This window comes from Acidobacteriota bacterium (assembly GCA_028875725.1).
Lineage (GTDB): Bacteria > Acidobacteriota > Thermoanaerobaculia > Multivoradales > Multivoraceae > Multivorans.
On sequence record JAPPCR010000006.1, the window covers coordinates 1,264,682 to 1,495,367 of the forward strand.

Below are 230,686 nucleotides of genomic sequence, written 5' to 3' on the forward strand. Positions count from 1 at the left end.
GGCTGCCAGGGATCAGTTGTGCGGGCTGAGCCCCGGCGGCGGTCGCGAGCGCGAGAGCGGCAGCGGCCGCAAGGAGGATGTTCATTGGCTTCATGGCAGCGCTTCCTTGCTACTGATCGGGTGCGTGGTACCAGATGGGGGAGGTCCAGGCGCGTTCCTGGATACGCCAGGGCAGGTCGGGATCGGCGCAGGCTGCCGGGCGCTCGTCTTCAGGCAGGGCGATGCACTGGAGTGCGTTCCAGCGGCAGCTCGGGTTCTCCAGGATCCGGGCGTAGTAGACGGTGGAGCGCGACGGGTCGAACTCCGGATCGGTCCAGGTGGCGCACAGGGAGGCGGCGCCGTCGCCGCTTCGTTCGCAGGTCGACCTGGACACGTCGGCACCGTTGTCCGGGTCGCCGGCGACGTCGAAGACGCGTTCGTGGAACAGGCCGTCGCCGCCGACCCAGCCCTTGATGATCTGGATCCGCTGCAGGGGCGTTCCCGGGTGTTCGGCGGTCCCGAAGTCGGCGATCGCCGAGACGAACAGCGTCGGCGCTCCTGAACCGTCGCCGTCCGGCAGCACGTTGCCCATCGGCGTCGCGCTCTCGTAGGCGTCGGCGATCATGTCGCTGCTGGAGCAGAGGTCGGGAAGGTCCCAGCCGCCGAACAGCCGCGCCTTGATCCGCACGCCGCTGGTGCCGAACGTCTCCTTGCGCAGCATCGCGTCGAACAGGGAGTCGCGTGAGTTCTCCTCGGCCCAGATGCCGATCAGGCCGCCGGGGTTCCGGAGCCGGTGGGGGGCGTATGCGGGCGTGGTGAGCCGCTTTTCGAGGTCCGAGTCGACGTTCGCGTTCTGGCCCTGGTAGTCGTACTCGTCCGTGTCGCCCGGGAGGCCGTTGTGGCCGTCGGTCGAGGCGGTGATCCCGAACTGCATCGGATTGACGCCCAGGCGCTCCTCCTGGGCCATCCCCTCGATCAGCGCGTATCGGACGAAGTCGAGCCGCGACTGACAGCCCTGGCCGCGCAGTCCGCCGACACCCGTGCCGTCCTCGCAGTCGGGCGGCCGCTCCCCGTCGATGTAGCGGACCTTCTCGAAGTCGCAGAACTCGTCCTCGCCGCCAACGACACCCCACATGCCGCGCCGGCACTCGGAGTCGCCCTTCGCCTGCATGATCTCGACCAGGGCGTCCATTTCGGCCTGGAGGGTCGCTCGCGCCCGTTGCTCGTCGATGGGAGCGTCGCCCCAGTCGAGGGTGAACATCTGTCCGTTCGAGATGTTCGGATTGTGTGGGATGGTCAGCGCCTGGCAGCCGGTGCCGGTGTCGTTGCAGCGGCTCTTGAGCCGGGTCCAGAGGTCCAGCGGCCGGTCGGCGTCCATCCAGGAGATCGGCAGCTCCGGCGCGATCTCGTTGCGCAGGATGACGTTGCGGTGGACCTTGGAGGCGCCCGGACTGCGGGTGTACTCCCAGCCGTGGAACGTCGTGAAGGAGCAGTCGCTCGACCGATCGTAGTGCTGTTCGGCTGCGTCCTGGGTCAGGCCCCAGGCCGTGAGCAGGCCTGCGCGGCACCGGCTTGTGTCCTCGCCGCACAGGCCGGGTACGCGGCCTGTGATCCGGTGGTCGAACCAGGCGGCGCGCTCCTCGGCGGTGCTTCCCGGCCGCATCCCGCGGCAGGCCGGTTCGTCGTAGAGGGGCGAGGACGGGTCGGTGCAGAGGGAGACTTCGCCCAGCCACTCCGAGTGGTCGGCAACGGCCGCAAAGTCGAGCGGCCGAACGAGTTGGGCGACGCGCGTCGGTTGTCCCGCGTCGTCGAGCGGACCGAGTGCCAGCGCCTCTCCGCGGGCGAAGCGGTAGGCGTCGTCCGGAGTCTGGAAGGCGCCCCGGCCCAGAGCGTCCAGGGAGAAAGCGGTGTGGGTGTGCAGATCCCCGAAGAAGGCCTGGCGCAGCGGATCGTGGTTCGCGCATGGCTGTCGCGAAACGAGTTCGCTCACCCCGGCCGGCGCGCTCGGCGGGCTCCACTCCTGAGTGACGTAGACCGGGCGCGTGGGCTCGAGTCGCTCGTCCGCTCCGGGGTCATCGGCCTGGCACGCCAGAGCGGTGACGGCGGCAAGGCAAGCCGCGAACCGCCACACTTGCAGCGTCACTCCTCGCCGCCGATCCACTCGTCGGTCGGGCCAACCAGGGCGAAGTGGCCGGGCGCGCTGCGGCCGCCGTCCTCGGTCGCGGTCGTGCCGACGCCGAGGTAGACGCCCTCGTCGAGCCTGCGGATCTCGTCGACGAGGGTCGTGTCGTTGAACGCGCCGTAGTCCATGATGTACGACGGGTTGCCGTCGATCAGGGAGGGTCCCAAGCGGGTCGCGAACCGTCCGTTGCGGACAATCGAACGGTCCGCGAAACGCCAGCGGTTGTAGCCCTCGCCCTCGGTCTCGGTCAGCGGGCGGTAGGCCTTGCCGAGCCAGTAGCCGCGCACGGAATCTTCGTCGTACATGAAGCCGGAGGTGCGGGCCTGACGTTCAGAGTCGCCGGCGTTCGGGATGACTCCCTGGTAGTGGCCGTTGAGTTCCGCCATGCCGGCGGCAGGTAGCGTCTTCCACAGAGCGACCGTGCTCTCGTGGTCGAGGGCGAGCAAGCGCTCCATCGTCCAGGAGCCCTTGGCGCTCAGCGGAAAGCTCGCGTTCTCGGACGGCGACTCTGCGACGATGTCCGCGTCGGTCGCTTCGGCCTGCGGCGAGCAAGCCGCGAGCGCGAGCGCCAGGAGAGCGACGGCGACGAGGGTGAGTATCCGGTGCAGCCTCATGGGACCACCTTCTCGATCTGTTGGGGAGAAGCCCGGAAGCTAGCACGCCGTTTGACGAGTCGAACTGGAGCCGACGAGCGGATTTGAACCGCTGACCTGCTGATTACGAATCAGCTGCTCTGCCACTGAGCTACGTCGGCATGACCGGGTGAGACTCGCCGGTCGCGGCGCGAGGACGCCGGAGTGTAGCAGCGGTTTGACCGGGCCGGCGTGCTCCGGGATACCCTGCCGCGAGCCTGGTTCCGAACCGATGACCGTCCAGCAATTCCCCAGAGCGCCGGGGCCGCCGCCAGGCCGCGGCGGCATGTGGGAGTCGCTGCGGATCCCGCAGTTCCGCTGGCTCTACCTGTCTAACACGACCTTCTTCCTGGCCATGCAGGGCCAGTTGGTCGTTCGTTCGTGGCTCGTTTTCTCCCTGACCGGCAGCGAGTTCGCGCTGGGGCTGGTCAGCCTGATGGTGGCGCTCTCGATGCTCAGCCTCGGGCCGGTCGGAGGCGTCGCGGCCGACCGCTTCGAACGCAGGGGTCTGGTGGCGGCCGGGCAGGCGACGGTAGTGGTTGCCGAGGTGATCGTGCTCTCCCTGCTACTGAGCGGGAATCTCGACTACTGGCACATCCTGGTCCAGGTGACGGTGGTGGGGGCGGTCTTCCCCTTCGTCATGCCGGCGCGCAACGCCATCGTCGCCGACGTGGTGGGCCGGCGGCGGCTGACGAACGCGATGGCGCTGAGCATGACCGCGGTCAACGTGACCCGGGTTGTGGGGCCGGCGGTGGGCGGCTTCCTGATCTGGGCCGCGGGCGTCAACGTCGCGTACTCCATCAATACGGGCCTCTATGCGCTCGCCCTCGCGGGCATGGTGGGGGTCCATCGGGCGCCGGTGGCCGACCCCTCGAAGCACTCGATGCTCCAGAACATGGGGCAGGGCTTCCGGTACGTGGCGGAGAATCGGCTGGTCCTCGTCCTGCTGTTCTTCGGCCTGGTGCCGATGTTCCTGGTCATGCCGTTCCAGACGTTGCTCGTGGTGTTTGCCGAGGACATCTGGCAGGTGGGCGCGGGCGGCCTTGGAGCATTGAGCGGAGCCGCCGGCGTCGGTGGCGTACTCGGCGCCGCGTTCGTTGCCTGGCGCTCCTACTCGACGCGCCGGCTTCGGTTGATGATGGCGAGCGTCTTCGCCTTCGGTCTGTTCATGATGGGCTTTGCGCTCAGTCCGTGGTTCTGGCTCGGCCTGCCACTGGTGCTGGCGGGTTCGGCCTTCCAGGCGATCTACACGACGCTGAACAACACGGCGATCCATGTCCTGATCCCGGATTCAGTACGGGGTCGCGTGTCCGGTTTCCTGACGATGTCCTTCTCGCTGCCGATGCTCGGCGTGGCGCCGATCAGCGCCCTCGCCGAAGTCTGGGGCGCGCCGGTCGCCGTGGGGTTGGCCTCGCTGCTCGCCGTCGTGGTCGCGATCGTGTTCTACCTTGCGAGTTCCGACCTGCGGCGGATGGACCTGTTGATCCGGAAGGCGTTCAGGGCCGCGGCGCGAGCTGATGCCGAACTCGCGGTGAAGCGGGAAGCATCGGCGCCGGCGGCCACTCGCGGAGCGGCTCGCTGAGGGACGCAGTAGGAGGTACGCGATGCTGATCACGATCTCGAGACAGTACGCATCGGGCGGCACCCAGGTCGCGAGGCTGGTGGCGGAGCGGCTCGGGTGGCGCTTGGTCGGCAACTCTCTGATCGACGAGGTGGCGGAGCGCGCCGGCGTTCCGCCCGAGGAGGTTCAGGCGCGCGAGGACCGGCCGCCGGGGTTCATCGAGCGGCTGGCCCGCGTCGCCAGTGCCCAGCTTCCCGATCTGTTCCTGCCGGCGCCGCCGATCGGTCAGCCGATCGGCGAAGGCAACCTGGTCCGCGTCACCCGGAGCGTCGTCTGCGAAATGGCCGGCGAGGGCCGCTGCGTGTTCGTGGGCCGGGCATCGGCCGCGGTCCTGGCCTGGCGCGAGGATGCGCTCCATGCGCGGCTGGTCGCCGGGCCCGAGTTCAGGAGGCGAGTTGCCGTCGAGGTGATGGGCGTTCCCGAGAAGGAAGCCGGTGCGGTCGTCGCCCGGCGGGACGTGAACCGGGTTCGCTACCACCGCGAATACTACGCCCGGGACTGCGACGATCCCCGGCACTACGACCTCGTTCTCAACACCGAGCGACTCGGCTTCCCGGGCGCCGCCGAGCAGATCCTCCACCGTGCCCGGGCGCTCGGCTGGGCCGACTGAGTACTCTCACGGGACAACCGCAAGAAGGGGAGTGGACATGAGTCGATCCATCAGGACCGTTCCGGGCGTGCTCGCCGCGGTGCTTCTGGCCGGAGGCCTGGCTGCCGGGGAACAGGTCATCGAGACGGAGACCCACCGCTTCGAGGAGGTGGCCGAAGGTGTCTACTTCGTCTCCGGGACCGGCGCCATGGTCACGCGCAGCAACGCGATGGTCGTCGTGACCGAGGAGGGCGTCCTGGTCGTCGACTCCCACATCACGCCGGCCGCGGGTCGGGCGTTGATCGAGGGCATCGCGCAGATCACGGACAAGCCGATCCGTACGCTGGTCAACACGCACTTCCACTACGACCACGCCCACGGCAACCAGGCCTTCGGCCCCGACGTGCGCGTCGTAGGGCACGAGTACACGCGCCACAAGATGACGACGGCGCCGCTCGAGGAGCACACCTTCAAGGGCTCCTCAGAGCGCGACAGGCAGGCGCTGGAGGAGATGCGGGCGGCTCTGGAGACCGCTTCCGACGAGGAGCGGCAAGACCTGGAGACCCAGATCAGCATCCAGGCCGCCCACGTCGAGTCGACGGCCGGGATCGACCCGGTGCCTCCGGACACGACGCTGGCAGAGAAGATGACCTTCTTCCGCGGCGGCCGGGAGATCGAGCTCCACTTCCTGGGTCGCGCCCACACCGGCGGCGATGTCGTCGTCTACCTGCCCGCGGAGCGGCTGGTGTTCACGGGCGACATGATGCTCGGCGGGCCCCCCTGGCCCGGTGACGGTTGGGTCAACGAGTGGCCGGCCACGCTGGAGCGCCTGAAGCAGCTCGACTTCGATCTCATCCTGCCCGGCCACGGTCCGTACTTCCGCGACCGCGAGCTGATCGACCACGTCCAGGCCTTTCATCGGGAACTGTGGGAAGTCGTCTCGGCGCTGCACGCCGAGGACGTGTCAGCGGAGGACGCGGTGGAGCGGATCGACCTGTCCCACTACGCGGAGAACCTGCCGCCGGCCCGGGTCCGGGTGGATCTCCGCGGGGTCCAGCGGATGTACATGGTGCTGGACGGGACAGCCGAGTAGAGCCCATCCCCGGCTCCCGGGCCCGGGCGGCTACCAGGTGTCGATGTAGGGCCGCTTCTTGCCGGTACGGGGCGGCGGCTTGGGCAGCCGCTTCATGCTCTCGACAATCCACGAGCGGGTGTCCGCAGGGTCGATCACGTCGTCGAGGCCGCCGCCGGCGGCTGCGTTGACGGCCTTGGCGCGCTCGTAGGAAGCCTCGACCCGTCGCTCGAACTCGAGGCGGCGCTCCTCCGGATCCTCGATCGCGGCAAGCTCCTTCCGGTAACCGAGCTTGACCGCGCCCTCGATGTTCATGCCGGCGAACTCGGCTGTCGGCCAGCCGACAGTGAAGAAGCCGACCAGCGCGCTCGCGCCGCACATCGCCTGGACGCCCAGGCCGTAGGCCTTGCGCACGACGACGCCGAACAGGGGCACCGAGAGGTTGGCGCCGGTGTTGAACATGCGCGCGCAGTGGCGGACCAGGGCCGTCTTCTCGTGGTCGGGGCCGACCATGATCCCGGGGCAGTCCATCAGGCTCAGCACGGGGATGTCGAAGGCGTCGCAGAGCTGAAGGAAGCGGGCGCCCTTGTCGGAACCGTCGGAGTCGATCGCTCCGGCGAGGTGGTGCGGGTTGTTCGCGATGACTCCCATCGGCCTGCCTTCGACGCGGATGAGCGCCGTGATCACGCCGATTCCGAACTTCGGACGGATCTCCAGCACGGATCCGACGTCGGCGATCGTGTGGACGATCTCCTGCATGTCGTAGAGACGGAGCCGGTTTTCCGGCACGACGTGGCGCAGCGGGCGCTGATCGTGTGCCTCCCAGTCGGAGGTCGGTCCCTGGAAGTACGAGAGGTACTTCTTGGCCACGTCGACCGCTTCTTCTTCGTCCTCGACCAGGATGTCGACGACGCCGTTCGGTACCTGGAAGGACATCGGGCCGACCTCTTCCGGCGTGTAGATGCCCAGGCCGCCGCCCTCGATCATGGCCGGACCGCCCATCGCGATGGTCGACGCCTCGGTGGCGATGATCACGTCGCAGCAGGCGAGCAGGGCCGTGTTGCCGGCGAAGCAGCGGCCGTTGTTCACACCAACCAACGGGATGAGGCCGGAGAGCTTGGAGAACTGGGTGAATGTGTAGGTGTCGAACGCGACGCGGGGACCCGTGTAGTCGTCGCCCGGCCGGCCGCCGCCGCCTTCCGTGAAGAAGATGAGCGGCAGCATGTAGCGGTTCGCAAGGTCGAACAGGCGGTCCTGCTTGTAGTGGTTGCGTCCGCCCTGGGTGCCGGCGAGGACCGTGTAGTCGTACGAGAGCACCATCGCACGCGAGCTCTCGTCGTCGAAGAGGTCGCCGTTGATCGAGGCGGTGCCGGCGACCACGCCGTCGGCGGGGGTGTACTCGCGCAGCTTCTCGTCGCTGAACTTCTGGTGCTGGCGGGCAACGATCAGCGGCCAGTACTCCTTGAAAGACCCTGAGTCGACGAGTTGCTCGATGTTCTCGCGGGGCGTCCGGAAGCCGAAGCGGCGCCGCCGGGCGACCGCCTCCGGCCGGTTCTCGTCCAGGGTGTAGGCGTGGCGCTGGATGTTCTCCTCCAGATCGGGCCGGATGTAGTCCGGATCGATCTCGATGGCGGCGTCCGCCGCCTCGCCGCCCTCGGCCCCTTCGACGAGGACGAGGGGATAGCCCTCCCGGATCGTGTCGCCGGCGGCCATCGTCACCCGGACCACCGTTCCGCTCGTGTCGGCTCGGAGCACGTGCTCCATCTTCATCGCTTCGATCACGGCGACCTGCTGCCCGCGGAGGACTTCGTCGCCCTCCGCGACGTCGATGCTGACGATCGTGCCCTGGATCGGCGCGGCGATGCCCGTGGCGCCTTCTGGGCCGTCCGCCGGCACGGGCGAGGCGCCGGCATCGTCCATCCGTTCCGGTTGCGCGGCCTTCGTCTCCTGATCGTAGGCGAACAGGGCCAGGGGATCGGCCGTATCGACGCGGGCGCCAGCGAAGCCGCTGTCACGGGCGCTGTCTTCGGCGGAGGGGGCCTCGGCGCCGGCCGCGGGCTCGGCGGCCGGGACGAAGCGGGGTCTGCGGCCGTTGCCGGCGGCTGCCGCCAGATCCCCGGCGTTGTCGTCCAGCCAGCGTGTGTAGAGGCGACCGGCCTCGAAGTCCGGATGGGCGAGGACGCTCTGGAGCCAGGGGATGTTCGTCGCGGGTCCGCCGATGCGGAACTCGTCGAGGGCCCGGGAGGTCCGTTTGACGCTGGCGGCGAAGTCGTCCGAAGGCGAGTGGGCGATCACCTTCGCGAGCAGCGAGTCGAACGCGGGGTTCGGCTCGTAGCCGGCGTAGCCGCAGCCGTCGACTCGCACGCCGGGGCCGCTCGGCGGTTCGTAGGCCGCGAGAACGCCGGAAGAGGGCCGCACGTTGCCGTCGGCGTCCAGGGTCTCCAGGTTGACCCGGGCCTGGATGGCGAAGCCGCGCGTGCGGCGGGCGTCCTGGTCTTCGAGCTCGAGGTCCGCGAGCGACTCGCCGCGGGCCACGCGCAGTTGAGCCTGCACCAGGTCCACTCCGGTCACGGCTTCGGTCACCGTGTGCTCGACCTGGAGGCGTGCGTTCGTCTCGATGAAGGCGAAGCGGCCGGCGCCGCCGTTGTCTCCGCCCGCGCCGTCGCCGGCATCCACCAGAAACTCGAAGGTCCCGAGACTGCTGTACCTGGCCGCGCCGCCCAGGCGGAGCGCCGCGTCGATGATCGCCTGGCGGACCTCGGGCCCGAGGTTCGGCGCCGGCGCCGTTTCGACCACCTTCTGGTGCCGGCGCTGGGCGCTGCACTCGCGCTCGCCGAAGTCGACCAGGCCACCGACTCTGTCGCCGAGGAGCTGGACCTCGATGTGGCGGGCGCGCGGGAGGAGTTCCTCGACGTAGAGACCGCCGTTGCCGAAAGCGCGTTCGGCTTCGGAGCCGCAGCGTTCGTAGGCCTGGTCGATGTCGCCGGCCGCGGTGACTATGCGAGCCCCGCGCCCGCCGCCGCCGCCGAGCGCCTTGATGATCATCGCCCCGCCGTCGCCGAGAGCGGCGAAGAACTCGCGTGTCTCCTCCAGGGTGGTCGTGTGGTTCGTGCCCCGCAGCACGGGCACGTCCGCGGCGAAAGCAGCACGACGCGCCCGCCCCTTGTCGCCGAACAGCTCCAGAACCTCCGGCCGCGGGCCGACGAAGGTGATGCCGGCCGCGGCACAAGCGGCGGCGAAGCCGGCGTTCTCGGCCAGGAAGCCGTAGCCCGGGTGGATCGCGTCGCATTTCGCGTCGGCGGCCCTTGCGACCACGTCCTCGATGTCGAGGTAGGCCGGCACTCCGCGGCCGCTGAGTGCTACGGCCTCGTCGGCGATCCGCAGGTGAAGTCCGTTGGCGTCGTCTTCGGAGTAGATCGCGACCGTGGCGATACCCAAATCCATCGCCGCGCGGGCGATTCGTACCGCGATCTCGCCGCGGTTGGCGATCAGCAGGCGGCGCATCGGCTCAAGGAGTGACGGTGGTGCGGCGGATGGCGCGCTCTGTGCAGGGCATGGGGACAGGGATTATAGAAGGCTGTGCTGTCGCTCCGGCTCGGGCGCGGGCTCGCTTCCGCCGGTTTCGCTGGCCGGGTCGTCTTCGTCTCCGGGTTGAACCGGAAGGCCGTTCCGGCAAAGTTCGATCAGGCGGTGCCTGGCGTCTCCTGTGAGACTTCGCGCGGCCCACTCCCTGACTTCCTCCTCCTGCGTGAAGACAACGATCTGCCGTTCCTCGCTGAGGGCGAGCAGCAGGCCGAGGAACCGAACCGTCCGGTCGGTGTCCGAATGCACGGTCGCATCGTCGAGGAACAGGGGCGCGGACTCCCTCTTGTCGCCGAGCGCCTCGGCGAGGCCGATGCGGAGCAGCAGGTAGGTCTGGTCGACCGTGCCGTGCGATAGCTCGGTGGCGGAGCGGAAGACGCCGTCTTCCACCTCGAGCTGCACCTCCATTCCCTCTTCCGGGTCGATACGGACGGCCGAGTAGCGGCCGTCGGTCACCAGGCTCAGCCGCTTCTCCAGCGCTTCGCGCAGGTCCGGCGCGAGCATGCGATGGACCTCGTCCTGGGCTGCTTTCAGGTGTTCCCTGGTCGTGTCGAGGATGTCGCTTGCCCGACGCAGGAGCGCGACTTCGCGCTCGGCGGCGGCCTGCTCCTCTTCGAGCTCGGCGAGCGAGGGGAGGTCGCCGTCGGCGGCGAGTTCGACCTGCTTCCGGTTGACCTCGATGCGGGCGTCGACCGCATCGGCACGGGCCTCGACCAGCTTCCGTTCCAGCTCGTCGTCGTCGAGCCCCGGGATGTCGCCCGTTTCCGCCGGCAGTGAGTTCGCGGCCTGGCTCGCCTGATCCGCGGCCGCGTCGCGCCGGGCCACGAGACTCCGGCGGTCGCTGCCGCCGAGGAGCCGCTGCAGGCGGTCCCAGTCGTTTCGCTGGTCCCGTAGCCGGCGCTCCCGATCCTGTAGCCGCCGCGCCGCCGCCTCGGCGTTCCGGCGGCAGCGCTGCTCGTACCGATCGAGCAAGCCGGCGACGGACACTTCCGGGTCCTCCAGGCCGCGGCCGCCCAATGCGGCGCGGAGGGTGACTTCGGCCCTCGTCTCCGCTTCACGCGCCGCTTTCACCCGGCTGAGCCAGAGAGTCTGCTCGCGGTCCCAGGCTTCGCGCTCCCTGAGTGCCGCGAGGGCGGTCCACACGGCATCCGCATCTGCTTTGAGGCCGAGGGACGCGAGTTCGTGTCCGACCTCCTCGATCTGGCGGTCTCTGCGCCTCTTCTTCCGCTTCAGATCCCGCAGGTCCGCCTTGGCGTCGGCCAGCTCAAGTCCCCGGGACGCCTGTTCGTGTGAAGGAGGCGGGGGAGGTAGACGCAGTCGCTTCTGCGCGCGATAGATGAGGAGAGAGCAGGCGAACGCGAGCAGGGCGCCGGCGATACCCAGTGCGCGAGGAAGCAGATCGAAGAACCCCAACGCCACGAGAAGACTGCCCGCGACGCCGACGGTCCAGGGCCAGTGGCCTAGACCGACGGCTGCTTCGAGCTGACGTCTCGGCTGCTCCAGCTCTTCACGAAGCGCCGCGATTCGCTGTTCCGCTTTGTCGAGCGACTCGACGGGCGGCAGCTCGAGGACCTCGAGCGCGCGCTTGACGGTCGGCCCGTCGGCCTTGGAGATGACCGTCGCCGGAGGCTCGCCGGGTCCCAACTGTTCGCGCAGGGTGCGCGCTTCGGTGGCCGCACACCACGTCCTTGCCGCTTCGGCGACCTCCGGGGCCACTTCAACGTCACCCTCGGTCGCCTGGCTCGGTTCCGTGGCCGTTCCGGCGCCGGTCTCTTCGCCGGGCGCCGGCGGAGCGCCGTCGGGGAACTCCGGCGCCAACCGGTCGATTTCGGCGAGGCGCGCCTCCAGCCGACCGAGTTCCCGTTCGGCATGCACGCTCTCGCACGCCTGGACGAGGGCGTTGGCACTCCGGGCCCAGTCGCGGGCCGCACTCAGCTCGTTTTCCAGGCTTGTCCGCAGCTTGTGGCGGTTTCTGCCCTGCTCCAGGGCCTCGCGGGCTCCGGCGGCGCGCTCGATCGACCGCTGCAACGGCCTGGTGGAGTTGCGGCGCTCCAGGCCGATCTCTTCGCTGGCGTACTCGCTCAAGGTACGGAGTGCCTCGACGGCGGTGGCCGCGCCGCCGGCCGAGGCGGCCGCCCGCTGGAGCTCTTCCTTGAGCGCGGAAGCCTCGTCGCCCTTCTTCTCGCTCTTCTGGCGCAATCTCTGGATGTCGCCTTGGCCGATGACCAGCGTCGACGGCATGACCTGGCGGTTCAGACCAAGGAACCGCGAGCCGTCGATGCTGCCGCTGTAGATGATCTCGTCGCCGATGGCGCGTCCGGTGTCGGCGTCCTGGGCAAGGCTCTCCTTCGTGTCGAGGTCACGCTGCTGGATCTCGATCCGGCGCCCATCGTCGAGTTCGAACTTCACGGTGGCGCGCCACTGGCCGCCGCTCCAGGGCTTGTACTGGCGCTCGAACTCCCGTTCTTCCAGGGTGTTGGCGCCACGGCCGCGGCGCCGGCCGCAGAGACCCGCGAAGATCGCCTGCAGCCAGGTCGACTTGCCGGCCTCGTTGTCGCCATGGATGACGGTCATTCCGGGCGCCAGGTCGAGTTCGCCGTTGAGCTTGCCGAACTCGTGCGCGCGGACGCGGTGGATCTTCACGCGGGCTCTCCGATCGAGGGGTCCGTCTCGGAAGCGCCCATCCGGAGCTCGTCGATGACGGCGAGATCGTCCCGGCCGTCCAGCGCGCGGAGGCCGGCGAGAAGCACGAGCCGCTCGGTTTCCGGGTCCAGGTCGTCGTCGCGGACGCGCTGTACGAACATGCCGCGAACGGTGGGCTCCTGTTCGATCTGCTCCAGGTCGTAGGGCGGCGTCAGACCGGAGATGTCGACGAGTACCTGCTCGATTCCGTCCGGCAGTTCGAACGAGCTGGTGGCGAAGTCATCCTCGTGCAGGTGAAGGTCGTCCGGTTCGCCGATCAGCCGGATGCGAGCGGCGCCGGCCAGTCCAGAGAGCGCGTCGCGGACCCGGTCCCGAGCCTGACCCGGGTTCTCGACCTCCGTCAGGTCGACGCTCAAGGTGTGAAGCGCCGGAGGGCGCGGGTCGAGCCGGCGCCGCGTCACGCGACCGTCTTCGATCTCCAGGATCACGGCGCTGCCATAGGCCTCGTTGAACTTGAGTCGTTCCAGGGAGCCGAGGCGGGTCCAGGTCGGTCGGTCGGCGGGTTTGTGAGAGTGGCCCACGACGGCGTGGTCGAAGCCGGCGGCGGCGATCTGGTCGCCCTCGAACGGGGCGTGCCGGTACTGGCCCTGGAACGCGGCGTTCCGCTCCTCGCCGTGGAAGACGGCAATGTGAGTACCGGAGCCCTCGACCCGGAATCCGTCGTCGAAGAAGCCGGGGGTGTCCGCGGGTTTGCGGTGGGCGGCGCCCCAGATCGTCACGCCGTCTACGAGCCCTCTCGACGTGAAGCGCGTCTCGCTGAAGATGTGGACGTTGTCCGGCCAGTCGATCCGCCGGTACGGGCTCTCCGTGTCCGCGTAGTCGTGGTTGCCGGGAGCGGCGAAGATCTGGAGTTCCGATCGTTCGAACACCCGTCGGAGGAAGTCGACCGTCTCCGGCGACACGAGTTCGTGCTCGAACAGGTCGCCACCGATCAGCACCGCGCCAGCGCCCTCATGCCGGGCCTGCTCGAACGCCCTGGTCACGCCCTCGCGCAGCCGCTGGCGCTGCCGCCGGGCGACCTCCCGGCTCGCCCAGCCGAACTTCGAGTCCAGGTGAACGTCGCTGAAGGCGAGGAGCTTCACGCCCCGGGCGTTCCTGGCGGAGCGCTAGCGGCGCCGGCGGTGCGCGTCACTCCTCGAGAACCGCGGGCCAGTTTTCGTCGGCCTGCTCGATGTTCCGGTCGCGGTCCTCGAGCCACTGCCTCATGACCCTCCTGTTGTAGTTCAGGTAGAGCTTGCCGTTCACCACGGTGAACGCGTCCGGATCGGTGGGGGCGGTGTAGTTGCGGCTCACCGCCCAGGCGCAGTAGCCGCCGTACTGGGGCGCGTACTTCTCAGGGTCATCGGAGAACAGGTCCCGGTTCCCGGCGCTCGCGAAGCGCCAGTCGGCGCCCTGCCAGCCGAGCGTGAAGTCCTTGTCGCCTTTGACCGCTCTCCCTTCGGTGAAGTAGGCGACCGGGTCGTAGCCGCGGATGGCCAGGTTGCCGCGGGCGGTGAAGACCGGATCCTCGGCGGTGGCAGCGGCCGGAATCGCGGCCAGGGCGGCGATAGCGATGAGGGTGGCGAGGGCCGTCTCGCGGGCTAACGGGCTGCGACGACGGCGGCGCTGTGGCGTAGACATGAGACGAGTCCTCCTCGGGGGAGTCTATTCAGTCGCCGTGCCGGCGCGGATAGTGTCTGCTGCGGGCATGTCGCGTTCTTCTATCTTCGTCCTGGCCGTTCTGGCTGCGGCTCTCCTGGCATGCGGCAAAGTGGACGGCACCGACGTGTCGGCTGCAGCTCCCTCGACGGAGCCGGTCTTCGTCGAGCGCGCGTCCGAGGCGGGCCTGGACTTCGTCCATCGGAGCGGCGCGACGGGCGAGTACAACTACCCGGAGCTCCTCGTCGGAGGTGTAGCGCTGCTCGACATCGACGACGACGGACTGCTCGACGTCTACCTCGTCCAGAGCGGTTCGGTTCCCGGGTCGGCCGGGAACATGGGCCCGGCCGCCGACCGGCCCGGCAACCGCCTCTTCCGCAACCTGGGTGACGGCGTCTTCGAGGACGTGACAGACGCCGCCGGCGTGGGCGACACGGGCTACGGCGCGGGGGCCACCGCGGCCGACTTCGACCGGGACGGCCTGGTCGACCTCTACGTTACGAACGTCGGCCCGAACCGGCTCTACCGCAACCTGGGCGACGGTACGTTCGAGGAGGCCACGGAGCGTGCCGGCGTCGGCGACCCGGCCTGGTCTTCCAGCAGCGTCTTCTTCGACTACGACGGCGACCTGGACCTGGACCTCTTCGTCGCCAACTACGTCGTCTGGAGCGCCTCCCGCGAGCGTCCCTGCCTGGGCCCTAACGGGCTCCGCAACTACTGCAATCCGGCGGAGTATCCGCCGGCGCCCGACACCCTGTACCGCAACGACGGCGGCGGCCGGTTCACAGACGTGAGCGAGGCGGCAGGCATCCGCTCGGTTGCCGGGCCGGGGTTGGGAGTCGTCGCGGCGGATCTCGACGGCGACGGGCTCACCGACCTCTACGTGGCGAACGACCAGGCGGTGAACCACCTGTGGTTGAACTTGGGCGACGGCACGTTCCGGGAGGACGCTCTCTCGCGCGGGGTGGCGCTCAACGAACTCGGCCAGCCCGAAGCGGGCATGGGCATCGCCGTTGGCGACCCCGACGGCGACGGCGATCTCGACCTCTTTCTGACCCACCTGAGCGGAGAGACGAACACCTTCTACCGCAACGACGGCGGCGGCTTCTTCCACGACGTGACCGACGAGGCGCGGCTCGGCGGCGTGAGCAAGCCGTACACCGGCTTCGGCACCTCCTGGTTCGACTACGACGGCGACGGCGTCCTCGACCTCTTCATCGCCAACGGCAAGGTGACGCCGGGAGATACCGCCGCCTTCGACTACCGGGAACCGAACCAGTTGTTGCGCGGCACGCCCTCCGGCCGCTACGAGGACGCGTCGGGCCGGGCCGGCGCCGCCCTGGAGCTGCTCGAGGTCAGCCGCGGCGCGGCGTTCGGCGACCTGGACAACGACGGCGACGTGGACATCGTGGTCGTGAACAATGAGGGACCGGCCCGGCTGCTCCGGAACGAAGTGGGGAACGCCGCCTCGTGGCTGATCGTGGACCTCTGCGGCGGCGGCATCCTCGACCGTTCCGCCATCGGCTCGCGCGTCACCGTCCAGGGGGGAAGCAGAAGCTGGACTCGGCACGCGCGGCCGGCGCAAAGCTTCGCCGCTACCAACGACCCGCGGGTTCACTTCGCGTTTGGCGACATTCCGGGTGTCGACCACATCAGGGTGGATTGGTCGCACGGCGGGGTCACCGAGCGGTCGGGGGTACCGCTGAACAGCGTCTTGCGGCTGCTCGCACCGGGTGGCAGCGCACCGGCGGAGGGAGTCTGCCGTGGTGCGCGGTGACGCCGCCGCCGTTGTTGGTGCGCCGGCCTTCTGGCCGGCATGGGGTGTCGCAATCGTCTTTCTGGGGTTCGTTCTCGGCTGTGGCGACTCAGGAGGCGACGTCCCCAACGCGCCAGCGCCCACCGCAGCCACCGAGATCCCCCGCATCCCCAACCTCTCCGAACTCGACCCGGGCTTCGCCACGGCCGTCCGTGACGCTCTCGCGGTCGTTGACCGTGACCCGGCGAGCGGCGCGGCAGTCGGCGCCCTGGGACGCCTCTATCAGGCTCATCGCTACGTCGACCAGGCCCGGCGCTGCTACGAACGGGCGGAGGAACTCGAACCATCGAGCCCCGACTGGCCGTACTACCTGGGCTTTCTCGCCGCGGGCCGTGGCGCTCACGACGAAGCGATGCGACGCTTCGAACGCGCTCTGGAACTCCGTCCGTCGTACTGGGCGGCGCGCGTCCGGCTCGGCAACGCGCTGCTGGCCGCTGGCGACACGGACGGCGCGGAGGACGAGTTCCGCGCGGTGCGGGCGGCGTCTCCAGGCACGCCCTGGGGCGAACTGGGGCTGGGCAAGGCGGCCCGGCGCCGAGGCCTGCGGGAAACCGCGGCCGAGCATCTGCGCACGGCGCTGGCGCTCGATCCGGCCCATCGGGAGACCCGTTACCTGCTGGCGATGACCGAGCGGCAACTCGGCAACCCGGACCGCGCCGGGGAACTGCTGGCCGGACTGGCGGAAGCGGAGGTCTCAAGCCTCGACGACCCGATGCTGGAGGCAGTGTTCGAGCTGGTACGGGACACCCAGACCATGATCCGGACCGCGAACCGGCGGCTGGCCGAAGGGAACCATCTCGCCGCGGAACGCCTCTACCGTGAGGTCCTGCGGCTCGATCCCGACTCCTACGATGCACACCTCAACCTGGGCGTGCTCCTCGGTCTGGCCGACCGCAACCAGGAGGCTGCCGCGGCGCTGGAAAGGGCGATCGAGATCGACGCAGAGCGGGCCGACGCCTACGCGCTCCTTACCATTGCCTACATCAAGACAGGACGGGCCGAAGAAGGTCTGCAGCAGTTGGAGAAGGCGCTTGAGTTGAACCCCGATCATCCTCGGGCGCGCGAGATTCTCCGCAGCCTGGGCGGCAACTGACGCTGGCTGGTATGGAAGAGAGGCTTGCCGGCTTCGGACGAGTGGTCCGGTGGCTGACGGTCGGCCTCGTGGTGGCATCGGCCTGCCCGGTAGCGGTGGTCGGGCAGGGGGTGGTTCTTGAGATCCACGAGATTCAGGGTCGCGGGCTGTCCAGTCCCCGGGCGGGCTCGCTGGTCACGACCAACGACAACGTCGTCACCGCCATCGGCGCCGGCGGCTTCTTCATCCAGACCCCGTCAGCGCGCAGCGACGGTGATGCCGACACATCGGACGGGGTGTTCGTTCTGCACGACGGAGCGCCGCTCATCGATGTCGGCGACCGGGTTGACGTCACCGGTGAGGTCGAAGAGTTCTTCGGCTTCACGCGGATTGACGCGACGGTCGCCGTCAGCACGGTCAGCATCGATGGCAGCAACCAGGCGTTGCCCGATGCTGTGGAGTTCAACGCCTCTCGACCGTCCCCGGACCCCGCGCGTCCGAGTTGCCGGAGGGAGTACGAGTGCTACGAGGGCATGCGCATCCGGATCGCGACCGGGACGGTGTCCAGCGGCAGCCAGCACTTCAGCTCGGATCCGGTCGCCGAGATGTACGTCACGCCGACATCCTCACGCGGCTTTCGCGAGCCCGGCATCGAGTATCCGGGTCGACCGGGTCTTCCGGTCTGGGACGGGAACCCGGAGGTGTTCGAACTCGATCCCGACAAGCTCGGCTTGCCGAACGTGTCCTGGGTTCCGGGCACCAGGTTCACCGCGACGGGCGTGCTCGGCTACGAGTTCGGGGGCTACGAAATCTGGCCGACCGAGCTGACGGTTCGAACCCAGGCGGCGAACCTGCCGCGCGCCGTGCGCGCGAAGAAGCCGGGCGAGATCACGGTGGCCTCGCAGAATCTCCTGAATCTGCGCGGGGGAGCGGGCGCGACCAAGCTGGCCAAGTTGTCGCGCCTCGTGCGCGAGGTGCTCCGTTCGCCCGACATAATCGCCGTGCAGGAGGCAGGCGGCCGGACCGCGCTCCGGAACCTGGCCACGCGCATCCGGAGCGACGACTCCAATGTGCGCTACACGGCTCATCTCGAGGCGCCGGGCAGCTCCCAGTCCGTGGGTTTCCTCGTGCGCTCCGGCGTCACGGTCGGCCGGGTGACCGAACACGGCCGAAGCGAGACGTTCGTGGATCCCCGGGACGGGACCGTCGACCGGCTACACGACCGGCCGCCGGTCGTGCTCGAGGCCACGGCGGGCGGTCTGGCATTCTCGGTAGTGGCGATCCACAACCGCTCGCTGATCGATGTCGACGACGCGGCCCGAGGGGAGTGGGTTCGCACCAAGCGCCTGGAGCAGGCGCAGTCCGTGGCGCGGCTCGTCGAGTCTCTTCAGGACTCAAAGGTGGTCGTCGTCGGCGACTTCAACGCGTACCAGTTCACCGACGGCTACGTCGACGTCGTGGGCCAGATCAGGGGGCGCGTCACGCCGGGCGAGAACCTGATGTCCGGTTCCGACCTCGTCACCAGGGATCTCTGCAACCTGATCGACCGTGTGCCGGACTCGGAGAGATACTCGTTCATATTCGGCGGCAACGCCCAGGTCCTGGATCACGCGCTCGTGAACCAGTCGCTGGAACGGCACGTCGTGGACATCCAGTACGCGCGCGGCAACGCGGACGCCGCGCGACACAACGAGGACGATGCGACAAACCCGCTCTTCGCCGCGGACCACGACGGCCTGGTCGTCTACCTCTCCCCGGACACGCGGGCGCCGGTGAGTCCGTCACCGTGCGAGGTCGGAACGTCCGAGCCGGAGGCCGACCCTGGCCCGGATGACGAGCCGGAACCGGATGACGAGCCGCCGGAAGTAGCCGACTGTAGCGGCGACGATGTCCTGTGTCTGGGGCACTTCGACGTCCAGGTCGAGTGGCGTACGTCCGACGGCAGGACCGGCCGCGGCATGGCCGAGAAGCTCACCGCCGAGAGCGGGTACTTCTGGTTCTTCGAACCGGCGAACATCGAGATGGTCATCAAGGTGCTGGATGGCTGTGCGATCGACGGCCACTTCTGGGTCTTCGCCGCCGGTCTGACGGACGTCGAGGTGACGACGACGGTTCACGACCGGAGGAACGGCGCCCGCAAGACGTGGGTGAGTCCCCTGGACCGGTTGTTCGAGCCGATCAGGGACACCGGGACGTTCGACGGCTGCGATTCCCCGTAGCCGCCGGTCGCTATCATCGCGCGCTCGGATGGAAGGAGGCGGCAACGTGTTGAAGGTGGTCCAGTTGGGCGAGAAGTGCGGACTCCGGGTGTCGGAGCTGTGCCTGGGAACGATGAACTTCGGAGAGCCGGGCAGGGGTCACCAGGGTGACTGGACGCTCGACATCGACGCCTCGCGGCCGATCTTCCAGGCCGCCATCGAACGCGGCCTCTCCTACTTCGACTGCGCGGACATCTACGGCATCGGCGCCTGCGAGCGGGTCGTCGGGGTGCTCCTGCGCGAGCTGCTGCCGCGGGACGAGTACGTGATCGCGACCAAGGTCTCCATGCCGATGGGCCGGTCGCCGAACCAGGGCGGGCTGTCCCGAAAGCACATCATGGAAGGGGTGGACGGCTGCCTGCAGCGGTTGGGCCTCGACTACATCGATCAGTTGATCATCCATCGGCACCCGCACGGCATTCCCGGCCAGGTCCAGGCGCCGATCGAGGAGACGCTCGGGGCCCTGCACGACGTGGTGAAGGCCGGCAAGGCGCTGTACCTGGGCGCGTCATCCATGTTCGCGTGGCAGTTCACCGAGCTCCAGATGACGGCGCGGCAGAACGGCTGGACCGAGTTCGTGTCGATGCAGAACCACTACAACCTGGTCTACCGGGAGGAAGAGCGGGAGATGAACCCGTACTGCGCGCGGACCGGGGTGGCGCTGACGCCCTGGTCGCCGCTGGCGCGCGGCATCCTCACCGGCTCGTACAAGGGCAGCTTCGACGAGGGCGGTACCGACCGCTCGAAGGGCGGGGATCGGGCACGCACCGAGATGCTCTACGGCGGCGCCGCCACCTTCGACATCGCCGACCGGGTGGTCGAGGTGGCGAAGAAGTACGGCCGCACGCCGGCGCAGATCTCGCTGGCCTGGCTGGTGAACAAGCCCGAGGTCACCTCGCCCGTCGTCGGAGTGTCCAAGATCTCCCAGATCGAGCAGCTCGTCGAGGCGACGACGATCGAACTCGACGAAGAGGACGTCTCCTACCTGGAGGAGTTGTACCAGCCGGTCGAGAACCTGCTGTCGCTCGGCCACTCCTGAGGGTCCGCGGCCTCCTGCCGGCCGTCCGGGCGCTATCATCGGCGGTGACCTTGAAACCTCGCGTTCATCCCGGAAGCTGCGTGGCGGCGGCGATCGCCTGGTGCATCGCTCTGCCTGCGGCCGCCATCGCCGCGCCGGTCGATTCGGCCGGCCACGCCTGGGTCGGGGACCTGGCGCCCCTGGCCGAGTCGGACTTCGGCTACGAGCAGGCGGCGCACCTGCTGGAGCGGGCCGGTTTCGGCGGCACGCCGGCGGAGATCGAGGAACTCGTCGCGCTCGGGCTGGAGGGCGCGGTCGCCCGGCTCGTGGACTACGAGGCGGTCGACGACTCGGCGCTTTCCCCGTTCGACGAATCCGGGATCTGGGATCCGGGCATGGACCCGTTCCCGCCCAGCCGGGCGGCGGCGGTGCGACGGGCGCGACGGCACGGCCGGTCGCTCGGCGTCGACGTTCTCCCCGAGGGTTCGTCGCGGCCGATCCAGCCGGTGGTCGACAAGTTCTTCTACGGGCTGCGCAGCAACGTGCTGGAGACGCGGCGGCTGGCGCTGTGGTGGGCCGATCGCATGGTGGTCACGCCCCGGCCGCTCGAAGAGAAGATGACCCTCTTCTGGCACGACCACTTCGCGACCTCCGAGGTCAAGGTCCGCGACGCCCGCAAGATGCACCTCCAGAACCGGACGTTGCGTACTCATGCCACGGCGGACTTCAAGAGCCTTGTGCTCGCGGTCATGCGCGATCCGGCGATGCTGGTCTACCTCGACAACCGGGAGAACGTGAAGGACCACCCGAACGAGAACTTCGGCCGCGAGCTGCTCGAACTGTTCACGATGGGCCAAAACAGCGGAGACACGCGCAACTACACCGAGCAGGACGTTAGGGAGGCGTCGCGGGCCTTCACCGGCTGGACGAACGACGTCCTCGACTATCGGTTCGACGCCGAGCTCCACGACGACGGCCCGAAGACCTTCCTGGGCCGCGAGGGCAACCTGGGCGGCGAGGAAGTGCTCGACATCATCCTCGAGCAGCCGGCCACCGGCGAGTTCATCGCCGGCAAGGTCTACCGCTACCTCGTGCGGGAGGATCTGGACCGGCCGCTCCAGGTCGAGCTGGGCCGCCGCCTGCGCGAATCGGGATACGAACTGAAGGCGTTGCTGCGGACGATTCTGTCCTCGAGGGACTTCTACAGCCCACCATCGGTCGCCACCCAGATCAAGAGCCCGGTCGCGCTGTTCGTCTCGACCTACCGCAAGCTCGGCGTGCCGAGGGCGCCCACGGTGCCCGACATGAACAGCCTCGCGGGTCGCCTGGGCCAGCAACTGCTCTACCCGCCGAACGTCGCCGGCTGGGCGGGCGGGCGCACCTGGATCACGCCGGCGACGTTGCTCGAGCGCGGCAACGCGATGCGTTCGGTCCTCTTTCCGCCTGCGCTCGAGGAGTTCGGCCATCCGGATCGCCGGATGCCGGGGATCTACCGCCAGGTGGGTGAGCGTCTGGCGCGGGGTATGACGATCACGGCGGCGACGAAGCAGGGCGACGCCGCGTCGAACACGCTGGCCGACGCGGATGAGGAGTACAACACCCGCTACGGCGGCTACCGTGGCTACGTCGTGGCCTACGAACGGGTCAAGCTGGTGCCGCGCCACGTTCTCGACGTCGACGTGCGGACCATGGTGCTGGCAGCCGGCGCCATCGACGCCGAGGGAGCGGTCGACCACTTCCTGCACCGGTTCCTGCGCGTTCCGCTGACCGGGCACGGGCGCGCGGCCCTGGTGCGGCACCTCGAGCGCGAACTGGAGTCGACCGGTCTGGAGGCACAAGACCCCGGCGCACCCGAGAAAGTCGAGGAGGCGCTACGCTCGACGCTCTACCTCGTCTTCGGTTCGCCCGAGTATCAGTTGGGCTGAGGAGTTCCCTATGGCTGAACGACTTCCTTGCGGCTGTTCGCGGCGCGACTTCCTGCACCGCGGCCTTCTTGGACTCGGCGTCGCCGCCGGTCTGCCGGCGGTTCTCGGCCGTACGTCGGCGGCGCTCGCGCTCGAGGAACTGCGGTCCGGGATCTCCGACGCGTCGGGACGCATCCTGGTCGTGGTGGAGCTCTCCGGCGGCAACGATGGGCTGAACACCGTCATCCCGTTCCGGAACGACGAGTACTACCGGGTGCGCCCGAACCTGGGAATCCGCCCCAAGCGGGCGATCGCACTCACGGAAGAAGCCGGGTTCCACCCGTCGCTGGTCGGCATGGAGGGCCTGTACAAGGACGGGAACCTGGCGGTCGTCGAGGGCTGTGGCTATCCGAACCCGAGCCTGTCCCACTTCTCGTCGATGGGCTTCTGGCACACCGGCGTGCCGAACGGCGGCGAGGCGCTCGGCTGGCTCGGCCGGCTCGCCGACGATCACGGGCCGGACGGTACGCCCAACTACATCGTCAACGTGGCCAGTTCGCAGTCCCTGGCGGTGCGCGCGGCCCGGCACTCGCCGCTGGTCTTCGACGACCCGGGCCGCCTCCGCCGTCGCGGCACCGAGGGCGAGAAGAAGGCGCTCGGCCAGCTCGGCACGGACGAGACGAGCGGCAACGACGCCCTCGACTTCCTGCGCGGTACGGCGGCCAACGCCGCTTCCAGCGCGGCGCTCGTGCGCGACGCCTGGTCCGGTTACCGGACGCCGGTCGACTACGGCATAGGCGGCCTCGGTGCCGACCTGCGCAAGGTCGCCGCCCTGATCGAGGCCGAGTTGCCCACCCGCATCTACTACGTGAGCTTCCGCGGCAACTCGTTCGACACCCACGTCCACCAGGCCGACACCCACGCCCGGCTGCTGATGTACATGTCCGACGCGGTCGCGGGCTTCCTTCGCGACGTGGATCGGATCGGCCGCGCCGACGATGTGGCGGTACTGATGTTCACCGAGTTCGGCCGGCGGGTGGAGGAGAACGCGAGCCTCGGCACAGATCACGGCACCGCGGGTCCGATGTTCGTCGCCGGCAAGGGCGTCGCCGGCGGCTTCTACGGCGACACGCCCAGCCTCACCGACCTCGACGACGGCAACCTGAAGATGACGACCGACTTCCGGCGGGTCTACGCGTCGATGATCGAGGGCTGGATGGGGATGGACGACGCTTCCGCCGTCCTCAGGGGCGAGTTCCCGGCGCTGCCGGTGTTCGGCGTGGCGTCGTAGTCAGGGGGCCGCGGCAGCCTGCTCGTCGGCGAGCATGTTTCGCCGGTGGAGCACATACGTCTTGAGCAGGGCGACGTCGTCCCGGTCGAGGACGGGCGCGAAGCTGGGCATGCCGAGGTCGACCAGGGCGCCCTCGAGGAGGGCGGCCTCGTATGAGTCGAACACTCGCTGCGAGGACTGTCGCAGGTCGGGAGTCACGCCGCCGGAGACGGCGCCGTAGCCGTGGCAGACGAGGCAGTACTGGTTGAACAGCCGGCGCCCGGCATCGATGTCCGCGATAGAGGCGCCGTGATCGACGCGGGTGACGCGGATCTCGCGGCGCTCCTGCCGCTCGATCGGCCGGCCGGTGGCGCCGATGGCGTAGACGACGATCCGGCCTTCGGACTCGACCGCCTGCCGGGCGGAGCGGCTGCCGACGATGCCGAAGGCGCCGCCCCAGCCGGACATGACGGCGATGTGCTGGGTACCGCCGGACTCGAAGGTGATCGGCGGCGCGATGACGCCGCTGCCGGTGTAGCTCTCCCAGAGCTTCTCGCCGTCATCGGCTCGATACGCGGTCAACTGGCCGAAAGGCGTGCCCTGAAAGACGAGGTTACCGGCGGTGGCAAGCACGCCGCCCGACCAGGGCATCGTGTACTGCGCCCGCCAGACCTCCCGCTGGGCGACCGGATCCCAGGCCAGCAGGTGGCCCGAGAGCAGGGCCGGCGGCGCGTCCTCGGCCAGCAACTGGCCGGAGAGGCCGGTGGCGTCGACGATCGCCTGGGGGATGTCCTCGGGCGCGGCGGCGCGAATGCCCAGGTTCCACTGCCCCGGGGTGTACTCGTAGCTCGGATCGGGGACGTAGAAGTTCCCCATCTCCATCGCCGGGATGTAGACGAGGCCGGTCTTCGGGCTGAACGCCATCGGATGCCAGTTGTGGCCGCCGAGGGGCCCCGGCGATACGTTGACGGTCTGGTCGGTGTAGCGGGCGCCGGCGAGCTCGACCGGCCGGCCGCTGGCCAGATCGACGTGGCTGGCCCAGGTGACGGTGACGAACTCCTCGGCCGAGATCAGTTCGCCGGTGCGGCGGTCCAGGAGGTAGAAGAAGCCGTTCTTCGGCGCCTGCATCAGGACCTGGCGCACCCGGCCGCCGATCGGCAGCTCGGCGAGCATGATCGGCTGGGTGGCGGTGTAGTCCCAGGTGTCGCCGGGTGTCGTCTGGTAGTGCCAGACGTACTCGCCGGTGTCGGGCTTAAGCGCCACGATCGACGAGAGGAACAGGTTGTCGCCGCCGCCGGGGCTCCTCAGGTTGCGGTCCCAGGGCGCGCCGTTGCCGACGCCGATGTAGAGCAGATCGAGTTCCGGGTCGTAGACGATCGAGTCCCAGACCGTGCCGCCGCCGCCGCCGGTCCACCACTCGCCGGTCCAGGTCTCGGCGGCCATCCGCATCGCCTCGTTCTCGAAGCCGTCGGCCGGGTTCCCCGGCACGGTGTAGAAGCGCCAGGCTCGCTCGCCGGTTTCCGCGTCGTAGGCGTCGACGTAGCCGCGCACGCCGTACTCGGCGCCGCTGTTGCCGATGATCACCTTGCCCTTGGCGATCCGGGGCGCGCCGGTGATCGTGTACATCGAATCCTCGGGGACGGTCATCGTCGACCAGGCGAGTTCTCCGGTCTCGGCGTCGATGGCGATCAGGCGGCCGTCGAGCGTGGCGGAGATCACCTTGCCGCGGTAGAGGGCGGCGCCGCGGTTTACCGCGTCGCAGCAGGTCTTGTTCGCGATGGAGCGCGGCACCTCCGGGTCGTAGGTCCACAGAGGTTCGCCGGTGACCGCGTCCAGCGCGTAGATCACGTTCCAGGCGCCGGTCGCGTACATCACGCCGTCGACGATGAGCGGCGTGGCCTCCAGCCCCCTCTTCGTGTTCGTCTCCTGGACCCAGGCGATGCCGAGCTGGCCCACGTTGCCGTCGTTGATCTGGTCCAGCACGCTATAGCGCTGTTCCTTGTAGGTGCCGCCGTAGGTCAGCCAGTCGGCGGTGCGGCCGGCGGCGCCGACCAGCGCGGCGTCGTCGACTCCGTATGCGGCCTCGGCCCGGCGGGGCGGCGGTTGGGAGGCCGCGGCCGCGGCCAGGAACAAGGCCGTTCCAACGGCAAGAAGGACGGTGCGCTTCAGCTTCATGGTCAGGGTTCCTCTCGGGGCAGCGCGAGCGTGACGAGCTCGGGAGTCGTTCCGCCGCCGCCCATTCCAAACCGGCCGCCGCCGGTGGCGACGGCGAGGTACTGCCGGCCGCCGTGCTCGTAGCTGATCGGGTTCGAATTGGGAGTGCCGGGCAGCTCGATGCCCCCCAGGTATTCGCCCGTCGCCTTGTCGTAGACGCTGATCTCGGGCGGTACGTCGGGTTCGTTCGCTTCCGGGTCGCCGGAGTGCTCTCTCGTCGCGGTGACGAACAGCAGCGTGGGGGTGACCAGGGGCGCCGCGGTGTGAGTGGCGACCCCGAGCCGGCCGAGTTCGAGGTCGGCGATGGCTGGGTGGTTCACCGGACCGACGCCGTGCGGGACCATCCAGAGGTGCTCGCCGGTGTTCAGATCAATCGCCGTGATTCGCCCGTATGGCGGCTTGACCAGGGGCAGTCCACGGGGTCCCTCGACGGTCCGGTACCAACGATCCGGCACGAAGTTCAGGTCGGAGCGGTTCGGATCCGGCCTGGTCAGGGAGACGCTGGCCGAACGTGTATGGGAGACGACGTAGAGGATTCCGGTTCCGGGATCGACCGCGGCGCCGGTCCAGTTCGCGCCGCCGCCGTCGGCCGGCAACTGGATCGTCGGCTTTCCCGCCTCCTCGAAGCGCGGCGGCGTATAGAGCGGCACCAGGTCGTAGTCGGCTGCGATCTCGATCGCCTCGGCGCGGAGTTCGGGAGTCCAGTCGATCAGGTCGTCTTCGGTGATGCCCTGGCGATCGAAGGCGGCCGGCCGGGTGGGGAAGGGCTGGGTTGGCGCGGCACGCTCGCCCGGCACGTCGCTTGGCGGCACCTCGCGTTCCTCGATCTCCCACACCGGCTTGCCGGTCACACGGTCGAAGACGAAGGCGAAGGCCTGCTTGGTGACCTGTACCACGCCGCGCACCCGCTCGCCCTCCACCGTCGCCTCGAACAGGTTGGGGGCGGTCGGCGGGTCGTAATCCCAGAGGCCGTGGTGGACGAACTGGTAGTGCCACTGGCGCTGGCCGGTCTTGCAGTCGACCGCGACAATGCTCTCGGCGTAGAGATTGTCACCGAGCCGGTGGCCGCCGTAGAGATCGTTCGTCGGCGTGCCGACCGGCAGGTAGGCGGTTCCCGCCTCCTCGTCGACTGTAATCATGGACCAGACGTTCGTGTTACCGCTGTAGCGCCACGACTCGTCCTCCCAGGTCTCCACGCCGAGTTCGTCGTTCTGCGGGATGGTGTGGAAGACCCACGCGAGGTCGCCGGTCGGGATGTCATACGCGCGCACGAAGCCGGGCGGCGCTTCCTTGTGAGTTGCGAAGTCCGCCACGATGGAGCCCACGATCACGGTGTTGCCGCAGACTGCCGGCGGCGAACTGTGCGTCGTCAGGCGCTCCATCACCTCGCGACCCAGGTGCGGCGTCATCTCGACCGCGCCGCCGTCGCCGAAGTCGGGGTCCGGGTTGCCGGTTGCTGCATCGAGTGAGACCAGCCGACGGTCGTGGGTGGGAATCAGTACCCGCTCCCGTTCGCCGTCGGTCCACCAGGCGACTCCGCGGTGGTGGAAGCCGAGGTTCGCCGGTCGGCCGGCGCGCCAGCTTTCCGGGTCGTAGGCCCAGAGCGTCTCGCCCGTCCCGGCGTCGATCGCGGCGACCTGGCTGAGCGAGGTTGCGACGAAGATCCGGCCGTCGACCGCGAGTGGAATCGCCTTGAACTGGCCGCGTCGCACGCTGCTCGGGACTTCGGTGTCCGCGGCGATCGAGCGCCAGCGCCAGACGACCTCGACATCCTGGAAGTTGGAGTGGTCGATCTCCTCGAGCGTCGAGTACTTGCTGTTGCCGGGATCTCCGCCGAAGGCCGGCCAGTCGCCGGCGGCTCCGGTCTGGGCTGTGAGCGGCGGACTCGCGAGTGGTGCAGCGAGCGCCGCAACGGCCACAGCAAGCCTGGAGAGGGTGCTCAGGACAGCAGCCCGATCAGGCGGGCGTAGACCGAAACGCTGGTCCAGATGCCGATCGAGAGGAAGCCGACCACCTTTGGCCAGTGTCCGAGTGTTCCTTCTTCCGCGAGGGCGACCCGGCGGCGAATGGTGAAGTTGAAGAGCAGTCCGATGACGATGATCTGCATCTTCCACCAGAAGAAGGGGCTGTAGTACTGCTTGAGCGCCGTGGAGAGGACCTGGGGCGCGCCGGTCACGAACAGGGCGACGAAGCTCCAGATCATCCAGCGATCCAACTCGCGGGCGAGCTGGTTGAGGGGCGTCTTGATCAGGCCGCGGCCGAGCAGCCGCATGTCGACGACCAGGACCGCGCCGGCGAACGCCACCAGCGCGACCAGGTGAGCGCACTGAATGATCGGCGACGCCCAGGTCTCCTCCAGCATCCAGGCACTGAAGGGCAGGCCCTGCATCCACACGAAGAAGGACTGCAACATGGGACGATCCTCCGCGGCCTCTTCAGGCGCCGATGTTCAGGTTGTTCCACCAGCCGGGCATCAGGCCGCTGTAGGCCATCATCCGTCCCGTGACGACGACGGCCGCCCACAGGACGAGGGACACGACGCCGGCCAGCCGCGCGTTCAACGGAATCTCCCGACCCTGGTCCCACGCCTGAACCGACTTGTAGGTCGCGTAGTGGAACCAGAACATGTTGATGCCGGCGACCAGCATCAGCGCCATCTTGGCCCAGAAGTAGAAGTTGCCGTAGTAGCGCATCGGCTGGCTGTAGAGCAGCAATGCCCCGGTGATCAGGTTGATGCCGTAGCCGGTCAGCGCCCACGGGAAGAGGCGGGTCGGGATGTTCGATACCGGCACCTTCTTGAGCGTGAACCCGATCAGGCGCATGTCCCAGTACGCGATCAACCCGGCGAACAGGCACATGCTGACGACGTGGATCGTCAGCATGGTCGGGTAGGCGTTCAGCGACTCCCGCAGCGCGATGCTGCTTGGAAGCGCGTCGACCCACTCGAAGAGGCTACGCATGGAGGGTCAGTGCGTGGCTCGGGAGGCGGAGGTGCGTCGCCGGGGAGCTACTTGCAGCGGGACGATTCCGGGTAGCGGCGATAGATCGCGTGGCAATCCTCGCAGGCCCCGGCGAGATCGTTCGTCAGGTCGCTCACCGTGTCGCGATCCTCTTCGTGCGCTGCGGCGTAGATCTTCTTCGCGACCTCGGTCAACTGCTTCGCGTACTTCTGGTAGTCCTCGTTGCCCACAGGGGCCGGCGTGCCGTTCTGGCACATGCGGTCCGGGTTCATGATCAGCGGTTCGATCTCGGCGAGCGCCAGGGCCGCCTGCTGGGGGACCTGCCAGCCGGTGTAGATGCCGGAGAAGAGGGAGGATACGGAGCCGTCGCCTTCTTCGGCCGGGTCTGGCGGGCTCCCCGGGTCCGTCATCTGGACATCGAACAGGAAGTTGGAGTTCGGGAAGAGGATGGCGCGCATCAGTTCGGCCAGGTTGCCGACCGGTTCCTCGTGCTCGGAGGCGGCAGCGGGCGACACGGCGATCGCTGTGCAGGCCGCGAGGACAACGGCGGCCGTCAGCATCGCCGCCAGGTTCTTCGAACGCATATCCGGGATCTCCTTCACCTCAGGGGAGTCGGTCGTGGTAGCTGCGGTGGTTTGAGCCGCGCGAGTGTAGCTCAGTCGTCCGAGTCCTCGTTCGCCGCGGCCTGGCCGAGTTCGAACGTCGTCGTCGAGGCGATCAGCCACTGCATATCGAGCCCCGCGGTGCGGTGGACCGAGTACTCGGCGACGCGCGGGTCGCCGATGATGCGCAGGAACTCGGCCCGCGAGGGGTACTCCATCAGGGCGATCGCGTGGAAGTACTCGTCCGTGTCGCCGATCACCATCGAGTCGACCCGGCCGGACCAGATCAGACGGGCGCCCTGCGAGGTGACCCACTGGACCATCTGGGCGCCGTACCTGCCGTAGGCCTGTTCGCCCGTGAGGCCCTCGTCGGGGGCGTCGGCCTCCTTCTTGAACCGCAGCAGGTTGACCATGACGACCGGGCCCTCGGCCGGTCCCTCCAGGAGTTCCTCGATCTGTTCGGGTTCGGGTGCGATCTGGGCCATGGCGCCTCCAGCGGCCAGCAAGGCCACGGTGAAGATGATGAAGGTTGCGGCGGAAAGGGGTCGGATCATGGCAGCTCCTTGCACGTGGAACGTCAGGCGGCTCTCAGCGGGCCGCCATGGGTTGAAACTTCATGTAGGTGAGCGAACGCCACAGCCACTCGAGCGGACCGAAACGGAAGCGCGCGAGCCACCAGGGCGACCAGAGCAGTTGCAGGATCCAGATCGCGACGACGATCGCGATCTGGCCCAGACGGTCGACGCGCTCGTAGAGGCCGAGGCCGTGGCCGTAGAAGATGAGCGTGCAGATGACGCTCTGGCTGATGTAGTTCGTGAAGGCCATCCGTCCCGCCGCCGTCAGCCGCCGCTGGAGGCCAGGCAGCCAGCCCCGCTGCACCGCCAGCATGACCAGGCCGACGTAGCCGAGGAAGACGCCGAGCGAGCCGATGTAGTTGAACGTCTGCCCCTGGAACTGCGAGTGCTCGAAGGCGAAGTCGTGGTGCGTGTTGTAGACGACGCCGGCAATGACGATCGGCATTCCGAGCCCGAGTCCTGCGAACGCCATTCGCCGGTAGAACCCGGATGATCGTTTCGCGGACAGCACGCCGAGCTTGTAGAGCCCCATGCCGACCAGCATCAACCCGCCGCTGCGCCAGAGGAACACGATGAGGAAGACGAACGTCTCCAGGCTCAGAGCAGCGCCGATGCGTAGAGGCAGTTGCGTGAGCCAGCCCGATCGGTAAGTCGCGATCTCGGCCTCCGCCTCCGCCGCCGCCGGCGCCCAGCCCGGCCTCATTGCCTCGACTGCTTCGGGAGGCCAGTACTGCATCGACCACGCAGAGAACAGGAAGATGAGCGGCGTGACGGCGGTCATGGCGAAGCCCGCGATCAGTAGCTTCTTCGGCTTCAGGTTGCGCAGGCTGTACAGGATGAAGCCGCACAACGCGTACGGCACCAGGATGTCGCCGTACCAGATGAGGTGGGCGTGGGCCAGGCCGAGCACCAGTAGCCAGAACTGGCGCCGGTAGTGGACGCCGGTAGCCGACGCGTTGCGGGCGGCGGCTCGCTCGGCCATCAGCGCCATGCCGGCGCCGAACAGCGTCGAGAAGATCGACATGAACTTCGTGTCGAAGAACACGTGGGACAGGAGCCAGACGGCGAAACCGACTCCCGCGCCCTTCTCGTTCGCCATGGGATTGAAGTACGCCGCCGTGATCATCGAGTAGCTCTGCACGTTCATCACCAGGATGCCGAGCACGGCGAAACCGCGCAGAACGTCGAGCGCCGCGATGCGTTCGCCGGCGCGGACGGGCGCCGCTTTGGGCGTGGGGGCGGTTTCGGCGAGTGAGTCGGTGGTCGTCACGGGCTTGCTGCTGCGTCAGCCGGCGAGAAAGGCGCGCGCCACGGCGACGAACTCGTCGAGCTGGTCGTGATGGACCCAGTGGCCGGCGCCTTCGAAGTTGCGTAGCTCAGCGTTCTGGAACGCGTCGATGCGGCCGTCCTCGACCGGGTCGCTGGCCCAGCTCTCCGTGCCCCGCACCAGCAGGGTGGGGCAGGTGATCCGGCCCCAGATGCTCCGGAGTTCCTCTTCGTCGTAGCGGTAGGGCGGGAAGGAGCGGACGTAGTTGTCGAACTTCCAGGTGTACGTGCCGTCCTCGTTGCGCGCCATGCCGTTGACGGTGAGGTGGCGGGCCTGCTCGGGGCTGAGGAAGCTGTTCACCTCCTGCATCCGCTCGGCCGCGGCGTCGAGTGAGGGGTAGCGCCGCGGCTGCCGCCCCGCGAGCTTCTGCATGTTGCCGACCCAGCCTCGCATGCGCTCGTCGACCGCTGCGTTGACCCGATCGCTGAGGACGCGGGGAGGCGGCCCCATGCCTTCGATCGCCACCAGCTTGTGAACGTTCCCGGGATAGAAGCCGGTGTAGTGAAGAGCGATGTTCGCGCCCAGCGAGTGGGCGACGATGCGGACCGGGAAGCGGTCGAGCGCTTCCAGCAGTTGGGCGATATCGAGGACGAAGTCCGTGATGGCGTACATGCCGCCGATCGCCCACTCGCTGTCGCCGTGGCCGCGCAGGTCCGGCGCCACGATGTGGTAGTCGCCGCGGAGCGCGTTCGCCACCCAGTCCCAGTTGTGCGCGTGGTCCCGGCCGCCGTGGATCAGCACCAGGGGCGGCTTGTCGTCGTTGCCCCAGCTCAGGTAGTGGAGCCGCAGCCGTTGCGAGATGTAGAACTGGGACGACGGTCCGACGATGTCCCGGAAGGGACTGTCGCTGAAGGCGCTGCTCACCGGTTGGCGTCGGGTCTTGGAGGGTTGATCATGATGTGCGCTCCCGCGGTGCCGGGGGCCATCAGCCAGGGCGCGCCGGGAACCGGGCGGGTCGTCAGACCGGTCGATTCGGGCGTTGCGTAGGGGGTGTAGATCACCCAGCGCAGGTAGGCATCGTTCACCTCGCCGGTCGCGGCGTCGAAGCCGCTGCCGTGGAGTACGTACATGGTGCGCGGCTCCCGCGGCATCGACAGCTTGCCTTCGGCGATCTCCCGTTCACGCATGTCGATTCGTTCCTGGCCTTCGATGCCTTGGGCGAGCAGTTCGCGGCCGCGGGCCATGAAGGGCTCCAGCGACTCGTGGTAGCAGGCCACGCTCCATTGGGGAACACCCGGCCTCGCGGCGAGGCAGACCAGGTCGTTGCTGCCGGCGCGGAGCTCGACGACCTTGCCTTCGTCGGTCCAACCAAGGACGCGCGCTCCGCCCCGCCGGTCGTCGGGGGCGGCCTGAATCGCGGCGGCAAGCTGGGCTGCGGCGTCGGCCGGCTCCGAAGCCGCGGAAGGGACCGCGAATCCGGCAAGTGTCAGAGCACCCATGGTTGCTGCGAGGGTCGTCATCCTGGTCTGCACCGCGTACCTCCTGTTGCGCCTGTCGTGTGCCGGCAGGGCGAACGACAGCGTATCGCGTGGGGTCCGCTATCCTGCGCCGTCTCCAAGGTCCAATCGAGAGAAGAACCGCGCGGCCCGCCGGGCCGGATTCACAGGAGCCATCGCGATGATCGATCTGCACTACTGGCCTACGCCGAACGGCAAGAAGGTCACGATCCTGCTCGAGGAGTGCGGCTTGCCCTACCGCATCGTGCCCTGCCGGATCGGCTTCGGCGACCAGTTCAAGGAGGACTTCCTCGCGATCTCGCCGAACAACCGGATGCCGGCGATGGTTGACCACGAACCGTCAGACGGCGGCGAGCCGGTCGCGCTGTTCGAATCAGGCGCGATCATGATGTACATCGCGGAGAAGGCGGGCCAGTTCTACCCTCAGAGCCTGCGTGCTCGCCACGAGGTGAATCAGTGGCTCATCTGGCAGATGGCGAACCAGGGGCCGAAGTCGGGCGAATGCGGCCACTTCCGCCGCCTGCGCGACACGGAGGGCGACCAGAGCTACGCCGTCCGCCGCTTCACCGACGAGGTGAACCGCCTCTACGGCGTGATGAACAACCGCCTCTACGACCGCCGGTACCTGATCGGCGACGAGTACACGATCGCCGACATGATCTGCTACCCGTGGACGATTCGCTGGAAGGACCAGCAGCAGGACATCGAGGAGTTTCCCTACTTCAAGCGCTGGTTCGAGGAAGTCGGCGCCCGTCCGGCGGTCCAGCGCGGCATGGACGTCTCAAGCGGCGAGGCGATCGACTACGCGAACCTCTCCGACGAAGAACGCGACCGCCTGAAGAAGCTGCTCTACAACCAGCGCGCCCGGCCGGCGCCCGAGGGCGGCCTGCTGTAGCGGGGTGCGTCGGACGCACCCGCTCGCGACGGGGCCGCCCGCGACCGAGACGAAGGAGAGGGTCGCAGGGGACGCTCACCCCGGCTTGGGGGATGTGAGGGTGGGGGTTCGCTTCGGTCGACTGCACTCCGCTATTGCGGTGGTTGATTGCAGGTCATCGGCAGTCGCTTGTCTCCAGCCCCCTGCGACCCTCTCCTTCGTCCCCGTCGCGGGCTGGAAGTTGCGTGTTGAGCGCTGGGCTCCGGACTGGGTGCGCCGGCGTCCTCGCCGGCCTCTTGAAGATCGCGCGAGGCGCTAGCCTCGCTCCTTTGTGAGTGCGACTGTGCTGCGCAACTCCTCGTAGGACCCGTGCCCCGTGGCGGGCGCCACGATGCGTCTCCACTCGCGATCCCACACCTTGAGGACTTCGGGCGGCACTTCACGGGAGCCTTCGCCAGACTTGCCCTTGCGGACCTTGGAGGTGGTGCCGGAGGCGGGGAGGCCGCAGGCGGCGTTGCGGGCGTTGCGGACGAGGTGGTCGTCGAATCTCGATCCGTGTTCACGCATGAAGTCGATGGAGGCCTGACGGGTCGCGATCTCGACGTTGGGATGCTTCGGATCGAGGCCGAGGAAGGCGGCGACGCGGGCGGTGGCGGCGGGCAGGTCCGCGACGATGTCCTCGAAGCAGAGCCAGAGCGTGTTCGGGTCGAGACGCTCCGGCCACCAGGACACGAGATGCTCCCAGTAGCGGCCGCTGCGGGTGCCGTGGAAGACGAAGTCGAGGGCGAAGTCGCGGATCGAGACGGTTCCGGGCTCGAAGACCCAGCCGCTGAAGAAGTGGAAGAAGGAGACGAGTGAATCGACCGGGTCGCGGACGACGAAGATGTTGCGGCCGCCCTTCGGCGCCTGATCCCGGCTCAGGTGGGTCTTGAACGCCCTGGGCTGGGCACGCTGGCGTGCGTCGAGGTCGAGGCCGACGTCGTGGGCGACCTCGAGCCAGGGGACGACTTCCGTGATCTCGTTGAAGTCCATGTCGCCGCCAGTGCGGAGACCGTGGACGATCTGCTGCATGAGCGTCGTGCCGGCCTTGGGGTAGGTGGCGATCAGGATGTCGCTGGGCCGCAGACTGAAGTCGAGACCGCGCCGCACCCCCTCCCGTGTGGCGAAGCCGGCCATGCGCCGCTTGATTCCCTCGACCGTCGTGGCCCGGCGAGGCGTCGCGTCCGTGTCGTTCATCCGAGAACCTCCGCGGACATGTCGACGCCTACGGGACAGTGGTCCGAGCCGGTGACGCTGGTCAGGATGAAGGCTCGTTCGACGAAGCGCATGGCGGCTTCCGAGGCGAGCACGAGGTCGATCCGCCAGCCGACGTTGCGCTCGCGGGCATGGAAGGCCTGCTTCCACCAGCTGTATTGCACCGTGCCGGGGTTCAGCGCCCGGAAGGTGTCGATCCAGCCGGCATCGAGCCAGCGCTGGAACTCGTCGCACTCCTCGGGCAGGAAGCCCGAGTTCTTCCGGTTCTGCTTCGGGCGCGCCAGGTCGATCGGCTGTGGCGCCGTGTTGAAGTCGCCCATGACCAGGACGCGATAGCCGGCCTCGCGCGCCTGGTCGAGCTGGTCGAACAGGGCGCGGTAGAAGTCCAGCTTGTACGGCACGCGGCTGTTGTCGCGCTTGCTGCCGCTGCCCTTCGGGAAGTAGACGTTCGCAACCAGCAGTTGGCCGAAGAGGGCCAGTTGGAGGCGGCCCTCGGCGTCGAAGCGCTGCTCCCCGAGCGAGGTCCGGACCCACGCCGGCTTCAGGCGCGAGTAGAGGCCGACACCGGAGTAGCCGGGACGCTCGGCGCTGGAGAAGGCCGTGTGCCAGCGCGGTGGCAGCCGGAGCTCGGGCGCCAGTTGCTCGGCGCGGGCCTTCGTTTCCTGGAGGCCCACGACCTGGGCACGACTGTTTCCCAGCCAGTTCAGGAAGCCCTTGCGCCCGGCGGCCCGCAGGCCGTTCACGTTCCAGGAGACGACGCGGAGGTGCCGGCGTTTCCGGGGGCTCAGGTGCGGCTCCGCTTCCCGGCGCCCAAGTCGTAGGACATGATCATCATGTCGCGGGTGCGCCCGGAGCGGTCGATGACCCAGTCGGTGAGCAGGGCCTCGGGCGAGAAGCCGAGCCGCTCGAACACCCGGCGCGCGCCGATCTGCTCACGCGTCATCTGCGCGACGAGCTTGAGCAGGCCCAGCTTTCTGGCCGTGTCGAACACTCGCTCGGTCAGCACGTGGCCGAGGCCGCAGCGCCGGTGGGCCTCGGCGATGATCACGCGGATCTCGCCCAGATGGCTCATCCACTGCAGGCCCCGCAGGTTCAGGCTGCCGTAGCCGACGAGTTCGCCTTCATAGTGGGCCAGGGTCGTGAAGCGGCTGCCGGTGTCGGCGTCGTGGATCCACCCCTCCACCACGTCGGGATCGGTCAGGTCCGAGCGCAGGAACTGGAGGTCGATCTCGGGCAATGCGCTGGCGAGTGAGACGATGTCGTCTCGGTCGTCCGGGCGCAGGCGGCGCAGTTCGTACGTGCGTTCGCCGCACTCGACCTTGTCGACGGATTCGGTGTTCACGGGCCGCTCGGTCAAGCCCGGGTAGCGCGAGACGCGCTACCCGTGAACCAGTCCGTGCGCCCTCCATTGGGTGCGCGGATGGCACCCTGCAAAGCTAGCAGGTTCAGCGTCGGGTATCGTCGCGCCCGAACCGAACCTGGGAGGACAGGCGATATGGCTCCGATACCGAAGGGCGGCACGGTCGCGGTTACCGGCAGCGCGGGCTTCGTCGGCGGCTGGACGGTCCGGCTACTGCTGGACAAGGGCTACCGGGTGCGTGCCTGCGTGCGCGACGCGGACGATCCGGAGAAGACGGCTTTCCTGCGGGAGATGCCGGGTTACGCCTCCGGGCGCTTGACGATCCACTCGGCGAACCTGGACGAGCCGGGCTGTTTCGACGACATCTTCGCCCGCTGCCACGGCGTCGCCCACATCGCCCACGTCAGCGACTACAACGACTTCGACTACGTGAAGAACGTCTGCGACCACATGGTCGAGAGCATCGAGAAGTCGGGGTCGGTGACCCGCGTGGTCGTCACCTCGAGCATTGCCGCCGTCATCATGGAGGCCGACATCTACGAGTTCGTCCGGCGGCCGGTCCTTTACGAGGACCGCTATCCGGACGAGTCGAACCCGAAGCGGACGCCCGAGCGCGGCCACGGCTACTCGATGAGCAAGATCTACGCTCAGCAGGCGTTCACAAAGGCCGCGGAGGAGAGCGGGCGCTGGGACGCCATCACCTGCTGTCCGGGAGACAATGTCGGCCCGATCCTGTCCGCGCACCAGAAGGAGAAGGGCCCCTGGCAGCACAATATCGAGCTGATGCTGCGCGGGGAGTGCGAGCAGACGCAGGCGTACCGGCCCTGGATGACGGTCGACGTCCGCGACGACGCCGAGTGCCATATCCGGCTGCTCGAGAGCATCAACGTCCGCAACGGCGAGCGCTACATCGCCTGGTCGGCGGACGCGGTGCCGGTGGAGCAGATCAACGCCGGCATCGACCGGCTGCTGCCGGAACTCCGTCACGACACGGCCCCGGTCACCGAGATACACCCTGAGCACATACAGAAGCGCGAGCAGGAGCTTCGCGGCATCTGGGCCGGCGTGGAGTTGCGCAACGACCGGATGCGGGCGGCCACGGGCATCACGTTCCGCCCCTTCGACGAGTCCCTGCGCGACTGCGTGGAGTCCCTGATCACCGTGGCCAAGGTCGAACCGAAACGGCGGCCCGAGGCGGACGCCTGAGGCAGAGCGGCACTAGCTGCACCCGCCGGTCCGGGGGCCTGAGGGGAGGGTCCCGTCGGCCGTGCGCGCTCTCTGAGAGGATGGAGGGACTGCGCGCACTCCACTACGCTCGCTCCGGTAGGTTCTCGGTTGATGAGTAGACGTAGCGCGTCGCTCGCTTCGAGTCCGCTGGGACCCTCCCCTCAGGCCTCAGGACCGGCTGGACGGCGTTGGGCGCTTGGGTTGCCCCGGGGTTGTGCCTGGCTGCGGGTTGCCACGGCGGCAGGTTTGGTGTCGGGCGGGCGGAACGTGCTGCTGCTATTCGTGGTGTTCGCGACGAGTGCTGCTGCTGAAGAACCGGAGAACCTGTACACGAGTGCGGTCGACGTGCGGATGGGGCAGCGGCAGTTCCAGTCGAAGTGCACGAGCTGTCATGGGGTGGACGCAGCCGGAGGGGAGGAGGCGGACGGGCCGGACCTGACGACAGGCCGCTTCCGGCACGCTTCGACGGATGCCGGGCTCTTTCGGGTCATCCGGGACGGCATCGAGGGCACTTCGATGCGCGGGCTGCGGCGTGCCAGGGATCAGGTGATCTGGCAGTTGGTGACCTATCTCCGCACGCTCTCCGGGGCCGTTGACCTGGCGTCGCTGCCGGGTTCGCCTGAGGCGGGCCTGGCGGTCTTCGAACGGCTGGACTGCGGGCGTTGCCACATGGTGCGTGGCCGGGGAGGACGGCTCGGGCCGGACCTGTCGCGGGTCGGGGAGCGCCGCGATCCGGACGAGCTGGCGGAGGACCTGGCCACGCCGGATGCGGAGGTCTTGCCGCGTTGGTGGACAGTGCGCGTCACCCACGCCGACGGCACGGTGGTCGAAGGGCTGAGGATGGGCGAGGACACGTTCAACCTGCGGATCATGGACGGGGAGGAGAGGTTGCTGGCTTTCGCCAAGGCGACGGTGCGGTCGGCGGAACGGATCCTCGAATCGACGATGCCCGCCGAGACGCTCTCGGACGCGGAGCGAGACGACCTGGTCGCCTATCTCTCTTCGTTGCGGGGGAGCGACTCGTGAGACCGATCGGATGGAGGGGTGCGGCGCTGCTCGTGGTCGCGGCGCAGACGGCACCGGCGCAGGACGCACCGGGCGACGGCATGCCGCTCCTCTCGCCGGTGACCTGGGAACGGCTCCTCAACTCCGACGATGAACCGCACAACTGGCTCATGTACCACGGCGCCTTGCACGGGCAGCGATTCAGCCGGCTGGATCAGATCGACCGCGAGAACGTGGATCGCCTCGAGCTGAAGTGGGCGCACCAGATCCAGCAGCTCGACCGGAACGAGACGACGCCGCTGGTGGTCGACGGCGTCATGTTCATCACCGAGTCGCCGAGCAACGTGACTGCCGTCGACGCCGCGACGGGGCGGGCCTACTGGCGCTACGAGCACCCGCTCCCGGACGGCATCCGGTTGTGCTGCGGGCGCAACAACCGCGGTGTGGCGATCCTCGGCGAGACGCTCTACATGAGCACGAACGACGCTCACCTGGTGGCGATTGACGCCCGCTCGGGTTCCCTGCTCTGGGACACCGAGGTTGCCGACCACACGAAGGGCTACAGCAAGACGGCGGCGCCGCTCGTCGTCGCCGACACCGTTGTCACGGGCATTGCCGGGGGAGAGTTCGGCATCCGGGGCTTCATCGACGGCTACGCCGCGGCGACCGGCGAGCGGAAGTGGCGAACGTACACGGTGCCGGGACCGGGAGAACCCGGCAATGACACCTGGGCCGGCGAGTCCTGGCGCACCGGCGGCGCGCCGACCTGGCTGACCGGCGTCTACGACCCGGATCTCGACCTCATCTACTGGGGTGGGGGCAATCCGGCGCCGGACTGGAACGGCGATCTGCGGTTGGGCGACAACCTGTACTCGTCCTCGGTGCTGGCGCTCGACCGGGAGACTGGGAAGATCGCCTGGCACTTCCAGTTCACGCCCCACGACGTCTGGGACTGGGACGCGATCCAGGTGCCGGTGCTGGCAGACGTCGAGCTGAACGGCGAGCCCCGCAAGACGATGCTGTGGGCGAACCGGAACGCCTTCTACTACCTGCTGGACCGGGAGAGCGGGCAGTTCCTGCTCGGCGAGCCGTTCGCACTCCAGACCTGGGCTCACGGTCTGGACGAGAACGGCCGTCCGATCCTGCGCGAGAACGTGTTTCCAACCGAGGCGGGCACGAAGGTGGCGCCCATCGCCGGCGGGGCGACGAACTGGTGGTCGCCGGCGTATAGCCCGCGCACCGGGCTCCTCTACGTGAATTCCTTTGACGCGGAGGGCGTCTACTATCAGCGCGACGACGAGTATGAGGCGGGCAGGCACTTCCTCGGCGGCGGCCACAGGATGCCGCTTGCGGCCGACCACTACAAGAGCGCGATCCGGGCGATCGAGGCGACGACCGGCAAGATCCGCTGGGAGTTCCCGATCACGCCGCGCACCCGCAGCGGCGTTCTCGCCACCGCCGGCGGCCTCGTCTGGAGCGCCAGCGTCGACGGCTACTTCTTCGCCCTGGACGAGGAGACGGGCGAGCCGCTGTGGCGCATCTCGCTCGGCGGCGCGCCGCACGCGTCGCCGATGAGCTACGCCGTCGGCGGCGAGCAGCGGATCGTCGTCGCGATGGGGAACGTCGTCTTTGTCTTCGGCCTGGCGGAGGAATAGGGTCCTGGCTGGTCGGCACGAACCGGCCGGAGATTCTGGAGATGGGAGTTCCCTGATGGAAGCTTGGAAGCGGCGTTGGAGTCGTCCTTTCGGCAGCGATGGTTTCAGGCTCAGTGGCAACCTCGCCGCTGCGCTCCTGGTGCTGGCGCTTGCGCAACTACTGCCGGCGGCGGTAGCTGGGCGAACCGGCAGTCCCCAGGCGCAGGCGGGAACTCAGGAGCCGGACAACGATGCGGATGGCCTAGTGGAGAACGCCTTCATGGCCGATCGCAACGGCGATGGCGTGCTGACGGAAGACGAAGTGAGGCCAGGCATGTTCTCACTGCTGGATGTCAACCGGGACGGCCGAGCGGACCCAGGCGAAGTGCGCGCGTTCCTCGCGCTCGGGCGCGGACCCTTCAATTGGGTCAACCCGCCCGGAGAGGATCGCGGGTTTCCGGGCGTGACTCACGCGACGTTCACGAGTCCGTCCATGGGCATTCCGGTGGGCTACAACATCTACCTTCCGCCGGGGTACGACGACGCCGCGAATCGTCATACCCGCTATCCGGTCATCTACTACCTCCACGGCGGGCGACCAGGTAACGAATCACGGAGCATCGGGATAGCCGAGTACGTGCATGCGGCCATCGCTTCCGGCACCGTGCGGCCGGTGATCTTCGTCTGGGGGAACGGCGGCCGGGTGAGCTGGTACGACTACGAGGACTCCAGGGGTGAAGAGGTCCTTGTCCGGGAGCTGATTCCACACATCGACGAGACCTACCGCACCCTGGCGCACCGCGGCGGGCGTGCCTTGCAGGGGTTTTCCCAAGGGGGACGAGGGACCACGCGGATCATGTTCAGGTACCCCCACCTGTTCATCTCAGCCGCGCCTGGTGGCCCCGGCTATGCGGTGGAGAAGCTGGTCCTGGAGAACGACGGCGTTGAACGGGATCCAAGGGCTTCAGGAGCGAACGCCAGGTCGTTCGACTTCGGCAAGGGCAACGATGCGTACAGCCGTGCCCGGTCCTACGCGGAAGGTGGAATGCAGCCGGCACTCAACATCATGATCTGGGTGGGAACCAGGGGGTTCAACTACGAGGGCACCCTGGAGTACATGGGCTACCTGTATGGACTGGGTGTTCCGGCCGAACGGCTGATTGCGCCAGGCGTGGATCACAACCCTGTCTGGTTCTACGAAACTCACGGTGTGGATCTGTTGCGGTTCCATGACAGCTACTGGAGCGAATCCGGGCCGGATGGAAGCTGACGGTTCCTCCTTGCGCCGTGGGGTTCGGCTAGCCGCGGTTGCGCTGCTTCTCGCAGGCTTCGCGGGGCCCAGTTCGCTGAGGGCCCAGCAGGTTGAGGACCGGGCGGCGTCGCAGGCGGACGAGCGGGACGCCGCGGCAGAGGGCGGCCACGACGATCACGACGAAGCCGAGTCGGAGGAACCGGCCGCGCATGTCGACGAGGAGATCGTCGTAACGGGCAGTCGGGCGCGGGAGCGTTCGGTGACGAAGTCGATGGTGCCCGTGGACGTGATCTCCGCGGAGCACGTGGCGCATCAGGGAGAGACGAACCTCGACCAGCTTCTGCGCACCGTGGTGCCGTCGCTGAACATCAGTTCGATCAGCGGCGACGCGGCGACCATCGTGCGGCCGACGAACCTGCGCGGCCTGGCGCCCGATCACACGCTGGTGCTGGTGAACGGCAAGCGGCGGCACCGCGGCGCCGTGATCCTGTGGTCGCGGATCGGCGTCTCTCACGGCGCCCAGGGACCGGACCTGTCCGCGATTCCGGCCATCGCGCTTCGCCAGGTCGAGGTCCTTAGGGACGGCGCTTCGGCGCAGTACGGCTCGGATGCGATCGCGGGGATCATGAACTTCCTGCTCAGCGATGCGCGTTCCGGCGGTTCGTTCGAGGTGCTGACCGGCCTGTACGACGCGGGCGACGGCGAGTCCGTCACCGTGGCCGGCAACATCGGCCTGCCCTGGGGCGAGGCCGGCTTCGCGAATGTGAGCCTCGAGTACGGCGGTTCGAATCCGACCAACCGCTCCATGCAGCGAGCCGACGCGACGGCCCTGGTCGCCGCGGGGAACACTCACGTGGCCGATCCTGCTCAGAGGTGGGGCAAGGCCGAGGTCGACGACGACGTGAAGCTCTGGATCAACTTCGGCCGGCCGCTGGGAAGCGGCGGCGCCACGCAGTTCTACGGCTGGGCGAACCACGCGGACCGCAACGTGACGGCGAGGAACTTCTTCTTCCGCAACCCGAACACCCGGGACGCGGTCTACAGCGGCGACGGCGGTGCGACGCTGCTGATCGGCGACGCCCTGGACGCGGCCGACGGGACGCCGGACGGCTCGGCCGGGTGCCCGGTCGTCGCGGTGACGGACGCGCTTCCGGACCGGGACGCGTTGGGACGCGTCTTCGACGATCCGAACTGCTTCAGCTTTCAGGAGCTCTTTCCGGGCGGCTTTCAGCCGGTGTTCGGCGGCGACCGCGTGGATTCGTCACTCGTCCTCGGCGTTCGCGGATTCACCGCCTCCGGGACCGGCTGGGACCTGAGCGTCAGCGCCGGCCGGAACGAGATCGACTTCCTGCTGTTCGACAGCGTGAACGCGTCGCTCGGGCCGCTCAGCCCGACCTCCTTCAAACCCGGCCTCTACGGCCAGCGGGACGTGAGCGCGAACCTCGATCTGCTGCGCCAGCTCGGCGAGCGGCTCCATCTGGCTGGCGGCCTGGAGTGGCGCGAGGAGCGCTTCGAGATCGGCCTCGGCGACCCCGATTCCTGGCGGATCGGTCCCTATGCCCGCCAGGGATTCAGTTCCGGTTCGAACGGCTTCCCCGGGTTCAGCCCGGTGGCGGCGGGTGCCTGGACCCGTTCCAACGCGGCGGTCTACGGCGACCTGGAGTACGGACCGCCGGACGAATCCTGGAATCTGGGGCTCGCGGTGCGCCTGGAGGACTACGAGGACTTCGGCTCGACCCTCAACGGCAAGATCGCGGGACGCCGTCAGGTTTCGGCGGCTCTCGCCCTGCGCGCGAGTGCGTCGACGGGCTTCCGGGCGCCGACGCCCGGCCAGCAGAACGCGTTCAACGTCTCGACGCAGTGGGACGCGGAGCGCTTCGAGCTCGTCAACAACGGCACGATCCCGCCGGCCTCCAGGGTCGCCGAGCTGCGCGGCGGCAAGGCCCTCGACGCGGAGAAGTCGGTCAACCTGGCCGCCGGCGCGATCTTCGAGCGCGGGCCGTTGACGCTCACGGCGGACGTGTTCCGCGTTGACGTGAGCGATCGGCTGGGAGTCACCGGGCTGTTCGCGCTTCAGTCCTTCGAGGTGGAGCAACTGCTGGCGGAAGGCATCACGAGCGCCGCCAACATCACGAACTTCCGCTTCTTCGCCAACGACTTCGAGACCCGCACGGAGGGTGTGGACCTGGTCGTCACCTGGCGGCCGCCGCAGGCCGGCGGACGAACGACGCTAGACCTGGCGCTCAACGTGACCTCGACCGAGGTCGTGGACTTCAACCCGCTGACCCTGGACCGGCAGCGCATCCGCGAACTGGAGGAGGCCTTGCCGGGAGTGCGCTGGAACGCGACGCTCCACCACGAACTGGGCCGGCACACCTCGGCCCGGCGGCCGGTCGAACTGCTCGCCCGGCTCGGTTACTACGACGGCTGGTACGACCCGTTCATCCCCGTCGACTTCAGCGGCGTGTACCTGCTGGACCTGGAGGTCGGCATCCCGTTGCCGGCCGGAGCCCGCCTGGCGATCGGCGCTCGCAACGCCCTGGGCGAGACCGGCGACGGCAATCCGACGCCGACGCTGCTGGGTAACCCGCACAGCACCCGCGCGCCATTCGACGTCAGCGGGGCGTACTACTACTCCAGGCTGCAGTACCGCTGGGGCCGCGGGAACTGAGTGGCTCGAGCCTTCAGGCCTGAACCCGAGAGCTCTGCATCGCCGGAGCGGTCTGCGGAAGGTGCATCCCGGCCTTCCGGGCCGCCTTCCTGCGGCCACGAATCGCTCGTCGCCGTTCCCGGCCGCGCTCGACCAGGAGGTAGAGCGAGGGCACGAAGATCAGCGTGATCAGGGTCGATGCGAGCAGGCCTCCGACGACGACCCGCGCCAGGGGCGCCTGCAGTTCGGATCCCTCGCCGATTCCCAGCGTCAGCGGCAGCAGGCCGAGCGCGGTGGTCAGGGTCGTCATCAGGATCGGCCGCAGGCGGCGGCGCGATCCACGGATCAGCGCTTCGCGGAGCGTGCAGCCGACCTCCCGGCGCATTCGGTTCACGTTGTCGACCAGGACGATCGCGTTGTTGACCACGATCCCGACCAGGACGACCAGGCCGAGGAAGGAGTTCATGTTCAGCGTCGTGCCGGTGACCGCCAGGGTCAGGAGCACGCCGAGCAGCGAGAACGGCACCGCGGTCATGATGACCAGGGGCTGGACCAGGGACTCGAACTGGACCGCCATCACCGTGTAGACGAGGAAGACCGCGAGCAGTACGCCGATCAAGAGCTCCACGAAGACCTGGCGCTGCTCTTCCAACTCGCCGCCCATCTCGACGGTGAAGCCGTAGGGCGTCTCGACTCGCGCCAGGGCGGCTTCGACTTCGCTCGCCACGTCGCTGAACCGCCTGCCGTCGATGCCGGCGAAAACCTGCATGTAGCGCTCCTGGTTCTCGCGGTTGATCGACAGGGGGCCCTCGCCGGGATTGATGCTGGCGACCGAACCCAGAGGCACGATGTCGCCGCGCGGAGTTACGATGGGTAGTTGAGGCAACTGCTCGATGCGCAACCGGTCCTCCGGCTGGAGCTGGACCCGAATGTCGAACTCGTCGCCCTGGTCGCGGAACTTCGTGGCCACGCGTCCCAGGACGTAGTGCTCGACGGCGTCGGCGACCTGGCTGCCGTTGAGGCCGAGTTCGGCCAGACGGGCGCGATCGACCCGCAGGGTTCGTTCGAGCTGGCCGGACTCGCGGTCGATCCGGGGGTGGACGACTCCGGGGACCGCAGCCATCGCGTCGATCACCCGCTGGGCGAGCTCGTCGCCCTGGTCCAGGTCGTGGCCCCGGATCTCGACCACCAGCCGCGCGTCCTGGCCCCCGCGCATCATGCGCATCATCATGTTGCTGGAGGAGGCGTAGAGCTGGATCCGGGCCGCCGGCACATCATCGATGGCGTGGCGGATCGACGCGAGGATCTCCTCCTGGGCGCGACTCCGATCGGTCAGCGGCGTGAGCAGGATCTCCATCGTGCCCTGGTTGGACTGGGCGGGTCGCCACCAGCTCTCCGGACCGGCGGTGGTGATCAGGCTGTCGAGCTCTTCGGGTCTGAGCGCGCCGCGAACCCGCGCTTCGATCTCTCTCATCGTTCCGGTCGTCGTGTCGAGCGGAGCGCCCACGGGCATCTCGACCTGCATGTTGAGCCGGCCCTCGTCGCTCTCGGGCATCAACTCGAGACCGATGATGGGCACCAGGGCGAAGGATCCGAGCAGGAGCACGACGGCCGTGGCCATCACCATTCCCGGCTTGCCGAGCGCCCACTCGATCATCCGGCCGTAGGCCATGTCGACCGGCCCGAGCGCCGCGACGCACTCGTCCGTCACCTGGCGGCTCTTCGGCACCTCACGCAGCCAGCGGGCGGCGGCGGCCGGAATCAACGTCAGGGCGACGAAGAGCGCGCAGAGCAGGGCGAAACTGACCGTGATCGCCAACTGGTTGAAGAAGATGCCGGCGAAACCGGAGATGAAGACGACCGGCAGGAAGACGGCCACCGTGGTCAATGTGCCGGCGGCGATCGCCATCGCTACCTCGTTGCTGCCGGCGACCGCAGCGGCGGTGGGGCGATCGCCTTCGTGGAGCCGGCGGTAGATGCTCTCGAGCACCACGATCGAACCGTCGACCAGCATGCCGACGCCGAGCGCGATGCCGGCCAGTGAGATCACGTTCAGGGTGAAACCGTTGAAGTACATCAGGGCGACCGTGGCCAGCACCGAGATCGGAATCGCGGCGCCGACGATCAACGTCGCCCGCATGTCGCGGAGGAAGAACATCAGCACGAGCACCGCCAGCGCGGCGCCGAACAGTGCGCCCAGCTGGACGTTGTTCACCGCCTGGCGGATGAACTCGGCGCCGTCCATGAGGATCGTGATCTCGGCGCGGCCGGCGTAGTCGCGGTTGATCGCGTCGATCTCCCGCTTCAGGCGGTCCACTACCTCGACCGTGTTCGCGCCGGACTGCTTCATCACGTACATCCGCATGCCTGCGGCGCCGTTGATCCACAGCTCGTTCGTCAGTTCGCGGATGCCGTCGTCGACCCGTCCGACGTCCCGCACCAGGATCGGCCGGCCGTCGCGGATGGCGACGATCGTGTTCTCGACGTCGACCTTGCGTTCGAACTCGCCGATCGCGCGGATCAGGACCTCCCGGCCGGTCTCCAGCATGTCGCCGGCGGAGACGTTGCGGTTCTCACGCGACAGGGCGCTGGTGACCTCGCTCGGCGTGATGCCGAGCGCGGCCATGCGGTCGGCGGCGAGCTGGACCTGGATCTCTCGCACCCGACCGCCCTGGACTTCCACCGAAGCGACGCCTGGCAGACGTTCCAGCCGCCGGCTGATCGTCTGCTCGGCCATGTGGCGGACCTGGCGTGCGTCGCCGCTGCCGGACAGGCCAAGGAAGACGACGGGCATGTCGGAGAGGTTGAACTTGAACAGGGTCGGTTCGGACGCGTCCTCGGGCAGCATGCCGCGCACGAAGTCGAGTTGCTCGCGGATGTCGTTTACCACTTCGTTCAGGTCGACGCCCCAGTCGAACTGGGCCTGGATGCTGCTCATCCCCTCGGCGGACATGGAGTTCAACTGGTCGAGGCCGGTGACGGAGGAAAGGGCCTGCTCGACCGGCCTGGTGATCAGGGTCTCCATCTCTTCGGGCGCCACGCCCTCGTAGGTCGTCGTGATCGAGATCCGGGGCATGTCGACTTCGGGCATCAGGTCGACAGCGAGCTGGCGCACCGCGACCAGGCCGATCACGACGACGCAGACGTAGAGCATGGTCACGCCCACCGGGCGGTTGGCCGAAAGACGGGGGAGGTTCATGTTCGGCCTCAGAATCCCGCGGCGCCGGTGGGGGAGGGTTCAGACTCGTCGTGGACGACTCGCACGGGCGAGCCGTGTCCCAACTGGTTGTGGCCCATCGTCAGGACGAGTTCACCGACCTCGATCGGACCGGCGATCGCACTGTACTCGCCGGAGCGGCCCGCGACGGTCACCGCGCGCCACTGGGCGAGGCCATCGACCGGCACCATGACGCCCGTGGAGCGTCCGCCGTCCATCGCTACCCGTTCCAGCAGGGCGGCGCCGGGGACGATCAGGGCGTTGTCGAGGTCGCGCAGGCTGACGGAGACGTCGGCGTACATGCCCGGCAGAAGCAGTTCGTCCGTTTCGGCAAGCTCGCCCTCGACCAGCACGGTGCGGTCGTTGCGGCGGACCTCGCCGGCGACACGAAGCACGGTGCCGGAGAAGGTCCGCTCGCCCGTGGCCTCGGTGGCCACGTCGACGGCGGCGCCGGTCTGGACCGCCGAAAGATCCCGTTCGGGAACCCGGAACTGGACCAGGAGGGGCGCTTCCTCGACCAGGCGCAGGATCGGCGTGCCCGGCTGGACCAGGGCGCCGCGATCCAGGTAGCGGTCCGAGACGACGGCGTCGAATGGTGCGCGCACGCGGGTGTTGGCGAACTGCTCGGCGAGCAGCGCCTCGCGGGCCGTCGACTGCTGGACCTGGGCCTCGCCGGCGGCCAGGTTCGCCTTCGTCGTTGCGTACTGGGAGGAGACCTGCTGCTGCTCCTGCTCGGAGAGCAGGCCCTGGTCATAGAGCTCCATCGCCCGCTGGTAGTCGGCTTCGACGCCGACGAGCTCGGCGGCGGCGCGATCCCGGTTCGCTTCGGCGACGCCGAGCTGGCCGCGTGCCTCCTGGAGCTGGTTCCTCACTTCGATGTCCGCGATCACGGCGAGCACCGTGCCGGCGGCGACGTGCTGGCCGATACGCGCCGGTACGTCGACCAGGAGCCCCGAAACCTGGGGCGAGATGTCGGAGACCTCGCCGACGAGCTCGCCCGAGTAGGCGGTGCGCACGGAAAGGTGTCCGCGCCGCGCGGCGACGGCGCGCACTGGCACTGCCTGCGCCATCGTTGCGTCGCCTGCCTGGCCGCCGGCGCGGGCCTGCGACCCGAAGCCGAATACGAAGACGGCTGCCGCGACGAGCACGAGAGCCGCGACGGCAAGCCCCGCGATCTGCGGACGACTGATCCGACGGCGGCGCCCGGGGTCCGCGCCTTCCTTCGATTGGTGAAACATGGCCATGGGTTCGTCGTTCTCTTTCGTCTGGTGGGTTCTGCCGTCGCGTGGTCTACGCGCTTCCGGAGCCGGAGTTGCCCTTGTCGTCCGCCACGGCGCCGAGCACGTACTGGAGGCTGTCGGCGAGGATCGCGTAGAAGCGGATGAGCCGCTCCAGGCGCTCGACGACGACTTCGCCTCCCGCGTTCGGAGGTAGTGCCTGCTTCATCTCTTCCGCGCTGGCCTGGCGGTTCCGGTAGCGATCGGCGATTCGCAGCAGGAGACCCGGCTCTTCGTTGATCTGGAAGTAGTCGCGGCGGTCGCCCGGCCGGGTCACACGCTGGATGACGCCCATGTTCTCCAGCAGACGGGTGTTCGTGCTGATGCTGGCGCGGCTGACCCGAAGCCGCTCGGCGAGATGGTCGAAGCGGACCGGGTCGGGCGAGAGGATGAGCAGCCCGACGAGTCGGCCGGCGATCCGGGGCAGGCGATCCTCCTCGTGCGCCAGCCCCATCGCTTCGATGAAGCGCTCTTCCGCGGCGTGCAGGCTGATGTCGGCCGCGGCGGACGGCTCGGCGGGGCGGTCCGGCGCGGGAGTCGGTTCGGAGACGGTCATGAGTCAGGGATGTTGAATCATCCGGTTTGTTTTGTCAAGACTGAACAGGATGAAACTGATGAACGAAGTGGCTTTTCTGCGGCGCAAGCCACTAGGCTCGCCTTCATGTCTTCCTCGCGGCGTGGCTCAGGTCCCCGCTTCCTGCCCCTGCTGCTCGGCCTGGCGATGCTGGTCTTCGGCCTGCTGCAGATCAACGACCCGGATCCGCTGATCTGGGTGTCCTACTACGCCGCGATCGCCTGCGCCTGCACGGTCGCCGCCTACCGGCCGCTACCGAGGTTCGTGTTCCTGGCGTTGGCGGCCGTCACCGTCGCGGGGGCCGGCCTGACTCTGCCCGGCTTCGCGGACTGGATACTGAACCGCCCGACCAGTGACCTTTGGGCGCCGATGTCCGCGGACCGGATGTACATCGAGCACAGCCGAGAGCTCCTGGGACTGTTGATTGCCGGCGCCTTCCTCGTGACCGCGGACAGGCTCTCGCGACGCTAGGAGCCAGCGCTACGGTTCGCTCTCCGGTACCCCGGCGCTCATCATGAAGCCCATCATCATCTCGTCGGTGGAGGGCTGGCCGAAGCGCACCGTGCGATTCGAGTCGAAGCCGTAGCGCGCCGCTTTCTCGGCCGAGTTGTCGTACCAGGCGGTGTAGTCGATTCGCGTGCCCTTCGGGATGCGTTTCATCTGGTCGTAGTAGTAGACCGTCTGCCAGGAGAAGTCGAACTCGGGCACTTCAAGCAGTACCTCGGTCGTGCCGTCGGGGTAGAACGCCTCGAAGCGTGCGGCCTTCCCGCGCATGTGCATGTGCGGCATGAGCGCGATGATGTCCGTGTCGCGCCGGGCGACGGTGGAGTAGGGGCCGACCTGGTGGTTGCCGTCATTCGGCGGAATGGCGAACGTGAAGTTCATGATCGGCCGGAGCCCCGAGCCGAGCGAACGCTCGACCGGTTCATCGGCGAAGACGAAGCCGATCGACGACCGGTCCCACTTGCCGGTGCCTTCGCCTGCCTCCTTGTGGTAGTGGATGTCGAAAGTCACCCGTGAGCCCTTCCTGAGCAGGAAACCGTAGCCCTCCGGATACCGGTTCGCGTCGCTGCCGGAGGAGACGCCGCCCATGTAGCTGCCGGCGTTCTCCGGCGACGGGGCGATCTGATCCTGGTTCGGAAACTCGGGCGGCGCCGGCAGCTCGCCGTTCTCGTCCGGCGGCAGCAGGTGGAGGTTGAAGTGGTGGATGATGTCGCTGTCCGGCTTGCACTGGAAGGCGACGACCCAGCGGTCCTCCGGCAGGTCCTCCTCGGTGAGCACGTAGGAGAACGCGGCATAGAGGTCGTCCACGTCGTCCTCGACGAAGTAGGGCTCCGGCATCGTCACGACGAGGTCGGGCTCGCCGACGACCCAGCCTCCGGTGCTCGGAAACTCGCGCGGCGGCGGGGCTTCGGCGGCGTCGCCGGGGGCCGCGCCGCTTCCGGCCCAGTTGACCAGGGTCTCGATCTCCGCCTGGTCAAGCACCCGTTCGTTCGCGAATGTGCCGTCGTGCTGCGGGTGGGCGTCCCACGGCGGCATCTCGCGCGCCGCTACCGTCCGCGCGATCGACCGGGCCCAGGGCCGCACCTCGGCGTAGGTGGTCAGGGCCATCGGCGCCCTCATCCCGCCGTAGTTGGCTCCCGCCGGGCGGTGACAGTCCTGGCAGTGCATCTGCAGAACGGGCAGCACATCGCCGTAGAAGGTCGGCGCGTCGCGGTCGGCGGCGGCGGCCGGAGTGACGACGAGGAGGGCGAGTGCGAACGGGACTGTGCGGTTCATGGCGTCAGGGTACCAGCGGAAGCCCGGAGCCGGAGTGGCCCGGCCGCTGCGCGGCGCGCCGCGATGCCGGCCAGAAGGCCGGCGCACCCAGGCCGGCGCAACCAGTGGGCTCAGGCGGTCGCCAACTGGCGCTCGGGGTGCATCTCGTCGACATCGACGCCGACGATCCTCGATACGCCGCGTTCCTCCATCGTCACTCCGTAGAGCGTGCTCGCCACCTGCATCGTCAGCTTGTTGTGGGTGATGATGAGGAACTGGGTTTCCGCCGACATCCGCTGCAGCATGTCGACGAAGCGCAGGATGTTCGCGTCGTCGAGCGGCGCGTCGACTTCATCGAGGATGCAGAACGGGGATGGCTTCGTCTGGAAGAGGGCGAACAGCAGGGCGATCGCCGCTAGCGCCTTCTCCCCGCCCGAGAGCAGCATGATGTTCTGGGCGCGCTTGCCCGGTGGCCGGGCGGTGATCTCGATGCCGCAGTCCAGCGGGTCCTCCTCGTCCATCAGGCGCATTTCGGCATCGCCGCCACGGAAGAGTTCGGTGAAGGTGCGGCCGAAGTTCTCGTTGACCTCACTGAAGGCGGCGACGAAGCGCTCGGAGGAGGTCCTGTCGATGTCGCGGATCGTGCGCTTCAGGCTCTCGACGGAGGACGCCACGTCAGTACGCTGTCCGGTCAGGAACGTGTGGCGCTCCTGCTGCTCGTCGTACTCGTCGGCGGCCAGCACGTTGACCGGTCCCATCCGCTCCAGCAGGGTACGCCGCTGTTCGAGCTCCTCGGTCATGGCATCGAGGTCGGGGACTTCACCGTCCGGCCGGGCAGGCGCTTCCTGGCTGGCCAACTCGCGCCCGAACTCTTCGCGGTAGTCCCCTTCGAGGTGTTCGGCGTCCTGGCGCAGGCCCGCCTGCCGTACGCGCAGGTCCTCGATCCGGTCGCGCTGTTCGTCGCGCCGGGCGCCGAGGTCGCGCATTCGGGCCTCCAATTCGCGTCCGCGGCCCCGCTCTTCCTCGAGAGCCTCCTGGGCGGCGGTCGCTTCGTCTCTCGCGCTCGTCCGCTCGGCCAGGGCGTTGTCGAGTTCCCGCCGTGCCCGGGTGGATGCCTCCTCGAGTTCGATGAGGCGTCCGCGCAGCCGCTCCTGCTCGGCGAGCCACTCATTGTCGGCCTCGCGCAGACTCGCGATTCGCTGCTCCAGTCTCTCCGTCTCGTTTCGCTCCGTAGCTGAGCGCTCCTCGATCAGTTCGAGCTGGCCCTGCCGGCCGGCCCCCGCCGTGACGCGCTCCTCGCGCTCCTCACGGGCCCGCTCGACGGCGGCGGCCGCTTCCTGGACTGCCCGTTCCAGACTGCGATGAACCGTCTCGCGGGCTTCGATGTCGGTCTGGATCTGTGCCTGGCGACTCTCCGCCTCGGCGATCTTGCGAATCAGTTCGTCGCGCTCGCTCTCGGCCGCCGCGCTTTCGCGAGCCTGTACGGCGCGCCGTTCGGTGATGTCCTCGAGGCGGGCCCTGGCGACTGCGAGCTGTTCCCGGAGATCGGCCGCGGCCTTCTCGATCCGCCGACCTTCCAGGGCGGCGTCGCGGACGCTCCCGGCGGCTCCATCGATCTCGCTGCTGAGCGTTGTGCAGCGTTCCTTGAGTTCGTCCGTACGTCGGACGAGGTCGTCGAGCTCGCGTTGACGGCCCAGAGCGCCCGGCGCCGCGCCTTCGCCGCGCACGGTGACGCGGCCGGCCTCGATCCAGAGCCGGTCCCGGCACAGGAAGGCGACGTCCGGGTTGTCCGCCGCCAGGCGTTCCGCCGCCTCGGGGCTGGAGAGGAGGCAACCGGGGGGGAGCGAGGCGCGCAGTTCTTCGGGCAGGCCGAGCGCCGTCCACACGTCGCCGACGATCTCCGGATCGTCGAGTTCCGCGATTTTCTTGAGCCCTGGCAGGGGCTTCCGTGTCTCGGCCGGCCGAAGGAGCGTGACCTGGTGTTCCAAGCCGGCGAGAGCGCGGGCGATGGCCACGGCATCTTCGTCGCCGGGGGTCAGGACGGCGTTGCGCAGCGGGCCCAGGAAGAGGTCGAGGCTGTCTTCCCAGCCCGCCGGCACGTTCACTTCGTCGCCGAGGAAGCGGGGCTCCGAAAGCCCCAGATCGAGCAGAGCGCCGCGGATTCCGGTTCGCAGCTCCTCGTCGCGCTGACCGAGCTCGCGGAGAACGGCCGTCCGCTTCTGGGCCTCGACGAGCTCCTCGCGGCGCGTTTCCCGTTCGGCCTGGGCCGCCTGCCGCCGGTTCCGGCTCGCTTCAAGGGCCGTGGCGGCACGCTGGGCGGCCTGGGTCTCGGTGGTCAGGGCGATGTCCAGCGTCTCCACCTTGGCGCCTACGCTCTTGACGTCGACGTCGATCGAGCGGAGCGCGTCCCTGCTGCGTTCCAGCGTCGTTTCGGCTCGGTCGCGGCGGTCGACCGCCTTCTCGGTGACGATGCGCTCGGCGACCAGGCGGCTCCTCAGCCCGTCCATCCCCACGCGCGATGCCGCCTGTTCCTCGAGCAGATCACGATGTCGCCTGCGCGCGTCCTCGATAGCGGTATCGGCCTCGTCGATCCGGCGGCGGTCGTCGTGGACCTTCGCCAGCGCCTCTTCGCGCTCCGAAAGGAACATCTGCCGGCGTCCGGCGAGAACGGCGAGGGCCTCCTCGGCCGCCGCCAGTTCGCGGCGCCGCGTCTCCTCGCTTCGGGCGCCGGCTTCCAGCCGCTCGGCGATTTCCGCCCGGGTGGCGCGGCCGCCCTTGATCAGTTCCTGGCGCCCCTCGATCGTCGCCAGCAGGGTGGCCTGACGTTCGTGCGAGCGGACGGCCTCTCCGGTGCGTGCGTCGATGGTGTGACGGCACTCGGCGAGTTCCGCGTTGCCGCGGGCGATCTCCGCCAGGAGTTCCGCCTCCCGGTTGGCCTCCTGTCCCAGAGCCGACCCGAGTTCCCCGAGCTCGCCCTGGAGCTTCGCCCAACGTGCCAGGAGCACGGCGTCGAGCAGCTCGCGGTAGGCCCCCCTGCGTTCGCGGTGGCGCCGCGCGGCGTTCGCCTGCCTCTTGAGCGAGCGAAGACTGCGCTCGACCTCGGAGATGATGTCGTCGAGCCGGAGCAGGTCGGCGGTCGCGTCCTCGAGCTTCAGGCTGGCGAGGCGCTTGCGGTTCTTGTAACGGGTGATCCCGGCCGCTTCCTCGATCAGCTTGCGGCGTTCCTGGGGCTTGCCGGAGAGGATCATCCCGATCCGCCCCTGCTCGATCACGGAGTAGGCGCGGATGCCCAGACCCGTGTCCATCAGGATGTCGCGGATGTCCTTGAGCCGGGCCACCCGGTCGTTCAGCCGGTACTGGCCCTCGCCGCCGCGGAAGATCCGCCGCCCGATCGTGATGCGGCCGTCCTCGGCGTTCTCGACGCTGCCGTCGGTGAGGAAGGTGAGGCTGACCTCGGCCATCCCAAGGGGCTTGCGCTGGCCGCTGCCATTGAATATGACCTCCTCCATGGAGCTGCCGCGCAGCGACTTGGGGCTCTGCTCGCCGAGCACCCAGGTGATGGCCTCTGCCAGGTTGCTCTTGCCGCAGCCGTTCGGTCCGACGATCGCCGTGATGCCGCGGGCGAAGCGGCTCGTTACCGGGTCGACGAAGGTCTTGAAGCCGTTGACTTCAAGGCTTTCCAGTTTGAGCATGGTTGGCGTGGCGGGGAATCGGGCCTTTCCGGCCCTTGGGGAAGATAACAGGATTCATGCATAAGTCACAAGTAGTTGTGCCGGTGGTCGTTCCCGGCCACAACATGTGGCGTCTCGGGCGCGCCGCTGATACGCTGCCACGGCGGTGAGCGCGCTGACGGTCAAGAGAACGCTGTTCGATGCGCCGCAGATGGCGCGGATGATGCGCCGGATGGCGCTGGAGGTGGTCGAGCGCGCGGGGGGGACCGACTCGCTGATGCTGGTCGGCGTGCGCACCCGCGGCGTGCCCCTGGCCGACTTCATCGCCGCCGAGATCAAGCGCACGGAAGACGTGGCCGTGCCGGTCGGCGTACTCGACATCACGCTCTACCGGGACGATCTCTCGACGATCGCGCCACAGCCCGTGGTCAAGGAGAGCGTGATGCCGGTTCCGATCGACGACCGGATCGTCGTGCTCTGCGACGACGTTCTCTACAGCGGCCGCACGATCCGGGCGGCGATGGACGCCCTGATCATGGACTACGGCCGGCCGCGGGCGATTCGCCTCGCGGTGCTGATCGACCGCGGCCACCGGGAACTTCCGATCCACGCCGACTGCGTCGGCGAACACGTGCAGACGACGGACACCGAGGTGATCAAGGTCTCCTACGCGGCTACCGACGGCGGCAAGGAGCTGGTCGAGCTCCTGGAACGCGAAGGGTGAGCGTACCGGTCTGGCAGCGAGGCGACCTGCTCGGGGTCGCCGAGTTGTCTACGGCCGAGATCCTCCACGTTCTCGACACTGCGGAGTCGTTCGTCGAGGTGGCGGCGCGGCCGATCAAGAAGGTGCCGACGCTGCGGGGCAAGACGGTCATCAACCTGTTCTTCGAGCCCTCGACCCGGACCAGCTCGAGCTTCGAGATCGCCGAGAAGCGGCTATCGGCCGACAACATCAACTTCTCGACTTCCTCGTCGTCGTTGTCCAAGGGCGAGACGCTGCTCGACACGGCCCGCAATCTGGAGGCGATGGCGCCGGATCTCGTCGTCATCCGGCATGCCCACCCGCGGGTGCCGCACGCACTGGCGGAGCGTCTCGCTTCGGGCGTGATCAACGCCGGCGACGGTTCCCACGAGCATCCCACCCAGGCGCTGCTCGACGCCTTCACGATTCGCCGCCGGAAGGGTCGGGTGGAGGGCCTGAAGATCGCCATTGTCGGCGATGTGGCGCACAGCCGGGTCGTCCGCTCGAACGTCCTTTGCCTGACCCGGCTGGGTGCCGACGTCACCGTTGCCGGGCCCCGCACGATGATGCCGGAAGAGCCCGAGTCGCTTGGTGCCCGGGTGGTCTATTCGCTGGAGGAGGCGATCGAGGACGCCGACGTGGTGATGATGCTCCGTGTGCAACTCGAGCGTCAGGCGCGGGTCGCGTTTCCCTCAGAACGGGAGTACTTCGAGTTCTTCGGGCTCACCGCGGAGCGCCTGCGCCGGGCGAGCGACGACGCGATCATCATGCACCCGGGGCCGATCAACCGCGGCATCGAGATCGCCAGCGAGGTCGCCGACGGACCCTGGTCGGTGATCCTCGAGCAGGTGGCGAACGGCGTCGCGGTGCGGATGGCCGTGCTCTACCTGCTGGCCGGCACGAAGAGCGGCGAGGGCGGACCGACGCCGTGAGCGGATCGCTGATCGTTCGCGGAGGCCGGGTCGTCGACCCGACCCAGGAACTCGACGGTCCGGCCGACGTCCTGATCGGGGGTGGCAAGGTGACGGCCTGCGGCCCCGGTCTTCCGGCGCCGGAGAACGCGCGCGAGGTCGACGCCGCGGGTCTGGTCGTCACGCCCGGCCTGATCGACATGCACGTCCACCTGCGGGAGCCGGGCCAGGAGTACAAGGAGACGATCGAGACCGGGACGCGGGCCGCCGCGGCCGGAGGGTTCGTGGCCGTCGCCTGCATGCCGAACACCGATCCCGTGAACGACGACCCGTCCGTTACCGAGTTCATGCTCAAGCAGGCGGAGCGGGCGGGCTGGGCCCGGGTCTACCCGATCGCAGCGGTGAGCAGGGGGCTCCTGGGCCGCGAGTTGACGGAGTTCGGCGCTCAGCGACGGGCCGGGGCGGTCGCGATTTCGGACGACGGCCGTCCCGTCTGGAGTGCTGCCCTGATGCGCCAGGCGCTGCGCTACGCCCGGCACTTCGACCTGCCGCTGATCCAGCACGCCGAGGAACTCGAGCTCTCGGGCGACGGCGTCATGCACGAGGGGCGGTTCTCGACCCGGCTCGGCGTCGAGGGGATCCCGGGCGCCGCGGACGACGTCATGGTCTCCCGCGACCTGCTCCTGACGGCGGACACCGGGGGCCGCTACCACCTGGCGCACATGTCGACCGCGCGCAGCCTGGACCTGATCCGGGCAGCCAGGGCGGATGGCCGGCGGGTCACCTGCGAGGTCTCGGCCCATCACTTGCTGCTGACGGACGAGGACGTCTTCGACTCCGGCCTCGACCCGGACTTCAAGATGCACCCGCCGCTCAGGAGCGCCGCCGACCGGGACGCCCTCGCCCTGGGCCTCGCCGACGGTTCGATCGACGCGATCGCGAGCGATCACGCCCCCCATCATCCGGACGAGAAGGAGCTCGACTTCGTCGCCGCGCCGAACGGCATCGTCGGGCTCGAGACGACGCTCAGCCTCTGCCTGGACCGGCTGGTGGCGAAGGGTGTGATCGACCTGGCGCGCCTCGTCGACCTGCTGTCGACGGCGCCGGCGCGGATCCTCGGCGTAGCCGGCGGCAGCCTCGCACCGGGCTCGCCCGGCGACGTGACCCTGATCGACCTCGAGCGCGAGGTCGAGGTCGACCCGGCGATGTTCCGGAGCAGGTCTCGCAACACGCCGTTCGCCGGCTGGAAGCTGCGCGGCGCGGCGGCCGGCACGGTGGTCGGCGGTCGCGTGATCGAGTTGCCGTAGGCGCGGAGTTTCGGCTAGCCGATGCTCCGGCCTCCATCGACGTCGAGGCAGACGCCGGTGAGAAAGGCGGCGTCGTCGGAGGCGAGGTACGCGACGGCGGAGGCGACATCGGCCGGTTCGGCGAGCCGGCCCAATGGAATCGTCTTCTGAAGGACCTCCCGTCCTGCGTCGTCCAGCTTCCGCCCCCCGGAGGGGCCCTTCATGAAATCGGTGTCGGCGGCGACGGGGTTGACGGCGTTCACGCGGATGCCATGAGGCGCGAGTTCGGTCGCCAGCCCCCGAGTCAGGGTGATCACCGCTCCCTTCGTGGCGTTGTAGGCGGTGATCAGTGGCCGGGGGCGGAGAGCGCCGATCGAGGCGGTATTCACGATGACGCCGCCGTCGAGGCAGACGCCGGTGAGAAAGGCGGCGTCGTCGGAGGCGAGGTACGCGACGGCGGAGGCGACATCGGCCGGTTCGGCGAGCCGGCCCAATGGAATCGTCTTCTGAAGGACCTCCCGTCCTGCGTCGTCCAGCTTCCGCCCCCCGGAGGGGCCCTTCATGAAATCGGTGTCGGCGGCGACGGGGTTGACGGCGTTCACGCGGATGCCATGAGGCGCGAGTTCGGTCGCCAGCCCCCGAGTCAGGGTGATCACCGCTCCCTTCGTGGCGTTGTAGGCGGTGATCAGTGGCCGGGGGCGGAGAGCGCCGATCGAGGCGGTATTCACGATGACGCCGCCTCCGCGTTCGAGCAGCCGCGGCACGCCGTGCACCACGCCCAGGTAGACGCTCTTCGTGTTCACCGCGAAGACCCGGTCGTAGTCGATTTCGGCGAGTTTCCAGAGCGGCTTCGCCCGGTGGCAGTAGCCCGCGTTGTTGACGAGGATGTCGATGCCGCCGAACGCGCCGCAGGCCCGTTCCATCAGCCGCCGCAGGTCGTCGCCTTGCGAGACGTCGACCGTCTCGAAGAGAACCTGGGCGCCGCGTCCGGCGAGCTGGGCTGTCGTCCGTTTCCCCTTGCGTGAGTCGATGTCCGCGAGCGCGACGGCCGCGCCCTCTTCGGCGAACCTGCGCGCGACGGCACGGCCGAAGCCGCCGGCGGCGCCGGTCACGACCGCGACCTTGCCGGCGAAGCGGGTACCGCCGCGCGCGATGTCGTTCTTGCTGTCCGAGTCGTTCATGGTGAGTATCCCCTCAGGTTTCGGGCGGCTACGCTACCCGGGTTCGGCGCCGAGAGAGGCGGGTTGATGGAAGAACGAGCAGCACTCAAGCGGCGTGTCGTCGTGGTCGGCGCCGGGAACGCGGCGCTTTGCGCCGCCCTCGCTGCCCGGGATGAAGGCGCGTCGGTGACCGTGCTGGAGCGCGCGCCGCGGGCCGAACGCGGAGGAAACAGCCGCTTCACGATGGCGGCGATGCGCTTTGCCTACGGCGGCCTCGACGATCTGCGCGAGGTAGCCGGCGGTCTGACCGAGGAGGACGTCGAGTCCAGCGATTTCGGAACGTACCCGGCGCGGCGCTTCATCGAGGATCTCGAACGGACCGGCGGCGGTCAGGCGAACCCGGAACTGGTCGAGACTCTGGTGGGGGAGAGCCGACGGACGCTGCGGTGGATGCGCGGCCGGGGGGTCGAGTTCGTTCCCCTATACGCGGGTCAGGCGTTCGAGATCGACGGCAAGCGGCGTTTCTGGGGCGGTCTGACGCTGCAGGCACGGGGAGGCGGCCCGGGGCTGGTGGCGGCCCTCGAGCGGGCGGCGGAGAAGGCGGGAATCGAGACGCGTTACGGATGCCGGGCGGTCAGCCTGCGGCTGGAGGAGGGCGCCGCGTGCGGCGTCGAGGTCTCGGAGGCATCCGGTCTGAGGATCCTGGAAGCCGACGGCGTGGTCCTCGCCAGCGGCGGCTTCGAGGCGAACGGCGACTGGCGGCGCCGCCACCTCGGCGAAGGCTGGGAGGAGGCCAAGGTCCGGGGCAGCCGCTTCAACACGGGGGATGGCATCCGCATGGCCCTCGAAGCGGGCGCCGGACGGGCCGGGCAGTGGTCCGGCTGCCATGCCGTGGCCTGGGATCTGAACGCGCCCGAGGTCGGCAACCTCGAGGTTCGCCACCGCTACCAGAAACACAGCTATCCGCTCGGCATCGTCGTCAACGCGAGGGGAGAGCGGTTTCTCGACGAGGGGGCGGACTTCCGGAACTACACCTACGCCAGGTACGGCCGCGAGGTGCTGGAGCAGCCGGGCCGCTTCGCCTGGCAGGTGTTCGACGCGCAGGTGGCTCACCTGCTGCGGGACGAGTACCGGAAGCCGCACGCGACCCGTGTCGAGGCAGACTCGCTGCCGGAACTCGCCGCGAGACTTGACGGCGTGGATGCCTCGGCGTTCCTGCGGACGGTCGGCGAGTTCAACGCCGCGGTGCGTCGGGAAGTGCGTTTCGACCCCAGCGTCCGCGATGGCCGCGCGACCCGCGGTCTCGCCCTGAACAAGTCGAACTGGGCCAACGCGCTCGAGGCGCCGCCGTTCGAGGCCTTCGCCGTGACCTGCGGCATCACCTTCACCTTCGGGGGCCTGTCGGTCGATCGGCGCGCCAGGGTGCTCGACCGCGATGGACGGCCGATCCCGGGTCTGTTCGCGGCAGGCGAACTCGTCGGCGGCCTGTTCTACGACAACTACCCGGGCGGTTCCGGACTGACCGCGGGCGCCGTGTTCGGCCGTCTGGCAGGCAGCGGGGCGGGTCGTTTCGATGCCTGAGTCCTCAGTCGACGGCAGCGTCCGCCTCGGGGCCCTTCAGATCCACGGCCCGCAAGGGCGCGTGCGCTACCTCGAGGTCACCACCGCGAGGCTCCAGCTTGCGCTGGCGGCCTTGATCCTCGTTTCTTCTCTCGTCGTCAACGCCGCCCTGATCGCGCCGATCGTGGTCCGTTCGCAGTTCTCGAAGGCCGAGCAGGTCGAGGTGTTCGAGGAACACCGGCGACTGGCGGCTCGCTTCGAGGCGCTGGCCGAACGCTATTCGGAGGTTCGCCAGTTGGCGTCGGAGCTGGACAGTCGACTATGCAAGATCGTCCTGGCCTACGGCGTCGGGGCGCCTGCGAACGAAGGGTGCGGCGAGGCCGTCGAGGTCCTGGAGGAACCCGCGCTGACCCTGCGGCAGGGCCAGGTGGTGCTGATCGAGTCAGGTGTCGAGGAGGACGTGGAACGGGTGACCGGACGCATCGAGGGCCGCTTGCAGGCGGCGATAGAGGTTGAGCAGGCCGACCCCGAACTCGTCGAGCTGACGCCGTCCGCGGTTCCGCTGCGGGGCGACGACTTCGTTCTCGTCGCTCCGTTCGGCCAGACGAGGAACCGGGTCACGGGCGCCGAGGAGTTCCACTACGGCATCGATCTCGCGGCTTCCGCCGGCGCTCCGGTCCTGGCCACGGCGGCCGGTCGGGTGACCTATGCGGGGCGGGGCGCAGCTTTGGGTCGTACCTGGATTCGCTACGGGCGCATCGTCGGAATCCGGCATGGCGACCGCTTCATCACCCTGTTCGGACACCTGGATACGACGGAAGTCCGGGCAGGCGAGGCGGTCAGCCGGGGACAGCGCATCGGCACGGTCGGGGCGACGGGATGGAGCGTGGAGCCGAACCTCCACTACCGCGTGCTACGCCGCCGCGGCGACGGGGGCTACGACGCCGTCGATCCCCGCATCCACATCCTGGACTATCGCTGGCACCAGGAGCAGTTCATCGCCTCGAACGTCGCGCCGGCGGGGCCAGTGCCGCTGCCGGCCACATTGCGGAGATAGAGAACGGGAGAAACGGGTTCATGGACTATCGGGCAGTCATCTTCGACCTGGGGGGAGTCGTCTTCGGTTCGCCGTTGCACGCCATCCGGCGCTACGAACAGGCGAACGGGATCGAGGAGAACTTCGTCAACCACCTGGTCGTCGCGGCCGGGCCGGGAGGATCCTGGCAGCGGCTGGAGCGCGGCGAGCTGGTCATGGGGCCGGGGTTCTTCGCCGCCTTGGACGACGATGTAAGGGCGGCCGATCCGTCGGTGGCCGAGCGCTTCTCGGCCGAGGAGATGATGGCGGCGATAGCCGAGGAGTCGAAGCCCAGGCCGCAGATGGTCGACGCCCTGCGGCGTCTGCGCGCCCGCGGCTACACGGTGGCGGCGCTGACGAACAACTGGGTCAGCGAGGAGGAACGGGAACCCGCGAGCGCCGAGGAGGCGGCGATGCGGGCCGAGGTACGCGAACTCTTCGATGACTACGTCGAATCGAGCGTCGTCGGCCTGCGCAAGCCGGATCCGGAGATCTACCGCCTGGCCTGTGGCCGGCTCGGGATCGAACCGCGCGAGGCGGTGTTCCTGGACGACATCGGGTCGAACCTGAAGAGCGCCCGGGCGCTCGGCATGACCACGATCAAGGTCGACGATCCGGACGACGCCCTCGCCGAGCTATGGCGGACGCTGGCCAGGAGGCAGCGCGACAGAAACGACACGAAGTGAGTTCTGTCGTGAAGCCTCCTGGCGAGGTGGGGGCTGGGGCCAAACAGCGAGCCCGCGAGCGGTTTGGCGGCTCTACTCCGGAAGGGTGAACGCGAGATCGACCATGGCGGTCAGGCCGTCGAGGAGGGTGACTCCGGAGCGTTGGCTGCCGAGGCGTTCGTGCCAGGCTTCGATGGTGTAGGTGCCCGCCGGGAGTCCGGGAATCTCGAAGGTGCCGTCCGGTCCGGTGACGGCGAAGTAGGGGTGGTTGAAGACGGCGAGGTAGCTCGACATCCACGGGTGGACGTCGCACTTGATCCGGAATGCGGGTTCCTCGTCCGTGAACGAGAAGGTGGCCTGCCTGATGGCGGCCGGCATGGCCCGGTTGAAGGGGCGGTTGACCTCGGACAGCGAGTGGACGTTGTGGAGCAGCTCGTCGGAGTTCAGCACCTTGAGTTCCTGGCCCACCATGATGCCGGCGACGCGGGGCGTGTAGCGGCAACCCTGCTGATCGATGACGGGCGGCTCCGCCGGCGGGTAGGGCCCTTCCGGAAGGTTGTCGGCGACGTAGACGAGGACGTTGGCCAGGCCGGCCTGTTCGTCGACCGCGAGGATCTCCGGGTAGACGGGCCCGGAGTACTTGGCGGCGCAGGCCGGGTCCGCGTCCATGTTGAGCGGCCGCAGTTCCGGCACGTCGCCGTCGAAGCGGACGGCGCCCGCGATCGTGCTCGTGCCCAGGGGTTCGGCGGGCGGCGCTTCAGCCGCCGGCGGGCCGCCGCCGCCGGTTCCGTCGGACGCGGCGTCGCCGCAGCCGGGGAGTGCGAGGAAGGGCAGGATGAGAACCGCCGCGAGAGCCGGGCGAAGCGATGGAGTCAGTGGACAGGTCATGCGTCCATTCTACGGGTCCTTCGCGACGGTTCGGCGCGTTTCCTTGACCCGGATAGGGGCCGGTGTTAGCTTCCGCGCGATTCGTGGCCCGGCTGAGCCCCTGAGGGCAACCGCCGCCCTACTTCTTCGCCCTCGATGGCACAGAGTCAGGACAATACGCACGAGCCCGTCGCCGGACGTGCGCCGCTGATCGTCGGCGGCTACGACTTCCGTTCCCTGACGGAAGCGGTCGCGGTGCCGGTCGAGCGCAAGACGCCGATCGGCTGGTGGTTCTTCTTCCTGCCGTCGCTGGCGATGCTGGGCCTGTTCGGGGTTTCGATCGGCTGGCTGTTCTGGGAGGGCACCGGCATCTGGGGTCTGAACAACCCGGTCAACTGGGGCTTCGCGATCGTCAACTTCGTCTTCTGGGTCGGCATCGGCCACGCCGGCACGCTGATCTCCGCCATCCTGTTCCTGTTCCGGCAGAAGTGGCGGACGTCGATCAACCGCGCCGCCGAGGCGATGACGATCTTCGCGGTCATGTGCGCCCTGGTGTTTCCCGGCATCCACGTCGGCCGTGTGTGGGTCGCCTACTGGATGTTCCCGCTGCCGAACCAGATGGACATGTGGCCGAACTTCCGCAGTCCGCTGATCTGGGACGTGTTCGCGGTGTCGATCTACGGCACGGTGTCCCTGATGTTCTGGTACGTCGGCCTGATCCCGGACCTGGCGACGATCCGCGACCGCGCCAAGACCAGGATCCGCAAGATCGCCTACGGCATTTTCGCTCTCGGCTGGCGCGGTTCGCACCGCAACTGGCTCCACTACGAGCGGGCCTACCTGATGCTCGCCGGCCTGGCGACTCCGCTGGTCCTCTCGGTCCACTCCGTCGTGTCGATGGACTTTGCCACCGCCCAGTTGCCCGGCTGGCACACGACGATCTTCCCGCCCTACTTCGTCGCCGGCGCCATCTTCTCCGGCTTCGCGATGGTCATGACCCTGATGCTGATCTGCCGGGTCCTGTTCAGGATGGAGGACATCATCACGATGCGCCACCTCGAGAACATGGCCAAGATCATGCTGCTTACGGGCTGCATGGTCGGCTACGCCTACGGCATCGAGATGTTCATCGCCTGGTACAGCGGCAACCCCTACGAGCAGTTCGCCTTCGCCAACCGGGCGCTGGGCCCGTACGCCTGGGCCTACTGGATCATGGTGAGCTGCAACGTGATCACGCCGCAGCTGTTCTGGTTCAAGAAGATGCGCAACCACATCGGCTGGCTGTTCATCTCGTCCATCCTGATCAACATCGGCATGTGGTTCGAGCGCTTCGTGATCGTCACTTCGTCGCTCCACCGCGACTTCCTGCCCGCGAACTGGGACTACTACCAGGCCACGTTCTGGGACTTCGCGTCGCTGATCGGCAGCTTCGGCCTGTTCTTCACGATGTTCTGCCTGTTCGCCCGCTTCCTGCCGATGGTGGCCACGGCGGAGGTCAAGACCGTGCTGCCGGAGGCGGATCCGCACCAGGGCGAGGAACTCGTGCGCGTGGTGCCCGCCGGGTCGGGGGTGGAGCCTTCGCCGCAGGCGGCGCCGGCCGGCGGGGGAGGCGCCTGACATGGGCCTGATGACCCTGGACGTGCCGGAAGCGGCGGCGGGCTACAGCCACTACGGCGTCCTGGCCCGCTTCGAGACCGCCAAGGCGCTCTACCGTGCCTGTGAGGCGGTTCGCGACGCCGGGTACTCGAAGTGGGACGCGCTGACGCCGTTCCCGGTCCATGGACTCGAGAAGGCGATGGGACTGAAGCCGTCCAGGCTGCCGTTCCTCGTGCTGGCCACGGGGCTTTCCGGCGCCGGCCTGGGCTTCGCCCTGCAGAGCTGGGTCCACATCAAGGCCTACCCGCTGATCATCAGCGGCAAGCCGCTGTTCACGTGGCCCGCGTTCGTGCCGGTGACCTTCGAGCTGGGCGTGCTCGGCGCGGCGCTGGGAGCGGTACTCGGCATGTTCGCCTTCAACAAGCTGCCGACGTACCACCATCCGCTGTTCCGGTCGGAGAACTTCGCCCGCGTCACGGACGACGGGCTGTTCATCGCCATCGAGGCCTGGGATCCCAAGTACGACGACCAGGACACCGCGGAGTTCCTGAGCGGGCTCGGGGCGGTCGAGGTCGAGCACGTGCCGATCGACGATCCGGCGGAAGACGGTGACGGGGGAGGCGCCGCCTGATGGCTCACGGGCCTCGCATCGTTCGCCTGGACCAGTTGGTCATCCGGCCGGGAAGCGGCTGGGCTCGCCTGCCCCTGATAGCGGGCGGGGTCGGCCTCGTCTTCACCGCCGTGTCGATCGTGCTGGCGACGGGCTCCAAGGAGAGCACGAAGCAGTTCTTCCACTCCTGGCTCGTGGCCGTCGTCTTCTTCCTCTGCATCGGCCTCGGCTGTCTGTTCTTCGTGCTGATTCACCACGCGACGAAGGCCGGCTGGGGCGTCGTGGTGCGCCGCCTGGCCGAGAACCTGGCCTGTACGGTGCCCGTGCTGGCGGTCCTCTTCGTTCCGGTCGTGGCCCTGGGCATGTACGACCTGTTCCACTGGACCCACGCCGACGCGGTGGCCCATGACCGCTTGCTGCAGGTCAAGGAGCCCTGGCTCAACGAGACCGGCTTCTGGATTCGTACGGTGATCTACTTCGCGGTCTGGAGCGGGTTGGCCTTCTACTTCCGCAACATGTCGCGGCGGCAGGACGAGAGCGCCGACGAGGCGCTCTCCCGCCGAATGGCGCGATTCAGCCCCGTCGCCGTCGCCCTCTTCGCCGTGACGTTGACCTTCGCCGGTTTCGACTGGCTGATGTCGCTCGAGCCGCACTGGTACTCGACGATGTTCGGCGTCTACTTCTTCGCCGGCACGGTTGTCTCGGCGTTCGCGGCGCTGACCGTCTTCACGCTGGCGTTCGAACGGTCCGGCCACTTCCGGGGCGTGGTCACCGGCGAGCACTTCCACGATCTCGGCAAGCTGCTGTTCGCCTTTACCGTGTTCTGGGCCTACATCGCCTTCAGCCAGTTCTTCCTCATCTGGTACGCGAACATCCCGGAGGAAACGAACTGGTTCCTCAGCCGGCTGCACGGCACGGACCTCAATCCGGCGAGCTGGCGGTCCGCGACCATGCTGCTGGCCATCGGCCACTTCGCCGTCCCGTTCTTCTTCCTCATGCCCCGGACGATCAAGCGCAATCGCACCCTGCTGCTGATCGGCGCGGTCTGGATGCTGGCCATGCACCTCTGGGACCTGTTCTGGCTGGTCATGCCGAACCTGCACCGGGAGATGACCTTCAGCCTTCTCGACGTGACCTCCCTTCTCGGCGTTGGCGGCCTGTTCCTGGCAACCGCGGGCTGGCTCCTGGGCCGCGGCTCGCTGGTGCCGTCCGGGGATCCGCGGCTCGTCGAGTCCCTGGCCTTCGAGAACATCTGAGGCCGAGAACATCCGAAGCACTCGGGGGTCGCACGTCCGTCAGCCGTTCGTCTTGTTCCACCCGCCGGTCCTTGCTACGCTGCGCAGCGTTCCAGGACCTCTTGCAACACTCCCCCTGTCAAGGAGCATCGACATGATTCCGAAGCAGACGATCCGCGTCTGTGCCGTTCTTCTCGCCTTCGCCCTGGCTTCCTCCTCGGTTGCCCTCGGCGGCACGATTGTCGGCAAGGTCACGTACGAAGGACGGACACCGCCGCAACGTCCGATGAGGATGGACGCGGACCCGAAGTGCGCCGAGAAGCACAGCGGCACGGTTCTCGACCAGACCTTCATGATCGGGGATGGCGGCGCCTTCGCCAACGTCTTCCTGGTGATCACCGAGGGCCTCGAAGGGAAGTCCTTCGATGCGCCGTCGCAGCCGGTCGTCATGGACCAGAACGGCTGCATCTACACGCCGCGCATCATGGGCATCCAGGTCGGCCAGCAGTTCAAGGTGAAGAACTCGGACGGCCTGCTGCACAACGTCCACTCGCTGTCCAAGGACAACCCTCCGTTCAACCGGGCGATGCCGGCCAGCGTGACCGAGGCCGACTACAGCTTCGACAAGACAGAGCGCTTCAGGATCAAGTGCGACGTCCATCCCTGGATGACTTCCTGGGTGACGGTCGTCGATCATCCGTTCTACGCGGTGTCGGGCGCCGACGGCTCCTTCCGCATAGAGAACGTGCCTGCCGGCACCTACACGATCGAGGCCCGGCATGAGTTCGAGAGGTTCAAGGTCTACTCCGAGACCGTCGAGGTCGGCGACAGCGGCACCGTGACGGCGAACTTCGTGTTCAAGCCGGAGTAGACGAGGAACCTCAGCAAGTAGCTAGAAAGGAGCGGCGTCCATGGCGGAGCCCGTTCACGCTTCATCTGCACACGACGAGCATCATCACGAGCAGAGCTTCTGGCGGAAGTACATCTTCTCGACCGATCACAAGGTGATCGGCGTCCAGTACTCGGTCACGGGTCTGGCGTTTCTCTTCTTCGGGTTCGTCCTGATGATGGTGATGCGCTGGAATCTCGCCTACCCCGGCGAGCCGATCCCCTTGATCGGTTCGCTCCTCGGCGAGAACCGGGCGCCCGGCGGCATCATGCTGCCGGACTTCTACAACGAGCTCGGCGCCATGCACGGCACGATCATGGTGTTCCTCGGCGTCGTGCCGCTCGCCGTCGGCGGCTTCGGGAACTTCGTCATGCCGTTGCAGCTCGGCGCCCCGGACATGGCCTTCCCGCGGATCAACATGATCAGCTACTGGTGCCTGTTCATGGGCGGCGTGACGATGTTCGCCAGCTTCTTCCTGCCGAACGGCGCCGCGGGTAACGGCTGGACCTCCTACTCGCCGCTGGCCGACATCGCGCTGAACGGCCAGACCGCCTGGCTGATCGGGATGATCTTCCTGATCACGTCGTCTCTGCTGGGCGCGGTCAACTTCATCACCACGGCGATCCAGCTCCGTGCGCCGGGGATGACCTGGATGCGCCTGCCGTTCTTCTGCTGGGCGCAGATCGTGACCGCCTTCCTCCTGCTGCTGGCCTTCCCTCCGCTCGAGGCCGCGGGTGTGCTGCAGTTGATGGACCGGGTCGCGAACACGAGCTTCTTCATCCCGGAGGGTCTGGTGGTCGGCGGCGAAGTGGTCGACCGGAGCGGAGGCGGCAGTCCGCTGCTCTGGCAGCACCTGTTCTGGTTCCTGGCCCACCCCGAGGTCTACGTCCTCATCCTGCCGGCGATGGGGATCGTCGCCGAGGTGATCGCGAACAACAGCCGGAAGCCGCTCTGGGGCTACCGCTCGATGGTCTACTCGCTGATCTTCCTCGGTTTCATGAGCTTCATCGTCTGGGCGCACCACATGTTCATCACGGGCATGGGCTCGGTGATGTCCACCTTCTTCCAGACGACGACGATGATCATCTCGATCCCGTCGGTCATCATCCTGAGCGCGCTGTTCATCTCGCTGTGGGGCGGTTCCATCCGCTACAACACGCCGATGCTGTTCGCGCTCGGCTTCCTGCCGATGTTCGGCATTGGAGGGCTGACCGGGCTGCCGCTCGGTCTCTCGGCGGCCGACATCCCGCTCCACGACACCTACTACGTGATTGGCCATTTCCACTACGTCGTGGCGCCCGGAACCCTGTTCGCGCTGTTCGCAGGCGTCTACTACTGGTTCCCCAAGGTGACGGGGCGCAAGATGAACGAGTTCCTGGGCCAACTCCACTTCTGGCCGTCGCTCGTCTTCATGAACGGGGTCTTCTTCCCGATGATGATCCAGGGCCTGAACGGCGTTTCGCGGCGGCTTGCGGACGGCGGCATCACCTACGACTTCGCCGGCGAGGTCGCGGGTCTCAACCGCATGATGTCGGTCTCGGCCTGGTGCCTGGCGCTGGCCCAGATTCCGTTCATCATCAACTTCTTCATGAGCATCCGTAGCGGCGAGAAGGCCGGCCGCAACCCCTGGAACTCGACCACGGTCGAGTGGCTGGCGCCGTCGCCGGCGCCGCACGGGAACTTCGATCAGGAGATCGTGGTCACGCGTGGACCGTACGAGTACAGCGTCCCCGGTAGCGACAAGGACTACGTCCCACAGGCCGAACCGGCCTCCACCTGACCGTTCGAGGACCCCAAAGAGATGGAAATCCCCTACACGGTAGAGGCCCACCCCGAAACCGGCCTCAACAACGGCAAGATCGGCATCTGGCTGTTTCTGACCTCGGAGGTCATGCTGTTCGGGGCGCTGTTCGCCACGTTCATCATGCTGCGCATCGGGTCGGACGGCAACTGGGCCGCGATGCAGGCGGAAGCGGAACTCAACATTCCGCTGGCGACGCTCAATACCGCCGTGCTGATCGCCTCCAGTCTGACGATGGTCATGGCCTGGGCGTCGCTGATGCGCGGGCAGTTGGGGCGGTTCAAGGTGTTCGGCTGGTTGACCGTCGGCTGCGGCGGCATCTTCCTGGTGATCAAGTACTTCGAGTACACGGCGAAGTTCGAGCACCACCACTACCCCGAGTCGAACACCTTCCTCGCCATCTACTTCGCCATGACCGGGCTCCACGCCCTGCACGTGATCGGTGGCATGGCCTGGAACGCCTACTTCACCGGGCCGGGATCGAAGCTGTTCCACACGAACCGGCAGTGGCTGACCGACCGGGTCGAACACTCGGGTCTGTTCTGGCACTTCGTCGACCTGGTCTGGATCTTCCTCTTCCCCGTCTTCTACCTGCTGTAGCGGACGCCAGCAGCCCTGAGTATCTGGTCAACCCTGGAGCTAGTCGCATCCCATGAGTGAACACGTCGATATCGACAAGCAGGTCCGCATCTACTTTCTGGTGTTCGGCGCGCTGATGGTGGGCACTGCCGCCACGGTCGGCGCGTACTACCTGGAGGTCTCGGTGCCGGTGGCCCTGACCATCGGTCTGTTCATCGCCAGCGTCAAGGCGTCCCTGGTCGCCTGCTTCTTCATGCACCTGATCGACGAGAAGAAGGTCATCTACTGGACGCTGGCGCTGACCGTGGCGTTCTTCATCGCCCTGATGGCGCTGCCGCTCCTGACGTCCGTCGCCGATCAGGTCGGAGAGTTCGCGGAAGTCGAGGCGCACGAAGCTCACTGACAGCTTCGCTGATCGAGCCATGAATCTGAAGGTCATCCACATCGTCTTCGTCGGCAGCGCCGTTCTCCTGGCGCTGTTCTTCGGCGGCTGGTGTCTGGCGCAGGGGAGCGCGTACGCGGTCGGCGCCGTCCTGTCCTTCGCGGTCGCGGCGGCGCTCGTCTGGTACGGCATCTGGTTCTGGCGCAAGATCACGACCCCCGAGGAAGAGTGGGCCCGCCGCCGGAAGCTGTTCCGCACGATTCCTGTTGCCGTGGCGGCCTGGCTCTTCGCCTCCGAACCGGCGGCCTGGGCCTGCTCGGTCTGCTACGGGGCTGCCGAAGGGACGATGATCGACGCGGCGCGAGCCGGCGTCTGGTTCCTGCTGGCGGCTGTCTTCGTGATGCAGGGGGCCTTCGTCCTCTTCTTTCTCTATCTCCGGCGCCGCGCCCGGCGTCTGCGAACCGACCCGGTGCCGCCCTGGTGGAGCACCGTTGAGGAGCCTGTCAAGTCATGATGGATGCCATGTTCCCGGTGGCGGCGTCGGAGCACGCCGGCCGGATCGACACCATGATCGACGCGGTGCACTACCTGATGCTCGCGCTCTTCATCGTCTGGGCCGCGTTCTTCGTATACGTGCTGATTCGTTTCCGGGCGCGTCGGAACCCGAAGGCGGACTACGTCGGCGTCAAGAGCAAGATGAGCACCTACGGCGAGGTCGCGGTGGCGATCGCGGAGGGGATTCTCCTGCTCGGCTTCTCGATCCCCATGTGGGCGGAACGGGTGGACGAAGTGCCGCCGGAGTCGGACGCGACGGTGGTACGGGTCGTGGCGCAGCAGTTTGCGTGGAACGTCTGGTACCCGGGGGCTGATGGCGAGTTCGGCACGCAGGACCTGTCACTGATAGACGAAGCGACCAATCCGATCGGTCTCGACCGCGACAGCGAGGCGGGCGCCGACGACATCTGGACCGTGAACCAGTTGCACCTCCCGGTCGACAAGGCGGCGATCATCCACCTGTCGTCCAAGGACGTGATCCACAGCTTCAACCTGCCGAACATGCGGATCAAGCAGGACACCATCCCGGGTATCTCGATTCCGGTCTGGTTCGTTCCCACCAAGACGACGGCCCAGATCCGCGAGGAGACCGGCAATCCGGACTACGTCTACGAGATCGCCTGCGCCCAGCTCTGCGGCAACAGCCACTACTCGATGCGGGGCTTCCTGACCGTGCACACTGAGGAAGAGTTCCAGGCCTGGCTCGACGAGGAAGCGTCCTACCTCACCGGCAGCGACGACGACTTCTTCGACTTCTAGGAGCTTGCACCGAGGGAACGCAGCGAAGCGAGTTCCCTCGGTGCAAGGTGCTAGGGCGGTAGGGGCTGGGGCCAAACACGGGGTCTGCGACGGGTTTGGCGGCGCCAGGAACCGGCCGCAGGGCCGGCTCCGCCTTGTCCGCCCCGGGTGTACGCTCTGAGGCATGACCGCGTGGACACCCCTCTGGGGACGCCGCGAACTACTGAAGGCGGCCTGGGTTGGGCCTGCCGCCGCGGCCGCCGCGGTTAGCGCCCGGGCCGCTGCCGGGCAGGAAGCCGACGAGGCCGAGGCCGCTCGCCAGCCGGACGAAGCGGCGCTCGAGGCATACCGCGCCGGTTTCGCCGCGCCGGCACTCGAGCGCGTGCGGATCGGTTTCGTCGGCGTCGGTCTCCAGGGCGGCAGCCACGTGCGGAACTTCCTTCGCATCGAGGGCGTCGACGTCGTCGCGGTCTGCGACATCGACGAACCGCGGGCCGAGGAGGTCGCCTCGTGGGTCGTCGATGCGGACAACGAGCCGCCGGAGCTCTACACGCGGGGCGATACCGACTTCAAGCGCCTCTGCGAGCGCGACGACATCGACCTCGTCTTCAACGCGACGCCCTGGCGGTGGCACGTGCCGGTCTGCGTCGAGGCGATGGAGACCGAAAAGCACACGGCGGTCGAGGTACCGGCCGCGATCACGCTCGAGGGCTGCTGGCGTCTGGTCGAGACCGCCGAACGCACCGCGCGGCACTGCGTGATGATGGAGAACTGCAACTACGGCCGCAGCGAGATGATGGTCCTGAACATGGTGCGCCAGGGCCTGCTGGGCGACCTTCTCCACGGCGAGGCCGCCTACATCCACGACCTGCGGTCGATCAAGTTCTCGGACGCGAACGAGGGTCTTTGGCGCCTGCAGCACTCGGTCGAGCGCAACGCGAACCTCTATCCGACTCACGGACTCGGGCCGGTGGCCCAGTGCATGGACATCAACCGGGGCGACTGCTTCGACTACCTCGTGTCGCTGTCGAGCCCGGCGAAGGGGCTGGCGCTCTACGCGAAGGAGCGCTTCGGCGCGGACGATCCGCGCGCAAGGGTTCGCTACACCCTGGGCGACATGAACTCGAGCCTGATCCGGACGCGGCGCGGCCGGAGCATCCTGCTTCAGCACGACACGACGACGCCCAGGCCGTACAGCCGGCTCAACCTGGTGCAGGGTACCCGCGGCGTGTTCGCGGGATTCCCGGACCGGATCTTCATCGAGGGGGAAGCGGAGGGTCACGACTGGAGCGATGTCGAGCCCTACCGGGAGCGCTTCGAGCATCCGTTGTGGGCGCAGCGGGCCGACGATGCCGAGGGCGCCGGCCATGGCGGCATGGACTACCTCGAGGACTACCGGCTGATCCGCTGCCTCCTCGAGGGCGCGCCGATGGACATGGACGTCTACGACGCGGCGGCGCTTTCGGCGCCGGTTGAACTGAGCGAACTCTCGGTGGCGCGAGGCAGCGAGCCGGTGGAGTTCCCCGACTTCACACGCGGCGCCTACCGGACGCGGCCTCCGCTGGGGATCGTGGCCTGAGAGTCGCGTATCTTCTGCCCGGCGCCGCCCTCTACGGCGGCGTCAAGGTCGTCTTCCAGCACGCCCGGGCCTTGAGACGGTTGGGGGTCGAGGTCACCGTCCATTCGCCGGATCCCTGCCCGGACTGGTTCGACGGCGCGCGGGCCTTCTACCGGCAGGCTCCGGCGCTCGAACCTCGTTCTTTGCCCCGGGTCGAGGTGGCGGTCGGTACGCTGGCCCCGACGGTCGCTGCGGCGGTCAAGATCGGCGAGCGGATGGCCTGCCACCTCTGCCAGGGGTACGAGCCGGGCCACGACACGCTGGAGCCGGCAGGGCGCGAGGCGATGCGGGCGGCCTACGACCTGCCCGCGTTGAAGCTGGTCGTCTCCCCGCATCTGGTGCGTACCCTGCGCGATCGGCACGGCGTCGAAGCGCGGTGGATACCCCAGCCCTTCGAGCCGCAGCTGTTCCGGCCACCGGAACGGGAGCGCGTTGACGACGGCCGGCTGCGGATCCTCGTCAGCGGGCACTGGGCACTGGAAGTCAAGGGCGTCGCCTGGTGCCTGCGCGCGCTGAGGCCTCTCTTCGAGAGTACGGACGGAGGGATCGAGATCGTGCGCCTGTCGCTCGACGCGGACGAGGAGGAGCTGGCCTTCTGGCCGGAGGCGGATCGCCGTCGGCACGTGCCGCCGGGGGAAGTTCCCGAGCTGATCCAGGGCGTCGATCTCTGCGTCGGACCGTCGTCCCCTCTCGAGGGCTTCGGCCTGCTCGCGCTCGAAGCGATGGGCTGCGCCCGTCCCTGCGTTCTGACGGACATTCCCTCGCACCGGGACCTCGATCCGGAAGGCCGGGCCTCCATCAAGGTCCCGTTCGGCGACGGGGACGCGCTTCGAGCCGCGGTGGAACGCTTGTGGCGAGACCGGAACCTGCGGCGGAGACTCGGCAGGGCGGGGCGCGCGATCGCCGAGACGTACACGGAACGCCGCACCGGTGAAGCGCTCATGCAGGCCTTCGGCGCCGACCCGACGGATCAACAGAAGATCGCTACGTAGAAACCGGCCGTCGCCAGACTCTCGCGGTCGGGCGCCATCGACTCCGGCAGCGCGTCCATCCGGGGCGGCAGGGGAGTCGTCTGCGCGTCGATCCGGTAGCGGTCGAAGCCGGCCGCGTGCAGCCAGTCCTCGAGCGTGCGGCGGGTAAAAAAGCGGACGTGCGTGGCGCATAGCAGACCCATCGGGATGTAGTCCCAGCGTCCGGCAATGAGGTCCTCCACGACCGAGTAGTGTCCGACGTTCGGCACCGAGAACACCATGCGTCCGCCGGGACGGAGCCAGCTGGCGGCGCGTTCGAGGAACGTTTGCCCGTCGGTCAGGTGCTCGAACAGCTCGAAGGCGACGATCGCGTCGAACTTCTCTCCAGGTTCCACGGTCTGGACGTCGCCGTGGATCACCCGGTCGAGCCGGCTCTCGGCCGCCACCGCCGCTTCCGGATTCAGTTCGATTCCGACGGTGCGGCAGCCGAAACGCTCCTTGATGAGGGCCGCGGTCGCACCGCGGCCGCATCCGACCTCCAGGACGGAGGATTCGGGCCCGAGGTCTGGCGGCAGAAGCGGCAGGACATCGGCGCGTTCGCCGCCGTAGTAGTCGATGAACTCGTAACAGAGGCCGGCGTGGGGACCGGGTATCCGTTCGCCCGAGGCGCACCTCGTGGTGGCCGCTGGAGAAAGCAGGGCGGCCGGGAAGGCGCCTTCTCCGGAAGGAGGCGTGGCCGCGTCGGTCCGGTCGGCTGCCAGCCAGGTGGCCTCGGCCTGCTCGAAGTCGGCCAGGGTGAACAGGTCGGTGCCCGCTTCGGGCCCGGTCGTCGTCAGGTCGGTGGCGTAGACGGCTGAGACCCGGTCTTGCGCCTGCGTCAGTTCCTCCCGCATCCGGCGCAGGGAGGCCCGGCCGATCAGGACGCGGCAGGACCTCAGGACGAGGGTCGCTTCCAGCCCGTCAGGTGCCTGGGTCGGCAGTTCCGAAACGACATCGACCTCGTCGAACACGGCGCGCGCCTCAGAGGCGAGCCATCGACGGAGGTACCACCACTCGGCGGACGCGTCGGCCTCGGCGTCCCAGGGAAGGACCAGCAGAAGCATGAGGCGATCGTATGCGGGCTGAGGCCCTACGAACGGGCCATGACCTCGTCGTGGAACTGCTGGATGACCCGTTCCTGGGTGGCGAGGGAAGGCAGCAGCATGAGCTGGTCCAGGCCGGCGTCGGAGAGCGTGCGGACCTGGGCCCGTACGTCCTCGGCCGTACCCACAAGGCAGGAGGCGCGGATCAGGTCCGGCGTGACGAACCTCTCTTCTTCGGGCAGGGAGTAGGTGCAGTGGCCCGCGTGGACGCGCAGGTGGCGTCCTCGCGCCGGCGTCTGTTCGACCAGGGCGCAGTACTCGTCCCACACCGGCCGCACGTGCGGCGGCGGCTCCCGGTCGAACTGATGCTGCTGGTCGTAGAGGTAGTGCAGGCCGGAGAGCACGAAAGGACCGCACTCCTCGATCACTCGCGGCGAGGTCAGGTCCTCGCCGGGCCCGAGAATCACGGCGGTGGTGAGCGAACAGGTGTAGAAGCCGTCGCGGTCGAAGCTCCGGCCGCCCGCCTCGGCGCCGCGGCGGCAGTTCTCGATCGCGCGGTCGAACAGCGAGGCGTTCGGTGGGATCGACATGACGAGGCCGTCACCGACTTCGCCGGCCAGACCCTGGCTCTTCGGGCCGAAACCGGAGACGTACATCGGAATCCGCGGTTCGGTGGCGATGAAGCCCTGTTCCTTCATCAGGAAGCGCAGCGGCTCGCTGCGCCCGCGGAAGGTGAAATCAACCTCCTCGCCGTCGAGTAGCGCCCGCACCACGCGCAGGTACTCGCCGAACTCCCTGACGCCGACCGGGCGGTGCCCCATCAGCCGGAGCGCCGTGTTCCCCGCGCCGATGCCCAGGAAGGTGCGGCCTGGCGCCAGCCGGTTGATCGTCGCGATGCTGTGCGCCGTCACCGGCGCGATCCGCGTGCCGGTGATCGCCACCCCGGTCCCCAGCTTGATCCGGCTGGTCCGTTCCGCTGCCAGCGCCAGCACCGCGTAGCAGTCCGACCAGATCATCTGGCTGTCCGCCACCCAGGCATGGCTGTAGCCGAGGGCTTCCGCCTTCTCGATGTAGCCGATGTCGTCGATCTTGCTGGCGACGCAGACGCCGAAGTCCATTGCCGTGCCTCCCGCGGCGAAGGCGGCAGTGTATCCGCGGCGCCGTTGCTTCACCCGCCCGAGCCGGGCGCGAGGAGGGGGTCCCTGGGGACGCTCACCCTCAAGGAGAGGAGGGAAGGGTTGGGCTCGCTGTTGTCGGCTGCGTTTCGCCTCGGCGGTGGCTCATGGAAGGGCGTTGGAGGTCACTTGCCTCCGACCCCCAGCGACCCCCTCCTCGCGCCCGGCTCGGGCTGGTCGTTAGCGGCGGGCCTTCGCTACTCGACTCGGGGCCGGGACTGGGCTGGGCGGTGTCGGTATGCGGTCGGCCTGGAACTCGTCTCTTCGCGCGCTAACATCCTCCTGGTCCAGAATGTGGAGACTCAGGATTCGGGACGGATGAGACGCATGGTTTCGGTAGTGGCCAGAGTCGTGGCTTTGGTCGTGTGTGCCGCTGGTCTCGCTTCATTTGGAGGGGGATTCGCCCAGGCCGCGACGGCGCCGGACTTCGAGTCTGAGGTGTTACCCGTCCTGAAGAGCCGGTGTTTCGCCTGTCACGGACCGCTGAGACAGCGGGGGAATCTGCGGCTGGACTCGCGGCCGGCGATGTTGATCGGGGGTGGTCGGGGAGCGGCGATCGTGCCTGGAGATGCGGAGGCGAGTCTGCTCGTGGCTGCGATTCGGCGCGAGGATGAACTGGAGATGCCGCCGCCGCGGGCGCTCGAGGAGGCGGAGCGGGCGTTGCTCGAGTCGTGGATCGATGCCGGTGCGGAGTGGCCTCTGGCGCACCAGGAAGAGGATGGGGGAGTTGGCGTCGCGGCGCGTGAAGTTCCGCCCGTGGAGCACGACATCGTGGGTCCGGGCGAGCCTCTCTCCTTCAATCGAGACGTCCGGCCGATCCTGTCGGACCACTGCTACGAGTGTCACGGCCCGGACGCGGCCGTGCGTCAGGTGGGCCTGCGGCTCGACCAGGGCGAGTCGGCGCTGGGTGTTCTTTCCTCGGGGCGTCGTGCCTTGGTGCCCGGCAGCCTGGACGAGAGTCAGTTGTTCCAGCGGATCGCGGCAGTCGATCCTCTCGATCGCATGCCGCCGCCTCACGCGGACTCGACGTTGTCCGACCGTGAGATCGAGACCCTGGGCCGGTTCATTCTGCAAGGAGCGGAGTTCGAGGATCACTGGGCGTACCGGCCGCCGCGGCGTCCCGACCCGCCGCCGGTGGCGGACCCTGATTGGGTCCGCGGCGATCTCGATCGCTTCGTTCTCGCCCGGCTGGAGAGCGAGGGACTTGCGCCCGCGCCTGAGGCGGCCCGCCGCACACTGGTACGACGCCTGTCGCTCGATCTGACCGGGCTGCCGCCGACGCCGGGCGAGGTGGAGGCCTTCCTGGCCGACACCTCGCCGGACGCCTACGAGCGTCTGGTGGACCGGCTGCTCGCCTCCGAGCGCTACGGGGAGCACATGGCGCGCTTCTGGCTGGACGCCGCCCGCTACGCCGACACGAACGGCTACCACCGGGACCTCGAGCGGTCGATGTGGCGCTGGCGCGACTGGGTGATCGACGCGTTCAACCGCAACCAGCCCTTCGACGAATTCACGGTCGATCAGCTCGCTGGCGACCTGCTGGCGGATCCGAGTCCTGAGCAGTTGCTTGCCACCGGCTTCCACCGCAACCACATGATCAACAACGAGGGCGGCGCGATTCCGGAGGAGTACCGCGTCCAGTACGTCTTCGACCGCACGGACACGACGGCCACGGTCTGGATGGGGCTGACCGCCGGCTGCGCCAAGTGCCACGACCACAAGTTCGATCCGATCAGCCAGCGTGAGTACTACCAGCTCGCCGCCTTCTTCAACACGGTCGACGAGGCCGGTCTCGATGGCAACCAGGGCAATGCGGAGCCGAAGATCCAGGCGCCCGACCCGGGCCAGCGTGCGTTGCTTCGGGAGATTCGGGAGGAACTTGCGCCGCTCGATGCGCTCCTCGACGATGCGAACGGAGAAGCCGTCACGACGCAGGCCGCGTGGCAGCAGGAGTGGGACCGCCGGCTGGGCGAGAGGTGGCGGCCGCTGGTGCCGGTTTCGCTCGAGTCCACCGCTGGAGCCCGTATGACCGTTCTCGATGACGGCTCGATCGAAGTGTCCGGCGAGAATCCCGTGACCGACGTCTATGTGATCGAGGCCGAGACCGACCTTGACCACGTCGGCGCGTTGCGGCTGGAGGCGCTTCGGGATCGGTCCGATCCGTCGCTCGGGATTGGCCGGGCCGAGGACGGGAGTTTCGTGCTGACCGAGGTCGAGGTCGAGGTGACGCCGCTCGATGGGGGACCGTCCGGCGCCCTGAACCTGGCTGCTGGCTACGCCGACTACGCGACGCCGTCCATGGGCCTCGAACTGGCGGTGGACAGCGATCCTGAGACCGGCTGGGGCGCCGGCTACATGACCCGGCCCACCGCCCGGACGGCCGTGTTCCGGGCGGCTCGGGCTCGGACGCCCGAGGTGGCCGAGGCGGCGCCGGGCCCGGCCTTTGGCGTCCGGCTGCGGATCGTTCTGCGGCAGGAGTCGACCTATCAGTACAAGACGATGCGCCGTTTCCGGCTGTCGGTATCCGACGCGCCCGAGGTGGCGTTTCAGGTGCTGGAGCCGAAGCAGCTGCCGCCACCGTACGGCGGTCTCGTGACGGCGTACCGGGACGTCGAGTACCTGGTCGGGCTGCCCGAGGATCAACGGACCGGGGAGCAGGCGACGACGATCCGCCATCGCTTCCGACGGGGCTACTGGTCTCCGTGGCTGGTGCATGAGACGCGCTACGCCGCGCTCTCGGAGCGTCTCCGTGAGATCGAGGCCGCCGTGCCGACGACGATGGTCATGCGCGAGATGGACGATCCGCGGCCAACCTTCGTGTTGCGTCGCGGCGAGTACGACCAGCAGTTGGACGAAGTCGACGCGGCCGTTCCGGCGGTGCTGCCGCCGATCCCGGAAGACCTCCCGAAGAACCGGCTCGGCCTGGCGCGCTGGCTGGTCAGCGGAGATCATCCGCTCACCGCGCGTGTGACGGCGAATCGCATCTGGCGGAAGTTCTTCGCTCGCGGCCTGGTGGCGACGGCCGGCGACTTCGGCGCCCAGGGCGCGTGGCCGTCCCACCCGGAGCTGCTCGACTGGCTGGCGACCGAACTGGTCCGGCAGGAGTGGGATCTGAAGGCGCTCCAGAAGATGGTCGTGCTGTCCTCGACTTATCGCCAGAGTTCCAGGGTGAGCGCGGAACTCATCGAACTCGACCCGGAGAACCGGCTGCTGGCGCGCGCGTCCCGCTTCCGCCTCGACGCGGAGGTGATCCGGGACGGGGCGCTGGCCGTTTCCGGCCTTCTGGTCGAGAGGCTCGGCGGCCCGAGCGTCAAGCCCTATCAGCCGCCCGGTCTGTGGCGGGAGATCGGCTACGAGAGCAGCGCCAGCGTCTTCGAGCAGGACCACGGCGAGGCGCTCTACCGGCGCAGCCTGTACACCTTCTGGAAGCGGACCGTGCCGCCGCCGAACATGCTGGTGTTCGACGCGCCGAACCGGGAGACGTGCGTAGTGGAGAGGTCCCGCTCCAACACGCCGCTGCAGGCCCTGGTGCTGATGAACGATCCCCAGTTCGTCGAGGCGGCGCGCGTTCTGGCGGAAGACCTGCTTGCGGAGAACGCCGCCGCGGCGCCGGCCGACGCCGGCGATGCGAGTCTGATCGACGGGCTCTTCCGCCGGGTGCTGGCGCGTCCGGCGACGGCCGTGGAGCAAGAGGCGATGTTCGATCTCGTCGCCGATCTGCGGCCGCGCTACGAACGGGATCCGGCGGCGGCCGAAGCGTTGCTGAACGTCGGCGAGTGGCCCGTCGACGAGAGTTTGCCTGGCGCCGAACTCGCGGCCTGGAGTGTGGCCGCGAGCGCGGTGCTCAACTTGGACGAGGCGGTGACCAGACGATGAACGGAAAGAAGACCGACTCTCTCTGCAGCGAACGCGGCCCGCGCCTGAGCGCGGATCCGCAGGGCGACTACGCCCTCGGCGTCAACCGGCGCCAGTTCTTCGGCCTGGCGAGCACGGGCATCGGCGTCGCGGCGCTCTCTTCGCTGCTCGATCCGGGGCCTTCGTGGGCCGCCCCCGACGAGGCAGCGAAGGCGCTGGGCGCGCTCGGCGGCACTCACTTCCCGGCCAGGGCGAAGCGGGTGATCTACCTGTTTCAGTCCGGTGCGCCGTCCCAGATCGACCTCTTCGACTACAAGCCGCGGCTGGCCGAGTGGCATGGCGAGGAGCTTCCGGCATCGGTTCGGGGAGATCAGCGCGTGACCGGCATGACGGCCAACCAGACGTCGTTCCCGATCACGGCGTCGATGTTCGAGTTCGCGCAGCACGGCGAGAGCGGCGCCTGGGTCAGCGAGCTGATGCCCCGGACGGCGGGAATCGTCGACAGGCTCTGCTTCCTCAAGGCCGTGAACACGGAGGCGATCAACCACGATCCGGGCATCACCTATCTGCAGACGGGACACCAGCAGCCGGGCCGACCGAGCCTGGGCGCCTGGTTGAGCTACGGCATCGGCTCCGAGAACAACGACCTGCCGGCCTTCATCGTGCTGATCTCCCAAGGCAGCGCCAAACGCGAATCCCAGGCCCTGTTTCAGCGACTCTGGGGCGCCGGTTTCCTCCCCTCGGAGCACCAGGGTGTCAACCTGCGGGCTGCGGAGGACCCGGTTCTCTACCTCTCCGATCCGCCGGGGATCGACCGCGGCGTCCGGCGGCGGATGCTGGACGTGGTGGCCGAGCTCAACGAGCAGCACCACGACGAGTTTGGCGACCCGGAGATCACGGCCCGGATCGCCCAGTACGAGATGGCCTACCGGATGCAGGCCTCGGTGCCCGAGCTCGTCGACACGTCGGGCGAGCCGCAGAGCACCTTCGACCTGTACGGCGAGGATGCGCGCACCCCGGGCACCTACGCCGCGAACTGCCTGCTGGCGCGGCGGCTTGCGGAACGCGACGTACGCTTCATCCAGCTCTACCACCGCGGCTGGGACCAGCACGGCGATCTGCCGAGCGACATCCGCCTGCAGTGCGGCGACGTGGACCGGGCGTCGGCGGCGCTGGTCACCGACCTGGAGCAGCGGGGGCTGCTGGAAGACACTCTCGTCGTCTGGGGCGGCGAGTTCGGCCGCACCGTGTACTGCCAGGGAACGCTGGCCGAGGACAACTACGGCCGCGACCACCACGGCCGCTGCTACACGGTGTGGATGGCGGGAGCCGGCATCGAACCGGGCAAGACGCACGGCGAGACGGACGACCACTGCTACAACATCGTCTCGGGCGGCGTGCACATCCACGACCTGAACGCGACGATCCTCCACCAGCTCGGGATCGACCATGAGCGCCTGATCTACCGTTACAGCGGCCGCGACTTCCGGTTGACCGATGTCCACGGTCGGGTGGTGGAGGATGTGCTGGCGTAGCAGGACCGGATACTCGTACTCACATCGCGTCGTGCCGGCGGCGTCCACGCTCAGAGGAGGATCGAATGAACTGGGGTAGAGCAATCGGTGCCGGTCTGGCGGCTGGTTTCGTTCAGAACATCGCCAACTTCGTCATGCACGGCCTGGTGCTCGGGGGCATGTACCTGGATCAGCCCGCGTTCGTGCAGGAACCCGACAACATGGCGATGCAAATCGTGTGGTTCCTGGTCATCGCGCTCGTCTTGGGCGTGGTGGCGAGTCTGCTGTTCGCGTCGAGCCGGCAGTCCTGGCAGCCGGGCGCGAAGGGCGGACTCCACTTCGGCGTACTACTGGGGGCGGTCGTCGGTTTTCAGCAGTTCTACCTGACGCTGGTGGTCAACGACTTCCCGTACCACGTTGCCTGGTTGTGGCTCGCGGTGGACGTCATCTCCTTCGGCATCGGCGGCATCGTGCTGGGTGCCGTCTACAAGCGGGCGGAGTAGCGCCGGCCGTCCAGGGCCCTCTCGGGACTGCCGCTACAATGCTCATGTCCCAAGCGCGGTCCTGGCGTTCTGCCTTGGGTCGGTCAGCGAAGAACCTGGTCACGCGTCGTCGACGCCCTCGCAAGAGGGGGCGGGGCCTCCACCACTAGCCGGAGGAAACGAATGAAGCCCCAGTTCGAGCCGTTCTCGTCACGATCGACCGTCCTCAAGGTACTCCTCGCTGGCGTTGGATTGCTTCTCGTGGCGTCCGCGGCTGGCGCCCAGGTGTCCGAAGAGGTCACCTACGTCTTCAATACGTACGCCTTCCTGGTCTGGGGTGCGTTCATCATGTGGATGTGCGCCGGCTTCACCATGCTCGAGGCGGGTTCCGTGCGGACGAAGAACGCCTCCGTCATCTGCATGAAGAACATCGGCCTGTACTCGATCGCCGGGATCGCGTACTACGTGATCGGCTACAACCTGATGTACGTCGATGTGAGCGGCTGGATCGGTTCGGTTTCGTTCTTCTTCGAAGCGTCGGCGGACGAGATGGCCTTCCTCGCCGGCGACGCCGACAAGGCGGCCGCCGTCGTTGGAAGCGGCTACTCCGAGATGTCGAGCTGGTTCTTCCAGATGACGTTCGTGGCCACGACGGCCTCGATCGTGTCGGGGGCTCTCGCCGAGCGGGTCAAGCTCTGGTCCTTCCTCATCTTCACGGCCGTGCTGACCGCGGTTCTGTACCCGATCGTCGGGGCCTGGACCTGGGGCGGCGGCTGGCTGGCCGAGCGCGGTTTCCAGGACTTTGCCGGCTCGACGATCGTCCACTCGACCGGTGGCTGGGCGGCGCTGGCCGGCATCATCATGGTCGGCGCGCGGCGCGGCAAGTTCCGCGACGACGGCAGCGTCAAGGCGACGCCGCCGTCCAACGTGCCGATCGTCACGCTCGGGGTCTTCATCCTCTGGATGGGCTGGTTCGGGTTCAACGGCGGCTCGCAGCTTGCGCTCGGCGGCGCCAGCGATGCCACGGCGATGGGCAACCTGCTGATCAACACGAACCTCGGGGCCGCGGCCGGCGTCGTCGCGGCCCTCGTCCTGTCACGGCCGCTGCTGGGCCGGATCGACCTCCTGGCTGTGCTCAACGGCGCACTCGGCGGACTGGTCGGCGTGACCGCCGGACCGGACCTTGTCGGCCACCACTGGGCGCTGCTGATCGGCGCCATCGGCGGCGTGGTCACGGTCGCCGGCATGAGGCTGCTCGAACGGATGAAGCTCGACGATGTCGTCGGTGCCGTTCCGGTCCACCTGTTCGCCGGTATCTGGGGCACCCTCGCCGTCTGCATCGCGGCCGGCGGCAGCTTCGTGCCGCAGGTCATCGGCATCGTCGTGATCGGCGTCTTCGTCTTCGGGGTTTCCCTGCTCGTGTGGTGGGTGCTCGAGAAGACGATCGGCGTTCGGGTTTCGCCGGAAGTCGAGGAACTCGGTCAGGACATGACCGAACTGGGCATCGAGTCCTACCCCGAGTTCATCCTGATGCCGGACGAGGACGACATGCAGGCGGCCAAGGCGGCGCAGGACCAGGCAAGGAGCTGAGTCGGCCACCAGAGGCCGATGGTGTAGCTTCGTCAGGTGTTCGCCAGGACGGCCGAGCCGGGAATCGGAGCGCCGCTGCTCGTCGCGGCGTGGCTGGTCACGGGGTCGGTCGGCTGGGCGGAGTCGAACGAACCGAAGTTTCACGACGTCCACTTCCACCTGACGAACTACGTCCAGCGGGGCATCACGCTGAACGAGTTCCTCGAGATCGCGGCGAACGACGCTGGGCGCACGGCGGTTTTCGGCATCCCGCTCCAGCAGAAGTGGGACTACTTCGAGTCGGGCGACCGGGCGCCGGACTACTACCTGCACTCCGATTCGGCGCTGTACTACTACTCCTTCGTCGATGCGATCATCGCCGAGGAGTACCAGCAGTTGCCGCCCGAGGACCAGGCGCGCTTCGACCCGATGATCACGGGCTTCAACCCGACGGACATGTATGCCGCGGATCACATCCGCCGCGTTCTGGAGCACTATCCCAACGTCTTCTCCGGAATCGGGGAGTTCTCGATCCACAAGGAGTTCGTTACCTCGAAGATCCTCGGCCATACGGCCAGTCTGCGGAATCCGGCGCTCGACCGGGTGCTCGACTTCGCTGCCGAGGCGGGCCTCGTCGTGATCCTCCACAACGACATCGACGTCGTGCTGCCGACCGGGGCGTACGAGCCGGTTCACCTGGAGCCCTTGCGGGAGCTCTTCCGGGCCCACCCCGGCGTCCCGATCATCTGGGCCCATACCGGGCTGGGCCGGTTCGTGGCGCCCGCCGTGGACCATGTCGAGCTGCTCGACGCCCTGCTCTCCGACGAGACGTTCTCCCATGTCCACTGCGACCTGTCCTGGGACGAAGTGGCGAAGTACATCGTGCGCGATGAAACATCGCTTGAAGCCTGGGCCGCGCTGCTCGAACGCCATCCGGACCGCTTTCTGTTCGGGACGGATTCCGTTGCGCCGAGCGGTCGGGACCCGTACCTCAAAACGTGGCGCGATTACGCGCCGCTTTGGGACAGGCTCAGCGACACGACGCTGCACGCGATCACGATCGGCAACTACGAGCGCATCTTCGACGAGGCGAACCGCAACGTACGGGCGTGGGAGGAGCGAATGCTGAAGAGGAGACCGGAATGAGTGCGAATCACGTTGCGACGGCTTCGGACGCGGCCACGCCGGCCTACGTGCCGCCCCTGCAACTCACCAAGGGGCAGCCGCCGCCCGTGGCGGCGAACGGAGGCCTGTCCTACATGTCGTTCGACCGGGACGGGGATGCGGGAACCGCCGCGGCGACGGAGGCGACCTTCCGCCAGGTGGCCGAGGGGACCGAGAAGGAGTTCGCCGACATGCTCGACAACGCCCCTCCAGGGCCGATCGAGACGAAATGGGGCCCCGGCTTTCGTCGCTACAGGGAGTGCCTCGAGTACATTCGGGCGAACAACATCGAAGTGCCTGAAGGCGGCCTGGCGCTGCCGCTGCGCTACTCGGTCCGCGAGGAGCCGTCCTACTCGATCGTCTCGTCCAATGCACTCTGGCGGGACCCGGCGCGAAGAGCCGATGCGGAAGCGCTGCGCCGGTACGAACGGGACATCGCGCGGGGCTGCCTGTACTTCCCCCACGTGATGCGCGACGCGCGACGAATCGAGGAGGTCTACCCGGGGCTCAAGCCCGACAGCGCCGAGTGCATGGACAGGCTCGGCCTCTCGCTGGCCCACTGCGAGTCCGAGTGCGAGAACTTCTACGACGCGGCGGAGGTGGAGCGCGTGTTCTACCCGGAGATGGAGAAGCTCCTGCTCGAGTTCTTCCCGGACGCGACGGACGCCTTCGTGTACAACCACGACGTGTTCGACAAGGACTACCAGGGAGACCGCACCGAGGACCAGGACAACAAGAACCCCGGTGTGAACGCCAACTACGCCAACCTCGTGCACAACGACCTGAACGACAACAGCGGCCGCGTACGCTGCCGCGAACTGCTCACCAGGAACCTGCGGAACTTCGGCCGCGAGCAGCACTACACCGAAGAAGAGGCGGACGCGAAGATGTCGAGGCGCTTCATGTCGATCAACCTCGCCAAGCCGATGGAGACCGTGCGCCAGAATCCCTTCGTACTCTGCGCCTGGCCGTCTTTCGCCGACCAGCCGTACATCACGAACTACCGAATCTACGATGACCGCGTCGGCGAGACCACGCGCTTCACCTACCGCCCGCACCACGAGTGGTACTGGTTTCCCCACCAGACGCCCACCGAGGTCTCGATGCTCAAGTGCTACGACTCCGTTACCGACGGCTCCGTCTCGCGCTGGTCCTTCCACACTGCCTGCATCGACCCGACCGCGCCTGAAGATGCGCCCTGCCGGAGGAACGTCGTGGTGCGATCCTTCGTGTTCTTCTAGGTCCAGGAGGCTGCAGGCAGCGGAGGTGTCTACTTCGGCTGCAGCTCCGACAACTGCAGCGTCTGGCGCAACAGGACCCGATTGGCGACGGTCCGCAACTCGATCCGGATCGTCGGGTCGGCCTGGGTCCAGTCGATGTCCATGTAGCCGAAGTTCGGTTCGCGCGCAGCGCTGCCGACGCGGTGGCGGTTCGGCCCGATGGCGTCCCCGCGCCGGTTGAGCGAGCCGGTCGTGATGTCCCAGAGCGGATAGGGGAAGTCCGCGTCGAGGCGGGAAATGTCGGACCAGGGCGTGTTGCCGCTGAGCAGAATGACGCCGTTCGCTCCGGTGTCCCGAACGAGGGCCAGCAGGCGCTGCCGTTCGAGAGGCATGTTGGCCCAGCTCTCCCAGCCGGTGAACTCCATCACGAAGGGGATGCTGGTAACGATCAGCCGCAGGTCGGCAGGCTCGTGGAGTTCTTCGTCGAGCCAGCGCCACTGTTCCTCGCTGAGCATGCGAGCACGTTGGTGGTCGTTCGGCAGGTAGGGTCCCATGCCCCGCGCTTTACGGTTTGTCGCCTCGTCCGGCGATACGCGCCACAGCGGTCCCCGGTCGTAGCGGGTGTCGAGCAGAATGACCTGCAGGCGGCGTCCCGGCGGTCCGAAGCGCTGGGAGGCGTAGATGCCCTGCTGCCGGCGGCGTGGCGACCCGGGAGGCACCTCCCAGAAATCCAGAAAGAGCTCCTTCGACTCGGCCCGCATGGCGAACTCGGCGCCGGCATCCTCGTGGCCGAAGTCCAGGTCGTTCCAGGTGGCCAGGAAACGGCTCTGCCGCCGCAACTCGTCGAAGCCCGGCTTGGCCGCCAGCTTCTCGTACTGGAGACGAAGCTCGAGCATGTCGTCGGTGCCCGCGAGGACGCTGTTGCCGAGCATCAGCATGAGCTGGGGCCTGAGCGCGAGTACCGTGTCCCAGGCCGGCTGCGAGCGGTCCTGATCGGCGCCGGAGGCGAAGGCGATGCGGCTGACGACCTCGCGGGTGCGAGTATCGGCGGCCCGGCGTCGGCGGTGAAGGGACCAGACGTAAGCGGTCAGTGCATCGACATCGCCTTCGTCGAGTTCCATGCCGCCCAGTGGCCACATCTCGTACTTGCCGCGGAACCGGCGGCCCGCACCGTGGCGGAAGCCGCTTTCGATTGCGGTGCGCACGGCGGCGAGCGATCCGTCGCCGTGAAGCCACTCCTCGTCGGTCAGGTCCGGTCCGCGGCGGTTCCCCTGGCCTTCCCAGTGGTGGCACACCGGGCAGGTGCCGCCGCGGTAGATCACCGCGCCCCGTTCGACCGCCGCCGGATCGGCGGCGGCTCCACCGGCGGGTGCCGCCATCGGAGCGAGGACGACGGCGACGACGCCCGGAAGCAGAGCCCGCCGCCAGCGGCGGCGCAAGCTGAACCGGATGCGCGGCATGCGCGGAATGTACCGCACGGCCTTCGCGGCGATCTTCCCGAACAATTACCGGCCGGTGCAGCCGCTGGGCGAGCGCGTTCTCGTGCGGGGATGAGACCTCAGTTCGCGTCCCGCACCAGCCGTAGCATGGCGTCGCTAACGGCGCAGGCGAAGCGCGGGTCGTTGATGTTCACGTCGACTTCGGTGACCGGCACGGCCCGCCGCAGGTTCTCGCGCAGGGCGGTGAAGAGCGCGTCGTCGGCCGCCGGGTCGTGAAACGGTCCGCCGGCCGCGGAGAGCGTGGAGACGCCGCCCAGAGGCAGATAGACCTCGACCGGGCCGGTAGAGGCATTCAGTTTGGCCGCGAGGACCTGGCCGAGCTCGGCGGACTCCTCGCGCGACGTGCGCATCAGGGTCATGTTGTCGCTCTGGCGGTGAAAGGTGCGCCCCGCAAACTCTGCCGGAACGGTGTCCCGGGCGAAGAAGCTGACCATGTCGAGGCAGCCGGGCACGACGACGGCGGGCGTACCGCTCTTGGCCGCGGCCTCCAGACGCGACGGGCCGGCGGTGCGTACGCCGCCGACCAGCTCATCCGCGCACTCCGTGGTCGTCAGGTCGAGTACTCCGCGCACGAAGCCTGCCTCGATCAGACTCTCCATCGTACGGCCGCCGGCGCCCGTGGCCTGGAAGACGAGCACCTCGAGTCCCTCGATCTCCAGTTGGCGCCGGCAGGCGTCCACGCAGGGGGTGGCGCTCCTGAAGGTGGAGGCCGCGATCAGAGGACGGTCGTCACCACCTTCGATCTCGACCCGGGCCATGGCGCAGATCGCCGCGGCGGTGCGGCTCAGGACTTGACGACTGATCCGGTTGATGCCATCGATGTCGACGATCGACGGCACCATGACGATGTCCTTGACGCCGACGTACCCCGAGGCGTCTCCGCCGGCCATCGTGGAGACCATCACCTTGGGCACGCCCAGGGGCAGGACGCGCATCGCGGTTGTCGCCATCGCGGTGCCGGCCCGGCCGCCCAGACCGACGATCGCGTCGAAGCTGCCGTGACCGTAGCTGCGGCGGACGACCTCCTCCGCACCGGCGGACATCGCGGCGATCGCGCGCTTGCGGTCGGCCTCCTGGGCCAGTTGCTCGACCTTCTCGCCACCGGCGCAGGCGACTTCACGACGGCTCACATCGGGGAGCCATGTTCCGTCCAGTGCGGGCTCGCCGAGCACGCCGAGGTCGATGACGAACGCCCGGCAACCCCAGTCGCGGACGATGCGGTCCACGAGATACGACGCTTCGCCGCCCTTCGTGTCGAGGGTTGCCAGAACGGCGATCGTGCAGGGCGCCTGGGGCATAGCAGACTGATCCTACGGAGCAGACGCGTCCCAAGACAAGATCCCGGCGTGTAGGATCGGCGACCGGCCGGGCCACGAGGTTTCATGAAGAACGCCGTCTCTCACACCCTCGGCTTTGCACTGGCTCTCGGGCTGGGTGCCGGGGCGACCGCCCAGGAGTTGATGCCCGATCACGACGCGTCGCGGCGGGAGCGGCTCGACTACGCAGGGGAGCGCTTCCGCACGCCGGACGGATTCACGGTGGAAGCGGCGGCCGAGCCCGGTCTCTTCGGCTCGGTCGTCAACATGACGTTCGACGCAGCGGGCAGGCCGTTGCTGGCGCTGGAAGGCGAAGGCCTGGTCGTCCTCGAGGACGCCGACGGTGACGGCATGTACGACCGGCGGATCGACTTCGCTCCTCAGGTCGCTACGGCGCACGGCTTGTACGTCATGGGGCCGGGCGACTTGCTCGTCCACGCGAACGGCCGCGGCCGGCTGGCCGAAGCGGCGGGAGTCGAGGGCAGGTCTGGCGGCAGCGACTCAGTCGAGGACACCGGGCTCTACCGGCTGCGGGACACGGATGGCGACGACCAGGTCGATGTCGTCGAGCAGATCGTACCCGCGAATGGCCGGATCCAGGAGCACGGACCGCACACGATCGCGCGCGGTCCCGGCGGCGCCCTCTACGTCCTCTACGGCAACTACTCGTCGCCCGAGGTCGGGCTGGCGGCGACCTCGCCGCTGCGCGAACTGCAGGAGGACCAACTCTTGCCGCCGATCCTGGACCCGCGGGGCCATGCGAACAGTCTGCGCGCGCCGGGCGGCACGATCTACCGCCTGGATCTGGAGTCGAACGTCTGGGAGCGGCTCTCGGGAGGCCTGCGCAATCCCTTCGACCTGGCGATCGGCGCGGCGGGAGAGATCTTCGCCTATGAGGCGGACATGGAGTGGGACCGCGGGTTGCCCTGGTTCCGGCCCACCCGAGTCGTCCATCTGATACCCGCGGGCGACTACGGCTGGCGCACCGGGTCAGGGAAGATCGCGTTCCACGAAATCGACACGTTGCCCGGCGTGGTCGACCTCGGCCGCGGTTCGCCGGTGGGCGTCGCCTTCTACTACCACCACGCCTACCCCGGTCGGTACCAGGGCGCCTACTTCATGGGCGACTGGTCGCGGGGCCGGATCCGGGTCCTGTTCCCCGAACGGGCCGGCGCTACCTGGACCGGGGAGGCCCACGACTTCGTCCTCGGCGAACCGCTGAACGTGACGGACCTCGATGTCGGGCCGGACGGCTTCCTTTACTTCGCGACCGGCGGCCGCGGCACGTCGGGAGGCCTCTACCGGGTGACCTACGAGCGAGCGGGCGAGGCGGTCGCGGTCACGGGCGCGGAAGCCGCCGTACGTCAGCCGATGCCCCGCTCCGGGTGGGGCAGGGAGGCCATCGGGCGCGCTCGCGGTGAGGCGGGAGCGAACTGGGAAGCGGATCTGTGGGCAATCGTTCGGGACGCTGGACGAGCACCGATCGACCGCATCCGTGCGTTGGAACTGCTCGAAGTGCATGGCCCACGGCCGACTCTGGAGGAAACGGCGGCGCTCCTCGACTCGGACGCGCCGCTGGTGCGCGCGGCCGCGGCGGCCCTGCTCGGCGCGCAGCCGTTCGCCCAGGCGCAGGACCCCCTGCGCCTCGCTCTCGGCGACGTCGACCCGCTGGTCGCCCGGCGTGCGGCCGAGTCCCTGGTGCGCTCCGGCCTCGATCTGCGCGCCCGGGGCATCGAGGTCGCAACCTCCGATGCCCTCTACGGCCTCCTCGACCACGAGGATCGGTTCCTCCGCTACGCGGCCCGGGAGGCGATCCAGCGCATCCCCCATGGCTACTGGGTCGACCAGGCGTTCATGGCCTCTCCCGGGCAGCGGCCCCGCGGCTACTTCGAGGCCGCGCTGGCGATGATCTACAGCCTGGAACACAAGATCGAGTACAACTTCCTTACGGGCAGCCTGGTCCGGGTCGCCGGCGCCGATCTCGACGTGGCAGCCGAGCTGGACTTCCTGCGCCTGGTCGAGATCGCCTTGATTCGCGACCCGGCGCCGGACGCTCCGGGGCGCGACGAATTCCGGGCCGGCCTCGGTCAGGCGCTGGTCGACCGCTACCCGCACGCCGACGACCGGGTGAACCGCCAGCTCGAGCGATTGCTCGCGTACCTGCAGCCAGACGGGGCCCTGGCCAGGATGGTCGATCGCCTGGAAGATGACCGGCCGCCGGAGGAGCGGATCCACACCGCCTACTGCCTGCGCGTAGTGGACCGGGGCTGGACGCCGGAGCTGCGCGCCCGGGTCGTGGCCTGGTTCGACGACGCCCGGGAGTTCCGGGGCGCGGCCAGCATGGAGGGCTACGTCGACGCCATCTGGAACGACCTTCTGGACCGGTTCCCGGACGGGGAACGCACGGCGGCCGAGGAGCGGCTTGAGGCTCAGCGGACCGAACGGGCGCGGCGCGCCGCCGCGCTGGTCAGCGAAGTCGAGGGCGACCGGCAAGGCAGGAGCGACCTGGCCCAGATGTCCTTCGAGGAGCTCGCGGAGTACCTGGAGTACGACGTGATGGCCTACGAGCGGTACAGCCCCGAGCAGGGCGAGCGGGTGTTCCACCGCGCGCGTTGCTCGGCCTGCCACGTGTTCGGCGACATCGGTCGCGGCGGCGGCCCGGATCTCTCGACGGTGATCAAGCGGTTCCGCCGTGGCGAAGTGCTCGAGTCGATCATGTTCCCGTCACGCGTCATCTCGGATCAGTACCAGGCGGTCGATGTCGAGCTCGAGGACGGCGCCCTGCACAGCGGGATGGTGGTCGAGGACACGGCCGAGCGGCTGACGCTGATCAACGCGAACGGCGACCGCCTCGATCTGGACAAGGCGCGGATCAGGAGCCGCGAACCGTCCGCGCTCTCGATCATGCCGGAGGGCCTGCTCGACACGATGACCCTGAGTGATCTGGCCAGCCTGATCCGCTTCCTGGACGGGGGAGCGGACGAGGCGCCCTAGTCCGGCGGCGCCGGGGGTTCGGAGTCGTCGCCCCGGATCGCCTCGAGTTCCGCGGTCAGCCGCTCGACGATGTCGGGCCGGTCGAGGTAGAGGTCGTTCGTCTCGGCCGGATCGGCGACGAGTTCGTAGAGCTGTCCGGCGGCGCCGCCGGGTTCGGGGGCGAGTTGCCGTGGTTGGGTGAAGCCGCCCGAACCGAGCCCCTCGATCAGCTTCCACTTCCGGGCAGCCTCCGGGCCGTCCAGGTCGTGGGACCGGATGGCGAACATCCCGCGCGAGCTGTGGTGAATCAGCGAGTTGCGGGGCGCCTCCGCGTCCTCTTCGCCGCGGAGCAGAGCTCCGAGATCGACGCTGTCCTCGGCGGCTCCATCGGGAACCTCGGCCTCCAGGATGGAGGTAAGAGTACGGAAGACGTCGACTAGGCCGGCCAGTTCTCCGCGCACCGAGCCGGCCGGAAAACGGCCCGGCCAGCGGGCAAGGAAGGGGACTCGGTGGCCGCCCTCGTGGATGTCGGCCTTCTGGCCGCGCAGCGATCCGTTCGCGCGGTGCCCGGTCTGCTCGATGTCCGCTTCGACCCAGTGGGCGCCGTTGTCGCTCGTGAACACGACCAGGGTGTTCGAGGCGAGATCGAGGGAGTCGAGAGCGTCGAGCAGGCCGCCGACGCCGGCGTCGACCTGAGCGACGAAGTCGCCGTAGACGCCGGCGCGGCTCGCGCCTTCGAACTCCGGTAGCGGCATCCAGGGCGTGTGGGGCGAGGGCAGCGGCAGATAGAGAAAGAAGGGCCGGTCGTCGTCCGTCGCCGCGCGCCGCTGCAGGTAGCCGGCGGCGCGATCGAAGAGGACCGGAGTCACCTGGAGGAAGTCGAAGCCGGGGGCGATGTCGCCTGCGCGCCAGTAGCCGCCGCCCCCGTAGCGCCGCATCGAACTGGCCTCGACCGTTTCTGTCGCTTCCTCGAACACGCCGTCGTCCTCGATGTAGAGGTACGGTTCCATGTCGAGGGAGGCGGGGATCCCGAAGTAGTGCTCGAAGCCGGCGCTGAGCGGCCCCGGGCGAAGCGGTGCGTCGTAGTCGGTCCGGCCGGGCTCATTGTCGCCCGGAGCCGGATCGGCGCCGAGTCCGAGATGCCACTTGCCAATGCCGGCGGTGGCGTAGCCGAGGGACTGGAGGAACCCTGGCAGGGTGACGCGCTCCGGTTCGAGCAGGGCGGTGGATCGCCCGTTCAGCACGCCGCGCTTCAGCCTGGAGCGCCAGGCGTAGCGGCCGGTGAGGAGCGCGTAGCGAGTCGGCGTGCAGACCGAGGAGGGACTGTGGGCGTCCGTCAGCCGTACGCCCTCGTTCGCGAGCCGGTCGAGGTTGGGGGTCGGGATCCGCGACTCCGGGTTGTAGGCGCCGATGTCCCCGTAGCCGAGGTCGTCGGCGAGGACCAGGAGGATGTTCGGCCGCTCCGGCGGGGTCGTAGTGCTCGACCCGGGTGGTGAGCAGGCGGCGAGCAGCGTCGCCGCGGCCACGAAGCAGATGGCGACGCCGCGCGGGTTTGCGTGCCGGCGCGCCGGTAGCTGCCAGCAGAGTCGTTGGTACAGTTCGCCGCTTCCCTTCACGCCGGATCGTACCCGCTGACGTCGCTCCCATGCCTCGCAAGCCGCAGTCCAGTACCTGGCGCCGCAGGCATCTCGTGTGCCGCGGCGTCCGCGGCGCGACGACGGTTCAGGGCTCGAGCCGCGAGCAGATTCTGACTGCCACCGCAGAACTGCTGGAGAGGATGGTTCAGGCGAACGGCATCGAGCAGGAGGATGTCGCCAGCGCCGTCTTCACCACCACGCCCGATCTGACCGCCGAGTATCCGGCGCTGGCGGCGCGCCTGATGGGCTGGCGCGACGTTGCGCTGCTGTGCGGCCACGAGATGGCGGTGCCCGGCGGCCTTGACCGCTGTGTGCGCATCCTGCTGCACTGGAACACCATCCAGGCGGCTTCCGAGATCGAGCACGTCTACATCCATGGTGCCTCGAACCTTCGGCCCGACCGCGAGGAACTCGACGAGCTCCGCCGGCAGATCGAGGCGCAGCAGGAGAGCCCTTCAGACTAGGTCCGGCGGCGGAGAACCAGCAGCCGGAAGTCGACCGCCTGGTTGCCCGGGATCTCCAGCGCCCGCAGGAACAGGGTGCCCCGGCCGGGTTGAAGGTCGATCTCGCCCAGGACCGTCGGCTGGAAGTCCTTTACGTAGGACTCGATGCGCGGAACGCGGTCGTCGTCCATGCCGATCAGCGGCGGATCGTGCGCCCGGTCGATTCGGCCGCTCACTGCCTGCTCGCCGAGCCGCAGTTCGATCAGCGCACCGGCATCGTCTTCGGCGCTGGTGGTGTAGAGGACGACCTCGAAGCGGCCGCCGGCGAGCACTTCGACATCCCAGGTGATCGAGTCGTCGGGGCTGGTCCAGTTCGTGAAGTAGGAGTCGTTCGGGTAGCGGCTCGAACGCTCGATGGCGCCGTGGGCGATGCCGTCGCGTGCGGGAAGGTGCGTGGACTCGTGTTCGGGATGGCCGATCGGAAACGGCCGGTCGTCCTCGTCCGGAAGCTCGGGCAGTACCTCTGCGATCCACCTGTCCCGTACGGCAGCGAGCCGGGCGGCCGCCTCGGGCCGCTCCGCGGCGACATCGTTACGCTGGCCCGGGTCGGCGGCCATTTCGAACAGGCGGCCTTCGTGGTCGAGCCGGTACTGCTGACTACGGACGCTGGTGCTCCCGCGCCAGTGGTTCACGAGATGCCGGTCGGGCCATCTGCCGGCTGCCCCGGTTCCGGGCCCGAGCAGCGGTTTCAGGCTGAGGCCGTCGATGGGGTGGGAGGTCGCGTACGGGATGCCGGCGAGCTCGGCCAGCGTCGGCAGCAGGTCGATCGCGCCCGCGATGCGATCGACGACCGTGCCGGCTTCGATGGCGCGCGGCCAGCGGACGAAGAAGGGAGATCGGACGCCGCCTTCATCCGTCGAACCCTTGCGACCCTTCATGTCGCCGTTCCAGCGCCAGCCGTTCGGGCCGTTGTCCGTCAGGTAGACGACGATCGTGTCCTCGGCGAGACCGAGCTCCGCCAGGCGCCCGGTCAGCCGTCCGACGTTCCAGTCGATGTTCTCGGTCATCGCCAGGGCGGCCCGGGTGTGGTCGAGATGCTCTTCCCCGGGTTCGCGGTGGCGCTGGGGGAGGTCGCCGTCCTCGAATCGGGCCCACCAGCGATCGGGCACCTGCATCGGGCTGTGGGGCGTGTTGTAGGCGACCCAGACGAAGAAGGGCTCGGCTCGATGGTCTTCGATGAACCGGATGGCGCGGTCGGTGAAGTCGTCGGTGACGTAGCCGTTGCCCGTGACGACGCGGCCGTTGTGGTCCAGGGGCGGGTCGAAGTAGTTTCCCCAGTGGCCCGAGGTGAAACCGTAGAACTCGTCGAAGCCCCGGGCGTTGGGATGGTAGGGGGGCTGCGAACCGTTGTGCCACTTGCCGAAGGCGGCGGTAGCGTAGCCCGCGGCATGGAAGGCCTCGGCGATCGTCGTTTCGTCCAGGTCGAGCCGCTCTCCGCCCCGGGAAGTGGCGTAGACGCCGGACCGCGGGTGGTAGCGGCCGGTCAGGAGTTCCGCGCGCGTCGGCGAACAGACGGGGCTGACGAAGAACCGGGTGAAGGACGCGCCGTCTCGCGCCAGCGCGTCGACGTTCGGCGTGTGGACGTTCGTGTTGCCGTGGACGCTCAGGTCGCCCCAGCCCTGGTCGTCGGCGAGGAACAGGACGACGTTGGGTCTGGAGTCCGGGGCCGGCGCCGCGCACGAAACCGCGACGATGGCCGCTGGCAGGATGGCCGCTCGCCGCATCCGCCCGTTCTATCCCAACCAACCCTAAACGTGACTACAATGGTCACCTTTCTCGGCGCTCCACGCTACGCGCTCCGCATAGAACCCGACTGACCGGAGGAACCATGACGCTCAGGATCAACGACGAGGCTCCCAACTTCACCGCGCAGACCACGGAGGGAGAGATCGACTTCCACGAGTGGATCGGCGATGGCTGGTGCGTCCTGTTCTCGCACCCCAAGGACTTCACGCCGGTCTGCACGACCGAATTGGGCACCGTTGCCGGCCTCAAGGACGAGTTCGACCGTCGCAACTGCAAGGTGATCGGCATCAGCGTCGACGGCGTGTCGGACCATCAGGCATGGTCGAAGGACATCGAGGCTTCCCAGGGCCACGCCCTGAACTACCCGCTGATCGGCGACCCGACGCTCGACATCGTCAAGCAGTACGACATGCTGCCAGCCGACGCCGGCGACTCCTCCGAGGGCCGGACGCCGATGGACAACGCGACCGCTCGCTCCGTCTTCGTGATCGGCCCGGACAAGCGGATCAAGGCGACCCTCACCTACCCGATGAGCACGGGCCGGAACTTCGCCGAGATCCTGCGTCTCGTCGACTCCGTGCAGTTGACGGCCAAGGAGCAGGTGGCGACGCCCGCGAACTGGGAGCACGGCGACGACGTGATCATCCTGCCGGCGGTGTCGGACGAGGCGGCGCGGGCGAAGTATCCCCAGGGCTGGCAGCAGCCCCTGCCTTACATCCGGGTGGTGCCGCAGCCGTAGTCAGTCGCCCGGCGAGTCGAACCGCGAGCCGCCGCGGCAGTCGGGAGACAGGCTCCGTTGCTCGTCGCGGGCCTGCCACTCGGCCGGCGTGAGCGCGTCGATGGCCAGGGCGTGGATCGGTCCTGCGAGTTCTTCTTCCAGGGCCCTGTGCACGACCCGGTGTCTTCCCAGGCGCGTCGCGCCCTCGAAACGGCTGCTGACCACGACGACCCGGAAGTGGGTTTCGGCGTCCGAGGGGACGTTGTGCATCCGGCTTTCGTTCAGCACCTCCAGCCGTTCGGCGCCGGTGGCCTGCTCGAGCTTCCTGCGGATCGTCTGTTCGAGAAGCGTTCCGCGGGCGACGGCCTTGGCCGAGGCCTTGTTCGTGGCAAGCGGCTTTCCGAGCGTCGCCATGGGTGAATCATAGCGGCGGCGACCGCCGTGCTACGGTCGCTCGATGAAGGAGTCGACGGGCCGTTCACCCTGGTTCTACGCCCTCCTGGGCTGCCTGGGCTGCCTCGGTCTCGTGGTCCTCGTCGTGGGCGGCCTGGCCTTCTTTGGCGTCCGTACCGCCCAGCAGGTGACCGCCGACAACGAGGATCCCGAGCGGCGCAGAAGCCGGGCGCTGGAAGTGCTGGGGGCGGAGCAGGAACCGGGCGGCTATCACGCCGCGGCCGTCATCTCGATTCCGCTGTTCATGGAGATGGCGGTCTTCTCGGACCGGCCACCGGAAGACGGTTCCCCGGGAGGAGAGTTCCGGGAGGAAGGGTTCTTCTACCTTCGCGTGAGAGCAGGGGGCGACGATCTGCGGGCCTTCTTCGACGGCGAGACAAGTGAGTCGGTGACGTTTCGCGAGATGGGCCTGGAGCTGAACGTCGACGAGAACCTGGGCCGCGGCGACCTGGACCGGGGGGACTTCACCGGACGCTGGGCCACGTTCCGTGGCCATACCTTGTACGAGGCCGGGGAAGAAGTCGGAGACCTCGTGACGTTGATCGAGTTCGAGTGCGCCGAGGACGAGTGGATGCGGATGGGCGTCTGGTTCGGGCCTGCCGCGGAACCTGGTGATCAGGACACGAGTGTCGAGTCGGGATCAGGCGGTCTGGCGGCGGACGGCGACCTGATCGAGGCGTTCCTGGAACCGATTCACCCATGCGGTCGTCCCGTTTGAAGCTGGTGTTGGCGGCTGCCGCCGTCTGGTCCTGCTGGGTCGCGCCGGTGTGGGCGCAATCCGCCGGAGCCGAGTCGGCCAGCTACCGTCTCACGTTCCAGGGCGCCTGGACCCGGGCCGTCACGCCCGGCGGCGTTCCCGGCAGCGCCCACTTCTCACCCCTGATCGGCGCCGTCCACAACGACCAGGTGAGCTTCTGGCAGCCGGGCAGCCGGGCGATCCGGCAGATGGAGCGGGTGGCCGAGTTGGGGATCCAGCGGGACCTCAGAGCCTTGATGGAGCGGAGTTCCGACGTCGTCGCTGTGCTGGAGAGGGAGCCGCCGCGAGGCGGCACTGCGTCGACCACGATCGAGTTCGAGGTCACCAGGCAGTATCCGCTCGTCACCCTGGCGACCATGATCGCTCCCAGTCCGGACTGGTTTGTCGGCGTTTCCGCAAGGTCGCTGCTCGACGACAGTGGACAGTGGGTCGATGACCTGGAGGTCGACCTCTTCCCCTACGACGCCGGCACCGAGGAGGGAACCGAGTTCTCCCTCGACAACCCGGCGACGGTGCCCCAGGGCACGATCACCAGCATCCGCGGCATGGGCAAGTTCGCGGACGGACCGATGGCGCGGCTGACCTTCGAACGCCTGGAGCATGAAGAGCCCGGGGCGCCGGATCCGGACGATCCGGAACCGCGGTTCATGGGCGAGCTGGCGGCCGAGCCCGTGGAGGACTCGACCGTCATCGTCTTCTGGCGGGGAAGCTGGGCCGACGCTGCGAGAGGGCTCCTTACCGTCGAGGCCCGCAGCCAGACGGTGGGCTGGGCTGGGGTGTCGACGGCGTCCGCACGGGACGGACGCGTCCGCATCGACGGACTTCGTTCGGAGACGCCATACACGTTCCGCCTGCGAGCGGACGGGCGCCAGGGATTCGAGTACTCGGATGAGGCAAGTGCGACGACCGGCGGCTACAACGGCCCATGTCGCGGCGGCGACCGGTTCCTCTGCCTGAGGGAGGGTCGGTTCGAGGCCCGGGTGCACTGGAAGAACCCTGACGTGCCCGATGACTTCGGGAGCGGCGTCGCCATCCCGGTGGCGGTCTCCGACGAGTCGGGCCTGTTCTGGTTCTTCGACCCCGAGAACGTCGAGCTGGTCGTCAAGGTGCTCGACGGCCGTGTGCTGAACGGCAAGTACTGGGTGTTCTACGGCGCCCTGTCCGACGTGGAGTACTGGATCACGGTGAGGGACACGGTCAGCGGTCTGAATCGCACCTACCACAACCCGCCCAAGCAGCTGGGCGGGCAGCGCGACCTCCAGGCGTTCTGACTACGTGGTGGGACCTCCGACGATTCTGCGCAGGTCCGGGTCACGCGCCAGCAGCGACTCGAGCAGGGCCAGTTGCACCCGGCACCGGTCCAGGTTCTGGCCGGGCCGCTCGACCCGAAAGTAGACGTCGCCATCCAGGTGGTCGGTGAGGAAGCGCACGGCCTGCTCGAGCGTCAGCACCAGGGCGCCGTCGACCAGGCTTCTTCTCTCGGTCGCGGTCAGGAATCGGGCTCCGTCCAGGTAGCCCTGAGCCACGGCGGCGAATAGACCCACGTCGACTCGCGCCCCGTCGGTTTCACGGGCATCCTCTTCGGCTCGGTGGCCCATCGACCGGACCATGTCTCCGAAGTCGCAGGCGGCCAGTCCGGGCATGGTCGTGTCCAGATCGACGACGCACAGCGCTTCGCCGGTTTCCCGGTCGAACAGGATGTTGCTGATCTTGCAATCGTTGTGGACGATCCGCCGCGGCAGCTTGTGAGCCGCGCCGACGCTCAACCGGCCAGCCAGCTCGCGGTGGGCGGCGACCGACCGGATCTCGGCGATGGCCTGCCGGCGCCTGGCGTCGCCGGCAGCTGAGGCGCTTGCCGTGAGCAGCGCCCGGTCAAATGTCTCGAAGCGGCTCAGCGTGTCGTGGAAGCCGGGAATCGTCTCGTGTAGCGGCGGTGAAGGGAGATCGACGAGCTGTGTCTCGAATCGGCCGAACGCCTGTGCGGCGAGGAAGACCTGCTCCGGCGTCGACGCCCGGAGTACGCTCGTCGTGTCCTCGATCAGCTCGTACATCCGCCACCAGTCGGCTCGACGGTCCGGTGCCGTCGTCTCGAACCACATCTCCCCGTTCGCCGCGGGAACCAGAGTCAGCCGCCGCCGGCCTCTCCCCGGGCCGAGCTTGCGCTTGAGATGGTGCGTGATCCGGACGATGTTCGCCATGACCTGAGCCGGATTCGGGAACACGTAGCCGTTGATCCGCTGCAGCAGGTAGCGGCTGTCGCTCGCGGTGGAGACGATGTAGGAGTCGTTGATGTGGCCCGCGCGCAGCTCAACCGCCGCGGTTGCCCGTCCCTCGATGCGGAAGCGTTCCGCGATGCGCAGGACCGCCTCGCGATCGGTCTGTCGGTTGGGCTTCAAGACGATGTCGGCCGGCCGACCAGGTGGTCGGGTCGATATAAGTGTGATATCACTTTCATATCGACCAACCAGCGGTCGCCTGGTCGGCCGCGTGATCAAGGGAGTCACCAAGAAATGGAACCACAGATGGTAGAGCATCGGGAGAAGCGTCTCTCGGTCAAACCGGGTGTCGGCATGCTGTGCCTGCTCGTCCTCCTCGTCCTCCTCGCGATTGCCGGCGTTGCCGTCTTCGGGATCTGGCGGGTCATCCCCGTCGTGATCTTCTGCGCGGTGTGCATTCCCGTTCTCGTCTTCCTGATGTTCGGGCTGTTCATGGTCCACCCGAACGAGGCGAAGGTCCTCCAACTCTTCGGTTCGTATCAGGGCAGCGCCTACGACACGGGGCTTCGCTGGGCCAACCCGTTCCTGAGCAAGCGCCGCGTATCGGTACGCACCCGGAACTTCGAGACGGGCAAGTTGAAGGTGAACGACAACGCCGGGAACCCGATCGAGATCGGCGCGGTCGTCGTCTGGCGGGTCACGGATAGCGCGGAGGCGCTCTTCAACGTCGACGACTATGAGGACTACGTGCAGGTTCAGAGCGAGGCCGCGCTGCGCAACATGGCGACGGGCTACCCCTACGACGCACACGAAGAAGGCGAGATCTCCCTGTCGCATCACACCGCCGAGATCTCCGAGCGTCTCCGCGGCGAGGTCCAGGAGCGGTTGGCGACCGCCGGTGTCGAGGTGATCGAGGCCCGGATCAGCCACCTGGCCTACGCGGCGGAGATCGCCGCCGCGATGCTACAGCGCCAGCAGGCCGCGGCAGTGGTCGCAGCGCGAGCCCAGATCGTCGATGGCGCGGTCGGCATGGTGGAGCAGGCGCTGAACATGCTGAGCGAGAAGGACGTCGTGCACCTTGACGACGAGCGGAAGGCCGCGATGGTCAGCAACCTGCTGGCCGTGCTGTGCAGCGATCGCCACACCCAGCCGGTCGTGAACACCGGCACGCTCTATCCGTAGGCGGAAGGACGCTGCACGATGGCGGCCCCTCCCCGCAAGGCGTTCCTTCTGCGCCTCGACTTCGCCGTGTTCGAGGAACTTCAGCGGCTCGCGGCGGCAGAACTGCGGAGCGTCAACGGACAGATCGAGTACCTGCTCCGCGAGGCGTTGCGGCAGCGGGGAAGAACCGCAACGCCTGTAGCGGTTGAGAAGGACGGCGGCGATGCACCATAGGCGCCCCGGAAGGCAAGAGCGGACAAACCCGGAGCGAAACACAACGGGGTGGTTGATCGTCTTCATACTGCTACACTTGTGCGCCTGTCGGCGCTCAATGTTCCCGGTTCGCTGAGGCACTCTCTCGGCGGGCGGGGAAGTGTGCGGGTCGAGGTCGACTTGGACGGCTCTCGCCGCCGCCGGTGAATCCCTTTCTGCTTGGCCCTTACCTGGAGACCGAAGATGGCAGTTGCCCCAGTGAAGGACGTGAACAAGCCCCTCGAGGCGAGGTACTCCTCCATTCGCCAACTCTTCGAGTTGGGGAAGGCGAAGACGTACCTCCTCAACGACGAGATCAACGACATGATGCCGGCCGACATGGTCGGCGTCGAGGCCGAGATCAACGAACTCTACGACCGCCTGCGCGAGTTGCGGGTCGGCGTGATCCGGCGGCCTGGCTGGTACGTGGCGAATCTCGACGAGACGGTCACGCTCGAGATCGAGAAGGCGGACGAGGATCCCGCGACGCCGACCGTCACCGAGCCGCTGAACACCAGTGATCCGGTGCGGATGTACCTGCGGGAGATGAGTACCGTGCCGCTCCTGGACCGTGACGGCGAGGTCGAGATCGCCCGCGCGCTGGAAGACGGCGAATGGCTCATCTTCCAGGCGATGGCCCGGAACGCCGACCTGATGACCCGGCTGCTGGCGATGACCGAGCTCGCGGACCGCAAGAACGCGAAGCCCCTTTCCCAGTTGGTGGAGATCGAACATCCCATCTCCCTGCTGGACCAGAACGGCCACAAGCGGATCGCCAAGCGCGTCGGCGTGTTCGAGAAGATGCAGGAGCTGGAAGAGGAACTCGATCGCACCCGTCGCCGGCAGAAGCGCTACAGCCCCCGCGGCGACCGATTCCAGGAGATCGCGCGGGACATCGACCGCCTGGAGGAGCGCGCCTCCGCCCTGATCGTGGAGCTGGGTTTCACGGGTCCGGACCGCAATCGGGTGGTCGACCTGGTCAAGTTGATCGACAACCGCTTCCGGCGCAGCGAGCGCGACATCAGCCGGGCCCAGGTGGCGCTCGAGCGCGAGAACAACGAGGAACTCAGGGCGCTGCACCGGCGGCGTATCCAGAAGTACCGCGAAGAGGTTCGGAAGCTCGAGCTGCGCCACTTCGTCAAGCAGGGAGAACTGCGGGCGATGGTGGCCAAGGTCAAGCGCGGCGAGGCATTGAGCGAGCGCGCCAAGGAGCAGCTCATCATGTCGAACCTCCGCCTGGTCGTTTCGATCGCCAAGAAGTACACGAACCGGGGCCTCCAGTTCCTGGACCTGATCCAGGAGGGGAACATCGGCCTGATGAAGGCGGTCGAGAAGTTCGAGTATCGCCGCGGCTACAAGTTCTCGACCTACGCTACCTGGTGGATCCGCCAGGCGGTGGCGCGGGCGATCGCCGACCAGTCGCGGACGATCCGCATCCCGGTTCACATGATCGAGAACATCAACAAGCTGACCCGCACGTCGCGGTCGCTGGTCCAGGAACTCGGGCGTGAGCCCACCGCCGAGGAGATCGGCGAGCACATGGACCTTCCCGCTTCCAAGGTGCGCAAGATCATGAAGATCGCGCAGGCGCCGGTGTCGCTCGAGACCCCGGTCGGAGAGGAGGAGGATTCGCATCTCGGTGACTTCATCGAGGACAAGAACTCGCCGTCGCCGATCGACGAGGTCATCTCCTCCAACCTGCGGGAGCAGACTGGCAACGTGCTGCGTTCTCTCTCGCCTCGCGAGGAACTCGTGCTGCGGATGCGCTTCGGCGTCGGCGAGGGCTCGGAGCACACCCTGGAGGAGGTCGGGAAGTCGTTCAACGTGACCCGTGAACGCATTCGCCAGATCGAGTCGAAGGCCTTGCGCAAGCTCCGGCATCCGGACTGGGCGCAGAAACTGCGGCCTTTCCTCGACGACGGCGCGTAGCGGCCCGGCCGCTCGCGGCTTACCCCCGGCAGACTGTCAGCGATGCGGGTCCGCACCGGCACGAGCGGGTTCTCGTATCCCGCCTGGAAGGGCCACTTCTACCCGTCCGGGACGAAGCGCCCGGACATGCTCTCGTTCTACGCGGGAAAGCTCGGAGCGGTGGAGATCAACAACACCTTCTACCGGATGCCGAAGGCCGACCTGCTGGAGCGCTGGCGTGACTCGGTTCCGGAGAGCTTCCGCTTTGTGCTGAAGGCCTCGCGCCGGATCACTCACCACCAGCGGCTCAGGGACGCCGGCGATTCGGTTGAGTATCTCTTCGGCACGGCGAAGGTGCTGGGCGAGCAGCTTGGCCCGTTTCTGTTCCAGTTGCCGCCGTACCTGAGGCGAGACGACGATCGACTCGCGGCATTCCTCGAGCGGCTGCCGGCGGGGCTGCGGGCGGCGTTCGAGTTCCGGCACGCGAGCTGGTTCGACGATGCCGTGTTCGCGTTGCTCGACGAGGCCGGCGCCGCCCTGTGCGTCGCCGACGCGGGAGGCGACCACGACGCGCCACTGGTGGCGACCACGGACTTCGGCTATCTTCGGCTCCGCCGCGAGGACTACGACGAGGCGGCGCTTCGCTCCTGGGCCGACAGGATCCGGCGGCAACCCTGGCGCGAAACCTACGTCTTCTTCAAGCACGAAGACGAAGGGGCGGGGCCGCGCATGGCGGCGCGGTTCGAAACCTTGCTCGCGGAAACCTGAACGATGAACATCGACATCTCCTATCGGCGCATTCTCGCGCTGGCCGGTCCGGTCGTCATCACGCAGATGACCCACACGGCGATGGGCCTGATCGACGCGATGATGGTCGGCCGGCTGGGCGTCGTCGCCCTGGCCGGAGTCGGCCTGGGCGCGATCATCTCGTGGTGGCTGCTCGGCTTCTTCGTCGGCCTGTTGCAGGGCGTGAACACGTTCGTCGCCCAGTTCTTCGGCGCCGGCAAGAAGGACCGGGTCGGCGTCGCATTCTGGCAGGGTCTCTACCTGGCCGCCGGTGCGGGCGTCGCCGTCCTGCTCGCGGCGCCGCTCTCCGGCTGGGCGTTCCGGGTGATGGGGGCGTCGCCGGAGGTCCAGGCGATCGCCACGGACTACACGGAGGTGCGCTTGGGCGCCGCGGTGGGACTGATGATCTTCCTCGTCGCGGAGAACTACTACCGCGGGCTCGGACGCACCGAGGTCCCGATGTTCGCGGGGCTGCTTCAACTGGCCCTGAACTGCGGACTGAACTACCTGCTCATCTTCGGCGTCTGGGGCTTCCCGGAGCTTGGCGCCGCGGGCACCGCGGTCGGTACCGTGATCGCCCAGTTTCTCGTCGCGGTCGGCCTGCTGGCCGGCGTGCTCGCGACGAAGATAGGGCGCGACTACGGCGCGACGCGCCCCCGGCCGCCGGAGGCGGCCCTGCTCGGCCAGATGCTCCGCGTCAGTTTGCCGATCGGTGTCCAGGTGTTCATGGAGATGGGCGGAATCAGCGTCTTCACGGCCCTCGTGGCGAATCTGGGCGACGCGGAGATGGCGGCGACGAACGCCGTAATTCACGCCTGGTCCGTCTCCTTCATGCTCGCCGTCGCGCTGGCCGTCGGCTGCACAACGCTGGTCGGGCAGTGTCTGGGCGCCAGACAGCTTGACGACGTGCGCGTCGTCGTCCGTCGCGTGATGTGGTTGGGCTACGGGGCGATGGCGATCATGGCCGTCATCTACGTCGGCTTCCCCGGGTGGTTGATGCAGCTGTTCGCGCGGGAGGCGGGCGATCTCGCCGCGCTGCTGCCGTACGCGCGGCCGCTATTCCTCATCTGCACCCTGTGCCTGATCTTCGAACTGCCGTTCAACATCTACTCCGGCGCGCTTCGCGGCGCCGGCGACACGACCTACCCGATGGTCGTGAACATCGGCGTGGCCTGGCTCGTTTTCGTCCCGCTCGTGTTCTTCGCCACGCGCAACTGGGGCCTGGTCGGCGCCTGGAGCTGCTTCATCGTCCACGTAGGGCTGCTGGCAGCCCTGCTTGCTGTCCGGGTGCGCGGCCGGACCTGGATCGAACGGGGCGCTTCTCTGCTCGATGCGGAGCGGGCGGCCGGCGGCGCGACGGCGAGGGTGTCGGACGTGGACGACCTCCGCTCCTCGCCGGCTCTCTGAGACCATCCCGCGGTCGGGCGACGCGCGCCGGCCGCGTCTACGGTGGGCGGCAGCCGTCCGGGAAGGCGGTCGCGTCGGTGATCGCCGAGGCCGGCATACTGGGTTCGTTCCGGTACTCCCTCTCGACGCCCGTCACCGTGTCGGTCACGCGAATGCTGTAGCCGACGTCCGTCGTCGAGGCGCCGTAGACCCAGACGTGGCCGTTCAGGGCGCAGCCGTCCAGCACCTTGACGAGGACCTCCCAATTGTCCGCGTCGAAGAACCAGAACAGGCCCGCGTCCCGCGTTGCGGAGCTGGCGGCGCTTGCCGCTCCGGTCCGGCCGTTTTCGTCCAGCCAGGTGACCCTTATGCTGTAGCGGGCGTCATGGAGACAGACGGTGTTCCCGTCCGCCTCACAACTGCCGTTGCCGCCGTTCTCCGGGTCGTCGGCCGCCTGGACGACCAGGAAGACCGCGCTGACCGCGCCCCAGTTGCCGTCGGCATCCTTCGCTCGAACGAAGACCGTGTGCCGGCCGGCCTCCAGGTCGGAGGTGTCGATGGTCGCGGTCGCCGACTCCGAACTGCTGTCGAAGGAGCCGTCGGTTGCGGAGATGCCGCTTGCAACCGCTCCCGTCTTCCAGGGAGGAGTGTCGATGGTGTACTCGCCCGCGGCGATGGCCTGGCTTGATTCCGCGCCGTTGCTGTTCTGGTACCGGGTGTCGTCGAAGGTCGCGGAGAGGCGGACGGACGATCCCGCCGCGACGCCGGTCGTTGACGCGCGGCCGCTCAGACTCAGCTCTCGAACGTCGGGGCCTGCTGGAGTCAGATACGGCGTCCGCGCCACCTTGAAGGCGTAGAGCAGCGACTCGAGGTTGCCATCGAGGATCGAGCGTTCGAAGTCGTCGCAGTCCTGAAAGAAGGTCGTCCCCAGTTCGTAGAGAAAGGAAGCGACTCCCAGTTCGCCGTAGGAGTAATCGAGGGTCGTACCGGTTGCGGGATAGAACCCGATTCCCTGAATCGGAAGGTAGTCGTTGAAGAACGCGAGCTTGCGGCCAAGCGTCTGCAGTGCGGTCGCGTTTGGCGCGCCTTCGTACGTGTGTATCCAAGGCCACAGAACGAGGCGGCCGTGGCTGTGGATGTCGAGATAGAGGCCGCTCGTTCCGGGGTGCGCCGGGTCGCTTTCCGCCGGTCCCTGTGCGCCGGGGAAGAGCCTCCGCATGTAGTTCGCGACGGCTCTCGTCTCGGGTTCCGAAGCGGGGCCGGGCCCGCGGAAGGTCTGCGAACAGTCGTTGTCGCTCGATCCGCCGGGGTGGTGCCACGCGAGGGCGAAGTTGCGGTTCAGGTCGACGCCCGGGTAGTCGGCGGGGCAGTGGTTCGTGTTGTGGTTCTTCCTCCAGAGCAACCCCTCCTCGGCGCGCTTCCGCCCGTCCGGATTCGCCTGCAGCAGGAGGTGGACTTCCTGATGGTCCAGCAGCCACCGCACGTCCGCATCCGTTTCGTAGGAGTCGACCAGGTACTCGGCGAAGCGCAGGGCGAGTTCAGCCGTCGCGTACTCGCGGGCATGAAGAGCGGCCGTGATCAGGAGCGCGGGTTTCTCGCCGGACGTAGCGGAGTTCCTCAGACGCAACACCATGAGGCGGTAGCCCACCGACGCGTCGCGTGTCCTTTTCCAGGACCTGCCGACGGGATACCAGGTCGCAAGAGTCGGGTGCCGGGCAACGATCGCCCGGGCACTTGCGTAGGTTTCCTCGACGGTGCGATAGCAGGGGAAGCCCGCGATCGTTCCCCGGGGCACCACAACCGGCCGTTCGGAACGGCGCGTCACCTCGAGGTAGTCGTCGTCTTCGACCACCCGAAGGCCTGCCTGCCGGGCCGCCTCGATGTCTTCGTCGGTGGCTCGCAGGACGATGTAGCCCTTCTCGTACTCGGACTCCAGAGCTTCGAGCGACATGACGGCTCTGGCCGCGGTGAGCGGGTCTTCGAAGTAGGCGCGTACCACCCGGGCGCTGCCGGGGCGCTCGGGTTCCTGCGCCGGGAGCGCCGCGGTGGTCGCCAGAACGGTCGACAGGACGAGAATGCGGCTCACCTGAACCGCGATTCGATCACAGTGTGTCGTCCCCGCCCATTCGCGGATCCCGGGGTCGATCGGGACTCGGCTTGTGGCTATGATCACCGCCGGGCCGACCGTGGCCCTCACTCGCGCACTTCCATCCAGCGACCCAGAGAGGACAGAATCCGAGATGGCCATCTCCGCCGCGCTGAAGCGGCGATCGTTCGGTGAAACCCAGCGCCAGGACGCCTGGTGGCTGCAGCCGGGCGCCGTTGTCGTGGGCCTGGGGCTCGCGAGCGTCTACGCGACCTGGGCGGCGCTTCAGGCCGATCACTACGTATTCGGCGGCTACCTGTCGCCGCTGTACTCGCCCGAGGTCTTCGGCCTCTCGCACCATGCCTGGTTCGAGGGCTTCCCGAGCTGGTGGCCGAGCTTCGTTCCCCAGTCGCCGGCGCTGTTCATCCTGATCCTGCCGCTGGGGTTCCGCGCCACCTGCTACTACTACCGCGGCGCGTACTACAAGGCGTTCTGGGCCGATCCGCCGGCCTGCGCGGTCGGTGAGCCGCGCAACGCCTACCGGGGCGAGAACTCCTTTCCGCTGATCGTCCAGAACATCCACCGCTACTTCCTGTTCGCGATGATGGCCTGGATCTTCGTCTTCTTCCCGATTGACGTGTACCGGGCGTTCGAGTTCGAGACGGCGTCCGGCGGCCACGCCTTCGGCATCGGCATCGGGTCCTTTGTTCTCCTGATCAACTGGCTCCTGCTGAGCGGCTACGCGTTGGGCTGCCACTCGACGCGCCATGTGATCGGCGGCTTCCGCAACGTGATGGCGGGGAGGCCGTTCCAGAGCGCCTGCTACCGCTGCGTCTCCTGCCTGAACCGCAAGCACATGGCCTGGGCCTGGCTCAGCCTGATCTGGGTCACGTTCTCCGACATCTACGTCCGGTTGTGCTCGATGGGCGTCTGGACCGACTTCAGGATCCTCTGATGGAGCAGACACCCCACGAGTACGACGTGCTGGTGGTCGGCGCGGGCGGCGCCGGCCTGCGCGCCGCGATCGAAGCCTCGGCCGCGGGCGCCTCCTGCGGCGTGATCTGCAAGTCCCTGCTCGGCAAGGCGCACACGGTGATGGCCGAGGGCGGCATGGCGGCTGCTATCGGCAACGTGGACGAGCGTGACGACTGGAAGGTCCACGTCACGGACACGCTGCGGGGCGGCCAGTACCTGAGCAGCCCGAAGATGGCCGAGATCCACGCCAAGGAGGCGCCGGAGCGGGCGCTGGAGCTCGAGGCCTGGGGGGCCCTGTTCGACCGCACGAAGGATGGCCGCATCCTGCAGCGGAACTTCGGGGGCCACCGTTACCCGCGCCTCGCCCACGTCGGCGATCGCACAGGGCTCGAGATGATCCGGACGCTGCAGGATCACGGTATCCATCGGGGCATCGACTTTCACATGGAGTACACGGTGTTCCGGCTGCTGCTCGACGATGGCCGGGTCGCTGGCGCCCTCGCCTACGACCGCGAACGCGGCCGGTTCCGGGTGTACCGGGCGAAGTCGGTCGTGCTGGCCACCGGCGGCATCGGCCGCGCCTTCAAGATCACCAGCAACAGCTGGGAGTACACCGGCGACGGCCACACCCTCGCCTACGACGCCGGTGCCGACCTGATCGACATGGAGTTCGTCCAGTTCCACCCGACCGGGATGGTCTGGCCTCCGAGCGTGCGCGGGATCCTGGTCACCGAAGGCGTGCGCGGCGAGGGCGGGATTCTCCTGAACTCGGACGGCGACCGGTTCCTGTTCGACGAGATCCCGGCTCTCTACAAGGATCAGACCGCGGACAGCGCAGAGGAGGGCTGGCGTTACGTCGTCGGCGACCGCGACGCGCGGCGCCCGCCGGAGCTCCTGACCCGCGACCACGTTGCCCGCTGCATCGTCAACCAGATCAAGTCCGGCAAGGGCTCGCCTCACGGCGGCGTCTACCTGGACATCGCCTGGATCAAGGAGAAGATCAGCAACTCCGAGGAGCACATCAGGAAGAAGCTCCCGTCGATGTACCACCAGTTCAAGGAACTGGCCGGACTCGACATCACGAAGGAGAGGATGGAGGTCGGGCCGACGACGCACTACGTGATGGGCGGTGTGCGGGTGGACGCCGAGAGCCAGATGTCGACCGTGCCAGGTCTGTACGCCGCCGGTGAGTGTGCGGCCGGACTCCACGGCGCGAACCGGCTGGGCGGCAACTCGCTGTCCGACCTGCTCGTGTTCGGCAAGCGGGCCGGCGAGTACGCGGCCGCCTTCGCCCGCGAGCAAGGCGACGTCCGGCTCGACGAGGCCGCGGTCGAAGCAGGGATGAAGGAAGCTCTTGAGCCGCTCGAACGGGAAGGCGGTGAAGGGCCGTACCAGATCCAGCACGAACTCCAGGATCTGATGCAGGAGAAGGTCGGCATCGTCCGCATCGAGTCGGAGCTGGAGGAGGCGATCGAGGAGATCAGCCGGTTGAGCGACAGGGCGAAGGCCGTGTCGGCGCCCGGCAACCGCGAGTACAACCCGGGCTGGCATACCGCACTCGACCTGCACCCGCTGCTCGTCGTGTCCGAGGCGGTTGCCCGTGCCGGCCTGCTGCGCCGCGAGAGCCGCGGCGCCCAGTTCCGCGACGACTATCCGCAGAAGGACGAACACTTCGGCAAGGTGATCATCCGGGCCGCCAGGAGCCCGGACGGCGAAATGGTGGTCGAGGAGATTCCGGTGGAGCCGATGAGCGACGAACTGACCAGACTGGTCGAGGAGATGGGCTGAGATGGCCGCGACACAGTTCAGGATCTGGCGACAGGACGGCGCCGGGGACGAGGGCGGTTACCGGGACTACACGACGGAAGTCACCGAGGGCATGGTCGTCCTCGACGCTGTTCACCAGATCCAGGCCGAATCGGCGAACGACCTCGCCGTGCGCTGGAACTGCAAGGCCGGCAAGTGCGGGTCCTGCTCTGCGGAGGTGAACGGCAATCCCAGGCTCATGTGCATGACGCGGATGAGCGACCTGCCGGCGGACCGTCCGGTGACGGTCGAGCCGATGCGCGCCTTCCCCGTGATCCGCGACCTCGTCTGCGACGTGTCCTGGAACTACGAGGTCAAGAAGAAGATCGAGCCCTTCGAGCCGCGTCCGCCCGACGCCGAGGACGGCACCTGGCGCATCGCCCAGGAGGACGTCGAACGGGTCCAGGAGTTCCGCAAGTGCATCGAGTGCTTTCTGTGCCAGGACGTCTGCCACGTGCTGCGGGACCATCACCTGCACGACGAGTTCGTCGGCCCGCGTTTCTTCGTCTACAACGCGGCGCTCGAGATGCATCCCCTCGACACGAGGGACCGCCTCGCCTCGCTCAAGCAGGAAGAGGGGATCGGCTACTGCAACATCACGAAGTGCTGCACGAAGGTCTGTCCCGAGCACATCACGATCACCGACAACGCGATCATCCCGCTCAAGGAGCGGGTCGTGTCCGAGTTCTACGACCCGCTGAAGAGACTCTTCCGCGTGTTCTCGGGCGGTTCTCGGGCGTAGCCGCCCGCCGCAGCCTACAAGCCTTCGAGGGCCGCTCGCGCCACGTCGGCGAACTCGCCTTCGGGCGCCATCTCAAGGGACGTGCTCAGGTGCTCGCGGGCGGCGTTCGCGTCGCTCGCGTTCACCGCAAGAATCCCGAGTTCGTAGTGGGCCCTGGCCAGGTCCTCCGCGTCCTCGTCGTCCGGCGCTGACTCCAGGTACCTTGTCAGGTGTTCCCTGGCCGGGCCTGAATCCGCGCTGCGGCGGTAGATGACGCCGAGGCGGAAGTGGGCGCGCGGGTGGTTGTCGTCCCAGGCGATGAGCGACTGGTCGTAGAGCTTCGCGTTGCCGAAGGCCTCCTGGTCGAAGAGCTGCTCGGCCTGGAACTGCACCTGCCTGCCGGCGGTGGGGTTGACCGCGATCCAGGCCTTACCCGCCTCGATGGAGTCCTCGAGGTTGCCGAGCGAGGCGAAGGAGAAGTACTTCATGCGCAGCGCTTCCTGGTTCCGCGGGTCGATCTCCAGGGTGCGGTCGAGCTCCACCAGGGCTTCCTCGAACTGGCCGTCGTTGAAGTAGATCGTGCCGATGTTCCGGTAGGCCTGGTGGAGCCTCGGATTGAGCGATGCTGCTTCGCGGAAGAGTTCGATGGCGCGCTCGTCGTCGCCGGCCCGAACCGCCTGAACGCCCTGCGAGAAGATGCCGGGAGCGAGCTCGGCGCCCATGCCGGCCTCGATCGCCAGTTGCTTCGCGTCCTCGGCGCGAGGATCGCCGGCAGCCGCGAAGATGTCGAAGAACATGGAAGCGAAGTCGGGCGGCATCGGCTCCATCTCCACATACCTGGCTGCGGGTTCGAGCGCCTCGTCGAGTCTCCCCAGGTTGTGCAGGATGGCCGCGATCGTCCGATGCGCCGCAGCGATCGTCGGGTCGATTTCGACCGCCTGCTCGAACAGGGGCAGGGCCCCGGCCGCGTCACCCGCCTGAATCTTCCCGATGCCCTCGTTGAAGGCGTCGATCGCCTGCTGCTTGCGCGCCGCTTCCTCGTCCCAGAGCTGAGCCCGAAGCGATCGGTCCCGGCCCCCGTCGAGGATCTCCACCTCCAGCTCACGGTCCGGATAGCCTTCCTTCTGCAGCAGCAGCCTGTAGGGCGCTTCCGCAGGCGCCAGGCGGATCCGCAGGCGGCCATTCTTGCGGGTGGCCTCCTGCACGACGATCTCGCCCGTGGGGGCGAAGACGGTCACGTTCACCGGGCCCAGCTCGGCGTCGTTCATGTCGACGACCTGCAGTTCCAGTTGACTGCGTTGGGCCAACGCCGCCGAGGCGACCAGGAGCATGGCCAGGGGGAGAACGCTACGGCTGAGTTTCTGCATCGTCGGGTTCCTCTGGGTCGGCGCCGCAATCCCAGGCGGGCGCGTCACAGTGGGGAGGAGTGGGAAGATCGGCCGATCCTATCGCTTGACGCGGGCTTCGCGGGTGGGGGATCGTACGCTCCATGAACGCCGACGACTTCTTCGAACTGCTCTCCACCGCGCGTTCCGTGCGGCGCTACAGCCCCGAGCCGATCCCCGACGCGGACCTGGCGAAGATCCTCTACGCGGCGAGCCGGGCGCCGTCCGGTACGAACCGCCAGCCCTTCCGCTTCATCGTGTTGCGAGACGGGCCTCGCGCCCGGCGCGCCCGCCGGTTGCTGGGCGAGTCCTTCCGCCGCGGCTGGGCGCGGAAGACGGAGGAGGAGGGCTGGAATCGCGGATCGGCCGCCGATCCGGACTCGCCCAAGTCGAGAGTCAACCGGGCGATCCAGCACTACGTCGATCACTTCGAGCGGATCCCGGCGGTCATCATCGCCTGCTACGTCCGCTACCGGGCGCTGACCCACTCGGAGGGCGCTTCCGTCTTCCCAGCGTGCCAGAACCTGTTCCTCATGGCGAGGGCGCTGGGCTACGGTGCCTGCTACAGCGGCTGGCACCACGCGGTGGCCGGCGAGTTGCGGGAGATTCTGGAGATTCCGGACAACGTCGAGCTGTCGCTGACGATCACGATCGGCAAGCCCCTGGGGCGCCACGGTCCGCTACGGCGGCGGCCCATCCGGGACACCGTGTTCGACGATGGCTGGGAACAGGGCGCCGAGTGGATCACCGATCCTCCCGGCGCGCGCCTCTCGAAGCGTCGTTGACGCCTAACCTGCCGGCAGCGCGTAGGCGACCAGGGAGTGCTCCCGGCCGCGGTTGCCGACGGGCACGACGATGAACTGGCGACCGCCGACGACGTAGGTCATCGGGCCGCCTCCCGGGGTGTCGGGCAGCTCGGTGCGCCAGACCTCCTCGCCGGTCGCCTTGTCGAAGGCGTAGAGGAAACCGGTCGACGGCCCGCGGCGGCCCAGGCCGGCGTTCTCCTCCTGATACGTGCCGCGCACCCGCTCGCTGGTGACGACGAAGACGAGCGTGGCGGTCGCCATCGGCCAGCCCGGCGTGAGGCCGGCGAGGGGCCAGGCGCCGAGCGGTCCCAGATCGAGGTCCGCGATCGCCGGATGATCGCGGGGACCGTCGCCGACAGGCGCCTGCCAGACGATCTCGCCCCGGTTCAGGTCGATCGCGGTGAGCCGGCTCCAGGGAGGCTTGACGAGCGGCAGACCTTCCGGGCCGGCGGGAAACGTGAACGCCGGCAGGTAGTCGCGGTCGGAGGGCTGGCGCGCCGTCGGCGGGATGAGCGCCATCGTGCCCAGGCGCGTCTGCGACGGGACGAACAGGACGCCGCTGTGCGGATCGACGGCGGCGCCGCCCCAGTTCGCGCCGCCCGCCTGGCCGGGCAACTGAGCCATCACCCTCCGGCCCTCGCCGGCCAGGGTGGGCGGCGTGAACATCGGACCGCCGAGGAGCGTCTCGCGGTAGATCTCGAGCGCCTTTGCGTTGAGTTCCGGTGTGAAGTCGATCAGGTCGCTTTCGCGGACGCCCTGGCGGTCGAAGGGCGGCGGCTTCGTGGGGAAAGGCTGCATGCTCGCGGTCCATTCGCCGGGGACCAGGCTCTCGGGGACCTTGCGTTCCTCGATCGGCCACACCGGCTCGCCGGTCTTCCGGTCGAAGACGTAGGTGAAGGCCTGCTTGCTGACCTGAGCCACCGCCTCGATCAACTCACCGTCGACTTCGATGTCGAGCAGGATCGGCGCGCACGGAAAGTCGTAGTCCCACAGGCCGTGCCGGACCGCCTGGAAGTGCCACTTCTTTTCGCCGGTCGCCGTGTCGATGGCGACCAGGCTCTCGGCGTAGAGGTTGTCGCCGTGGCGGTGGCCTCCGTAGTAGTCGCTGGTCGGCGTGCTGGTGCCGAAGTAGACCCAGCCCGTCTCTTCGTCGCAGCTCATCCACGACCACACGTTGGTGTTGCCCGAGTAGCGCCATGACTCGTCGTGCCAGGTCTCGGCGCCGGGCTCGTCGCCCTGGGGCACGGTATGGAAGACCCACTTCTTCTGGCCGGTGCGGATGTCGTAGCCGCGGATGTGGCCGGCCGGCATCTCCTGGGTCAGGGCGAAGTCCATGATCGTCATGCCCATGAGGACGGTGTCGCCGCAGACGATGCCGGGCGAGTTCGCACCGGTGTCGCGCATCTGGTCGGGCCTTCCGATGTCGCCGCGCATGTCGACCATTCCCGCTTCGCCAAACTCGAGGTCGGGTTTACCCGTCTTCGCGTCCAGGGACACGAGTTGGTGGGTGCCGGTGACCAGCACGATCCGCTGCATGCCCCGGTGCTCCCAGAACTCGATGCCGCGCTGGGTGAAGCCGCCGTGGGTTGGAATCCCGCGCTCGTAGGCCTTCGGATCGTAGGTCCAGAGCTCTTCGCCGGTCGTGGGGTCGACCGCGCTCACGAGGTTCATGGCCGACACGGCGTAGAGCGTGTCGTTCACCATCAACGGCGTGCCCTTGAGGTCGCCGGCCAGGGTCTGCGCCTCGACCCGACTGTCGGGTGTCACCCAGCGCCAGGCGACCTCGAGTGCCGCCACGTTCGAGGCGTCGACCTGAGCCGCCGGCGAGTACTTCGTGCTGGCGCGGTCGGCGGCGTAGTGGCGCCACTCGATCGTCTCCTGCGCCGCCAGCGCCGCAGTCGAGAAGGTGAGGGCGGCAACGAGAAGCGGACGAGCGAGCACCGGGATCAGCGACCCTTGAATTCGGCGGGCCGCTTCTCGAGGAAGGCCATCACGCCTTCACGGGAGTCCTCGGTGGCGCCGGCCTCCGCCTGCAGCCTGGCCTCCAGGTCGAGCTGTTGTTCGTAGACGTTCTGCCAAGTCGCCCAGTACGCCTTGCGAATCAGGGCCAGGGAGCGCGGACCATTGGCCAGGCGGTGAGCCAGTTCCGTGGCGCCCTCCAGCAGGGAGTCCTGGTCGTCGTACAGCCGGTTGACCAGGCCCCACTCGAAGGCCTTGTCGGCCGGCAGACGTTCGGCCAGCATCGAGAGTTCGACCGCGCGGCCCCAGCCGATCAGGCGGGGCAGCATGAACGTGGCGCCGCCGTCGGGGACCAGGCCGATGCGCGCGAAGGCCTGGAGGAAGAACGCCTGCTTCGAGGCGCAGACCATGTCACCGAGCAGCGCGAAGCTCATGCCGACGCCGGCCGCCGCCCCATGGACCGCGGTGACAATGGGCATGTCCAGGTCGCGGAGGGAGAGCAGGAGAGGGTGGTAGTTGTTGCGCAGGTTCTCGCGGGCGGTCGGGTTCACCGCCCCCTCTTCCTGGTCGCCGCGGCCGGAGAGGTTGGCGCCGGAACAGAAGGCGCGGCCCGCGCCGGTGAGGAGAAGGGCGCGCACGCCGCTCTCCGGGTCGCGGATGCGCAGCACGGCGTCGCCGAGTTCGGCGATCATCCGGGCGTCCGTGGCGTTCAGGACTTCCGGGTGGTTGAGGGTGATCGTGGCGAGATTGCCGTCCCGTTCGAGCAGGATCCGTTCGTAGTTCATTCGCCTTCTCGTTAGCTCCGTGTACTTCACTCCGGGTACATCTCGCGCATCGCGTCGAGAGAACTGCGGATGAGCTGCTCCAGGACGTCCATGTCGACATCGGCGAGCTTGTTGACGTAGAGGCAGGACTTGCCCGTGCGATGCTTGCCGAGTCGCGACAGCAGGTCGTCGTAGTTCGAGAACCCGGGCATGACGTAGAGCGTCAGGCTCTGTTTGCGCGGCGAGAAGCCAATGCGCGGCCAGTCACCCTCACGGCCGCTCGCGTACCTGTAGTGGTAGCTGCCGAAGCCGACGATGGAGGAACCCCACATCGTCGGTTCTTCGCCGGTGATTCGCTTCATCATCTCAAGGACGACGAAGCTGTCCTCGCGGCGCCGCTCGTTCTCGACGCCGGTCAGGAATCCCTCGACGCTCGCGTCGTTCTTCTTCGTCTTCAGTTCGGCCATCTCGTTCGGCCCGGCGGCGCGGACGGAAGCGGCTACCGTAGCAGACAGGAACGCGTCGGCCGATACGGCAACACGCTGCTGTCATCCGTGCGCTCGATGACTCGCGCTCGGAGTGTTTCGCGTGTGGCGCGAGACGCGCCACACGGGTTGACTATGCTCCACGGGCGGTGAGTGCGAACGGCCACTTCTGCGTGATGGGGATCGGCGACATGGGTTTCCATATCGCCGAGGCCTTCGGTCGGGAGGGGCGGAGCCTCACCCTGATCGACCTCGACCCGGGCATGAGCGAGCGGATCGAGGAGGAACTCGACGCGGCGTTCGTGGTCGGCAACGGCGCCCACCAGGCCATTCTGGAGCGGGCGAACGTCGATCGGGCGGAGCTCTTCATCGCCGCGTCCTCCTCGGAGGAGGCGAACCTGGTGGCGTCGGTGATCGCCCGCAACCTCGGCGCCAAGCGCTGCGTCGTGCGGCTCGACACGTCCGAGGACTTGACCGTCTACCGCCGCTCCTACGAGCGGCTGTTCGGGGCCGATCTCCTCCTCTCGCCCCAGAGCCTGGCGACGAACGCGATCCTCAACATCGTGCTCGGCCACCATACGCACGAGGTCGACTACCTGGCCCGGGGCCGGTTCGAGTTGCGCACGATCCAGGTCCAGATCGGCAGCACGGTTGCCCGCCTTCCGCTCAGCGAGCTGCCGTTGCCCGAGGACGCGCGCATCGTCGGGTACTTCGATGGAGAGCACGAACTGTCGATCCCGGGGCCGGACCTGCGCGCGTCGCCCGGTGATCTGGCCATGGTGCTCTGTCGCACCCAGTCGACCCACGAGGTGGAGGAGCTCTTCGCCTCACGGATCGAGCATCCCCGCACCGTGGCAATCGCCGGCGGCAGCCCGGCTGCTGTAGCGGTGGTCAAGGCGCTGCGGAACGAGGTCAAGCGCATTCGCTGGATCGAGCGTGACCGGCGCCGCGCCGAGTTCTTCGCGCAGTCCTTTCCCGATGTCGAAGTGTTGCACGGCGATCCGATCGACGCCGCGACGATGGAAAGCGAGGGCCTCGGGCGGGCGGAGGTGCTGATTGCCGCCACCAGTCACGACGACAGCAACGTCGTGGCCGGTCTCATTGCGCAGGAGCTCGGCGTGCGCCGGGTCGTGGCGCTCATTCACCACACGACCAGCCGGCTCTGGAAGCGGGTCGGCGAGGTGGAACTCGTTTCGCCGCACTCGCTGGCGATCGACCACGTTCGCAACTTCGTCGCCAACGGCTACAAGGCAAACCTCGTCACTCTCGCCGACGGCGCCGTGCAGGTCGTTCAACGCGTGATCCACGAGGCGAGTCCGGCGGCCGGCGCCACCCTGGCCGACCTGCAGGCCCCCCGCGGCCTGATCGTCGGCGCGGTCGTACGCGGCGACCGCGTGTTCATGCCCGAGCGCAGCAACATGCTCCGCCCCGACGACCAGGTCATCCTCTTCGTCCACCGCTCCCAGACCCAGATGGCCCGGCTGCTGTTTCCGGGCAGTGAGAGCGAGGTCGCGAGCTGATTCCCGAGCGCTAAGCTAGGGGAAAGAACGACAGAGGGGGCATCGCCATGACAGACGCGCGGTCGAATCGTCCGTTCCTGATGGTTTCGGTGCAGTATGGAGCGACCGCGCTGGTGGCTGTCCTGGTGTCTCTGGCGACGGGGGAGCCCGCGGAGGCTCAGCGGGGTGGCGCACCGTCGGTGGACCTCGGCGGGGAGTGGATCCTGAACGAGGAGCTGAGCGACGACCCGCGGCAGGCGATGCGGCGGATGAGGATTGCGCGTGGAGCCCCTGGTGACGGTGGCTTCAGCGGCCGTGGCGGCAATGTCGGCCGTGGCGGCGGCGGTCGTCGCGGCGGCGGTAGTGCCGTTGGAGGCGGTGCCGGGGGCGCGGGTCGTGGAGGCGCCGGCGGCGCCGGAGCCGGAGGGGCCGGCGGCCAGGGTGGCCTCGGTCCTGGCGGGCCCGGTGGCGGTCAGGGAGGGCCGCCCGGGATCGGTCGTGGCGCCAGCGTTGGTGCGGACGCGCTCAGCATCCGGATGCTGGATGGCGGCGTTCAGATCGCGGACTCCCGGGGAGTGGCCCTCGTTCTGAAAACGGATCGCGAGTGGTACGAGGTCGGTGAGCGGCGGGAGATCCAGGCCTTCTGGAAGAAGGCGAAGCTGGTGACCCGGAACCGGGGACGTGGCGAGGCGCTCTTCATCCAGGAGTACAGCATCAACAAGAAGGGCCAGCTCGTCGTCCTGAACCAGATCCAGTTCGGCGGCGACGGAGGCACCGCCTCCTACAAGCGGTTCTACGACCGCAAGGAGAGCGGCTAGGAGGCTGAGCCGCGACCGTCCCTGAGGGGCGTCAGTTCGAGCCGGTCGGAATGTCGCTGAACGCCCGGTCGCGGTCAACCCGGATCTCGCCGGGCAACGTGAGGACGCGTTCGGCGATGATGTTGCGCAGGATCTCGTCCGTGCCGGCGGCGATCCGCATGCCGGGAGACGCCAGGTAGGCGTAGTGGAACAGGCCGGCCGAGGGGGCGTTCTCGCGTCCGCTGACGGCGCCGGCGGTATCCAGCAGGTCGGCCGCGAAGGACGCGATGTCCTGGCGGGCGCTGGCGGTGATCACCTTGCAGATCGAGTTCTCCGGCCCCGGCTGCTTGCCCCGCGAAATGGCGGTCAAAGTGCGCATGAAGGTCAGCTCGACGCCGCGGCACTGGACGTACCAGTCGGCGATGCGCTCGCGCACGGAACTCTGGGTCGCCGCCGGTGCACCGTCGATCTCGAGTTCCGAGGCGAGGCGGAGGGCGTCACTCCAGTCGGGTGTCATGTTGTAGCGGCCGTGGCGCTCGTTCATCAGCGTCGTGATCGCCACCTGCCAGCCGGCGCCGACTTCGCCGAGCCGGTTGTGGTCGGGGATGCGGACGTTCTGCAGGAAGACCTCGTTGAACTCGGAGGTGCCCGGGATCTGCCGGATCGGCCGTGGGTCGATGCCCGGTGACTTCATATCGACGACGAAGAAGGTCAGGCCCTTGTGCTTGGGCACGCTGGGGTCGTGCCGCGTGACGAGGATCCCCCAGTCGGCGTAGTGGGCGCCCGAGTTCCAGACCTTCTGGCCGTTGACCACCCACTCGTCGCCGTCGCGCTCGGCCCGAGTGCGCAGGCCGGCCAGGTCGGAGCCGGCGCCGGGCTCGGAGAAGAGCTGGCACCAGACCTCTTCGCCGCTGGCCAGCTTGGGCAGGTAGCGGCGCTTCTGCTCGTCCGTGCCGTGGGCCATGATCGCCGGCGCGCACGTGCCGTGGCCAATGCCGAGGAAGCCGTCGGGGACATCGAATCTCGCTTCTTCCTGCGCCCAGATCACGCCCTCCATGAAGGTCGCGCCGCGGCCGCCGTGTTCCTTCGGCCAGGTGATGCAGGCCCAGCCGTCGTCGTACTTCTTCTGCTGCCACTCCTTGGACGCGGCCAGGCCTTCCTGCTCGGGCAGGCCGTCGAACTGCGACGTTGCGCCCGCGGGAAGGGGTTCGGCGTTCGCTTCGAGCCAGGCGCGTGCTTCGGCGCGGAAGGCGGCTTCCTGCGGTGAGTCCTGAAAGTCCATGGATCGTCTCCTGGGCTGAGGGCCGTTTGGTTCGGGAAGGGAGATTGTAGTCGCGTTCTCGGCGGGCGGCGAATCGTTCAGAGCCGGCCCCAGATGACGCCGTCCTCGGCCAGGTTCTCGATCTCCGAGGCGTCGAGTCCGAGTTCGCGCAGGAGGTCGCCGGTGTGCTCGCCGAGTTCCGGCGCCGGTTGGGGCTGTACCTTGTCCTCGCCCTCGATGAGGACCGGACTGTCCACCGTGCGCAGACGCCCGTACTCGGGATGGTCGAGGTCGCGGAACATGCCGATGGCCTCCAATTGCTCGTCGGCGACGATGTCGTCCAGATTCGAGACGAGGCTGTAGGCAATCTCGTAGCGGGTGAAGCGTTCGCTCCACTCGGAGAAGTCCCGCCTTGCGAAGTCCGCATCCAGCAGGGCGATGAACTCGGGCATGTTCTCGATCCGCTCCGGGGTGGTGCAGAAGCGCTCGTCCGAGATGAGGTCACGGCGGTCGAGGGCGAGGCAGAAGTGCTCCCATTCCCGGTCCTGCTCGATGATGCTCAGCTTGATCAGCCGGTCGTCCCGGGTGCGGTAGTAGAGCTGGCCGAAGTTCAGCGTCCGTTCACGCGGACGCTTCTCGTGGAACTCCGCTCCGACCAGCTTGGCCTGGATGGCGCAGGCATTCGCCCAGGCGCCGGCCGCGAGCAGCGAGGTGGTGACGTAGGAACCGATACCGGTGCGTTCCCGCTTGAGCAGGCCGGCGAGCACGGCCGAGAAGAGCGTGACGCCCGTGGGATGGTCGCCGGTGCCGCAGCCGAGCGGCCCCAAATGGCCGTCGACCGGCGTGAACGTCGCGACGAGCCCGGAGCGGGTCCAGTAGCAGACCTGGTCGTAGCCGGGCTTCTCGGCCTCGGGTCCCGTGTGGCCGTAGCCGGTGCCGTGGGCGAAGATGAGCCGCGGGTTGACTTCGCGCAGGCGGTCCCAGGTCATGCTCAGGTCCTCGAGCACGGAGTTGTGGCAGTTGGTCAGGAACACGTCAGCCGTCTCGATGAGCCGGTGGGCCAGCCCCTGGCCGCTCTTCTGCTTGAGGTCGATGACGACGCTCTTCTTGTTCCGGCCGTCGAGCAGGAAGCAGTACGGGATCTCCGAGTCCGGCATGCCGGGCAGATCCTGGAAGTAGCGGTAGAGGTCACCCCGGCCCGGCGCCTCGATCTTGATCACTTCGGCCCCGAAGTCCGAGAGCATGGCGCAGGCCGAGGGCGCCATGACGATTGTTGCGAGTTCGACTACGCGGATTCCGTCCAGCAACGCTGCACCGGTCTCGGAGCCGGAAGGCGCGGTGTCGGCAGCGCCGAGGTCGAGAGGAAGAAACTGGTCAGACAGAGCGGCGGCGATTGTGACATAGCGCATGGAGACGCTGAAGTGCGGGATACGATCCCGCGGATGTTCGCGTCGGAGCCAGCATGACCGGTGTCCGGCTGGCCAAGCCCTGGCTGGACCTGGACGGGGCCGCGATCGCCGCTCTGCCAGGTCAGCTGGGCGTCTACGAGATCGCCGACGCGCAGGGCGGCACTCTCGAACTCGGTTTCGCGGGAGGTCGCTCCCGTTTCGGCCTGCGCAGCGCGATCGCCGACGCGGCGGCGAAACACGAGACGGCGGCCCGGTTTCGCTACGAGGTGACGATGCAGTACTGGAGCCGCTTCGAGGAGTTGCTCGCTGTGTACCTCGCCGATCATGGCGAGTTGCCGCCCGGGAACGCGGACCGGGGTGATCGGCGAGTGGGCCGCATCGCTGCCGCAGGGGGCTGAGTCCATGGATTTCCAACTCAGTCCCGAACAGAAGCTGATCCTGGAGACCGTGCGCCGCTTCGTGCGCGAAGAGATCGTGCCGCTCGAGGCGGATCTCGACCCGGACGCGAGCGAACTGCCGCCGCATCACCGTGAGCGGCTGGTGGCGATGACGAAGCAACTCGGCTTCTACGGCCTGGACATCCCGGAGGAGTACGGCGGGCCCGGCATCGACCTCGTGACCAGGACGTTGATGGCGTTCGAGATGGCCCAGCACCGGGCCGGTCTCTACGCGCCCTGCTACGGCGTCTTCGGCGGCGCTGGGCTGGCGCAGTTGTACGAGGCGGACGACGGCCAGAAGGAGCGCTACCTCTATCCCGTGCTGCGAGGGGAGAAGCGGGGATTCTTCGCCCTGACCGAGCCATCCGGCGGCAGCGATCCGGCCCGCGCCATCCGCACGACTGCGGTCCGCGACGGCGACGACTGGATCCTCGACGGCGAGAAGACGTTCATCAGCGGCGCCGACAAGGCGGACTTCGGCATCGTCTTCGCGCGCACCGACCCGGAACTCGGCCGCAAGGGCATCACCTGCTTCCTCGTCGACACGGACATGCCGGGTTTTCGGGTCCGACGCATCGTTCACACCCTGCGCTCCACCCACTACGCGGCCGAACTCGAGTTCAACCGGGTGCGGGTGCCCGGCCGCAACGTGCTCGGCGAGGTGAACCAGGGCTTCGCGATAGCCAACGACCGTCTGAGCCGCAACCGGATCCCCTACGCGGCCGGCTGCGTCGGCGTCGCGCTCAAGGCGCAGGAGATGGCGATCGCCTACGCCAAGACACGCAAGACCTTCGGCGACTACCTGTCCACGCGCCAGGCGGTGCAGTGGATGATCGTCGACAACGAGATCGACCTGCGCACGGCCCGGGCGCTGACCCTGGAGGCCGCGGCGCGGGCCGATGCCGGCAAGCCGTTCCGGACCGAGGCGGCGATCTGCAAGCTGGTGGCCAGCGAGGGCGCCAGCCGCGTGGTCGACCGGGCGATGCAGATCCACGGTGGTTACGGCATGACGAAGGACCTGCCGCTCGAGCGCTGGTACCGGGAACTCCGGATCCGCCGCGTGGGTGAAGGCCCGAACGAGATCCAGCGGCTGATCGTCGCCCGCGACGTGATCGGCGGGTCGTTTCACTGAGGCCGGCGTGACCGAAGGCGAACTCCCTCCGACCAGGCCGCTGGCCGGGGTCCGCGTCCTCGACCTCGGGCAGGTCTACCAGGGTCCTTACGCCGGCTACCTGCTGGCCCAGGCGGGGGCGGACGTGGTCAAGGTGGAGCCGCCGGGCGGGGAGCCGCTGCGGCGCCGTGAGGCTGATGGCGGGCCGCCGTCCTTTCCGCTCGCCTTTCTGAACACGAACAAGCGGTCCCTGGCCTGCGATCTGAAGGACGAGGAGGGGAGGCAACTGCTGCTTCGGTTGGCCGGGGTCGCGGACGTGCTGATCGAGAACTTCGCGCCGGGTGTGATGGATCGCCTGGGCGTCGGCTGGAAGGTGCTACGGGAGTTGAACCCGCGGCTGATCTACGCATCGGGCACCGCCTACGGCCTGAGCGGCCCGGACTCCGAGCGGCTCGGGATGGATCTCACGGTCCAGGCCTGGTCCGGGGTGATGAGCATTACCGGCGAGGCGGGCGGCGGACCGCTCAAGGCCGGCCCGGCCCTCATCGACTTCCTGGGCGGGACGCACCTGTACGGGGGGATCGTCAGCGCGCTCTACGAACGGGAAGGCACAGGGACCGGACGCCTGGTCGAGGTGGCGATGCAGGAGGCGGCGTATCCGACCCTGCTCACCCAGCTCGCGCTGATGCACCACGAGGGGAAGCTGCCCGGACGGACCGGCAACCGGCACGGCCGTGTGTCGCCCTGCGGCGTGTATCCGTGCCGTGACGGCCATGTCGCGATCATCTGCATCACCGAGCGGCACTGGCGGAACCTGCTGCGGGCGATGGGACGGGAGGACCTGGTCGGTGATTCCCGGTTCCGGAACAACGAGGCTCGTGTCTCTCGTCGGGACGAGACGGAAGCTCTGGTCGCGGCATGGACCACCGGCCTTTCCCGTGCGGAGATCAACGAGGCGGTGCGGTCCCGACGGGTGCCGTGCGCGCCCGTTCGCGACCTGTCCGAGGTCAACGCGGACCCGCACCTCTGGGAACGCGGCTACTTCGAATCGGTCGATCATTCGGCTCTCGGCGAGATTGGCTTGCCGACAAGCGCCATCCGTTTCGACGCACGACCGTCCGGTCCGCTCGAGCCGATTCCTGCCCTTGGCGAGAACACGGACGAAGTAATCGGTGAGTGGCTGGGTGCCGTCCCGGCCTGGGAGGGGAGCGACGCATGAAGGTCAGGAGCATCGAGACGCGGCATTGCGACGCCGGTTGGCGAAACTACCACTTCGTCAAGCTGACGACGGAGGACGGCGTCGTCGGCTGGAGCGAGTACGACGAGCACCAGGGCGCGGTCGGCGTCACCACGGTCATCGAGCAGCTCGCGGATCGCGTTGTCGGTTCCCGGGTTCGGGATGTCGAGCGGATCTATCAGCGGCTCCTGGTCCGCGCCCGGCAGTCGATGTCCGGGGTCATGGCGATGGGCATCGGAGCGATCGAGAACGCGGTGCTTGACGCCTGGGCGAAGGAACTCGGCGTCCCCTGCTGCGACCTCCTGGGTGGCCGCGTGCGGGACCGGGTGCCGGTGTACTGGTCGCACTGCGGAACCTGGCGGATCGGTTTGCCCCAGTACTACGGGAACGCGATCACCGACATCGACGGCGTGACCGCCCTCGGCGCCGAAGTCCGCGAACGGGGATTCAGGGCGCTCAAGACGAACATCTTCGACTACTCGAGCGGCGCGCCGCGCGGTTGGGCGCCCGGCTTCGGGCGGCCGTTCGAACCGGGTCAGAACGTCGAGCGCCGGACGATTCGGGAGCTTCGCCGTCACCTTGAAGCGCTGCGCGAGGGCGCCGGTCCCGACATGGGCATCCTGCTTGACCTGAACTTCAACGCGAAGATCTCGGGCTACCGGCAGATCGTGCGGGCACTCGCGGACCTCGACCTCTTCTGGATCGAGATCGACACGTCGTCGGCGGAGGGGCTGGCGACCGTCCGTCAGGAGAGCGCGCATCCGATCAGCTCCTGCGAGACCCTGATCACGCCTGCTGCCTTCCTGCCGTTCCTGCGCGCCGAGGCGGTCGACGTTGCGATCATCGACGCGGTCTGGAACGGCGTCTGGCAGTCGATGAAGATCGCCGCCCTGGCAGGGGCCCACGAGGTCAACGTGGCGCCGCACAACTACTACGGCCACCTTGCGACGATGATGAACGCCCACATGAGCGCGGCGGTGCCGAACCTCCGGATCATGGAAACGGACATCGACCGCCTGCCCTGGGACGGCGAGGTGTTTACCCACGAGCCCGAGTTCGAGGACGGTTGCCTGATCGTGCCGGACCGGCCGGGCTGGGGCACCGAACCGGACGAGGATGGCCTCGCGGTCCATCCGCCGAAGTAAGGAGACCTCAGCGCTTTGTGCCGTCCCACTGCGCGCGCCGGCGCCTTCGGCGACTACCGCCGTTAACATCCGTGCCGTGGCCACCGACCTTTCCTACAGCGACGCCCTGATCGCCGGCATCCTCCGCCGGGTGAGCACGATCGCGATGGTGGGCGCCTCGCCGAACTGGAAGCGTCCCTCGAACTTCGCGATGAAGTACTTGCAGGAGAAGGGCTTCCGGGTGATCCCGGTGAATCCGCGGGCGGCGGCTGGAGGGGTTTCGATCCTGGGCGAGAAGGCCTGCTCCTCCCTCGCGGACGTGCCTGCCCCGGTCGAGATGGTCGACGTTTTCCGGGCATCCGAGGCCGCGCTCGAGATAACGCGCGAAGCAATCCGGCTGCGGGAGGAGAAACGGATCGAGGTGGTCTGGATGCAGCTCGGCGTGCGCAACGACGAGGCCGCGGCCGAGGCGGAAGCCGCAGGGCTCACCGTGATCATGAACCGCTGCCCGAAGATCGAGTACGGCCGTTTGTGGGGCGAGCTGGGCTGGGGCGGGTTCGACAGCCGCGTGATCAGCAGCCGCTGGCCACGTCCGGCGAACGGCGGCGGACGCGCGGGGTGACGAGCGGGCGCGGGGCGGCGTACACTCCGCCGTCATGAGCGAAGACGAGACCCAGACCCCAGAGCACGGCCCCGGCCCCGACTGGGGATTCGAGACCCGAATGATCCATGCGGGCGCCGGCCCGGATCCAACTTCGGGGGCACGCCAGACCCCGATTCACCAGACCTCGGCCTATGCATTCCACGACGCGGACCATGCGGCGTCGCTGTTCAACCTACAGACCTTCGGCTTCATCTACTCCCGTCTCGGCAATCCGACCGTCGCCACGCTGGAAGAACGCATCGCCAGCCTGGAGGGCGGCCGCGGCGCGACCTGCGCCGCCTCGGGACACGCCGCCCAGGTCCTGGCCTTCTTCCCGCTGATCGAGGCCGGCGAACGGTTCGCGGCATCGACCCGGCTCTACGGCGGTTCGGTCACGCAGTTCAGCCGGACGTTCCCGAAGTTCGACTGGCGCTGCGACTTCGTCGACACGGAGGACCTGTCCGCGGTCGAGGCGGTCCTGGCCAAGGGCGCCAAGGCTCTGTTCGTGGAGAGCCTGGCGAACCCGGGCGGCGTGGTCACCGACCTGGAGGCCCTGGCCGGCCTGACCCGAGCCGCGGGCGCCCTGCTGATCGTCGACAACACGCTCGCAACCCCTTGGCTCTGCAGGCCCTTCGAGTGGGGCGCCGATCTGATCGTCCACTCGGCGACGAAGTTCCTCTCCGGCAACGGCACGGTGATCGGCGGCGCCGTGGTGGACAGCGGTCGGTTCGACTGGTCGGCGTCGGGACGTTTTCCGGGCCTCTCGGAGCCGGAGCCGGCCTATCACGGCCTGAAGTTCAGCGAGACGTTCGGCGACCTCGCCTTCACGGTCCATTCGCACGCGGTCGGCCTCCGAGACCTTGGCGCTTCCATGGCGCCGATGAACGCCTTTCTCACGTTGCTAGGCACGGAGACGCTCGCCCTGCGCATGGAACGCCACTGCCGGAACGCCCAGGCGGTCGCCGAGTGGCTGACGGAGCATCCGAAGGTCGAGTGGGTGTCTCATGCCGGCCTGCCGACCAGTCCGTACCGCGAGCTGGCGGAGAAGTACCTGCCGAACGGAGCGGGCGCCGTGTTCACCTTCGGCGTGCGGGGCGGCTACGAGGCGGGCGTCAATGTCGTCGAGAAATGCGAGCTGTTCTCGCACCTGGCGAACATCGGCGATGCCCGTTCGTTGATCATCCATCCGGCGTCGACGACGCATCGGCAACTCACGGATGAACAGCGCGCGGCCGCCGGCGCCGGTCCGGAGGTCGTGCGGCTCTCGATCGGTCTGGAGACGGTGGACGACCTCGTCCGGGATCTGGACCACGCCCTGGCCGCGGCGTAGGGCCGTCCGGATCGCCTCCCCGTGCTCTCCTGCCAGCGCTACCGCTTCCAGTTACCGCCTCACCTTCACTACCTGAACTGCGCCTATATGGCGCCGCTCGCTCGCGAGGTCGAGGAGGCGGGCCTGCGGGGAATGACGCGCCGGCGGGACCCGTCCAAGATCGCGGCGGAGGATTTCTTCGTCGAGACGGATGCACTGCGGGAGCGGTTCGCACGGTTGATCGGGAGCTCCGATCCGCAGCGGGTGGCGATCATCCCGGCGGTGTCCTACGGCATCGCTACGGCCGCCCGTAATGTGCCGGTCGAGAGTGGCCAGAACATCGTCATCCTCGGCGACCAGTTTCCGAGCAACGTCTACGTCTGGATGCGGAAGGCGCGGGAGAACGGCGCGGAGCTCCGGGTCGTCGAACGATCCGCCAGGGGCAGACCCAGCCCGGGCGCATCGTGGAACCGTCGATTGCTCCGGGCGGTCGACCGGAAGACCGCGGTGGTGGCAACGCCGGTCGTCCACTGGGCGGACGGCACCCGCTTCGACGTCACGGCGATCGGGCGGCGCGCCCGCGCGGTGGGAGCCGCCTTCGTGATCGACGGCACGCAGTCGATCGGGTCGCTGCCGTTCGACGTGGAGAAGGTGGCGCCCGACGCGCTCGTCGTCGCCGCCTACAAGACCCTGTTCGGCCCGTATCAGAGCGGCCTGGCCTGGTTCGGCGAGCGCTTCGACGAGGGAGTGCCACTGGAGGAGCCGTGGGCGGCGCGTGAGGGCAGCGACCGCTTCGTCGCGGGCCGGATCGAGTACGTCGAGTCCTACCGGCCGGGCGCCCTGCGCTACGACGTCGGTGAGCGGAGCAACCAGATTCAGGTGCCGATGCTGAACGCCGCGCTCGACATGGTGCTCGAGTGGGAGCCGCAACGTGTTCAGGAGTACTGCGAGAGCCTGCTCGAACCGTACGAGGATGTCTTCCGCGAGGCGGGTTTCGAACTGGAGGACCGAGCCTGGCGCGCCGCCCACCTTTTTGGTCTCCGCAGCGTTCGGGGCCTCGACGCCGAGAAGACGGCGGCGACGCTGCGGCGTGCCGGCATCTTCGTCTCCGTTCGGGGCGAGGCGATCCGCGTGGCGCCGCAGGTCTACAACGACCGCGCGGACCTGGACGCGTTGGCGACGACGCTGCGGTCCCTCTGACCTCAGGTCTCATTGCAACCCTGAGACATTTGTGATCGTATTTGTCACAAATGAGCGTGCAGACGAGCCAGGACGGCGTGATCCGGGATGGTCAGGCCGGCGCCGTTCTGGAGTTCCCGGGCCCCGCTGCCGACGGCGATCTTTGCGTCCTCGGCTGGGCGATGGAGTTGGAGCTCGCGACACCCGAGCAGGTGCTGCGCTGGGCCCACGGCCGCTGGGGAAGGGAACTGACCCTGGCGACCTCCTTCCAGGCGGAAGGCATGGTGCTCCTCCACATGTGTCACCAGCTCGGTCTGCCGGTCCGGATCGTGACGCTCGACACGGGCCGCCTCCCGGAGGAGACCTTCCGGCACATCGAACACGTCCGGCTGCACTACGGCATGGACGTGGAGATCCTGGCGCCGCGAGCGTCGGAGGTCGCGCGTCTCGTCAAGCGAGACGGGCCGAATCTCTTCTACGCCTCGGTGGACGGACGGCAGCGCTGTTGCAAGGTGCGCAAGGTCGAGCCGATGCGGCGGGCGCTGGCTCGCACGCCGGCCTGGTTGAGCGGACTGCGCCGCGACCAGACCCCGACTCGTGATGTTCTGAACAAGGTGGAGGTCGATCGGGTGACCCGGACCAGGGGGCGGCTGGTGAAGGTCTGTCCGTTGCTCGACTGGACCGAGGACCAGGTCTGGACCTACATCCACGAGGAGGGGGTGCCGTACCACCCGCTCTACGACCGGGGCTACCGGACGATCGGCTGCGCGCCATGTACCCGTCCATCGCGACCCGGTGAAGGCGCCCGCGGCGGCCGCTGGTGGTGGGAGTCCCACACCGGCAAGGAATGCGGTCTCCACGTCCTGCAGCCGCGTTGAGCGGCGACCCTCGACCGCCCGCCTACTACCCGGTCTACCTCTCGCTCGTCGAGCGCCTGGTCGTCGTCAAGGGCGGCGGTTCGGTGGCGGAACGGAAGGTCGCCGGCCTGCTGCGCTGCGGAGCGCGGGTGCGTGTCGTCGCCTCCGAGCTCACGCGGGAGCTTGAGGAGCGGGCTCTTGGGGGAGAGATCGAGCACGTGGCCCGGCCGTACCGGCCAGGAGATCTCGAAGGTGCGGCACTGGCCCTGGCCGAGCCCGGCGAGCCGGCGTCGGACAGGGCGTTTTTCGCGGAGGCGGATCGGCGCGCCATCTTCGCCAACGTCGAGGACGACCTCGAGCATTGCAGCTTCATCATGCCGGCTCTCGTGCGACGCGGCGATCTGGTCGTCGCGATCTCGACCTCCGGACGCGCCCCGGCGCTGGCGGTGCGCCTTCGGGAGCGGCTGGAGCGGGAGCTGGGTCCCGAGTACGGGGCGCTGCTTGAGCTTGCCGGACGGCTGCGCGCGCCGGTCGCGAGCACGGTGCCGGAGTTCGAGGAGCGGCGCCGGCGCTGGTACGAACTGGTCGACTCGGAGGTCCTGCACCTGCTCCGCGAGGGCAGGGCCGCCGAAGCCCGCGAGCGGGCGGAGCAGATCATGGGCGTGTCCGCCGAGGAGCCGGGCGGATGAGCGGCTCGGGACGGGTCACGCTGATCGGCGCCGGGCCCGGCGACCCGGACCTGATCACGGTCCTGGGCTTGAAGCGGCTGCGTGCTGCCGATGTCGTGCTGCACGACCGGCTTGCGGCCCCGGAGCTCCTCTCCGAGGCGAAGGCGGACGCCGAGATCGTCGACGTCGGCAAGCGCCCCGGCGACGACGTCCGGGCCCGGCAGCGCCGGATCGAGAAGCTGATGATCGAACGGGCGCTCGCCGGCGCTCACGTGGTCCGGCTCAAGGGAGGCGATCCGATTGTCTTCGGCCGCGGCGGCGAGGAGATGGAAGCGTGCGCCGCCGCCGGCGTGCCGTGCGAGGTCGTCCCCGGCGTGAGCAGCGTCGTGGCCGCACCGGCTGTTGCCGGCATCCCGTTGACGCACCGCGGTGTTTCCCTGGGCTTCGCGGTCGTCTCGGCCCGGAACGCCGAAGGCGGCGAACCGGACTGGGCCGGTCTGTCGGGCGCGGACACCGTCGTCGTCCTGATGCCGGCGCGCCGCCTGGAGCGCATCGGCCGCGGCCTGATCGCCGCCGGACGCCGTCCTGCCACGCCGGTGGCGATCGTCGAGCAGGCTACGACGACCGGACAGAGAACGGTGCGCTGCACCCTTGAGACGTTGGCGGCTGGAGACTTCGTAGGCCGGATCAAGCCTCCCTGCGTGGTCATCGTCGGCGAGGTGGCGGCTCCCGGGTCTCGGTTCCACCGAACAGACGGATGACCTCGCCAACCGTCATGTCGCCCACCTGGCGGGCGAGGCCTGCTTCACGCGCGGAGGCGATGGCCCGCTCGAACCGGCGCTTCTCGCTTTCCGGCAGATCGATGATCTCGACGCCGGCCTCCTCAGCCAGGCGCATCCCCTCGGCACCGGCGCGCTCGTACGCGACGGCTCCGGCCATGGACAGGGAGACATCCGCGGCTTCGTCGACCCAACCCTGTGCCTCGGGAGAAAGGCCGTCGTACACCCCCTGGTTCATCAGCAGAACGAACGGCAGCCCGGACGCGGGGAGCCAGGTGGTCAGGTAGCCAGCCGGCTCGTGAAGCTGGAAGGTGACGATCCCCGAGGGGGAAATGGCGACGCCGTCGATGACTCCGGTCGCCAGGCTCTGGTGGACGACCGTACCGGGCTGCATGACGGCGCTGGCGCCAAGCGCTTCGATGAACGGGATGGCGCTCCGCGTCGAAACCCGGATCTTGAGCCCGCGCATGTCTTCGAGCCTCCGTACCGGGGCATTGCGGGTGAGCAGGACCGGGGCGGCGTTGGACCAGAGCCCCAGAACCCGGGCCTGGTACTCCGGCTCCAGAACCGACCGGGCGCGTAGCATGGCCTCGGTGCAGTCCCTCGTCGTCTTGCAGATGCCTGGATAGGCGATCAGGTCGGTCTTCGGAAAGACGTCGGCAGTGTAGGCGGGGATGGCGAGGGCGATATCGGCCACGCCGCCAAGCAGAATCGAGTACTGCGCCGGCGCCGACGAGTTGAGAGCGCCGGCGGGGAACTGCCTGACGGTCAGCTTGTTCCCCGAGAGTTCTTCGAGTTCTTGCGAGAACGGCGTGAACACGGCTTCGTTTAATGGGTGATCCGCTGCCAGAAAGTGCGCCAGCGACAGTTCCCGGGTGTCGGAGGCCGGCCGGCAGGCGCAGGCGAGCACCAGTCCGAGGGCGAGGATCCGGCCGAGCTTCGACATCTCAGGATCCACGCCGGGCGGTGGCGGCAACGCGGAGAGTCAGGATGTCCGTGTCGTGGAACTGCTGGTGTCGAACCGAGGACGCGAGGTGTCTGAGCAGTCGAAGGGAGACCTCCTGCTCGACCCGGGCCGCCCTGGTCTGTTCGTCCAGGGACGTCAGGCGGTCCTGGAGATTGAGTTCGTCGGCGCTTGCCGCGCCGACCTTGAACTCCAGCACGGCCTCTCCGTCCTCTTCGCGGGCCAGGAGAAGCAGTTCGGGTCTTCCGCCGTCGGGGCCGTCCTCCGCCCCTTCGTTCTCCACGCGCGACTGCAGAAGCGTGAGCAGCGTCTCTTCGGTCGCGGCTTCGAGTCTCTCGACGACGGCCTCCAGGCCGTTGCGGGCGGCGAACGCCTGAATGAACTCCCTGATCCGCGGCAGTTCAGCGGTGTCGAGCTTGCCCCTGAGCTGGCTCTTCCGCCGTATCGTCAGCGCCGCGAGTAGGAGCGCCAGCAGGCCTCCCGTCGTCAGCCCGCTGCTCAAGAGGCCACCCGCGAACTCGGCGAAGTAGTCGGGGAAGATCATGTCGAACTCGAACGCGACACCCGTCCAGAACGAGACGGCCGCGATCAGGCCGTTGCGAGGGTTCGACCCCATGCTGGTGGCGACTTCACGCACGCCGACCGTGAACAGCGTCGCCATGACCACGGCAACGGAAGCGGCGACGACCGCGGCGGGGATCGCAAGAATGAGAGCGAGCGCCTTCGGGAGGAAGGCCAGGACGACGAAGACCAACCCGGCCGCGACCGCAACCCTCCGCGCCGCGACGCCGGTGATCTCCACCGCGGACACGGTGCCCGCGTTCAGGGTATTGGGGATCGTGCCCGCCAGCCCCGCCAGCAGGCTCCCGGCGCCTTCCGCGGCCACAGCCCGCTGCACGGCCCGAAAGTCGACCGCGCGGGCCCGGCGCCACGCCACGCGCTGGGCGGCGACCGCGACGGCGACCGATTTGGTCGAGCCGACCAGCGTCACGAACAGGAACGCGGGAAGGAGGGCCCAAAAGGCGGCGCCGAAATCGAGGTCCAGTCCGTGCGGCCGGCCGCGGGGAATGCCGATCCAGGCGGCATCGGCCACGCGTCCGGCGTCGTAGATTCCGAGAAACGCGCCGGTCAGGGCGCCGGTGACGATACCGGCCGCGGGGGCCCAGAGGCGCGCGGCCCCCTTCCCCTTGAGAGCGATCCCCAGGAAGGTGCAGATCATGACGCCGGCGCTCAGCGGCCCGGCGTACGCGGGGGCTCCGGGCGGCAGCTCGTTCAGCATGCGAAAGAGAATCGGCATCACGCTGACGGGAAGGAGCATGACGACCGTCCCCGTGACGACCGGCGTAAGAACCCGGTGCAGCAGGGCGAGCCGCGCCGAAAGGACGATCTGAGCGAGGGCCGAGACAACGACCAGGGTTGCCAGCAGCCCCGGTCCGCCCTGGATCAGGGCCTCCGCGCAGACGGCGACGAAGATCGCCGAGCTGACGTGCGGCAGGGCGTAGCCTGCCCCAAACCGTCTCACCCTCAGAGCCTGGATGATCGTGGCGGCGCCGCATGCCAGGACGGAGGCGAATACCGCCCAGAGCACCAGATCCTCGGCGCCGCCGGCACGAAAAGCGATCGTCGGCAGGAGCACCATCCCGTTCAGGCCGAGGGCGGCGAGCTGCAGGCCGAGCCCCAGTGCGAGCGGCCGGGGAATCCGGTCGTCGACTTCGTAGAGCAGTGCCTCGTCGGAGCTAGACCGCGAGCCTTTCGCCTGGTTTGCGTTCATCCGTACATGGCGTCGGGCAGCAACGTGGCGATGCGAGGAAGGAGCGCGATCAGAACCATCGCTGCGAGGAGGGCGAGCCAGAACGGAACGATGCCGCGAAACATGGTACGCATCGGCACGTCGGGCGCCACGCCCTTCACGACGAAGATGTTCAGCCCGACCGGAGGCGAGATCAGGCCCATCTCGAGTGCGATGACGATCATCACACCGAACCAGATCATGTCGACACCCAGCGACTCGAGAATCGGCTGCACGAGAGGAACGGTCAGCACCAGCATCGCGAATCCGTCGAGAAAGGTGCCGAGAACGATGAACATGATCAGTACCAGCATGACGACCTGAGCGCCCGAGAACCCCTGTTCGCCGACCCACTCGGATGCAACGAAGGCGATGCCGGTGAAGCCCAGGAAGATCTTGAACACGAAGGCGCCGAACAGCACCAGGAAGGCGGTGCCGCTCGCCTTCAGGGTGGCGTTCGCCACCTCGATCACCGTCTTCCGGTTCAACGTACGCCGCACGCAGGCCGCGACCAGCGCCAGCAATGCTCCCACTCCGGCCGCTTCGATCGCGGAGAAGATGCCGGCGTAGATGCCGCCGATGGTCACTACGACGATGCCCAGGATCCACGACGCGTTCGCCGTGGCCCTTAGCCGTTCCCGCCACGGAACGGCTGCCGCAGCGTGTGGTGCCTTGTCCGGGTCTCGCTTGACGACGATCCAGATGGCAAGAACGAAGAGAAGTGTGAGCAGCATCCCGGGTATCACTCCGGCCATGAACAGGCGCCCGATGCTCTCCTCGGTGATGATCCCGTAGATCACCAGTCCTGCCGACGGCGGGATCAGAATGCCCAGCGTTCCGCCCGCGGCGATGGCGCCGGTAGCCAGGGAGTCGTCGTACCTGAACCGCCGCATCTCGGGAAGCGACACGCGGCCCATCGTCAGCGCGGCGGCCAGCGACGAGCCCGAGAGGGCTGAGAATCCGGCGCATGCGACGATCGAGGCGGAAGCGAGGCTGCCCCGGAAACGGCCTAGCCAGCTGTGGGCGGCTCGATACAGGTCCTGACTCATCCTGGAGACCAGGGCCAGATTGCCCATCAGCATGAACAGGGGCAGGATCGTGAGCGAATAGCGTGAAGAGACCGCGAATATCTCCCCAGCCACCACCGGTACGACGGCGCCGGGCCGAATCATGGCGATCCCGGCCGCGCCCACGATCAGCATCGCCAGCCCCACGGGCACGCGGATCAGGAGCAGAGCGAGAAGCGCGAGAAAGCCCAGCAGGGCGATGCCGGTTCCGGCAGTCATTCGACCGGCTCGTTCGGGTCTTCAGCGTTCCAGACCGCTAATCCCAGGAGCAATTGGGACGCGAGCAGGAAGCCGTAGGCGGCCAGCGACGCGCCGAGCGCGTAGTAGAACGGCGTATGCGAGATCGAGAGGCTGCCGGTCACGTCGCCGCAAGGCAGGCCGCAACTGCCGTGAACGAACAGGGCGTAGGCGGCCATCGCCGTCACGGCGAGGCCCAGAAGCCGTGCGACCGCGTCCGTGACCCTGGTGACCCGCCGGGCCGCGAAGCGCGCGATCAGGTTCACGCAGACGTGCGCGCCCTCGCCCGCGCCGTAGGCGATCGCGGCCGCCACCACGACGGCGAGCGACATGGTCGAGACATCTTCGATCCAGGGCAGCGAGTCGTTCAGGAGATAGCGCCAGAGGACTTCGGCCACCGTGATTCCCAGCAGCGTTGCGAGGGCGATGCCGCCCACGATGGCGAACGCGGCGGGCGGACGGCGGCAGTGGGACTCGAACCGCGCGAGGCGCGCCCGGTGCTGCTCGAAGAGGGGCAAGGCTCCCTATTGAAGCACACGCGCCGGGCGGTTCCAGCTACGTGGGATACACCGGCGCCAACGGATCCGCCGCGAGGTCGGACACCTCCCCGCCTTCCGAGCGCGCCACCTCGCGCAGTAGCCAGTCCAGACGGTCGTTGCCCCAGAAGCGCTCGCCGCGGTAGATGAAGAGCGGAACGCCGAAAGCGCCGTCGTCCCGGGTGTGGGCGAAGCCGGCCATGATCCTGTCCTTCCAGTCGGGATCGTGGGCGACGGCCAGGGCCTCGTCGCCGTCAAGGCCCGCGGCGGCCGCGGCGGCCCGCATGACCTCGTCGCTGGCCAGGTCGAGGCCGCGTCCGAACCGGGCCATGAAGGCCTCGCGTGCGTAGTCGATCGCCTTGCCCTGCTCCCGTGCCCAGACGTAGATCTGGTGCGGCGGGAACCAGTCCGGATCGTCACCGCCTTCGGGCCAGTTCATCGGCAGTCCGTAGGCCTTCGCGATCCGCTCCGCGTCCTGGCGGACGTAGGAAGACTTGGCGCGCCCGGCCGAGAGATTGGCCCCCTTCCCGAAAGGGAAGATCGGCACGGCATCGATCCCGTTCCAGTCGAGCACGCCGGTCGCCGTGATGCGGTGGAAGGCGAACCACGAGAAAGGGGAGCGGAAGGAGAAGTAGACGCGCAGATCGTTCGGGTTCATTGGGGCTCAGCTCCTTTACACAGCGGCGGAAGGGCTCAACGGAAGACGTCGACCAGCCGGCTGTACTTCACGATCACGGTGCGGTCCGGCCGCTCGTAGAGAATCCGCGCGCCGAGTTCGTCGATCTCGTTGTAGACCACGAACAGCCCGGTGTTCGCGTCCTGCAGCCAGGAGAAGCGGAGGTTGGCGGAAACGTTGTCCGACTGGTCGTTGTACTGCGCGAGCGCCTGGACCAGCATTCTCGGCGTGATCGAGTAGGAGAGTCGGAGACGGCCCAGATTGACCTGGAAGCTGCCCGAGTCGATGTCCACGTCGTTGTGGTCCCAGCTCAGTTCCGAGGTCAACCGTTCGCCGCGCCGGGCGAGCAGGGTGAGCTGGGTGGAACTCCGGTCGCCGCCGAAGAAGCCGCCGGCGATGTTGCGGATGTAGACCGAGAACGGCTTCGCCTGGTTCGTCGAGAACACGGTCTGCGTCTCGTGGTGGCTGTATCTGCCCGCCTGGACCGGGAAGCCGTCGACGATCTCGAAGGTCTCCTTGACGCCTTCCACGGTGAAGTTCACGCCGGTGTGGACCTGGATGCCGTTGCGCCATTCCCAGTGGTTGTCGACGTGGAGGTACTCGCTCTCCTGGTAGTCGTCGAAGTCCCAGATGCCGCTGTACGAGACATGGGGCCGAAGTTCGTGAAAGCCGGCCAGGTCCTTCGGGCGAATGGTGCGCATGCCGAACGCGGAGATGTTCCGGAACTCCCGTCGCGACAGGAAGCCGACTTCGGGGTTGAAGTTGGCATGGGCTTCGGCGAAGCTGAGGCTGCCGCGCCACTGAGGCTTGCCGAGGTTGTAGCTCAGGAGCATCGAGCTGTCGTCGCCATCGAGTCCCGGTGTGTCGGTCTGGGCGACGTAGGTCTCGATCGTGTGGTGCTCGCCGATGCCCCACTTGCCGTCGATGGCGTAGGCGCGGTTCGTGTCGTCCTCCGGCGCGAGGCTGCCCACACCCTCGCGGCTGACGAAGATGCCGCCGATGCTGGAGCGTTCGCCCAGTTCCCGGTTGACCCGGGCGACGGCGTAGTCGTTGCCGTGCAGCCCGCCGACCGCGGCGGTCTGCATGTGGAGCAGTCCCACGTTGAAGCGGCCCGCCTTGCCGGAGAGCCGGCCGCCGTAGTCGATCGGGATCAGCTCGCCGCCGGGTCCGATGCCGATGCGCCGGCTGAAGAACAGGTCGACCCGAGCCGATGCGCGGCTCCCGCCCCGTGCTCCGACCGTGAACAGGCCCGCGTTCTCCAGGAAAAACGGCCGCTTCTCGGGGAAGAACAGGTTGAACCGGTCGAGGTTCACCTGCTGCTCGTCGACCTCGACCTGGGCGAAGTCCGTGTTGTAGGTCAGGTCGAGGGTCAGGCTCGGGGTCACGCTGTACTTCAGGTCGACGCCGAGGTCGGAGTCCGACTCGTTGTCGCTGCCGGCGCTGGGCGGCTCGCGGCTCGATCCGATCGCGTAGGGGATCAGCTTCAGGTTGCGCTGCGGCGGGGGCTCGACGCCCCGGAGCGACCCCGCGTCGGTCAGCCGGTCCAGGTCGTGGTTCCGGTCGAGTTCGGACCAAAAGGCGACTTCCCGGTGGCGCGCTATGTTGCGCTGGAAGTTGAGGCCCCAGGTCTGCACTTCCTCCGGCGGATAGCGGAGGGTGCGGAAGGGAATCGCGAACTCGGCGCTCCAGCCGAACTCGCCGACCTCGGTGGCGACGGTCCAGGCGCCGTCCCAGTTCAGGTTGAAGCCGGTGGACAGGGCGCCGCCCCGGAAGCGGCTGTTGCCGCCCATGCCGCTGAACACGCCGGAGCCGCCTTCCACGACCTGGCCGTCGTACTCGATGCCGGCGGGATTCGTGCCGAAGACGAAGCCGTTGCGCCCATCCTGGAACGTGTCGAAGATGACCTGGAAGCTGTCCGTTTCGTCCAGGGACGCATCGCGCCGGCTGTCCGAGATGACGATGTCGTCCGGCGCCCGGTCGTGGCAGACGACGGCGACGAAGAGGGTGTCCTCGGTGAACGCGAAGCGGACCTCCGTTCGCTCGGTGCCCGGTTCGCCGGCGAAAGGCCGCGTCTGCGTCGTGCCGGAGGCGGGCGCGATGCTCTGCCAGACCGGATCGTCGAGGACCCGGCCGTCGAGCTGGGGCGCCTCTCCGATCGCCAGGGCAGTCGCCGCGGGGCGGTCGGTCTGGCCTTCGGACACACCGGCCCCCAGCGACGGGATAGCGACGAGCCACGCCGCGGCAACTCTCTTCACGGAGGCCGACTCTACTCTGAATGGCGACTCAGTTTCTGCTCGCTCCTCGTCAGGCCGGCGAGTGCATGGGCTCCTGTAGCATCGACTTGAGCGAACAGGATCAGACGAACAGGAATCGAGCCGGAGGAGGAATCAGCAGTGAGAAGGAACTTGACGGAGAGAACCGTGTTCAGGCTGGCTCTGGCCGCGGTCGTCGCCGCTCTGGCCGCGGCGCCGGCGCTTGGCGCCGGCGAGCTGATGGACGTCGAGGGCTATCCGACCCTCGTGCGCAAGCCGGTGGAGATCTGGAGCGACGGTACCCGTCTCGCCGGCGATGTCTTCTACCCGAAGGCGACCGCCGAGGGCGAGAAGCTGCCGGCGATCGTGCTTTGCCACGGCTGGGGCGGAACGAAGGCCCACCTGAATCGCGGCATCGCGCCGCGCTTCGCCGCCGCCGGCTACCTGGTGCTGGCCTTCGACTACCGCGGCTGGGGCGAAAGCGATGCCCGCCTCGTCGTCCGCGGCGAGATGCCGAAGCCGGACCAGGACGGCTACGTCACGGTCAGGGCGCAGGCGATCCGGCAGCTCGTCGATCCGCTCGACCAGCAGGAGGACATCGACGCCGCGATCACGTTCGTCGAAGGCGAGCCCCACGCCGATGCGTCCCGGATCGGCATCTGGGGTTCCAGCTTCGGCGGCGGCCACGTCATCTGGCGAGCGGCACACGACCGGCGGGTGAAAGCGGTCGCCGCCCAGGTCGGCGCGATGGACCAGCGCGCTGGACTGGTCACGGCACCGGGCGGTCTCAAGGGGTTCCACCGGACGGCGATCCAGCGCGCTCGCGGCGAGGTCGAGCCGGTGCCGGTCGGCGCCGACCAGCCGGAGGGCCTGACCGGCAGCCCGTACTACGAGCGCTTCGCGAAGTTCTCACCCGTCGAGGACGCGCACCTCATCACCGCGCCCACGATCATCATCGACGCCAAGCAGGAGCACTACTTCGACATCCGCGAGCACGGCCAGCGGGTCTTCAGGATCCTCTCCGGCCGCGTCCCCGTCGAGTACCACGCCTGGGAGATGAGCCACTACGACATCTACAGCGGCGACTGGCTCGACAAGGCGATGGCCGCCGAGATCGACTTCTTCGACCGCCACCTGAAGTAGCGGCGCGGCCGCGGGGCCGCTAGGCGATATCGGCCAGGAACGCGTCGACTTCGGCGTGGAATTCGTCGGGCTGCTCGGTGGGGATGCCGTGGCCGCAGTTCTCGAGCATTCGCAGGCGCGAGCCCTCGATCCGGCGGGACATGATGACGCTGCCGCCGGGTGGGGTCAGCGCATCCTCGAGGCCCTGGAGGATCAGGGTCGGGCAGGTGATCGTCGGGAGATCGGCGGTGTAGTCGATGTTCGAGACGGCGCGGCAGGCGGCGGCGTAGGAGGCGGCGTCGTTCCGTTCGATGGTGAGGCGCGCCGATTCGAGGATCTCTTCGGCGTGGCGTTCCCGGTACTCCTTGCCGTAGGAGAGGGCGGGGCCGGTCGGCGTCAGGGCCTTGGCCAGGCCGTCCCGCTCGATCAGGTCGGCGCGGGCCCTCCAGCCGGCTTCGGCGCGTTCGTTCAATTCGCTCGAGGTGCTGACCAGGATCAACGCGCGGGTGCGATCGGGGAAGTCGAGGGCGAACCGTTGGGAGACGACGCCGCCCATCGAGATCCCTCCGATCACCGCGTCATCGGCGCCGACCGCGTCGAGCACGGCGGCGAGATCGGAGGCCCAGGTCTCCGGCGACATCGTGTCGGGACGCCGTTCCGAGCCGCCAAAGCCCCGGACGTCCCAGGTCAGGACGGTGTAGCGGTCCCGGAGCGTTTCCACCGTGGCTTCCCAGTAGTCCAGGTGACCGCCCAGGCCGTGCGTCAGTACGACGACCGGACCGCTTCCCGCGAGCCGATAGCGCAGCGTTGCGCCGTCGGTTGCGGTTGTGCGCCTGTCAGGCAGCACGCCGGTTGAACAGCCCGACCGTCAGCACCAGCGGAATCAGGAACAGTGTTGTGCGCAGCCAGCCCGGCATGTCCGTGATGAGGAGGATCAGCGTGAGCGGGATCCAGAAGACCAGCCACATCCAGATCGGGATCATCCTGCGCGGGACAGGTTCGGTGCTCGCGCCCTCCGCGATGATGATGACGACCAGGATGCCGAAACCGGCTCCGACGACACCGGCGATCAGGCCGCCGGCCGGGTAGGCGTACGTGGCGAGGATCAGTTCAGTCATGAGACGGACGAATGCTCCTACTGTTGTTGGTGAAGGCGAATCCTATACATTGCCGCCGGAGAAGGAACCATGCGAGTCAGCATCTCGGTCCAGAGCGCCTACAACGTCGCCGATCCACGGGAAGGAGCGCGCCGCATGGTGGATCGGGCGCGGGCCGCCCGGGAGGCCGGACTCGACGCGCTGTTCGTCGGCGACCACCACGCGACGGCCACGCCGTACTACCAGAACACGGCGATCCTGGGGCGGATGCTGGCCGAATGGGGCGACCGGCCCGCCGGGGCCCTCTACCTGCTGCCGCTCTGGCATCCGCTGATCGTCGCCGAGCAGGTCGGCACCCTGGCCAGCGTGATGACGGGCCGGTTCATCCTGCAGTGCGCGATCGGTCCCGCCGACAACCAGTTCGAGGCGATGGGCGTCCCGGTGCGCCAGCGGCCGTCGCGGTTCGAGCAGTCGCTCTCCCTCCTGCGGCGCCTGTGGTCCGGGGAGACGGTGACGACCGGAGGCGAGAACGATCGTTTCGGGCTTCGGGAGGCCCGCGTCTCACCCTGCCCGCCGGAGCCGGTCGAAGTCTGGATCGGCGCCTCGGCGCCGCCGGCGATCGACCGCGCGGCGCGGCTTGGCGACGGCTGGCTGGCGGCGCCAGGGTTGACGGCGGCGGAGGCGGCCGGGCAGCTCGGCTTCTACCGGGAAGCCTGCGAACGCCATGGCCGCCCGGTCGGCGTGAGCGCGATCCGGCGGGACCTCTACGTCGGCGAGACGGCGGCGGAAGCGGAGGCCGCGGCGGCCGGGGTCATCTCACGCGGCTACCGGGGATTCCCGCCCGAGGCTCTGGTCGTCGGCGAGGCGGCGGGCGTCGCCGCCTCGTTCGCTGAACTGAGTGAGATGGGATACGACGAGGTCGTCGTCCGGCACCTGGTCCAAGACCCAGCGAGGGTCCTGCAGTCGATCGGCCGGCTCGCCGAAGTCCGCGAAAGGCTGCGTTAGCGCCGCGGCACGTCCTCCGGGAAGGGCTCGAGACCCTCGTCGAGTTCGACGCGGATGCTCCGCAGAGCCATCGAGACCATGCGGTACTGGCCGACCGTGAAGATCAGGTCGATCATCTGCTGATCGCTGTAGCGCGCCTTCAGGAAAGCCCAGGTCCGCTCGGAGATTGCCGAGTTCCGGTGCAGTTCGGTCGCAGCACGCAGCAGGTAGCGCTCGAAGCTGGTCCACGGTCCGGCGTTCTCGCCCACGGCGACATTGCGAATCTCTTCGTCCGTCATGCCGGCGGCCCTGGCCGCACGCGCGTGGTACCCCCATTCGTACTCGGCTTCGTTGAGCCAGGAGGTGCGCAGAATGACCATCTCGCGGTCCCGGTCGGGAAGAGTGCTGCCGCGCAGGATGTAGCCCCCGAACGGTCCCCAGGCCTCCATCAGCGGCGGATGATGAGAGAGGGTGCGGATCAGGTTGATGCTCTCGACACCCTCGGCCGGCGGAATCCTGGGTCCGGTTTCGCGGCGTTGCCGCTGAGCCGAAAGGGAACCGGCGATGAGAGCCAGGGCGAGCGTCACCGCTGCCGTCCTGCGGAACCCGGTTGGAGCGTCCGCGCGCCAACCGCCTACGGATTCCGACGACCGGCCGCCGGCGGCGGAATGGAAGGTCTGCGTGTTCATGGGCGATCCTCCTTGGTCGGGGTCACTATAGCCCCGGGCTCAACTCCGGCGGGCGGCGGCGGTCCTGAAACCCGAGTACTTCGGCTGGTCGATGGCGATCTGGTTGACGACGGTGGCTCGCAGGTGTTCGTGCAGCTTCCGGTCGTCGATGGCGACCCGGTCGTCCCGGATGGCGTGAACGAGCTTCCAGCGCAGGTCCAGCAGCGGCCCGTCGGTTCCGAGCACGCGGCGGAGCCGCTCGTGCTCCCGGCGGCGGTGCTCGGCTCCGAAGTGCAGATCGCGATAGACGATGTCGAGCGCGTTGCCGGCGACCAGGGCGTGAAAGCGGGTTCGTCCGGTCGTCTCCTCCCGCACCTGACCGTGCAGAAAGTCGCGGGTCGCGCCGACGAGTTCCTCGAGCCGCGGCATGTCCGGGTCCGGGAGGTCGTCGGGCGCGGCGACCAACTCGACGGGACCGGGGATCAGCAGATTCACGCAGTCGACCTGACACTCCGTGGTGCGGCGTCCGATCGTCACGCGTTCGACCGAGCGGTCCAGCCCCTGACGGTAGTGCTGCGTCATGCCGAGGGTCGAAACGGCCCACCAGAAGGAGCCGAACACCTCCCAGTACTGCACCCGCGCGAGCTCGACCGACTTGCCGCTGGTCGCCTCGTAGCCGGCGAACAGGTCTTCGTAGGTGCCGAAGCCGCCGACCGGCAGCTCGGGTCCGGCGCCGTAACGCCAGGAGTTCGTGCAGATCCAGCCGAGATCCCGCATCGGGTCGCCGATGTGGGCGATCTCCCAGTCGAGCACCGCGCTGACGCCGGTCTGGTCGACCATCAGGTTGCCGTTGCGGAAGTCGTTGTGGACCAGGGTCCGGTCGGGTGAATCCGGCAGGTTCTCCATCAGCCAGCGCGCCGTGAAGTCGATCATCGGCTGCGGTGTGTCGAGGGCCTCGTAGCGGCCGCGGGTCTGCTCGATGAAGTCCGCCGCGCTCAGGCTCGCCAGGTCGCGGTCGAGGCCGTGGGCTTCCAAGTCGATCGTGTGCAGCCGGCCCAGGATCTCGCCGCATTGTCTGGCCAGCTTCGGGCGCACCTCGGCGAGGTCGGGGGAGCGCACGATCCGCGCGCCCAGGGCGACGCCGTCGAGCCACTCCATGACGAAGCCAGCGCCGAGTTCGTCGCCGGGCCCGAGGACGTAGAAGACCTCGGGCTCCGGGATGCCGTTCCGGCGGGCGACCTGCATCAGCTTTGCCTCCATCCGCAGGCCCGGCGCGCTCCGCTCGACGGCACGAGCTTCTTCCTGCTTGCCGCCCTGGGACCGCCGGAGGGCGAGCTGGCGCTCGCCGGCCTCCGTTTCGATCCGCAGCCTGTACGTTTCCTGGCTGGCGCCGCCCGAGAGCCGCTCGATGCTCCCCAGGCGCTCGCAGCCGTCGATCTCGCGCCGGAGCACCCGGTCCAGCCGGGCCTCGAAGCTGTCCCGCGTCCAGGCGGCGCCGCTGCCGCCGGCGACTGGAGCGAGCAGGTAGATCTCGTCGCCCTCGTGAAGCTCGCGATCGCGGTTGTCTTCCAGTGGGCAGCGCTCGCCGTTGATCATCAGGGTGTCCCGGAGATGCGGTGAGTGCGAGATGGCCTCGGAAAGCGGCACGCCGGCGCGGTCGGCGGCCGGAAGCAGCTCGGCCAGCGTCACGCCGGGCGCGAGCCGGAACGTACGGTCGACGTCGTGCCAGCCGGCGCCGATCCGTCCCTTGATCAGAACGCGGACGCGGATCTTCGTTCCGGACCGTGGGTGAACGAGGCTGCGCAGAAGGCCCATCGAGGCAGGGGACCGGCCTCGGTCAGGCCAGTTGCGCTTCCAGGAGGTCGTCCATGCCGAGCTGCTCGGCACGGCTCCGGCTGAGCCGGCCGGTGTCCGGATCCCAGTCCATCGCCTGGTAGTAGTCCCGCTTCAGTTGCTCGAGGGGCGCCTGGACGCCGGCCAGCGGTCCGGTCTCGAGCCGGCCGTCGCCTTCGCCCATCATGCGGGCGTGGGGCCTGAAGTCCGACGGCGAAACTCCCTCGCGGACGTTGAAGGCGTTCCGCAGGTTCTGGATCCGCTCGCCGCAGAGCAGCAGTTCCTTCTGGTCGACGTTCCAGCCGGTCAGGGCGTTCACCATGTCGACCCAGGGCAGGCCGCCGGTCAGGCCGGTGAACATGCACAGGCCGAGGCCGTTCAGCGTCTGGTGGGCGTTGCTGTAGTGGGCTTGGGCTTTGCCCTTGTTCTTCGTGCCCTTCCAGGCGATCGTCACTTCGTCCTTGTCGACGGCCTCGGGCAGCGGGAAGCCGGCGCCGAAGGTCTCGTTCCAGGACGCGGAACCGGCGGTGTGGCGGCCCGGCGTCGGATCGGCGATGTAGGTCACGCCCATCAGCGAAGTGAAGCGCGGGTCGTGGTACGCGGGTTCCTGGCCGCCGACGTGGACCGCATAGGCGCCGGTGCCACGGCCGACGTGGCGGGACGCCGAGGCGAGGCCGTGGCGGAGCCACTCGCCGCAGCCTTCGCCCTCGCCCATCTTGACGGTGAGGGCGAGCGCGCCCTCGCCGTTGCCCCAGCGCATGTCCACGCCGTCGAGATCGTCGGCGGTCATGTCGCCGCGCTCGATCGCCTCGCACACCCAGGCAATCGTGGCGCTCGAACTCACGGCGTCCATTCCGTAGCGGTTGCAGGCGTCGTGGCATGCGGTCACGAGTTCCAGGTCGTCGTTCAGGATGTTCGCGCCGAAGCCGACGATCGTCTCGTAGTCCGGGCGGCGCACGTCCGAAAGACCGCGGCTCCTGACGCCGACGATCCCCTTGCAGGGCGCCGGGCAGTCGCCGCAGCTCAGCTTCTTCGTGATCATCTTGTCGACCTCGGCCCCATCCAGCTTCCAGCCCTTCTTCGCCAGCGGGAAGTCGCGGGCGCCGACGCCCGTCCAGTTCTTGAGCGGCGCGTCGCCGTTCTCGACTGAGAGCGCGACCGCCGCCGTCGTGCCGCGGTCGGCCCACATCTGGCGCATCGCCGGCTGCGGCGATTCGATCTTGATCCCGAACTTCGCGAACATCCGGTACACGAAGCCGAAGTGCTTCTTCGGTGCCGCCATCTTCACGACGAGGCGCATCGGCAGGCTGATGTCGCTGCGATACTCGCGGTTTACCTCGTCGCAGAGGGCGCGGAAACGCTTCTCGTCGCGAACGGGTACGGTCTTTCCAGTGTTTTCGCCGCCGTCGACGACGACCGCCTTCAGGTTCTTCGAGCCGAAGACGGCGCCGAAGCCCTGGCGGCCGAAGGCGTGGTAGCGATCGTTCATCACCGAGGCGATCCGAGCGCCGCGTTCGCCCGCCGGTCCGATCGCCGACACGCCGACCCGGAACTTCGTGCCGTAGCGCTCCTGGAGCGCGTCGAAGGCTTCCGGAATCTGCATGCCCCAGAGATCGCCGGCAGGTTCTACCCTGATGCCGTCCTCCCGTACGACCAGAACCGAGGGGCCGGCGGCGCGGCCGCGGACCACCAGCGCGTCGTAGCCGGCGTGGCGCAGGTGGATCGCCGTGCTGCCGCCGGAGTTCGAGTCGGCCCAGGTGCCGGTGAGCGGCGATTTGCCGACGATCTGGATGCGTCCCGAGAACGGCGTACGCAGGCCCGTGAGCAGACCCGAGACGAGCGCGAAGCAGGCCTCCGGCGCCGTCGCCTCCGTGCCGGTGGGGAAGTGCTTCCACATCAGCCAGGCGCCGAGACCGTAGCCCCCCAGGTACTGGCGGAAGACGTCCGCGGGGATCGGCTCCGCATGGTGCTCGCCGGTAGACAGGTCGACCACGAGGGCGCGGCCGTGGGCGCCGTAGAGGCCGTTGGTGCCGTTGCCGTTCCGGGGTTCTGTCATCCAGGGAATCTCCGAACTGTGATTGCCACGGTGGAGGGAGTGTACTCGGGCGCCGCCGCGCAGCCTGGCTTGGCGTATCCTCGCGCACCATGCCGGAACACCCCCCTTCGCCCCAGAGTCTGCGCCTGCCGGGAGCAGGCGGCATCGAACTCCAGGTCTACGACTACGGCAACGAGGGTGCGCCGCCTCTCGTTCTGCTGCACGGGATGCAGGACCTGGCGATGGCGTTCGAACCGGTGGCGAACCGCTTCCGCGATCGCTACCGGGTCGTCTCCTTCGACCTGCGCGGCCATGGCGACAGCGGCAAGCCCGGCGTCTACGCCCTGCCGCACTTCATTGCCGATCTCCACGCCGTCATCTTCCAGCTCCAGCTGGAGCGGCCGGTGCTGGTCGGTCACAGCCTGGGCGGCCAGATCGTCAGCCACTACGCCGCCGTGTTCAGCGACGTACCCAGCGTGATCGTGAACATCGACGGCGTCGGCGCGCCGTTCCGCGAGAGCGACATGCCGGTGGAGAACCGCCAGCTTCGCCTGCAGAACGGCCACACCAGCCTGCTGCGGCCGGGCGGGCACAAGCGGCCGATGATGGACCTGGACGACGCCTGGCGACTGTACTGCCGCTTCCATCCCGGGCTCGACCACGACCTGGCGCGGCACCTGGTGGAGATCGGCACGACCGAGCACCCCTACGGCGGCCTGCAGTGGAAGTGGGACCCGCAGGTCGAGACGACGGGCCTGACGATGTCGAGCCGGCTGTCCGAGGAGCGCTGGCCCTGGGTTTCCTGCCCGGTGCTCGTCGTCACCGGCGGCCGTTCCGCCGAGTTCTACCGGGGCCGCGGCGGCATCGACCACGACACGCCGGAGGCGCCCGACGAGATCGAGCGCCGGGTGCGCCTGTTCCGCAACGTGCACCACGTCGAGATCCCGGAGGCGGGCCACATGGTCCACTTCGACGCGCCGGAGCGGCTCGGCGAGATCATCGACGCCTACCTGGAAGCCGGGTAACGGGAGAGACATGGACTTCGAGATCCCCCAGAACATTCGCGACAAGCTGGACGAGCTCGACGACTTCATCGAGCGCGAGATCAGGCCGCTGGAGCAGCAGGACGACAACGTCCGTTTCTTCGACCAGCGCCGGGAATGGGCGCGGACGGACTTCGAGAACGACGGCAAGCCGCGGCCGGAGTGGGAGGCGCTGCTGCGCGAGATGAAACGCCGCGCCGACGCCGCGGGCCACCTCCGGTTCGGCCTGCCGAAGGAGCTCGGCGGTCAGGACGGCTCGAACCTGGCGATGGCGGTGATCCGGGAGCACCTGGCTGCCAAGGGGCTGGGCCTGCACAACGACCTGCAGAACGAATCCTCGATCGTCGGCAACTTCCCGACCGTGATCATGATGCACCGTTTCGGGACGCCGGCCCAGAAGGCGCGGTTCATGGAAGGAATGATGACCGGAGCGGTGCGAATGGGCTTTGGCCTGACCGAGCCGGACCACGGCTCGGACGCGACCTGGCTCGAAACGTCCGGGGTCCGCGACGGCGACGACTGGGTGATCAACGGCGCCAAGCGCTTCAACTCGGGCCTGCACGCGGCCACCCATGACCTGATCTTCGCGCGGACTTCCGGCGATCAGGGGAAGGCCGACGGCGTCACCTGCTTCATCGTGCCGACGGACTCGCCCGGCTTCGAGGTCCCCTTCATGTGGTGGACCTTCAACATGCCGACGGACCACGCCGAGGTGTCGCTGACGGACGTGCGCGTGCCGAACGACGCCATCTTCGGCGAGGAGGGCCGCGGCCTCGCCCTGGCCCAGACCTTCGTCCACGAGAACCGCATTCGCCAGGCGGCGTCAGGCGTCGGCGCGGCGCAGTTCTGCATCAACGAGAGCGTCAGGTACGCCCGCGAGCGGATCGTCTTCGGCAAGCCGCTATGGCTCAACCAGGCGATCCAGTTCCCGCTCGCCGAACTCCAGACGGAGTGCGAGATGGTCCGCAACCTCGTCTACAAGACCGCCTGGGAACTCGACCAGCAGCACCACATGGAGGTCACCGACAAGGTCTCGATGTGCAACTACCGGGCGAACCGCCTCGTCTGCAACGCCGCCGACCGGGCCATCCAGACCCACGGCGGCATCGGCTACACCCGGCACATGCCGTTCGAGCACATCTACCGCCACCACCGGCGGTACCGGATCACGGAAGGGTCTGAGGAGATTCAGATCCGCCGCGTGGCGGGGATCATGTTCGGCAAGCGGGCGAAGCGCTAGCTCGGCAGAAGGTCCGGAAGCCGGCGGGGACGCCGGCGCACCCGGTTTCTGCCGCGCAAGGCTTGGCCGGCCTAATCGAGAATCGCCTGGTAGGTGAGGCGCCGGCTCAGCGAGCGGACGTCGGGCCTCCGAGGTGAGAAGCTCTGGATCATGCCGACGAAGACGAGGTCTTCCTTCGGGTCGATCCAGAACCAGGTGCCGGCGGCGCCGCCCCACCAGTACTCGCCCTTCGAGATGCCGTCGTGGGCCACTGGGTCGAGGACGACGCCGAAGTCGAGGCCGAAGCCGGCGCCCGGTGACATCTCCTTGACATCGCGGGGCAGGTGGTTCAGGTGCATCAGCCTGACGGTCGAGGGCGCCAGGATGCGCACGCCATCCAGTTCGCCGCCGTTGAGCAGCATCTGGGAGAACCGCATGTAGTCCATCGTGGTCGACACCAGGCCGCCTCCTCCGGAGAGGTGAGCGGGCGGATCGAAGTAGCTGCGGCGTCCGCCGAAGCCCTCCTGGGCCAGCAGCTTGCCGTCCTCGTCGTGAGTGTAGACCTGGGCGAAGCGGTCCGCCTTGTCCGCGGCTACGTGGAAGGCGGTGTCGTTCATGCCCAGCGGGACGAACAGGCGTTCGTTCAGGAACTCGTCGAAGGGTTGGCCCGACAGGACCTCGACCAGGTATCCCTGGACGTCGACAGCGACGCTGTAGTGCCACCTCGAACCCGGCTGGTAGAGCAGCGGGATCTTCGAGAGTTCGTCGACCATCTCCTTGAGCGTCTGGTCCGGGTCGACGATGACGCCCGCCTCCCTGTACATCGCGTCAACCTGGGTGTCCGAGAAGATGCCGTAGCTGAGCCCCGCCGTGTGGCTCATCAGCTCGCGGATGGTCATCGGGTGGTCGGCCGGCTCAGTGATCGGCTGGCCGTTCGGCCCGTCCTCCTTGGCGACGACGAGTCCCTCAAACTCGGGGATGTAACGGTGGACCGGGTCGGAGAGCCGGAACTTGCCTTCCTCGTAGAGGATCATCAGCGCCACGCCGGTGATCGGCTTGGTCATCGAGTAGATGCGGAAGATCACGTCCTCGCTCATTTCGGACCCCGCCTCGAGGTCGCGGTGGCCGAAGGTGCCGAAGTGGGCGATCTTGCCCTGGCGGGAGATCATCGTCGTGATGCCGGCGAGGAGACCGTCGTCGACCAGGCCCTGCATCGCGTCGTCGAGCCGTGCGAGCCGGTCGCTCGACATGCCGACTTCTTCGGGCGCTACGCGCGCCAGATCGCGGGGTCCCTGGGTCGGGACGTCGGCCCGCGTCTGGTCGCAGGCGACGAGACCGAGGCTCAGGAAGGCGACGGCGAGGAGCGCGGTCACCAGGCGGGAAACTTGGGCGGAACGAGTCATGGAACTCTCCCTTGACGGAGGGTGAACTGGGAGTTTGAGAAACGGCAAGACTAGCAGTCTCGAGGGGTTCCGGGGCCTTGCTCCTCAGCGTCAAGGAGGCCGCGCGTTGACGGTTGGTCGCTGCTACGATCGGTGACTTCCCGATGGAGAAAACGATCGACAGGCCGAAGCTCGCGCGGGACATCATGGTGACCAGGCTGGTCACGGTGCATCCACGCACTCATGTGTTCGACGGCATCGCGGCGTTGCTCCGCCACCGGATCACCGGCGCGCCGGTGATCGGCGAACGCCATCGCTATCTCGGCATGCTGTCGGAGAAGAGCTGCCTGACGGTTCTGACCGTGACGGCGCGCGCGGCGGACGAGCGCGGGCTGGCAGCGAGCCGACGTTCGCAGTCTCAGGACTTCATGGCGAAGCGCCTGGTCACGCTCCGGGCCGGCATACCGGCGCTCGACGCGATCGCCCTCCTGCTGAAGAACCGGATCTCGGGCGCGCCGGTGGTGGACCCGTCCTCCGGCCGTTTCCTGGGCGTCTTCTCCGAGAAGTTCTCGATGGACGTGCTGCTCGGCCTCGCCTACGACCAGTTGCCCGCGGCGCCCGTGGATGCGTTCATGAACACGGACTTCGGACGGGTGATCGACGGCAGCGAGCCGTTACTCGAGATCGCGCAGCGTTTTCTCGATACGCCTTACCGGCGCCTGCCGGTGGTCCGGGACGAGACGCTCGTCGGGCAGGTGAGCCGCCGGGACGTTCTGAACGCCTCGCACCATCTGACCGCGGCGATCGACGGCCGACGGTCCATCCTGCGCGAGCGCAGCAGTGAACTCGGCCTGGAGGATCTGGCGGCGCCGGAGGAAGAAGCGGACCCGGCCGAGTTCGAACTCGACTCCACGGATGCGTCGGCCTTCATGGACCGCAAGGCGCGCACGATCTCCGAGGACACCGACCTCCTGAGCATCGCGCGCATCTTCAAGAGCACGCCGTACCGCCGCCTGCCGGTGCTGCGGGGCCGCCGGCTCGTTGGCCAGATCAGTCGCCGTGACGTGCTTGCCGCCACCCACGGCCTGCTGGTGCGCGCGCCGCAGCCCGGCCAGGCGTTGCTCTACCTGAGCGCTGTCGTCGACTCCGGTGAGCGGCCGTCCCTGTCCTGAACACGAGCCCCTGAGCAGGCACCACCCGTGAAGCGAGCCGACCGCCGTACCCTGCCCGAAGGAGGAGACATGTCCCATCCGCCCATCGAACCGTCGGGGCAGGCGCGCCGGGGTCTGTTCGCACTGCTTGGCCTTGCGGCCCTTGTGCTGCTGGCCGCGGGGCCGGCCGTAGCCGCGGCGGACGACGACGAGCCGAAGCTGGTGGAGCCGGCGCCATCGCGACCGGACGGCGAGGGCGAAGGGCCATTCGACCGTCTGATCCTGCGCGGCGTGATGGTAGTCGACGGCACCGGCGCACCGCCCATGGGACCGGTGGACATCGTCATCGAGGGGAACCGGATCGAACAGATCCAGAGTCTCGGCATGGCCAACACCGAGATCGACGAGAGCAGGCGCCCCAAGGACGCCGACTACGAGCTCGATCTCTCCGGTTCCTGGGTGCTGCCGGGACTCATCGACCTCCACGTCCACACCGGCGGCGTGCCGAAGGCGCCGCGTGCCGAGTACGTGTACAAGCTGTGGCTGGCGCACGGCATCACGACGGCGCGCGGCGTGCCTACCGGGCCGCTGGAGTGGGACCTGAGCGAGAAGGAGCGGAGCCGCAGGAACGAGATCACCGCGCCGCGGTTCGTCTCGTATCAGCGTCCGGGTAGCGGCAAGGAGTGGAAGGACCGGGACATTCGCACTCCCACGGACGCCCGCGAGTGGGTGCGATACGCCCACGAGAAGGGCGTTGACGGTCTGAAGCTCGGTGCCTTCCCGCCGAAGATCATGGCGGCGCTGCTCGACGAGGCCGGCAGCCTGGGAATGGGGTCGACCGCTCATCTCGACCAGATGGGGGTCGGCAACATGAACGCGATCGACTCCGCGCGGCTGGGACTGGTCGGGATGACCCACTTCTACGGCCTGTTCGAGTCGATGTACGAGGGTGCCGACGTGCAGCCCTGGCCGGCCGAGATGAACTACATGGACGAGCAGTTCCGCTTCGGCCAGGTGGCGCGGCAGTGGAGGCTGGTCGAGCCCGGAGGCGAGCGCTGGAACGCCCTGCTGGAGGAGTTCCTGGATCTCGACTTCTTCATCAACCCGACGATGACGATCTACTCCGCCAGTCGCGACGTGATGCGGGCGCGAAACGCCGACTGGCACGCGGACTACACGCTGCCCAGCCTGGCCGAGTTCTACGCTCCCAGCCGCCTGGACCACGGCTCCTACTGGTTCTACTGGACGACGGCGGACGAGGTGGCCTGGAAGAACTTCTACCGCGTCTGGATGCGGTTCCTGAACGAGTACAAGAACCGCGGCGGCCGGGTCACCGTCGGTTCGGATTCGGGGTTCATCTACCAGACCTACGGTTTCGGCACGATCCTCGAACTCGAGATGCTGCAGGAGGCAGGCTTCCATCCGCTCGAGGTGATCCGCTCGGCGACGATGCACGGCGCCGAGGAACTGGTGAAGGCGAGCGGCGAAGACATCGAGTTCGGGATCGTGCGGGAGGGGATGCTCGCCGATCTCCTCGTCGTGGACGAGAACCCGATCGCCAACCTGAAGGTGCTCTACGGTACCGGTGCCGTCCGGCTGAACGACGACACCGGCCGCCCCGAGCGGGTCGGCGGCGTGCGCTACACGATCAAGGACGGCATCGTCTATGACGCGAAGAAGCTGCTCGCGGACGTGGCGGATATGGTTGCCGCCGCCAGGATGCAGTCCGGGAGCCCGCTGCAGGAGACGACGGGAGGAGCCCGGCCCTAGCGACCGAGCGCAGACGCCGCCGCCCGAACAGACAGAGAACAGGGAGAACCCAGTGAAACAGACACTCGTCAAGCAAGCAGTCGTCGTCCTGATCGTCGCCGCCCTTCTCGCCTCGCCGCTGTCGGCGGGTTCCGAGACGAAGGTCCACGCCGACGTCGTATACGGCCACAAGATGGGCATGGCGCTCACGTTCGATGTGCTCGTGCCGGCCGAGCAGAACGGCGCGGCCGTCCTCTTCATGGTCAGCGGCGGCTGGTTCTCCCGCTGGTCCGACCCGCACCGGATTGCGTCCGGCGAAGGCCGGCAGTTCGGCGCGGTCGGCGATCTCCTGGACCACGGTTACGCGGTGTTCATGGTCCGCCACGGCTCGGCGCCGCTGTTCAAGGTGCCCGAGGCCGTCGCGGACGTGCGCCGCGCGGTGCGCTACATCCGCCTGAACGCGGGTGACTACGGCGTGGACGCGGACCGGATGGGCGTCTTCGGCGGCAGCGCCGGCGGTCACCTGTCGCTCATGCTCGGCAACGCCTCGGACGAAGGAAACTCCGAGAGCAACGACCCGATCGAGCAGACCGGCAACCGGGTGGCGGCCGTCGTCGCCTACTTCCCGCCGGTCGACCTGCAGGGGATCGCCGGGCCGAACGAGCGCTTCCCGGCCCTCGACTTCGATCCCGCGAAGGCCGCCGACATCTCGCCGGTCCTGTTCGTCAGCGAGGACGATCCGCCGACCCTGCTGATCCACGGCGACCGGGACGAACTCGTGCCGCTCTCCAACAGCGCACGGATCAAGGCCGCCTTCGATGAGGCGAACGTCACCTCGAAGCTGATCGTGATCGAGGGCGCCGCCCACGGTTTCCGCGGCGAAGACGGCGAGCGCGCGTCGAGCGCGCTCGTCGCCTGGTTCAACGAGCACCTGGGGGTTTCGGCCGACTGACCTAGGTCAGGACGTCCAGTTCCCCTTCGCCGTACCGGGCGCGCAGGACCTTCTTGTCGAACTTGCCGACGCTGGTCTTGGGGACCTCGTCGATGAAGGTCCAGCGCTCGGGCAACCACCAGCGGGCGACGCGGTCGGCCAGGTAGTTCCGGAGTTCGCCGGGGTCGGCGTCGGCGCCGTCGTTGAGCACGACGCAGGCGAGGGGCCGCTCGTCCCAGCGGTCGTCCGGCACGCCGACCACGGCGGCCTCGGCGACGGCCGGGTGTCCCATCAGCTCGTTCTCGAGATCGACCGAGGAGATCCACTCGCCGCCCGACTTGATGACGTCCTTGGCGCGGTCGGTGATCTGCAGGAAGCCCTTCGGGTCGATCGAGGCGACGTCGCCGGTCCTGAGCCAGCCGTCGTGGAACTTCTCGGGGTCGTCGTCGAGGTAGTACGAGCCGGTAATCCACGGCCCGCGGATCTCGATCTCGCCGACCGCTTCGCCGTCCCAGGGCATCTCTTCGCCGTCGTCGTTGCAGATACGGATCTCCACGCCGGAGATGATGCGGCCGGTCTTGACCCGCCAGTCGACCTCTTCCTCGCGCGGGGTGCCGCGTGGAGGAATGGCCATGGCCGCGAGCGGTGAGGTCTCGGTCATGCCCCAGCCCTGGATGATGTCGACGCCGAAGCGGTCGCGGAAGCCCTCGATGAGCGAGCGGGGCACGGCCGAGCCGCCGCAGAGGACGGCGCGGAAGGAGGAGAAGTCGACCTCGTGTTGCTCCGAGTAGCGGAGGACTTCGTTCCAGATCGTCGGCACCGCGCCGGAAAGGGTCGGCCGGTGCTCGGCGATGATCCGGCACAGGGGCTCCGCTTGCAGGAAACGGTCGGGCATGACGAAGTCGGCGCCGGTGAACCAGCCGACGTGGGGCAGGCCCCAGGCGTTGGCGTGGAACATCGGCACGATGGCCAGGATGCTGTCCGCCTGGCTGATGCCGAGCGCGCCGCCGGAGGCGACGCCGAGTGCGTGAAGGAAGGACGAACGGTGGCTGTAGGCGACTCCCTTTGGGTTGCCGGTCGTGCCGCTCGTGTAGCACATGGCGCAGGCGGCCCGCTCGTCGATCTCCGGCCAGTCGAACTCCGTGGGCTGGCCCTCGATCAGTTCGTGGTAGCGGTGGATCGAGGCGCCGCCTGCCCTGAGCGGCGAGGCGTCGCCGTCGCCGACGACGATGAAGTGCTCGACCGTTTCGAGGTCGGCCGCGACCTGGCCGATGAGCGGCACCAGCGAGTCGTCGACGATCACCACGCGGTCCTCGGCGTGGTTCGTGACGTAGGTCAACTGTTCCGGGAACAGGCGGATGTTCAGGGTGTGAAGCACGGCGCCCATGCAGGGGATCGCGAAGTAGGCCTCCAGGTGTTCCTGGTTGTTCCAGGCGAAGGTGCCGACCCGGTCTCCCGGCTCGATGCCGAGGCCCTTGAGCGCGTGGGCGAGTTGGGCGCTGCGCTCCGCGACTTCGGCGTAGGTGCCGATGCGTGCGCCGTCCGCCTGGCAGGTGATGATTCGGCTGTTTCGGTGCACGCGGCGTCCGTGATCGAAGATCATCCGGATCGTCAGCGGGAAGTCCATCATCGTGCTGAGTGTCATCGCGTCGCTCCAGGGTCTGGGGAAGGGTGCGGTGTCGACGGAGCGGTACCTTAGCGAGTTCTGGCGGGCGTACCGGGTCTTTCTGCGTAGACTCCGCCGGTGGATCCCGTTCGGCTGGAACTGTTCTCGAACCGGTTCGCCGCCATCGCGTCCGAGATGGGCGTGATGCTGCAGCGGACGGCGATGTCGGTAAACGTCAAGGAGCGTCTCGACTTCTCGTGCGGGATGCTCGACGCGGAAGGGCGGGTGCTGGTCAACGCGCCCCACATTCCGGTCCACCTCGGCGCGCTCGGCGAATGCGTGCGACGGGTAGCAGCGGAACTCGAGCTCGGCGCCGGCGACGTCGCGGTGACGAACCACCCGGGCTACGGTGGATCCCACCTGCCCGACATCACGGTCATTTCTCCCGTCTTCGTGGACGGCAGGTTGCTCGGCTACGTTGCCAACCGGGCACACCACGCCGAGCTGGGCGGCATCCGGCCGGGCTCGATGCCGCCCGAGGCCCGCAGCCTGGCGGAAGAGGGCGTGGTCATCGCGCCTCAGTACCTTGTACGGGCGGGGGAGCCGCAGTGGGAGCGGATCGAGGCCTTGCTGGCCGGCGGCCCGGCCCCCTCCCGCTCGGTGGCGGAGAACCTGGCCGACCTGGGCGCGGCGGTGGCCGCCAACCGTCGCGGCGTGGCGGCCTTGCGCGAACTCGCCGCGGGCGCCGGCGAGGAGGAGGTGCGCCGCTACATGTCGGCGCTCTTCTCGCGCGCCGCCGACCGGATGCGGTCGGCGCTGGAGGACCACGTTCGGAGCACGGGCCGCCAGTCGTTTCACGCCCGGGAACGGCTTGACGACGGTTCGCCGATCGAAGTCGCGGTGACAGTGGATCGCGGTTCGGCGCGGATCGACTTCACGGAGAGTGCACCTGTCCACGTCGGCAACCTGAACGCGACGCCGGCGATCGTGCGGAGCGCGACGATCTACGTGCTGCGGTTGCTGATCGGGGTGCCGCTCCAACTCAACGAGGGGCTGCTCGAACCGGTCGAGATCGAGATCCCGCGCGGCATGCTGAACCCGGAGTTCCCGGCTGACCCGAGGCGCTGCCCGGCGGTCGTCGGCGGCAACGTGGAGACGAGCCAGCGGGTCGTCGACACGCTGATCAAGGCGCTTGGACTCTGCGCCTGCGGGCAGGGCACGATGAACAACACCCTGTTCGGCGACGCCACCTTCGGCTACTACGAAACGGTCGGCGGCGGGGCCGGGGCCGGGCCGGGGTTCCGGGGGGCGAGCGGCGTCCACACTCACATGACGAACACCCGCATCACCGACCCCGAAGTGCTTGAGCATCGGTATCCGGTCCGCCTCGAGAGGTTCGGCCTGCGTCACGGCTCAGGTGGAGCGGGCCGGTTTCAGGGCGGCGACGGCCTGCGCCGTGAGTTGCGGTTCCTCACCCCCCAGAAGGTATCCGTGCTCGGCCAGCACCGGGTGGAGCGTCCCTACGGCGTCGACGGCGGGGAGAGCGGCAGTACCGGCCGCGCTCGTATCCTGCGTTCCGCGGGGGGCGTCCAGGAACTCGCCTCGGTCGACCAGGCCGACGTGATGCCCGGGGATCTCCTGGTGCTGGAGACGCCGGGCGGCGGCGGTTGGGGCGCCAGGCGCCCCTGATTCGACGTGGCCGGACGCGACGTGGACGGATAGAATGCGCGCCCGCCCGGGAAGTCGGGGCGAACCTTGCCAGCCAGCACCCAACAGGAGCCGAGTCGATGAGCCAGCAACAGGTTCAGGTCAGTGAAGAGAAGGCGCGCGCGGTCGCCGAGGAATCCCGCCAGAAGGAGTGGAAGAACCCTTCCTTCATGAAGGAGCTCTTCCTGGGCAACTTCCGCTTCGACCTGATCAGCCCGTATCCCTCCCGCGACGAGTGGCGGCCGGAGTTCGAGTCGTTCTACTCGGCCCTCACGGACTTTCTGCGTGACGAGGTCGATCCGGTCGAGATCGACGTGTCTGAGGACTACCCCGACCACGTGATCGACGGTCTCGCCCGGCTCGGCGCCTTCGGCATGAAGATTCCGACGGAGTACGGCGGTCTCGGCTTCGACCAGGTCGAGTACGCCCAGGTGATGGAGCTGATCGGTTCGTTCGACGGCAACCTGACCGCGTTGCTCTCGGCTCACCAGTCGATCGGCGTGCCGCAGCCGGTCAACCTGTTCGGTACCGAGGAGCTGAAACGGAAGTACCTGCCGCGCTGCGCTTCGGGCGAGATCTCCGCTTTCGCCCTGACCGAGCCGGAGGTCGGCTCCGATCCGGCCAGGCTGTCGACATCGGCCGTCCTCGACGGCGATTTCTACGTGCTCAACGGCACGAAGCTCTGGTGCACGAACGGCACCAAGGCGAAGCTGCTGGTCGTCATGGCGATGGACCCGGTGACCGAGAAGATCAGTTCGTTCGTCGTCGAGACGGAGTGGGAGGGCGTCGAGGTCGAGCGCCGTTGCCACTTCATGGGGCTCAACGCCCTGGCCAACGGCGTCATCACCTTCGACAACGTGAAGGTGCCGAAGGAGAACCTGATCGGCAAGGAAGGCAGAGGGCTCAAGATCGCTCTCACGACGCTGAACGACGGCCGGCTGTCGATTCCGAACAGTTCGGTCGGTGCCGCCAAGTACTGCCTCAAGGCGGTGCGCGAGTTCGGCAGCAGCCGGATCCAGTGGGGCGTGCCGATCGGCAAGCACGAGGCGATCGCCCAGAAGATTTCGGACATCGCGGCCTACGGCTTCGCGATGGAGGCGATCGTCAAGCTGGCCAGCCACATGTCGAACGACAAGCGGCTCGACCTGCGCCTGGAGAGTGCCGCCTGCAAGGAGTGGAACACCTGGCGCGGCTGGCAGATCATCGACGAGACGATGCAGGTCCGGGGCGGCCGCGGCTACGAGACGGAATCGTCCCTGCGCGACCGCGGCGAAGACCCGGTCGGCATCGAGCGGATGATGCGGGACTTCCGGATCAACCGCATCTTCGAGGGTTCCAGCGAGATCATGCACCTGATTATGGCCCGCGAAGCGGTGGACAAGCACCTGCAGGTGGCGGGCACGCTGATCGACCGGCGAGCCGGCACGGGCGCCAAGCTCCTGGCCTTGCCGAAGATTGGCCTGTTCTACGCCTGGTGGTATCCGACCCGCTGGCTGGCCTGGAGCCGCTGGCCCCGCTACGCTGGCTACGGAAAGTACGGCAAGCACCTCCGCTTCATCGACCGGGCGGCGCGCAAGCTCGCGCGTGAGAGCTTCCACGGGATGCTGGTCTACCGGGAGAAGATGGAGCGTCGGCAAATGTTCCTGTTCCGGCTCGTCGATGTCGTCAACGAACTGTTCGCGATGGCCGCCTCGGTCTCGCGTGCCCATTCCGAGGAGCATGCCGGCACCGTCGATGCCGCTCACTCCGCGGCGCTCTGCGACCTCTTCTGCCGCATGTCGCGGCGACGGGTCAATCAGCTCTTCCGCGAGCTGTGGCACAACGAGGACGACCTGAAGTACCGCACCGCGCAGGACGTGATGGGAGGCCGGCACATCGGCCGCGAGAAGCTCCTGGACGACCTCGATCGTTCGGGCCGGGCACCGCGCCAGGCAGCGGCTGCCGCTTCCTAGGGAACCGTGGCGACCCCCGCGAGGAGGGTGGAGGCCGGCCCGCCGGCCGACGCGGCCGGACACCGTGTCGGTCTGGTGAGTCTCGGCTGCGCGAAGAACCACGTCGACAGCGAGGTGATGCTCGGCGTGCTCGACGGCCAGGGTTTCGAACTGGTCGCGGATCTGGACCGCGCCGACACGGTCATCGTGAATACCTGCGGCTTCATCGACGAGGCTCGGGAAGAGTCGATCGACGCCATCCTCGACGCCACCGCCCGCAAGGCGGATGCCGGCGAATCGGTGCGGCAGGTGCTGGTCGCGGGCTGCATGGCCAACCGCTATGGCCGGGAACTTGCGACGGAGATCCCGGAGATCGATGGTTTCGTCGATCTCGATTCGCTGCGGCAGGTCGGCGCGCTGGTGCAGCTCGGCGGCAGCCCGGCGGCCGAGCCGGCGGCATCCCACCTGGTGTTCGACCACCGCGACTCCCGGCTGTTGACCACCGGCGGCTATGCGTACCTGAAAGTCGCCGAGGGCTGCAACAACCCGTGCACCTTCTGCGCGATTCCCGTCTGGCGAGGCCGCCTGCGCAGCCGACCGGTCGAGAGTCTGATCCTCGAGGCGCGGGACCTGGTCGAGCGGGGCGCTCGCGAGCTCGTCCTGGTGGCTCAGGACACGACACGCTACGGCGAGGACCTGGGCTACGGCCGGAACGGTCTCCTGCGCCTGGTGGAGGCTCTGCTCGCGGAGACGGAAGCGGACTGGATCCGGTTCCTCTACGCCTATCCGACCACCCTGGACGAGTCCCTGCTGCAGCTCATGGCGAGCGAGCCACGGCTGGCGTCCTACCTCGACATGCCGCTGCAGCACAGCGACCGGGAGGTACTGCGGGCAATGCGCCGGGGTGGATCGGCCGACCGCTACCGGCGAATCTTCGAGCGAGCGCGTGAACTCGACCCGGAGATGAGCCTGCGGACGACCTTCATTGTCGGTTTTCCCGGCGAGGACGAAGCCGCTTTCGAACGCCTGCTCGAGTTCGTCTCCGAGGTTCGCTTCGACCACCTGGGCGCGTTTGTCTACAGTCCCGAAAGCGACACGCCGTCGGCGTCACTGCCGGGGCAGGTGCCGCGCCGGATCGCGGAGGAACGCAGGGGGCGCCTCCTCGAGTTACAGCGGCAGATCGCGCTGGAACGGCGCGGGCGTCTGGTCGGCAGGACGCTGCCGATGCTGATCGAGGGGCCGTGCGAAGAAACCGAGCACCTGCTCCAGGCGCGGCACCAGGGTTTGGCGCCGGAGGTCGACGGTCGCGTCCTGGTCAACGACGCGGCTGGAGAGGGTCCGCTGCCTCTCGCGCTCCTGGCCGGCCGGATCGTCGATGTGGAGATCACTGACGCCTTCGCCGACGACTCCGTCGGTCGCATCGTGGGCTTCGACGCGGCCGCTTCAACGGCCGGGTCAGCGACTGCCGAGGCAGGCTCCTGATGCAGGCCATCCGCGACGCCATCGCTTCGACCGAACTGCCGCGCGGGGTCATCGCGACGATCGGCAACTACGACGGCATCCACATCGGGCAGCAGAGCGTGCTCGAGATGGTCACGGGCCGGGCGCGCGAACTCGGGGCGCCCTCGGCGGTCATCACGTTCGATCCCCATCCGCTGAGCGTCGTCCGTCCGGACGACGCGCCGCCCCGGCTCGTGACGCAGGCACAGAAAGAGGAACTGCTGCGGGAAGCTGGCCTGGACTACGTGCTGACGATCAGCTTCACTCACGAGTTCTCGAACACCCGGGCACGGACGTTCGTCCGGGATTTCCTGCACGGAAGGCTGTCGGTCGCCGAGCTCTACGTCGGCTCCCACTTCACGTTCGGACGCAGGCGGGAAGGCGATACCACGCTGCTCAAGGAGATGGGCGCGTCCCTGGGCTTCGCGGCGGTGGAGATCGACGAGGTTCGAACCGACGGTGAGCGGGTTTCCAGCAGCCGCATTCGGAGTCTCGTCCTGGACGGCCGGATCGAGGAGGCGAACATCCTGCTCGGCCGCCCGTACGCGATGATGGGCACGATCGCCCAGGGCGACCGCATGGGTCAGCGGCTCGGCTGGCCGACGATCAACCTGGCGCCGAAGAACGAGCTCTACCCCAACAACGGCGTCTATGTGACCAAGGTCTACTTTCCCAGCTTCGAGGCGACCTTCCGGTCGGTCACGAACATCGGCACGCGGCCCACCGTTTACGAGAACTACAGGCGGGTGATCGAGAGCCACATTCTTGACTTCTCGAGCGACGTGTACGGCGAGCGGGTGCACCTTTCGTTTTGCCGCCACCTTCGGGAGGAGAAGCTCTTTTCGTCGATGATGGACCTTTCCGCCCAGATCGGACGGGATGTGGACGCGGCAAGGGAGTACTTTCGACGTACGGAGAGTTGACGAGAGTTGAACTGATACGAGGAGCCCAACCGATGGCAAGTGAACAGATCTTCAACGTGGACAGCCAGAGTTTCGATGATCAGGTACTCGGGTCGGACACCCCGGTGCTGGTGGACTTCTGGGCGACCTGGTGCGGCCCGTGCCGGATGGTGGCGCCGATCCTGGACGAGCTGGCCGGGGAGTACGACGGGCGCCTCCGCATCGCCAAGCTGGACGTCGACCACGCCCAGGACGTGGCCGTTCGCTACGGCGTCCAGGGCATCCCGCACTTCATCCTGTTCAAGGATGGCGAGATCCTGGGCCGCATGACCGGCGCCGCGCCGAAGATGCGGTTCGAGGCCTTCCTGAACGATCACGTCTAGGCGTAGGCGCGGAGTGTCGCTCCTTCTGCGTTCGGACCCACCCCCACGCGGCCCTGGACGGCTGGACGCCGTCGGACGATGGGCCCGTAGCGGCGCTTCGGCGTGATGGTCTGGGCGCGCGGCGAGCTTCTGGGGGCTCTTCTTTCGGAGGAGAAGGCCGAGGCACTCGTCGTCCTGGCGGGTTCGAGTCGTGACCCGGATCTTCAGCCGTTCGTCGGAGGTGCTCGACTGGGAGACGCATGCGTGGTGGCGCATGGCGGCGGGGCCTGGCTCGCGTACTTCACCTCGATGGAGCGGGAAGAGGCGGCCCGGGCGGGGGCGGGGGGTGTCGAGCTGGTTCATCCCGCTGACTTCGGGATGGAAACGCTACGTCGGGAAGGGAAGAGCAGCGAAGAGATCTTCGCGGCGGCTGTGAAGGCCGCGTGCGATTGGGCCGGCGTGGCTCCGGGTCGAGTAGCGCTTGCCGGTCGGCCGGCGGCGGGCCTTGCCGTGGCAATGGCGAGGATGCTCGAGGAGGCTGGGTGGAAGCCTGTTTCGGGACGCGGGCTGATGCTGGCGCTACGCCGCACCAAGACCGAAAGCGAAGTCGAAGGAATCGCCTCCGCCTCGCGAGCAACGGTCGAGGCCTTCGAATCAGTGGCGCGGATGCTTGCGCGTAGTTCGCTGCGAGAGGACGGCGAACTCTGGTTGGAGGAGGAGCGTTTGACGGTTGCCCGGGTCAAGGCTCTCGCCGCCCGGGTGTTCGCCGGACACGGTTTGGAACAGCCCGAGAGTTCCATTGTCGCTCCGGGGGAAGAGGGGGCCACCGGGCACAGCACCGGCACGCCGGAACGGGTGCTGAGGGCAGGGGAGTCCATCGTCGTCGACCTGTTCCCGCGCGGCCGGCTGTTCGCCGACTGCACGAGGACCTTCTGTGTGGGAGAGGCTCCCGCGGCCCTGGCGGAGGCCCATGCCCTGGTCCTCGAGGCCCTCGAGGTCAGCCTCGACGCTGTTCGACCGGGAGTGCGCGGCTGGACGTTGCACGAACAAGTCTGCCGCCTGTTCGAGAACGAGGGCTTCGCGGTGCCGGACAAGAATCCCGGCACGCAGATGGGCTACTTCCACCTGCTAGGCCATGGCGTCGGCTACGAGTTGCACGAGCTACCCAGCTTCCGGAAGTCCGGACCCGGCACCGACGAGTTCGTCGCCGGCGATGTGGTGACGATCGAGCCCGGTCTCTACGATCCAGACGCCGGATGGGGAGTGCGACTCGAGGATCTCGTGGTCGTCACGGAGGACGGCATGACGAACCTCACGCCGCTGCCCCGCGATCTCGATCCCCGTTCCTGGTAGGCGGCCTCGAAGTCACGGTCCACTGATGCCGTCCAGCCAGTCCGGTGGGCCAGGGGGGCGGTCCCAGCGGACTCGAAGCGAGCGACTTCCTGCGCCAACCCGGAAACCAACGACCTGCCGAAGCGAGCGGAGTGGAGCGAGCGCCGCCCTCCCATTCTCTTCTTGAGCGGGAGCGGCCGCTGGGACTGCCCCCCTGGCCCACCGGACTGGCGGGGCGCCACCGCTCAGTTCCGGTCGACCCAGTAGTTGGGCGCTTCCTTCGTGATCAGGACGTCGTGGGCGTGGCCTTCTTTCTGGCCGGCGGCCGTGACGCGGATCATGCGCGCTCGCGTCCTGAGCTCGCCGACGCTGGCGCAGCCTGAGAGGCCCATTCCCGAGCGGAGACCGCCGGTGAGCTGGCCGATCACCTGGTGGACGCTTCCCTTGTGCGGCACCATGCCCTCGATGCCTTCCGGCACGAGCTTCGACAGCGGCTGGTCGTCGGACTGAAAGTAGCGGTCAGCGCTACCGTCGGCCATCGCAGACAGCGAACCCATCCCGCGGTAGGCCTTGTAGCTGCGCCCCTGGTAGAGGATCGTCTCGCCGGGGCTCTCCTCGGTTCCCGCGAGCAGGGAGCCGACCATCACGCTGTGGGCGCCACAGGCGAGCGCCTTCGTCAGGTCCCCGGAGAACCGGATTCCGCCGTCCGCGACGACCGGCAGATCGGCGGCGGCCGAGGCGGCGTCGCGAATCGCCGTCACCTGGGGCATGCCGGCGCCCGTGACGACCCGGGTCGTGCAGATGCTGCCCGGACCGATGCCGACCTTGATCCCGTCCGCGCCGCGTTCGGCGAGTTCGCGTGCGCCGTCAGCGGTGGCCACGTTGCCGACCAGGAGCTGAGCGTCGGGAAGGGTCTCCCGGATACGCTCCACTGCGTCGAGCACACCGCGACTGTGGGCGTGAGAAGAGTCGACGACGAGCACGTCGGCCTGGGCCGAGGCCAGCGCCTGCGCCCGTTCCAGGTAGTCGCCGGCCGTGCCGACCGCAGCCGCCACTCGCAGGCGACCGAGGTCGTCCTTGCAGGCGATCGGGTACTCCATCATCTTCTGGATGTCCTTGACGGTGATCAGGCCCTTCAGGTTGCCGTCGTCGTCCACGACCAGCAGCTTCTCGATCCGATGCTGGTGAAGCTGCGCCTTGGCCTGTTCCAGCGTCGTTCCCTGGGGAACCGTGACCAGGTTTTCGTGCGTCATCAGCTCGGATACGGGACGGCTCGTGTTCGTCTCGAACCGGAGGTCGCGGTTGGTCAGGATGCCCACCAGGTGCCCCTCGCGGTCGGTGACCGGTACGCCGGAGATTTTGAAGCGCGCCATCAGATCGAGCGCCTCGTGGATGCGCTGCTCGGGCCGGATCGTGATCGGGTTGACGATCATCCCCGCCTCGGAGCGCTTGACCCGGTCGACTTCGGTGGCCTGGGCTTCGATGGAGAGGTTCTTGTGGATCACCCCGATGCCGCCTTCCTGGGCCAGAGCGATCGCCAGCTCGGCCTCGGTCACGGTGTCCATCGCGGCCGAGATCAGAGGGATGTTCAGTTCGATGCCGCGCGTGACGCGGGTGCCGAGGCGGACTGCATTCGGATGCACCTCCGACAGGCCCGGGGCCAGGAGGACATCGTCGAAGGTGAGGGCAAGTGCGGGGGTGCCACCCCCTGAATCCGACGTTTCCATGCCGAACGCTATCAACTGGCAAGCTGTGACGCACCCGGCTGGCCGGCGGTTCCCCGGTAGTCAGCCCTGTGCGGACGCAGTGTTGACCTCTACACGGCGACGGGGGCGCCGCAGCACTTCTTGTACTTCTTGCCGGAGCCGCAGGGGCAGGGGGCGTTGCGGCCGACCTTGGCCTGGGAGCGGACGATGGTGCGGGGCTTCTGCGGACGCATGGGTGGGCCGCCGGACGCCTGGGGCGGCGGGAAGCCGCCCGGGGCGGCACCCGGAGGGCCACCTGCGGGTATCCCCGGCATACCCGGGCCTGGGCCCGGCTGCGATCCGGCTGGGGGAGCGGGAAGGCCGAGGGTGCTCGGGTGGCGGAAGCTCATGTCCGCGGGACGCAGCGCCCGACGCCGGCGTTCCAGCTCGGCGATCTCCTCGGCGGAGATGGGACGCAGACGGAACAGATCCTTGATGATCGTGTCTTCGATTCGCTCCTTCATCTCCGTGAAGAGCTCGTAGCTCTCGCGCTTGTACTCGTTCTTCGGATCGCGCTGGCCGTAGCCACGGAGGCCGATCCCCTCCTTCAGGTGGTCGAGGGCGAGCAGGTGGTCCTTCCAGGAGGAGTCGACGACGCGGAGCATGTGGTGGCGTTCGGCGGCACGTAGAGCCTCGGCGCCGTGCGCTTCCTCCTTCTCGCCGTAGCTCCGCTCGGCCGCACCCAGGATCGCCTCGCGCAACTCCTCGGTACCGAGTTCCTCCAGCGGATCCCCGAGGTCCTGTTCTTCGAGGTCGAAGAAGACGCGGATCTCGGAGCGCAGTTCGTCGATCTGCCAGTCTCGGGGGTCCGCCTTGGCTGGACAGTGCCGGTCGATCAGGTAGTCGACGACGTCGCCGGCGATCCGCGTCACGTAGTCCCGTCCCTCGCGGCCGAGGAGGATGTCGCGGCGCAGCTCGTAGATCGCCTCGCGCTGCTTGTTCATCACGTCGTCGTACTCGAGCAGGTTCTTGCGGATCTCGAAGTTCCGGCCCTCGACCTGGGTTTGGGCCCGCTCGATCGCGCGGTTCACCATGCCTGCTTCGATCGGCATGCCCTCCTCCATGCCGAGGCGCTTCATCAGCGCCTGGACCCGATCCGAGGCGAAGATCCGCATCAGGTCGTCCTGCAGGGAGAGGTAGAAGCGTGAGGAGCCCGGATCGCCCTGGCGGCCGGACCGGCCGCGAAGCTGGTTGTCGATGCGCCGCGACTCGTGCCTTTCGGTGCCGAGAATGTGCACGCCGCCGGCCGCGACGACCTCCTCCCGTTCCGCCGCGCAGAGCTCCTCGTACCGGGCGAGAGCCTCGGCAAAGCTCTCCGGGTCCTTCGCTTCGTCGACCTCGGCCCGGGCCAGTTGCTCGGGGCTGCCGCCGAGGACGATGTCCGTGCCGCGACCCGCCATGTTCGTGGCGATCGTCACCGCGCCGCGGCGGCCGGCCTGGGCCACGATCGCCGCCTCGCGTTCGTGGTACTTCGCGTTCAGCACGACGTGCTGGACCCGGTTCTTCTTCAGCAGCCGCGACAACATCTCGCTGTTCTCGATGGAGACGGTGCCGACCAGCACAGGTTGGCCTTGCTTCTGGCAGTCCTGGATCTCCTCGACGACGGCATTCCATTTCTCGGGCGCCGTGCGGTAGACGAGATCGGAGCGATCGTCGCGAATCATCGGCTCGTTCGTCGGCACGACGACGACATCGAGGCTGTAGATCTGGCTGAACTCGCCCGCCTCCGTGTCGGCCGTGCCGGTCATGCCGGCCAGCTTCTCGTACATGCGGAAGTAGTTCTGGAACGTGATCGTCGCCAGGGTCTGGTTTTCGCGCTCGATCCGCACGCCTTCCTTCGCCTCGACCGCCTGGTGCAGGCCGTCGGACCAGCGCCGGCCGGGCATCTTGCGGCCGGTGAACTCGTCGACGATCACGACCTGGCCGTTCTCGATCAGGTACTCGACATCGCGGCGGTAGAGGTGATGCGCCCGCAGTCCCTGGTTGACCGCGTGCAGCACGTCCATGTTCTCCATCTCGAACAGGTTGCCGACCCCGAGGAGCTTCTCGACCTTGGCGGCGCCCTCGTCGGTGAGGGTCGCCGTGTGCGCCTTCTCGTCGCATACGAAATCGCCGGTCGTGTACTTGCGGTCGCCTTCGCGGACCTCCTCGCCGCGTTCGAGTTTGGGGATGATCCGGTTGACGAGCGTGTACTTCTCGGTTGACTGCTCGGACGGCCCCGAGATGATCAGGGGCGTTCGTGCCTCGTCGATGAGGATCGAGTCGACTTCGTCGACGATCGCGAAGTGGTGGCCCCGCTGGACCATCGACTCCAGCGTGAACTTCATGTTGTCGCGCAGGTAGTCGAAGCCGAGCTCGTTGTTCGTGCCGTACGTGATGTCCGCGCCGTAGGCCTGCTGCCGCTCCTGGTCGGTCAGGCCGTGCTGGATCACACCGACGTCGAGACCGAGGAAGCGGTAGATCTCTCCCATCCACTCGGCGTCGCGTCGCGCCAGATAGTCGTTCACGGTGACGACGTGGACGCCGTTGCCCGCGAGGGCGTTGAGGTAGACGGGCAGGGTAGCGACCAGGGTCTTGCCCTCGCCGGTCTTCATCTCGGCGATCTTCCCTTGATGAAGAACGACCCCGCCGAGCAACTGGACGTCGTAGTGCCGCATGCCCAGGGTGCGGCGCGAGGCCTCGCGAACGGTGGCGAAGGCGGGAACCAGCAGGTCGTCGAGACCGGCGCCCTGGTCGAGGCGGGTTCGAGCCTCGCCGGTGCGCGCGCGCAACTGATCGTCGGACAGCGCTTCGAGTTCCGGCTCGAGGGCGTTGATCCCGTCCACGAGCGGCTGAAGCCGCTTCAGGTCACGGTCGTGCTTGCTGCCGAAGACCTTGGTGATCGTCTTTGAGATCATGGGAGTGTTCCCTTCGGTCCGCGCGACGGTGGCGGCGACCGCATGCCGGGAAGAAGGCTGGGAATCCTAGCGCGGCGTTTCGTGACGCAGCGGGCCCTCAGCCCTGGTCCCGCAGATACTCGAACGGGTTGCGGGGGTCACCTTCGAGCCGAACCTCGTAGTGCAGGTGGTAACCCGTCGCCCGTCCGGAGTTGCCGACCCTGCCCAGGACATCGCCGCGATGGACCTCCTGGCCCTCCTCGACGAGGATCTCGGCCAGGTGCCCGTACCGCGTCTCGTAGCCGAAGCGGTGGAGCACATAGACGGCCCGGCCCAGGTTGCCCATCCGCTCCGCGCGGACGATGATCCCGTCCGCTGTCGCGCGCACCGGAAAACCGCGATCCGCGGAGATGTCGAGACCGGAGTGGTGGGCTCGCTGGCCGGTGATCGGATCGCGTCGGAATCCGAAGCCACTGTTGATCACACCGCGCACCGGCCAGGTCATCGGGGTCGAGTCGAGGACGAGCTGACGTTCCTGGAACGCGCCGTCGACGGCGTCGAGCTGACCTCCGAGCAGCGACGCTCGTGCCTCCAGCAGGGAAAGATCGGAACTGTCCGGCGTCTTCAGGCTCGTGAAGGTGCCCCCGGCGCCGGCTTCCGACAGTCGACTCTCCGGCTCGCCGCCGACGATCTGCTCGAGTCCGGCGACGATCGCGAGATCGCGAGTGCGGTCCTCCGCCTCGGTCAAGGCCTGCTGCAGGCGGGAGACGCTTGACTCGAAGGAGGCGTTGGAGCGGCGCAGATCCACGTTCTCGCGCTGTATCCGTTCCAGGTCGCGGAGCTGGACCGCCGATCGGACCTGATAGACGGTAACCCAGCCCGTAACGCCGAGCACGAGCCCGGCGGCCACCGCGATGGCGGCCAACCAGCGGCTGCTGATCCGGAACTGCCGCGTTCGCCTCATTGAGTGAGGGACGAAAACGATCGTGTGAGTCCTGTGCGGCATATCGACCGGGATCGATTTTAGCAGCAAACACCTGAGTCGTCAGAGCGGCGGCCGGGCGAGGCGGAGGGTAGCCCCGCCCGGCCGCCGTGCGCGTCGGCGTCATGGGTTGCGGCGGTCCAGCGGCCGGTACTGAATCGCCTCCGCAACGTGGGTGACGTCGATCCGCGGGGAGGAGTCCAGATCGGCAATCGTGCGAGCCACCTTGAGTGCTCTGGCCAGTGCCCTGGCCGACATGGCCAGACGCTCGAAGGCCGCGTCGAGCAGGCTCTGGGCTGCTTCGGTCGGTTGGCAGTGCTCTTCCAGATCCCGGCGCGACATCGCGCTGTTCAGGGGCTCCGGATGGCCGGTGGGGAAGCGGAAGGCCTGGGTGCGGCGGGCCGCCGCCACCCTCTCCGCGATCTCGGCGGAACTCTCGCAGGCCGGTCCCTTCAGGTCTTCCAGGCTGGGAACCGGCATCTCGACGTGGAGATCGATCCGGTCGAGCAAGGGACCGGAGAGCTGGCGTCGATAGCGGTCGATGTCTCCCGCCGCGCAGACGCACTCCGCCCGCGGATCACCGAGGTGGCCGCAGCGGCAGGGGTTGCAGGCGGCGACCAGGGTAAAGCGGGCGGGGAAGGTGAGCCGGGCTTTCGCCCGGACGACCGTGACGGCGCCGTCCTCGAGCGGCTGGCGAAGCGCCTCGAGCGCATCCCGCCGGAACTCGGGCAGTTCGTCCAGGAACAGCACGCCGGCGTGCGCCAGGCTGATCTCCCCGGGTCGGGGAACCGATCCGCCGCCGATCAGGCCCGACGAGGAGACGCCGGCGTGCGGGCTGCGGAAGGGGCGAGTCCAGACCAGTCCCCCGGCGCCGTGCGCGAGGCCGGACAGGGAGTGGATCTTCGTCACCGTGATCGCCTCCGCGCCGGTGAGCGGCGGCAGGATGCCGGGCAGACGCCGGGCAAGCATCGTCTTGCCGGTTCCCGGCGGCCCGACGAAGAGGACGTTGTGCCCGCCGGCCGCGGCGATCTCCAGGGCCCGCTTGGCCGTTTCCTGGCCGCGGACGTCCGAGAAGTCGGGCTCCGTGCCGTCTGTGCTCCTCTGTGGCGGCATGGCCGTCGCCGGCGTGAGCACCCGGTCGCCGGTCAGGTGTTCGATCGCCTCACGGAGGTGGGCGACGGGGATCACCTTCGTTCCGATGATTGAAGCGGCCTGCCGGCTGTTCGCCGCCGGCAGAAGGACTTCACGGATGCCGAGTCTCCCCGCCAGCTCCGTGATGGACAGAGCACCCCGAACCGGGCGCACCTCGCCGTCGAGGCCCAGTTCGCCACAGGCCATCCGGCCCTCGAGAGACTCGGCGGTGAGTTCGCGATTGGCGGTCAGCAGCCCGAGAGCGATCGGCAGGTCGAGCTGGTTGCCCTCCTTGCGCAGATCCGCGGGTGCCAGGTTGATGACGACGTTGCGGCTCTGAAGGTCGTAGCCGCTGCTCCGGATCGCCGCCCGTACGCGGTCACGGCTCTCCCGTACCGCGGTGTCGGGCAAGCCGATCAACTGCATCGCCGGTAGGCCGAAGTAGGCCGCGACTTCCACCTGGACCTCCCGCGCTTCGACGCCCCAGGGCGTCGCGGAGTTCATGTACGCGATCACATGGACTAAGACGCAAGGCAGCTCCAGAAACCGGCTCGACCACCCAAACGCAATGAGAGCGCAGGCGAACGGCCTGCGCTCTCAGAGTGTCCCGGGCCTGGAGGGATGCGTTTTCGCGGTGGGCGGTCTATGCCCAGTGGGCCCCGACTCGTTCTGGCTTGCCTCGGCGCCGTCCGTTCGGACGGCTCGGGCGGTTCAGGCGACGGTCGAGCGGCCGGAAGTCATGGGTCCATTCAAGCCCTGGACTCGGCGGCCCCCGGCTTGGCTCCCGCGCCGGTCAGCGTCGGGGCAACCGGGGGCTGAAGATGGCCCGGTGGTGTCATGGAACCTCCTTCCGTCTCATCGGTGAAACCACCGTAGGGGGGCGGCCGGAAGTTGTCAAGCAACCGACCGGTCGGACGGTTCAGGCGTAGTCTGTGGCGTAGACTGCCGGCGATCGGACGGAGCGTGGTCGGGAGGTGGTTGCGGCGGTCGAGCGCGGGCTCAGGATGCGAGGCCTCAGGTGGTTTCTGCGGCTGCTGGCGAGGCTGTTCTTTCGCAGTGTCGAGGTGGTCGGCAGCGAGAACGTGCCGCGGGACGGAGGCGGTCTGCTCGTTGCCTGGCACCCGAACGGTCTGGCCGACGGCATTCTTCTTCTCGGCTTCGGTCCTCGCCCGGTCACGTTCGGCGCGCGCCACGGCCTGTTTCGACTTCCGATCGTCGGCTGGTTGTTGCGCGGAGCCGGCGCGGTGCCGCTGTATCGTCGCCGGGATCGGGGCGAACCGGGCGCCCGCATGAGCGACGAGGAGCGGCGGGCGGCGAACCATCGGAGCCTCGGCGCGCTGGCCGCCGCCGCGCGGCAGTCCTTCGTCGCCATCTTTCCGGAAGGCGCAACGCACGACGAGCCCCAGCTGCTCGAACTGCGGGCCGGTGCGGCGCGGCTGTTCCAGCTCGCCCAGGAGGGCGGCGGCGATCCCCTGCTGGTGCCGGTGGGACTTCACTACGAACGCAAGCACGCTTTCCGTTCCCGGGCTCTGCTCGCGTTCTATCCGCCGGTCGAACTGCCGGAAGATCTGCGGCCGGAGACCTTCGTCGACCGCCTGACCGTGCTGATCCAGCAGCACCTGATCGAGGTCACCCATCCAACCGAGAGCTGGGAGCTTCACCGGGCAATGGAACAGGTGCGGTCCCTGGTGCGCGCGGAGCAGGCGGCGCGTGAAGGCGTTCCGCGGCTTCGGCGGGCGCCGATGCAGGAGCGGGATGAGGGCTTCGCGCGGGTCTGGGCGGGGTATCGAAAGCAGCGCGCGATCGACCCCTGCGTCGTGGACCGGCTCGTCGCCCGCGTAACGCGCTACGGGGAGGCGCTGCGGTTGCTGGGCCTGAGCGACCGGGACCTGGATGGCGCTCCGCTCGGGCGCACGGTCTGGCGCGTGATTCTCCTTGGCGCCGAAGCGCTGCTCATGCTCCTGCTGTTGCCGACGGTCGTTCTGATCGGCAACCTCGTCAACCTCCCGGCCGCGCTGCTCGTCGCACTCGGTGCGAGAAAGCTGTCCGTGACCCGCAAGGAACAGGCGGGCCTGAAGATGTTCCTGGGACTGATCATCCTGCCGATGGCCTGGATGGCGGCTAGCCTGGCCGTGGGTCTGGCCTGGACCGAGCCTCTGCCCGGCTTCGACTGGAGGCCCGAGGCTCTGTGGGCACGAGTCACGGGGATGCTGGCCCTGTGCGTGCTGTCCGCCCTGCTGGGCCTCCGCTACCACCGGTTCATCGCTGAGCTCGGTCACGGTCTGCGAGCGCTCTGGGTCGGCGGTTTTCGCAGGGATACGGTGAAGCGGCTGCGCCGGCAGCGTTCGGCTCTGTACGACGAGGTCATCGGCCTGGTGGCGGTTCTCGACGTGTAGTCCCTCCGGTTGTTGTACCCTCCCCGTGCCATGGGGCGGGTCATCGTTGCCTTCTTGGGACGCCTTGCCCGTTCCGGCCCTGCGCGGCCGTTGCGGTTGGCGCTGCGCCGCGTCATCGGCGCGGGCGCCTATGATCGGTTTCGCATCGCGGTGTGGGCACGGGCGAAGGAGGTCGCGAGGGTGGATCCGCTTCACGCCGACATCCTGCCGTTGATCGAGCAACTCGAGAGCGCCGGACACCTGAGGGCCGGCGCCGCGAGGAAGCTGCGATCGGTGGCCAGGGGGATTCGCGCCGAGGTGAGGCGGGAAGCACGGAGTACCTGAGGTCGCATGCGCGTCGGTTTCGACGTGAGCAAGCTGTTCGGGCCTCGGGACGGCGTAGCCAGGTACTCAGCCAGCCTGCTGGAGGCGCTGGCGGAGCTGTCGGAGGAGCGGGGCGGCAGGCCGGGCCTCGTTCTGTATGCGCTCGACGCGGAAGTCGACGCAGGCGACTGGAAGCGGCTTCTGGAGGGACTGCCGGGCAACGTCCGGCGTGGACCGGGCCGCTGGCCGCGGCGCCGGGATCTCGATCTGTTCCACATTCCGACCTTCGCCGACCCCGCTTGTTTCGAGGGACCGGTCGTGTTCACCATCCACGATCTGACCTTTCTCACTCACCCTCGGTTTCACGTGCCGGCGAACCGGAACCAGTGCCTGCTGGCGACCCTGCGAGCGGTCTCACAGGGCGCGACGATCCTCGCCGTCTCGGAGGCCACGGCCGAGGAGGTGCGGAAGTGGTTCGTGTTGCCGGATGATCGGCTGCGGGTCGTCTACGAGGCGGCCTCGGCCGCCTTCGCGAGATTCGATGGCGCCGGCCTGGAGGCGGCGAGGCGGCGGCTCGCCGAGCGCTTCGGTCTCGACGGGCCGTTCGTCCTCTCGGTGGGAACGCTGGAACCGCGCAAGAACATCGCCCGGCTGATCGAGGCCTACGGCGGTCTCGGTGCCGATCTGCGCACTCGCGTTCCGCTGGCGTTGGTCGGCGGCGGCGGCTGGAAGCGGGAGGCCGTGTTCGCGGGCGATTGGCCGGACTTCGTGCGCCGCCTCGGCGCCGTGTCGGAGGAGGACCTGATCGCTCTCTACAATGCGGCCTCGGTGGTGGCCTATCCGTCGCTGGTCGAGGGTTTCGGGTTGCCGGTAGTGGAAGCGATGGCCTGCGGGACGCCGGTCCTTACTTCGAACCGGTCGTCGCTGGTCGAGGTGGCCGGAGATGCTGCCCTGTGCGTCGACCCGTACGATGCGGCGGCGATCCGGCACGGCCTCGACGCCCTGCTGCGGGAGACCTCGCTGCGCGATCGCTACCGCCAGGCCGGTCTGGAGCGCGCGGCCACCTTCTCCTGGCGGCGGGCAGCCGAGGAGGTGATCGGCATCTACGACGACATGACAGGCGGGGGCGGCGCACGGACCGTCGGATCCCTATGACGCAGGGGGCTGCGGGGCCGGCGTCGATCGGCGTCGTAGCCTACGAGATGGAGGGCGAGCCGACCGGCGTGGGGAGGTACCTCGAGGAACTCTTGACGGCTCTCCGCGGGACGTCCCGGACGCGTGACTGGCGACTGAGACTGTTCTTTAAGGGCGACTCCTTCGAGCATCCGTTGTGGACCGGAGAGAAGGCGGGGGGTTGTACCTGCGAGGCCGTCTTCGATCGCCGCGCCGATGCGCATCCGATCCTCTGGGAGCAGGTCCGACTGCCCCGCATCCTTCGGCGTCGGCCCGTGGACCTGCTCTTCTCGCCGGGCTACAGCCTGCCTGGCGGGGCTTCCCGTCCTTCGCTCGTCACGATTCACGACGTGTCGTTCGAGGTCCTGCCGGGCGACTTCAGCTTCAGGGAGAGGTGGCGGCGGCGCTTCCTCGCACGCCGCGCGGCCCGCTCGGCGACCAGGGTGCTGACCGACACGGACCGTACCGCCGCCGAACTTCAGCGGCGCTACGGTGTACCGGAGGAACGGATCGCGGTCGCGCCCCTGGGCGTGGCGCCCCGGTTCGCGCAGGCCGGGCAATCCCCTTCTCGCGGCACGGGAGCGAGAGAGAACCTCGCGGGGCTGGGTGTCCGACAGCCCTATCTGCTGGTTCCGGGCTCCATCCTGCCTCGGCGTCGACTGGACCTGGTGCTGGCCGGCCTCACCCGGCTGTTGGATGAGGCGGTGCCGGCCGGGGTGGCGGCGGGTGCTGGCGATCGGTCCATCGAAGAGCTCCAGCTCGTCATCGCCGGCGCGAACCAGTTGCCGAGGCCGGATGACCTGGATCGCATGATTCGCTCGGGCGGCTGCGCCGACCGCGTGATCCGGATCGGCTACGTGGACGACCAGGCTCTCCCCGAGCTGTATGCGGGCGCGGTCGGGACCATCTATGTGTCGGAGTACGAGGGTTACGGGCTACCTCCGCTCGAATCGCTGGCGGCCGGCGTGCCGGCGCTCGTTTCGGACGCGCCGGCACTACTCGACCTCTGGCCGGACTATCCGCTCAGGTGCGACCGGCTCGACGTCGATGGCGTGACCGACGGCCTGCGTAAGCTGCTGTTCGACCGCGAGGCGCGGCGCGTCACGGAGGTTCAGGGCCCCGAGCGCGTTCGGTCGCTGACATGGGCCCGGGCGGCGGAAACGTTCGCGATCGAGGTCGAGACGGCCTGGCGGGCGGCGCAGGGGAGACGGCCGTGAGCGCGCGTGACGTCCCGGCGGTCAGCGTTCTGATCGTGAACCACAATGCCGGCCTTCATCTTGCCCATTGCCTGGAGCGCCTGCGCTCGGTGGCCGACGAGTGGCGGACGGGAAGCGGCGGGCTGGAGATCGTCGTCGTGGACAATGCCTCGACTGACGGTTCTCTGGAGGCGGTGCGGGAACTTGAGGGGGAGCCGGCTGTGCGGCTGATCGCGTCTGCGCGCAACCTGGGCTTCGGCGCGGCGTGCAACCTGGCGGCTCGGGAGACTACGGGTCGTTGCCTGCTGCTGCTCAATCCGGACGCCTGGATCGATGCGACGTCACTGCGGCGCCTGGTGGAAGCCCTGGAGGCGGATTCCAGGCTCGGTGCCGCCGCTCCCGGCCTTCACTACCCGGACGGCTCGCTGCAGTTGGGCTGGGCGCCCCCGGTGGGAGTGGTGGGGGAGGCGATCCAGAAGTCTCGCAACCGGTTCGCGGGGAGGGCCTGGAACCACGTGTTGCTGCCACGGCTGCTCCGGCCGCTGCTCGGGCAAGGTTGGTTCTCGGCCGCCTGCGTGCTCGTTCGCCGAAGCGCGTTCGAGGAAGTCGGGGGCTTCGATGAGGGTTTCTTCCTCTACTTCGAGGACGCGGATCTGGGGCTTCGCTTCGCTCGCGCCGGTTGGCGGCAGCGGCAGGTGGAAGGGGCCCGGGCCTGGCACTCGCGCGGCGTCACGACGGGGCGGCGAGGGAAGCGGCTCCTTTCACCCGATGTGGAACGCTACTACCGTGCTTCCCAGTTGCGCTACTACGGCCTTCACCGGCCACGCTGGGAGTGTTCGTACCTGCGGCGGCGGTTGCGCCGCAGATTCGTCGGCGTTGCCGACGAAGAGCAGAGGACGGCGCTGTTACGGCTGCTAGTGTGAGGCCTGCGGAGGAAGACCGTTGTCTGTTTGTCGTCTCGGAATAGCTCTCGTTCTCATCTCGATTCCGGCCGCGTTTCCGGTCCTGAGCCAGGACGTCGGATTCCACCGGGACGTGCCTTCGGCCAGCGACTTCCGGCTCCTCAACGTCGAAGTCCGCCCTGAAGCTCTCGACGGCCGTTCCGCGCTGCGCGTTGCCGGCGATCCGGAGGTGCTCGGGGCGATCGCGGCGGAGCGCCAGGAGGTGATGGCGGAACTGCGGGCCCGTGGCGAGAGACCGGGTCCGGCAGCGTTCGAAGAGTCGCGGAGGGACTTCCTCGCGATCGTCGAGGACGTGCCGTTCGGCAATGGCACGATCGAGGTCGAACTGGCCGGCCAGCCGGCGCCGGGCGCCCAGGGTGGCGCGCGCGGCTTCGTCGGCGTTGCTTTCCGGCTCCAGGAGGACGGCGAGACCTACGATTGCTTCTACGTGCGGCCGACCAACGGCCGGGCGGAGGACCAGCTCCGCCGCAATCACAGCGCGCAGTACATCTCGCACCCGCACTGGACCTGGTTCCGGTTGCGCGCGGAGACACCGGGGCAGTACGAGACCTACGTGGACATCGGTCCGGCGGAATGGATCGCCGTGAAGATCGAGGTGACGGGCGAGAAGGCCCGGCTGTACGTGAACGGCGCCGCCCAGCCGACCCTGATCGTCAACGATCTGAAGTCCGGAGCGGACGGCCGGGGCAAGGTCGCACTGTGGATGGAAGGTTCCACCGTGGCCCACTTCCGCAACCTGCGGATCTCACCGGCGGAGTAGGGGAGTGCTGAGCCGTTCGGGCGATCGCCGGTTGCCGCGGACCGGAACCTGAGACGACCGCGATGCGCCAGTACCTGGACCTGCTGCAGGAGGTGCTCGACCAGGGCGTGGTCCGCGACGACCGCACGGGCACGGGGACCCGCAGTGTGTTCGGTCGGCAGTTGCGCTACGACCTCGCGGACGGGTTTCCCGTGCTGACGACGAAGCGCCTGCACCTGCGGTCGATCATCGTCGAGCTGCTGTGGTTCCTTCGCGGCGACACGAACGTCGACTATCTGCACCGCCACGGCGTGTCGATCTGGGACGAATGGGCGGACGAGCACGGCGACCTCGGCCCCGTCTACGGTTCTCAATGGCGTTCATGGCCGACCCCGGACGGCCGGTCGATCGACCAGATCGCCGCGGTGATCGAGCGCATCCGGACCGAGCCGACGTCACGACGCCTGATCGTCAGCGCCTGGAACGTCGCCGAGGTCGACTCGATGGCCTTGCCGCCCTGTCACGCGCTGTTCCAGTTCTACGTCGCCGCCGGGCGTCTGTCATGCCAGCTCTACCAGCGGAGCGGCGATCTCTTTCTGGGAGTGCCCTTCAACATTGCGTCCTACGCGCTGCTCCTGATGATGGTCGCGCGGATCTGCGGGCTGGAGGCCGGGGAGTTCGTCCATACGTTCGGCGACGCCCACCTGTACAGAAACCACGAGGACCAGGCGCGCGAACAACTGACCCGGAAACCCCGTCTGCTGCCCAGGATGCTGATCAACCCGGACGTCGACTCCGTGTTCGACTTCACGCTCGACGATTTCGAACTCGTGGGCTACGAGCCCCATCCGCCGATCCGGGCCGCGGTCGCGGTCTGAGGCGACGGGAGGGGGAAGGGCAGTGAGAGTTTCGGCCATTCTCGCCGCGGCGACCAACGGCGTCATCGGTCTCGAGGGTCAACTGCCCTGGCAGCTCAAGACCGACGTCCGGCGTTTCAAGCGGCTGACCACGGGCCACCACGTGGTGATGGGGCGGCGCACCTGGGAGGAGATCGGCTGCCGGCCACTGCCGCGCAGGACGTGTGTCGTGCTGAGCAGGCAGGCTGGGTTCGGGGCTCCCGGAGCCGAGGTGCGGCACTCGCTCGAAGCGGCGGTCGAGGCGGCCCGCCAGGCGGGCGAGGAGGAACTCTTCGTCATCGGCGGCGCCGCGTTGTTCAGCGCGGCGTTCCGGTTCGCGGACCGCGTGTACCTGACGCGTGTACTGGCTGAGGTCGAAGGAGACACGGCGGTCGATCTGTCTCCGCTCGACGACTGGCGGCAGGAGACGACGGAGGATGTGCCGGCCGGTCCGGAAGACGACCATCCTACCCGCTTCGAGGTCCTCGCGCCGCCGGCGGACCGCCGGTGAGCGAGGGTCCCGCCAACCCGGGCAGCCGAGCCGACTTGCTGGTCGGCTGGGCGCTCGAAGCGGGGTTCGACCGCGCGGGCATCACCACGCTGGAGCCGCAGGCCGGAACCGGTTCCGCCTTCCTGCGCAGGCTGGAACGGGGCCTCTTCGCCTCGATGGCCTGGCTCGGCCGCCGCCCGAACCGTCGGGTGGTCCCGGCAACGCTTCTCGACGGCGCCAGGTCGGCGCTCTGTGTCGCGCTGCACTACCACCCCCTGGAAGGGGAGCCGGAACCGGCGGGCGACCTGTGGCCACGGGTGGCGCGCTATGCCCGTGGCGACGACTACCACGACGTGATGGAGCGCAGGCTGCGGCGGCTCTCCACGCGTATCCGGGAGGCGTTCCCGGGTGCCGGCACTCGCCTCTACGTCGACACGGGGCCCGTGCTGGAACGGACCCTGGCGGCGCGGGCCGGCCTCGGCGCCGTGGCCAAGAACACCCAGTTGCTCGACCGGAGCGGCTCCTGGTTCCTGCTTGGTGAACTGTTCCTGACCCTGGAGCTCGAACCGAGCGAGCCGCTGGCGGAGGACCTCTGCGGAGACTGCCGGCGGTGCCTCGAGGCCTGTCCGACCGGAGCACTGCCGGAACCCTACGTGCTGGACGCGGAGCGATGCATCAGTTACTGGACGATCGAGCACCGCGGGGAGTTGCCGGAGAGGGCGCGGGCGATGGTCGGCGACTGGGTGTTCGGCTGCGACATCTGCCAGGAGGTCTGCCCCTGGAACCAGCACCGGGCGGCCCCCGTCGAACGGCAGCGGGTCGGACTCTTCGGGCTTCCGCCAGACCGCGCCGAACTGGACCTGGCCGCCCTCCTGTCGATCTCCGAGGACGGCTACCGCAACCGCTTCCGGCATAGCCCGATGAAGCGCGCGGGCAGGTCGGGCCTGCGACGCAACGCGGCCGTGGCGATGGGCAATCGGGCGGATCCGGCCTATGCCGCGGCCCTCGAACGGGCTCGGGAGAGCGACGATCCGGTCGTCGGCAGCCATGCGGACTGGTCGCTGCGTCGCTTGGCCGGGAACGGCGACGAGGGCCGTAAGTTGCTTGAAATCAGGGACTAAGGGCGGTCGAATCGAGCCGCTTCGAGAACCTCCAAGCGGTTGACCACGTAGTGCCGCGTCCCTATACTTGTTCGTCTGACCCCGGCGCCGGTTCGTCCTCAGGCGACTGCCAGTGGTGGTTCGTCCAGGGGTCGACTGTCGCCGCCCGAAGCACCTTGAAACGCCTACCGCTGCCGTCGAGACACTGCGGCGAGAACACAGGAACCCATGGAACCCACTGAAGAACACACGACCAAGGCGCCTCCGCCGGAGGCGTCCTCCGCAAAGGCGCTTCCCCTGGAAGCGTCCCCAGCGGACGCGCTTCCCCCGGAAGCGCAGGCACAGGACGGGGACAATCTGTCCTACGAACAGCTCGTCGAGATGTACGACGACAGCATGCGGCATCTCAACGAAGGCGAGATCGTTGCGGGAACGGTGATCGCGATCACAGCCAACGACGTCGTCGTCGATGTCGGCTACAAGTCCGAGGGACTGGTACCGATTCACGAGTTCACCTCTCGGGACGGCAAGCTCCAGATCAGCGTCGGCGACGAAGTCGAGGTCCTGCTCGAGCAGACGGAAGGTGCTGACGGGCATGTGATGCTCTCGAAGGTCAAGGCCGAACGCATGCGCATCTGGGCCCAGGTCGAGACGAGCTTCAAGGAAGGCAAGGTCATCAAGGGCCGTGTGATCGACCGGATCAAGGGAGGGCTGACGGTCGATGTCGGTCTGCGTGCCTTCCTGCCGGGTTCCCTGGTCGACATCAAGCCGGTCAAGTACCTCGAGTCGTTCAAGGGTGAGGAACTCGAGTTCAAGGTGATCAGCCTGGACCGTCGCCGCAACAACATCGTTCTGTCGCGCCGCGCGGTGCTCGAGAAGGAGTACGCCAAGAGGAAGGCCGAGACCCTGACGAAGTTGAAGGAGGGTGTGCGGCTACCGGGCGTGGTCAAGAACATCACCGACTATGGCGTGTTCGTGGACCTGGGCGGTATCGACGGCCTGCTCCACATCACGGACATTTCCTGGGGCCGTGTGAACCATCCTTCGGAACACTTCGCCGTGGGCGACGAGGTCGAAGTCGTCGTTCTGCGCTTCGATCCCGAGACGGAGCGCGTCTCGCTCGGATTCAAGCAGACGACCGAGGATCCCTGGACTCTGGTCGACAAGAAGTACCCCCTGGGTTCACGGGTGCGGGGCCGGGTCGTCAGCCTGGTCGACTACGGCGCCTTCGTCGAACTCGAGGAGGGTGTCGAAGGCCTGGTCCATGTGAGCGAGATGTCGTGGACGAAGAAGGTCGTGCCGCCGTCGAAGATCGTCAGCGTCGGTCAGGAAGTCGACGCGATCGTGTCGGAACTCGACATGAGTCAGCGCCGGATCAGTCTTTCCTTGCGACAGGTCGAGTCGAATCCCTGGGAGGATCTGGCGGCCCGCTTCCCGGTCGGCACGATCGTGGAGGGCCGCGTCAGGAACCTGACCGAGTTCGGGGCCTTCGTGGAGATCACGGAGGAGATCGACGGGCTGGTCCATGTCTCGGACATGAGTTGGACCAAGCGGGTCAAGCATCCGAGCGAAGTTCTCGCCAAGGGCGACGCCGTTCGGGCCCGGATCACCAACATCGACGTCACGGGCCAACGGGTGTCCCTCTCGATCAAGGACTTCCTGCCGAACGAGTGGCAGGACTTCGTGGATGGCCACAGCGTCGGCGACGACATCGTCGGCAGAGTGGTCAACGTGACGGACTTCGGGCTCTTCATCGACGTCTACGACGGGCTGGAAGGGCTGGCCCATGTCAGCGAAGTGGATGTTCCGGGGGGCAAGCTCGAGGACCACTACCGGATCGGTGAGTTCGTCCGTGCGCGGATCCTGCGCATCGAGGACGAGGACAAGAAGGTCGGGCTGACGTTGCGTGGCGTGACCGAGCTGAGCGACGAAGAGGCTGAGGAGCTGTCCGCGGAACGGGAGCGGAAGCTGGCCGAGGCCCGTGCCGCGGCGGCCGCGGCGGAGGAAGAAGCCGAGGAGGACGCCGAGGAAGAGGACGTCGCCAGCGAGGTCGAGGCGTCCGAGGCGGAAGAGCCGGCGGAAGCGGCCACGGAGGACGGTGCCGAGGACATCGCGGAGATGAGCGCGGCCCCTGCGGAGAGTGATGAAGTTGAAGAGGCCGACGAGGCGGCCGACGAGGCCGGGCCGGAAGCCGCCGCCAGCGAGAGTCCGTCGGACGAGGAACCGGAGGGGACCGGCTAGGACCTGTTGGATCTGTGGGAGGAGCCGAGAATGAAAGACGCGATCCAGTTCCCTTCCGACATCCGCCACGGCGTGACGAAGGCCCAGTTGGTCGAGGAGGTCGCCCGTAGCGCCAACCTCACCAAGAAGGACGCCGAGGTCATCGTCAGCACGGTCTTCGAGAGCATCGTCGACTCCCTGAAGGACGGGGACAAGATCGAGCTCCGCGGATTCGGGAGCTTCCGCATTCGGGAACGGGGGTCCCGGATCGGCCGGAATCCGAAGACAGGCGCCCGCGTCGACGTCCCGTCCAAGAAGATCCCCTACTTCAAGCCAGGCAAGGAACTCAGGGAACGTCTCAACTCGGACGAGTAGGGCCGTCCGGGGCTGAGAGAAGCAGCCAGGTCCCGTGGCCGAGCCCGCCGCCGCGCAACGCATGACGACGACTCCGCCTCCTGCCGGCTCCCCTCCGCAACCTCTGGGACTCGTCCGGCAGATTGTGGTCGCGGTCGCGGCCTGGGCCGTGCCCGGGTCCGGTCACCTGTTGCTGAGGAAACCCCGCCGGGCCGTCGTTGTCTGCGGCGTGGTCCTGTTCTCCTTCCTGTTCGGGTGCTGGTTGCGTGGCCATCTCTACGTCGTCATTCCCGAGCAGCCGCTCAGTCGCCTTGCAACGCTGAGTTCGATGGGCGCCGGGGCTCCCTACTTTCTCGCCCGCTACGTGGTGGAGTACGAAGGCGACATCCTCACTTCGACCTTCGAGTACGGCAAGGCATTCCTGCTCACCGCCGGTCTTCTGAATCTGCTCGCCGTACTCGACGCCTGGGACATCGCCAGCGGCTCGAAGGACTGAACCAGTGCTGACCAGTCACTTTACCCTGATGGTGATCTACGCGCTGCAGGTCAGCCTGTTCTTTGCCGTGCTCTGGCGGCGGCGATTCAGGGACAGGGCGCGGCTCTTCCTGCAGATGATGATCGGCATGGTCGGCGGGGGCCTGGTGCTCGCCTGGTTGATGTTCCCGTTTCCATGGTCGCCGCCAACGCCGATTCCCTGAGCGTTCTGATCTCCGCCGGCGAGGCATCGGGCGACCGTCATGCCGCGGGCCTCATGGAGGCGGCGGCCCGTCTGACCGGGGACCGAGGGCGAATCCGCTTCTTCGGGCTCGGTGGCGACGCGATGGCAGCGGCCGGCCTGGAGCCGGTCGCCCACAGCGACGAGGTCGCGGTCGTCGGCATAGCCGAGGTTGCCCGCGAACTGCCGCGCATCCGGCGCGTGTTCCGCAAGCTGTTGCTGGCTTCCGAGACGCGCCGGCCGAGCCTGGCCGTCCTGGTTGATTTCCCCGACTTCAACCTGAGGTTGGCCCGTCGCCTGCGCCGCCGTGGCATACCGGTTCTGTACTACGTGTCGCCCCAGGTGTGGGCATGGCGGCGGCGGCGCGTACGGACGATCTCGCGCCTCGTCGACCGGATGCTCGTGCTCTTTCCGTTCGAGGTCGAGGTGTACCGGGGACATGAACTCCACGTGGATCACGTGGGGCACCCCCTGGTCGACGACGTACCGGAGCTCGAATCGGCATGGGACCGGCAGGAAGGCGTTCCGGAGCGGCCGATGCTGGCGCTTCTTCCGGGCTCCCGCAACAGCGAGGTTCTGCGGATCCTGCCGCCCATGCTGCGAGCGGCCGCGGAGCTGGTCGGGACGGCGGAACGCGCCGGCCGCGTTCGTCTGATTCTGGCGCCCACGGTTGACGAGGCACTCGTGCGGCGCCTGATCGCCAGCGGGCCTCTGGACGGCGACGAACTGGACGTTGTGCGTGCCGACCGGTTCGCCGCGGTCGCCGGTTCCCACTTCGCGTTCTGCGCCTCCGGAACGGCCACTCTCGAGGTCGGGCTTCTCGGAACGCCGATGATCGTGGTCTACCGGGTATCCCCGCTGACCTACGCGGTTGGACGTCTCCTGGTCGACCTGCCGTTCGTCAGCCTCGTCAACCTGGTGCTCGGCCGCCAGGTCGTGCCCGAGTTGCTGCAGGCGGAGGCGGATCACGAACGGATGGCTGCTGCCGCGTCCAGGCTGCTGAGCCGTCGAAACCGCATCGATGCCATGCGCGCGGCGCTGGCCGAACTGAGGCCGGCCCTGGGCGAGTCCGGAGCGAGCGAGCGAGCGGCCGGCTGCCTGCTCGAGGAACTGGGACTCCTGGAAGAGCCGGGCGAGCGCCGGGGGCGTGAAGGGGCAACTCGCCGGTGAGAAGCATGACCGGCTACGGCGAGGCGACGGCAACCGTCCGCGGCCATCGGGTGACGGTCACGGCGCGGTCCGTGAACCACCGCAACCTGGATGTCGTCGTACGGGTGCGGAGCCCGTTCAGGACCCTCGAACACGAACTGCGGACCGCAGTCGCCGCCGAGGTCCGGCGTGGTCGGGTGGAGATCGGGGTCGAGATCGAGTCGACACGGGACACGGCCGGGTTCGACGAGACGGACGCGGCCGTGGAACGGCTGCAGCAGACCGTGCGGCGCTGGCGCCGACGGGGAATCGTCACTTCGGGGTTGAGCGCCGGGGAGCTCGTCTCCGCGGTCCGGGCACTCCGGGCGGAATCCGGAGTCGGTGCGGCCGGTCCGGAAGAGCGAGCGTTGGTGATGGAAACGTGCCGGCGCGCGATCGCGGCTCTGGTGGTCGAACGGGAACGGGAAGGGCAGGTTCTGGCCGGCTCGCTGAACGGGAATCTGGTTTCCCTGCGCGCCTGTGTCGGTGCTCTGGCGGCGCGCCGGAGCGAGGTCATCGGACAGGCGACCGGAGAACTCGAGCGTCGGATCGGGGAACTGCTGGGAGTGGGCGACCCGCTCGACCCGGCTCGCCTGGTGCAGGAGGTCGCTCTGCTAGTGGAGCGTAGTGACACCGCCGAGGAGCTGGAGCGCCTCGATGGCCATCTCGAGGGTTTCGAGACGGCGATGAAGGAGGGGAGCCCGGTCGGGAGGCGGCTCGTGTTCCTGAGCCAGGAGATCCTGCGGGAACTGAACACGGTCGGCTCGAAGTGCCGCGATCTCGAGATGCAGCGAGGCGTGGTCGAAGGTAAGGTGCTGTGCGAGCAGTTGCGCGAACAGGCGCAGAATGTCGAATGACTGCGGGCAGATGAAGGGCGTGGACAGAGAACCGGACGCCGGGGAGGAGCCGGTCGTGCCCAGGGGTGAGTTGTTCATTCTCTCGGCGCCGTCAGGCGCCGGCAAGACCACCCTGGTCCACCACGCCATGACGCTCGTCGACGGTGTCGAGTTCTCGATCAGCCACACGACCCGTCGGCCCCGCGAGAACGAGCGGGACGGGGACGACTACCACTTCATTGATCGGGCGACGTTCGACCGGATGGTGGCCGATGGCCGGTTCCTGGAGTGGGCGGAGGTTCACGGCAATCGCTACGGCACGGCGGTGGACGAGGTGCTGCCGCGCGTCGAGCGAGGAGTCGACGTCCTACTCGACATCGACGTGCAGGGCGCTAAGCAGGTGATGTCACGGCCGGGCGGCGCCGCTGGCGCGCTCCGAACGGCAGTCTGGGGGATCTTCGTCATGCCGCCCAGCTACGAGGCGCTCGTCTCGCGGCTACGGGGGCGGGACCTGGACGACGCGCCCGAGATCGCGCAGCGTCTGGCCGGTTCGCTGGCCGAGGTGGACCGGGTCCGGGACTACGACTATGTTATTGTCAATGATCGCGCTGAGGCGGCCAGCAGGATCTTGGCAGCCATCATTCTCGAGAAACGACAGCGAAGGGGGCGGATGCAAGAACGCGTCGACCGCGTTCTCGCGGACTTTCATGCACATGGAACGTATTCCTGAGAAGATCGACAGCAAGTTCCGGTACGTGCTCCTGGCCGCGCGGCGAGCCGAGCAACTGATCCGGGGGGCTCCGGAACGGATGCAGCGGGAAAGCCCGAAGTTCGCCCGGCATGCGATGAAGGAGATCGCGAACGAGCTCGTCGACTGGGACTACGGCGAAGCGCCCGAATCCGCGGACGCGGACGGCGCTGACGAGGATGGAGCGGACGCGGAGAACGGCGGTCTGAGTCCTCCCAGCACCGTCAACTAGGGACCGTCCCGCGTGCCTGAACGGGCGGCCAGGGTCCTCCTGGGGATCACCGGCGGCATCGCCGCCTACAAGGGCGCTTATCTGGTCCGTCGCCTGCGGGAGCACGGCCTCGAAGTACGCTGTGCGCCAACCTTGGCTGCCGAGAGTTTCGTCTCGCCCTTGACCCTGGAGGTGCTGAGCGGTGGTCGCGTCTACGGTCAGGAGTACCTGGCACGCGACGGCGGCGCCGACGGCGCGGAGTTGCACGTCGAGGCCGCGCAGTGGGCCGACCTGCTCTGCGTCGCGCCGGCGACCGCGAATACGCTGGCCCGCTTGGCGCTGGGCCTGGCGGACGACTTCCTGAGTACGACCGCGCTGATGTTCGAAGGGCCGGTGGTTGTCGCTCCGGCCATGCATGACGCCATGTGGCGGAAGGCGGCGGTCGAGGCCCGCGTCGCCACTCTGCTCGGCCGTGGCGTGGAGGTGGTCGGTCCGGTCGAGGGCGTACTGGCTTCAGGTGAGCGGGGCTGGGGCCGCATGGCCGAGCCGGAGGCGATCGTCGATGTCGTTTGCCGGGTCCTTGACCTGCCCGAGGCGGGCGACGACGCGTTCACGAGCCCGCTCGCCGGCAGGAAAGTCGTCATCACTGCCGGGCCGACCTACGAGGCGATCGACCCGGTGCGCTTCCTGGGCAATCGATCGAGCGGCCGCATGGGGTTCGCGCTGGCGCGCCAGGCGGCGATCCGTGGCGCCCGGGTCAGGCTGATTGCCGGTCCCGTGAAGCTCGAGACGCCCGCAGGCGTGGAACGCGTCGACGTCGTCTCGGCCGCCGAGATGGAGACGGCGCTCCACGAGGCGGCGCACGACGCGGACCTTGTGGTCATGGCGGCCGCTGTCGCCGACTACCGGCCCCGGGAGCGTGCCGAGCAGAAGCTGAAGAAGTCGGGCGGAGACGGCCTGGTGCTGGAGCTCGCACAGAATCCGGACCTGCTGGCCGGTCTGGCGGCCGTGGCGTCGCGGGCGCTGCGCGTCGGTTTCGCCGCGGAGACCGAACACCTGGAGCGCTCGGCTCAGGACAAGCTGAAGGCCAAGGGGGCGCACTGGATCGTCGCCAACGACGTGTCCCGCCCGGACATCGGTTTCGAGTCCGCCGACAACGAAGTCGTGGCCTTTGGTGCGAAAGGGGAAGTCGAGCGGTTCCCGAAGCAGTCCAAGGATGAACTGGCAGGACGGCTGCTGGAGCTGTTTGCAGCAGAGGCGACGTGAACCGGAACCGCCTGCCGATTCCGCAGGAGATCGGTCTGCTGCGGGATCTGGGCTTCACGGACGCCTATCCGCCGGCGCCGTCGTCGGAGCCAGCGGGGACCGGGGGACGTCTGGAGCGCCTGCTGGCGGTCGCCGAGGAGGCCCGTGGCTGCACGGCCTGTGGCCTGTGCAGGACGCGGAATACGGTCGTTTTCGGCGATGGTGACGGTGAGGCAGATCTGATGTTCGTGGGCGAGGGCCCGGGCGCGCAGGAGGACCGGCAGGGCCTGCCGTTCGTGGGGCCGGCGGGCCAGCTCTTGACGAAGATCATCCAGGCCATCGACCTGCGGCGCGAGGACGTCTACATCACGAACGTCGTGAAGTGCAGACCCCCGAACAACCGGGATCCGCAGCCTGACGAAACGGCGGCCTGCCGTTCCTTTCTCGATCGCCAGATCGAACTCATCGCCCCCCGCGTGATCGTCGCCCTGGGGCGGGTAGCGGCGCAGCTTCTGCTGGGGACGAAGACCTCGTTGGGGCGCCTGCGGGGGACCTGGCACGAAGCTGGAGGCGTGCCGGTCCGGGTCACCTATCACCCGGCTTTCCTGCTTCGGGATCCTTCGTACAAACGGGCCACCTGGGAGGACATGCAGATCGTTCGCGATCGGCTGCTCGGCGCCGACGGGGAGGAGTAGTCTTCGCTACCTTGAAGGCGGCGGTCAACGAATCAGAAGCGGCTCCCCGGGGCGTCTGCGAGGATGTCTGCCAGGCCATCGGCGGTACGCCGATGGTGCGTCTCCGGCGTTCCCTGAGCGATGCCGGGGCCGGCGTCGAGGTGTTCGCGAAGCTCGAGTTCCTCAACCCGATGGGCAGTGTCAAGGACCGGGTCGCGCGCTATCTCGTCGATCGTGCACTCGCGTCCGGCGTGCTCAAACCCGGTGGGCTGGTGATCGAGGCGTCGTCCGGCAACACGGCGATGGGCCTGGCCATGATGGCCACGACCCGTGGACTGCGCTGCCGCGCGGTCGTCCGTCGCCAGACCAGCCGCGAGAAGCTCGATTGCCTGCGTGCTCTGGGGGTCGAACTCGTCCTGGTCGACGGCGATCTGGACCCCGGGCACCCGGAGTCGTACAACCGGAAGGCCCGAAGCCTGATGGCGGCCGAGCCGGGAGCCTTCTTTCCGGACCAGCACAACAACCGGGACAACAACGAGTGCCACTACGAGACGACGGCTCCGGAGATCTGGGATCAGATGGAAGGCCGGATCGACGTCTTCGTCGGCGGCATCGGCACCGGCGGCACGGTTTCAGGGGTGGGCCGATTCCTGAAAGAGAGGGATCCGACCATCCAGGTCGTGGCGGTCGATGTCGAAGGGTCCGTGTTCAGCCGCCACTTCGCGGCTCTCTCCGGAGCCCCCGACGCGTCCGCGCCCGAGGGCCGCTACCTGCTCGAAGGACTGGGCGACGAAGAGATCATCGACTGTCCGGAGTTCGAGGTCTTCGACCGGATGCTCCAGGTCAGCGACGCCGAGGCGTTCCTTGCGGCCCGCGAACTGGCCCGGCACGAGGCGATGCTCGTGGGTGGTTCAAGTGGCGCGGCGCTTTGGGGCGTGCGGCAGATGCTGCCGGAACTGCGGCCGGGCGCCCGGGTCGTGACGCTGTTTCCCGATTCGGGGACCCGCTATCTGAGCACGATCTACAACGACGACTGGCTGCGCGAACAGGGGCTGCCCGTCGGGCGCGAAGAACTCGGGCTTCAACCGGCGAAGATCAACTCATAGCCCACGGCCATGATCGCGAGGTCGAGGCAGACGTGGCTGAGCCAGGGGGCCAGCAGGCGGTTGCCCGTGGCGCGGTAGAGCAGCGACCAGAGGACGCCTCCTAGGACGACCGGAAGCGACATGAGGGTCAGGACCAGGATCGAGGTGTCGCCAAGGTAGACGCCGATGACGACCACGTGGTGAGCGGCGAAGCCGATGGCTGCCACCACGTGCGACCACCTGGAGGAAGTCAGGCGGCGGAGCCTCCCGTAGACGAAGGCTCGCCAGTAGACCTCCTCGAGCCAGGAGTGGACGAAGCTGATCAGGAGCGCCGCGACGATGTAGCGCTCCAGCGTGTCGAGATGGAAGTCGGCCAGCTTGACCGTGATCGCTTCGGCGGCCGTCGCGGCCATCTCCCCGCCGCGAAACAGAAAGGCATAGGCCAGCCAGGTGAAGCCGGCCCCCGCGATGCCGGTGCCCAGCCCGAGGGCGACCGATCGGCCCGGCCTCGAGGGACCGAAGGCGGCGGCCAGCAGCACACCCAGGACGGCCAGGGGTCCGGCGAACTGGAGCGCCTTGGCGCCGAGGTAGACGGGGGCGACCCAGGCGGTGCCCTCGAGCCAGACGAAGTAGGCGAGCGAGGCGATTGTGGGCAGCGTCATCGCGGCGGTCAGGATCGTCCACCAGAGACCTCGACGTCGCGGCTCGATCGGTTCGTGCTCGCCGGGCCGGTTCATCGCCGGGCGCCATCCTCCAGAGCGTCGACGTAGGCCTGCCGGTACTTTCCCGCCACGATGTCCCAGGTCAGTTGGGCGACGGCGCGGGCGCGGGCCCTGGCAGCCATCAGGCGCCGCTGTTCCGGGTTGGCCAGGAGACCTGAGAGCGCCTCCCTCAGAGCGGGGCGATCCTGCTCCGGAACGAGGATTCCCTGCGCTCCCGACTCCACCGCGAGAGGGATGCCGGAAACCGTCGTCGCGACCACCGGCAGCCCGCTTGCCAGGGCTTCCAGGATCACGTTGGGCAGGCCGTCGACGTTGCCCTGCGGATCGTGAACGGCGGGGAGGACGAACAGGTCCGCGCAGCGGTAGAGGCCGGGCAGATCGTCGTGGGCGACAGCGCCGGGAAGATGGACCCGATCCGCGTGATCGGGCCTCCAGCCGTTGACTGCGCCTCGGAAATCCGCCATCTGATCGCCGTCGCCGGCGATGATCGCGTGCAGGTCGCTGAAGTCGGAGAGCAGCCGGGGCAGAACGTCGATCAGCACCTGGAAGCCCTTCTTCGTCGCCAGGCGGCCGACGCCGAGCAGGACGGTGGCGTCTCCTGGAATCACCAGGCGTTTGCGCCAGGGTGCTTCGTCGAACTCGCCCGGCAACTCCGCAGCAGGGCAGAACGTGTCGGTGTCGACGCCGTAGGGGATGACGCGGGACGGTTTGCCCTGGTAGCCGATCCGCTGGACTCTCTCGACGAGTTCGGGCGAGCATCCGGTGAGAAGGCCGCAACGCGACAGGGCCCGACGGATGGCCGGGCGAGCGACCGCCTTCTCGGCCAGAAAGACGTCGCTGCCGTGAAGCCCGGCGGCGATCAGCGTCGCTCGTCTGTGTACGCCCGGCCAGAGGGCTACCAGCCCGTTCGGCGCGACCCAGTGAGCGTGGAGCAGGTCGTAGCGGTCGCGCCGGAGGTGCCGGGCGACGGCCTTTGCCGCCGCTAGCAGGTACAGCGGAGCGGCGAGCGCGGCGCCCGGCCGCACATGCTCGTCCGCGGCCAGACTGCGGCCGTAGCCAAGGACCTCCAATGGGCGGGGGGCGTAGGCGAAGGAGCGGACATCGACGCCGTCGTCGTTCCAGGCGCGGCGCACCTGTGCCGCGCGCGGAACGAGAACCGTGACCTCGTCGCCGGTGCGGACCAACCCGCGGGCCAGCTCGCGGATGAACGGTCCGGCCGTGTCGCCGGGCCAACGAGGGTAGGTCTGGGTGAGGAAGAGGATGCGCAGGTCCGCGCTCCTGCAGCCGGGCAACCGGGTTCAGCCGACCCGCTCTCGCACCGAGTAGCTGTCGGGACGGCGAAAGTTCTTGAAGGTGATCAGTTCGCCGATCAGGCCCGTCGTGACAATCTGGATGCCCAGGACCATCAGCAGGACGCCGAGCAGCAGCAGCGGCCGGTTGGAAAGGGAGGCGCCGGCGAACCAGAGCGCCGCCAGATAGGCGCAGATGCCCAGGCCGGCGGCGAAGCTGATCAGGCCGATCGGGCCGAAGAGGTGCAACGGGCGGCGGGTGAAGCGGCTGATGAACAGGACCGTGATCAGGTCCACGGGTCCCTTGTAGGAGCGATCCCATCCGTACCGGCTGCGGCCGACGCGGCGCGGATGGTGCGCCACCGGAATCTCTCCGACGAGAAAGCCGCGCCGGCTGGCGAGCACGGGAATGTAGCGGTGGAGTTCGCCGTACACGGCGACCTGCTCCAGGACTTCCCGGCGGTAGGCCTTGAAGCCGGAGTTGAAGTCGTGCAGCCGGACGTTCGAAAGCGTGCGCGTCACCCAGTTGAAGACCCTGGATGCCAGTCGACGGCGCCACGGGTCGCGCCGGGTGCGCTTCCAGCCCGAGACGAGGTCCAGAGGGCCGTCTTCGAGCGCCTGCAACAGGCGCGGAATCTCGTCGGGATCGTCCTGCAGGTCGCCATCCATCGTGACGAGAATCCGGCCCCGCGAGTGATCCACGCCGGCCGAAAGGGCGGCCGCCTTGCCAAAGTTCCGGCGCAACCGGATGAGCCGCACCCGGGGATCGCGCTGGTGTTCGCGGCGAACGACATCGGAAGTGCCGTCGGTCGAGCCGTCGTCGATGAACACGAGTTCCGCCCGGACATGAATGGCGTCCAGGTTGGCAAGCACGCGCTCGGCGAGGGCGGAGACCGTCGCACTCTCGTCGAGGACCGGCACGAGGACGCTGACGTCGAGGGGCGTTTCCTCGTCCCTGGTGATGGACGGCTCCTCAGCCCAGGAATGGGCTTTCCTCGGCGGCGCCGCCAACTCGATCGTCTCGGCCATCGTCTCTCGCCGTCCTCGTGGTCAGCCTACAGCAACCGGCCGCTACCGACCTGGACCGCGGAGGGGCCTTGCGGACTCAGTCCGTCGGCGCCGTGGCGCGCGCGGTCGGCGCGGACGTCTCCGAGAGCCGGGCTGGTTCCGGTGCCGCTTCCGGTTGCGGTGGAACGTACTCGATTCTCCGGCCGTTGACGATCAGGACGACCGGCTCGGATTCGAGGTCGAACTGGACCGTCGTCTCCTGCCTGGCGTTCACCTGGATCTTCTGGTCGATCCGGTCGTCCGGCTGCCACCTGGGGTTTCGGAGGAGGCTGAGCATGTGGGTGCCCGCGGGGACGGGCAGGTCGCGGATGGGCGTCCAGCCGATCGCTTCATCACCGATGCGGACGAAGACGGGACGTTCCGATCCGGTCGCCGCCGCGATGCTGACCGCGCCAGGCCGAACCAGTGGCACCGGCGTCTCCAGCAGCCGGCCGACGCCGACCTGGGTCACGACCTGTTCCCGGATCTGGAAGTCGCGAGTGGCGAGTTCGAAGGTCAGCAGGTGGTCGACCTCGGCTTCCACCTCGAAGACCCTTCTACGGTCGAGGAGCACGGGCGCCTCGCCGTCGATGGAGACGGTGATGTGCGGATCCCAGGCGGGCGCGAGGGCGAGACGGCCGATGCCCCGGCTGACGGCTGGTGAGGCGTCCGGGAGTCGTGCTTCGGGTTCCTCGAGCGTACCCGGACTGACGGGCTGCGTGGCGGGCTCCTCGCTTCCGGTCTCGGCGGCCACAGCCTGCCGTTCGACCGGCGCTTCGTTCTGCGGCGCAGGCGCTTCCGAGCCGGCGAGCGGGCTGCCCTTCGACCACCAAAGCGTGCCGCCGAGCCAGAGCGCCGTTCCGGCGACCGTGGCGAAAGTCAGCCAGCGGCGACGAAGGCGGGAACGGCGCGGCCGGCGGATCGCGTCGGCGACCCGGTCGAGAGTCGGCGGGGAGGTCGGCTCCGGAGATGCGGCGCCTCCGTTGATCTCGACTTCGATCAGTGAGGAGTCGGAGGTTTGCGGTGTCTGTACCGAGGTTGCCGTCCAGTCCTTCGGCACGTCCTGCGACGGCGTTTCGTGGCTTTTGGTCTCGGCGAGGAGATCCCGGTGGGCCTCCTCGATGGCGCTGACGATGGGGGTGAAGTTCGCCGCACGCTTGCCGGGATCCTCCCTGAGGCAGGCGTCGAGAACGGAAACAAGCGATCTCGCGACGTGCGACGGGATCTGAGCCCTGATCGCCTTTTGCAGGAGACGCCGATCTTTCGACTTCAACCGGCCCGAGGTTGTCGCGGCGCCGGTCGGTTGAAAGGTCAGCACTCGATGCGTGAGCGCACCGAACGCGTAGATGTCTGTCGGCACATCGGCGTTCTCGCCGCGCAGCAACTCCGGTGCGCTGTACCTGGCGTGCGCGCGCGGTCGCGGATTCGCGAAACCCCGGACCGCGGCGTCGTCGTCGGAGCTAATCGTGATGGCACCGGGGTGGATATCTCCGTGGACGACGCCCAGGCCATGTGCGTACTCCAGTGCGCGCGCGACCTGCGCCAGCCAGCCCAGAGCCGTCCGGATCGGGAGTCTGTCGCAGCGTTCGAGTCGTGCCGCCAGGGTTTCGGCGCCCAGGCACTGCTCGATTCGACAGGACGTCGCGCCGTCGATTCCGAAGTCGAGAATCCGGGCGATCGAGGCGTGTTCCAGCCTTCCCACGGCTGCGGCCCGCTTCAGGAACAGGGCCTGAGCTTCGGCGTTCTCCGTGACCCAGGTGTCGACGACGACGGAGCTTTCGTCCCGCGTGTCGCGACCGAGATAGGAGGCTGCTCCAGCCTTCGCTTCGAGGCGGCGGAGAATCTCAAAGTGACCAATTCGTTGACTCATGCACGAATGCCAAGAAGTTGATGCGAGGGCGCGATGATAGCACACTTTCTGCGTAAGTTGTTGCTATTCAGTGGCTTGTGTCTGTCGAACGACAGCCTTGAGCGGCGCTGCTAGGGTCGGCAGGGCGGGATCGAGATGGAGCCGGACAGTGAGAGCATGGAGCGCTGGGCCCAGGGCCTGGTTTGCTCCGCTACCGGAGTCAGGGCGTCTCTGGACGAGCCGGCCTTCCTTTCGCCCGCCGGCAAGCCGTGGCTCGTAAGCTACGAACTGGATCGCCAGCGGGGCGAGACCCTCGCGCGCGATCTCCATCACCGACCGTGGACCTTGTGGCGGTACCGCGAGTTGCTGCCGGTGTCCGACTTCCACGGTCGGGTCGATCTGGGGGAAGGCGGCACTCCCGTCGTGCGGCTTCGCCGCGCGTATCCCGACGGCGCGAGAGTCTTCGTCAAGAACGAGGCGGGAAATCCGACGGGTTCGTTCAAGGACCGGGGCCTTTCCCTGGCCGTGAACCGCGCCCGGGAACTCGGCGCCCCCGGCGTCCAGCTTCCGAGCGCCGGCAACGCGGGCGTTTCGGCCGCGGCCTACGCCGCGGCGGCCGGGTTGCCCTGCCGTGTGGGGCTGCCGGAAGACACTCCGGCGACCGTTGTTGAACGTTGCCGTCGATTCGGCGCGGAGGTGATCGAGTCGGGCGGCACGCTGGTCGATGCCGGCGCCGCGCTGCAGGAACTTGGCGGCGGTTTCTGGGATCTGTCGACCCTGCGCGAGCCGTACCGTGCCGAGGGCAAGAAGACGATGGGTTTCGAGGTCGCCGAACAGTTTGGCTGGCGGCTGCCGGACTGGATCGTCTATCCGACCGGCGGTGGCACGGGCATCGTCGGCATGGCGAAGGCCTTCGCCGAACTCCGCGGGCTGGGCCTTCTGAGCGGACCGTCCGCGAAGTTCGCGGTCGTCCAGATGGCGGGCTGCGCACCGATCGTGCGGGCCTACGAGGAGGGTGACCAGCATGCCGATCCCTGGGAAGCGCCGGATACCCGCGTCTGGGGCCTGCGGGTGCCGCGAGCGATCGGCGACTTCCTGGTTCTACGGGCGGTGCGCGAGAGCGGTGGAACGGCGGTCGCTGTCGAGGAGGACGTGGTGGCGGAGATGACGCGGAGAATGGCGGCGCGGGAGGGGCTCCTGATCGGCCCCGAAACCGCGGCGTCGATGGCTGCGGTCGCCCGGCTCAGGGACTCCGGTACCATCCGTCGCGGCGAGTCCGTGCTGGTCTTCGCTACCGGCCATCCGGCCAACTACGTCTAGGGGAGGCTCTGCGCGATGCCCGAGCAGGTGTTCGGTTCGATTGCGGATGGTGTGAACGGACTGCTCGGACCGGTGGCCGGCTGGCTGGAGGGTCTGGTCTGGAACACGCCGCCGCAGGCGCCCATTCTGGCCCTCGTGTTACTGGGCACCGGCCTGTTCGTGACCGTTCGGCTCGGCCTGATCCAGTTGCGGGGCTTCCGGCACGCCTGGGCCATTCTCGGCGGCAAGTACAACGATCCGGACGACGAAGGCGACCTGGTTCATTTTCAGGCGTTGACCACGGCTCTTTCCGCGACGGTGGGCATCGGCAACATCGCCGGCGTCGCGATCGCGATTCGCATGGGAGGTCCCGGGGCCCTGTTCTGGATGTGGGTGACGGCGTTCTTCGGCATGGCGCTCAAGTTCGCGGAGTGCACGCTGGCCGTGGAGTACCGGCGGGTGCATGGGGACGGTTCCGTGTCCGGTGGTCCCATGTACTACATCGAGAAGGGCCTGGGGGCGAACTGGAAATGGATGGCGATGCTGTTCGCCGGCCTGGCCGTCATCTGCTCGTTCGGAACCGGCAACATGAACCAGGCGAACACGATGGCCGATCAGCTCGAGTCCCAGTTCGGCCTGGCGCCGGTCTGGAGCGGCCTCGTCTTCGCCTCTCTCGTCGCCCTCGTGATCATCGGCGGCATTCGCCGCATCGGGAGGGTGACCTCGATTCTCGCTCCCGGAATGGCCGTGATCTACGTTGGCGGGGCTCTCTTCATCCTGCTGGCGAACATAGACCAGGTGCCGGCGAGCTTCGCCCTGATCGTGGAGCAGGCGTTCCGGCCGACCTCTATGGTCGGCGGCGCCGCCGGTTCCTTCCTGATGACGATGATGTGGGGCATCCGGCGCGGTCTGTTCAGCAACGAGGCGGGGCAGGGCAGCGCGCCAATCGCACACGCCACGGCCAAGACGGACGAACCGGTTCGCGAGGGTCTCGTGGCCTCGCTGGAGCCCTTCATCGACACCCTGGTCATCTGCACGATGACCGGTCTGGTGATCGTGACGACGGACGCCTGGCGCGACGCCGCACCCCAGAGCTTCGGTCTTGACGAGGTCGAGGGCATTCACCGGGTGCTCGAAGACGACTCCGAGCTTCTGACTGCGCGGGACGAGCGCGCCGGCGTGGGCGGCGGCGCGCTCGAGGTCGTGGACGGAGCCGCCAGTGGCTCGTTCGTGTTTCTCAACGCGACGATCGTCGACGCGCGCCTCGTGGACGGCGAGGGTACCGCCTGGAGCGGCAGGCTGGAGTTGGGCGCCGACGGCTCCCTTCGCGCCGAGGGGTCCGAGCCGCGAATCGAGGGCGGAGCCCTGCTGAACGGCGCGCCCCTGACGGCCCGCGCCTTCAGCCTCGGTCTTCCGGGCAGCCGCGGCGACCTGATCGTCACCCTCTCGGTGCTGCTGTTCGCCGTGTCGACGGCTATCTCGTGGTCGTACTACGGCGACCGCTCGACCGAGTACCTCTTCGGAGAGAGGGCGATTCCGGTCTACCGCTGGATCTACGTCGGCTTCTTCTTCATGGGTTGCCTGCTGCCGCTGACCACCGTGTGGACCTTCGGCGACGTCGCGCTCGGCCTGATGTCCTTCCCCAACCTCATCTCGCTGCTCCTGCTCTCGGGGGTGGTCACCGGCTTGACCAGGTCCTACTTCCGCCGCCACCTCGGGAAGGGAAGCGGCGGCGGCAATGACTGAGAAGGACCGCGGCGTCGGCCCGATCGCCGTCGCCGGGCTGATCGGAGCACCGATCCTCGCGGCGCTGGTCTACTTCGCCATCCCCGAAGCCGTGGTGAGCGCGGACGGCGAGGTCGTCTCCGGTCTGTCCTCCGCCGGCAGGGCGGTGGCCGCCGTCGGCGTCCTGATGGCAGCGTTGTGGCTCACCGAGGCGCTGCCGGTGCCGGCCACGGCGCTCATCCCGCTGGCAGCGATGCCGCTGCTGACGGGCGGCGAACTCGGCGTCCGCGAGGTTGCGGCTCCCTACGCCCACCCGAACATCTATCTCTTCATGGGCGGCTTCATGATCGCCCTGGCGATGCAGACCTGGGGTCTGCATCGGAGACTCGCGCTTCGCATCATCCTGCTCGTGGGCACCCGTCCGCGCCGCGTCGTGCTCGGCTTCATGACCGCGAGCGCCGCCCTCAGCATGTGGATCTCGAACACGGCCACGACGGTCATGATGCTGCCCATCGCCCTCTCGGTCATCGCCCTCGTGCGCCGCCGCCTGGGCGCCGCGGCGGCGCCGCCGGGACGAACCTTTCCCTTCGCTCTCTGCCTGCTGCTGGGCACGGCCTACGGCGCCTCGATCGGTGGCGTCGCAACGAAGATCGGCACGCCTCCGAACCTGGAGATGATGGCCTTCGTGAGCGACAACTACGGTCGCGAGATCACGTTCGCCCAGTGGCTGCCATTCGGCTTCGGCCTGAGCGTACTGTTCCTGCCCCTGGCCTGGATCGTACTGACGCGGGTCGCCTTCCCGCTGCGTATGCGCGAAGTGCCGGGAGGCGCGGAACTCATCCGCAACGAGCTGCGGAAGATGGGGCCGATGTCGGGACCCGAGAAGGGCGTGCTCGCCATCTTCGCCGCCACCGCAGCGCTGTGGACGACGGGCACCTGGCTGGCGCGGATCGAGATCGGAAGTGTCGCGCCGTTAGCGGGGCTGACGGATTCGGGGATCGCGATCGGCGCAGCGCTGTGCCTGTTCGCCGCGCCGGTCGATCTGCGTCGCGGCGTGTTCCTGCTGAGCTGGAAGAAGGCGCTCGAAGCGCCCTGGGGCATCCTGGTGCTGTTCGGCGGCGGGCTGAGCCTCGCCGCCTCCATTCGCGCCACGGGAGTCGACCGGTTCATCGGCGGTCTGCTCCAGGTGCTCGAAGGGACGCCCGTGCTGATCCTCGTGCTGGGCGCGGCCGGGCTCCTCATCCTGCTGACCGAAGTGACGAGCAATACGGCAACGACGGTCACGTTCCTGCCGATCCTGGCGGCGACCGCGGCCGTCATCGACGTGGATCCGCTGCTCCTGATCGTTCCGGCCACGCTGGCGGCGAGCTGCGCCTTCATGATGCCCGTGGCGACGCCGCCGAACGCGATCGTCTTCGGTTCCGGGGAGATCACGATTCCGCAGATGGTCCGGGCCGGAGTGTGGCTGAATCTGATCGGCCTGGTGCTGATCGTCTTCTGGGTGTACGTCGCCGGCGGCCTGATCGGCGTCTGACCGGATGGCTCAGGTGCCGGCCATGCCGGCCAGCTCTCGCCGGAAGCGGTAGCCGATGCACTTGTAGAGCAGCTTGGCGGCGGTGAAGTCGCTGGCGGCGTTGCCCGGGATCGGAGCCAGTTCGACCACGTCCATCGCGATCACCTGCTTGCGCTCGAACAGCCGTCGCAGCAGCATCAACGCTTGATACCAGGTGCCGCCGCCTGGCTCAGGCGTTCCGGTCGCGGGCAGCACGGACGGATCGAAGAAGTCGAGGTCGAAGGTCAGATAGACCGTGTCGGGCAAGGAGGCGAGGAGCCCGTCGAACAGGGCCTCGAGTTCCGGCCGGGGAAGGGCGTCGAGTTGTTCCGCCCAGATGATCGGCAGGCGCTCGTTCGCGATCCGCTCCGCCTCCGGCCGGGTCAGCGAACGGATACCGACGGCCAGCGTCGGCAGACCGAGATCCAGCACGCGGCTCATCGCGCAGGCATGGTTCCAGGCGGTGCCGCCATAGGTCTGACGGAGGTCCGCGTGGGCGTCGAACTGGACCACGCCCAGATTCGCCGCGCCGGTGTTCAGCGTGCCGCGGACCAGCGCCGGCGTTACCGTGTGCTCGCCGCCGACGGCGGCCAGGAACCGCCCTTTCCGGAGGGTGGTTTCAGCGGCGGCGCTCATTCGTTGCAGGACCGACTCGTCGCTTCCGTCGACATCCACCGGCGGCAGTGTCTCGATGCCGATGCGGCAGGGCTCCACGTCGAGTTCTTCGTCGTAGAGCTCGACGTAGTGCGACGCGAGGAGCAGGGCCTCCGGGCCGTTCTCGGCGCCGCGTCCCCACGAGGTGGTCCGCTCGTAGGGAACGGGAAGGACGGCGACGACGGGTTCCGTGGCGGGAACGTCGAGTCTCAGAAACGTCGAGAGGTCGGTGCCGCGCATGGCCGCGGCAGGGTAGCAGCCGGTCGAGCGTAACGACCGCCGCGCGCGCCAACTCCCGGGCGGCGCTTCCGTCAGTGTCGGCAGGAGGTTCGATGCGCGGGAACGACAGGCCGACCACGATGCTCCGGGAAATCCCATCAGAAGAACGTCCCCGGGAGCGATTGCTCGCCCACGGCGCCGGAGTTCTGAGCGACTGCGAGCTGATCGCCATCCTGCTGCGCACCGGTCACCGTGGCTGTTCCGTTGTCGATCTTGCCCGCGATCTGCTCTACGACGAGGGCCGGGGCCTGGGCGGCCTGCCGGCGCTCGCCCTCCTGGTGGAGCACGATCTGCCGTCGCTGCGGCGGAAGGGGTTGGGGGACGCCAAGGCGGCCACCGTGCTGGCCGCGGTGGAGCTGGCCCGCAGGCTGGCGCGGGCCCAACTGCCCGAACGGCGGCCTCTGGGCAGCGTCGCCGCGCTCGCCCGATACCTCAATCTTCGCTACGCGCGCCGCGACCAGGAAGCCATGGGGGCGATCTACGTGGACGTCCGAGGCCGCATCATCTCCGAGCGCGAGCACTTCGTCGGCGGCCTCGACCGCACGTCCGTGGAACCGCGGGCGGTGCTCAAGGAAGCGCTCCGTCTGGGCGCGACGGCGGTGGCAATCTTCCACAACCATCCCAGCGGCGATCCCGAGCCCAGCCCCGAGGACATCGCCTTCACCCGCCGCCTGAGCCGTGCCGCCGCCGCCGTCGGCATCGACCTCGTCGACCACCTCGTCCTCGCCGGCGGCCGGCGCTGGGTCTCCCTGCGCGAGCGCCGGTTGCTGTAGAGGTACCACCCGCCAGCCGGGAGCCGAAGGAGGGGGTTCCCAGGGGACGCTTGCGCTCTCTGGGTTGATGGAAAGCAAGCGCTCGCTTCGGTCGGCTGCCCTCCGCTTCGGTGTTGGTTCATGGAAGGGCATGGGGAGTCGGTTGCCTCCAGCCCCCTGAGAAACCCCTCCTTCGGCTCCCGGCTGGCTGCACGTACTCAGCTTTGCGGTACGTCACGGACTGTTGGCAGGGCGTGAGGGAGTACGTCGGGCCGCGTTACGGAGTGAGGGTCGTCGGATCGACCTGGGATTGTTGATGTCAGGTGGCGTGCATGGCGCTTCGAAGGCAACGCGATCTCGTCTTGGATTGTTAGGGTGCCTCTCATGGCGGATGGGCCTGTTCACCTGCATCTGGATTGCGCGAGCGGGATCTCGGGGGACATGTTTCTGGGGGCGTGTCTGGACCTGGGGCTGCCGGTGTCGTTGCTCGAGGAGATGGTCGAACGGTTGGGTCTGGATGGGGTCGAGTTGCGGGTGGAGCGCGCGAAGCGGGGAGGTCTGGCGGGGGTTCGGTTCTCCGTGCTGCGGGACGGGCAACCGGTCGAGGGGGCAGGTAGCGAGGGTGCTTCGCATCGGCGGCTATCGACGATCCTGCGCATGATCGAGGAGAGCGGTTTGAGCGCCGGTGTCGTCGCGCGCGCCTCGGCCCTGTTCCGGCGACTGGGGGAGGCGGAGGCTCAGGTTCACGGCGTTGGCCTGGAGGAGGTCCACTTTCACGAGGTCGGCGCCGACGACTCGATCGTCGACCTGGTCGGCGCGGCGGTCGCGCTCGAGCACTTCGGGCCGGCCCGGGTTTCCTCGTCGACTGTCGTCGTGGGGAGCGGCACTGTCTCGACGCGTCACGGCGTGATGCCGGTGCCCGCGCCCGCGACGGCGCTCTTGCTGGAGGGCGTTCCGATCACTTCCGGCGGGACCTCCGGCGAACTCACGACACCCACCGGCGCCGTCATCGTGAGGGAGTTCGTCGAGGAGTTCGAACCGTCCGCGACAGCTGCTCCGCGGCGAATCGAGAGCCACGGGATCGGACTCGGCAGCCGCGAGCTGGCAGACCGTCCGAATGCACTTCGACTCCAACGCGTGACGCCCATCACCTCCGCGGGTGGACCGTGGCGCCAGGTCGCGGTCCTTGAGTGCCAGCTAGACGACGCAACGGGGGAGGCGATCGGCTATGCCGCGGAGTCCCTTCTGGAAGCCGGCGCCCTCGACGTCTTCACGACCGCCGTACAGATGAAGAAGTCCCGGCCTGGCGTGGCCGTCACCGTCATCTGCCGCCCGGAGCAGTCCTCGGAACTAGCCGAGCGCCTCCTTCTCGAGACCGGCTCCCTCGGCTGCCGTCGCACCGTCGTCGACCGCCTGGAAGCCGAACGCTCCTTCTCCACGGTGACGACCCCCTTCGGTGAAGTGAGGCTCAAACAAGCGGCCATTTCCGGCCGGCCCCTCGGGTCTGCACCCGAGTACGAAGACGTCCGCCGAATCGCCCGTGAACAGGGAGTCCCCTTGCGGGACATCTACCGCGCGGCTCTCCGCGCCTCCGACTGACACCAGGCGCCCTTCGTCGGCCGGCCGACAAGACCATCGGCCCGTCCGCAGTCGACGACGACCAGTCCGCGCGGCGGCCCCAAAACACCAGGCGCCACGTCGTTGGCCAAGCCGTCCCGCCGTCCAGGGACCGGGGGAGGGGTACCAGCGGGCTGGAGGCAAGCGATGCCCACCGCCGCTACCTCGACCAACGCCGACGTGAAGCGCAGCCGACCGAAGCGAGCGCCGTCGTACCCCTGCCCAAGCGAACGCGAGCGGCCGATGGAACCCCTCCCCCGGTCCCCGGACGGCGGGTCCAACCGCCCAAAGCAACCAAGCGGCCGCGACGCCCGAAGCCGCCGCCGCGGACGGCCTATCGCCTAGTCGCGACGCGGTCCGCGACCGCCGCCGCCACCACCGGAACGAGGACGCCGTCCCCGGCCGCCGCGGCCCCCCGGGCCGCCTCCGCGGCCGCCACGTCCGCCCGGACCGCCGCGTCCGCCTCGACCACCGGGGCCTCTGCGGTCGCGACCACGGTCGCCGCCGACGGGAGCCGGAACGCCCATGCCCTCGTAGTCCTTCGGGTCGAAGTCGGGGTCGTCCATGATGACGGCCTTGCGGGAGAGGCGGACCTTGCCGGAGGGGTCGATGTCGATCACCTTGACCGTCATCTCGTCGCCTTCGGTGACCAGGTCGCCGATCTCGCCAACCCGGTAGGGCGCGAGTTCGCTGATGTGAACCAGGCCGTCCGTGCCGGGGAGAATCTCGACGAAGGCGCCGAACGGCTCCACCCGACGGACCTGGCCGGTGTAGACCTTGTCGACCTCGGGCACCTCCGTGAGGCGCTCGATCATCGCGATCGCTCTGTCCGCAGCCGTGGAGTTGGGAGAGGCCACGACGACGCGACCGTCGTCCTCGATGTCGATCTGGCAGCCGGTCTCTTCCGTGATGCCACGGATCGTCTTGCCGCCCGGTCCGATCACGTCGCGGATCCGGTCGCGGGCGACCATCATCACGTGCAGACGCGGAGCGTAGTCGGACATCTCCTCGCGTGGCTCCTCGATCTCGGAAGCCATGTGGTCCAGGATGTGCAGCCGCCCCGCCCGTGCCTGGGTCAGGGCCTGGCCCATGATCTCCCGGGTGACGCCGGTGATCTTGATGTCCATCTGCAGCGCCGTGATCCCGCCGCGGGTGCCGGCGACCTTGAAGTCCATGTCGCCGTGGTGGTCTTCCTGGCCCGCGATGTCGGTGAGGACGGCGAAGTCGTCGCCGTCCTTGACCAGACCCATCGCCACGCCGGCGACCGGTGCGAGCATCGGCACGCCGGCGTCGAACAGGGCCAGCGAACCGGAACAGACGGTGGCCATCGACGAGGAGCCGTTGGACTCGAGGATCTCGGACACGACGCGTACCGTGTAGGGGAAGTCGTCCTCGTGGGGAAGCACGGGTATCAGCGCCCGGCGCGCCAGCACGCCGTGTCCGATCTCGCGGCGGCTCGAGCCGCGGAGGAAGCGGACTTCACCCACCGAGAACGGCGGGAAGTTGTAGTGGAGGAGAAACTTCTGGTGGGTTTCTCCTTCGTACTCCTCGATGATCTGGGCATCGCGCCGGGTGCCGAGGGTGACGGAGGCCAGCGCCTGGGTTTCGCCGCGGGTGAACAGCGCCGAGCCATGGACACGCGGCAGTAGACCGGTCTCGGTGTTGAGCGCCCGGACCTCATCCGTCGCCCGGTTGTCGAAGCGCTTGCCCTGCTTCATCACGATCTCGCGGAGCGCCTTGTCCTCGAGTTCGCTGACGATCTTGCCGACCTGGCCCCGGCGCTCGTCGTCTTCGGGAAGGCGGTCGGTGAAGCCGTTGACGACGGCCTTGACCGCGTCGCGCCGCTCGAACTTGGCGGGAGTGTTCAGGGCGGCCGTGAAGTCGTCCCAGATGGCGTTCTCGACTTCGGCCCGGAACTCGGGAGTGTAGGCCTCGGGGGCCTCCCAGTGGGGCTTCTCCAGGTCCATCTCGCGGAACAGCTCCTGCTGGGCGCGCACGATCTTCTGGAGTTCCTGGTGGCCAGCGAAGATGCAGTCGAGGATCACGCTCTCGTCGAGCTGGTTCGCACCGGCCTCGACCATCGTCACGGCGTCCTCGGTACCGACGACGATGAGGTCCAGGTCGGACACGTCACGCTCGGCGCCGGTCGGGTTGAAGACGATCTCATCGTCGATCAGGCCCACGCGAACGGCTCCTACCGGGTGGTAGAAGGGAATGTCGGAGAGGACGAGAGCGGTCGACGCGCCGTTGATCGCGAGGATGTCGGGGTCGTTCTCTTGGTCGGCCGACAGCACGAGGCTGATGATCTGGGTCTCGTAGAAGTAACCCGACGGGAACAGCGGCCGCAGGGGCCGGTCGGTCAGGCGGCAGGTGATGATCTCCTTCTCGGAGGGCCGCCCCTCGCGCTTGAAGAAGCCGCCCGGAATCCGCCCGGCCGCCGAGGTGTACTCGCGGTAGTCGACGGTGAGGGGCAGGAAGCCGCGGGGTGTGCTGTCGGGCGCCATGCAGGCGGTGGTCAGCACGATCGTCTCGCCGAGCTGCACGGTGCAGGAGCCGTTCGCCTGTCTGGCCAGACGGCCGGATTCGAGAGTGATGGTGCCGTTCCCGATCGGGATGTCCTTGGTGAACTTCATGTTGGTTTCTTTACTTCCTTCTCTTTGTTTGCTCCGCCCGGCTTTCAGCGGGCGGGAAAATGCCTTCCTTGCGAAGGCAGGCTTTCGCGTGAATCGCGTGGAGTCCGGTCCGCCGGATCGGCGGTCAAGCCGGTCGTCTTTCGGGTCGCGGAGCCCGTCAGGGCGCCGCTTCCGTCGCAGGGACTACCTGCGGAGGCCGAGACGCTCGATCGTCGTCCGGTAGCGGTCGAAGCTCTGGTCGCGCAGGTAGCCGAGCAGCCGCCGGCGGCGCCCGACCAGCTTCAACAGGCCGCGCCGGCCGTGGTGGTCTTGCTTGTGGACCTTGAAGTGCTCGGTGAGCTCGTTGATGCGGTTCGTCAGCAGCGCGACCTGGACCTCGGGCGAACCCGTGTCCGTCTCGTGGAGACGGAAGTCACGGATGATCTGGTCCTTCATTTCGGTTGTCTGTGGCACGCTCTGATTCCTCGCTGACTCTGCTTGTTCCGTTCTGCTGGTTCTTTCTCGTGTGGCCTTCTTGCGGTTTCCTTCGTCGTTCCCGGGTTCTTTCGCGGCGCGGAGTGTAGCACGGCGGCCTCAGCCGAAGACGATCTTCGGTTGAACCACCGCCAGGCCCCGGTCGCCGATCCGTTCGGCCACCGTCGCCACGGCGAGGAACCGTCCACGACCGTCCGTGAGCTGGACCCAGTCTCCCTCGCCGGCATCGATGCCGGGCGCCAGCACCGTCTGGCCGTGCGTGATGCGCCGTTCCTGGGTGGCGTCCATCGCGACGGTTGGGAACGGCAGCGGGATCTCGTCGAACGGCACCCAGGCGGAACCCAGTTCGTCCACGTCCAGCGGCTCGGCGCCGCGGGCAACGCCCTCGAGGCGCTCCGAGTCCACCGCCGCCTCGACCTCGAACGAGCCGACCCGAAGCCGCCGGAGCGTCGCCAGGTGGCCGCCGCAGCCGAGGCGCTCGCCGAGGTCGTGGGCGAGCGACCGGGCGTAGGCGCCGGTTGAGCAGCCCAACCGGAATGCGATCCGGTCCGGACCGGGGTCGCCGAACGCGCCGGCTGGCGCGAACTCGTAGATCTCGACGTCTTTGCCCTGGCGCTCGAAGTCCTGGCCCTGGCGCGCGAGTTCGTAGTACTTCCGACCGCCGATCTTCTTGGCGGAGTAGGGAGGCGGCAACTGGTGCAGCGACCCTTCGAACTCCTTCATCGCGCTGGCGACATCGTCCGCCGTCAGGTCGGCGGTCGAGCCCTCGAACGTGACTTTGCCGGCGGCGTCGTAGGTGTCGGTGGCCGTGCCGAGCTGGATCTCGCCCTCATAGACCTTCGGTGCCTGGATCAGAAAGCGGGTAAGCCGCGTGCCCCGACCGGCGGTCAGGAGGAGCAGGCCGGTGGCGTTGGGGTCGAGGGTGCCGCAGTGCCCGATCTTGCGCTGACCGAGCGCCCGCCGCGCGATGCGGACGACGTCATGGGACGTGCCGCCGGGCTGCTTGTCGACGAGGAGCAGACCGTGGCGTTCGCTACTGGAGGTCACGCCGCCGTCTCGTTCCCGGACTGGCTCCGGTCGTCCGCGGTCGCCGCTTCCACGGCGGTGGCGAGTTCGGCGATCACGGCCTGCTCGTCTTCGCGGCTCTCGACCAGGCAGCCGGCGGCGTTGCGGTGGCCCCCGCCGTTCCGCCGCGACGCGATCGCGCCTACGTCGATCCGGCCGCGGCTTCTGAGCGACACCTTGACGTCCCCATCCGGTCGTTCGCGGAAGAGTGCGACGGCCTCGATGCCGCGAATCGACCGCGGATGGTCGATCAGGCCTTCGGAGTCCGTCTGGCCGGCGCCGGCTCGTTCGAACATCGACAGTTCCAGGCGCACACTGGCGACTCGCTCGTCGCAGTGGAGCTCCAGCGTGCCGAGCATCTCCGCCAGCAGCCGCACGGCGCCGGGCGACTGGGACTCGTAGACCCAGCCCGCGACGCGCTCTGGCCGTGCGCCGTGACGCACGAGTTCGGCCGCGGCCTCGAAGGCGCGAGGCGTCGCGTTCGAGAAGCGGAAACTGCCGGTGTCGGTCGACAGGCCGAGATACAGCGCCGTGGCCGTCCTTTCGTCGATCTCGAGATCGAGCTCCTGCGCCAGGCGCAGAACCATTTCGGCCACGGCCGGCGCGTCGGTGTCGACCCAGTTGGCCCGACCGTAGAGCTCGTTACCCAGGTGGTGGTCGATGTTCAGGATCGGCAGGAGTCTCAGGGCGTCCTCCAGGTCGGTACGGTCGAGTCGCGGACACTCGAGCGGCACGGCGAAGTCGAACTCGTTCGGGAAACCGGCCGGCGGTGTCCGGCCGACATGGATCGGCACGTCCGCCGTGACTTCGGAGTAGGTGTCTGGGGCCGGATCCGCGTTCCAGATCGTGGCGGAACGACCCGAGCCGCGCAGGAGGCGGGCGAGCGCCACCTCGGAGCCGATCGCGTCGCCGTCCGGGTGGGCGTGGCTTGAGAGCAGGAAGCGCCCGCCGGAGCGGAAAGCCTCGAGCAGGTCGGAGGGGACGGTGCCGCCGGTGCCGCCCGCCGAGTTCACAGTTCGCTCAGGAGTTGGTCGATGCGCTCGGCGTGCTCAGCACCGCGGTAGAGTTCGAAATGGAGTTCCGGGGTCCGCCGGAGGCGCAGCCGGCGACCCAGGCGGCCGCGGATGAAGCCGGCCGCCCGCCGGACCGCCCGGATCGCGGCCTGGCGTTCCTGGTCGTCGCCGAGCACGGAAAGCCGGACCTGCGCGTGGGAGCGGTCGGCGCTGAGCGTGAGATCGGCGACGCTCGCGAGCGCCGCCCGGGGATCATGCACCTCCCGGCGCAGTATGTCCGTCAACTCCCGGCGCAGCAGGTCGCGTGCGCGGGCCTGGGATACGGATGCCACCGGGTTCTAGAGCGTCGGCTCGACGGCTTCGTGGTCGAAGGCCTCGATAAGGTCGCCGGGCTTGACGTCCTGGTAGCGGTCGATGCCGATGCCGCAGTCGAAGCCGCTTCGCACTTCCGCCGTGTCGTCCTTGAAGCGGCGCAGCGAGCCGATCCGACCCTCGTGAACGACGACGCTGTCCCGGACCAGACGGATCTGGGAGTTGCGTGCAATGACGCCGTTGATCACGTGGCAGCCGGCGATCATGCCGACCTTCGGCACCTTGAAGATCTCGCGCACCTCGGCGCGTCCGCGGGACACTTCCCGGTAGGTGGGTTCGAGCAGTCCGGTCATCGCTGCGATCAACTCGTCCGTCAGTTCGTAGATGACCGTGTGCAGCCGCACGTCGACCTCTTCCTTGGCGGCGAGCTCCGTCGCGCTGCGTTCGGGTCGAACGTTGAAGCCATAGATGATCGCGCCGGAGGCGGAAGCCAGAAGGACATCGTGGGTGGTCACGGCGCCGACGGCGGAGCGGATCACCCGAACCTTGACCTTGTCGGTGGAGAGTTTCTGCAGGGTCTCACGCAGCACCTCGACCGAGCCCTGCACGTCCGCCTTCAGGATGACGGGCAGTTCCTTGACCTCGCCCTCCTTCAGGCTCGCGAACAGGCTCTCGAGGGAGACGCCGCCGGTGGCCGGCGCCAGGTCCATGCGCCGCTTCTCCTCACTGCGGAACTCGGCGATGGACCGCGCCCGCGCCTCCTGAGCCGTCGCCTGGAAGGGGTCGCCGGCTTCCGGCAGCTCGTTGAACCCCGAGACCTCCACCGGCGTGGAGGGAGGCGCGTCGGTCACGCGCTTGCCCAGATCGTTCATCAGCGACCGTACGCGACCCCACGTCGAACCACAGACGAAGACGTCGCCGACGTGCAGCGTGCCGTCCTGGACGAGCACCGTGGCGACCGAGCCGCGACCGGTCTCCTTGCTCGCTTCGATCACCACTCCCTGACCCTGCAGTTCCGGGCTGGAACGGAGCTCGGCGACCTCGGCCGTGAGATTGATCATCTCGAGCAGGTCGTCGATCCCGTCCCCCTTGATCGCGGAGACGGGGACGGCGATCACGTCGCCGCCCCAGTCCTCCACCACGAGGTCGCGATCCGCCAGTTGCTGCTTGACCCGGTCCACGTTGGCGTTCGGCCGGTCGATCTTGTTGATGGCGACCAGGATCGGCGCGGCCGCGGCCCGGGCGTGGTCGAGCGCTTCGAGAGTCTGCGGCATCACGCCGTCGTCCGCGGCGACGACGAGAATGACGATGTCAGTGACCTTCGCGCCGCGGGCCCGGAGTTGGGTGAACGCCTCGTGACCGGGCGTATCCAGGAACGTGATCCGGCCGCCGTTGTGCGCAACCTGGTAGGCCGCGATGTGCTGGGTGATGCCGCCGAACTCGCCCTCGGTGAGCCGGGACTTGCGGATCGCGTCAAGCAGTGAGGTCTTTCCGTGATCGACGTGGCCCATGATCGTGACGATCGGTGGACGTTCGACCCGGGTCGGTCCATCCGCCTCGGCACGGCTGGCTTCCAGTTCTTCTTCCTGCTCGAGCTGGATCTCCTCCTCGAACGAGACGATCAGGGCTTCGAAGCCCATCTGTTCCGCCAGTTCTACCGCGAGTTCCGGCTCCAGGAGATGGTTCACGGTCGCCATCAGGCCCCGGTCGAACAGCATCTTCAGCAGGTCCTTCGCCTTGACGCCCATCTTCTCGGCCAGGTCGCGGACCTGCAGCCCCTCCGAGATCGTGATCGTGCCCCGCTGGCCGGGGTCCTCGATTGCGACTTCGGCGGCCTTTTGCCGGTCTTCCTGGCGCTCGCGGCGGGTGCGCAGGTCGACCTGGGGTGGCGTGGGCTCCGGTCGGGCGCGGGCCTCGATCGCGGGTGGCGTCGCCGCGGCAGGCGGCGGCTGTACCGTCTCCACTGCCGCAGTGGAGGCGGGATCGGACTTCGGGGTTCCGGGCGGAGCCGCTGTTGCGGGGGGCGCTTCCGCGGGCTGGGCGGGCGCCCGCGCCGCCGCGGCTGCTTCCTCCGCGGCGATCTCCTTCGCAGCGATTTCCTCCGGAGTAGGCGGTTTCGGCTTTGATTCGGTGGGCGTCAGGGTGCGGATCGTCTGCTTGTGGACGATCGAACGGCGGCGGTTCGGACGCATTGGACCGGCCGGTGGCCGGAGGCTCGAGATGGGACGCCGCCGGGGCGCCGCCGGCGGAGCCGCGCGGTCGCGGAGGATGACCTCGCGCTGCGGACCGGCGATCTTCTTGCCCTCGAGCAGGGCCTTGATGATGTCCGTGTCGATCATCGCGTCTTCACCCTCGACGCGCACACCGATCGAACGGAACTTGAACAGCAAGTCCTGTTCGGCCACGTTCATCCGCTTGGCCAGATCCTGCAGCCGGATTTTGCCCATGAAGTCCTCGGTTCCCCCCAAGTCTCTATCGACTCGTCTCTATTGACTCGCTCGTCTTGACCCGGCGCGCCCCTAGGTTCCGCCGTTCCCCGTCTTGTCGCTGTCGGCCTGCACCTCTGGCGCGGTTTCGTCCCCGGCGGCGCCGGACTCTTCCTCGAACACGCGGGTGAGCGCCGCCATGAAGTCCTCTTCGTCCATCGCGGGGCCTTCGCTCTCCGATGCCGCGACGGCGTCCTCGGGCGAGGCCTGTGCCGTAGCCCACTCGACGATCGAAGCGGCCACCGTTTCATCGACCCCGGGCACCATCCCGAGAGCCTCCGCGCCGGCACCCTGCAGGGCTTCGAGATCGCCGAAGCCGGCTCCTTCAAGCGCCGCGGCCACGTTCTCGTCGACCCCGTCGATCTCGGTGAGGTCGAGCCTGTCTCCGCCGATGTCGACGTTCAGCATCTTGGCCAGCGCGTCCGCGACCTCGTCCTTGACGTCCGACTCGCTCTTGATGTCGATGCGCGCTCCGATCAACTCGCTGGCGAGGCGCACGTTCTGACCCCGTTTGCCGATCGCCAGGGAGAGTTGTTCGTCCTCGACGATCACGTCGAGGTGCGGCGTTGCGCCCTCGTGGGTAACCGAGACGCGAGTGATTCGGGCGGGCGCCAGAGCGCTCTGCGCGAACGTCACCTGGTCCTCCGAGAACTCGATGATGTCGATCTTCTCGCCTCGGAGTTCGCGAATGATCGACTGCACGCGAGAGCCCTTCATGCCGACGCAGGCGCCGACCGGATCGACGTCCCGCTCGCGGCTGAGTACAGCCACCTTCGCGCGTTCGCCCGGGGCGCGGACAGCGGTCTTGATGACCACGGTGCCGTCGTAGATCTCCGGCACCTCCATCTCGAACAGCTTGACCAGGAGACGGGGATCGGTTCGGGACATGACGACCTGCGGTCCCTTGGGTTGCTTGTGGACCTCGACGATCACGCCGCGGATGCGCTCGCCCTGGCTGTAGCGCTCGTGACGCGACTGCTCGCTCCGGGGAACGATCGCCTCGGTCCGGCCCAGGTCGACGATGATGTCGCCTCGCTCGAACCGCCGGACGGTGCCGTTGACGACCTCGCCGACACGGTGCTCGAACTCGTTGAAGATCTTCTCGCGCTCCGCTTCGCGGATGCGCTGGTAGAGCACCTGCTTGGCCGACTGGGCCGCGATCCGGCCCAGGCCCTCGGTCGAAATGGGGAACTCGATCTCCTCGCCCAGCTCGGCGTCCTCCTTGTGCTCGCGAGCTTCGTCCAGGGTCCACTCGGCGAAGGGGTCCTCGACCTCGTCGACCACTGTTCGATAGCTGAAGGCGCTGAACTGGCCGGTCTCCCGGTCCATGTAGGAGCGGACGGGTTCCTTGATGTGGTGCTGCTTCTTGGCCGCCGATGCGACCGCGTCCTCCAGGGCAACGATCCACTTGTCCAGGTCGATGTCCTTCTCGTGCGCGACCTGCCGTAGAACCTCGTTGATGTTCACTTCGGGAGTGTGTGTCTGAGCCATTTGCGGATCCCCGGCGTCAGAGTTCGACCAGAAGTCTGGCCTTGTGGATGCTGTCGATGGTGAGGCGCAGCGTGTCGCCGCTGTCGTCCTCGCGGATGAGTGCGATGCCCGGGTCGTCCGGACTCAGACCCAGAAGCGCTCCCCGCACCGTGCGCCGGCGGGTGGTTCCGGCGTCGGTGAACGTCACCCGGACGCGGCTCCCGCTGAACCGCTCGTAGTCGCGGACACCGTAGAACTCCCGATCGAGACCGGGGGAACTGACCTCGAGCACGTAGCCCGCGGCCGGCCCGAAGTCCTCTGCGTCGAGGAGCACGGAGGCCTCCCTGGACACGTTGGCACAAAGTTCGTGCGTGACGCCTTCACGATGGTCGACCACCAGGCGCAGGCGGTCGCCCCGAAACGCCGCCTCCAGCAGCTCGCAGCCGTGGCTCGCGGCCAGGCGTTCGAGCCGGCGGAGAAGGTCGGTGTGGATTGGGTTGCCCACGTCGCGTCGCGCCCCGTGCGATGACCCGGCAGTCGCCTGCCGGGCCGGCGCCCGGAACTCGCGAACAGGCTCGAGAGAGGTCATGTGGCGGCAGAGTCGGTTCTTTGCTGGAATTCGTGATCTCTTAGAACAAAAAAGAGCGGGCCGAACACCCACTCTCAGCAGCCGACAGCCGGTATTCGGCGTTTCGCTCTCCGGAGGAGAAGCGCCGGCGGTCGGACGGGAACTATACAACGGCCGGATCGGCCCGGCAAGCCGTTCTCGGGGTCCTCGCGCCAGAATGGCGCGCCTTTGATGGCCGGCGTGACTCCGCCGGCGGAGTGCCGCGAAACGGAACGGACCTTGTGCCGGGAAGTCGGCAGCATGGTGGCGGCCGCACGCGTTGGCAGGCGACTTGCACGCTCTGGTGGCGAGGCGTCGGAGAGCCCGGCGCTCTACGGTTGTATGCTTCAGGCGCCGCCGCGTCGCGGCACCTGCGTCCCTACCTGAACTGGAACTTGCGAACGATGAACACGAAGAAGCAGATCCTCTTTACGGCCCTGATGGTCGCCGGCGCCCTGGTGTTCGGCATGATCATCGCCGGCGGGCTGAATCTCACCGAACCGACGCGCGCCGAGGAAACGGCCCTGCCAGCCGTGGCAGCGGAGAAGGATGCGCGGGACGAGCAGGCGAGACGGGTCGAGCGCCACGCGAGGACCGCGATCGACAGCTTCGCCGATCTGGCGGAGGCGGTTTTGCCGGCGGTCGTGACGGTCAAGGTCGTGCGGATCGAGGAGGCGCCGGAGCTCCGGGGCTTCCAGGACTTCTTCCGGCGCGTTCCGGGACAGCCGCAACCGGAGCAGGAGGAGCAGCGCTTCCCCGGTGCCGGGAGCGGCTTCCTGATCTCCGCCGACGGCTGGATCGTGACGAACAACCACGTGGTCGAGCGGGCGGAGAGGATCCAGGTCGGCATGGACGGCCGCGACTACGCCGCCGAAGTCAAGGGCCGGGACCGCGAGACGGATCTGGCGCTGCTCAAGATCGACGCCGGGGAGGACCTCCCGCACCTGCCGCTCGGTGACTCGGACGCACTCCGGGTAGGCGACTGGGTCATGGCGGTCGGCAACCCGCTGAACTTCGAGGCGTCGGTGACCGTGGGCGTCGTGAGTGCCATGGGACGTTCGATCGCGATCGAGAACAACCGGCGTGACTTCGCCAACTACATCCAGACCGACGCCGCGATCAACCTGGGGAACTCCGGCGGTCCCCTGGTCAACACCGCCGGGGAGGTGGTCGGGATCGCGACCGGCAAGGCGTTCGCCGAGAACATCGGCTTCGCGGTGCCCGTGGACGTGCTCGAAGGCGTGCTTCCCCAGCTACGGGACACAGGCCGGGTCCGGCGAGGTTATCTGGGCGTCAACATTCGCGACCTGGAGCACATCGAGGCCCGCTACTACGGGCTGGAGGGGCCGGATGGTGCGTTCGTCTCGAACGTTCAATCGGACACTCCGGCGGCGAAGGCGGGAGTCGAGGCCGGCGACGTCATCCTCGGTGTTGACGAGCATGAAGTGGAAGGGACGCGCGACCTGATCGACTACGTGGCCGCGCTGCCGCCGGGTCGCGACGTTCGATTGCAGGTGCTGCGCGACTCCGAACGCATCCGACTCGACGTCAAGCTCGAGGAGCGGCCGTCCCTCATCGCGGAGCAGGAGGAACCGACGCCGGCCGCGCCGCCTCGCGAGGAGAGCATGGACTGGCTCGGCCTGGAACTCCGGCCGCTGACGCGGACCCTGCGCGAGCGCGCCCAGTTGGACCGCGGCCAGCGCGGCGTCTTCGTATCCGGCGTCTCCGCTCGCAGCGTGTTCGCGGAAAAGGGCTTCCAGGAAGGGCTGGTGATCGTCGGTATCAACGACGCCGCGATCGAGAGTCTCGGCGATCTGGAGGAGGCGGCGGCCGACCTCGAGTCCGGCGATCTCGTCCGCGTCGAAGCGCTTCTTCCGGGCGGCCAGCGCTTCTTCTCGGTGATCGAAGTACCCTGACGTTTCCGCGGAGGTTCTTCCCTTGACGCGGCCCACAGGCCCGCGGGTGCTCGTGGTCGACGACGAGGAGTCGATTCGGGCGTCACTCCGGATGATCCTCGAGTTCGAGCGCTACCGCGTCGACGAGGCGGCGAACGGCCGGGAAGCGCTGAGGCGAGTGATGACGAGGCCCCCGGCCGCCGTCCTGCTCGACATCAAGATGCCCGAGATGGACGGTCTGTCGACGCTGTCGGGCTTGCGGGAGCGGGGCCACGACATGCCGGTGGTCATGATCAGCGGCCACGGCGACATCGCCGCGGCCGTCGAGGCGACACGCCTGGGCGCGTACGACTTCCTGGAAAAGCCGCTGGAGCGCGACCGGGTTCTACTGGCGCTTCGCAACGCCGTTGAACGGCAACGGCTCCGGGACGAGAACCGGGAACTCAGGCGGGCTCCCTCCGAGCTGGTCGGAGAGTCCCCGGCGATGCAGGAACTCCGGGCCACGATCGAGCGCGCCGCACCGACTCCGGCCACCGTGCTGATCACGGGCGAGAGCGGAGTTGGCAAGGAACTCGTCGCCCGCGCGCTTCACGCCGGCAGCCAGCGCAGCGAAATGCCCCTGGTCCAGGTCAACTGCGCTGCCATTCCGGACGAGTTGATCGAGTCCGAGCTCTTCGGTCACGAGAAGGGCGCCTTTACCGGCGCCGTGCGCCGCCAGGTGGGGAAGTTCACGGCCGCCGACGGCGGTACGATCTTTCTGGACGAAATCGGCGACATGTCCGCGCGGACCCAGGCGAAGGTGCTGCGCGCCCTCCAGAGCGGCGAGATCGAACCGGTGGGCGCCAGGATGGCGACGACGGTCGATGTCCGGGTCGTGGCCGCGACACACCGCGATCTTCCGGCGGAGATCGAGGCCGGACGCTTTCGCGAGGATCTCTTCTACCGTCTGAACGTCGTGCCCGTACACGCGCCGCCGCTTCGCGAGCGGCTTGAGGATCTTCCGTTGCTGGTGGAGCACTTCATCGAGCTCTTTGCGATCGAGAACAACTACCGTCAGAAGAGCCTGACCACGGGTGCTATACGGCAGTTACAGGCGATGCCGTGGCGCGGCAACGTCCGGGAACTGAAGAACCTGCTCGAGCGCGTGCTGATCCTGAGCCCGGGCGACAGGATCGACCGGGCAGCCGTCCTCAGTCTTGCGGGTTCCGTGCGTGGTGGCCTCTCGGAGGCTATTCTCGCGCTTCCCACCCTGCGCGAATTCAGGGAAAGTTCGGAACGAATGTACCTGGCGAAGAAGCTCGAGGAGCACGGCTGGAACGTGACCCGTACCGCGAAGGCCATCGGGACGCCGAGGAGCAACCTGTACAAGAAGATGGAGCAGTACGGGCTCCGCCGGGAGGCGGCGCCTTGATCGCCGAGCGGCCTGGAGCCCTGGCTCCGCACCGGATCCTCGTCGCCAAGCCCGGGCTGGACGGCCACGACCGTGGCGCCAAGGTGGTCGCGCGCGCGCTGCGCGACGCGGGATTCGAGGTGATCTACACCGGTCTTCGGAAGACGCCGGAGCAGATCGTCGCCGCGGCCGTGCAGGAAGACGTGCGGGCCGTCGGTCTGTCGATCCTCTCCGGAGCCCACAACACCCTGCTGCCGGAGGTGGTGGAGGGTCTGCACGTCGCCGGGGCCGACGACGTGCTCGTCTTTGCCGGGGGCATCGTTCCCGACGCGGACATCGCGGAGCTCAAGGCCGCCGGCGTGGACGAGGTCTTTCCGCCTGGCTCCAGCACGGCCACGATCGTCGAGTACCTGAACCGCCGGCTGGCGGCCGCGGGGCCGGCCGGCGGGGCCGGTAGCTGATGGCGGGCGGCGGGCCCTCCGCCAACGCGCAAGCGCAGACCCCCTGAGATGGAGAAGCGCTTCGAACCTGCCTCCTACGAAGGCAAATGGCAGGCGTGGTGGGACGAACAGGACCTGTACCGCTGTCCTGCCGACCCGGAAGGCGAGGGGCCGAAGCCCTACTGCATCCTGATACCGCCGCCGAACGTCACCGGCAAGCTGCACATGGGGCATGCCCTGCAGAGCACCCTGCAGGATCTGGTCACGCGCTGGCGGCGGATGCGAGGCGACAACGCGCTGTGGCTGCCCGGAACGGATCACGCCGGCATCGCCACCCAGCTCATGGTCGAGCGGCACCTGGAAGAGCGGGGCTCCGGCCGGACCGAACTCGGAAGGGAGAAGTTCGTCGAGCGGGTCTGGCAGTGGAAGCACGAGTACCACGCGAACATCCGCGGCCAGTTGCAGCGTCTGGGTGCTTCCTGCGACTGGTCCCGTGAGCGGTTTACGCTTGACGACGGCCTGGCGCGCGCGGTGCGCACAGCCTTCGTGCGCCTCCACGAAGAGGGCCTGATCTACCGCGGCGAGCACATGGTCAACTGGTCGCCGGTGCTGAGGACGGCGGTTTCCGACCTCGAGGTGGAGAACCGCGAGGTTGAGGGTCGCCTCTACCACCTCGCCTACCCCCTGGAGCCGCTCGCGGAAAGCTCCGCGGCCGAGGAGGCGCTGGTCGTGGCCACCACGCGGCCCGAGACGATGCTCGGGGATACCGCCGTCGCCTTTCACCCGGACGACGAGCGCTACCGCCACCTCACCGGTCGCACGGCCAGGCTGCCCCTTCTCGGCCGCCGCCTCCGGTTGGTCGCCGACGAGCACGTCGATCCCGAGTTCGGCACGGGACTGGTCAAGGTGACGCCGTTCCACGATCCGAACGACTACGAGATCGGCCGCCGCCACGAGCTGCCCGGCGTGCGCGTGATCGACTTCGACGGTCGGATGACCGCGGAGGCGGGATCCGATTTCGAAGGCCTGGATCGCTTCGAGGCGCGGCGCCGCGTCGTCGAACGGCTGGAGGCGGAAGGGCGGCTGGTCAAGGTCGAGCCCCACGTCCACAGCGTCGGCCATTCCCAACGGAGCGGCGAGCCGGTCGAGCCGATGCTGTCGCCGCAGTGGTTCGCGGACGTCTCCGGCATGGCGAAGGAGGCCCTGGCGGCGGTCGAGAGCGGCGACATCCGTCTGGTTCCCTCCTCGTGGGACCGGACCTGGGAGCACTGGCTCAGGAACATCCGACCGTGGGTTATCTCGCGCCAGCTCTGGTGGGGACACCGCATTCCGGCCTGGTACGACGCGGATGGCGCCTGCTACGTGGCGATGGACAGAGCCGCCGCCGAGGAACAGGCGGGCACCGCCGAGCTGACCCGGGACCCGGACGTGCTGGACACCTGGTTCTCGTCCGGCCTGTGGCCAATCTCCACGCTGGGCTGGCCGGACGAGGAGGCTCCCGACCTCCGCACCTGGTACCCGACCGAGGTCCTGATCACGGGCTTCGACATCCTGTTCTTCTGGGTGGCGCGCATGGTCATGCTGTCGCAGCACCTCTACGGCGACGTGCCCTTCCGGGCGGTTCACCTGACCGGGCTGGTTCGGGACGCCGACGGCGAGAAGATGTCGAAGACCAAGGGCAACACGGTCGACCCGATGGACCTGATCGAGGAGTACGGGGCCGACGCGATGCGCTTCACCCTGGCGGTTCTCGACGTGCCTGGGCGCGACATTCCGCTCGACCTCGAGCGCATGGCCGGCTATCGCGCCTTCGGCAACAAGATCTGGAACGCAGTCCGGTTCGCGCTGGCGCGCACCGAAGGAGCGACCACGCCGGAGTCGGCCGCCGAACTGCGCGGCGACGAGCTGGCGGCCGCCGAACAGTGGATCCTCTCCCGTCTGTCGGCCACGGCGGCCGCGGTCAACGGGGCCCTGGAGGAGTTTCGCTTCGACCGTGCCTGCAACGCGCTCTACCACTTCTTCTGGCATGAGCTCTGCGACTGGTACATCGAGTTTGCGAAGCCGGCCCTGTCGGGAAGGTCGCCGCGGCCGCGGGCCGCCGAGACCGTTCTGTTCACGCTCGAAGCGAGCCTGCGGCTGCTGCATCCGGTGATGCCGCACCTGACCGAGGAGCTCTGGCAGCGCCTGCCGCGCGCCTCGGCTGCCGGCTCCGGGGCACCGGAGAGCATCGCGCTTCAGGCCTACCCGCTGAGCGACGACGAGTTGGTCTCGGACGAGGTCGAGCGGGGCATGGACGCCGTGATCGCCGTGGTCCAGGCGGCCCGGAGTCTGCGGCGCGAGCGGAACCTCGCCGGGGCCGCGAAGATGACGGTCTTCGTGGAGGACGGCGACCGGGAGCTGATCGCCTTCGTCGTGGAGCAGGCGTCCCTGCTGGGCGCCGTGGCCGGTGTCGCCCAGGTGACCGCGGGCCGGGGGCCGGCCGGGTCGGTCCGGGACCGCGTCGGAGGCGTGAACCTCGCGTTCGAGGTCGAGGCGCCCGAGATGAGCGAGTCCGAGCGCGCGAAGCTCGCCAGGGACCTGCAGAAGATCGACGCCGAGATCGCCGGCGCCCGGGGCCGTCTCTCGAACGCCGGGTTTCTCGAGAAGGCACCGGCCCACGTGGTCGAGGGCAACCGCGCCCGGCTCGCCGAACTGGAGGAACGTCGCCAACGGATGGCGGAGGCGCTCGGCGGCTAGGAGTCGGAGCCGCGTCTGCGCTAGCCTTCGCGCCCCTATGGCGGACCGCTCCGAGGCATTCGACCAGTTCACCGGGGAGCTGCTGGCCTGGAGGCCGCGCCTGCCGGGCAACCTCGTGCTGATCGACAGGGTCGACTCAACGAACCGCTTCGTCAAGGCACTGGCCGAGCGGTTCTTCGAAGAGGAGTCGACGCCGCCGGCCGCCCTGATCGTGGCGTTCGAACAGACGGCGGGCCGGGGTCGACAGGGCCGCTCCTGGGTCAGCACCGCGGGACGCGGTCTCTACTGCACCTGGCTGCAGCCGCTGCCGATCGCGGGGGCGGGCTCTCTGGAGAGTCAGCTCGGGGCGTTGCCGCTTCTGGCCGGCATCGGCGTGTGCCGTGCGTTGACCGGCTTCGTCGACGGCCGGGCGGGCCTCAAGTGGCCGAACGACGTGCTCGTCGACGGCCGCAAGATCGCCGGCATCCTGATCGAGACGGTGGTCGGCAACGGCGGCGAGACGGTGGCCCTGATCGGTTTCGGCGTGAACTACGACTTCGGTGATGCAGGGGAACTGCCGACGCCAGTCGCGACGTCGATCGCGCTCGAAACCGGGAATCGGCCTTCACGGGCGGCCGTCGCCGCGCGGCTCGCCGCGTCGCTGGAAGCCGAGCTGGGTCGCGCGGGAGACGTGGAGTACACGCTGGATGCCTACCGTCGCTGCACCGTCCATCGCGAGGGCGACGAAGTGAGCTGCCGGATCGGCGGCGAGACGGTCTCGGGCCGGTTCGCGGGCTTCGATGACGGTGGACGCTTTCGGTTGCGGACCTCCGCCGGCCTGCGCACGATCGCCTCCGGCGAGGTCATCGAGGCGTGACGTCCGGAGCGGATCCCGACAGCGGGGACCGCGACTACTTCGAGACGATCGAGGAGGAGTTCATCCGGCTGCGGGGAGCGCCCCTGCTCCTGAGTCCGGCCGACTGGCGCCTGGCGGACGGCTGGCGGCAGCAGGGCGTCCCGCTTCATCTCGTGCTCGAGAGCATCCGGCGAGTCTTCGAGCGGCGCGCTGAACGGCAGGCGGCCTCGCCGGAGTCGAAGCAGAGGAACGTGAGCAGCCTGCGCTACTGCCGACCGGCGGTGGAGAAGGCGTGGACCGAGTATCGGGAACTGGGAGCCGCGCCGCCGGTGCGGCGGCAACCATCGGCGATCGACGTGCCGGTGCGGCTTGGAGCGCTTGCGTCCGCTCTGCCGCCGATCCTGGCCGATGTCGAACACTGGCGGAGCAGGTTGATGAAGGTCGGCGGTACGGCCCCCGAGGTCGAAGCCCGGTTGGCCGAACTCGATCTCGAGCTGGTCGCGGGGGCGTTCGACGGCCTCGCGCCGGCGGACCGCGAGGCCGTCCTCGCGGGGGCCGAGGAAGCCCTGCGACGAACGGCGGGACGGGTGGACGAGGCGAGACTGCCGGAGCTTCGTCAGCGCCTGGTGCGCCGCCTGGTGCGCGAGCGGCTCGGGCTTCCCCTGCTGTCGCTCTTTGCCGAGCCGGCGAGGTCGCCGGGGGAGAGTTGACTCAGTCGCTCTGCTCCCGGCGGTTCCGGCGCCAGCGGTCGGCGCAGCGGTCGTAGAGCACGACGCCGACCGTCATGCCGAGGTTCAGCGAGACCGCGGTGGGAACGCGAAGGCGGTGGTCGCTCCGCTTCAGGATGCGCTCGGAAACCGAACCGCTCTCGGGTCCGAACACGTAGCAGGCCCGCTCCGGGTGAACGAAGTCGGGAAGCGCGATCGCGTCCGGGACGATCTCGACCGCGACCACGGCCGTATCCCGCGGAGCCGCTTCGAGCAGATCGTCCACCTCAATCACCGGGACGTGCCGGTACGCGCGCGTAGGATCGGTCGGCAGCCGCCGGATGTCGATGTCCTCGGACGGCTGGCCCAGGAGGATCATGCGGGCTTCGAAGCAGAGTGCCGCCCGCAGGACGTGGCCGACGTTGACGGGATCGGCTGGCCGGTCGAGCGCCACGCAGGCGAAACCGCGGCCGCCCGCCAGATCCGCGCGGCGCTGGACCGGGCGCTCGATCTTCTTCGCCACTCAGGCCGCTTCCGGACCGTACTGCTCGAAGATGCGCTCGATCAGGAGCTGGAGCGGGAACCGGTTCAACCTGCCGGTTCCGGCGGCGCGCTCGCCGTAGCTGGTCACGTCGTCCGGCGCGATTCCGTCGCCCCAGATCAGCACGGGCACCGGATCGGCGCCGTGGGCGCCCAGTTCGGAGAGAGTGGCGTGATCGGCCGTCACCGCGACCCGGACGGGTTGCTTCAGGCGGTCGAGCAGGGTCGCGAGTTCGCGGTCGAGGCGTTCCAGGAAGGCGACCTTCAAGTCGGGACGCCGATCGTGGGCGGCGATGTCGGCGCCCTTGACGTGGACCATCACCAGGTCGTGCTCCTCAAGCGCCTTCAGGGCGCAGTCGAACTTGAGCGAGAGGTCCGTGTCCACGTTCGCCGTCATGCCCCGGCGGCGGATCACCGAAGCGCCGAGCGCCGAGGCGATGCCCATCACGGTCCGATCGCCGCCGATGCAGGCCGCGTTGAGCGGCAGGCCGCCCGGCTCGAGCGGCAGCAACCGGTGGACCCGGCCCACTCCCCGGGTCAGGACGGCGTTGGCGGGGAGGTCGCCGCCTTGCCGCCGCTCCTCGTTCACCGGGTGGCGCTCCAGCACGCGCCGCGCTTCCTGCTCGAACAGGGCCAGGACGCGGGCCGTGTGCTCGGCGCTGTCGTCGTTCGGATCGAGCGGCCTCGGGACCAGCGGACGTCCCGACGGCGCGCCGTCGCCGGGGTCGGACCCCTCGATGGCCGACGTCAGCCCCTCTCCGCGCAGGGTGATCGCGAGCCGATGCTCGGTCGTCGCCCGTACGCGGACCTTGACCCGTTCCGAGGCGGGCAGATCCAGGCGGTCGATCGCCTTGGCCAGTTTCTTGGCGCCCTCGCGGATGCGGCCGGCGCGGCGGTCGACGACGAAGCCACGCTCGTCCAGGGTGGCGAAGTTGCCGCGGACGGCGATCGTCCCCGTCTTGAGCTTGAGGCCGGCGCCGAGCGCTTCGATCGGCCCCCGCGTCATCACCCGCGGCGATTGCGCGAAGAGGGCGAGGTTTCCCGACGCGGTATCTGGAACCACGTCGGGCGCGATCGGGTCGGCCAGACCACAGGCGCCTTCCCGGGCCAACCGGTCGAGCGTGGGCGTCCGCGCCGCCTCGAGTGGGGTCCGCGCGCCGAGCGAGCGCAGGGGCCGGTCGGGGAGCCCGTCGATCACCAGCAGGAGAGCGGGAGTGCGTCTCTCGCTGAGAGACTCCGCCGATGCCTGGGTGAGCCACGGCAGGCGCTGGGAGAGGCTTTGGCCGAGCAGGGCGATGGCGGTCGGAAGCAATTCCTCGCGATCCGTCGTGTCGAGGACGGGAACGCCTGCCTCCTTCGCCAGGCGCAGCAGGTGCCGCTGTTGTCCGCGGATGACCCGGAAGTGATCGAGCTGCCGGTGCGGCCTCCGGCCGGCGAACGACTCGCGCGCCAGAAAGTGGCTGCGGTGGATCTCCTCATCCGGCGTCGAGAGCATCGTGAAGAACTGGTAGGCCTCCCCTTCGAGGTCGCTGAATGGCACCATGCCAGGCAGCAGGTGGACGCCTTCGACGACCAGGCTCAGGTTCTCGGCGATCGCCCGTTCGACCACGGCCCGGACGCCAACGCATACCCTCGCGGCCTGTTCTCCCAGGGTCGCTACCTGGGGGTTGGCGGTGCCCGCTCCGTACTCGCCCGAGGGGTCCGCCGGCGTTTCGTAGCTCGAGACATGGAGCGCCGGCAGGATCGCCGGCGCGAAGACCATCCGCATCACCTGACGCACGGTGTCGGTGGCGTTGATCCGGTAGATACGGAGTTGTGGCGCCAGGTCGAGCGCCAGCGTCGACTTGCCGGTGCCTCCGGCGCCGCCGATGTAGAGGATCAGCGGCTTCGGGAGCCTCCGCAAGCGCCGGATCAGCCGGTAGCGACCGGCGGTATCGGCACCCTCTTCCGACTCGAGGAGCTCGGCGATCCGCCGGGCGAGACGACGCTTCTCGAGGCTGGTCGTGCCCTCGTGCTGCAACTGTCTCTGCAGTTGCTCCACCCGACGGTAGGCCCGGTCGAAGTCGAGCCCGGCCGCGTACAGGCTGCGGGCGAGCAACCCGCGGGAAAACGGCTGCGATTCGCCGTGGTGAGTGATCTGGATCGGGCGCTCGGCCACGCCCTCGGTGACGATCAGGTTTCCTCCCGCGCACGGCGTAGCGGGCAGTTGGAGCAACTCAGCGGCTCACCGTCGGGCCCGAGCACATCCGGCCCTCCACAGGAACCCCGCAGGCAGCGGCCACTGATCAACACGCCGACCGACATGAGGACCACCGAAACGGCGATGACGGTGATCGTGAGAAACAGGATCGCCATGGCTCGATGAGTCTAACGGTCTCCCGGCGTACCAACCGCCGGTCCGAACCGGTCGCGGAAAGCCAGGCTCGGAAGTACCGCGAGAGAATCCCCGCGGTAGATCAGGAGCAGGGCCGCAATGTCGTTCTCGTCCGCCCACGCCAGGCCGTCCTCGGGGCCCAGGACCATCAAGGCAGTGGCATAGGCGTCGGCGAGGGCGCAGCTCGTGTGGAACACGCTGGCCGAAGCGAGGGCGTGTTCAACTGGTCGGCCGGTGCGCGGATCTATCGTGTGGGAGTACCGGACGCCGTCGCGTTCCCAGTAGTTGCGGTAGTCGCCGGAGGTTGCGAGGGATCCGTCGGTGAAGGGCAGGACCTTCTGCAGGCCGGGCCCGGCGGCGTCCTCCGGTGAGGCTATTGCTGCGCTCGGCGAATCGGTCGCGCGAACAGGCGGCCGTTCGATCGCGATGCGCCACGCGTCGCCGGCAGGGCTGTGTCCGGCCGTGCGGATCTCGCCACCGACCTCGACGAGGTGATCTGTGTAGCCGGCCCTGAGCAGGGCCTGCGACACGCGATCGACGGCCCAGCCCTTGGCGACGGCGGACAGGTCGACGGCCGCTCCGTCTTCGAGCTTCAACGCTCTTCGGCCCTCGGAGATCAACTCGATCGCGCCGACGGCCTGACGCAACTCAGCCAGACGCCTGTCCGGTGGCGGCGTCGGCTCCGCGCCGCGTCCGGGCGCACCGAAGCCCCAGGCGTCGACCAGTGGCCCAACGGTCGGATCGAACGCTCCGCCGCTGTCTTCCCGCACCCGCCAGGCGAGTTCCAGCACCGCCCAGGTTTCCTCCGAGAACACCAGAGACTCGCCGGCCGCAAGCTGGTTGAAGCGAGAGATCTCGGAGTCGTCGCGGTACGTCGACATCGTCCGGTCCACCGCATCCAGCCGCTCCTCGACGAGGCCCCGGATCGCCTCGCGAGCGCCAGCCCCCGCGACAAGGCGAACCCGGTAGTAGGTCCCCATCGTGGGTCCCTGGAGCAGGACTTCTTCAGGTACCGGTGCACAGCCGGGGACCAGGCCGACAAACGCCAGCACCTGCATCCACATCCGTCCCCGACAGGACCACCGAACCAGCCCTGCTGCCGACGCCCTCAGCCCGGCCGCGCGCACTTGCGCGTTCCTAACCGAAGTCGTCGAAGGCGATGTTCTCGGGCTCGACTCCGAGGTCGTCGAGCATCTTCATGCAGGCCTGGAGCATCAGGGGCGGGCCGCAGAGGTAGTACTCGCAGTCCTCCGGGGCGGGGTGGTCCTTCAGGTAGTTGTCGTAGAGGACCTGGTGGATGAAGCCGGTGTAGCCGTCCCAGTGGTCTTCCTCGAGCGGGTCGGAGAGGGCGAGGTGCCAGGTGAAGTTCGGGTTCTCCTCCGCGATCCTGTCGAAGTGGTCGGTGTAGAAGGCCTCGCGGTAGGAGCGGGCGCCGTACCAGAAGGAGACCTTGCGGTCCGTGTGGATGCGTCGGAACTGGTCGAAGATGTGGGAGCGCATCGGCGCCATGCCGGCGCCGCCGCCGACGAACACCATCTCGGCGTCCGTGTCCTTGGCGAAGAACTCGCCGAAGGGGCCTGCGATCGTCACGTCGTCGCCGGGCTTCAGGTTGAAGATGTAGGAGGACATCTGGCCGGGGGGCAGGTCCATCTCGCGCGGCGGCGGCGTCGCCACGCGGACGTTCAGCATGATGACGCCCTTCTCCTCGGGATAGTTCGCCATCGAGTAGGCGCGGATCACCGTCTCGTCCACCTTGGACACGAGGTTCCAGAGCTTGAAGCGGTCCCAGTCCTCGTGGTACTCGTCCTCCACCGTGAAGTCGCTGTAGTTCACGACGTGCGGCGGGCACTCGATCTGGATGTAGCCGCCGGCGCGAAAGGGGACCTCCTCGCCCTCGGGAAGTTCAAGCACGAGCTCCTTGATGAAGGTGGCGACGTTCTCGTTCGAGCGGACCTTGCACTGCCACTTCTTGACCCCGAAGACCTCGGCCGGGATACCGATCTTCATGTCCTCCTTGATCTTGACCTGACAGCTCAGCCGGCAGCCGTCGCGGGCCTCCCGGCGGCTGATGTGCGTCTTCTCGGTCGGCAGCATGGCGCCGCCGCCCTCGAAGACGTCGACGGTGCAGACGCCGCACGTGCCCTGGCCGCCGCAGGCCGAGGGAATGAAGATCTGGTGCTCGGCCAGGGTGCCGAGCAGGGTGCCGCCGGTGGAGGCTGCGAGGGTCTTCTCGTCGTTGATCAGGATCGAGACCTCGCCGCCGGCGACGAGCCGGGCCTTGGCCTGCATCAGGACCGTGACCAGGGCGAGGATGACGACGGTGAACATCGTCACTCCGAGGACGACGGTGATCACAGCTCGATGCCTCCGAAGGGCATCGAGCCGAAGGCCATCAGCCCGGTGCCGCGCGTCATAGCTGGATGCCTCCGAAGGGTGTCAAGCCGAAGGCCATCAGTCCGGTGCCGCGCGTCATAGCTGGATGCCCCCGAAGGCCATGAAGCCGAAGGCCATCAGCCCGGTGATGACGAAGGTCATGCCGAGGCCGCGCAGGCCGTGGGGCACGTTGCTGTAGCGCAGGCGTTCACGGATCGACGCCAGCGCGACGATCGCCAGGAACCAGCCGATGCCGGAACCGAGGCCGAAGACGACGCTTTCGCCGAAGTCGTAGTCCCGCTCGACCATGAACAGGGAGCCGCCCAGGATGGCGCAGTTCACCGCGATCAGGGGCAGGAAGATTCCCAGCGTGGCGTGCAGCGCCGGGAAGAAGCGGTCGGTCGTCATCTCCACGAGCTGGACCATCGCCGCGATCGTGCCGATGAAGCAGAGCAGGTTCAGGAAGGTCAGGTCGACGCCGGCGAACTCGGGGCTGATCCAGGTCAGCGCCCCTTCGTTCAGCAGGTGGGTCTGGATCAGGTTGTTGGCCGGCACGGTGACGGTCAGCACGAAGATCACCGCGAAGCCCAGGCCAACGGCTGTCTCCACCTTCTTCGACACCGCCAGGAAGGAGCACATGCCCAGGAAGAAGGTCAGGGCCATGTTCTCGACGAAGATGGCCTTCACGGCCAGGTTCAGGTACTCCTCGAACATCGTCCCGGACCCCCTAGCCGTCCATCTCGACCTGGGCTGGTTTGTACACGCGCAACGCCCAAATCAATCCGCCGATGATGAAGAAGGCGGCGGGAGACAGCAGCATCAGGCCGTTCGGCAGGTACCAGCCGCCCTCCGAGACCGTGGGCAGAACGGAGTAGCCGTAGAGCTTCCCGGAGCCGAAGAGCTCCCTCAGCACCGCGGTGATCATCAGGATCGCGCTGTAGCCGATGCCGTTGCCGATGCCGTCGAGGATGGCCAGGGACGGCGGGTTCTGCATCGCGAACGCCTCGGCCCGGCCCATGATGATGCAGTTCGTGATGATCAGCCCGACGAACACCGAGAGCTGCTTGCTGATCTCGAACACGTAGGCCTTGAGGATCTGGTCGGTGACGATGACCAGGGAGGCAATGACGGTCAACTGGACGATGATCCGGATGCTGTTCGGGATCTGATGCCGGAGCAGGCTGATCGTCAGGTTGGAGAGCGTGAGCACGCAGATGACGGCCGCGCACATGACGACCGACGTCTCCATCTTCGTGGTCACCGCCAGCGCCGAGCAGATGCCGAGCACCTGGAGCGCGATCGGATTGTTGTTGAAGAGGGGGTCGAGCGCCGCTTCGCTCTTCTTCACAGCCATCAGTTGGCCTCCGCGCGGATCCGGTTGAGGTAGGGCTCGAAGCCGTTCTCGCCGAGCCAGAAGTCGAGCATGTTCGTTACCCCGTTGCTGGTGATCGTCGCGCCGGCCAGGCCGTCCACGCGGTGCGGATCCTCCGCAACGCTCTTGGCCGGTCCCTTCATCACCGCCAGACGGACCTCACCTTCGTCATCGAAGGCCTTGCGTCCGGGCCACTTGTCCTTCCAGGTCGGATTGTCGACCTCGCCGCCGAGGCCCGGCGTCTCCTTGTGCTGGTAGTAGGTGATGCCGCGCACGGTCGTCGTGTCCGCGTCGAGCGCCAGGAAGCCGTAGAGCGTGCCCCAGAGTCCGAGACCCTCGATCGGCAGCACGACCATCTCGAGCTCGCCGCCGTCGCCGCGCACCTCGTAGAGCAGCGCCCGATCGGGAACACGCTTGACCTTCGCCAGGTTGTCGGGGGCTTCCATGCTGGTCGCGGGATCCCGGGCGCGTCGCTGCTGGTCGAAGATCGCCGTGTCGCCGTCCACCGCCTCGCCCGTTGCGAGCACGATGAGCACCGGTTCGATCGGCGCGAAGCGCTCGGCGACCTGCGCCTCCTCGATCGCCTCGCCGGGCTGGAGCTTGCCCACGGCCTCCAGCACCCGCTTCTGTTTGTCGAGGGCGATGTTCTCGTCCTGGAGATCCTCCAGGCTGACGGCGAAGGAGGACACGAGGATCCCGCACACGATGCAGATCGCGGTCGCGAACAGGAGGGTGTAGCCGGTGGCCTGTCGGTCTGCCATGGGAGGTTCTCCGGTCGGGAGAGAGTCTATTGCGCTATTGCGCGTAACGCGCCTGGCGGCGCTTGATGTTCGCCTTCAGCACGTAGTGGTCGATCAGGGGCGCGAACAGGTTCATGAACAGGATGCCGAGCATCACGCCTTCCGGAAACGCGGGGTTCACGGTGCGGATCAGGATGGCCAGGACGCCGACGAGGAAACCGTAGATGTAGCGTCCCCGGTTCGTCTGCGCGGCGCTCACCGGATCGGTGGCCATGAAGACGATGCCGAACGCCCAGCCTCCGAGCACGACGTGCCAGTGGAAGGGCACCGAGAGCATCGCGTTGGTCGGCGACGCTATGAGGTTGAGCAACAGGGAGATCGCCGCCGTGCCGGCCGTCGCCGCGGCCATGATCCGCCAGGAGCCGATGCCGGTGGCGATCAGGATGGCGGCGCCGATCAGGCAGGCCAGCGCGGACGTTTCGCCCATCGACCCCGGAATGTCGCCGAGGAAGGCCTGCATCCAGGAGACCTTGCCCTCGATGGCGGACAGCCCGTCCAGTGGGGCGTTGGAGCCCTCGGCGGCCTCGAGCACCGCGATCTCGCCGAGCGCGGTGGCGCCGCTGTAGCCGTCGGGCGGGGCCGAGGTGCCCGCCGCGATCCACACGGCGTCCCCGGAGATCTGGGCCGGATAGGCAAAGAACAGGAAGACGCGCGCCGTGAGCGCCGGGTTCAGGACGTTGTAGCCCGTGCCCCCGAAGATCTCCTTGCCGACGACGACGCCGAAGGTGATGCCGATCGCGACCTGCCAGAGCGGAATCGTCGGCGGCAACACGAGCGGGAAGAGCATCCCGGTGACCAGGAAGCCCTCGTTCACGTCGTGCCGCCGGACGACCGCGAACAACCCCTCCCAGAGGCCGCCCACCGCGAAGGTCACGACCAGGACCGGCAGGTAGTAGAGCGCGCCGTGGGCCGTGTTCGCGAGCAGGCTGGTTGCATCGAACGGCAGCCCGAGCGTCTCCATCGTGTCCGTGCGCCAGTTCGGCAGGGCGGTGGCGCCACCCGCGATCGCGAGGTGAATCTGCCGGCCGGTGTTCCACATCGCCATCAGGACGCAGGGCACGAGCGCCACGACGACCGTCATCATCAGGCGCTTCAGGTCGAGTGCGTCGCGCACGTGCGCGGCGCCGGCGGTCGTCTTGCCCGGCGTGTACAGGAACGTGTCGGGCGCCTCGTACAGCGGGTAGAAGCGCTCGAACCGGCCCCCGGGCTCGAAGTGGCGGGCCTGCCGATCGAGAATGCGGCGCAGGAATCTCATCGGAGTAGCGGCGCTAGCCTTCCTTCTCGATCAGCTCGAGCGCGTCGCGCAGGTACGGCCCGTACTCCGTCTTGCCCGGGCAAACAAAGGTGCAGAGCGCCAGATCCTCCTCCAGCAGCTCCAGGCAGCCGAGTTCCTCGGCGCGTTCGATATCCCCGGCCACCAGGGACTTGAGCAGGAAGGTCGGCTGCAGGTCCCACGGGAAGACGCTCTCGTAGAGGCCGATGGGCACGATGGCGCGGGGCGATCCGTGCGTGGTCGTCGTCATCGCGAAGGACTTGCGCGGCAGCAGCGAGGAGGCGAAGGCGCGGGCGCGGGAAAAGGCGCCGAATCCGGGCGTGAGCCAGCCCAGGAAGCGACGGCCGTGGTCGTCCTCGAGCACCGAGACCACCTCGTGGAAGCGACCCAGGTAGCCGTGAAGATCGGCCGGGGCGTTCTCGCCGATCGCGGTCCGGCCGGCGAGCGGCGAGCCGGTCACGACACGCACGGCGCCGTCGCGGACGGCTTCCGTCCCCGTGCCGATCTCGCCCCTCGTCACGTCGCCGAGCGCGGCGCCGAGCCGCGTACGCAGGAGCCTGGGTCTCCCGACCGGGGGCCCCGCCAGGGCCACGACGCGCTGAACGTCGGGTTCGCCGGTCGCGAAGAGGCGACCGATGGCGAGGGTGTCCTGGAGTCCGATCTGCCACACCAGCTTGTTGCGGTTCACTGGGTCGAGCGTGTGGATGTGCATCCCCGCGGCGCCGGCGGGGTGGGGTCCCGTGAACTCCTCGACGCGGATCGGTTCGCTCGTTTCGACACCGGCGAGCGTGCCGGGCGCCCGGCAGAGAAACACGGGTCCGTCCGTCAGCCGGGCCAGCGCGGCAAGCCCTCGCTCGAGATCGCCAGCGCGCCCCTCGACGATCCGGTCGGCGGCGGGCGCGAACGGTTCCGTGTTCATCGCGGTGACGAAGATCGACTTCGGCACCGAGTCGACGGCCGCAGTGCGTCCGAACGGTCGCGCGCGCAGGGCGACCCAGTCTCCCGACTCCACCAGCAAACCCTGCACTTCCTCGCGGGAGAGAGCGCTCGGGTGTCTACCGGTATAGCTGGCGAAGCCGACGCCGGCGCCGCTGGAGGCCGCCTGGTCGGAGGGATCCACTCGCACCACGACCGAGATCAGCGCCCGCTTGGCGCCGCGATTCACGGCGGCTACCGTGCCCGCGGCGGGGGAGGTGAAACGAACGCCCGGCTGCTTGCGGTCCTCGAACAGGAGCCGACCACGCTGCACGGCATCGCCCGGCCCGACGTGCATCGCCGGCTTCATGCCCGGGTAGTCGGCCGCGCTGACGGCGACGGTACCTGGAGCCGCGGCGTCATCGAGCGTCTGCTCGGGAGCCCCCACGATCGGCAGGCTGAGTCCCCGTCTGAAACGGTGCGTGCCCATCGATCCTGACGTGTCGTTTCTAGCGATCGAGGGCGAATCGGAACGCGTCGCTCGACCAGCCGGGACTATTCCACAACCGCCGGGCTGGGGCAACAGGAAGCGGCCTTTCCGGCGGTCGTGCTCACCGGCAGGCCGTACGTCGCTACGGCGCGTAGTACGGGTTCGTTCCGGCGGCGTGATCCGTCGTGTCGAGGACGCGCTGGACGGTCGGCACGGCTTCCACGATGGCCTGCTCGACGCCCTGCTTGAGCGTGTAGTCGGCCATGCCGCAGCCCTGGCAACCGCCGCCCATGGTGATGTAAGCGGTCTCGTCCTTGACCTCGAGGAGGGTGACGAAGCCACCGTGGGCGGCGATCTGCGGGTTGATCTGTTCATCGAGGACGCGCTGAACGTCGGCGGCCACGCCCTCGCCCCAGGGGGAGTTGGGATTGTCGAACTTGAAGCCGCTCTCGGAGAGCCGGGTCACGAAGTCGACGGTGGCGCCGGCGAGGTCCGGCGCGCTCTCGGAGTCCACGTACACGTTGAAGGCGTCGAGTTCGACGACCTCGTCGTCGGGCCTCGTTTCGTCCAGGCCGACCAGGTCCATCTGGTAGCGGAAGCCGCCGCCGTTGCGGCCGGTGATCGCGATCCGGAGCGCCAGGTCGTCGCGCTCTTCGGACTTGATCGCTTCCGCCACCTGTTTCTGCGCCAGTTCGGTGATCGTTAGCATGCGCCGCATTCTAGCTTGAAGGAGAACCCGTTTCATGAATTTCGAACACCTCCTCCTGTCCCACGAAGGTCCGGTCACCCGGCTCACCCTGAACGTCCCGGACCAGTTGAACGCGATGACACCGGCGATGGGCGCCGAGATCAGGGACGCCGTTCCGCTGATCAACGGCCGTGCCGAGACGCGCGTGGTCATCGTCCGGGGGGCCGGCCGGGCCTTCAGCGCCGGCGGCAGCCTGAAGAGCATCCAGGAGGAGGTGAGCGACGACGCGGACGCCGGGCCCGGCCTCGGCGGCGGCGCGAACTTCTATCGCCTGTACCTCTCGGTGCGGGATCTCGAGGCACCGTCGATTGCCGCAATCAACGGCCACGCCATCGGCGCCGGCCTTTGCTTCGCGCTCGGTTGCGACATGCGCGTGATCCGTACCGGCGCCCGGGTCGGCATGACCTTCGTCAAGCTGGGCATTCACCCCGGGATGGCCGCGACCTGGACCCTGCCGCGCCTGATCGGCCCCGCCCGCGCCGCGGAACTCCTCTACAGCGGGCGGCTCATCGACGCCGCGACGGCGGTCGAATGGGGGATCGCCAGTCGCGAGGCGGACGAGGACTTCGACCGTGTGGTCGAGGACCTCGCCCTGGAGATCGCGGCCGCCGGCCCGATCGCGGTCAAGGCGACCAAGCGCACGGTGCGCGGCACCTTCGAACGGTCGATTGACGAGGCGCTCGACCTGGAGAGCGCCGAGCAGGAGGTGACCTTCCGCACCGCCGACGCCCGCGAGGGGGTCATGGCCCTGACGCAGCGGCGTTCGCCACGTTTCGCAGGCCGGTAGTTGCGCCGGCCGGTAAGCTACGCCGATGCCCACCGCAGGCGCCCTGATCATCGGGAACGAGATCCTCAGCGGCAAGGTCGAGGAAGCGAATCTGAGCCTCCTGGCCAGAGAGCTGTTCGACCTTGGGATCGAGCTCCAGAGAGTGATCGTCTGCCCGGACGACGTCGGCGATATCGCGGCCGATATCCGGCGCCTGCGCGCTCGCTTCGACTACCTGATCACGAGCGGCGGCGTCGGGCCGACCCACGACGACGTGACGCTCAAGGCAGTCGCCGAGGCGTTCGAGCGGCGGCTGGTCCGTTCCCCCGAGCTGGTCGCGAAGATCCGCGAGATGGTGGGGGATCGCTGCACCGAGGGCCACCTGCGCATGGCCGACGTGCCGGAAGGCGCGGAACTCGTCAGCACGCCGGATGTGCCCTGGCCGTCCGTTGTCATGGAGAACGTGTACGTGTTGCCGGGCGTGCCCCGGATCTTCCGCATGAAACTGCCGATGCTGCGCGACCGCCTGGCGGCGGGCCGCCGGTTCTACTGCCGCGCGGTGTATACGTCCTGCCGCGAGACGGACATCGCGGAACTGCTCGACCGCGTGGTCGACGCCCACGAGGAGGTCGACATCGGCAGCTATCCAGTGATGGACGGCGACTACCGGGTCAAGCTCACCGTCGACAGCCGCAGCCGTGGCGCCGCGGACCG

Annotated in this window: 192 protein-coding genes, 1 tRNA gene and 2 pseudogenes (2 of these 195 cut by a window edge); 111 read left to right on the forward strand and 84 right to left on the reverse strand. The window is 68.2% G+C overall.

Going from position 1 to position 230,686, the window contains the following annotated elements:
* The 4 genes from OXI49_07125 to OXI49_07140 all read right to left on the reverse strand — a co-directional run.
* Positions 1-94 carry the 5' portion of an alpha/beta hydrolase-fold protein gene (locus tag OXI49_07125; GenBank protein MDE2690273.1) on the reverse strand. Its footprint begins 914 nt before the window's first position, so the window shows 94 of its 1,008 coding nt (coding positions 1-94); the start codon lies at positions 92-94; the stop codon falls past the left edge of the window.
* 15 nt (positions 95-109) lie between these two features.
* Positions 110-2,122 carry a DUF3604 domain-containing protein gene (locus tag OXI49_07130; GenBank protein MDE2690274.1) on the reverse strand — a complete coding sequence of 671 codons (2,013 nt, stop codon included), beginning with the start codon at positions 2,120-2,122 and terminating at the stop codon, positions 110-112.
* Positions 2,119-2,775: a hypothetical protein gene (locus tag OXI49_07135; protein MDE2690275.1), complete on the reverse strand. Its 657-nt coding sequence runs from the start codon at positions 2,773-2,775 to the stop codon at positions 2,119-2,121. The genes OXI49_07130 and OXI49_07135 overlap by 4 nt, the downstream gene beginning before the upstream one ends.
* 65 nt (positions 2,776-2,840) lie before the next feature.
* Positions 2,841-2,915, reverse strand: a tRNA-Thr gene (locus OXI49_07140).
* Positions 2,916-3,025: 110 nt separating this feature from the next.
* Here OXI49_07140 and OXI49_07145 point away from each other — a divergent pair.
* Genes OXI49_07145 through OXI49_07155 form a run of 3 tightly spaced genes read left to right on the forward strand, consistent with a single transcriptional unit; the run spans position 3,026 to position 6,096 of the window.
* Positions 3,026-4,375, forward strand: coding sequence for an MFS transporter (locus OXI49_07145; protein MDE2690276.1), 1,350 nt, complete (start codon positions 3,026-3,028; stop codon positions 4,373-4,375).
* 22 nt (positions 4,376-4,397) lie between these two features.
* Positions 4,398-5,024 carry a cytidylate kinase-like family protein gene (locus OXI49_07150; GenBank protein ID MDE2690277.1) on the forward strand — a complete coding sequence of 209 codons (627 nt, stop codon included), beginning with the start codon at positions 4,398-4,400 and terminating at the stop codon, positions 5,022-5,024.
* Between the two features lie 37 nt (positions 5,025-5,061).
* Positions 5,062-6,096 carry an MBL fold metallo-hydrolase gene (locus OXI49_07155; protein ID MDE2690278.1) on the forward strand — a complete coding sequence of 345 codons (1,035 nt, stop codon included), beginning with the start codon at positions 5,062-5,064 and terminating at the stop codon, positions 6,094-6,096.
* Between the two features lie 30 nt (positions 6,097-6,126).
* On the opposite strand, the gene OXI49_07160 is transcribed toward OXI49_07155, so the two are convergent.
* The 4 genes from OXI49_07160 to OXI49_07175 all read right to left on the reverse strand — a co-directional run bounded on the left by OXI49_07160 (position 6,127) and on the right by OXI49_07175 (position 13,980).
* Positions 6,127-9,579, reverse strand: coding sequence for a carbamoyl-phosphate synthase large subunit (locus OXI49_07160; protein ID MDE2690279.1), 3,453 nt, complete (start codon positions 9,577-9,579; stop codon positions 6,127-6,129).
* Between the two features lie 63 nt (positions 9,580-9,642).
* Positions 9,643-12,300 (reverse strand): AAA family ATPase, encoded by a 2,658-nt coding sequence (locus OXI49_07165; GenBank protein MDE2690280.1) that lies wholly within the window; start codon positions 12,298-12,300, stop codon positions 9,643-9,645.
* Entirely contained in the window at positions 12,297-13,442 is a 1,146-nt protein-coding gene (locus tag OXI49_07170) for a metallophosphoesterase (protein ID MDE2690281.1), read from the reverse strand. The genes OXI49_07165 and OXI49_07170 overlap by 4 nt, the downstream gene beginning before the upstream one ends.
* A gap of 46 nt (positions 13,443-13,488) precedes the next feature.
* Positions 13,489-13,980, reverse strand: coding sequence for a YHS domain-containing protein (locus tag OXI49_07175; protein MDE2690282.1), 492 nt, complete (start codon positions 13,978-13,980; stop codon positions 13,489-13,491).
* A 67-nt stretch (positions 13,981-14,047) separates the two neighbouring features.
* On the opposite strand from OXI49_07175, the gene OXI49_07180 reads away from it, so the two are divergent.
* Genes OXI49_07180 through OXI49_07205 form a run of 6 tightly spaced genes read left to right on the forward strand, consistent with a single transcriptional unit; the run spans position 14,048 to position 23,357 of the window.
* On the forward strand, positions 14,048-15,775 hold the full coding sequence (locus OXI49_07180) for a CRTAC1 family protein (protein MDE2690283.1): 1,728 nt from the start codon (positions 14,048-14,050) through the stop codon (positions 15,773-15,775).
* Positions 15,762-16,907 carry a tetratricopeptide repeat protein gene (locus tag OXI49_07185; protein ID MDE2690284.1) on the forward strand — a complete coding sequence of 382 codons (1,146 nt, stop codon included), beginning with the start codon at positions 15,762-15,764 and terminating at the stop codon, positions 16,905-16,907. The genes OXI49_07180 and OXI49_07185 overlap by 14 nt, the downstream gene beginning before the upstream one ends.
* 11 nt (positions 16,908-16,918) lie before the next feature.
* Positions 16,919-19,105, forward strand: coding sequence for a hypothetical protein (locus tag OXI49_07190; GenBank protein ID MDE2690285.1), 2,187 nt, complete (start codon positions 16,919-16,921; stop codon positions 19,103-19,105).
* A gap of 49 nt (positions 19,106-19,154) precedes the next feature.
* Complete coding sequence (locus OXI49_07195; protein MDE2690286.1) at positions 19,155-20,183, forward strand: aldo/keto reductase; 1,029 nt, start codon at positions 19,155-19,157, stop codon at positions 20,181-20,183.
* 44 nt (positions 20,184-20,227) lie between these two features.
* On the forward strand, positions 20,228-22,087 hold the full coding sequence (locus OXI49_07200; GenBank protein MDE2690287.1) for a DUF1800 domain-containing protein: 1,860 nt from the start codon (positions 20,228-20,230) through the stop codon (positions 22,085-22,087).
* Between the two features lie 10 nt (positions 22,088-22,097).
* The gene (locus tag OXI49_07205) at positions 22,098-23,357 is read left to right on the forward strand and encodes a DUF1501 domain-containing protein (protein ID MDE2690288.1); all 1,260 of its coding nucleotides are present in this window, start codon (positions 22,098-22,100) and stop codon (positions 23,355-23,357) included.
* On the opposite strand, the gene OXI49_07210 is transcribed toward OXI49_07205, so the two are convergent.
* The 9 genes from OXI49_07210 to OXI49_07250 form a co-directional block, all read right to left on the reverse strand.
* Positions 23,358-25,511, reverse strand: a complete 2,154-nt coding sequence (locus OXI49_07210; GenBank protein ID MDE2690289.1) for a PQQ-dependent dehydrogenase, methanol/ethanol family — start codon at positions 25,509-25,511, stop codon at positions 23,358-23,360.
* A gap of 2 nt (positions 25,512-25,513) precedes the next feature.
* Positions 25,514-27,469, reverse strand: coding sequence for a PQQ-binding-like beta-propeller repeat protein (locus OXI49_07215; protein ID MDE2690290.1), 1,956 nt, complete (start codon positions 27,467-27,469; stop codon positions 25,514-25,516).
* A 20-nt stretch (positions 27,470-27,489) separates the two neighbouring features.
* Entirely contained in the window at positions 27,490-27,963 is a 474-nt protein-coding gene (locus OXI49_07220; protein ID MDE2690291.1) for a hypothetical protein, read from the reverse strand.
* Positions 27,964-27,985: 22 nt separating this feature from the next.
* Positions 27,986-28,510 (reverse strand): hypothetical protein, encoded by a 525-nt coding sequence (locus OXI49_07225; GenBank protein MDE2690292.1) that lies wholly within the window; start codon positions 28,508-28,510, stop codon positions 27,986-27,988.
* 47 nt (positions 28,511-28,557) lie between these two features.
* Positions 28,558-29,094 (reverse strand): cytochrome c, encoded by a 537-nt coding sequence (locus tag OXI49_07230; protein MDE2690293.1) that lies wholly within the window; start codon positions 29,092-29,094, stop codon positions 28,558-28,560.
* A 71-nt stretch (positions 29,095-29,165) separates the two neighbouring features.
* Positions 29,166-29,666: a hypothetical protein gene (locus OXI49_07235; protein MDE2690294.1), complete on the reverse strand. Its 501-nt coding sequence runs from the start codon at positions 29,664-29,666 to the stop codon at positions 29,166-29,168.
* A 34-nt stretch (positions 29,667-29,700) separates the two neighbouring features.
* The gene (locus tag OXI49_07240; protein MDE2690295.1) at positions 29,701-30,957 is read right to left on the reverse strand and encodes a DUF418 domain-containing protein; all 1,257 of its coding nucleotides are present in this window, start codon (positions 30,955-30,957) and stop codon (positions 29,701-29,703) included.
* A 15-nt stretch (positions 30,958-30,972) separates the two neighbouring features.
* Complete coding sequence (locus tag OXI49_07245) at positions 30,973-31,878, reverse strand: alpha/beta hydrolase (protein MDE2690296.1); 906 nt, start codon at positions 31,876-31,878, stop codon at positions 30,973-30,975.
* Positions 31,875-32,486: a hypothetical protein gene (locus OXI49_07250; protein MDE2690297.1), complete on the reverse strand. Its 612-nt coding sequence runs from the start codon at positions 32,484-32,486 to the stop codon at positions 31,875-31,877. The genes OXI49_07245 and OXI49_07250 overlap by 4 nt, the downstream gene beginning before the upstream one ends.
* A 145-nt stretch (positions 32,487-32,631) precedes the next feature.
* On the opposite strand from OXI49_07250, the gene OXI49_07255 reads away from it, so the two are divergent.
* Positions 32,632-33,366: a glutathione S-transferase N-terminal domain-containing protein gene (locus OXI49_07255; GenBank protein ID MDE2690298.1), complete on the forward strand. Its 735-nt coding sequence runs from the start codon at positions 32,632-32,634 to the stop codon at positions 33,364-33,366.
* Positions 33,367-33,660: 294 nt separating this feature from the next.
* Here the strand turns inward: OXI49_07255 and OXI49_07260 are convergent, their stop codons facing one another.
* Genes OXI49_07260 through OXI49_07270 form a run of 3 tightly spaced genes read right to left on the reverse strand, consistent with a single transcriptional unit; the run spans position 33,661 to position 35,941 of the window.
* On the reverse strand, positions 33,661-34,581 hold the full coding sequence (locus tag OXI49_07260; protein ID MDE2690299.1) for a sulfotransferase domain-containing protein: 921 nt from the start codon (positions 34,579-34,581) through the stop codon (positions 33,661-33,663).
* Positions 34,578-35,387, reverse strand: coding sequence for an exodeoxyribonuclease III (locus OXI49_07265; protein MDE2690300.1), 810 nt, complete (start codon positions 35,385-35,387; stop codon positions 34,578-34,580). The genes OXI49_07260 and OXI49_07265 overlap by 4 nt, the downstream gene beginning before the upstream one ends.
* A complete protein-coding gene (locus tag OXI49_07270; GenBank protein MDE2690301.1) occupies positions 35,384-35,941 on the reverse strand; it encodes a GNAT family N-acetyltransferase in 558 nt (185 codons plus the stop codon). The genes OXI49_07265 and OXI49_07270 overlap by 4 nt, the downstream gene beginning before the upstream one ends.
* Positions 35,942-36,094: 153 nt before the next feature.
* On the opposite strand from OXI49_07270, the gene OXI49_07275 reads away from it, so the two are divergent.
* The 5 genes from OXI49_07275 to OXI49_07295 all read left to right on the forward strand — a co-directional run bounded on the left by OXI49_07275 (position 36,095) and on the right by OXI49_07295 (position 43,748).
* Positions 36,095-37,165 (forward strand): NAD-dependent epimerase/dehydratase family protein, encoded by a 1,071-nt coding sequence (locus tag OXI49_07275; GenBank protein MDE2690302.1) that lies wholly within the window; start codon positions 36,095-36,097, stop codon positions 37,163-37,165.
* Positions 37,166-37,453: 288 nt separating this feature from the next.
* Entirely contained in the window at positions 37,454-38,212 is a 759-nt protein-coding gene (locus OXI49_07280) for a c-type cytochrome (GenBank protein MDE2690303.1), read from the forward strand.
* Positions 38,209-39,846 (forward strand): PQQ-dependent dehydrogenase, methanol/ethanol family, encoded by a 1,638-nt coding sequence (locus tag OXI49_07285; GenBank protein ID MDE2690304.1) that lies wholly within the window; start codon positions 38,209-38,211, stop codon positions 39,844-39,846. The genes OXI49_07280 and OXI49_07285 overlap by 4 nt, the downstream gene beginning before the upstream one ends.
* Positions 39,847-40,105: 259 nt before the next feature.
* Positions 40,106-41,095, forward strand: a complete 990-nt coding sequence (locus OXI49_07290; protein MDE2690305.1) for an alpha/beta hydrolase-fold protein — start codon at positions 40,106-40,108, stop codon at positions 41,093-41,095.
* A 10-nt stretch (positions 41,096-41,105) separates the two neighbouring features.
* On the forward strand, positions 41,106-43,748 hold the full coding sequence (locus OXI49_07295) for a TonB-dependent receptor (protein MDE2690306.1): 2,643 nt from the start codon (positions 41,106-41,108) through the stop codon (positions 43,746-43,748).
* Between the two features lie 13 nt (positions 43,749-43,761).
* On the opposite strand, the gene OXI49_07300 is transcribed toward OXI49_07295, so the two are convergent.
* From OXI49_07300 to OXI49_07310, 3 genes are read right to left on the reverse strand one after another with little or no spacing between them, the layout of a single operon-like run.
* Positions 43,762-46,926: an efflux RND transporter permease subunit gene (locus OXI49_07300; GenBank protein MDE2690307.1), complete on the reverse strand. Its 3,165-nt coding sequence runs from the start codon at positions 46,924-46,926 to the stop codon at positions 43,762-43,764.
* An 8-nt stretch (positions 46,927-46,934) separates the two neighbouring features.
* A complete protein-coding gene (locus tag OXI49_07305) occupies positions 46,935-48,188 on the reverse strand; it encodes an efflux RND transporter periplasmic adaptor subunit (GenBank protein ID MDE2690308.1) in 1,254 nt (417 codons plus the stop codon).
* Between the two features lie 46 nt (positions 48,189-48,234).
* Positions 48,235-48,777: a MarR family transcriptional regulator gene (locus OXI49_07310; protein MDE2690309.1), complete on the reverse strand. Its 543-nt coding sequence runs from the start codon at positions 48,775-48,777 to the stop codon at positions 48,235-48,237.
* 105 nt (positions 48,778-48,882) lie between these two features.
* On the opposite strand from OXI49_07310, the gene OXI49_07315 reads away from it, so the two are divergent.
* Positions 48,883-49,266 carry a hypothetical protein gene (locus OXI49_07315; GenBank protein ID MDE2690310.1) on the forward strand — a complete coding sequence of 128 codons (384 nt, stop codon included), beginning with the start codon at positions 48,883-48,885 and terminating at the stop codon, positions 49,264-49,266.
* Positions 49,267-49,275: 9 nt separating this feature from the next.
* On the opposite strand, the gene OXI49_07320 is transcribed toward OXI49_07315, so the two are convergent.
* Positions 49,276-50,574: a hypothetical protein gene (locus tag OXI49_07320; GenBank protein MDE2690311.1), complete on the reverse strand. Its 1,299-nt coding sequence runs from the start codon at positions 50,572-50,574 to the stop codon at positions 49,276-49,278.
* Between the two features lie 110 nt (positions 50,575-50,684).
* Positions 50,685-54,245, reverse strand: coding sequence for a chromosome segregation protein SMC (gene smc, locus OXI49_07325; GenBank protein ID MDE2690312.1), 3,561 nt, complete (start codon positions 54,243-54,245; stop codon positions 50,685-50,687).
* 154 nt (positions 54,246-54,399) lie between these two features.
* On the opposite strand from smc, the gene pyrR reads away from it, so the two are divergent.
* From pyrR to OXI49_07340, 3 genes are read left to right on the forward strand one after another with little or no spacing between them, the layout of a single operon-like run.
* The gene (gene pyrR, locus OXI49_07330) at positions 54,400-54,948 is read left to right on the forward strand and encodes a bifunctional pyr operon transcriptional regulator/uracil phosphoribosyltransferase PyrR (GenBank protein ID MDE2690313.1); all 549 of its coding nucleotides are present in this window, start codon (positions 54,400-54,402) and stop codon (positions 54,946-54,948) included.
* Positions 54,945-55,898: an aspartate carbamoyltransferase catalytic subunit gene (locus tag OXI49_07335; GenBank protein MDE2690314.1), complete on the forward strand. Its 954-nt coding sequence runs from the start codon at positions 54,945-54,947 to the stop codon at positions 55,896-55,898. The genes pyrR and OXI49_07335 overlap by 4 nt, the downstream gene beginning before the upstream one ends.
* Positions 55,895-57,184, forward strand: a complete 1,290-nt coding sequence (locus tag OXI49_07340) for a dihydroorotase (GenBank protein MDE2690315.1) — start codon at positions 55,895-55,897, stop codon at positions 57,182-57,184. Before OXI49_07335 ends, OXI49_07340 begins: the two co-directional genes overlap by 4 nt.
* Before the next feature lie 14 nt (positions 57,185-57,198).
* On the opposite strand, the gene OXI49_07345 is transcribed toward OXI49_07340, so the two are convergent.
* Positions 57,199-58,344: a glucose 1-dehydrogenase gene (locus tag OXI49_07345; GenBank protein ID MDE2690316.1), complete on the reverse strand. Its 1,146-nt coding sequence runs from the start codon at positions 58,342-58,344 to the stop codon at positions 57,199-57,201.
* A 66-nt stretch (positions 58,345-58,410) separates the two neighbouring features.
* Between OXI49_07345 and tcuA the strand changes: the two genes are divergently transcribed.
* From tcuA to OXI49_07360, 3 genes are read left to right on the forward strand one after another with little or no spacing between them, the layout of a single operon-like run.
* A complete protein-coding gene (tcuA, locus tag OXI49_07350) occupies positions 58,411-59,904 on the forward strand; it encodes an FAD-dependent tricarballylate dehydrogenase TcuA (protein ID MDE2690317.1) in 1,494 nt (497 codons plus the stop codon).
* Positions 59,897-60,940: a M23 family metallopeptidase gene (locus tag OXI49_07355; GenBank protein ID MDE2690318.1), complete on the forward strand. Its 1,044-nt coding sequence runs from the start codon at positions 59,897-59,899 to the stop codon at positions 60,938-60,940. Before tcuA ends, OXI49_07355 begins: the two co-directional genes overlap by 8 nt.
* A 20-nt stretch (positions 60,941-60,960) precedes the next feature.
* Complete coding sequence (locus tag OXI49_07360; GenBank protein ID MDE2690319.1) at positions 60,961-61,644, forward strand: HAD family phosphatase; 684 nt, start codon at positions 60,961-60,963, stop codon at positions 61,642-61,644.
* Positions 61,645-61,716: 72 nt separating this feature from the next.
* Here OXI49_07360 and OXI49_07365 read toward each other — a convergent pair whose 3' ends face one another.
* Positions 61,717-62,511 (reverse strand): carboxypeptidase regulatory-like domain-containing protein, encoded by a 795-nt coding sequence (locus OXI49_07365; GenBank protein ID MDE2690320.1) that lies wholly within the window; start codon positions 62,509-62,511, stop codon positions 61,717-61,719.
* A 135-nt stretch (positions 62,512-62,646) separates the two neighbouring features.
* Between OXI49_07365 and nrfD the strand changes: the two genes are divergently transcribed.
* From nrfD to OXI49_07420, 11 genes are all read left to right on the forward strand, one after another.
* The gene (gene nrfD / locus OXI49_07370) at positions 62,647-64,107 is read left to right on the forward strand and encodes a polysulfide reductase NrfD (GenBank protein MDE2690321.1); all 1,461 of its coding nucleotides are present in this window, start codon (positions 62,647-62,649) and stop codon (positions 64,105-64,107) included.
* Position 64,108: 1 nt separating this feature from the next.
* Positions 64,109-64,717: a DUF3341 domain-containing protein gene (locus tag OXI49_07375; protein MDE2690322.1), complete on the forward strand. Its 609-nt coding sequence runs from the start codon at positions 64,109-64,111 to the stop codon at positions 64,715-64,717.
* Positions 64,717-65,952, forward strand: a complete 1,236-nt coding sequence (locus OXI49_07380; GenBank protein MDE2690323.1) for a quinol:cytochrome C oxidoreductase — start codon at positions 64,717-64,719, stop codon at positions 65,950-65,952. The genes OXI49_07375 and OXI49_07380 overlap by 1 nt, the downstream gene beginning before the upstream one ends.
* A gap of 133 nt (positions 65,953-66,085) precedes the next feature.
* Positions 66,086-66,802, forward strand: a complete 717-nt coding sequence (locus OXI49_07385; protein MDE2690324.1) for a carboxypeptidase regulatory-like domain-containing protein — start codon at positions 66,086-66,088, stop codon at positions 66,800-66,802.
* Between the two features lie 40 nt (positions 66,803-66,842).
* A complete protein-coding gene (locus OXI49_07390) occupies positions 66,843-68,600 on the forward strand; it encodes a cbb3-type cytochrome c oxidase subunit I (GenBank protein ID MDE2690325.1) in 1,758 nt (585 codons plus the stop codon).
* A gap of 21 nt (positions 68,601-68,621) precedes the next feature.
* The gene (locus tag OXI49_07395; protein ID MDE2690326.1) at positions 68,622-69,221 is read left to right on the forward strand and encodes a cytochrome c oxidase subunit 3; all 600 of its coding nucleotides are present in this window, start codon (positions 68,622-68,624) and stop codon (positions 69,219-69,221) included.
* A 52-nt stretch (positions 69,222-69,273) separates the two neighbouring features.
* Positions 69,274-69,603 (forward strand): cytochrome C oxidase subunit IV family protein, encoded by a 330-nt coding sequence (locus OXI49_07400; GenBank protein MDE2690327.1) that lies wholly within the window; start codon positions 69,274-69,276, stop codon positions 69,601-69,603.
* Between the two features lie 19 nt (positions 69,604-69,622).
* On the forward strand, positions 69,623-70,096 hold the full coding sequence (locus tag OXI49_07405; GenBank protein ID MDE2690328.1) for a hypothetical protein: 474 nt from the start codon (positions 69,623-69,625) through the stop codon (positions 70,094-70,096).
* The gene (locus OXI49_07410; protein MDE2690329.1) at positions 70,093-70,896 is read left to right on the forward strand and encodes a hypothetical protein; all 804 of its coding nucleotides are present in this window, start codon (positions 70,093-70,095) and stop codon (positions 70,894-70,896) included. The genes OXI49_07405 and OXI49_07410 overlap by 4 nt, the downstream gene beginning before the upstream one ends.
* Before the next feature lie 163 nt (positions 70,897-71,059).
* The gene (locus OXI49_07415) at positions 71,060-72,454 is read left to right on the forward strand and encodes a Gfo/Idh/MocA family oxidoreductase (protein MDE2690330.1); all 1,395 of its coding nucleotides are present in this window, start codon (positions 71,060-71,062) and stop codon (positions 72,452-72,454) included.
* Positions 72,455-72,525: 71 nt separating this feature from the next.
* The gene (locus OXI49_07420; protein ID MDE2690331.1) at positions 72,526-73,485 is read left to right on the forward strand and encodes a glycosyltransferase family 4 protein; all 960 of its coding nucleotides are present in this window, start codon (positions 72,526-72,528) and stop codon (positions 73,483-73,485) included.
* On the opposite strand, the gene OXI49_07425 is transcribed toward OXI49_07420, so the two are convergent.
* Both OXI49_07425 and OXI49_07430 read right to left on the reverse strand, forming a co-directional pair.
* Positions 73,464-74,567, reverse strand: a complete 1,104-nt coding sequence (locus OXI49_07425) for a class I SAM-dependent methyltransferase (GenBank protein MDE2690332.1) — start codon at positions 74,565-74,567, stop codon at positions 73,464-73,466. The genes OXI49_07420 and OXI49_07425 overlap by 22 nt on opposite strands.
* Before the next feature lie 26 nt (positions 74,568-74,593).
* Complete coding sequence (locus OXI49_07430; GenBank protein MDE2690333.1) at positions 74,594-75,664, reverse strand: LLM class flavin-dependent oxidoreductase; 1,071 nt, start codon at positions 75,662-75,664, stop codon at positions 74,594-74,596.
* Positions 75,665-76,048: 384 nt separating this feature from the next.
* Here OXI49_07430 and OXI49_07435 point away from each other — a divergent pair, with 384 nt between their 5' ends.
* The 6 genes from OXI49_07435 (at position 76,049) to OXI49_07460 (ending at position 85,546) form a co-directional block, all read left to right on the forward strand.
* Entirely contained in the window at positions 76,049-79,597 is a 3,549-nt protein-coding gene (locus OXI49_07435; protein MDE2690334.1) for a PSD1 and planctomycete cytochrome C domain-containing protein, read from the forward strand.
* A complete protein-coding gene (locus OXI49_07440; protein ID MDE2690335.1) occupies positions 79,594-81,111 on the forward strand; it encodes a DUF1501 domain-containing protein in 1,518 nt (505 codons plus the stop codon). The genes OXI49_07435 and OXI49_07440 overlap by 4 nt, the downstream gene beginning before the upstream one ends.
* A gap of 65 nt (positions 81,112-81,176) precedes the next feature.
* Positions 81,177-81,593: a hypothetical protein gene (locus tag OXI49_07445; protein MDE2690336.1), complete on the forward strand. Its 417-nt coding sequence runs from the start codon at positions 81,177-81,179 to the stop codon at positions 81,591-81,593.
* A gap of 162 nt (positions 81,594-81,755) precedes the next feature.
* Entirely contained in the window at positions 81,756-83,162 is a 1,407-nt protein-coding gene (locus OXI49_07450; GenBank protein ID MDE2690337.1) for an ammonium transporter, read from the forward strand.
* 36 nt (positions 83,163-83,198) lie between these two features.
* Entirely contained in the window at positions 83,199-84,287 is a 1,089-nt protein-coding gene (locus tag OXI49_07455; protein ID MDE2690338.1) for an amidohydrolase family protein, read from the forward strand.
* Positions 84,284-85,546 (forward strand): CmcJ/NvfI family oxidoreductase, encoded by a 1,263-nt coding sequence (locus OXI49_07460; protein ID MDE2690339.1) that lies wholly within the window; start codon positions 84,284-84,286, stop codon positions 85,544-85,546. Before OXI49_07455 ends, OXI49_07460 begins: the two co-directional genes overlap by 4 nt.
* A gap of 29 nt (positions 85,547-85,575) precedes the next feature.
* Here the strand turns inward: OXI49_07460 and OXI49_07465 are convergent, their stop codons facing one another.
* Positions 85,576-86,985, reverse strand: coding sequence for an alkaline phosphatase D family protein (locus OXI49_07465; GenBank protein ID MDE2690340.1), 1,410 nt, complete (start codon positions 86,983-86,985; stop codon positions 85,576-85,578).
* Between the two features lie 98 nt (positions 86,986-87,083).
* A complete protein-coding gene (locus OXI49_07470; protein MDE2690341.1) occupies positions 87,084-88,322 on the reverse strand; it encodes a Tm-1-like ATP-binding domain-containing protein in 1,239 nt (412 codons plus the stop codon).
* An 84-nt stretch (positions 88,323-88,406) separates the two neighbouring features.
* On the opposite strand from OXI49_07470, the gene OXI49_07475 reads away from it, so the two are divergent.
* Positions 88,407-91,334: a hypothetical protein gene (locus tag OXI49_07475; protein MDE2690342.1), complete on the forward strand. Its 2,928-nt coding sequence runs from the start codon at positions 88,407-88,409 to the stop codon at positions 91,332-91,334.
* Here the strand turns inward: OXI49_07475 and OXI49_07480 are convergent.
* Positions 91,331-92,929 (reverse strand): arylsulfatase, encoded by a 1,599-nt coding sequence (locus OXI49_07480; GenBank protein ID MDE2690343.1) that lies wholly within the window; start codon positions 92,927-92,929, stop codon positions 91,331-91,333. The genes OXI49_07475 and OXI49_07480 overlap by 4 nt on opposite strands.
* Before the next feature lie 29 nt (positions 92,930-92,958).
* Here OXI49_07480 and aroH point away from each other — a divergent pair, with 29 nt between their 5' ends.
* Positions 92,959-93,414, forward strand: a complete 456-nt coding sequence (gene aroH / locus OXI49_07485; protein ID MDE2690344.1) for a chorismate mutase — start codon at positions 92,959-92,961, stop codon at positions 93,412-93,414.
* Here aroH and OXI49_07490 read toward each other — a convergent pair.
* The gene (locus OXI49_07490) at positions 93,411-95,177 is read right to left on the reverse strand and encodes an arylsulfatase (GenBank protein MDE2690345.1); all 1,767 of its coding nucleotides are present in this window, start codon (positions 95,175-95,177) and stop codon (positions 93,411-93,413) included. The two genes, aroH and OXI49_07490, sit on opposite strands and share 4 nt — an antisense overlap.
* A gap of 104 nt (positions 95,178-95,281) precedes the next feature.
* On the opposite strand from OXI49_07490, the gene OXI49_07495 reads away from it, so the two are divergent.
* The gene (locus OXI49_07495) at positions 95,282-95,938 is read left to right on the forward strand and encodes a peroxiredoxin (protein ID MDE2690346.1); all 657 of its coding nucleotides are present in this window, start codon (positions 95,282-95,284) and stop codon (positions 95,936-95,938) included.
* Here the strand turns inward: OXI49_07495 and OXI49_07500 are convergent, their stop codons facing one another.
* The gene (locus OXI49_07500) at positions 95,939-96,331 is read right to left on the reverse strand and encodes a BolA family transcriptional regulator (GenBank protein MDE2690347.1); all 393 of its coding nucleotides are present in this window, start codon (positions 96,329-96,331) and stop codon (positions 95,939-95,941) included. It abuts the gene before it with no gap.
* Between the two features lie 43 nt (positions 96,332-96,374).
* On the opposite strand from OXI49_07500, the gene OXI49_07505 reads away from it, so the two are divergent.
* Positions 96,375-97,088, forward strand: coding sequence for a hypothetical protein (locus OXI49_07505; GenBank protein ID MDE2690348.1), 714 nt, complete (start codon positions 96,375-96,377; stop codon positions 97,086-97,088).
* Positions 97,089-97,093: 5 nt separating this feature from the next.
* Entirely contained in the window at positions 97,094-98,398 is a 1,305-nt protein-coding gene (locus tag OXI49_07510) for a spondin domain-containing protein (protein ID MDE2690349.1), read from the forward strand.
* Here OXI49_07510 and OXI49_07515 read toward each other — a convergent pair whose 3' ends face one another.
* Entirely contained in the window at positions 98,399-99,523 is a 1,125-nt protein-coding gene (locus OXI49_07515) for an aminoglycoside phosphotransferase family protein (GenBank protein ID MDE2690350.1), read from the reverse strand. It abuts the gene before it with no gap.
* Between the two features lie 126 nt (positions 99,524-99,649).
* Here OXI49_07515 and OXI49_07520 point away from each other — a divergent pair, with 126 nt between their 5' ends.
* The 5 genes from OXI49_07520 (at position 99,650) to OXI49_07540 (ending at position 104,857) form a co-directional block, all read left to right on the forward strand.
* Positions 99,650-100,525, forward strand: coding sequence for an SPFH domain-containing protein (locus tag OXI49_07520; protein MDE2690351.1), 876 nt, complete (start codon positions 99,650-99,652; stop codon positions 100,523-100,525).
* A gap of 18 nt (positions 100,526-100,543) precedes the next feature.
* Entirely contained in the window at positions 100,544-100,738 is a 195-nt protein-coding gene (locus OXI49_07525; GenBank protein ID MDE2690352.1) for a hypothetical protein, read from the forward strand.
* 222 nt (positions 100,739-100,960) lie between these two features.
* The gene (rpoD, locus tag OXI49_07530; protein ID MDE2690353.1) at positions 100,961-102,685 is read left to right on the forward strand and encodes an RNA polymerase sigma factor RpoD; all 1,725 of its coding nucleotides are present in this window, start codon (positions 100,961-100,963) and stop codon (positions 102,683-102,685) included.
* 42 nt (positions 102,686-102,727) lie between these two features.
* On the forward strand, positions 102,728-103,432 hold the full coding sequence (locus OXI49_07535) for a DUF72 domain-containing protein (protein MDE2690354.1): 705 nt from the start codon (positions 102,728-102,730) through the stop codon (positions 103,430-103,432).
* Between the two features lie 3 nt (positions 103,433-103,435).
* Complete coding sequence (locus tag OXI49_07540) at positions 103,436-104,857, forward strand: MATE family efflux transporter (GenBank protein MDE2690355.1); 1,422 nt, start codon at positions 103,436-103,438, stop codon at positions 104,855-104,857.
* A gap of 37 nt (positions 104,858-104,894) precedes the next feature.
* Here the strand turns inward: OXI49_07540 and OXI49_07545 are convergent, their stop codons facing one another.
* Positions 104,895-106,922, reverse strand: a complete 2,028-nt coding sequence (locus OXI49_07545; GenBank protein ID MDE2690356.1) for a M14 family zinc carboxypeptidase — start codon at positions 106,920-106,922, stop codon at positions 104,895-104,897.
* Positions 106,923-107,076: 154 nt separating this feature from the next.
* On the opposite strand from OXI49_07545, the gene OXI49_07550 reads away from it, so the two are divergent.
* From OXI49_07550 to OXI49_07560, 3 genes are read left to right on the forward strand one after another with little or no spacing between them, the layout of a single operon-like run.
* A complete protein-coding gene (locus OXI49_07550; GenBank protein ID MDE2690357.1) occupies positions 107,077-107,877 on the forward strand; it encodes a succinate dehydrogenase in 801 nt (266 codons plus the stop codon).
* Positions 107,877-109,685, forward strand: a complete 1,809-nt coding sequence (locus OXI49_07555) for a fumarate reductase/succinate dehydrogenase flavoprotein subunit (protein MDE2690358.1) — start codon at positions 107,877-107,879, stop codon at positions 109,683-109,685. Before OXI49_07550 ends, OXI49_07555 begins: the two co-directional genes overlap by 1 nt.
* Before the next feature lies 1 nt (position 109,686).
* Positions 109,687-110,445 carry a succinate dehydrogenase/fumarate reductase iron-sulfur subunit gene (locus OXI49_07560; protein ID MDE2690359.1) on the forward strand — a complete coding sequence of 253 codons (759 nt, stop codon included), beginning with the start codon at positions 109,687-109,689 and terminating at the stop codon, positions 110,443-110,445.
* Between the two features lie 14 nt (positions 110,446-110,459).
* Here OXI49_07560 and OXI49_07565 read toward each other — a convergent pair whose 3' ends face one another.
* The gene (locus OXI49_07565) at positions 110,460-111,791 is read right to left on the reverse strand and encodes a tetratricopeptide repeat protein (protein MDE2690360.1); all 1,332 of its coding nucleotides are present in this window, start codon (positions 111,789-111,791) and stop codon (positions 110,460-110,462) included.
* A gap of 122 nt (positions 111,792-111,913) precedes the next feature.
* On the opposite strand from OXI49_07565, the gene OXI49_07570 reads away from it, so the two are divergent.
* On the forward strand, positions 111,914-112,594 hold the full coding sequence (locus OXI49_07570) for a nitroreductase family protein (GenBank protein ID MDE2690361.1): 681 nt from the start codon (positions 111,914-111,916) through the stop codon (positions 112,592-112,594).
* Between the two features lie 3 nt (positions 112,595-112,597).
* On the opposite strand, the gene OXI49_07575 is transcribed toward OXI49_07570, so the two are convergent.
* Genes OXI49_07575 through OXI49_07585 form a run of 3 tightly spaced genes read right to left on the reverse strand, consistent with a single transcriptional unit; the run spans position 112,598 to position 115,805 of the window.
* Positions 112,598-114,556: a PQQ-binding-like beta-propeller repeat protein gene (locus OXI49_07575; protein ID MDE2690362.1), complete on the reverse strand. Its 1,959-nt coding sequence runs from the start codon at positions 114,554-114,556 to the stop codon at positions 112,598-112,600.
* 5 nt (positions 114,557-114,561) lie between these two features.
* Complete coding sequence (locus OXI49_07580) at positions 114,562-115,359, reverse strand: enoyl-CoA hydratase/isomerase (GenBank protein MDE2690363.1); 798 nt, start codon at positions 115,357-115,359, stop codon at positions 114,562-114,564.
* A 26-nt stretch (positions 115,360-115,385) separates the two neighbouring features.
* A complete protein-coding gene (locus OXI49_07585; GenBank protein ID MDE2690364.1) occupies positions 115,386-115,805 on the reverse strand; it encodes a DUF1801 domain-containing protein in 420 nt (139 codons plus the stop codon).
* A gap of 167 nt (positions 115,806-115,972) precedes the next feature.
* On the opposite strand from OXI49_07585, the gene trkA reads away from it, so the two are divergent.
* Positions 115,973-117,343, forward strand: coding sequence for a Trk system potassium transporter TrkA (gene trkA / locus OXI49_07590; protein ID MDE2690365.1), 1,371 nt, complete (start codon positions 115,973-115,975; stop codon positions 117,341-117,343).
* 47 nt (positions 117,344-117,390) lie between these two features.
* Entirely contained in the window at positions 117,391-118,140 is a 750-nt protein-coding gene (locus OXI49_07595; GenBank protein MDE2690366.1) for a hypothetical protein, read from the forward strand.
* Positions 118,141-118,171: 31 nt separating this feature from the next.
* Here the strand turns inward: OXI49_07595 and OXI49_07600 are convergent, their stop codons facing one another.
* On the reverse strand, positions 118,172-119,401 hold the full coding sequence (locus OXI49_07600; protein MDE2690367.1) for an acyl-CoA dehydrogenase family protein: 1,230 nt from the start codon (positions 119,399-119,401) through the stop codon (positions 118,172-118,174).
* 77 nt (positions 119,402-119,478) lie between these two features.
* A complete protein-coding gene (locus tag OXI49_07605) occupies positions 119,479-120,687 on the reverse strand; it encodes a CaiB/BaiF CoA-transferase family protein (protein MDE2690368.1) in 1,209 nt (402 codons plus the stop codon).
* Positions 120,688-120,842: 155 nt separating this feature from the next.
* On the opposite strand from OXI49_07605, the gene OXI49_07610 reads away from it, so the two are divergent.
* The 10 genes from OXI49_07610 (at position 120,843) to cobA (ending at position 130,115) form a co-directional block, all read left to right on the forward strand.
* Positions 120,843-121,187 carry a hypothetical protein gene (locus OXI49_07610; protein ID MDE2690369.1) on the forward strand — a complete coding sequence of 115 codons (345 nt, stop codon included), beginning with the start codon at positions 120,843-120,845 and terminating at the stop codon, positions 121,185-121,187.
* Between the two features lie 4 nt (positions 121,188-121,191).
* Positions 121,192-122,358: an acyl-CoA dehydrogenase family protein gene (locus tag OXI49_07615; GenBank protein ID MDE2690370.1), complete on the forward strand. Its 1,167-nt coding sequence runs from the start codon at positions 121,192-121,194 to the stop codon at positions 122,356-122,358.
* Between the two features lie 7 nt (positions 122,359-122,365).
* On the forward strand, positions 122,366-123,556 hold the full coding sequence (locus OXI49_07620; GenBank protein MDE2690371.1) for a CoA transferase: 1,191 nt from the start codon (positions 122,366-122,368) through the stop codon (positions 123,554-123,556).
* Complete coding sequence (locus tag OXI49_07625; protein MDE2690372.1) at positions 123,553-124,719, forward strand: mandelate racemase/muconate lactonizing enzyme family protein; 1,167 nt, start codon at positions 123,553-123,555, stop codon at positions 124,717-124,719. Before OXI49_07620 ends, OXI49_07625 begins: the two co-directional genes overlap by 4 nt.
* Before the next feature lie 76 nt (positions 124,720-124,795).
* Positions 124,796-125,320 carry a CoA-binding protein gene (locus OXI49_07630; GenBank protein MDE2690373.1) on the forward strand — a complete coding sequence of 175 codons (525 nt, stop codon included), beginning with the start codon at positions 124,796-124,798 and terminating at the stop codon, positions 125,318-125,320.
* 34 nt (positions 125,321-125,354) lie between these two features.
* Positions 125,355-126,671 carry an aminotransferase class I/II-fold pyridoxal phosphate-dependent enzyme gene (locus OXI49_07635; protein ID MDE2690374.1) on the forward strand — a complete coding sequence of 439 codons (1,317 nt, stop codon included), beginning with the start codon at positions 125,355-125,357 and terminating at the stop codon, positions 126,669-126,671.
* Between the two features lie 21 nt (positions 126,672-126,692).
* Positions 126,693-127,850 carry an aminotransferase class V-fold PLP-dependent enzyme gene (locus OXI49_07640; protein ID MDE2690375.1) on the forward strand — a complete coding sequence of 386 codons (1,158 nt, stop codon included), beginning with the start codon at positions 126,693-126,695 and terminating at the stop codon, positions 127,848-127,850.
* A 50-nt stretch (positions 127,851-127,900) separates the two neighbouring features.
* Positions 127,901-128,707 (forward strand): phosphoadenylyl-sulfate reductase, encoded by an 807-nt coding sequence (locus OXI49_07645; GenBank protein MDE2690376.1) that lies wholly within the window; start codon positions 127,901-127,903, stop codon positions 128,705-128,707.
* Positions 128,704-129,375: a bifunctional precorrin-2 dehydrogenase/sirohydrochlorin ferrochelatase gene (locus tag OXI49_07650; GenBank protein ID MDE2690377.1), complete on the forward strand. Its 672-nt coding sequence runs from the start codon at positions 128,704-128,706 to the stop codon at positions 129,373-129,375. The genes OXI49_07645 and OXI49_07650 overlap by 4 nt, the downstream gene beginning before the upstream one ends.
* A complete protein-coding gene (gene cobA / locus OXI49_07655; protein MDE2690378.1) occupies positions 129,372-130,115 on the forward strand; it encodes a uroporphyrinogen-III C-methyltransferase in 744 nt (247 codons plus the stop codon). Before OXI49_07650 ends, cobA begins: the two co-directional genes overlap by 4 nt.
* Here the strand turns inward: cobA and OXI49_07660 are convergent.
* The 6 genes from OXI49_07660 to OXI49_07685 are packed head-to-tail and all read right to left on the reverse strand — an operon-like array spanning position 130,060 to position 137,657.
* Entirely contained in the window at positions 130,060-131,079 is a 1,020-nt protein-coding gene (locus OXI49_07660; protein ID MDE2690379.1) for a TRAP transporter substrate-binding protein, read from the reverse strand. The genes cobA and OXI49_07660 overlap by 56 nt on opposite strands.
* 1 nt (position 131,080) lies before the next feature.
* Positions 131,081-132,868 carry a hypothetical protein gene (locus tag OXI49_07665; protein MDE2690380.1) on the reverse strand — a complete coding sequence of 596 codons (1,788 nt, stop codon included), beginning with the start codon at positions 132,866-132,868 and terminating at the stop codon, positions 131,081-131,083.
* A complete protein-coding gene (locus OXI49_07670; protein MDE2690381.1) occupies positions 132,865-134,172 on the reverse strand; it encodes a TRAP transporter large permease in 1,308 nt (435 codons plus the stop codon). The genes OXI49_07665 and OXI49_07670 overlap by 4 nt, the downstream gene beginning before the upstream one ends.
* The gene (locus tag OXI49_07675) at positions 134,169-134,708 is read right to left on the reverse strand and encodes a TRAP transporter small permease subunit (protein MDE2690382.1); all 540 of its coding nucleotides are present in this window, start codon (positions 134,706-134,708) and stop codon (positions 134,169-134,171) included. Before OXI49_07675 ends, OXI49_07670 begins: the two co-directional genes overlap by 4 nt.
* Before the next feature lie 37 nt (positions 134,709-134,745).
* The gene (locus OXI49_07680; protein ID MDE2690383.1) at positions 134,746-135,384 is read right to left on the reverse strand and encodes a DsbA family protein; all 639 of its coding nucleotides are present in this window, start codon (positions 135,382-135,384) and stop codon (positions 134,746-134,748) included.
* Positions 135,385-135,419: 35 nt separating this feature from the next.
* Positions 135,420-137,657, reverse strand: coding sequence for a DUF5916 domain-containing protein (locus OXI49_07685; GenBank protein ID MDE2690384.1), 2,238 nt, complete (start codon positions 137,655-137,657; stop codon positions 135,420-135,422).
* A 138-nt stretch (positions 137,658-137,795) separates the two neighbouring features.
* Here OXI49_07685 and OXI49_07690 point away from each other — a divergent pair, with 138 nt between their 5' ends.
* A complete protein-coding gene (locus OXI49_07690; GenBank protein ID MDE2690385.1) occupies positions 137,796-138,797 on the forward strand; it encodes an alpha/beta fold hydrolase in 1,002 nt (333 codons plus the stop codon).
* A 19-nt stretch (positions 138,798-138,816) separates the two neighbouring features.
* Here OXI49_07690 and OXI49_07695 read toward each other — a convergent pair whose 3' ends face one another.
* Together OXI49_07695 and OXI49_07700 are read right to left on the reverse strand one after the other, a co-directional pair.
* Complete coding sequence (locus OXI49_07695; protein ID MDE2690386.1) at positions 138,817-139,623, reverse strand: alpha/beta hydrolase; 807 nt, start codon at positions 139,621-139,623, stop codon at positions 138,817-138,819.
* On the reverse strand, positions 139,613-139,894 hold the full coding sequence (locus OXI49_07700; GenBank protein MDE2690387.1) for a hypothetical protein: 282 nt from the start codon (positions 139,892-139,894) through the stop codon (positions 139,613-139,615). The genes OXI49_07695 and OXI49_07700 overlap by 11 nt, the downstream gene beginning before the upstream one ends.
* 69 nt (positions 139,895-139,963) lie before the next feature.
* On the opposite strand from OXI49_07700, the gene OXI49_07705 reads away from it, so the two are divergent.
* On the forward strand, positions 139,964-140,878 hold the full coding sequence (locus OXI49_07705) for an LLM class flavin-dependent oxidoreductase (GenBank protein MDE2690388.1): 915 nt from the start codon (positions 139,964-139,966) through the stop codon (positions 140,876-140,878).
* On the opposite strand, the gene OXI49_07710 is transcribed toward OXI49_07705, so the two are convergent.
* Genes OXI49_07710 through OXI49_07720 form a run of 3 tightly spaced genes read right to left on the reverse strand, consistent with a single transcriptional unit; the run spans position 140,875 to position 145,414 of the window.
* The gene (locus OXI49_07710) at positions 140,875-141,546 is read right to left on the reverse strand and encodes a carboxymuconolactone decarboxylase family protein (protein ID MDE2690389.1); all 672 of its coding nucleotides are present in this window, start codon (positions 141,544-141,546) and stop codon (positions 140,875-140,877) included. The genes OXI49_07705 and OXI49_07710 overlap by 4 nt on opposite strands.
* A 39-nt stretch (positions 141,547-141,585) precedes the next feature.
* Complete coding sequence (locus OXI49_07715) at positions 141,586-143,340, reverse strand: phosphotransferase (GenBank protein MDE2690390.1); 1,755 nt, start codon at positions 143,338-143,340, stop codon at positions 141,586-141,588.
* 22 nt (positions 143,341-143,362) lie between these two features.
* Positions 143,363-145,414 (reverse strand): hypothetical protein, encoded by a 2,052-nt coding sequence (locus OXI49_07720; protein MDE2690391.1) that lies wholly within the window; start codon positions 145,412-145,414, stop codon positions 143,363-143,365.
* A gap of 89 nt (positions 145,415-145,503) precedes the next feature.
* Here OXI49_07720 and OXI49_07725 point away from each other — a divergent pair, with 89 nt between their 5' ends.
* Both OXI49_07725 and OXI49_07730 read left to right on the forward strand, forming a co-directional pair.
* Complete coding sequence (locus tag OXI49_07725) at positions 145,504-146,418, forward strand: alpha/beta hydrolase (GenBank protein ID MDE2690392.1); 915 nt, start codon at positions 145,504-145,506, stop codon at positions 146,416-146,418.
* 10 nt (positions 146,419-146,428) lie between these two features.
* A complete protein-coding gene (locus tag OXI49_07730; GenBank protein ID MDE2690393.1) occupies positions 146,429-147,676 on the forward strand; it encodes an acyl-CoA dehydrogenase family protein in 1,248 nt (415 codons plus the stop codon).
* Between the two features lie 71 nt (positions 147,677-147,747).
* Here the strand turns inward: OXI49_07730 and OXI49_07735 are convergent, their stop codons facing one another.
* Positions 147,748-149,058 carry a serine hydrolase gene (locus OXI49_07735; protein ID MDE2690394.1) on the reverse strand — a complete coding sequence of 437 codons (1,311 nt, stop codon included), beginning with the start codon at positions 149,056-149,058 and terminating at the stop codon, positions 147,748-147,750.
* Positions 149,059-149,201: 143 nt separating this feature from the next.
* Here OXI49_07735 and OXI49_07740 point away from each other — a divergent pair, with 143 nt between their 5' ends.
* From OXI49_07740 to OXI49_07750, 3 genes are read left to right on the forward strand one after another with little or no spacing between them, the layout of a single operon-like run.
* A complete protein-coding gene (locus OXI49_07740) occupies positions 149,202-150,209 on the forward strand; it encodes a CBS domain-containing protein (GenBank protein ID MDE2690395.1) in 1,008 nt (335 codons plus the stop codon).
* A gap of 27 nt (positions 150,210-150,236) precedes the next feature.
* Complete coding sequence (locus OXI49_07745) at positions 150,237-151,958, forward strand: amidohydrolase (GenBank protein ID MDE2690396.1); 1,722 nt, start codon at positions 150,237-150,239, stop codon at positions 151,956-151,958.
* Between the two features lie 52 nt (positions 151,959-152,010).
* The gene (locus OXI49_07750) at positions 152,011-152,889 is read left to right on the forward strand and encodes an alpha/beta hydrolase (protein ID MDE2690397.1); all 879 of its coding nucleotides are present in this window, start codon (positions 152,011-152,013) and stop codon (positions 152,887-152,889) included.
* A 1-nt stretch (position 152,890) separates the two neighbouring features.
* Here OXI49_07750 and OXI49_07755 read toward each other — a convergent pair whose 3' ends face one another.
* The gene (locus tag OXI49_07755) at positions 152,891-154,513 is read right to left on the reverse strand and encodes a long-chain fatty acid--CoA ligase (protein MDE2690398.1); all 1,623 of its coding nucleotides are present in this window, start codon (positions 154,511-154,513) and stop codon (positions 152,891-152,893) included.
* Positions 154,514-154,612: 99 nt separating this feature from the next.
* Here OXI49_07755 and OXI49_07760 point away from each other — a divergent pair, with 99 nt between their 5' ends.
* From OXI49_07760 to OXI49_07785, 6 genes are all read left to right on the forward strand, one after another.
* Positions 154,613-156,163 carry a hydantoinase B/oxoprolinase family protein gene (locus tag OXI49_07760; GenBank protein MDE2690399.1) on the forward strand — a complete coding sequence of 517 codons (1,551 nt, stop codon included), beginning with the start codon at positions 154,613-154,615 and terminating at the stop codon, positions 156,161-156,163.
* 98 nt (positions 156,164-156,261) lie between these two features.
* Positions 156,262-158,133: an acyl-CoA dehydrogenase family protein gene (locus OXI49_07765; GenBank protein MDE2690400.1), complete on the forward strand. Its 1,872-nt coding sequence runs from the start codon at positions 156,262-156,264 to the stop codon at positions 158,131-158,133.
* A 6-nt stretch (positions 158,134-158,139) separates the two neighbouring features.
* Complete coding sequence (rimO, locus tag OXI49_07770) at positions 158,140-159,594, forward strand: 30S ribosomal protein S12 methylthiotransferase RimO (protein ID MDE2690401.1); 1,455 nt, start codon at positions 158,140-158,142, stop codon at positions 159,592-159,594.
* Positions 159,594-160,535 carry a bifunctional riboflavin kinase/FAD synthetase gene (locus OXI49_07775; GenBank protein MDE2690402.1) on the forward strand — a complete coding sequence of 314 codons (942 nt, stop codon included), beginning with the start codon at positions 159,594-159,596 and terminating at the stop codon, positions 160,533-160,535. Before rimO ends, OXI49_07775 begins: the two co-directional genes overlap by 1 nt.
* Before the next feature lie 32 nt (positions 160,536-160,567).
* The gene (trxA, locus tag OXI49_07780; protein ID MDE2690403.1) at positions 160,568-160,897 is read left to right on the forward strand and encodes a thioredoxin; all 330 of its coding nucleotides are present in this window, start codon (positions 160,568-160,570) and stop codon (positions 160,895-160,897) included.
* Between the two features lie 105 nt (positions 160,898-161,002).
* Entirely contained in the window at positions 161,003-162,229 is a 1,227-nt protein-coding gene (locus OXI49_07785) for a M24 family metallopeptidase (GenBank protein ID MDE2690404.1), read from the forward strand.
* Positions 162,230-162,453: 224 nt separating this feature from the next.
* On the opposite strand, the gene guaB is transcribed toward OXI49_07785, so the two are convergent.
* The 5 genes and pseudogenes from guaB to OXI49_07810 all read right to left on the reverse strand — a co-directional run bounded on the left by guaB (position 162,454) and on the right by OXI49_07810 (position 169,446).
* On the reverse strand, positions 162,454-163,935 hold the full coding sequence (guaB, locus tag OXI49_07790; GenBank protein MDE2690405.1) for an IMP dehydrogenase: 1,482 nt from the start codon (positions 163,933-163,935) through the stop codon (positions 162,454-162,456).
* Between the two features lie 89 nt (positions 163,936-164,024).
* A pseudogene (locus OXI49_07795) lies at positions 164,025-164,138 on the reverse strand (SEC-C metal-binding domain-containing protein).
* A gap of 237 nt (positions 164,139-164,375) precedes the next feature.
* Positions 164,376-166,850 (reverse strand): annotated as a pseudogene (gene secA, locus OXI49_07800) (preprotein translocase subunit SecA).
* Between the two features lie 97 nt (positions 166,851-166,947).
* Complete coding sequence (locus OXI49_07805) at positions 166,948-167,793, reverse strand: M23 family metallopeptidase (protein ID MDE2690406.1); 846 nt, start codon at positions 167,791-167,793, stop codon at positions 166,948-166,950.
* Between the two features lie 141 nt (positions 167,794-167,934).
* Complete coding sequence (locus OXI49_07810) at positions 167,935-169,446, reverse strand: YifB family Mg chelatase-like AAA ATPase (GenBank protein MDE2690407.1); 1,512 nt, start codon at positions 169,444-169,446, stop codon at positions 167,935-167,937.
* A 470-nt stretch (positions 169,447-169,916) separates the two neighbouring features.
* Here OXI49_07810 and OXI49_07815 point away from each other — a divergent pair, with 470 nt between their 5' ends.
* The 20 genes from OXI49_07815 (at position 169,917) to OXI49_07910 (ending at position 187,494) form a co-directional block, all read left to right on the forward strand.
* Positions 169,917-171,338, forward strand: coding sequence for a 1-acyl-sn-glycerol-3-phosphate acyltransferase (locus tag OXI49_07815; GenBank protein ID MDE2690408.1), 1,422 nt, complete (start codon positions 169,917-169,919; stop codon positions 171,336-171,338).
* 96 nt (positions 171,339-171,434) lie between these two features.
* Positions 171,435-171,662, forward strand: a complete 228-nt coding sequence (locus OXI49_07820) for a hypothetical protein (protein MDE2690409.1) — start codon at positions 171,435-171,437, stop codon at positions 171,660-171,662.
* A 6-nt stretch (positions 171,663-171,668) separates the two neighbouring features.
* A complete protein-coding gene (locus OXI49_07825; protein MDE2690410.1) occupies positions 171,669-172,796 on the forward strand; it encodes a glycosyltransferase family 1 protein in 1,128 nt (375 codons plus the stop codon).
* Positions 172,793-174,031, forward strand: a complete 1,239-nt coding sequence (locus OXI49_07830) for a glycosyltransferase family 1 protein (protein MDE2690411.1) — start codon at positions 172,793-172,795, stop codon at positions 174,029-174,031. Before OXI49_07825 ends, OXI49_07830 begins: the two co-directional genes overlap by 4 nt.
* Positions 174,028-174,933, forward strand: coding sequence for a glycosyltransferase family 2 protein (locus tag OXI49_07835; protein ID MDE2690412.1), 906 nt, complete (start codon positions 174,028-174,030; stop codon positions 174,931-174,933). The genes OXI49_07830 and OXI49_07835 overlap by 4 nt, the downstream gene beginning before the upstream one ends.
* 19 nt (positions 174,934-174,952) lie before the next feature.
* Positions 174,953-175,732, forward strand: a complete 780-nt coding sequence (locus OXI49_07840) for a DUF1080 domain-containing protein (GenBank protein ID MDE2690413.1) — start codon at positions 174,953-174,955, stop codon at positions 175,730-175,732.
* A 62-nt stretch (positions 175,733-175,794) separates the two neighbouring features.
* A complete protein-coding gene (locus tag OXI49_07845) occupies positions 175,795-176,589 on the forward strand; it encodes a thymidylate synthase (GenBank protein MDE2690414.1) in 795 nt (264 codons plus the stop codon).
* Between the two features lie 22 nt (positions 176,590-176,611).
* Positions 176,612-177,118 carry a dihydrofolate reductase gene (locus tag OXI49_07850; protein ID MDE2690415.1) on the forward strand — a complete coding sequence of 169 codons (507 nt, stop codon included), beginning with the start codon at positions 176,612-176,614 and terminating at the stop codon, positions 177,116-177,118.
* The gene (gene queG / locus OXI49_07855) at positions 177,115-178,218 is read left to right on the forward strand and encodes a tRNA epoxyqueuosine(34) reductase QueG (GenBank protein ID MDE2690416.1); all 1,104 of its coding nucleotides are present in this window, start codon (positions 177,115-177,117) and stop codon (positions 178,216-178,218) included. The genes OXI49_07850 and queG overlap by 4 nt, the downstream gene beginning before the upstream one ends.
* A gap of 207 nt (positions 178,219-178,425) precedes the next feature.
* Positions 178,426-180,438: a 30S ribosomal protein S1 gene (locus tag OXI49_07860; protein ID MDE2690417.1), complete on the forward strand. Its 2,013-nt coding sequence runs from the start codon at positions 178,426-178,428 to the stop codon at positions 180,436-180,438.
* Positions 180,439-180,510: 72 nt separating this feature from the next.
* On the forward strand, positions 180,511-180,792 hold the full coding sequence (locus OXI49_07865; GenBank protein MDE2690418.1) for an integration host factor subunit beta: 282 nt from the start codon (positions 180,511-180,513) through the stop codon (positions 180,790-180,792).
* Between the two features lie 61 nt (positions 180,793-180,853).
* A complete protein-coding gene (locus tag OXI49_07870; GenBank protein MDE2690419.1) occupies positions 180,854-181,267 on the forward strand; it encodes a hypothetical protein in 414 nt (137 codons plus the stop codon).
* Between the two features lie 4 nt (positions 181,268-181,271).
* A complete protein-coding gene (locus OXI49_07875; GenBank protein ID MDE2690420.1) occupies positions 181,272-181,469 on the forward strand; it encodes a hypothetical protein in 198 nt (65 codons plus the stop codon).
* Positions 181,442-182,656, forward strand: a complete 1,215-nt coding sequence (gene lpxB, locus OXI49_07880; GenBank protein ID MDE2690421.1) for a lipid-A-disaccharide synthase — start codon at positions 181,442-181,444, stop codon at positions 182,654-182,656. The genes OXI49_07875 and lpxB overlap by 28 nt, the downstream gene beginning before the upstream one ends.
* Positions 182,657-182,661: 5 nt before the next feature.
* Entirely contained in the window at positions 182,662-183,531 is an 870-nt protein-coding gene (locus OXI49_07885; GenBank protein ID MDE2690422.1) for a DUF1732 domain-containing protein, read from the forward strand.
* Between the two features lie 10 nt (positions 183,532-183,541).
* Positions 183,542-184,240, forward strand: a complete 699-nt coding sequence (gene gmk / locus OXI49_07890) for a guanylate kinase (GenBank protein MDE2690423.1) — start codon at positions 183,542-183,544, stop codon at positions 184,238-184,240.
* Positions 184,224-184,490, forward strand: a complete 267-nt coding sequence (gene rpoZ / locus OXI49_07895) for a DNA-directed RNA polymerase subunit omega (protein ID MDE2690424.1) — start codon at positions 184,224-184,226, stop codon at positions 184,488-184,490. The genes gmk and rpoZ overlap by 17 nt, the downstream gene beginning before the upstream one ends.
* A 12-nt stretch (positions 184,491-184,502) precedes the next feature.
* Positions 184,503-185,735: a bifunctional phosphopantothenoylcysteine decarboxylase/phosphopantothenate--cysteine ligase CoaBC gene (coaBC, locus tag OXI49_07900; GenBank protein MDE2690425.1), complete on the forward strand. Its 1,233-nt coding sequence runs from the start codon at positions 184,503-184,505 to the stop codon at positions 185,733-185,735.
* Positions 185,736-185,845: 110 nt separating this feature from the next.
* Positions 185,846-186,409, forward strand: a complete 564-nt coding sequence (locus OXI49_07905) for a uracil-DNA glycosylase (GenBank protein MDE2690426.1) — start codon at positions 185,846-185,848, stop codon at positions 186,407-186,409.
* Between the two features lie 11 nt (positions 186,410-186,420).
* A complete protein-coding gene (locus tag OXI49_07910; GenBank protein ID MDE2690427.1) occupies positions 186,421-187,494 on the forward strand; it encodes a cysteine synthase family protein in 1,074 nt (357 codons plus the stop codon).
* Here the strand turns inward: OXI49_07910 and OXI49_07915 are convergent.
* The 4 genes from OXI49_07915 to OXI49_07930 form a co-directional block, all read right to left on the reverse strand.
* Complete coding sequence (locus OXI49_07915; GenBank protein MDE2690428.1) at positions 187,470-188,210, reverse strand: CPBP family intramembrane metalloprotease; 741 nt, start codon at positions 188,208-188,210, stop codon at positions 187,470-187,472. The genes OXI49_07910 and OXI49_07915 overlap by 25 nt on opposite strands.
* On the reverse strand, positions 188,207-189,487 hold the full coding sequence (locus OXI49_07920; protein MDE2690429.1) for a glycosyltransferase: 1,281 nt from the start codon (positions 189,485-189,487) through the stop codon (positions 188,207-188,209). The genes OXI49_07915 and OXI49_07920 overlap by 4 nt, the downstream gene beginning before the upstream one ends.
* Before the next feature lie 6 nt (positions 189,488-189,493).
* Positions 189,494-190,513 (reverse strand): glycosyltransferase family 2 protein, encoded by a 1,020-nt coding sequence (locus tag OXI49_07925; GenBank protein ID MDE2690430.1) that lies wholly within the window; start codon positions 190,511-190,513, stop codon positions 189,494-189,496.
* Between the two features lie 76 nt (positions 190,514-190,589).
* Positions 190,590-192,401 (reverse strand): protein kinase, encoded by a 1,812-nt coding sequence (locus OXI49_07930; protein MDE2690431.1) that lies wholly within the window; start codon positions 192,399-192,401, stop codon positions 190,590-190,592.
* A 135-nt stretch (positions 192,402-192,536) separates the two neighbouring features.
* Between OXI49_07930 and OXI49_07935 the strand changes: the two genes are divergently transcribed.
* From OXI49_07935 to OXI49_07945, 3 genes are read left to right on the forward strand one after another with little or no spacing between them, the layout of a single operon-like run.
* A complete protein-coding gene (locus tag OXI49_07935; GenBank protein ID MDE2690432.1) occupies positions 192,537-193,700 on the forward strand; it encodes a threonine synthase in 1,164 nt (387 codons plus the stop codon).
* Between the two features lie 15 nt (positions 193,701-193,715).
* Positions 193,716-195,425, forward strand: coding sequence for a sodium:alanine symporter family protein (locus OXI49_07940; protein MDE2690433.1), 1,710 nt, complete (start codon positions 193,716-193,718; stop codon positions 195,423-195,425).
* Positions 195,418-196,938 carry a DASS family sodium-coupled anion symporter gene (locus OXI49_07945; protein MDE2690434.1) on the forward strand — a complete coding sequence of 507 codons (1,521 nt, stop codon included), beginning with the start codon at positions 195,418-195,420 and terminating at the stop codon, positions 196,936-196,938. The genes OXI49_07940 and OXI49_07945 overlap by 8 nt, the downstream gene beginning before the upstream one ends.
* A 9-nt stretch (positions 196,939-196,947) precedes the next feature.
* Here OXI49_07945 and speB read toward each other — a convergent pair whose 3' ends face one another.
* Complete coding sequence (gene speB / locus OXI49_07950) at positions 196,948-197,850, reverse strand: agmatinase (GenBank protein MDE2690435.1); 903 nt, start codon at positions 197,848-197,850, stop codon at positions 196,948-196,950.
* 92 nt (positions 197,851-197,942) lie between these two features.
* On the opposite strand from speB, the gene radC reads away from it, so the two are divergent.
* Both radC and larC read left to right on the forward strand, forming a co-directional pair.
* Entirely contained in the window at positions 197,943-198,662 is a 720-nt protein-coding gene (radC, locus tag OXI49_07955) for a DNA repair protein RadC (protein MDE2690436.1), read from the forward strand.
* 363 nt (positions 198,663-199,025) lie between these two features.
* Positions 199,026-200,240 carry a nickel pincer cofactor biosynthesis protein LarC gene (larC, locus tag OXI49_07960; GenBank protein MDE2690437.1) on the forward strand — a complete coding sequence of 405 codons (1,215 nt, stop codon included), beginning with the start codon at positions 199,026-199,028 and terminating at the stop codon, positions 200,238-200,240.
* Positions 200,241-200,599: 359 nt separating this feature from the next.
* On the opposite strand, the gene pnp is transcribed toward larC, so the two are convergent.
* The 8 genes from pnp to OXI49_08000 form a co-directional block, all read right to left on the reverse strand.
* Positions 200,600-202,891 carry a polyribonucleotide nucleotidyltransferase gene (gene pnp, locus OXI49_07965; GenBank protein ID MDE2690438.1) on the reverse strand — a complete coding sequence of 764 codons (2,292 nt, stop codon included), beginning with the start codon at positions 202,889-202,891 and terminating at the stop codon, positions 200,600-200,602.
* A 183-nt stretch (positions 202,892-203,074) separates the two neighbouring features.
* A complete protein-coding gene (gene rpsO / locus OXI49_07970; GenBank protein ID MDE2690439.1) occupies positions 203,075-203,344 on the reverse strand; it encodes a 30S ribosomal protein S15 in 270 nt (89 codons plus the stop codon).
* 120 nt (positions 203,345-203,464) lie between these two features.
* Positions 203,465-204,412, reverse strand: a complete 948-nt coding sequence (gene truB / locus OXI49_07975; protein MDE2690440.1) for a tRNA pseudouridine(55) synthase TruB — start codon at positions 204,410-204,412, stop codon at positions 203,465-203,467.
* The gene (locus tag OXI49_07980) at positions 204,409-205,443 is read right to left on the reverse strand and encodes a bifunctional oligoribonuclease/PAP phosphatase NrnA (protein MDE2690441.1); all 1,035 of its coding nucleotides are present in this window, start codon (positions 205,441-205,443) and stop codon (positions 204,409-204,411) included. Before OXI49_07980 ends, truB begins: the two co-directional genes overlap by 4 nt.
* Positions 205,440-205,775 carry a 30S ribosome-binding factor RbfA gene (gene rbfA, locus OXI49_07985; GenBank protein MDE2690442.1) on the reverse strand — a complete coding sequence of 112 codons (336 nt, stop codon included), beginning with the start codon at positions 205,773-205,775 and terminating at the stop codon, positions 205,440-205,442. Before rbfA ends, OXI49_07980 begins: the two co-directional genes overlap by 4 nt.
* A 6-nt stretch (positions 205,776-205,781) precedes the next feature.
* Positions 205,782-208,202, reverse strand: coding sequence for a translation initiation factor IF-2 (gene infB, locus OXI49_07990; protein ID MDE2690443.1), 2,421 nt, complete (start codon positions 208,200-208,202; stop codon positions 205,782-205,784).
* Between the two features lie 72 nt (positions 208,203-208,274).
* On the reverse strand, positions 208,275-209,732 hold the full coding sequence (nusA, locus tag OXI49_07995) for a transcription termination factor NusA (protein ID MDE2690444.1): 1,458 nt from the start codon (positions 209,730-209,732) through the stop codon (positions 208,275-208,277).
* Between the two features lie 16 nt (positions 209,733-209,748).
* Positions 209,749-210,300 (reverse strand): ribosome maturation factor RimP, encoded by a 552-nt coding sequence (locus tag OXI49_08000; GenBank protein MDE2690445.1) that lies wholly within the window; start codon positions 210,298-210,300, stop codon positions 209,749-209,751.
* Positions 210,301-210,722: 422 nt separating this feature from the next.
* Here OXI49_08000 and OXI49_08005 point away from each other — a divergent pair, with 422 nt between their 5' ends.
* Genes OXI49_08005 through OXI49_08030 form a run of 6 tightly spaced genes read left to right on the forward strand, consistent with a single transcriptional unit; the run spans position 210,723 to position 218,324 of the window.
* Positions 210,723-212,234, forward strand: a complete 1,512-nt coding sequence (locus tag OXI49_08005) for a trypsin-like peptidase domain-containing protein (GenBank protein ID MDE2690446.1) — start codon at positions 210,723-210,725, stop codon at positions 212,232-212,234.
* Between the two features lie 22 nt (positions 212,235-212,256).
* Positions 212,257-213,624, forward strand: coding sequence for a sigma-54 dependent transcriptional regulator (locus OXI49_08010; GenBank protein ID MDE2690447.1), 1,368 nt, complete (start codon positions 212,257-212,259; stop codon positions 213,622-213,624).
* Between the two features lie 20 nt (positions 213,625-213,644).
* Positions 213,645-214,064, forward strand: coding sequence for a cobalamin B12-binding domain-containing protein (locus OXI49_08015; protein ID MDE2690448.1), 420 nt, complete (start codon positions 213,645-213,647; stop codon positions 214,062-214,064).
* A gap of 48 nt (positions 214,065-214,112) precedes the next feature.
* The gene (locus tag OXI49_08020) at positions 214,113-216,779 is read left to right on the forward strand and encodes a valine--tRNA ligase (protein MDE2690449.1); all 2,667 of its coding nucleotides are present in this window, start codon (positions 214,113-214,115) and stop codon (positions 216,777-216,779) included.
* A gap of 37 nt (positions 216,780-216,816) precedes the next feature.
* A complete protein-coding gene (locus tag OXI49_08025; GenBank protein ID MDE2690450.1) occupies positions 216,817-217,635 on the forward strand; it encodes a biotin--[acetyl-CoA-carboxylase] ligase in 819 nt (272 codons plus the stop codon).
* Entirely contained in the window at positions 217,632-218,324 is a 693-nt protein-coding gene (locus tag OXI49_08030) for a hypothetical protein (protein MDE2690451.1), read from the forward strand. Before OXI49_08025 ends, OXI49_08030 begins: the two co-directional genes overlap by 4 nt.
* Position 218,325: 1 nt before the next feature.
* Here the strand turns inward: OXI49_08030 and OXI49_08035 are convergent, their stop codons facing one another.
* From OXI49_08035 to OXI49_08085, 11 genes are all read right to left on the reverse strand, one after another.
* Positions 218,326-218,844, reverse strand: a complete 519-nt coding sequence (locus tag OXI49_08035) for a TrmH family RNA methyltransferase (protein ID MDE2690452.1) — start codon at positions 218,842-218,844, stop codon at positions 218,326-218,328.
* Positions 218,845-221,076, reverse strand: coding sequence for a 2,3-bisphosphoglycerate-independent phosphoglycerate mutase (gene apgM / locus OXI49_08040; GenBank protein ID MDE2690453.1), 2,232 nt, complete (start codon positions 221,074-221,076; stop codon positions 218,845-218,847).
* Positions 221,034-221,216, reverse strand: a complete 183-nt coding sequence (locus OXI49_08045) for a hypothetical protein (protein MDE2690454.1) — start codon at positions 221,214-221,216, stop codon at positions 221,034-221,036. The genes apgM and OXI49_08045 overlap by 43 nt, the downstream gene beginning before the upstream one ends.
* A gap of 12 nt (positions 221,217-221,228) precedes the next feature.
* Positions 221,229-222,287: an FAD:protein FMN transferase gene (locus OXI49_08050; GenBank protein MDE2690455.1), complete on the reverse strand. Its 1,059-nt coding sequence runs from the start codon at positions 222,285-222,287 to the stop codon at positions 221,229-221,231.
* Between the two features lie 85 nt (positions 222,288-222,372).
* Positions 222,373-223,587 (reverse strand): NADH:ubiquinone reductase (Na(+)-transporting) subunit F, encoded by a 1,215-nt coding sequence (nqrF, locus tag OXI49_08055; GenBank protein MDE2690456.1) that lies wholly within the window; start codon positions 223,585-223,587, stop codon positions 222,373-222,375.
* A gap of 117 nt (positions 223,588-223,704) precedes the next feature.
* Entirely contained in the window at positions 223,705-224,322 is a 618-nt protein-coding gene (gene nqrE, locus OXI49_08060) for an NADH:ubiquinone reductase (Na(+)-transporting) subunit E (protein ID MDE2690457.1), read from the reverse strand.
* Between the two features lie 13 nt (positions 224,323-224,335).
* On the reverse strand, positions 224,336-224,962 hold the full coding sequence (locus OXI49_08065) for an NADH:ubiquinone reductase (Na(+)-transporting) subunit D (GenBank protein MDE2690458.1): 627 nt from the start codon (positions 224,960-224,962) through the stop codon (positions 224,336-224,338).
* On the reverse strand, positions 224,962-225,741 hold the full coding sequence (locus OXI49_08070) for a Na(+)-translocating NADH-quinone reductase subunit C (protein MDE2690459.1): 780 nt from the start codon (positions 225,739-225,741) through the stop codon (positions 224,962-224,964). Before OXI49_08070 ends, OXI49_08065 begins: the two co-directional genes overlap by 1 nt.
* 34 nt (positions 225,742-225,775) lie before the next feature.
* Entirely contained in the window at positions 225,776-227,035 is a 1,260-nt protein-coding gene (locus OXI49_08075; protein MDE2690460.1) for an NADH:ubiquinone reductase (Na(+)-transporting) subunit B, read from the reverse strand.
* 13 nt (positions 227,036-227,048) lie between these two features.
* The gene (locus tag OXI49_08080) at positions 227,049-228,458 is read right to left on the reverse strand and encodes a Na(+)-translocating NADH-quinone reductase subunit A (GenBank protein ID MDE2690461.1); all 1,410 of its coding nucleotides are present in this window, start codon (positions 228,456-228,458) and stop codon (positions 227,049-227,051) included.
* Positions 228,459-228,600: 142 nt separating this feature from the next.
* Complete coding sequence (locus OXI49_08085) at positions 228,601-229,167, reverse strand: iron-sulfur cluster assembly accessory protein (protein ID MDE2690462.1); 567 nt, start codon at positions 229,165-229,167, stop codon at positions 228,601-228,603.
* Between the two features lie 34 nt (positions 229,168-229,201).
* Here OXI49_08085 and OXI49_08090 point away from each other — a divergent pair, with 34 nt between their 5' ends.
* Together OXI49_08090 and OXI49_08095 are read left to right on the forward strand one after the other, a co-directional pair.
* Positions 229,202-229,993, forward strand: coding sequence for an enoyl-CoA hydratase-related protein (locus OXI49_08090; GenBank protein MDE2690463.1), 792 nt, complete (start codon positions 229,202-229,204; stop codon positions 229,991-229,993).
* Positions 229,994-230,018: 25 nt separating this feature from the next.
* Positions 230,019-230,686 carry the 5' portion of a competence/damage-inducible protein A gene (locus OXI49_08095; GenBank protein ID MDE2690464.1) on the forward strand. 85 nt of this gene lie beyond the right edge of the window, so 668 of the gene's 753 nt are visible here — the first part of the coding sequence; it begins with the start codon at positions 230,019-230,021; the stop codon falls past the right edge of the window.

Excerpts from the sequence above, each read along its gene's own strand:
- OXI49_08020 (MDE2690449.1), top strand. The coding sequence starts at position 214,113 with ATGGAGAAGCGCTTCGAACCTGCCTCCTACGAAGGCAAATGGCAGGCG.
- OXI49_07520 (MDE2690351.1), top strand. The coding sequence starts at position 99,650 with ATGGTAGAGCATCGGGAGAAGCGTCTCTCGGTCAAACCGGGTGTCGGC.
- OXI49_07190 (MDE2690285.1), top strand. The coding sequence starts at position 16,919 with ATGGAAGAGAGGCTTGCCGGCTTCGGACGAGTGGTCCGGTGGCTGACG.
- OXI49_07425 (MDE2690332.1), bottom strand. The coding sequence starts at position 74,567 with ATGCTTCTGCTGGTCCTTCCCTGGGACGCCGAGGCCGACGCGTCCGCC.
- aroH (MDE2690344.1), top strand. The coding sequence starts at position 92,959 with ATGCCTCGCAAGCCGCAGTCCAGTACCTGGCGCCGCAGGCATCTCGTG.
- OXI49_07925 (MDE2690430.1), bottom strand. The coding sequence starts at position 190,513 with ATGGCCGAGACGATCGAGTTGGCGGCGCCGCCGAGGAAAGCCCATTCC.
- OXI49_07395 (MDE2690326.1), top strand. The coding sequence starts at position 68,622 with ATGGAAATCCCCTACACGGTAGAGGCCCACCCCGAAACCGGCCTCAAC.
- speB (MDE2690435.1), bottom strand. The coding sequence starts at position 197,850 with ATGCGCGGCACCGACCTCTCGACGTTTCTGAGACTCGACGTTCCCGCC.
- OXI49_07615 (MDE2690370.1), top strand. The coding sequence starts at position 121,192 with ATGGATTTCCAACTCAGTCCCGAACAGAAGCTGATCCTGGAGACCGTG.
- OXI49_07535 (MDE2690354.1), top strand. The coding sequence starts at position 102,728 with ATGCGGGTCCGCACCGGCACGAGCGGGTTCTCGTATCCCGCCTGGAAG.
- OXI49_07935 (MDE2690432.1), top strand. The coding sequence starts at position 192,537 with ATGGAGCCGGACAGTGAGAGCATGGAGCGCTGGGCCCAGGGCCTGGTT.
- OXI49_07445 (MDE2690336.1), top strand. The coding sequence starts at position 81,177 with ATGAACTGGGGTAGAGCAATCGGTGCCGGTCTGGCGGCTGGTTTCGTT.
- cobA (MDE2690378.1), top strand. The coding sequence starts at position 129,372 with ATGAGCGGCTCGGGACGGGTCACGCTGATCGGCGCCGGGCCCGGCGAC.
- OXI49_07475 (MDE2690342.1), top strand. The coding sequence starts at position 88,407 with ATGAAGAACGCCGTCTCTCACACCCTCGGCTTTGCACTGGCTCTCGGG.
- OXI49_07210 (MDE2690289.1), bottom strand. The coding sequence starts at position 25,511 with ATGAAGCTGAAGCGCACCGTCCTTCTTGCCGTTGGAACGGCCTTGTTC.
- OXI49_07495 (MDE2690346.1), top strand. The coding sequence starts at position 95,282 with ATGACGCTCAGGATCAACGACGAGGCTCCCAACTTCACCGCGCAGACC.
- radC (MDE2690436.1), top strand. The coding sequence starts at position 197,943 with ATGCGCGGGAACGACAGGCCGACCACGATGCTCCGGGAAATCCCATCA.
- OXI49_07715 (MDE2690390.1), bottom strand. The coding sequence starts at position 143,340 with ATGGGCCTTCTGCGCAGCCTCGTTCACCCACGGTCCGGAACGAAGATC.
- OXI49_07470 (MDE2690341.1), bottom strand. The coding sequence starts at position 88,322 with ATGCCCCAGGCGCCCTGCACGATCGCCGTTCTGGCAACCCTCGACACG.
- OXI49_07150 (MDE2690277.1), top strand. The coding sequence starts at position 4,398 with ATGCTGATCACGATCTCGAGACAGTACGCATCGGGCGGCACCCAGGTC.
- OXI49_07255 (MDE2690298.1), top strand. The coding sequence starts at position 32,632 with ATGATCGATCTGCACTACTGGCCTACGCCGAACGGCAAGAAGGTCACG.
- rpoD (MDE2690353.1), top strand. The coding sequence starts at position 100,961 with ATGGCAGTTGCCCCAGTGAAGGACGTGAACAAGCCCCTCGAGGCGAGG.
- OXI49_07560 (MDE2690359.1), top strand. The coding sequence starts at position 109,687 with ATGGCCGCGACACAGTTCAGGATCTGGCGACAGGACGGCGCCGGGGAC.
- OXI49_07465 (MDE2690340.1), bottom strand. The coding sequence starts at position 86,985 with ATGCCGCGCATCCGGTTCAGCTTGCGCCGCCGCTGGCGGCGGGCTCTG.
- OXI49_07405 (MDE2690328.1), top strand. The coding sequence starts at position 69,623 with ATGAATCTGAAGGTCATCCACATCGTCTTCGTCGGCAGCGCCGTTCTC.
- OXI49_07705 (MDE2690388.1), top strand. The coding sequence starts at position 139,964 with ATGCGAGTCAGCATCTCGGTCCAGAGCGCCTACAACGTCGCCGATCCA.
- OXI49_07290 (MDE2690305.1), top strand. The coding sequence starts at position 40,106 with ATGGCCGATCGCAACGGCGATGGCGTGCTGACGGAAGACGAAGTGAGG.
- OXI49_07145 (MDE2690276.1), top strand. The coding sequence starts at position 3,026 with ATGACCGTCCAGCAATTCCCCAGAGCGCCGGGGCCGCCGCCAGGCCGC.
- OXI49_07870 (MDE2690419.1), top strand. The coding sequence starts at position 180,854 with ATGACGACGACTCCGCCTCCTGCCGGCTCCCCTCCGCAACCTCTGGGA.
- OXI49_07505 (MDE2690348.1), top strand. The coding sequence starts at position 96,375 with ATGAAGGAGTCGACGGGCCGTTCACCCTGGTTCTACGCCCTCCTGGGC.
- OXI49_08090 (MDE2690463.1), top strand. The coding sequence starts at position 229,202 with ATGAATTTCGAACACCTCCTCCTGTCCCACGAAGGTCCGGTCACCCGG.
- OXI49_07710 (MDE2690389.1), bottom strand. The coding sequence starts at position 141,546 with ATGAACACGCAGACCTTCCATTCCGCCGCCGGCGGCCGGTCGTCGGAA.
- OXI49_08075 (MDE2690460.1), bottom strand. The coding sequence starts at position 227,035 with ATGAGATTCCTGCGCCGCATTCTCGATCGGCAGGCCCGCCACTTCGAG.
- OXI49_07775 (MDE2690402.1), top strand. The coding sequence starts at position 159,594 with ATGCAGGCCATCCGCGACGCCATCGCTTCGACCGAACTGCCGCGCGGG.
- OXI49_07645 (MDE2690376.1), top strand. The coding sequence starts at position 127,901 with ATGAGCGTGCAGACGAGCCAGGACGGCGTGATCCGGGATGGTCAGGCC.
- guaB (MDE2690405.1), bottom strand. The coding sequence starts at position 163,935 with ATGGAAACGTCGGATTCAGGGGGTGGCACCCCCGCACTTGCCCTCACC.
- OXI49_07635 (MDE2690374.1), top strand. The coding sequence starts at position 125,355 with ATGAGCGAAGACGAGACCCAGACCCCAGAGCACGGCCCCGGCCCCGAC.
- OXI49_07660 (MDE2690379.1), bottom strand. The coding sequence starts at position 131,079 with ATGTCGAAGCTCGGCCGGATCCTCGCCCTCGGACTGGTGCTCGCCTGC.
- OXI49_07260 (MDE2690299.1), bottom strand. The coding sequence starts at position 34,581 with ATGAACGACACGGACGCGACGCCTCGCCGGGCCACGACGGTCGAGGGA.
- OXI49_07380 (MDE2690323.1), top strand. The coding sequence starts at position 64,717 with ATGGCTCACGGGCCTCGCATCGTTCGCCTGGACCAGTTGGTCATCCGG.
- gmk (MDE2690423.1), top strand. The coding sequence starts at position 183,542 with ATGAAGGGCGTGGACAGAGAACCGGACGCCGGGGAGGAGCCGGTCGTG.
- smc (MDE2690312.1), bottom strand. The coding sequence starts at position 54,245 with ATGCTCAAACTGGAAAGCCTTGAAGTCAACGGCTTCAAGACCTTCGTC.
- rpoZ (MDE2690424.1), top strand. The coding sequence starts at position 184,224 with ATGGAACGTATTCCTGAGAAGATCGACAGCAAGTTCCGGTACGTGCTC.
- OXI49_07275 (MDE2690302.1), top strand. The coding sequence starts at position 36,095 with ATGGCTCCGATACCGAAGGGCGGCACGGTCGCGGTTACCGGCAGCGCG.
- OXI49_07315 (MDE2690310.1), top strand. The coding sequence starts at position 48,883 with ATGTCTTCCTCGCGGCGTGGCTCAGGTCCCCGCTTCCTGCCCCTGCTG.
- OXI49_07915 (MDE2690428.1), bottom strand. The coding sequence starts at position 188,210 with ATGAACCGGCCCGGCGAGCACGAACCGATCGAGCCGCGACGTCGAGGT.
- lpxB (MDE2690421.1), top strand. The coding sequence starts at position 181,442 with ATGGTCGCCGCCAACGCCGATTCCCTGAGCGTTCTGATCTCCGCCGGC.
- OXI49_07435 (MDE2690334.1), top strand. The coding sequence starts at position 76,049 with ATGGTTTCGGTAGTGGCCAGAGTCGTGGCTTTGGTCGTGTGTGCCGCT.
- larC (MDE2690437.1), top strand. The coding sequence starts at position 199,026 with ATGGCGGATGGGCCTGTTCACCTGCATCTGGATTGCGCGAGCGGGATC.
- OXI49_08080 (MDE2690461.1), bottom strand. The coding sequence starts at position 228,458 with ATGGGCACGCACCGTTTCAGACGGGGACTCAGCCTGCCGATCGTGGGG.
- OXI49_07930 (MDE2690431.1), bottom strand. The coding sequence starts at position 192,401 with ATGAGTCAACGAATTGGTCACTTTGAGATTCTCCGCCGCCTCGAAGCG.
- OXI49_07160 (MDE2690279.1), bottom strand. The coding sequence starts at position 9,579 with ATGCGCCGCCTGCTGATCGCCAACCGCGGCGAGATCGCGGTACGAATC.
- OXI49_07805 (MDE2690406.1), bottom strand. The coding sequence starts at position 167,793 with ATGAGGCGAACGCGGCAGTTCCGGATCAGCAGCCGCTGGTTGGCCGCC.
- OXI49_07830 (MDE2690411.1), top strand. The coding sequence starts at position 172,793 with ATGACGCAGGGGGCTGCGGGGCCGGCGTCGATCGGCGTCGTAGCCTAC.
- OXI49_07720 (MDE2690391.1), bottom strand. The coding sequence starts at position 145,414 with ATGACAGAACCCCGGAACGGCAACGGCACCAACGGCCTCTACGGCGCC.
- OXI49_07155 (MDE2690278.1), top strand. The coding sequence starts at position 5,062 with ATGAGTCGATCCATCAGGACCGTTCCGGGCGTGCTCGCCGCGGTGCTT.
- nrfD (MDE2690321.1), top strand. The coding sequence starts at position 62,647 with ATGGCACAGAGTCAGGACAATACGCACGAGCCCGTCGCCGGACGTGCG.
- OXI49_07670 (MDE2690381.1), bottom strand. The coding sequence starts at position 134,172 with ATGACTGCCGGAACCGGCATCGCCCTGCTGGGCTTTCTCGCGCTTCTC.
- nusA (MDE2690444.1), bottom strand. The coding sequence starts at position 209,732 with ATGGCTCAGACACACACTCCCGAAGTGAACATCAACGAGGTTCTACGG.
- OXI49_07625 (MDE2690372.1), top strand. The coding sequence starts at position 123,553 with ATGAAGGTCAGGAGCATCGAGACGCGGCATTGCGACGCCGGTTGGCGA.
- OXI49_07945 (MDE2690434.1), top strand. The coding sequence starts at position 195,418 with ATGACTGAGAAGGACCGCGGCGTCGGCCCGATCGCCGTCGCCGGGCTG.
- OXI49_07730 (MDE2690393.1), top strand. The coding sequence starts at position 146,429 with ATGGACTTCGAGATCCCCCAGAACATTCGCGACAAGCTGGACGAGCTC.
- OXI49_07555 (MDE2690358.1), top strand. The coding sequence starts at position 107,877 with ATGGAGCAGACACCCCACGAGTACGACGTGCTGGTGGTCGGCGCGGGC.
- OXI49_07885 (MDE2690422.1), top strand. The coding sequence starts at position 182,662 with ATGACCGGCTACGGCGAGGCGACGGCAACCGTCCGCGGCCATCGGGTG.
- OXI49_07570 (MDE2690361.1), top strand. The coding sequence starts at position 111,914 with ATGAACGCCGACGACTTCTTCGAACTGCTCTCCACCGCGCGTTCCGTG.
- OXI49_07220 (MDE2690291.1), bottom strand. The coding sequence starts at position 27,963 with ATGTTGCAGTCCTTCTTCGTGTGGATGCAGGGCCTGCCCTTCAGTGCC.
- OXI49_07365 (MDE2690320.1), bottom strand. The coding sequence starts at position 62,511 with ATGACCTGTCCACTGACTCCATCGCTTCGCCCGGCTCTCGCGGCGGTT.
- OXI49_08000 (MDE2690445.1), bottom strand. The coding sequence starts at position 210,300 with ATGACCTCTCTCGAGCCTGTTCGCGAGTTCCGGGCGCCGGCCCGGCAG.
- OXI49_07595 (MDE2690366.1), top strand. The coding sequence starts at position 117,391 with ATGACAGACGCGCGGTCGAATCGTCCGTTCCTGATGGTTTCGGTGCAG.
- OXI49_07580 (MDE2690363.1), bottom strand. The coding sequence starts at position 115,359 with ATGAACTACGAACGGATCCTGCTCGAACGGGACGGCAATCTCGCCACG.
- OXI49_07600 (MDE2690367.1), bottom strand. The coding sequence starts at position 119,401 with ATGGACTTTCAGGACTCACCGCAGGAAGCCGCCTTCCGCGCCGAAGCA.
- OXI49_08065 (MDE2690458.1), bottom strand. The coding sequence starts at position 224,962 with ATGGCTGTGAAGAAGAGCGAAGCGGCGCTCGACCCCCTCTTCAACAAC.
- OXI49_08025 (MDE2690450.1), top strand. The coding sequence starts at position 216,817 with ATGGCGGACCGCTCCGAGGCATTCGACCAGTTCACCGGGGAGCTGCTG.
- OXI49_07400 (MDE2690327.1), top strand. The coding sequence starts at position 69,274 with ATGAGTGAACACGTCGATATCGACAAGCAGGTCCGCATCTACTTTCTG.
- OXI49_08085 (MDE2690462.1), bottom strand. The coding sequence starts at position 229,167 with ATGCTAACGATCACCGAACTGGCGCAGAAACAGGTGGCGGAAGCGATC.
- OXI49_07490 (MDE2690345.1), bottom strand. The coding sequence starts at position 95,177 with ATGCGGCGAGCGGCCATCCTGCCAGCGGCCATCGTCGCGGTTTCGTGC.
- OXI49_07500 (MDE2690347.1), bottom strand. The coding sequence starts at position 96,331 with ATGGCGACGCTCGGAAAGCCGCTTGCCACGAACAAGGCCTCGGCCAAG.
- OXI49_07810 (MDE2690407.1), bottom strand. The coding sequence starts at position 169,446 with ATGAACTCCGCGACGCCCTGGGGCGTCGAAGCGCGGGAGGTCCAGGTG.
- OXI49_07680 (MDE2690383.1), bottom strand. The coding sequence starts at position 135,384 with ATGAACCCGAACGATCTGCGCGTCTACTTCTCCTTCCGCTCCCCTTTC.
- OXI49_07755 (MDE2690398.1), bottom strand. The coding sequence starts at position 154,513 with ATGACACTCAGCACGATGATGGACTTCCCGCTGACGATCCGGATGATC.
- trxA (MDE2690403.1), top strand. The coding sequence starts at position 160,568 with ATGGCAAGTGAACAGATCTTCAACGTGGACAGCCAGAGTTTCGATGAT.
- OXI49_07785 (MDE2690404.1), top strand. The coding sequence starts at position 161,003 with ATGGTCTGGGCGCGCGGCGAGCTTCTGGGGGCTCTTCTTTCGGAGGAG.
- OXI49_07375 (MDE2690322.1), top strand. The coding sequence starts at position 64,109 with ATGGGCCTGATGACCCTGGACGTGCCGGAAGCGGCGGCGGGCTACAGC.
- OXI49_07345 (MDE2690316.1), bottom strand. The coding sequence starts at position 58,344 with ATGAACGACTCGGACAGCAAGAACGACATCGCGCGCGGCGGTACCCGC.
- OXI49_07540 (MDE2690355.1), top strand. The coding sequence starts at position 103,436 with ATGAACATCGACATCTCCTATCGGCGCATTCTCGCGCTGGCCGGTCCG.
- OXI49_07700 (MDE2690387.1), bottom strand. The coding sequence starts at position 139,894 with ATGACTGAACTGATCCTCGCCACGTACGCCTACCCGGCCGGCGGCCTG.
- OXI49_07355 (MDE2690318.1), top strand. The coding sequence starts at position 59,897 with ATGCCTGAGTCCTCAGTCGACGGCAGCGTCCGCCTCGGGGCCCTTCAG.
- OXI49_07305 (MDE2690308.1), bottom strand. The coding sequence starts at position 48,188 with ATGGCCATGTTTCACCAATCGAAGGAAGGCGCGGACCCCGGGCGCCGC.
- OXI49_07845 (MDE2690414.1), top strand. The coding sequence starts at position 175,795 with ATGCGCCAGTACCTGGACCTGCTGCAGGAGGTGCTCGACCAGGGCGTG.
- OXI49_07740 (MDE2690395.1), top strand. The coding sequence starts at position 149,202 with ATGGAGAAAACGATCGACAGGCCGAAGCTCGCGCGGGACATCATGGTG.
- OXI49_07735 (MDE2690394.1), bottom strand. The coding sequence starts at position 149,058 with ATGACTCGTTCCGCCCAAGTTTCCCGCCTGGTGACCGCGCTCCTCGCC.
- OXI49_07550 (MDE2690357.1), top strand. The coding sequence starts at position 107,077 with ATGGCCATCTCCGCCGCGCTGAAGCGGCGATCGTTCGGTGAAACCCAG.
- OXI49_07320 (MDE2690311.1), bottom strand. The coding sequence starts at position 50,574 with ATGAACCGCACAGTCCCGTTCGCACTCGCCCTCCTCGTCGTCACTCCG.
- OXI49_07205 (MDE2690288.1), top strand. The coding sequence starts at position 22,098 with ATGGCTGAACGACTTCCTTGCGGCTGTTCGCGGCGCGACTTCCTGCAC.
- OXI49_07430 (MDE2690333.1), bottom strand. The coding sequence starts at position 75,664 with ATGGACTTCGGCGTCTGCGTCGCCAGCAAGATCGACGACATCGGCTAC.
- OXI49_07175 (MDE2690282.1), bottom strand. The coding sequence starts at position 13,980 with ATGTCTACGCCACAGCGCCGCCGTCGTCGCAGCCCGTTAGCCCGCGAG.
- OXI49_07415 (MDE2690330.1), top strand. The coding sequence starts at position 71,060 with ATGACCGCGTGGACACCCCTCTGGGGACGCCGCGAACTACTGAAGGCG.
- OXI49_07440 (MDE2690335.1), top strand. The coding sequence starts at position 79,594 with ATGAACGGAAAGAAGACCGACTCTCTCTGCAGCGAACGCGGCCCGCGC.
- OXI49_07385 (MDE2690324.1), top strand. The coding sequence starts at position 66,086 with ATGATTCCGAAGCAGACGATCCGCGTCTGTGCCGTTCTTCTCGCCTTC.
- OXI49_07860 (MDE2690417.1), top strand. The coding sequence starts at position 178,426 with ATGGAACCCACTGAAGAACACACGACCAAGGCGCCTCCGCCGGAGGCG.
- OXI49_07135 (MDE2690275.1), bottom strand. The coding sequence starts at position 2,775 with ATGAGGCTGCACCGGATACTCACCCTCGTCGCCGTCGCTCTCCTGGCG.
- OXI49_08045 (MDE2690454.1), bottom strand. The coding sequence starts at position 221,216 with ATGGCGATCCTGTTTCTCACGATCACCGTCATCGCCGTTTCGGTGGTC.
- OXI49_07310 (MDE2690309.1), bottom strand. The coding sequence starts at position 48,777 with ATGACCGTCTCCGAACCGACTCCCGCGCCGGACCGCCCCGCCGAGCCG.
- OXI49_07765 (MDE2690400.1), top strand. The coding sequence starts at position 156,262 with ATGAGCCAGCAACAGGTTCAGGTCAGTGAAGAGAAGGCGCGCGCGGTC.
- OXI49_07360 (MDE2690319.1), top strand. The coding sequence starts at position 60,961 with ATGGACTATCGGGCAGTCATCTTCGACCTGGGGGGAGTCGTCTTCGGT.
- OXI49_07300 (MDE2690307.1), bottom strand. The coding sequence starts at position 46,926 with ATGAACCTCCCCCGTCTTTCGGCCAACCGCCCGGTGGGCGTGACCATG.
- tcuA (MDE2690317.1), top strand. The coding sequence starts at position 58,411 with ATGGAAGAACGAGCAGCACTCAAGCGGCGTGTCGTCGTGGTCGGCGCC.
- OXI49_07940 (MDE2690433.1), top strand. The coding sequence starts at position 193,716 with ATGCCCGAGCAGGTGTTCGGTTCGATTGCGGATGGTGTGAACGGACTG.
- pnp (MDE2690438.1), bottom strand. The coding sequence starts at position 202,891 with ATGAAGTTCACCAAGGACATCCCGATCGGGAACGGCACCATCACTCTC.
- OXI49_07525 (MDE2690352.1), top strand. The coding sequence starts at position 100,544 with ATGGCGGCCCCTCCCCGCAAGGCGTTCCTTCTGCGCCTCGACTTCGCC.
- OXI49_07410 (MDE2690329.1), top strand. The coding sequence starts at position 70,093 with ATGATGGATGCCATGTTCCCGGTGGCGGCGTCGGAGCACGCCGGCCGG.
- OXI49_07460 (MDE2690339.1), top strand. The coding sequence starts at position 84,284 with ATGAGTGCGAATCACGTTGCGACGGCTTCGGACGCGGCCACGCCGGCC.
- OXI49_07585 (MDE2690364.1), bottom strand. The coding sequence starts at position 115,805 with ATGGCCGAACTGAAGACGAAGAAGAACGACGCGAGCGTCGAGGGATTC.
- nqrE (MDE2690457.1), bottom strand. The coding sequence starts at position 224,322 with ATGTTCGAGGAGTACCTGAACCTGGCCGTGAAGGCCATCTTCGTCGAG.
- OXI49_07610 (MDE2690369.1), top strand. The coding sequence starts at position 120,843 with ATGACCGGTGTCCGGCTGGCCAAGCCCTGGCTGGACCTGGACGGGGCC.
- OXI49_07725 (MDE2690392.1), top strand. The coding sequence starts at position 145,504 with ATGCCGGAACACCCCCCTTCGCCCCAGAGTCTGCGCCTGCCGGGAGCA.
- OXI49_08005 (MDE2690446.1), top strand. The coding sequence starts at position 210,723 with ATGAACACGAAGAAGCAGATCCTCTTTACGGCCCTGATGGTCGCCGGC.
- OXI49_07225 (MDE2690292.1), bottom strand. The coding sequence starts at position 28,510 with ATGCGTAGCCTCTTCGAGTGGGTCGACGCGCTTCCAAGCAGCATCGCG.
- OXI49_07565 (MDE2690360.1), bottom strand. The coding sequence starts at position 111,791 with ATGCAGAAACTCAGCCGTAGCGTTCTCCCCCTGGCCATGCTCCTGGTC.
- OXI49_07390 (MDE2690325.1), top strand. The coding sequence starts at position 66,843 with ATGGCGGAGCCCGTTCACGCTTCATCTGCACACGACGAGCATCATCAC.
- OXI49_07450 (MDE2690337.1), top strand. The coding sequence starts at position 81,756 with ATGAAGCCCCAGTTCGAGCCGTTCTCGTCACGATCGACCGTCCTCAAG.
- infB (MDE2690443.1), bottom strand. The coding sequence starts at position 208,202 with ATGGGCAAAATCCGGCTGCAGGATCTGGCCAAGCGGATGAACGTGGCC.
- OXI49_08070 (MDE2690459.1), bottom strand. The coding sequence starts at position 225,741 with ATGGCAGACCGACAGGCCACCGGCTACACCCTCCTGTTCGCGACCGCG.
- OXI49_07665 (MDE2690380.1), bottom strand. The coding sequence starts at position 132,868 with ATGAACGCAAACCAGGCGAAAGGCTCGCGGTCTAGCTCCGACGAGGCA.
- OXI49_07235 (MDE2690294.1), bottom strand. The coding sequence starts at position 29,666 with ATGATCCGACCCCTTTCCGCCGCAACCTTCATCATCTTCACCGTGGCC.
- OXI49_07825 (MDE2690410.1), top strand. The coding sequence starts at position 171,669 with ATGCGCGTCGGTTTCGACGTGAGCAAGCTGTTCGGGCCTCGGGACGGC.
- OXI49_07230 (MDE2690293.1), bottom strand. The coding sequence starts at position 29,094 with ATGCGTTCGAAGAACCTGGCGGCGATGCTGACGGCCGCCGTTGTCCTC.
- OXI49_07180 (MDE2690283.1), top strand. The coding sequence starts at position 14,048 with ATGTCGCGTTCTTCTATCTTCGTCCTGGCCGTTCTGGCTGCGGCTCTC.